221 protein-coding genes and 1 riboswitch (1 of these 222 cut by a window edge) are annotated in these 230,686 nt (G+C 46.7%); of the genes, 126 read left to right on the forward strand and 95 right to left on the reverse strand.

The window, feature by feature from the left end:
• A partial coding sequence (locus tag HNR50_RS14540; RefSeq protein ID WP_184747510.1) for a Na+/H+ antiporter subunit E occupies positions 1-396 on the reverse strand: 396 nt, incomplete at its 3' end.
• Positions 397-733: 337 nt separating this feature from the next.
• On the opposite strand from HNR50_RS14540, the gene HNR50_RS14545 reads away from it, so the two are divergent.
• Complete coding sequence (locus tag HNR50_RS14545) at positions 734-1,186, forward strand: CBS domain-containing protein (RefSeq protein WP_184747511.1); 453 nt, start codon at positions 734-736, stop codon at positions 1,184-1,186.
• A gap of 93 nt (positions 1,187-1,279) precedes the next feature.
• On the opposite strand, the gene HNR50_RS14550 is transcribed toward HNR50_RS14545, so the two are convergent.
• The 10 genes from HNR50_RS14550 to HNR50_RS14595 form a co-directional block, all read right to left on the reverse strand.
• Positions 1,280-2,203, reverse strand: coding sequence for an ABC transporter substrate-binding protein (locus HNR50_RS14550; RefSeq protein WP_184747512.1), 924 nt, complete (start codon positions 2,201-2,203; stop codon positions 1,280-1,282).
• Positions 2,200-2,937 carry an ABC transporter ATP-binding protein gene (locus HNR50_RS14555; RefSeq protein WP_184747513.1) on the reverse strand — a complete coding sequence of 246 codons (738 nt, stop codon included), beginning with the start codon at positions 2,935-2,937 and terminating at the stop codon, positions 2,200-2,202. Before HNR50_RS14555 ends, HNR50_RS14550 begins: the two co-directional genes overlap by 4 nt.
• Positions 2,934-3,743, reverse strand: coding sequence for an ABC transporter permease (locus HNR50_RS14560; protein WP_184747514.1), 810 nt, complete (start codon positions 3,741-3,743; stop codon positions 2,934-2,936). The genes HNR50_RS14555 and HNR50_RS14560 overlap by 4 nt, the downstream gene beginning before the upstream one ends.
• Before the next feature lie 104 nt (positions 3,744-3,847).
• A complete protein-coding gene (locus HNR50_RS14565; protein WP_184747515.1) occupies positions 3,848-4,504 on the reverse strand; it encodes a substrate-binding periplasmic protein in 657 nt (218 codons plus the stop codon).
• A 151-nt stretch (positions 4,505-4,655) separates the two neighbouring features.
• Positions 4,656-5,120 (reverse strand): hypothetical protein, encoded by a 465-nt coding sequence (locus HNR50_RS14570; protein WP_184747516.1) that lies wholly within the window; start codon positions 5,118-5,120, stop codon positions 4,656-4,658.
• A 120-nt stretch (positions 5,121-5,240) separates the two neighbouring features.
• Positions 5,241-6,434, reverse strand: coding sequence for a tetratricopeptide repeat protein (locus HNR50_RS14575; RefSeq protein ID WP_184747517.1), 1,194 nt, complete (start codon positions 6,432-6,434; stop codon positions 5,241-5,243).
• 45 nt (positions 6,435-6,479) lie between these two features.
• Positions 6,480-7,229 (reverse strand): HAD-IIA family hydrolase, encoded by a 750-nt coding sequence (locus HNR50_RS14580; protein WP_184747518.1) that lies wholly within the window; start codon positions 7,227-7,229, stop codon positions 6,480-6,482.
• Entirely contained in the window at positions 7,226-7,741 is a 516-nt protein-coding gene (locus HNR50_RS14585) for a GNAT family N-acetyltransferase (protein WP_184747519.1), read from the reverse strand. The genes HNR50_RS14580 and HNR50_RS14585 overlap by 4 nt, the downstream gene beginning before the upstream one ends.
• Positions 7,742-7,753: 12 nt before the next feature.
• Positions 7,754-8,284 (reverse strand): GNAT family N-acetyltransferase, encoded by a 531-nt coding sequence (locus HNR50_RS14590; protein WP_184747520.1) that lies wholly within the window; start codon positions 8,282-8,284, stop codon positions 7,754-7,756.
• The gene (locus tag HNR50_RS14595) at positions 8,281-8,880 is read right to left on the reverse strand and encodes a peptidoglycan DD-metalloendopeptidase family protein (RefSeq protein WP_184747521.1); all 600 of its coding nucleotides are present in this window, start codon (positions 8,878-8,880) and stop codon (positions 8,281-8,283) included. Before HNR50_RS14595 ends, HNR50_RS14590 begins: the two co-directional genes overlap by 4 nt.
• Before the next feature lie 283 nt (positions 8,881-9,163).
• Here HNR50_RS14595 and HNR50_RS14600 point away from each other — a divergent pair, with 283 nt between their 5' ends.
• Positions 9,164-9,382, forward strand: a complete 219-nt coding sequence (locus tag HNR50_RS14600; RefSeq protein WP_184747522.1) for a hypothetical protein — start codon at positions 9,164-9,166, stop codon at positions 9,380-9,382.
• 80 nt (positions 9,383-9,462) lie between these two features.
• On the opposite strand, the gene HNR50_RS14605 is transcribed toward HNR50_RS14600, so the two are convergent.
• Positions 9,463-10,158 carry a M15 family metallopeptidase gene (locus tag HNR50_RS14605; protein ID WP_184747523.1) on the reverse strand — a complete coding sequence of 232 codons (696 nt, stop codon included), beginning with the start codon at positions 10,156-10,158 and terminating at the stop codon, positions 9,463-9,465.
• A 143-nt stretch (positions 10,159-10,301) separates the two neighbouring features.
• Between HNR50_RS14605 and HNR50_RS14610 the strand changes: the two genes are divergently transcribed.
• A complete protein-coding gene (locus tag HNR50_RS14610; protein WP_184747524.1) occupies positions 10,302-11,540 on the forward strand; it encodes an adenylate/guanylate cyclase domain-containing protein in 1,239 nt (412 codons plus the stop codon).
• A gap of 39 nt (positions 11,541-11,579) precedes the next feature.
• Here the strand turns inward: HNR50_RS14610 and HNR50_RS14615 are convergent, their stop codons facing one another.
• Together HNR50_RS14615 and HNR50_RS14620 are read right to left on the reverse strand one after the other, a co-directional pair.
• Positions 11,580-12,011: a GNAT family N-acetyltransferase gene (locus tag HNR50_RS14615; RefSeq protein ID WP_343060212.1), complete on the reverse strand. Its 432-nt coding sequence runs from the start codon at positions 12,009-12,011 to the stop codon at positions 11,580-11,582.
• A 120-nt stretch (positions 12,012-12,131) separates the two neighbouring features.
• Positions 12,132-12,320 carry a hypothetical protein gene (locus HNR50_RS14620; protein ID WP_184747526.1) on the reverse strand — a complete coding sequence of 63 codons (189 nt, stop codon included), beginning with the start codon at positions 12,318-12,320 and terminating at the stop codon, positions 12,132-12,134.
• A gap of 195 nt (positions 12,321-12,515) precedes the next feature.
• Here HNR50_RS14620 and HNR50_RS14625 point away from each other — a divergent pair, with 195 nt between their 5' ends.
• A complete protein-coding gene (locus HNR50_RS14625; RefSeq protein ID WP_184747527.1) occupies positions 12,516-13,427 on the forward strand; it encodes an NAD(P)-dependent alcohol dehydrogenase in 912 nt (303 codons plus the stop codon).
• Positions 13,428-13,453: 26 nt separating this feature from the next.
• Here the strand turns inward: HNR50_RS14625 and HNR50_RS14630 are convergent, their stop codons facing one another.
• The 3 genes from HNR50_RS14630 to HNR50_RS14640 all read right to left on the reverse strand — a co-directional run bounded on the left by HNR50_RS14630 (position 13,454) and on the right by HNR50_RS14640 (position 14,915).
• Positions 13,454-13,912 carry a pyridoxamine 5'-phosphate oxidase family protein gene (locus tag HNR50_RS14630; RefSeq protein WP_184747528.1) on the reverse strand — a complete coding sequence of 153 codons (459 nt, stop codon included), beginning with the start codon at positions 13,910-13,912 and terminating at the stop codon, positions 13,454-13,456.
• A 96-nt stretch (positions 13,913-14,008) separates the two neighbouring features.
• Positions 14,009-14,287 (reverse strand): RNA recognition motif domain-containing protein, encoded by a 279-nt coding sequence (locus HNR50_RS14635; RefSeq protein ID WP_184747529.1) that lies wholly within the window; start codon positions 14,285-14,287, stop codon positions 14,009-14,011.
• A gap of 391 nt (positions 14,288-14,678) precedes the next feature.
• Positions 14,679-14,915: a hypothetical protein gene (locus HNR50_RS14640; protein ID WP_184747530.1), complete on the reverse strand. Its 237-nt coding sequence runs from the start codon at positions 14,913-14,915 to the stop codon at positions 14,679-14,681.
• Positions 14,916-15,146: 231 nt separating this feature from the next.
• Here HNR50_RS14640 and HNR50_RS14645 point away from each other — a divergent pair, with 231 nt between their 5' ends.
• Entirely contained in the window at positions 15,147-15,491 is a 345-nt protein-coding gene (locus tag HNR50_RS14645; RefSeq protein ID WP_184747531.1) for an arsenate reductase family protein, read from the forward strand.
• A complete protein-coding gene (locus HNR50_RS14650) occupies positions 15,492-16,334 on the forward strand; it encodes an MBL fold metallo-hydrolase (RefSeq protein WP_184747532.1) in 843 nt (280 codons plus the stop codon).
• Here the strand turns inward: HNR50_RS14650 and HNR50_RS14655 are convergent.
• The 4 genes from HNR50_RS14655 to HNR50_RS14670 all read right to left on the reverse strand — a co-directional run bounded on the left by HNR50_RS14655 (position 16,259) and on the right by HNR50_RS14670 (position 18,455).
• Positions 16,259-16,651: a hypothetical protein gene (locus HNR50_RS14655; protein WP_184747533.1), complete on the reverse strand. Its 393-nt coding sequence runs from the start codon at positions 16,649-16,651 to the stop codon at positions 16,259-16,261. The two genes, HNR50_RS14650 and HNR50_RS14655, sit on opposite strands and share 76 nt — an antisense overlap.
• Before the next feature lie 68 nt (positions 16,652-16,719).
• Entirely contained in the window at positions 16,720-17,088 is a 369-nt protein-coding gene (locus HNR50_RS14660) for a response regulator (protein WP_184747534.1), read from the reverse strand.
• Positions 17,088-17,456: a response regulator gene (locus HNR50_RS14665; RefSeq protein ID WP_184747535.1), complete on the reverse strand. Its 369-nt coding sequence runs from the start codon at positions 17,454-17,456 to the stop codon at positions 17,088-17,090. Before HNR50_RS14665 ends, HNR50_RS14660 begins: the two co-directional genes overlap by 1 nt.
• Before the next feature lie 51 nt (positions 17,457-17,507).
• Positions 17,508-18,455: a DHH family phosphoesterase gene (locus HNR50_RS14670; protein ID WP_221439894.1), complete on the reverse strand. Its 948-nt coding sequence runs from the start codon at positions 18,453-18,455 to the stop codon at positions 17,508-17,510.
• A gap of 93 nt (positions 18,456-18,548) precedes the next feature.
• Between HNR50_RS14670 and ylqF the strand changes: the two genes are divergently transcribed.
• Positions 18,549-19,427 carry a ribosome biogenesis GTPase YlqF gene (gene ylqF, locus HNR50_RS14675; protein ID WP_184747537.1) on the forward strand — a complete coding sequence of 293 codons (879 nt, stop codon included), beginning with the start codon at positions 18,549-18,551 and terminating at the stop codon, positions 19,425-19,427.
• On the opposite strand, the gene HNR50_RS14680 is transcribed toward ylqF, so the two are convergent.
• From HNR50_RS14680 to HNR50_RS14695, 4 genes are all read right to left on the reverse strand, one after another.
• Positions 19,408-20,451: a hypothetical protein gene (locus HNR50_RS14680; protein WP_184747538.1), complete on the reverse strand. Its 1,044-nt coding sequence runs from the start codon at positions 20,449-20,451 to the stop codon at positions 19,408-19,410. The genes ylqF and HNR50_RS14680 overlap by 20 nt on opposite strands.
• Positions 20,452-20,513: 62 nt before the next feature.
• Entirely contained in the window at positions 20,514-21,011 is a 498-nt protein-coding gene (gene ilvN / locus HNR50_RS14685) for an acetolactate synthase small subunit (protein ID WP_184747539.1), read from the reverse strand.
• Entirely contained in the window at positions 21,011-22,726 is a 1,716-nt protein-coding gene (ilvB, locus tag HNR50_RS14690; RefSeq protein WP_184747540.1) for a biosynthetic-type acetolactate synthase large subunit, read from the reverse strand. Before ilvB ends, ilvN begins: the two co-directional genes overlap by 1 nt.
• A gap of 272 nt (positions 22,727-22,998) precedes the next feature.
• On the reverse strand, positions 22,999-24,105 hold the full coding sequence (locus tag HNR50_RS14695; protein ID WP_184747541.1) for a glycoside hydrolase family 3 protein: 1,107 nt from the start codon (positions 24,103-24,105) through the stop codon (positions 22,999-23,001).
• Positions 24,106-24,352: 247 nt separating this feature from the next.
• Here HNR50_RS14695 and HNR50_RS14700 point away from each other — a divergent pair, with 247 nt between their 5' ends.
• Positions 24,353-25,396, forward strand: a complete 1,044-nt coding sequence (locus HNR50_RS14700) for a 3-deoxy-7-phosphoheptulonate synthase (RefSeq protein ID WP_184747542.1) — start codon at positions 24,353-24,355, stop codon at positions 25,394-25,396.
• 90 nt (positions 25,397-25,486) lie between these two features.
• Complete coding sequence (locus HNR50_RS22760) at positions 25,487-26,947, forward strand: peptidoglycan DD-metalloendopeptidase family protein (RefSeq protein ID WP_184747543.1); 1,461 nt, start codon at positions 25,487-25,489, stop codon at positions 26,945-26,947.
• Here the strand turns inward: HNR50_RS22760 and HNR50_RS14710 are convergent.
• Genes HNR50_RS14710 through HNR50_RS14720 form a run of 3 tightly spaced genes read right to left on the reverse strand, consistent with a single transcriptional unit; the run spans position 26,937 to position 29,214 of the window.
• Positions 26,937-27,428 carry a YkgJ family cysteine cluster protein gene (locus HNR50_RS14710; protein ID WP_221439895.1) on the reverse strand — a complete coding sequence of 164 codons (492 nt, stop codon included), beginning with the start codon at positions 27,426-27,428 and terminating at the stop codon, positions 26,937-26,939. The genes HNR50_RS22760 and HNR50_RS14710 overlap by 11 nt on opposite strands.
• On the reverse strand, positions 27,425-27,757 hold the full coding sequence (hisI, locus tag HNR50_RS14715) for a phosphoribosyl-AMP cyclohydrolase (RefSeq protein WP_184747544.1): 333 nt from the start codon (positions 27,755-27,757) through the stop codon (positions 27,425-27,427). Before hisI ends, HNR50_RS14710 begins: the two co-directional genes overlap by 4 nt.
• Positions 27,754-29,214, reverse strand: coding sequence for a UTP--glucose-1-phosphate uridylyltransferase (locus HNR50_RS14720; protein WP_184747545.1), 1,461 nt, complete (start codon positions 29,212-29,214; stop codon positions 27,754-27,756). Before HNR50_RS14720 ends, hisI begins: the two co-directional genes overlap by 4 nt.
• A 197-nt stretch (positions 29,215-29,411) precedes the next feature.
• On the opposite strand from HNR50_RS14720, the gene HNR50_RS14725 reads away from it, so the two are divergent.
• From HNR50_RS14725 to HNR50_RS14750, 6 genes are all read left to right on the forward strand, one after another.
• Positions 29,412-30,533 (forward strand): ROK family transcriptional regulator, encoded by a 1,122-nt coding sequence (locus tag HNR50_RS14725; protein ID WP_184747546.1) that lies wholly within the window; start codon positions 29,412-29,414, stop codon positions 30,531-30,533.
• A 19-nt stretch (positions 30,534-30,552) separates the two neighbouring features.
• Positions 30,553-31,755, forward strand: a complete 1,203-nt coding sequence (locus HNR50_RS14730; protein WP_184747547.1) for a diphosphate--fructose-6-phosphate 1-phosphotransferase — start codon at positions 30,553-30,555, stop codon at positions 31,753-31,755.
• Between the two features lie 10 nt (positions 31,756-31,765).
• The gene (locus HNR50_RS14735) at positions 31,766-32,542 is read left to right on the forward strand and encodes a PIG-L deacetylase family protein (RefSeq protein WP_184747548.1); all 777 of its coding nucleotides are present in this window, start codon (positions 31,766-31,768) and stop codon (positions 32,540-32,542) included.
• A complete protein-coding gene (locus tag HNR50_RS14740) occupies positions 32,529-33,545 on the forward strand; it encodes an SIS domain-containing protein (RefSeq protein WP_184747549.1) in 1,017 nt (338 codons plus the stop codon). Before HNR50_RS14735 ends, HNR50_RS14740 begins: the two co-directional genes overlap by 14 nt.
• A 179-nt stretch (positions 33,546-33,724) precedes the next feature.
• Positions 33,725-33,982: a flavodoxin family protein gene (locus HNR50_RS14745; protein ID WP_184747550.1), complete on the forward strand. Its 258-nt coding sequence runs from the start codon at positions 33,725-33,727 to the stop codon at positions 33,980-33,982.
• 54 nt (positions 33,983-34,036) lie between these two features.
• Complete coding sequence (locus HNR50_RS14750) at positions 34,037-34,924, forward strand: MBL fold metallo-hydrolase (protein ID WP_184747551.1); 888 nt, start codon at positions 34,037-34,039, stop codon at positions 34,922-34,924.
• 7 nt (positions 34,925-34,931) lie between these two features.
• On the opposite strand, the gene HNR50_RS14755 is transcribed toward HNR50_RS14750, so the two are convergent.
• On the reverse strand, positions 34,932-35,396 hold the full coding sequence (locus tag HNR50_RS14755) for a hypothetical protein (protein ID WP_184747552.1): 465 nt from the start codon (positions 35,394-35,396) through the stop codon (positions 34,932-34,934).
• Between the two features lie 134 nt (positions 35,397-35,530).
• Here HNR50_RS14755 and rpsF point away from each other — a divergent pair, with 134 nt between their 5' ends.
• The 10 genes from rpsF to HNR50_RS14805 all read left to right on the forward strand — a co-directional run bounded on the left by rpsF (position 35,531) and on the right by HNR50_RS14805 (position 46,008).
• Positions 35,531-35,812 (forward strand): 30S ribosomal protein S6, encoded by a 282-nt coding sequence (rpsF, locus tag HNR50_RS14760; protein WP_184747553.1) that lies wholly within the window; start codon positions 35,531-35,533, stop codon positions 35,810-35,812.
• A 22-nt stretch (positions 35,813-35,834) separates the two neighbouring features.
• On the forward strand, positions 35,835-36,311 hold the full coding sequence (gene ssb / locus HNR50_RS14765) for a single-stranded DNA-binding protein (protein ID WP_184747554.1): 477 nt from the start codon (positions 35,835-35,837) through the stop codon (positions 36,309-36,311).
• A 30-nt stretch (positions 36,312-36,341) separates the two neighbouring features.
• The gene (rpsR, locus tag HNR50_RS14770) at positions 36,342-36,629 is read left to right on the forward strand and encodes a 30S ribosomal protein S18 (RefSeq protein WP_184747555.1); all 288 of its coding nucleotides are present in this window, start codon (positions 36,342-36,344) and stop codon (positions 36,627-36,629) included.
• A gap of 6 nt (positions 36,630-36,635) precedes the next feature.
• Positions 36,636-37,613, forward strand: a complete 978-nt coding sequence (locus HNR50_RS14775) for a DUF2232 domain-containing protein (RefSeq protein WP_184747556.1) — start codon at positions 36,636-36,638, stop codon at positions 37,611-37,613.
• On the forward strand, positions 37,610-38,194 hold the full coding sequence (gene rplI, locus HNR50_RS14780; RefSeq protein WP_184747557.1) for a 50S ribosomal protein L9: 585 nt from the start codon (positions 37,610-37,612) through the stop codon (positions 38,192-38,194). The genes HNR50_RS14775 and rplI overlap by 4 nt, the downstream gene beginning before the upstream one ends.
• A gap of 19 nt (positions 38,195-38,213) precedes the next feature.
• Complete coding sequence (gene dnaB / locus HNR50_RS14785) at positions 38,214-39,563, forward strand: replicative DNA helicase (RefSeq protein ID WP_184747558.1); 1,350 nt, start codon at positions 38,214-38,216, stop codon at positions 39,561-39,563.
• A gap of 25 nt (positions 39,564-39,588) precedes the next feature.
• Positions 39,589-39,882, forward strand: coding sequence for a late competence development ComFB family protein (locus tag HNR50_RS14790; RefSeq protein WP_184747559.1), 294 nt, complete (start codon positions 39,589-39,591; stop codon positions 39,880-39,882).
• A 151-nt stretch (positions 39,883-40,033) separates the two neighbouring features.
• Positions 40,034-41,404 (forward strand): TolC family protein, encoded by a 1,371-nt coding sequence (locus tag HNR50_RS14795; protein WP_184747560.1) that lies wholly within the window; start codon positions 40,034-40,036, stop codon positions 41,402-41,404.
• Positions 41,397-44,663 carry an efflux RND transporter permease subunit gene (locus tag HNR50_RS14800; protein ID WP_184747561.1) on the forward strand — a complete coding sequence of 1,089 codons (3,267 nt, stop codon included), beginning with the start codon at positions 41,397-41,399 and terminating at the stop codon, positions 44,661-44,663. The genes HNR50_RS14795 and HNR50_RS14800 overlap by 8 nt, the downstream gene beginning before the upstream one ends.
• Positions 44,656-46,008, forward strand: coding sequence for an efflux RND transporter periplasmic adaptor subunit (locus HNR50_RS14805; RefSeq protein WP_184747562.1), 1,353 nt, complete (start codon positions 44,656-44,658; stop codon positions 46,006-46,008). Before HNR50_RS14800 ends, HNR50_RS14805 begins: the two co-directional genes overlap by 8 nt.
• A gap of 39 nt (positions 46,009-46,047) precedes the next feature.
• Here the strand turns inward: HNR50_RS14805 and HNR50_RS14810 are convergent, their stop codons facing one another.
• From HNR50_RS14810 to HNR50_RS14850, 9 genes are all read right to left on the reverse strand, one after another.
• Positions 46,048-48,063: a WD40 repeat domain-containing protein gene (locus HNR50_RS14810; RefSeq protein WP_184747563.1), complete on the reverse strand. Its 2,016-nt coding sequence runs from the start codon at positions 48,061-48,063 to the stop codon at positions 46,048-46,050.
• Complete coding sequence (gene rseP / locus HNR50_RS14815) at positions 48,064-49,419, reverse strand: RIP metalloprotease RseP (protein ID WP_184747564.1); 1,356 nt, start codon at positions 49,417-49,419, stop codon at positions 48,064-48,066. It abuts the gene before it with no gap.
• 1 nt (position 49,420) lies between these two features.
• Positions 49,421-50,548 (reverse strand): 1-deoxy-D-xylulose-5-phosphate reductoisomerase, encoded by a 1,128-nt coding sequence (gene dxr / locus HNR50_RS14820; RefSeq protein ID WP_184747565.1) that lies wholly within the window; start codon positions 50,546-50,548, stop codon positions 49,421-49,423.
• A gap of 25 nt (positions 50,549-50,573) precedes the next feature.
• Positions 50,574-51,422 carry a phosphatidate cytidylyltransferase gene (locus HNR50_RS14825; protein WP_184747566.1) on the reverse strand — a complete coding sequence of 283 codons (849 nt, stop codon included), beginning with the start codon at positions 51,420-51,422 and terminating at the stop codon, positions 50,574-50,576.
• Complete coding sequence (uppS, locus tag HNR50_RS14830; RefSeq protein WP_184747567.1) at positions 51,419-52,141, reverse strand: polyprenyl diphosphate synthase; 723 nt, start codon at positions 52,139-52,141, stop codon at positions 51,419-51,421. The genes HNR50_RS14825 and uppS overlap by 4 nt, the downstream gene beginning before the upstream one ends.
• The gene (frr, locus tag HNR50_RS14835) at positions 52,141-52,683 is read right to left on the reverse strand and encodes a ribosome recycling factor (RefSeq protein ID WP_184747568.1); all 543 of its coding nucleotides are present in this window, start codon (positions 52,681-52,683) and stop codon (positions 52,141-52,143) included. Before frr ends, uppS begins: the two co-directional genes overlap by 1 nt.
• A 100-nt stretch (positions 52,684-52,783) precedes the next feature.
• Positions 52,784-53,626 (reverse strand): translation elongation factor Ts, encoded by an 843-nt coding sequence (tsf, locus tag HNR50_RS14840; RefSeq protein WP_184747569.1) that lies wholly within the window; start codon positions 53,624-53,626, stop codon positions 52,784-52,786.
• 3 nt (positions 53,627-53,629) lie between these two features.
• On the reverse strand, positions 53,630-54,445 hold the full coding sequence (rpsB, locus tag HNR50_RS14845; RefSeq protein WP_184747570.1) for a 30S ribosomal protein S2: 816 nt from the start codon (positions 54,443-54,445) through the stop codon (positions 53,630-53,632).
• A 75-nt stretch (positions 54,446-54,520) separates the two neighbouring features.
• Positions 54,521-55,102 carry a Maf family protein gene (locus HNR50_RS14850; RefSeq protein WP_184747571.1) on the reverse strand — a complete coding sequence of 194 codons (582 nt, stop codon included), beginning with the start codon at positions 55,100-55,102 and terminating at the stop codon, positions 54,521-54,523.
• A 136-nt stretch (positions 55,103-55,238) separates the two neighbouring features.
• Between HNR50_RS14850 and HNR50_RS14855 the strand changes: the two genes are divergently transcribed.
• A complete protein-coding gene (locus HNR50_RS14855) occupies positions 55,239-55,604 on the forward strand; it encodes a hypothetical protein (protein ID WP_184747572.1) in 366 nt (121 codons plus the stop codon).
• Positions 55,605-55,705: 101 nt separating this feature from the next.
• Here HNR50_RS14855 and HNR50_RS14860 read toward each other — a convergent pair whose 3' ends face one another.
• From HNR50_RS14860 to HNR50_RS14870, 3 genes are all read right to left on the reverse strand, one after another.
• Positions 55,706-57,148 carry a Do family serine endopeptidase gene (locus HNR50_RS14860; protein WP_184747573.1) on the reverse strand — a complete coding sequence of 481 codons (1,443 nt, stop codon included), beginning with the start codon at positions 57,146-57,148 and terminating at the stop codon, positions 55,706-55,708.
• A 235-nt stretch (positions 57,149-57,383) separates the two neighbouring features.
• On the reverse strand, positions 57,384-57,743 hold the full coding sequence (locus HNR50_RS14865) for an Hsp20/alpha crystallin family protein (RefSeq protein ID WP_184747574.1): 360 nt from the start codon (positions 57,741-57,743) through the stop codon (positions 57,384-57,386).
• Positions 57,744-57,752: 9 nt separating this feature from the next.
• Positions 57,753-58,211: an Hsp20/alpha crystallin family protein gene (locus tag HNR50_RS14870; protein ID WP_184747575.1), complete on the reverse strand. Its 459-nt coding sequence runs from the start codon at positions 58,209-58,211 to the stop codon at positions 57,753-57,755.
• Between the two features lie 269 nt (positions 58,212-58,480).
• On the opposite strand from HNR50_RS14870, the gene HNR50_RS14875 reads away from it, so the two are divergent.
• The 4 genes from HNR50_RS14875 to HNR50_RS14890 all read left to right on the forward strand — a co-directional run bounded on the left by HNR50_RS14875 (position 58,481) and on the right by HNR50_RS14890 (position 61,187).
• Positions 58,481-59,089 carry a hypothetical protein gene (locus HNR50_RS14875; RefSeq protein ID WP_184747576.1) on the forward strand — a complete coding sequence of 203 codons (609 nt, stop codon included), beginning with the start codon at positions 58,481-58,483 and terminating at the stop codon, positions 59,087-59,089.
• Positions 59,079-59,528, forward strand: a complete 450-nt coding sequence (locus HNR50_RS14880) for a YiiD C-terminal domain-containing protein (RefSeq protein ID WP_184747577.1) — start codon at positions 59,079-59,081, stop codon at positions 59,526-59,528. Before HNR50_RS14875 ends, HNR50_RS14880 begins: the two co-directional genes overlap by 11 nt.
• 62 nt (positions 59,529-59,590) lie before the next feature.
• Positions 59,591-60,328 (forward strand): DUF432 domain-containing protein, encoded by a 738-nt coding sequence (locus HNR50_RS14885; RefSeq protein WP_184747578.1) that lies wholly within the window; start codon positions 59,591-59,593, stop codon positions 60,326-60,328.
• Between the two features lie 10 nt (positions 60,329-60,338).
• Positions 60,339-61,187, forward strand: a complete 849-nt coding sequence (locus tag HNR50_RS14890) for a mechanosensitive ion channel domain-containing protein (protein WP_184747579.1) — start codon at positions 60,339-60,341, stop codon at positions 61,185-61,187.
• On the opposite strand, the gene corA is transcribed toward HNR50_RS14890, so the two are convergent.
• Positions 61,143-62,204, reverse strand: coding sequence for a magnesium/cobalt transporter CorA (gene corA / locus HNR50_RS14895; RefSeq protein ID WP_184747580.1), 1,062 nt, complete (start codon positions 62,202-62,204; stop codon positions 61,143-61,145). The genes HNR50_RS14890 and corA overlap by 45 nt on opposite strands.
• Before the next feature lie 254 nt (positions 62,205-62,458).
• Here corA and HNR50_RS14900 point away from each other — a divergent pair, with 254 nt between their 5' ends.
• Complete coding sequence (locus tag HNR50_RS14900) at positions 62,459-63,217, forward strand: hypothetical protein (RefSeq protein ID WP_184747581.1); 759 nt, start codon at positions 62,459-62,461, stop codon at positions 63,215-63,217.
• A 4-nt stretch (positions 63,218-63,221) separates the two neighbouring features.
• On the opposite strand, the gene dinB is transcribed toward HNR50_RS14900, so the two are convergent.
• Together dinB and HNR50_RS14910 are read right to left on the reverse strand one after the other, a co-directional pair.
• Entirely contained in the window at positions 63,222-64,319 is a 1,098-nt protein-coding gene (gene dinB, locus HNR50_RS14905) for a DNA polymerase IV (protein WP_184747582.1), read from the reverse strand.
• 105 nt (positions 64,320-64,424) lie between these two features.
• Entirely contained in the window at positions 64,425-66,542 is a 2,118-nt protein-coding gene (locus tag HNR50_RS14910) for an immune inhibitor A domain-containing protein (protein ID WP_184747583.1), read from the reverse strand.
• A 304-nt stretch (positions 66,543-66,846) separates the two neighbouring features.
• Here HNR50_RS14910 and nfo point away from each other — a divergent pair, with 304 nt between their 5' ends.
• Together nfo and hrpA are read left to right on the forward strand one after the other, a co-directional pair.
• Positions 66,847-67,692 (forward strand): deoxyribonuclease IV, encoded by an 846-nt coding sequence (nfo, locus tag HNR50_RS14915; RefSeq protein ID WP_184747584.1) that lies wholly within the window; start codon positions 66,847-66,849, stop codon positions 67,690-67,692.
• Positions 67,693-67,840: 148 nt separating this feature from the next.
• Positions 67,841-71,791: an ATP-dependent RNA helicase HrpA gene (hrpA, locus tag HNR50_RS14920; RefSeq protein WP_184747585.1), complete on the forward strand. Its 3,951-nt coding sequence runs from the start codon at positions 67,841-67,843 to the stop codon at positions 71,789-71,791.
• On the opposite strand, the gene HNR50_RS14925 is transcribed toward hrpA, so the two are convergent.
• Genes HNR50_RS14925 through HNR50_RS14935 form a run of 3 tightly spaced genes read right to left on the reverse strand, consistent with a single transcriptional unit; the run spans position 71,733 to position 74,981 of the window.
• Entirely contained in the window at positions 71,733-72,566 is an 834-nt protein-coding gene (locus tag HNR50_RS14925; RefSeq protein WP_184747586.1) for a hypothetical protein, read from the reverse strand. The two genes, hrpA and HNR50_RS14925, sit on opposite strands and share 59 nt — an antisense overlap.
• Positions 72,567-73,262 carry a potassium channel family protein gene (locus HNR50_RS14930; protein WP_184747587.1) on the reverse strand — a complete coding sequence of 232 codons (696 nt, stop codon included), beginning with the start codon at positions 73,260-73,262 and terminating at the stop codon, positions 72,567-72,569.
• Between the two features lie 18 nt (positions 73,263-73,280).
• Positions 73,281-74,981: a TrkH family potassium uptake protein gene (locus HNR50_RS14935; RefSeq protein ID WP_184747588.1), complete on the reverse strand. Its 1,701-nt coding sequence runs from the start codon at positions 74,979-74,981 to the stop codon at positions 73,281-73,283.
• Positions 74,982-75,089: 108 nt separating this feature from the next.
• Here HNR50_RS14935 and HNR50_RS14940 point away from each other — a divergent pair, with 108 nt between their 5' ends.
• The 4 genes from HNR50_RS14940 to HNR50_RS14955 all read left to right on the forward strand — a co-directional run bounded on the left by HNR50_RS14940 (position 75,090) and on the right by HNR50_RS14955 (position 79,282).
• Positions 75,090-75,260 carry a hypothetical protein gene (locus HNR50_RS14940; RefSeq protein ID WP_184747589.1) on the forward strand — a complete coding sequence of 57 codons (171 nt, stop codon included), beginning with the start codon at positions 75,090-75,092 and terminating at the stop codon, positions 75,258-75,260.
• Positions 75,261-75,330: 70 nt separating this feature from the next.
• The gene (locus HNR50_RS14945) at positions 75,331-77,787 is read left to right on the forward strand and encodes a T9SS type B sorting domain-containing protein (RefSeq protein ID WP_184747590.1); all 2,457 of its coding nucleotides are present in this window, start codon (positions 75,331-75,333) and stop codon (positions 77,785-77,787) included.
• A 12-nt stretch (positions 77,788-77,799) separates the two neighbouring features.
• Positions 77,800-78,945 (forward strand): OmpA family protein, encoded by a 1,146-nt coding sequence (locus HNR50_RS14950; RefSeq protein WP_184747591.1) that lies wholly within the window; start codon positions 77,800-77,802, stop codon positions 78,943-78,945.
• Positions 78,946-79,048: 103 nt separating this feature from the next.
• Positions 79,049-79,282 carry a transporter associated domain-containing protein gene (locus HNR50_RS14955; RefSeq protein ID WP_184747592.1) on the forward strand — a complete coding sequence of 78 codons (234 nt, stop codon included), beginning with the start codon at positions 79,049-79,051 and terminating at the stop codon, positions 79,280-79,282.
• Here the strand turns inward: HNR50_RS14955 and HNR50_RS14960 are convergent.
• On the reverse strand, positions 79,279-80,592 hold the full coding sequence (locus tag HNR50_RS14960; protein ID WP_184747593.1) for an ATP-dependent 6-phosphofructokinase: 1,314 nt from the start codon (positions 80,590-80,592) through the stop codon (positions 79,279-79,281). The two genes, HNR50_RS14955 and HNR50_RS14960, sit on opposite strands and share 4 nt — an antisense overlap.
• Before the next feature lie 139 nt (positions 80,593-80,731).
• Here HNR50_RS14960 and HNR50_RS14965 point away from each other — a divergent pair, with 139 nt between their 5' ends.
• Together HNR50_RS14965 and HNR50_RS14970 are read left to right on the forward strand one after the other, a co-directional pair.
• On the forward strand, positions 80,732-81,607 hold the full coding sequence (locus HNR50_RS14965) for an alpha/beta hydrolase (protein ID WP_184747594.1): 876 nt from the start codon (positions 80,732-80,734) through the stop codon (positions 81,605-81,607).
• Positions 81,604-82,578 carry a calcium/sodium antiporter gene (locus HNR50_RS14970; protein ID WP_221439896.1) on the forward strand — a complete coding sequence of 325 codons (975 nt, stop codon included), beginning with the start codon at positions 81,604-81,606 and terminating at the stop codon, positions 82,576-82,578. Before HNR50_RS14965 ends, HNR50_RS14970 begins: the two co-directional genes overlap by 4 nt.
• Before the next feature lie 10 nt (positions 82,579-82,588).
• On the opposite strand, the gene HNR50_RS14975 is transcribed toward HNR50_RS14970, so the two are convergent.
• The 3 genes from HNR50_RS14975 to HNR50_RS14985 all read right to left on the reverse strand — a co-directional run bounded on the left by HNR50_RS14975 (position 82,589) and on the right by HNR50_RS14985 (position 85,855).
• Positions 82,589-83,026, reverse strand: a complete 438-nt coding sequence (locus tag HNR50_RS14975) for a mechanosensitive ion channel family protein (RefSeq protein WP_184747595.1) — start codon at positions 83,024-83,026, stop codon at positions 82,589-82,591.
• A gap of 523 nt (positions 83,027-83,549) precedes the next feature.
• Positions 83,550-84,593: an ArsR family transcriptional regulator gene (locus tag HNR50_RS22765; RefSeq protein ID WP_184747596.1), complete on the reverse strand. Its 1,044-nt coding sequence runs from the start codon at positions 84,591-84,593 to the stop codon at positions 83,550-83,552.
• A complete protein-coding gene (locus HNR50_RS14985) occupies positions 84,590-85,855 on the reverse strand; it encodes an MFS transporter (RefSeq protein ID WP_184747597.1) in 1,266 nt (421 codons plus the stop codon). The genes HNR50_RS22765 and HNR50_RS14985 overlap by 4 nt, the downstream gene beginning before the upstream one ends.
• A gap of 234 nt (positions 85,856-86,089) precedes the next feature.
• On the opposite strand from HNR50_RS14985, the gene HNR50_RS14990 reads away from it, so the two are divergent.
• The gene (locus HNR50_RS14990; RefSeq protein WP_184747598.1) at positions 86,090-86,932 is read left to right on the forward strand and encodes a CvfB family protein; all 843 of its coding nucleotides are present in this window, start codon (positions 86,090-86,092) and stop codon (positions 86,930-86,932) included.
• Between the two features lie 92 nt (positions 86,933-87,024).
• Here HNR50_RS14990 and HNR50_RS14995 read toward each other — a convergent pair whose 3' ends face one another.
• Complete coding sequence (locus tag HNR50_RS14995; protein WP_184747599.1) at positions 87,025-89,292, reverse strand: aconitate hydratase; 2,268 nt, start codon at positions 89,290-89,292, stop codon at positions 87,025-87,027.
• A gap of 105 nt (positions 89,293-89,397) precedes the next feature.
• Between HNR50_RS14995 and sppA the strand changes: the two genes are divergently transcribed.
• The 10 genes from sppA (at position 89,398) to HNR50_RS15045 (ending at position 102,877) form a co-directional block, all read left to right on the forward strand.
• A complete protein-coding gene (gene sppA / locus HNR50_RS15000) occupies positions 89,398-91,242 on the forward strand; it encodes a signal peptide peptidase SppA (RefSeq protein WP_184747600.1) in 1,845 nt (614 codons plus the stop codon).
• Complete coding sequence (locus HNR50_RS15005; protein WP_184747601.1) at positions 91,242-92,273, forward strand: DUF3187 family protein; 1,032 nt, start codon at positions 91,242-91,244, stop codon at positions 92,271-92,273. The genes sppA and HNR50_RS15005 overlap by 1 nt, the downstream gene beginning before the upstream one ends.
• Positions 92,274-92,364: 91 nt before the next feature.
• Entirely contained in the window at positions 92,365-93,345 is a 981-nt protein-coding gene (locus HNR50_RS15010) for a TAXI family TRAP transporter solute-binding subunit (RefSeq protein WP_184747602.1), read from the forward strand.
• Positions 93,346-93,442: 97 nt separating this feature from the next.
• Positions 93,443-95,212: a M3 family oligoendopeptidase gene (locus HNR50_RS15015; protein WP_184747603.1), complete on the forward strand. Its 1,770-nt coding sequence runs from the start codon at positions 93,443-93,445 to the stop codon at positions 95,210-95,212.
• Between the two features lie 289 nt (positions 95,213-95,501).
• On the forward strand, positions 95,502-97,361 hold the full coding sequence (locus tag HNR50_RS15020; RefSeq protein ID WP_184747604.1) for an ABC transporter substrate-binding protein: 1,860 nt from the start codon (positions 95,502-95,504) through the stop codon (positions 97,359-97,361).
• A 112-nt stretch (positions 97,362-97,473) separates the two neighbouring features.
• Complete coding sequence (locus HNR50_RS15025) at positions 97,474-98,598, forward strand: ABC transporter permease (RefSeq protein ID WP_184747605.1); 1,125 nt, start codon at positions 97,474-97,476, stop codon at positions 98,596-98,598.
• On the forward strand, positions 98,599-100,008 hold the full coding sequence (locus HNR50_RS15030) for an ABC transporter permease (RefSeq protein WP_184747606.1): 1,410 nt from the start codon (positions 98,599-98,601) through the stop codon (positions 100,006-100,008).
• 67 nt (positions 100,009-100,075) lie between these two features.
• Positions 100,076-101,152: an ABC transporter ATP-binding protein gene (locus HNR50_RS15035; RefSeq protein ID WP_184747607.1), complete on the forward strand. Its 1,077-nt coding sequence runs from the start codon at positions 100,076-100,078 to the stop codon at positions 101,150-101,152.
• The gene (locus tag HNR50_RS15040) at positions 101,153-102,295 is read left to right on the forward strand and encodes an ABC transporter ATP-binding protein (protein ID WP_184747608.1); all 1,143 of its coding nucleotides are present in this window, start codon (positions 101,153-101,155) and stop codon (positions 102,293-102,295) included.
• 15 nt (positions 102,296-102,310) lie between these two features.
• Positions 102,311-102,877 carry a hypothetical protein gene (locus HNR50_RS15045; protein ID WP_184747609.1) on the forward strand — a complete coding sequence of 189 codons (567 nt, stop codon included), beginning with the start codon at positions 102,311-102,313 and terminating at the stop codon, positions 102,875-102,877.
• 59 nt (positions 102,878-102,936) lie between these two features.
• On the opposite strand, the gene HNR50_RS15050 is transcribed toward HNR50_RS15045, so the two are convergent.
• From HNR50_RS15050 to HNR50_RS15075, 6 genes are all read right to left on the reverse strand, one after another.
• Complete coding sequence (locus HNR50_RS15050; protein ID WP_221439897.1) at positions 102,937-103,980, reverse strand: ABC transporter substrate-binding protein; 1,044 nt, start codon at positions 103,978-103,980, stop codon at positions 102,937-102,939.
• Entirely contained in the window at positions 103,955-104,761 is an 807-nt protein-coding gene (locus tag HNR50_RS15055; RefSeq protein ID WP_184747610.1) for an ABC transporter permease, read from the reverse strand. The genes HNR50_RS15050 and HNR50_RS15055 overlap by 26 nt, the downstream gene beginning before the upstream one ends.
• Positions 104,758-105,570: an ABC transporter permease subunit gene (locus HNR50_RS15060; RefSeq protein WP_184747611.1), complete on the reverse strand. Its 813-nt coding sequence runs from the start codon at positions 105,568-105,570 to the stop codon at positions 104,758-104,760. Before HNR50_RS15060 ends, HNR50_RS15055 begins: the two co-directional genes overlap by 4 nt.
• Entirely contained in the window at positions 105,554-106,612 is a 1,059-nt protein-coding gene (locus HNR50_RS15065; RefSeq protein WP_184747612.1) for an ABC transporter ATP-binding protein, read from the reverse strand. Before HNR50_RS15065 ends, HNR50_RS15060 begins: the two co-directional genes overlap by 17 nt.
• 27 nt (positions 106,613-106,639) lie before the next feature.
• The gene (locus HNR50_RS15070; RefSeq protein WP_184747613.1) at positions 106,640-106,846 is read right to left on the reverse strand and encodes a hypothetical protein; all 207 of its coding nucleotides are present in this window, start codon (positions 106,844-106,846) and stop codon (positions 106,640-106,642) included.
• A gap of 132 nt (positions 106,847-106,978) precedes the next feature.
• Positions 106,979-107,152, reverse strand: coding sequence for a hypothetical protein (locus tag HNR50_RS15075; protein ID WP_184747614.1), 174 nt, complete (start codon positions 107,150-107,152; stop codon positions 106,979-106,981).
• 19 nt (positions 107,153-107,171) lie between these two features.
• Here HNR50_RS15075 and hisA point away from each other — a divergent pair, with 19 nt between their 5' ends.
• Both hisA and HNR50_RS15085 read left to right on the forward strand, forming a co-directional pair.
• The gene (hisA, locus tag HNR50_RS15080; RefSeq protein ID WP_184747615.1) at positions 107,172-107,942 is read left to right on the forward strand and encodes a phosphoribosylformimino-5-aminoimidazole carboxamide ribotide isomerase; all 771 of its coding nucleotides are present in this window, start codon (positions 107,172-107,174) and stop codon (positions 107,940-107,942) included.
• Between the two features lie 4 nt (positions 107,943-107,946).
• The gene (locus tag HNR50_RS15085) at positions 107,947-108,555 is read left to right on the forward strand and encodes a hypothetical protein (protein WP_184747616.1); all 609 of its coding nucleotides are present in this window, start codon (positions 107,947-107,949) and stop codon (positions 108,553-108,555) included.
• Here the strand turns inward: HNR50_RS15085 and HNR50_RS15090 are convergent.
• Positions 108,552-109,433 carry a metallophosphoesterase family protein gene (locus HNR50_RS15090; protein ID WP_184747617.1) on the reverse strand — a complete coding sequence of 294 codons (882 nt, stop codon included), beginning with the start codon at positions 109,431-109,433 and terminating at the stop codon, positions 108,552-108,554. The two genes, HNR50_RS15085 and HNR50_RS15090, sit on opposite strands and share 4 nt — an antisense overlap.
• Entirely contained in the window at positions 109,423-110,100 is a 678-nt protein-coding gene (locus tag HNR50_RS15095; protein ID WP_184747618.1) for a hypothetical protein, read from the reverse strand. The genes HNR50_RS15090 and HNR50_RS15095 overlap by 11 nt, the downstream gene beginning before the upstream one ends.
• A 642-nt stretch (positions 110,101-110,742) precedes the next feature.
• On the opposite strand from HNR50_RS15095, the gene HNR50_RS15100 reads away from it, so the two are divergent.
• From HNR50_RS15100 to HNR50_RS15120, 5 genes are all read left to right on the forward strand, one after another.
• Positions 110,743-111,873 carry a branched-chain amino acid ABC transporter substrate-binding protein gene (locus HNR50_RS15100; RefSeq protein ID WP_184747619.1) on the forward strand — a complete coding sequence of 377 codons (1,131 nt, stop codon included), beginning with the start codon at positions 110,743-110,745 and terminating at the stop codon, positions 111,871-111,873.
• A gap of 90 nt (positions 111,874-111,963) precedes the next feature.
• Complete coding sequence (locus HNR50_RS15105) at positions 111,964-112,872, forward strand: branched-chain amino acid ABC transporter permease (protein WP_184747620.1); 909 nt, start codon at positions 111,964-111,966, stop codon at positions 112,870-112,872.
• Between the two features lie 15 nt (positions 112,873-112,887).
• Positions 112,888-114,096: an ABC transporter permease subunit gene (locus HNR50_RS15110; RefSeq protein ID WP_184747621.1), complete on the forward strand. Its 1,209-nt coding sequence runs from the start codon at positions 112,888-112,890 to the stop codon at positions 114,094-114,096.
• Positions 114,096-114,887, forward strand: a complete 792-nt coding sequence (locus HNR50_RS15115) for an ABC transporter ATP-binding protein (RefSeq protein WP_184747622.1) — start codon at positions 114,096-114,098, stop codon at positions 114,885-114,887. Before HNR50_RS15110 ends, HNR50_RS15115 begins: the two co-directional genes overlap by 1 nt.
• Complete coding sequence (locus HNR50_RS15120) at positions 114,880-115,587, forward strand: ABC transporter ATP-binding protein (protein WP_184747623.1); 708 nt, start codon at positions 114,880-114,882, stop codon at positions 115,585-115,587. Before HNR50_RS15115 ends, HNR50_RS15120 begins: the two co-directional genes overlap by 8 nt.
• Before the next feature lie 209 nt (positions 115,588-115,796).
• Here HNR50_RS15120 and HNR50_RS15125 read toward each other — a convergent pair whose 3' ends face one another.
• The gene (locus HNR50_RS15125) at positions 115,797-117,593 is read right to left on the reverse strand and encodes an adenylate/guanylate cyclase domain-containing protein (RefSeq protein WP_184747624.1); all 1,797 of its coding nucleotides are present in this window, start codon (positions 117,591-117,593) and stop codon (positions 115,797-115,799) included.
• Between the two features lie 125 nt (positions 117,594-117,718).
• Here HNR50_RS15125 and HNR50_RS15130 point away from each other — a divergent pair, with 125 nt between their 5' ends.
• Genes HNR50_RS15130 through HNR50_RS15140 form a run of 3 tightly spaced genes read left to right on the forward strand, consistent with a single transcriptional unit; the run spans position 117,719 to position 120,396 of the window.
• Positions 117,719-118,708: an ABC transporter substrate-binding protein gene (locus HNR50_RS15130; RefSeq protein ID WP_184747625.1), complete on the forward strand. Its 990-nt coding sequence runs from the start codon at positions 117,719-117,721 to the stop codon at positions 118,706-118,708.
• Positions 118,705-119,601 carry an ABC transporter permease gene (locus tag HNR50_RS15135; protein WP_221439898.1) on the forward strand — a complete coding sequence of 299 codons (897 nt, stop codon included), beginning with the start codon at positions 118,705-118,707 and terminating at the stop codon, positions 119,599-119,601. Before HNR50_RS15130 ends, HNR50_RS15135 begins: the two co-directional genes overlap by 4 nt.
• Positions 119,602-120,396 carry an ABC transporter ATP-binding protein gene (locus HNR50_RS15140; RefSeq protein WP_184747626.1) on the forward strand — a complete coding sequence of 265 codons (795 nt, stop codon included), beginning with the start codon at positions 119,602-119,604 and terminating at the stop codon, positions 120,394-120,396.
• On the opposite strand, the gene HNR50_RS15145 is transcribed toward HNR50_RS15140, so the two are convergent.
• Positions 120,393-120,971, reverse strand: a complete 579-nt coding sequence (locus tag HNR50_RS15145) for a histidine phosphatase family protein (RefSeq protein WP_184747627.1) — start codon at positions 120,969-120,971, stop codon at positions 120,393-120,395. The genes HNR50_RS15140 and HNR50_RS15145 overlap by 4 nt on opposite strands.
• 24 nt (positions 120,972-120,995) lie before the next feature.
• Between HNR50_RS15145 and HNR50_RS15150 the strand changes: the two genes are divergently transcribed.
• Both HNR50_RS15150 and HNR50_RS15155 read left to right on the forward strand, forming a co-directional pair.
• Positions 120,996-122,330: a sn-glycerol-1-phosphate dehydrogenase gene (locus tag HNR50_RS15150; protein ID WP_184747628.1), complete on the forward strand. Its 1,335-nt coding sequence runs from the start codon at positions 120,996-120,998 to the stop codon at positions 122,328-122,330.
• A 125-nt stretch (positions 122,331-122,455) separates the two neighbouring features.
• Positions 122,456-123,922, forward strand: coding sequence for a glutamine synthetase family protein (locus HNR50_RS15155; RefSeq protein ID WP_184747629.1), 1,467 nt, complete (start codon positions 122,456-122,458; stop codon positions 123,920-123,922).
• Positions 123,923-123,968: 46 nt separating this feature from the next.
• On the opposite strand, the gene HNR50_RS15160 is transcribed toward HNR50_RS15155, so the two are convergent.
• The gene (locus HNR50_RS15160; RefSeq protein WP_184747630.1) at positions 123,969-124,370 is read right to left on the reverse strand and encodes an OsmC family protein; all 402 of its coding nucleotides are present in this window, start codon (positions 124,368-124,370) and stop codon (positions 123,969-123,971) included.
• Positions 124,371-124,465: 95 nt separating this feature from the next.
• Between HNR50_RS15160 and hpt the strand changes: the two genes are divergently transcribed.
• Complete coding sequence (gene hpt / locus HNR50_RS15165) at positions 124,466-124,993, forward strand: hypoxanthine phosphoribosyltransferase (RefSeq protein ID WP_184747631.1); 528 nt, start codon at positions 124,466-124,468, stop codon at positions 124,991-124,993.
• 45 nt (positions 124,994-125,038) lie between these two features.
• Here the strand turns inward: hpt and HNR50_RS15170 are convergent, their stop codons facing one another.
• From HNR50_RS15170 to nudC, 3 genes are all read right to left on the reverse strand, one after another.
• Positions 125,039-127,459 (reverse strand): glycoside hydrolase family 94 protein, encoded by a 2,421-nt coding sequence (locus tag HNR50_RS15170; protein ID WP_184747632.1) that lies wholly within the window; start codon positions 127,457-127,459, stop codon positions 125,039-125,041.
• 78 nt (positions 127,460-127,537) lie between these two features.
• On the reverse strand, positions 127,538-129,781 hold the full coding sequence (locus HNR50_RS15175; protein WP_184747633.1) for a methyl-accepting chemotaxis protein: 2,244 nt from the start codon (positions 129,779-129,781) through the stop codon (positions 127,538-127,540).
• 72 nt (positions 129,782-129,853) lie between these two features.
• Positions 129,854-130,801 (reverse strand): NAD(+) diphosphatase, encoded by a 948-nt coding sequence (nudC, locus tag HNR50_RS15180; RefSeq protein WP_184747634.1) that lies wholly within the window; start codon positions 130,799-130,801, stop codon positions 129,854-129,856.
• Between the two features lie 83 nt (positions 130,802-130,884).
• Between nudC and HNR50_RS15185 the strand changes: the two genes are divergently transcribed.
• The 3 genes from HNR50_RS15185 to HNR50_RS15195 all read left to right on the forward strand — a co-directional run bounded on the left by HNR50_RS15185 (position 130,885) and on the right by HNR50_RS15195 (position 132,803).
• On the forward strand, positions 130,885-131,163 hold the full coding sequence (locus HNR50_RS15185) for a peptidylprolyl isomerase (RefSeq protein WP_184747635.1): 279 nt from the start codon (positions 130,885-130,887) through the stop codon (positions 131,161-131,163).
• 153 nt (positions 131,164-131,316) lie between these two features.
• Positions 131,317-131,859 carry a CIA30 family protein gene (locus HNR50_RS15190; RefSeq protein ID WP_184747636.1) on the forward strand — a complete coding sequence of 181 codons (543 nt, stop codon included), beginning with the start codon at positions 131,317-131,319 and terminating at the stop codon, positions 131,857-131,859.
• A complete protein-coding gene (locus HNR50_RS15195; RefSeq protein WP_184747637.1) occupies positions 131,856-132,803 on the forward strand; it encodes a YbgA family protein in 948 nt (315 codons plus the stop codon). The genes HNR50_RS15190 and HNR50_RS15195 overlap by 4 nt, the downstream gene beginning before the upstream one ends.
• Here HNR50_RS15195 and HNR50_RS15200 read toward each other — a convergent pair.
• The 3 genes from HNR50_RS15200 to HNR50_RS15210 all read right to left on the reverse strand — a co-directional run bounded on the left by HNR50_RS15200 (position 132,794) and on the right by HNR50_RS15210 (position 136,268).
• On the reverse strand, positions 132,794-134,455 hold the full coding sequence (locus HNR50_RS15200; protein WP_184747638.1) for a M20/M25/M40 family metallo-hydrolase: 1,662 nt from the start codon (positions 134,453-134,455) through the stop codon (positions 132,794-132,796). The genes HNR50_RS15195 and HNR50_RS15200 overlap by 10 nt on opposite strands.
• Positions 134,456-134,533: 78 nt before the next feature.
• A complete protein-coding gene (gene rpsU / locus HNR50_RS15205; protein ID WP_184747639.1) occupies positions 134,534-134,743 on the reverse strand; it encodes a 30S ribosomal protein S21 in 210 nt (69 codons plus the stop codon).
• A 55-nt stretch (positions 134,744-134,798) separates the two neighbouring features.
• Positions 134,799-136,268, reverse strand: coding sequence for a glycoside hydrolase family protein (locus HNR50_RS15210; protein WP_184747640.1), 1,470 nt, complete (start codon positions 136,266-136,268; stop codon positions 134,799-134,801).
• A gap of 153 nt (positions 136,269-136,421) precedes the next feature.
• Between HNR50_RS15210 and HNR50_RS15215 the strand changes: the two genes are divergently transcribed.
• Positions 136,422-138,590 (forward strand): HAD-IIB family hydrolase, encoded by a 2,169-nt coding sequence (locus HNR50_RS15215; RefSeq protein WP_221439899.1) that lies wholly within the window; start codon positions 136,422-136,424, stop codon positions 138,588-138,590.
• A complete protein-coding gene (locus HNR50_RS15220) occupies positions 138,583-139,932 on the forward strand; it encodes a pyridoxal-phosphate dependent enzyme (protein WP_184747642.1) in 1,350 nt (449 codons plus the stop codon). Before HNR50_RS15215 ends, HNR50_RS15220 begins: the two co-directional genes overlap by 8 nt.
• 2 nt (positions 139,933-139,934) lie before the next feature.
• On the opposite strand, the gene HNR50_RS15225 is transcribed toward HNR50_RS15220, so the two are convergent.
• Positions 139,935-140,465, reverse strand: a complete 531-nt coding sequence (locus tag HNR50_RS15225) for a MarR family winged helix-turn-helix transcriptional regulator (protein WP_184747643.1) — start codon at positions 140,463-140,465, stop codon at positions 139,935-139,937.
• 528 nt (positions 140,466-140,993) lie between these two features.
• On the opposite strand from HNR50_RS15225, the gene HNR50_RS15230 reads away from it, so the two are divergent.
• The 4 genes from HNR50_RS15230 to HNR50_RS15245 are packed head-to-tail and all read left to right on the forward strand — an operon-like array spanning position 140,994 to position 145,399.
• The gene (locus HNR50_RS15230) at positions 140,994-141,941 is read left to right on the forward strand and encodes an ABC transporter substrate-binding protein (RefSeq protein ID WP_184747644.1); all 948 of its coding nucleotides are present in this window, start codon (positions 140,994-140,996) and stop codon (positions 141,939-141,941) included.
• A gap of 9 nt (positions 141,942-141,950) precedes the next feature.
• Complete coding sequence (locus HNR50_RS15235) at positions 141,951-143,186, forward strand: quaternary amine ABC transporter ATP-binding protein (protein ID WP_184747645.1); 1,236 nt, start codon at positions 141,951-141,953, stop codon at positions 143,184-143,186.
• Positions 143,179-144,027: an ABC transporter permease gene (locus HNR50_RS15240; RefSeq protein WP_184747646.1), complete on the forward strand. Its 849-nt coding sequence runs from the start codon at positions 143,179-143,181 to the stop codon at positions 144,025-144,027. Before HNR50_RS15235 ends, HNR50_RS15240 begins: the two co-directional genes overlap by 8 nt.
• A complete protein-coding gene (locus tag HNR50_RS15245; RefSeq protein WP_184747647.1) occupies positions 144,017-145,399 on the forward strand; it encodes a flavocytochrome c in 1,383 nt (460 codons plus the stop codon). Before HNR50_RS15240 ends, HNR50_RS15245 begins: the two co-directional genes overlap by 11 nt.
• Here HNR50_RS15245 and HNR50_RS15250 read toward each other — a convergent pair.
• A complete protein-coding gene (locus HNR50_RS15250; protein ID WP_184747648.1) occupies positions 145,386-146,318 on the reverse strand; it encodes a 4Fe-4S binding protein in 933 nt (310 codons plus the stop codon). The genes HNR50_RS15245 and HNR50_RS15250 overlap by 14 nt on opposite strands.
• Before the next feature lie 163 nt (positions 146,319-146,481).
• Here HNR50_RS15250 and HNR50_RS15255 point away from each other — a divergent pair, with 163 nt between their 5' ends.
• On the forward strand, positions 146,482-147,174 hold the full coding sequence (locus HNR50_RS15255; protein WP_184747649.1) for a PTS sugar transporter subunit IIA: 693 nt from the start codon (positions 146,482-146,484) through the stop codon (positions 147,172-147,174).
• Between the two features lie 33 nt (positions 147,175-147,207).
• Entirely contained in the window at positions 147,208-147,795 is a 588-nt protein-coding gene (locus tag HNR50_RS15260) for a 4Fe-4S binding protein (RefSeq protein WP_184747788.1), read from the forward strand.
• An 11-nt stretch (positions 147,796-147,806) separates the two neighbouring features.
• Here HNR50_RS15260 and HNR50_RS15265 read toward each other — a convergent pair whose 3' ends face one another.
• The 5 genes from HNR50_RS15265 to HNR50_RS15285 are packed head-to-tail and all read right to left on the reverse strand — an operon-like array spanning position 147,807 to position 151,944.
• Positions 147,807-149,075 (reverse strand): MFS transporter, encoded by a 1,269-nt coding sequence (locus HNR50_RS15265; protein WP_184747650.1) that lies wholly within the window; start codon positions 149,073-149,075, stop codon positions 147,807-147,809.
• Between the two features lie 22 nt (positions 149,076-149,097).
• Positions 149,098-149,712, reverse strand: coding sequence for an endonuclease III (nth, locus tag HNR50_RS15270; RefSeq protein WP_184747651.1), 615 nt, complete (start codon positions 149,710-149,712; stop codon positions 149,098-149,100).
• A complete protein-coding gene (locus HNR50_RS15275; protein ID WP_184747652.1) occupies positions 149,712-150,311 on the reverse strand; it encodes a TetR/AcrR family transcriptional regulator in 600 nt (199 codons plus the stop codon). Before HNR50_RS15275 ends, nth begins: the two co-directional genes overlap by 1 nt.
• Before the next feature lie 11 nt (positions 150,312-150,322).
• Positions 150,323-151,150, reverse strand: a complete 828-nt coding sequence (locus tag HNR50_RS15280) for a metal ABC transporter permease (protein WP_184747653.1) — start codon at positions 151,148-151,150, stop codon at positions 150,323-150,325.
• Positions 151,147-151,944 (reverse strand): metal ABC transporter ATP-binding protein, encoded by a 798-nt coding sequence (locus tag HNR50_RS15285; RefSeq protein ID WP_184747654.1) that lies wholly within the window; start codon positions 151,942-151,944, stop codon positions 151,147-151,149. Before HNR50_RS15285 ends, HNR50_RS15280 begins: the two co-directional genes overlap by 4 nt.
• A 179-nt stretch (positions 151,945-152,123) precedes the next feature.
• Between HNR50_RS15285 and HNR50_RS15290 the strand changes: the two genes are divergently transcribed.
• From HNR50_RS15290 to HNR50_RS15325, 8 genes are all read left to right on the forward strand, one after another.
• Positions 152,124-153,845, forward strand: coding sequence for an EAL domain-containing protein (locus HNR50_RS15290; protein WP_184747655.1), 1,722 nt, complete (start codon positions 152,124-152,126; stop codon positions 153,843-153,845).
• Positions 153,846-154,057: 212 nt separating this feature from the next.
• Positions 154,058-154,813, forward strand: a complete 756-nt coding sequence (locus tag HNR50_RS15295) for a hypothetical protein (RefSeq protein WP_184747656.1) — start codon at positions 154,058-154,060, stop codon at positions 154,811-154,813.
• 10 nt (positions 154,814-154,823) lie between these two features.
• Positions 154,824-156,104, forward strand: coding sequence for an aminotransferase class III-fold pyridoxal phosphate-dependent enzyme (locus HNR50_RS15300; protein WP_184747657.1), 1,281 nt, complete (start codon positions 154,824-154,826; stop codon positions 156,102-156,104).
• Positions 156,105-156,115: 11 nt separating this feature from the next.
• Positions 156,116-156,973 carry a transketolase gene (locus tag HNR50_RS15305; RefSeq protein WP_184747658.1) on the forward strand — a complete coding sequence of 286 codons (858 nt, stop codon included), beginning with the start codon at positions 156,116-156,118 and terminating at the stop codon, positions 156,971-156,973.
• On the forward strand, positions 156,973-157,980 hold the full coding sequence (locus HNR50_RS15310) for a transketolase family protein (RefSeq protein ID WP_221439900.1): 1,008 nt from the start codon (positions 156,973-156,975) through the stop codon (positions 157,978-157,980). Before HNR50_RS15305 ends, HNR50_RS15310 begins: the two co-directional genes overlap by 1 nt.
• Entirely contained in the window at positions 157,977-158,771 is a 795-nt protein-coding gene (locus HNR50_RS15315; protein ID WP_184747659.1) for a hypothetical protein, read from the forward strand. The genes HNR50_RS15310 and HNR50_RS15315 overlap by 4 nt, the downstream gene beginning before the upstream one ends.
• Positions 158,768-159,289: a VOC family protein gene (locus HNR50_RS15320; protein ID WP_184747660.1), complete on the forward strand. Its 522-nt coding sequence runs from the start codon at positions 158,768-158,770 to the stop codon at positions 159,287-159,289. The genes HNR50_RS15315 and HNR50_RS15320 overlap by 4 nt, the downstream gene beginning before the upstream one ends.
• 71 nt (positions 159,290-159,360) lie before the next feature.
• Positions 159,361-160,023 (forward strand): TetR/AcrR family transcriptional regulator, encoded by a 663-nt coding sequence (locus HNR50_RS15325; protein WP_184747661.1) that lies wholly within the window; start codon positions 159,361-159,363, stop codon positions 160,021-160,023.
• On the opposite strand, the gene HNR50_RS15330 is transcribed toward HNR50_RS15325, so the two are convergent.
• A complete protein-coding gene (locus tag HNR50_RS15330) occupies positions 160,024-161,160 on the reverse strand; it encodes a GGDEF domain-containing protein (RefSeq protein WP_184747662.1) in 1,137 nt (378 codons plus the stop codon).
• A 166-nt stretch (positions 161,161-161,326) separates the two neighbouring features.
• Here HNR50_RS15330 and HNR50_RS15335 point away from each other — a divergent pair, with 166 nt between their 5' ends.
• Genes HNR50_RS15335 through HNR50_RS15375 form a run of 9 tightly spaced genes read left to right on the forward strand, consistent with a single transcriptional unit; the run spans position 161,327 to position 166,353 of the window.
• Positions 161,327-161,668 carry a P-II family nitrogen regulator gene (locus HNR50_RS15335; RefSeq protein ID WP_246434040.1) on the forward strand — a complete coding sequence of 114 codons (342 nt, stop codon included), beginning with the start codon at positions 161,327-161,329 and terminating at the stop codon, positions 161,666-161,668.
• Positions 161,669-161,696: 28 nt separating this feature from the next.
• Positions 161,697-162,155, forward strand: a complete 459-nt coding sequence (locus HNR50_RS15340; RefSeq protein ID WP_184747664.1) for a PTS sugar transporter subunit IIA — start codon at positions 161,697-161,699, stop codon at positions 162,153-162,155.
• A 1-nt stretch (position 162,156) separates the two neighbouring features.
• Entirely contained in the window at positions 162,157-162,669 is a 513-nt protein-coding gene (locus HNR50_RS15345; RefSeq protein ID WP_184747665.1) for a Na+/H+ antiporter subunit E, read from the forward strand.
• Entirely contained in the window at positions 162,666-162,944 is a 279-nt protein-coding gene (locus tag HNR50_RS15350; RefSeq protein WP_184747666.1) for an MrpF/PhaF family protein, read from the forward strand. Before HNR50_RS15345 ends, HNR50_RS15350 begins: the two co-directional genes overlap by 4 nt.
• Positions 162,941-163,312 (forward strand): cation:proton antiporter, encoded by a 372-nt coding sequence (locus HNR50_RS15355; RefSeq protein ID WP_184747667.1) that lies wholly within the window; start codon positions 162,941-162,943, stop codon positions 163,310-163,312. The genes HNR50_RS15350 and HNR50_RS15355 overlap by 4 nt, the downstream gene beginning before the upstream one ends.
• The gene (locus HNR50_RS15360; protein ID WP_184747668.1) at positions 163,309-163,545 is read left to right on the forward strand and encodes a Na(+)/H(+) antiporter subunit B; all 237 of its coding nucleotides are present in this window, start codon (positions 163,309-163,311) and stop codon (positions 163,543-163,545) included. Before HNR50_RS15355 ends, HNR50_RS15360 begins: the two co-directional genes overlap by 4 nt.
• A complete protein-coding gene (locus tag HNR50_RS15365; RefSeq protein WP_184747669.1) occupies positions 163,542-164,261 on the forward strand; it encodes an MnhB domain-containing protein in 720 nt (239 codons plus the stop codon). Before HNR50_RS15360 ends, HNR50_RS15365 begins: the two co-directional genes overlap by 4 nt.
• Positions 164,258-164,605, forward strand: coding sequence for a sodium:proton antiporter (locus HNR50_RS15370; protein ID WP_281389118.1), 348 nt, complete (start codon positions 164,258-164,260; stop codon positions 164,603-164,605). The genes HNR50_RS15365 and HNR50_RS15370 overlap by 4 nt, the downstream gene beginning before the upstream one ends.
• On the forward strand, positions 164,602-166,353 hold the full coding sequence (locus tag HNR50_RS15375) for a complex I subunit 5 family protein (protein ID WP_184747670.1): 1,752 nt from the start codon (positions 164,602-164,604) through the stop codon (positions 166,351-166,353). The genes HNR50_RS15370 and HNR50_RS15375 overlap by 4 nt, the downstream gene beginning before the upstream one ends.
• Positions 166,354-166,384: 31 nt before the next feature.
• Here HNR50_RS15375 and zupT read toward each other — a convergent pair whose 3' ends face one another.
• The gene (gene zupT / locus HNR50_RS15380) at positions 166,385-167,191 is read right to left on the reverse strand and encodes a zinc transporter ZupT (RefSeq protein WP_184747671.1); all 807 of its coding nucleotides are present in this window, start codon (positions 167,189-167,191) and stop codon (positions 166,385-166,387) included.
• Between the two features lie 177 nt (positions 167,192-167,368).
• The gene (locus HNR50_RS15385; RefSeq protein ID WP_184747672.1) at positions 167,369-169,453 is read right to left on the reverse strand and encodes a molybdopterin-containing oxidoreductase family protein; all 2,085 of its coding nucleotides are present in this window, start codon (positions 169,451-169,453) and stop codon (positions 167,369-167,371) included.
• A 213-nt stretch (positions 169,454-169,666) separates the two neighbouring features.
• Between HNR50_RS15385 and HNR50_RS15390 the strand changes: the two genes are divergently transcribed.
• Together HNR50_RS15390 and pyk are read left to right on the forward strand one after the other, a co-directional pair.
• A complete protein-coding gene (locus HNR50_RS15390) occupies positions 169,667-171,268 on the forward strand; it encodes a two-component system sensor histidine kinase NtrB (RefSeq protein ID WP_184747673.1) in 1,602 nt (533 codons plus the stop codon).
• Positions 171,269-171,405: 137 nt separating this feature from the next.
• Positions 171,406-172,821 (forward strand): pyruvate kinase, encoded by a 1,416-nt coding sequence (gene pyk / locus HNR50_RS15395; RefSeq protein ID WP_184747674.1) that lies wholly within the window; start codon positions 171,406-171,408, stop codon positions 172,819-172,821.
• Between the two features lie 58 nt (positions 172,822-172,879).
• On the opposite strand, the gene HNR50_RS15400 is transcribed toward pyk, so the two are convergent.
• Positions 172,880-174,562, reverse strand: coding sequence for a hypothetical protein (locus HNR50_RS15400; RefSeq protein WP_184747675.1), 1,683 nt, complete (start codon positions 174,560-174,562; stop codon positions 172,880-172,882).
• A gap of 45 nt (positions 174,563-174,607) precedes the next feature.
• Between HNR50_RS15400 and HNR50_RS15405 the strand changes: the two genes are divergently transcribed.
• Positions 174,608-176,047 carry a M20/M25/M40 family metallo-hydrolase gene (locus HNR50_RS15405; protein WP_184747676.1) on the forward strand — a complete coding sequence of 480 codons (1,440 nt, stop codon included), beginning with the start codon at positions 174,608-174,610 and terminating at the stop codon, positions 176,045-176,047.
• Positions 176,048-176,062: 15 nt separating this feature from the next.
• Complete coding sequence (locus tag HNR50_RS15410) at positions 176,063-177,520, forward strand: YfcC family protein (RefSeq protein ID WP_184747677.1); 1,458 nt, start codon at positions 176,063-176,065, stop codon at positions 177,518-177,520.
• Position 177,521: 1 nt separating this feature from the next.
• Here the strand turns inward: HNR50_RS15410 and HNR50_RS15415 are convergent, their stop codons facing one another.
• The 3 genes from HNR50_RS15415 to HNR50_RS15425 are packed head-to-tail and all read right to left on the reverse strand — an operon-like array spanning position 177,522 to position 180,693.
• Positions 177,522-178,385: a hypothetical protein gene (locus HNR50_RS15415; RefSeq protein WP_184747678.1), complete on the reverse strand. Its 864-nt coding sequence runs from the start codon at positions 178,383-178,385 to the stop codon at positions 177,522-177,524.
• 11 nt (positions 178,386-178,396) lie between these two features.
• Positions 178,397-180,199 (reverse strand): DegV family protein, encoded by a 1,803-nt coding sequence (locus HNR50_RS15420; protein WP_184747679.1) that lies wholly within the window; start codon positions 180,197-180,199, stop codon positions 178,397-178,399.
• A complete protein-coding gene (locus tag HNR50_RS15425) occupies positions 180,196-180,693 on the reverse strand; it encodes a lipocalin family protein (protein WP_184747680.1) in 498 nt (165 codons plus the stop codon). Before HNR50_RS15425 ends, HNR50_RS15420 begins: the two co-directional genes overlap by 4 nt.
• A gap of 257 nt (positions 180,694-180,950) precedes the next feature.
• Here HNR50_RS15425 and HNR50_RS15430 point away from each other — a divergent pair, with 257 nt between their 5' ends.
• Genes HNR50_RS15430 through plsY form a run of 3 tightly spaced genes read left to right on the forward strand, consistent with a single transcriptional unit; the run spans position 180,951 to position 182,574 of the window.
• Positions 180,951-181,139 carry a hypothetical protein gene (locus HNR50_RS15430; RefSeq protein WP_184747681.1) on the forward strand — a complete coding sequence of 63 codons (189 nt, stop codon included), beginning with the start codon at positions 180,951-180,953 and terminating at the stop codon, positions 181,137-181,139.
• Positions 181,136-181,945 carry a DUF1295 domain-containing protein gene (locus HNR50_RS15435; protein WP_184747682.1) on the forward strand — a complete coding sequence of 270 codons (810 nt, stop codon included), beginning with the start codon at positions 181,136-181,138 and terminating at the stop codon, positions 181,943-181,945. The genes HNR50_RS15430 and HNR50_RS15435 overlap by 4 nt, the downstream gene beginning before the upstream one ends.
• On the forward strand, positions 181,942-182,574 hold the full coding sequence (gene plsY, locus HNR50_RS15440; protein ID WP_184747683.1) for a glycerol-3-phosphate 1-O-acyltransferase PlsY: 633 nt from the start codon (positions 181,942-181,944) through the stop codon (positions 182,572-182,574). Before HNR50_RS15435 ends, plsY begins: the two co-directional genes overlap by 4 nt.
• A gap of 64 nt (positions 182,575-182,638) precedes the next feature.
• Here plsY and accB read toward each other — a convergent pair whose 3' ends face one another.
• From accB to HNR50_RS22640, 4 genes are all read right to left on the reverse strand, one after another.
• Entirely contained in the window at positions 182,639-184,624 is a 1,986-nt protein-coding gene (gene accB / locus HNR50_RS15445; protein WP_184747684.1) for an acetyl-CoA carboxylase biotin carboxyl carrier protein, read from the reverse strand.
• A gap of 21 nt (positions 184,625-184,645) precedes the next feature.
• Positions 184,646-185,563, reverse strand: coding sequence for an acetyl-CoA carboxylase carboxyltransferase subunit alpha (locus tag HNR50_RS15450; RefSeq protein WP_184747685.1), 918 nt, complete (start codon positions 185,561-185,563; stop codon positions 184,646-184,648).
• A 12-nt stretch (positions 185,564-185,575) separates the two neighbouring features.
• Positions 185,576-186,403 carry an acetyl-CoA carboxylase, carboxyltransferase subunit beta gene (accD, locus tag HNR50_RS15455; RefSeq protein ID WP_184747686.1) on the reverse strand — a complete coding sequence of 276 codons (828 nt, stop codon included), beginning with the start codon at positions 186,401-186,403 and terminating at the stop codon, positions 185,576-185,578.
• 251 nt (positions 186,404-186,654) lie between these two features.
• The gene (locus tag HNR50_RS22640) at positions 186,655-186,777 is read right to left on the reverse strand and encodes a hypothetical protein (RefSeq protein ID WP_281389119.1); all 123 of its coding nucleotides are present in this window, start codon (positions 186,775-186,777) and stop codon (positions 186,655-186,657) included.
• A gap of 38 nt (positions 186,778-186,815) precedes the next feature.
• Between HNR50_RS22640 and HNR50_RS15460 the strand changes: the two genes are divergently transcribed.
• The 6 genes from HNR50_RS15460 (at position 186,816) to pflB (ending at position 194,961) form a co-directional block, all read left to right on the forward strand.
• Positions 186,816-187,322 carry a shikimate kinase gene (locus HNR50_RS15460; RefSeq protein WP_184747687.1) on the forward strand — a complete coding sequence of 169 codons (507 nt, stop codon included), beginning with the start codon at positions 186,816-186,818 and terminating at the stop codon, positions 187,320-187,322.
• A gap of 27 nt (positions 187,323-187,349) precedes the next feature.
• A complete protein-coding gene (locus tag HNR50_RS15465) occupies positions 187,350-187,916 on the forward strand; it encodes a TetR/AcrR family transcriptional regulator (RefSeq protein WP_184747688.1) in 567 nt (188 codons plus the stop codon).
• Positions 187,917-187,966: 50 nt separating this feature from the next.
• Positions 187,967-189,286: an alpha-amylase family glycosyl hydrolase gene (locus HNR50_RS15470; protein ID WP_184747689.1), complete on the forward strand. Its 1,320-nt coding sequence runs from the start codon at positions 187,967-187,969 to the stop codon at positions 189,284-189,286.
• A 79-nt stretch (positions 189,287-189,365) separates the two neighbouring features.
• Positions 189,366-190,574: a cation diffusion facilitator family transporter gene (locus HNR50_RS15475; protein WP_184747690.1), complete on the forward strand. Its 1,209-nt coding sequence runs from the start codon at positions 189,366-189,368 to the stop codon at positions 190,572-190,574.
• A gap of 71 nt (positions 190,575-190,645) precedes the next feature.
• Positions 190,646-192,517, forward strand: a complete 1,872-nt coding sequence (locus HNR50_RS15480) for a glycoside hydrolase family 13 protein (RefSeq protein ID WP_184747691.1) — start codon at positions 190,646-190,648, stop codon at positions 192,515-192,517.
• A gap of 61 nt (positions 192,518-192,578) precedes the next feature.
• A riboswitch (ZMP/ZTP riboswitch) is annotated at positions 192,579-192,679 on the forward strand.
• 53 nt (positions 192,680-192,732) lie between these two features.
• Positions 192,733-194,961, forward strand: coding sequence for a formate C-acetyltransferase (gene pflB / locus HNR50_RS15485; protein ID WP_184747692.1), 2,229 nt, complete (start codon positions 192,733-192,735; stop codon positions 194,959-194,961).
• Positions 194,962-195,063: 102 nt separating this feature from the next.
• Here the strand turns inward: pflB and HNR50_RS15490 are convergent, their stop codons facing one another.
• The gene (locus tag HNR50_RS15490) at positions 195,064-195,729 is read right to left on the reverse strand and encodes an HAD family hydrolase (RefSeq protein WP_184747693.1); all 666 of its coding nucleotides are present in this window, start codon (positions 195,727-195,729) and stop codon (positions 195,064-195,066) included.
• A 125-nt stretch (positions 195,730-195,854) separates the two neighbouring features.
• On the opposite strand from HNR50_RS15490, the gene HNR50_RS15495 reads away from it, so the two are divergent.
• Positions 195,855-197,831: a methyl-accepting chemotaxis protein gene (locus HNR50_RS15495; protein ID WP_184747694.1), complete on the forward strand. Its 1,977-nt coding sequence runs from the start codon at positions 195,855-195,857 to the stop codon at positions 197,829-197,831.
• Positions 197,803-200,142, forward strand: a complete 2,340-nt coding sequence (locus tag HNR50_RS15500; protein WP_184747695.1) for a DNA polymerase II — start codon at positions 197,803-197,805, stop codon at positions 200,140-200,142. The genes HNR50_RS15495 and HNR50_RS15500 overlap by 29 nt, the downstream gene beginning before the upstream one ends.
• On the opposite strand, the gene HNR50_RS15505 is transcribed toward HNR50_RS15500, so the two are convergent.
• Positions 200,129-200,842 (reverse strand): PHP domain-containing protein, encoded by a 714-nt coding sequence (locus HNR50_RS15505; RefSeq protein ID WP_184747696.1) that lies wholly within the window; start codon positions 200,840-200,842, stop codon positions 200,129-200,131. The two genes, HNR50_RS15500 and HNR50_RS15505, sit on opposite strands and share 14 nt — an antisense overlap.
• 67 nt (positions 200,843-200,909) lie before the next feature.
• Between HNR50_RS15505 and HNR50_RS15510 the strand changes: the two genes are divergently transcribed.
• Complete coding sequence (locus HNR50_RS15510) at positions 200,910-202,127, forward strand: aminopeptidase (protein ID WP_184747697.1); 1,218 nt, start codon at positions 200,910-200,912, stop codon at positions 202,125-202,127.
• A 5-nt stretch (positions 202,128-202,132) separates the two neighbouring features.
• Here the strand turns inward: HNR50_RS15510 and HNR50_RS15515 are convergent, their stop codons facing one another.
• Together HNR50_RS15515 and HNR50_RS15520 are read right to left on the reverse strand one after the other, a co-directional pair.
• Entirely contained in the window at positions 202,133-202,813 is a 681-nt protein-coding gene (locus HNR50_RS15515; RefSeq protein ID WP_184747698.1) for a 4'-phosphopantetheinyl transferase family protein, read from the reverse strand.
• A 3-nt stretch (positions 202,814-202,816) separates the two neighbouring features.
• Entirely contained in the window at positions 202,817-203,233 is a 417-nt protein-coding gene (locus HNR50_RS15520; RefSeq protein ID WP_184747699.1) for a C-GCAxxG-C-C family protein, read from the reverse strand.
• Between the two features lie 63 nt (positions 203,234-203,296).
• On the opposite strand from HNR50_RS15520, the gene HNR50_RS15525 reads away from it, so the two are divergent.
• The 6 genes from HNR50_RS15525 to mglC all read left to right on the forward strand — a co-directional run bounded on the left by HNR50_RS15525 (position 203,297) and on the right by mglC (position 211,478).
• Positions 203,297-204,892, forward strand: coding sequence for a response regulator transcription factor (locus HNR50_RS15525; protein ID WP_184747700.1), 1,596 nt, complete (start codon positions 203,297-203,299; stop codon positions 204,890-204,892).
• Positions 204,873-206,612, forward strand: coding sequence for a histidine kinase (locus HNR50_RS15530; RefSeq protein ID WP_184747701.1), 1,740 nt, complete (start codon positions 204,873-204,875; stop codon positions 206,610-206,612). Before HNR50_RS15525 ends, HNR50_RS15530 begins: the two co-directional genes overlap by 20 nt.
• Positions 206,612-207,610, forward strand: a complete 999-nt coding sequence (locus tag HNR50_RS15535) for a galactose ABC transporter substrate-binding protein (RefSeq protein ID WP_184747702.1) — start codon at positions 206,612-206,614, stop codon at positions 207,608-207,610. The genes HNR50_RS15530 and HNR50_RS15535 overlap by 1 nt, the downstream gene beginning before the upstream one ends.
• A gap of 191 nt (positions 207,611-207,801) precedes the next feature.
• Positions 207,802-208,812: a substrate-binding domain-containing protein gene (locus tag HNR50_RS15540; protein ID WP_184747703.1), complete on the forward strand. Its 1,011-nt coding sequence runs from the start codon at positions 207,802-207,804 to the stop codon at positions 208,810-208,812.
• Between the two features lie 114 nt (positions 208,813-208,926).
• The gene (locus HNR50_RS15545) at positions 208,927-210,450 is read left to right on the forward strand and encodes a sugar ABC transporter ATP-binding protein (RefSeq protein WP_246434042.1); all 1,524 of its coding nucleotides are present in this window, start codon (positions 208,927-208,929) and stop codon (positions 210,448-210,450) included.
• Positions 210,447-211,478: a galactose/methyl galactoside ABC transporter permease MglC gene (mglC, locus tag HNR50_RS15550; RefSeq protein WP_184747705.1), complete on the forward strand. Its 1,032-nt coding sequence runs from the start codon at positions 210,447-210,449 to the stop codon at positions 211,476-211,478. The genes HNR50_RS15545 and mglC overlap by 4 nt, the downstream gene beginning before the upstream one ends.
• A gap of 124 nt (positions 211,479-211,602) precedes the next feature.
• Here the strand turns inward: mglC and nadA are convergent, their stop codons facing one another.
• On the reverse strand, positions 211,603-212,532 hold the full coding sequence (nadA, locus tag HNR50_RS15555; RefSeq protein ID WP_184747706.1) for a quinolinate synthase NadA: 930 nt from the start codon (positions 212,530-212,532) through the stop codon (positions 211,603-211,605).
• A 302-nt stretch (positions 212,533-212,834) separates the two neighbouring features.
• Here nadA and HNR50_RS15560 point away from each other — a divergent pair, with 302 nt between their 5' ends.
• The 5 genes from HNR50_RS15560 (at position 212,835) to HNR50_RS15580 (ending at position 218,060) form a co-directional block, all read left to right on the forward strand.
• Positions 212,835-213,269 (forward strand): RrF2 family transcriptional regulator, encoded by a 435-nt coding sequence (locus HNR50_RS15560; RefSeq protein WP_184747707.1) that lies wholly within the window; start codon positions 212,835-212,837, stop codon positions 213,267-213,269.
• 43 nt (positions 213,270-213,312) lie between these two features.
• Positions 213,313-214,227 carry a cysteine synthase A gene (gene cysK, locus HNR50_RS15565; RefSeq protein ID WP_184747708.1) on the forward strand — a complete coding sequence of 305 codons (915 nt, stop codon included), beginning with the start codon at positions 213,313-213,315 and terminating at the stop codon, positions 214,225-214,227.
• A 20-nt stretch (positions 214,228-214,247) separates the two neighbouring features.
• Positions 214,248-215,519: an O-acetylhomoserine aminocarboxypropyltransferase/cysteine synthase family protein gene (locus HNR50_RS15570; RefSeq protein WP_184747709.1), complete on the forward strand. Its 1,272-nt coding sequence runs from the start codon at positions 214,248-214,250 to the stop codon at positions 215,517-215,519.
• A gap of 61 nt (positions 215,520-215,580) precedes the next feature.
• Positions 215,581-215,910 (forward strand): STAS domain-containing protein, encoded by a 330-nt coding sequence (locus tag HNR50_RS15575; protein WP_184747710.1) that lies wholly within the window; start codon positions 215,581-215,583, stop codon positions 215,908-215,910.
• A 53-nt stretch (positions 215,911-215,963) separates the two neighbouring features.
• On the forward strand, positions 215,964-218,060 hold the full coding sequence (locus tag HNR50_RS15580) for an ATP-binding SpoIIE family protein phosphatase (protein WP_184747711.1): 2,097 nt from the start codon (positions 215,964-215,966) through the stop codon (positions 218,058-218,060).
• On the opposite strand, the gene HNR50_RS15585 is transcribed toward HNR50_RS15580, so the two are convergent.
• Positions 218,049-219,107 (reverse strand): endonuclease/exonuclease/phosphatase family protein, encoded by a 1,059-nt coding sequence (locus tag HNR50_RS15585; RefSeq protein ID WP_184747712.1) that lies wholly within the window; start codon positions 219,105-219,107, stop codon positions 218,049-218,051. The genes HNR50_RS15580 and HNR50_RS15585 overlap by 12 nt on opposite strands.
• Positions 219,108-219,194: 87 nt before the next feature.
• Between HNR50_RS15585 and deoD the strand changes: the two genes are divergently transcribed.
• On the forward strand, positions 219,195-219,902 hold the full coding sequence (deoD, locus tag HNR50_RS15590) for a purine-nucleoside phosphorylase (RefSeq protein WP_184747713.1): 708 nt from the start codon (positions 219,195-219,197) through the stop codon (positions 219,900-219,902).
• Positions 219,903-219,958: 56 nt separating this feature from the next.
• Here the strand turns inward: deoD and rpiB are convergent, their stop codons facing one another.
• Complete coding sequence (gene rpiB, locus HNR50_RS15595; protein WP_184747714.1) at positions 219,959-220,402, reverse strand: ribose 5-phosphate isomerase B; 444 nt, start codon at positions 220,400-220,402, stop codon at positions 219,959-219,961.
• A 220-nt stretch (positions 220,403-220,622) separates the two neighbouring features.
• Here rpiB and HNR50_RS15600 point away from each other — a divergent pair, with 220 nt between their 5' ends.
• From HNR50_RS15600 to HNR50_RS15610, 3 genes are read left to right on the forward strand one after another with little or no spacing between them, the layout of a single operon-like run.
• Positions 220,623-221,321 (forward strand): Bax inhibitor-1/YccA family protein, encoded by a 699-nt coding sequence (locus HNR50_RS15600; protein ID WP_184747715.1) that lies wholly within the window; start codon positions 220,623-220,625, stop codon positions 221,319-221,321.
• A gap of 11 nt (positions 221,322-221,332) precedes the next feature.
• Positions 221,333-222,625, forward strand: coding sequence for a M18 family aminopeptidase (locus tag HNR50_RS15605; protein ID WP_221439902.1), 1,293 nt, complete (start codon positions 221,333-221,335; stop codon positions 222,623-222,625).
• 2 nt (positions 222,626-222,627) lie between these two features.
• A complete protein-coding gene (locus HNR50_RS15610) occupies positions 222,628-223,836 on the forward strand; it encodes a D-alanyl-D-alanine carboxypeptidase family protein (protein WP_184747717.1) in 1,209 nt (402 codons plus the stop codon).
• On the opposite strand, the gene HNR50_RS15615 is transcribed toward HNR50_RS15610, so the two are convergent.
• Entirely contained in the window at positions 223,823-225,703 is a 1,881-nt protein-coding gene (locus HNR50_RS15615; protein ID WP_184747718.1) for an ABC-F family ATP-binding cassette domain-containing protein, read from the reverse strand. The genes HNR50_RS15610 and HNR50_RS15615 overlap by 14 nt on opposite strands.
• Positions 225,704-225,794: 91 nt before the next feature.
• Between HNR50_RS15615 and HNR50_RS15620 the strand changes: the two genes are divergently transcribed.
• The 4 genes in view from HNR50_RS15620 to HNR50_RS15635 are tightly spaced (at most 20 nt apart) and all read left to right on the forward strand, a layout consistent with a single transcriptional unit that may run on beyond the window.
• Positions 225,795-227,054: a methyl-accepting chemotaxis protein gene (locus HNR50_RS15620; protein WP_184747719.1), complete on the forward strand. Its 1,260-nt coding sequence runs from the start codon at positions 225,795-225,797 to the stop codon at positions 227,052-227,054.
• A 20-nt stretch (positions 227,055-227,074) separates the two neighbouring features.
• Positions 227,075-229,576 (forward strand): chemotaxis protein CheA, encoded by a 2,502-nt coding sequence (locus HNR50_RS15625; protein WP_184747720.1) that lies wholly within the window; start codon positions 227,075-227,077, stop codon positions 229,574-229,576.
• Between the two features lie 9 nt (positions 229,577-229,585).
• Positions 229,586-230,098: a chemotaxis protein CheW gene (locus tag HNR50_RS15630; RefSeq protein ID WP_184747721.1), complete on the forward strand. Its 513-nt coding sequence runs from the start codon at positions 229,586-229,588 to the stop codon at positions 230,096-230,098.
• Positions 230,095-230,686: the 5' portion of a CheR family methyltransferase gene (locus HNR50_RS15635; RefSeq protein ID WP_184747722.1), read on the forward strand. 251 nt of this gene lie beyond the right edge of the window; only the first 592 of its 843 coding nucleotides appear in the window; its start codon is at positions 230,095-230,097; the stop codon falls past the right edge of the window. The genes HNR50_RS15630 and HNR50_RS15635 overlap by 4 nt, the downstream gene beginning before the upstream one ends.

The following is a 230,686-nucleotide window of genomic DNA, read 5'->3' on the forward strand; positions in this document are numbered from 1 at the left end:
GATGAAAAGGGAATCGTCCTTAACGTCCACGGTGAGCGTCCCGGGAGTCAGAGTGATGGAATTGGCCAGAGCCAATCGTCCGATCTCCGATTTCAAACCCGTTTTTATCTCCACGATACCGGGGTTCACCGGCAGGGAGGGGGAGAGAACCCGCGAAGCCACATCGAGGTTGGCTTTAAGTAATTCCCCTGTAAAAACGAAAACATAAGCGACCATAGCCGCTATGGCTTTGGGGCTCAGTTTCACATCTTTGAAAACGGGATGGTGTGCCGAAAAGAAAAGCACGATGACAACTGTTACGACCAATCCGGAGAGGAGAACGGACGGATAAATATTTCCGTTCAGCATCAGCCAGGAAAGATAGACTAAAATGGCTGAAATAATGATGTTTTTCATCATTCCTCCTAAAGTTATATATACATATATATTTATATAAAAATATCTATATGCGTAGAAAAGCATATTACCTAAAATATTGCAGGTCAAGGAAATAATGTATTTTTGAGAATAAATATTACTCTTTAGAATGGTTACAAAAATGGTGATTATTGTAAACAAAACCCTTATAGGTTCCAAATAAAAGTAACTAATTATATAAGGTGTATGAAGTTGTTTTGTTTTGCGAAAATTTGAACAAAATAATCGTGTAAATACACGAATAATAGTTAAAACAATTGATCAAATGAGATAATGAACTAGAATTAAAAATGTACATTCTGTAAAGGGGAGAAATATGACAATATCTGAAATTCTAAAACAGAAGAAAAGCGCTATTTATACGGTCACTGATAAGGCGACTGTCAGAGAAGCTGTGATCATTATGAATGAGAAAAAGATAGGTTCTCTCATAGTTGAAAATGAGAAAAAAGAAGTCGCCGGAATTATCACGGAAAGGGATATTTTATCCAAAGTCTGTCCCCGCGATGACAGCTGGCAGAAGTCTGTCATTGAGGTTATGACTCCCCGTGAAGAACTGATCATCGGTATGACCGATGACACCGTCTCCTATGTCATGAATATTATGACTGATAAGAGGATCCGCCATCTCCCCGTATTCGAAAAAGATAAACTGGTAGGTGTGGTTTCAATCGGTGATGTTGTCAAAAATGTAATGGAACTCTCCGAGACGGAAGCGAAATTGCTCAGGGAGCATATCATGAATCCCTATGGGATCAATATTCCCTGAGTTGTACGGGTTGATCTAATCGCCTATAACATTCCCTCGACGCTCTATTCTCTGAAGATGATGAAAGAAGACCCCTCCTCATACGGATTCCCGTTATTCCATAAGTGACATATCCAGAACCTTATCCCAATCGGGAAGCTGATTAATGGTACCCGTTTTCAGTAGGATCCGGCCCAATTCGTCCAGAGTTTCCCTAAAATCAGAAGCCGGCCGGACAACGTGATTGTGCAGGGATAAGCTGTTTTCGACCATAGCCGGAGAAAAACCGCTCAGAGATGAGTGTACGGTAATAACGTCACTTCTGTTTGTTGCAAGATAGTCCTGGGCATTTTCCAGGGATTTTATCAAATCTTCCAGTTGTGCCTTTCTTTCAGCGATAGTTTTTTCCGATGCAACCAGAACAATGGGGTAGGTCATCCCGGGCATATCCAGATAATCGAAATGTCTTCCGATCTCTTTATCCTCGGCAATGGAAGGTGTCGGTTCCGATGCGACGAGCGCATCTATTTCACCTGAGGCCAGTGCTGTCAACTGAACTGAAGGGGACATCTCCATAAGTGAATTTTCCAGGTCTATACCTTTGTCCTCGGCTTTTATGATCAAACCGCCATAGGTGGAAGTACCTTTTTTGATGCCTATCCGAAGACCTTGGAGATCATTCCATGTGTCAATCTGAATTTCTTTTCCGGTTACAATTCTATGTCTTTTCTCTCCGGAACCATGACTGGCGATAATTCTGAAATTATCGTATTTGGAAAGCAGTATGATGGCAGCTGAATCTCCCATTGCGGCGACATCGGCGCTTCCGGAGATAAGAGCTTCAACGGTCTGGGGTCCGGAAGAGAAAATCTTCCCTTCCACATTTTTAGCAAAAAGTTCCTTTTCAGCGGCGATGACAGAGAGCGTATCGACAATCCGGTCCTGATAAGCGTAAACAAGATTACTATCACTGGAGGAACAGCTCCAGAGTAAAGTAGATAAGATTAATAATGAGAGTATAAGTTCTTTCTTTTTCATAGTTTGCAATCCTTGCAGCACAAATCCATGCTGTTTTTCATTTCTTTTCTTAAAGAAAGCATGTCGGGTGAGTAAAAGTTCCACCTTTTCCCCCTGTCCAGCTCCCATTCCCGTTGAATTCTGCCGGGCCGTTTTGTCATAAGAACAACTTTCGTGGAAAGGTAGATGGCTTCCTCTATGCTGTGGGTCACGAAAATGATGGTTTTTTTCTCCCGTTCCCAGATTTCCTTCAATTCATAGTCCAGCTGTATTCTCGTCTGCTCATCGAGGGAGGAAAAAGGTTCGTCCATCAGAATCACATCCGGAGAGAGCGCGAGCGTTCTGGCAATGGAAACTTTCTGTTTCATGCCGCCGGATAATTCATGGGGATAAGCTTTGTGAAAACCTTTCAAGCCCACAATGTCGAGATAGTAGTCAACGGCTTTTCTGCTGTTTCTCAATGCCAGTTTCATATTTTCCTCAACAGTCATCCAGGGGAAGAGGCTGTTCTCCTGAAAAACGACACCCCGGTCCGGCCCCGGTTTTCTTATAGGTTTCCCATTGAGTCTGATCGTTCCTTCTGTCGGCTGTATAAATCCGGCGATCATGTTGATCAGAGTCGATTTACCGCATCCGCTCGGACCTATTAAAGAGATGAAATCTCCTTCCGCAACATGGAGATTTATGTGAGACAGAGCTCTGACCTGTCCTTCTTTTGACCGGTATTCCCTTGAGATATTTTCAATGCTGATCATAAAATCCTCTCAAAGCCCATCTTATGGCGCAAATTGTCTTCGATAATCTGAAAGAGGACTTTTTCAATAAAAAGGCCAATGGCTGCGATTATTATGATAACGGAAAAAGCCGACACGAAATCGAGACTCCACCGCGACTGTATGATGACAAATCCCAGACCCTGAGCCGATCCGACTACCATCTCTGCGGCGATCAGGACCCTCCAGCCTGAAGCAAGGGCAATCCTCAATCCATTGATAATGGAAAGACTTGATGCTGGAATCAGAATCCGGAAAAATGTCCGGGGACCTTTAAGTCCCATCATGCGTGAGGCTCTCATGTAAACGGGCGGAGTTTCCCTGATTCCTCCGGCCGTATTGACGATGACCGGTGGAAGGGAAGTTATAAATATCATGAAAAACGTGGCACCTTCCCCCAGGCCGAAAAGGAGGAGGGCGACGGGAACCCAGGCCAGGCCGGGAATGATCTGCAGAAACGTCACCACGGGGATGAACAGATCGAAAAGAAACTGGTAGTATCCCATGGCTATGCCCAAAACTACGCCAATAAGGGAAGCGAGGGCGAATCCTTTGAACCATCTTAAAAGGCTGACAGCCGTATGATCCACAATCCCCGCACCATAAATCTGTTCTCCCTTTAGAAGATCTATCAGGCCTGAAAGGGTGGATAGCGGTGTGGGGAAGTAGACACCTCTTCCGTGGTTGGCTAACGTCGCTGCTATATGCCACAGGAGAAAGATAATTCCTATTCCGGTGATATAGCGGATTGCTTTTATAGCAGTATCTTTAATTTGGCGGTCTATCATGGAATATATGATATATATTAAAAAACCTATATACAAGTCTCAATAGATAATTTTTTCTTAAAAGTGAAGATTCTGCTAATGCTTATTATGCGTGATGAAATGATTTATGGAATAACCATCACCTCTTCTCCGCCATTTTCTATCATGATCCTGCGGTATGTCCCGTCTTTTTTCATGTTATCCAGGGTCGCCTGCCATTTTGATACAATCTGATCAGAGGTAGTCCTGGAAAAGGCAATATAGAGGTACACTTTTCTAATGGATAATGCCTTGGCGAACTCATCGGGGCGGAATCCCGCTTTTCCGGAGGCTGCAACAATACCGCGATTGGAACTGAACCAGACATCGGCTCTGCCTGCATGAATCATGCGAATAGCACTTATATCATTGTTAACGTCATTGATATTTGTAAAACCGTTTTCGATCAGAAATCGTTCTTTAGCATCATCCTGAATTACAACAATTTCCTTCAGCTTTTTGGCATCTTCCAAAGAATCAATATTGACCTCTGAATTTATCGATTTATACATAGCCCACTCAATTAATATCAGCGGTCCGACCCATTTGAATTCCTTTTCCCGTTCGGCTGTTCTGGTGGTTGAAAACAGTGCGATATTGGGTTCTTCTTGCAGCCTTTTATAGGCTCTCGCCCAGGGATAGACCTCGATCGAATCCGGTTGGCCATGACGCCTGAGAATTTCTCTGACAATTTCTGTCGAGTAGCCGACAAGATTTCCCTCTTCATCTACTCTATTAGCCATTCCGGAGTCTTCTGTGAGAATGGTAAGATCCTGAGAAAAAGCGCTAAAACACAAATTAAGAAAAAGAAAAACAACTAAAAAACGTTTATCCATAATATATATTTTCCGGGATATGGATTAGGGAGTCAAATTTCCCTTTGATTTATTATGTTTATTTTCTCTGGTGATTCAGCAATAACATGGTCAATCTCAGAATGTTGTTGACTCTCAATGTCCAGTTGTATTTTTCAGCTGTACCGGTATAAGGATATTTGATTATAAGCTCTTCGACTCTACTGTACAGAGAGTGCAGGAGCGCAAGGGAATCTTTACCCGCCCATCCCGCCAGGCTCGTACCTTTTAAAGATTCGGCTTTTTTTATTTTTCCTTTTGCAACTGATGAAAATCTGAAACCCTCAGATAAGAGCTGTTTGTATTGACCGGTTGTAATTTCATGAATGACTTTATCCAGGTCAGTTTCTTTTTTCGACACCATTTGCAGATATCTGAAATTGTTCTGCATTTCTATGATAAGAAGTTTGCCTTTGCCATCCAGTTTATTCTTCCAGGCTATAAATTCCTGTATGGCTGTTCCTGTTTTAAAAAGAGGATCCAGTATGGATGGCAGTGTCATCATAGATAGCTCCAGTTGATTTGATTTTCATATATAAACATTAACGGCTTAATTACATAGGTGCTGCTTTTCCTGCAGAAAATACTGGAATGAGTCTCTGTGAATGCCGGGGATCTATTCATTTTATTTAATCTGGTCAATGAGATTTCCAATTGCCTGAAAAACCTGATGATCATCCTCATATACTTCACGAAACATTTCTTCCGCCTGTTTTAATTGAGCAAGAGCCTCCTGATGATCTCCCATGGCGTCTGAGACCAGAGCTTTATGATAATACAAATTCCCCCGCGCTTCCGGTTCTTCGGTCAAGGCTAAAAGTTCATCGATTAAAATCCTGGCCTCGTTCAGAGCTTTGTAACCATTGTAATAATTGACAATACTACCCATGACCGAAGGATTTGTCGGGTAGAGTTCGAAAAAGTATCTGGAGTTTTCTTTCGCTTCGGCGAAGTTCTTTTTATATAGGTACAAATCTATAAGCTTATCATAGAATCTGTATTGGTCCGGTTCCAGCGCCTTACCTTTTTCCATATAACTGATGCTCTTATCGAAGTCCTGGAGGTTTATGGCAATAATTCCGGCTAAATAGCAGGAATCGGATTTATAGTATGTATCTGAATAAGAGTTAAGGGCTTTTTCAGCATAGGGCAGAGCTTTCGCCATTTCTCCCGTATTTAAATAAGCGACAGCCAGATTGTGGTTATATCCGGGATTATCTTTTTCATAGTCCAGGGCCTTTCTCAGGTTCTCTATGGCTTTCTCATAGGATTCTATCTGAAGCTGTATCTGCCCTAAATTGCTGAAAAGAATTTTGTCGGAAAAATTATTGAGATTTGCCAGTTCGTAGTTTTCTATGATTTTTGATTGCAGCTTGTCATTGCCGAGAAGCCATTGCCCATTGTATTTTTCCAGGACTTCATAATAAAACTGGCCCAACCAGAAATAGAGTTCTCCATTGGAACTATCTGATTCCAGAGCGCTTAACAGAGCTTCATCGGGTTTGTACATGACGTACTGGTAACGGCCTTCCCTGCCTCTGTAATCGTATACGCTTTCCCCCTCGGGAATGTCTTTCAAGGCAAACATCTGGTGCATCGTGCTGTGTACAAAATAGTTTAAGAGGATTTTCACTTTCTGAACGACAAGATCAGAATGGGATATACCGCTCTCATTCGTCGTCAGGTATTGAAAAGCTGTTTCATATTTCTGCAGACTGATCAATCGCTCGCTTTCCGCAATATGGGGGTTTGATAAATCAACAGCGAAAGAAATCTGTCCGAGAATAAGAAAAACTAATATAAAGAGATGTTTTTTCATCTTATATCCTTTATTTTTTCGACAATGATCTCATGGAATCCTGTTTCAGTCCAGATATTGAAATACTTCCATCAGGGAATCTATAACCCCGATACCGGGGACATGGCTTTCATCTCCCGGTTGATATTTTCCCGATCTTGCCAGGAAGGCATGGCAACCGGAATTTTCTGCACCCTGAATATCTGTTTTCCAGTCATCTCCTATGACGATAACATCTTCCGGGGGAGCGTCGAGAATCTCCAGCGCTTCGGTATAATAGGATAAGGACGGTTTGCCGAATACTTCTATTTTTGTATTTCCGGCTGTTTCAAAAAGACTTACGAAAGCTCCCGTATCCAGCTGCTTTCTCTCTCCCGACAGATAGTAAGGGGATGCGGAAGCTGTAATAAGGGGAACTCCCTTCTGTTGAAAGAGAAATATATTTTGCAGATCCGAATAGGACAGGTTCTCTTTTTCGAAATCCAGCAGTAGAACAATTTCCGGATATTCCTCATTGTGAGGAATGCAGACCTGTTCCATTTCCTGCCCGCTTCCAACGATATAGGCAGTCCCGAATCCTTTTCGCCTCAGGTAGGAATTTATGGCGATTATGGGATTGATGATTGAGGGCATCGGAACGGCCAGACCGGCATCGGAAAGACGTTTTTTTATGAGAAGTGGAGATTTGACGGAATTGGTCATGATCAGAAAATCAATTTCCAGTTTTTCCGCCTTCTCAAAGAATTCCCGGGCATCATTAATCGGTGCGGGCCCTTCGAGAATAGTTCCATCCAGGTCAATGAGAAGCTTTTTCATTTTTTTTCTCCATCTCCGGTAATTTTCTTACAATAGCGGATCACTTTCGCATTGAATTTTTCCATTATCTTTTCGCTCCCGTCAGTTTCATATCCGTGTTTTTTATAAAATTGTCTTGTGGAAGCGTTGTCTTCTAGAACCCAGAGTACATTTTCACGACAGCCTTTTTCCAGAGCGACTTTTTCGCAATGACGCAACAATTGGGATCCGACCCCCTCCCTTTTCATCAATGGTTCAACATAGAGCCCCCAGAGCTCATAGGCGTCGAGCTTATCTTCATTTCTGCACATGCCGCTTTTCATAAAGCCTTTGATAATATTGTCCTCTTCACAGACATAGAGATCGTCTTTCTCATGTTCATTGCTGTCATTGAAGCTGCTGAATCTTCCGTTCACTGATATTTCCGAAAATAAATAGCTGTCGGGTATAATTCCCCTATAGGCGCTGCGCCACCCGAATATGTGGATTTCGGCAATACGCGATGCATCATCTTTACAGGCTGTTCTTATCATTGACGTTCTCCTTCAAGAGTTTTTTAACATTCCGTATGCATAGGCATCGTGCCAGAGAGGATTGCCATTTGGATCAGTGCGGAAAAATCCCTTTTTCTTGAAATGCCCTTCTCGAATCATTCCGATTTTTTCCAGAACTTTCCAGGACGATGTGTTTTCGGGATTGCAGTAGGCTGTTATTTTATGGGCATCCAACGCTTCAAAAGCATAGCGGACCAAAGCCGCAGAGGCTTCCGTACAATATCCATGGTTCTGATAATCAGGGTTAAATATAAAACCCAGTTCCCAGGTTAAAAAACGCTCCGGTTCAATCCGGTGAAAATAGAGATGGCCGATCATTTTACCAGATTCTCTGAGCTTAACCGCGAGAAAATCATCTCCGTTGCATCGTTTCTTAATTAAGGCTCTGGACTCGCTTACGCTGATAGGGCCTCCCGGTTCGAATTTATAGATCTCCGGCAAGGATAAGTATTCATGCAAATCCTTCCAGTCTGATGGAATGTGGTTTCTAATTTCAAGATTCGGTGTTATCAGCTTTTTCATTTTCTCTCCTGCAGGATGTTCAGTCTATCGGGATTTAATATTTCAAAAGGATTAATGTACTCCATTGTATACCGCGGCTGATAATCGTTATCAATGTCAGGATAAAGCAAAGTGTTAATCTCCAGTTCGCCGTACGGCGCATCGGATTTTATGAAAGAGAGCTCGATTATGTAATCTTCTCCGTTCCCCCGATTCCCCGTTAAGCCTATGACCTGGCCCCGGGATATAAGTTCTCCAGGATCTCGCGATACTGTTTTCAGATTGTAGATAGCCATAGCCGTGCTGTCTGTGAACTGAATAACTATCATATTGACTTGCTGTTCTCCGAAAAAGACTGGAGGGAAAGTATTTTCCGATTCTACGGCAATCACGATACCGTCCAGAGGCGAATATATTTTTTCTATTTCCAGAAACTCAAGAACGACGCCTTTCGACAGGTACCATTCGCCTTTTTCATTCTGTTGGGGTCCAAAACCGCACAAGGTCAGTATTTCTGCATCAGCATCATAGACAGGAGCCCTGTCTATTGCCCAGAGGCTTATTGTTGTCAAAAAGAAGAGTACTATTCTGAGTAATGACGAATTCTGAAATTTCACTTCTACTCCCGGACCGAATTATTTGAATAGTTCAATTGTAAATCTTTTTAGTAGAAGATCCAGCTGTTTTTTTAATATCTCACTCGTAAATCAGATAATCGGAACGGCCGGGATATTTTGCCATGGCAGTTCTGTGTTTATTGAATCCCAGGCCGTTACATTTTTATGGCTTTTGTTGTCGGCTCTTCGAATATTCCGGGAATTTCAGCAAAATATGGCACTATATAGTTTGTTGAATTATACTTACTTAAAGATAAGTAACATTATTTCTAAGGAGAGAAAAATGGAATGCGAATGTTTGAGTCAATGTCCTTTCTTTAATGACAAGATGGCTGAAAAGCCTGCCTTGGCTAATATAATGAAAAAAAGGTATTGTCTTGATGATTTCAACAGCTGTGCACGTCACAAGATATTTCTGGCAAAAGGGAAAAGTGCAGTTCCGCCAAATCTTTATCCCAATCAGATAGAAGAAGCTGAAAAAATCCTGGCAGAATTAAAATGAGACGGCAAAAGCTCTGAAAAGATCCTCTACGATTGTAAATCCTCTTAAATCTGACGTTTCATCGTCCGGGTCGTATATATTTACTTCCATTCCATTGCTTCGCAGGTATTCTTCTTTATCCAGTTTCCGTCGACGACATCATATTTCGCCGCATCTTCATTCTTCAATAATGCCCAGTACCGGTCTCCGATCGACCAGTGCCACCATTCCGGTTCGTAATTGACAAATCCCATCCGCGATAGAGCTCTGCTCAGAATACGCCTGTTTTCCCTTGCTTCATCAGAAATGTTATCCGAGTGGAAATAAGTCGCGTTATCCGTCTCACCGGGAGTCGCATTAAACTCAGTTCCCATATCCGATTCAATTCCCTTATCGTTTATGAGCGTGATATCTATAGCGGCTCCCGTCGGATGAGGGGCGTATTCCGGCGGAGCGACGTATTTGCATGTTTCCAGATAGATTTCCTCTTCCGGTAAATCACCATAGTGCTTTCTGTTGTATTCCAGAACAGAATTGAATGAATCCTTCTGCTGCTGTAAAGGTCTGTAGGCTTCTTTTATATAGAAATTGATTCCTTCAGGCAGTAAGAGAGCTGCTTCAAGAAGCTTTATGGCTATAGTTTCTCTTGCGTAACTGAAATATTCACTTTTACTGGCAATCTGAGACATTGATAAATCGACTTTTATTCTCTTGTTTATCTCAGTCAGATTGCAGAAAGGTTCTTTACTGTTCCTTACGGGTATCTTTATCACTTCAATATCATTAATTAAAAACACTAAAATCTCCGGGCTATTAATAGTATAATATTAAACTGAATAATCCTGTATGTAAAGATGATAACCATTTTAATGATCATTAAGGATAAAATCATATCTATGGTTTATGATTTAAGTAAGTCAGAAATATCTATGGGGAAATTATGAGACCGAAGTTTATTAAATCCTTTCTCGATGAACTGTTATTGTATTCGGGGCAGTTCGCGCTTTTCTATATCATAATGCAATTGATTATTCAGAAAGGGCAGTTTCTTTTAAATGTAGGACATATGAGTCTGGTCGTCAGTCTGCTGATCCAGACCTTTCTTCTTTCCTTCAGAGCTGAACAGTCGAGGAAAGAAATCCCTTTTTTGTTTATAGTTCCCCTGCTTTACAGTCTTTTCGAATTATCAGAAGGTACAGCTTATCTTCTCAATACGGCTCATATAGGCTTCTGGTTCTTTGCCTTGATTTTTTCCATTCTCAGGTTTATCAAGTTTTCGGGAAGCGGGAGAACCAATAGATCCGTTGAGTTCAGTTATATTTTTCTCAATGTATTTATTTTTCTTTTTCTTTACTTTTATTTCGATACTTGGAAAGAAATCCAGAATTCTGATCAATTGACGATTGTCAACATCTGGAGTCATCTCACTTCCTTCCTTATCGATCCCACCCATTGGTACATCATATTCGGAGGTGCGCTGCTCGCTTTGATCATCGGTATTGGCCGTTATGAGAATTTCCGGCTGAATGAAAAGATAATTCAGCTTTTCGGGAAGTATGTTGATGAGAACGTAAGAGATACGATTCTCGAGAAAGGGGAGTATACATCAACTAAAAAGTATCTCTGCGTGCTTTTCTCCGATATTAAGAATTTCACCGCATACAGCGAAAAGAACGATGCCGAGACGGTATCTAAAATGCTTAATATCTACTTTGAATACTGGGATCGGATCGTTTCGGCCCACAACGGAACTATAGATAAATATATCGGCGATGCCATTATGGTCATATTCGGCCTGGAAAAAAAACACAATGCCTGTGAAGACGCTATTTCCTGCGCTCTGGAAGTCTGTGAATCGGAAAATATCCTTAAAGGGCTTTTGGAGGAAAGCGGGCTTCCCGTTCCGGAAGGATTCGGAGTGGGGTGCCATTACGGTGAGTTGATAGTCGGAGATATCGGAAGCACAAACCGCAAAAACTTCACGGTCATCGGCGATACAGTCAATGTCGCCTCTCGCCTCGAATCTCTGAGCAGAAAGACAAAACACAAGATTATTATTTCCATGGAAACTTTTTCACAATTAAACGGAGAACTGCAGCGCCTTTTTGAGAAAATCGGATCCATACAGTTAAAAGGGAAGAGTTCGCAGACGACAGTCTGGGGGGAGAAGATAATCTAGCTTTTCAAGAGGCTGCTTAATGATCCGGTTTTTCGTAATTCATATATTTTCAGGATCGATAGACAAATTCCGGTAATTGAGATCCTCTCTCAATGTAAACCCGAGAGATTCCCAGAAACCGTTCCCTCTTAAATTATCTTTGTAGACAACAAGAGCTACCTTTCTGATTCCCTCCTTCCTGAGCGAAGTCAATGCCCGATCAACAAGCGCTTTTCCAATACCCTGCCGCCGGAAGTCTCTGTGAACGGCAGCATGATAGATATATCCCCGCCTGCCGTCGTGTCCTGTTAAAATAACGCCGACCAGCTTTTTTCCTTCTCTGCAGATGAAGTTCGTTTCCGGATTTCTCTTAAGAAAAAAATCTATTCCCTTTCTGGAATCGTCGAGAGATCTCAGGCCCATGCCTTGTGTTTCGGACCAGAGCTTGAAAGCATCATCGTAATCGGCAATTGTCATTAAAGATATGTTTATATTGAACTCCTTATCGTCCCATCAATGTAATCATGATATTATTAATTCCGATAGTCGATTTTTTGTTTATTAAATCCATTTTTTTCCAATAAAAAAGATGACTGCCCATTGGCTGGTGATTTACACATGCTCTGTCGGGATGGATTCGTATGATGCGAGTTTGCGTTTTTTATATTCTTTAAAGGTCTCATTGTATATGTCCACAGGCCGGCAGGTGTATTTGTAGAGGTTTTCATCATGTCTAAACCAGTCATAGAGGATTTTTATGTCATCGGGAGCTATCGGTTTCAGTTGTATCATTTTTTCCAACAAGTCATATTTTAAACAGTGTATATTGCTTCTTCTGCTATATCAAGAAAGAATGTGGATATAAAACAAGCAGGGCTCTGAATCCGGCTTTCAATATTCGCATATAGGCTGTCCGGAAGGGCGGCCGGAAATTTCAAATCTTAACTATCCGTTATATTGTGGAACAGTTGTATTAATAGAGTTATAGTATTTCTTATGAAAGCTATAATCAGTACAAAAGCAGGTTCTCCCGACGTTCTTGAACTAAGGGAAATACCTATACCAATACCGAAAGATAATGAAATTCTTGTAAAAGTCCATTGTGCCTCTGTCACTGCAGGAGATGCCGCGCTGCGCCGGTTCAACAGGGCCGTACTGTCTGTCGTCGGCCTTCTCGCGGGATTCAAACCCATGATAATTCCCGGAGTGGAATTTTCCGGAGTCATTGAGGCGACCGGGATGAGGGTTAAATCTTTTCAGCCGGGAGATGAAGTGCGGGGAACCACAACCGGACTGAGCAAAGGGGCCAATGCGGAATATGTCTGTGTTCCCGAAACTTCGAGACATGGTGTTCTTATCAGAAAATCCCCCCATGTCACTCACCGCGAAGCGGCCGCCGCTACGGTCGGCCCTATGACCGCCGTTCAGCTTCTGAAAAAAGCGGGACTGAAACCCGGTGAAATGACACTGGTCTATGGCGCATCTGGCTCGGTCGGAAGCGCTGCGCTTCATATCGCCGCGCATTACGGTGGAGCGGTCGACGGAGTCTGCAGCGGAACCAATATCGAGCTTGTTCAGTCTCTCGGCGCTGAAATCGTATATGATTACAAAACTGTCGATTTTATATCTTCGGGAAAGAAATACGATGTGATTTTTGATGCTGTGGGGAAACTGAAAAAAACCGATGCATTAAAAGCTCTTAAAGAAAAGGGCCGCTTCGTATCGGTAAAATCGATGACTAAAGAAGTAAAAGAAGAACTGGAGTTTATACAGGATCTGCAGGTTAAAGGAAAACTAAAACCGTTTATTGATAAAAGCTACCCGCTGGAAGAGGTGAAAGACGCGCATATTCTGGTGGATTCCGGGCGGAAGCGTGGGAATATCGTTATTAGCATCAGCGGAGAATAGCGGTTGCAGAATAATTAAGCTTCCTTTTATCCCGATATCTTACCGGTAATCTCGTCGGGGATGATTCTATACACTATTGTCCGGTCTACAGCGGAGGTTGGAAAATCCCAGGAACTTAAATCTGTATGCTGTTTCATAATGATTTGAAGCCCTTGTGTTTTTTCCTCTCTGCCGGAAATAATCTCAATGATTCCCTTGCAAATTACCGAACGGAATCCCGTTCCGAAACTGCAGGCTTTCTCCGATGTTTTTATCTCGATAGAATCGGAAACTTCCAGACAGACATTTTGATTCTTCCTGATAAGGTCGAGCTTTTTCCCTTCTGTCGCGGAATGGAGATAAATTGTTTTCCCGTGGAGACCGTAGTTCATGGGAACGATGTATGGCTTATCCCCATCGACAAGTGCGACATGACAGATTCTGTTGGATTGAAGAATCTCCGCTATTAAATTATCATCGGTGATTTCTTTTTCATTTCTTCTCATTATGTCATATATATAAACAGAGAAATGGTTGTTATGTATATGTCTACTTATAAAAAAAAGCCGGTTTTACCGGCTTTTTCTGGAATCTGATTCCTATTAATATCTGTCGTTGTATCTGGGTCTTTCAGTTCTTTCTCTTGCTGCGTTTACAACAAGTTTCCTGTCCATCCATACGGATTCATTAAGTTCTCTGATGGCTTCATCTGCAGCGGACTGCTCTTCCATCTCGATAAAACCGAAACCTTTTGATCTGTTTGTTTCTCTGTCTGTAATAATTTTAGCACTGAGAACATTTCCGAACTGAGCGAAAAGATTCCCGAGGTCATCTTCAATCACTTTGAAACTCATATTACCAACATATAATTTTGTAGCCATAACTACTCCTTGACCGGTCTATCCGGCGATTTATTTTGTTTAGAAACCGAAGTATGCCTTAGACCGTATATGATGATTAGTAATTGGAACAATTAGAAATGATTAAAATACAGGAAAAATAATACTTAACTTTAATAAACTGAATGTAATATACATAATAGTGGATATTAAATCAAGATGGATAATGCTGTTTGACTGAAAGTTCGCCATTCAGAATAAATTCCTCCGGAGTTTATACCTCCGGTCATCAGCAATTTCATTTCCCTTTCCGGAAAATCGCTGTTGATGAATTGACTGGATATTATCAAGCCTGATGGTGTTTCGAACCCTGTCCTATTGCATAATCGGCATAGGGAAGAGGCTGTAGAGGTAGAAGAGTTCTTATTTCAACTCAATAACGGCTTTGAAAAAAGACAATGATCTTCAGAGAGCCCATAAAAAGGCTGAAAATTGAAATTGGTATCAGTATCAGGCCGGCACTCCAGGCTCCATTTGTAATACCCAGGGTCATCCATATGGCAAATGAAAGAATAGAGATTATTATTGGAATCAAACCCAGTCGAAGATCCTTTCTTCTTTCGGCGTTCAACCGGTCTTTCCAATCATTGTTAAGCTCAAATTTATTCAATATGCCCCTCCTGATGCGGTGTTTATGGTTTCAATATTAAACAATTTGATTAAAAAGTATATAGGGATATTTCCTATATGCGGGGAGGGATCATATCTGTCTTTGTATAATCTGCAAAAATAACACCTCCCGGTGAAATTGGGCTCTCTTGAATATCATATTATCCTTTGGATCCCTATGTCCTGTTAGCTCCCCTTTATCAAAAGCCGGTATATCTGATATAAAAAGATCATGAATATCCAGATCATAGGCACGAAAAAGTGTTCCGATACAAAAAAAGCAATGAGATTTTTCAAAGAGCGCAACGTCAGCTACCACTTTCTCGATTTGGGAGAAAAGCCCCTCAGCAGAGGAGAGCTTATTAAAATAGCCCAGAAACTGGGTGGGGATAATCTTATCGATACCCAGTCCAAAGCCTATAAGGACAAAGGTCTCGCCTGGATGGATTATGATGCTGTCGAGGAGGTTATGGAAAACAATCTCCTTCTTAAAACACCTGTTGTCAGAAACGGCAACGAAGTAACAGCCGGGATAGATCAGAAAACATGGACACTCTGGATTAAAGAGGGTAAATGATTGTTCCGTTATGCTGTACTGGGAAGCGGATCAAGCGCCAATTCCTATATTTTCGAATACGGTAATTTCTCATTTATCCTGGACAACGGATTCTCCTCGAGAGAGATCCTGCGGAGAATGGAAAAGCTTTCTTTCAATCCCGATCATCTGGAATTCATTTTTCTCAGTCATATACATTCCGACCATCTGAAAGGCGTTGAATCCCTTTGCTTCGAACTCGATCTGCCGGTTGTCATTCACGAGAACCTGGATCTCGATAAGTATACGAAAGGGGAAATCAACAGGAAGCTTTCTGTTACACCCGGACGTGAATACACTTTCAGGTATCTCAGTTTCATCCCTTTTGAAACCCACCACGATGCGCCTTCTTCCCTAGGTTTCTATTTCCGACTGGGAGATATATCCTTTACAGTCATTACCGATACGGGCAAATACGATCCCTCAATGATTGCCTATGCCGAGAAATCTCATATCCTCTTTCTGGAATCCAATTATTCCGAAGAGATGCTTATGACTGGCAAATATCCCCCTTATCTCAAAGAGAGAATCCGTTCCGATAAAGGGCATTTATCAAATTTTCAGGCGGCTGATTTTCTCAAAGAGGTAACCGGTTCAGAACGTTGCATGATCGAGCAGATTTATTTATGTCACCTGTCTAAAAACAATAATTCAGTTGAAAAAGTTCTCAGTGAGATAGGTAAGAACTGCAGCAATAATATACCGCTGCGGGTTTGCGATAGAGGAGAGTCGGTTTCGGGCATTCCCCTTCAGGCCAGAAGGTCGACTCTGGTTCCAGGCGGGTCTTCCTCTCTGTCCTCATATTCGGAAATTTCCGCTTTCTGAGCGGCCACCTCTTCTTCTTTTAAACGGATATCATCAAGAATCGCCTGTTCTCTTTGGCGGTGGTACTCCTCGGATTTCCTCATTTCTTCTTCGGCGGTAATTTCAGAAACCAGGCGCTGTTCATCCGACAGCTCTTTTTCTTCCCTGGTTCTCAGATCTGCTTCCATCGCTCTTTGTATTTCTGCTGCGGATTGTTCCCTCTCTTCTGCTTCAATCTGTTCAACAGCTTTTTCATAACCTTCCGATGTATGGATAAAGTAGCTGTTGTACTCGTCATAACGGGGAGGAACAGACCGGATGCCGTAATCTTCGGACATAGTTCTATCCTCCATTCTCTTCTATTAATATACTAATAAAGGAGGATTTAATCAAAAAACGGCAGATGTCAGCTTTTCAGGAGTTTGTCTATTTTATCCGCCAGGTCTGCGGGGCTGAATGGTTTTTCTATATAGGCGGAGGCTCCCGCTTCGAGAGCGTTTATTTTGTCTTTGTCTTTTCCTTTTGCCGAAAGGATAATAATTTTACTGTTTTTGCTTAATTCGTCGGCTTTGATCTGCTGTGTCGCTTCCAGACCGTTTATGCGACCGGGCATCATGATATCCATGATAATGATTTCCGGCTGTTCTTCCCTTGCCATTCTGACGGCTGTCCGGCCGTTCTCAGCAAAGTGGATTTCCCTGTTTTCGCCCTCCAGAGTATCTTTCAGCAGTTCTCTGATTTCAAAGTGATCGTCAGCTATAAGGATTTTTTTCATTATTGTTCCAGAAGCTCCCCAATGCAGTCCACAAAGTCTTTATGGTAGAAGGGCTTTGACATGGTCCGGTCGACACCGAAGTTTTCCGCCAGAGTGAGATAATTGGTGGACCCTATCCGCCCGCCTCCTGAAATAGCCAGAATTTTAGCTTTTGGATTTTTCGCTTTAATCTGAACGATGGTCTCTATGCCTTCCTGATTGGGCATAATTATATCGGTAATGATAAGATCGAAGGTTTCTTCTTCGAGCTTTTTCAGGCCGACCATACCGTCTTCAGCCAGGACGACCGAATGTCCCTCGCCTTCCAGCATAATATTAATCAGTTCCCTGATGTGTTCATCATCATCAATTACAAGGATGTGCGACATATAATCTCCATATACTATATTCTTTAGAAAATAACAGTAAAAATCAAATTATCAGTTAACAAATGATGCAATTTTCCTGAAAAGTTTGTCTTCGTCAAAATCTTCTTTTCTGAAAATCACTCCTCCCGCCATTTGTCTATGCCCACCGCCCGTACCGATTTTCCGGACTGTTTTTTTCATTAGATCCGCAGCGTTGATATCCGATGTCCCGTTCCGGAAGGATATGTTGATCGAGTCGCCGTTTTCCGCGAACAGCGCTGTGAACCGCACTTCATCGATAGAAAGGAGAAAATCCCCCAGGATTCCAAGCAGATTCTGGTTACAGGGATCTTTGAGCTTACAGAAAGCCAGCCGTCCCTTCATGGTCATGTTGTTTATCACATAATTGAAGAATCTGAGATCTTCAAGGGTTATATTATTGAGGACCATTGTACTCATCCAGTCATAATCTGCTGTCTTGTATAATTCGCCATAAGCCGCCGCGTCCAGGTGGCTGACGCCTCTGGTAAGAGAATCGGTATCGCGGAAAAGACCTGTCAGAAGAACAGTCGCGGCTGTCTCGGGAACCGGTATTTCAAGTTTCATATAGTATGATGTGATGATAGAAGCGCAGGCACCCACTTCCGGCCTTATATCCACAAGTCCGACACCTTCCGGTTCCCTTACAGGATGGTGATCAATAACAGCTATCTCCTCGCCGGTCAGATCCGTAACGTTGGTGTTCCATTTACACCCGTCCACAATGATGATTTTATCTTCCGGCTTTAAATCATAGTCGGAGCATTTGCGGATATCTATGGACATCTCGTTGATCATATTGATCAGAGCCGCCCTCTGTATCATTCCATCATATATGAGACGCGTCTCGATTCCTTTCAAGCGGAGCAATTGCTGAAGTCCGTATGCGGAGGCAACCGCATCGGGGTCGGGAAAGTTGTGGGTCTGAATGTAGATGTTGTCGTTCAATCCTTTCAGTTTTTCAAGAAGCTTATCAATCAATTGCCGAACCTCTCTAAACAATATATCCGCGATCGGGGGAAAAAAGTAGAACTTATAATAAAAAAAAAGATATACTGCCCCGGGAGTTGCCAATTGAAACCTATACAGTGGTTTCCCGGTCATATGAGCAAGACCAGGAGACTGATAAAAGAAAATCTGAAAAAAGTCGATGTCGTTGTGGAAATTCTCGATGCCAGAGCTCCGGAATCGAGCCGGAATCCCATAATCGACGAATTAACAGGCGATAAGCCGAGATTGGTTGTTCTCAATAAATCCGATCTGGCCGATCCGATAGTAACTGGCCAGTGGATGGATTATTTCGCCAGTCCCGAACAACACAGACTTCCAGTCGAGGTTTCATCTAAAAGCGGACAGAATCTCGGCTCAATTGCCAAGGGGTGCCGGACTCTCTGCGAAGGGGCTAAATGGCTGAGCCGTCGACCTGTGCGGGCTATGATTGTCGGTATTCCCAACGTGGGGAAATCCACAGTTATCAATGCGCTGGCCGGTAGAAAAAAAGCGGCCGTGGGAAATAAGCCGGGCCTTACCAGAGATATGCAAAGGCTGGAGGTTTCTCCGAACCTTCAGATTTACGATACGCCTGGAATTCTCTGGCCGAAGTTTGAGGACCAGGCCATCGGATACAAACTGGCTTTGCTCGGTTCCATCAAAGATACAATCCTCGTTCTCGATGAAATTACGACCAAAGGTCTCGAATATATGGCGGTTCATTATCCCGACAGGATAAAGGACAGGTATTCTCTGGAAACACTGCCCGACGATACGATGGAATTGATCGAAGAAATCGGGAGAAGAAGGGGATGTCTTATGTCCGGAGGCGTTATTGATTATGAGAAGGCGATAAATCTCTTTCTGCTCGATCTGCGTCAGGGAAAACTCGGGCGCTTCTCTCTTGAAACGCCCGGTGAAGAAAGGAGTTTTTTCTCAGAAACTATTCGGGAAGAGCAATAAGCTTCCATTCGCCGTCGATCATCTCTACCATAAAGACCAGAATCTCATTCTGCAGAACTGCTTCTTTTCCCTCCCGAACAGCAGAGCCGTGAAAAAGCCACGTGTGTCTGTCGGGAGTCCAGCCGCGGTTGCCATCGAGCCATTGGGGAAACATATCGGCATATTCTTCATAACTGTAAATTTTAGCTTCATAGTTTTCCCTGTAATCGGAAAAACTGAATCCCTCATACTGACGGGCAGGAGGGGGCACTCTGTATTTTGAGCCGCCTTCGCCTGTGGCGAGAGAATAGACTTTATCGCTGATGCTGTCATAGAAAGCCGGAAGATCGCCCATCAGACTGTCATTAATAAAATTCAGGGCAAAACGGAGAGCCTGATCTTCATCGGGTTCCTTTCTTTCAAGCACGCGGTTTTTTTCACCCGCCTCCTGCCTTACGGCGCGGATTTCAGGTATGACCGCCGTTGAAGCCATCTGCACAAGAGACTGTATGGATTCTTCCGCTTCTATCTCTCTGATATCCCAGGCTTCCAGTTCGATCTTATATATGATGCCCGGTGTGGAAACGCCGGGAGGTGCAATCAGTCTTACGCTTGAAACGCCCTGGTCTCCCAAAAGGGGATGGCGTCCTTCAAAATCCGTCTGGAACCAGTTGCTGTAATTCTCTTTCCAGCCGGTCCGGCCTTCCGACCAGGGAAGAGTGAAAAGTGGGGCTTTTGAGCTGTCCGTTCTCAGTTTTATCTGAATGGTGCTCTGACCGGCAACTGTTTCATCGGAATAAGTCGTGCGGACGCGCCATTTTCTAATTACACCTTCATCGGGTATTTCCAGATTGTTTATTTCCTCTGTATTTATCTGTCCGAGATCTATCCAGCTTCTGTCGCTGTCGATGCTCAGGGGGACATCACTCTCTCCACCGTAGAGTAGGGTCGAGAAAACAAGCTTCTCTTCGCGTTCGTCTCCGCCGTAGAGAAAGAGGGGTAAATACAACAAACCGATAAGTAAAACAAGGTGAATTTTCTTCATAAATACTTCTCCAGTTTACTTATCGGCTGTTTAGGAAAGGGCATTAGAATTTTTCTATGAACTTATGCTGTTTCTTCATCTCCCCGGGCCATGAGAATTTTACCGGTTCTGACGATCTCCAGAACATTATAAGATTCGAACATCTTTCTCACCGCATCGATTTTGGATGATTTTCCCGTTACCTGGAAGGTCATGGTGGAATCGCTTATGTCCACATTCCGGCACTTGAAAGCATCGGCGATCTGCAGAATGGCTGTGCGGTTGTTGTCGTTGCATTCAACTTTGATAAGGGCCAGCTCTTTCTGAATGACATCGGTGTCCGAATAGTCTTTGGCGTGCACAACATCTATCAGCTTATTCAGCTGGTTGAGCATGAGCTGAAGGGTTTTGGTGTCTCCCGTCGCCACAATATTCATACGCGAATACAGCGGATCCTTAGATTCGGAAACGACCAGACTGTCGATGTTGAAACCCCTTCTGGCAAAAACCAGAGCTATTCTGATCAATGCTCCCGGTCTGTTACAGACAAGAAGACTTATGGTGTGTTGTGAATTTTTCATCAGGTGCTACCCTCCGGTTTATCCAGTTTGTATTTAGGCGGTTCCAGGAGCATATTATCAAGTGTGGCGCCGGCGGGAACCATGGGGAATACATCGTCCTGCTGAGCCACCTCCGCATCGATGATACAGGGGCCGTCGTTGTACTCCATCGCCGCCGTGAGAACTTTCTTCACATCGGCGCTTCGTTTCAGTCTGAATCCCTTGCATCCGTAAGCGGAGGCCAGTCTGACAAAATCGGGATTTCCGACCAGGTCCACTCCTGAAAGGCGGTTCTCGTAGAACATGCTCTGCCATTGGCGAACCATGCCCAGGTAGTTGTTGTTAATAAGGAGGATCTTGATCGGCAGCTTGAGGTTAAAAGCAGTCGCAAGTTCACAGAGTGTCATCTGGAAGCCCCCGTCTCCGACTACGGCAACAACAGTCCTGCTCCTGTCGGCAAGAGCCGCTCCGATCGCCGAGGGAAATCCGAATCCCATCGTTCCTGCGCCGCCGGAGGAGATCCAGTGATTCGGTTTTTCCGTAAGGCAGAACTGGGCCGCCCACATCTGGTGCTGACCAACATCGGTGGTGATTATGGCGTCAGGGCCGGCAAGCTGCGCCATTTCCTCGATTACATGCTGAGCTTTCAGCTTGCCTTCCTTCTTGTATTTAAGAGGGTAGTCCCGTTTCCACCGCGCAACCTGCTTGAGCCATTTTTCCGTATCGGCCGGTTTGAGCAGGCTGTACATTTTATCGAGAACTTTTCTGGCGTCTCCGATAATGGCGCAGTCGACCTGGATGCTTTTATTTATTTCGGCGGGATCGATGTCTATATGGATTTTCAGCGCGTCAGGACAGAATTTATCGGGGTTGCCCGCTATTCTGTCATCCCATCGCGCTCCGACTGAAATGATCAGGTCGGCGTTTATCAGAGCTTTATTGGCGTAGGCTGATCCGTGCATACCCGGCATACCCAGGTGAAGTTCGTGGGTTTCGGGAAAAATACCTTTTCCCAGGAGCGTGTTGACTACGGGAATCTGCATTTTTTTGACGATTTCCGCTATTTCTTTGGAGGCTCCGGAGATTATGGCTCCGTGACCGAGCAGAAAAACCGGTTTTGTGGAGCGGGAGATCATAGCCGCCGCCTGGGCGATGTCTTCGGGGTTCGGTTCCGGATCATTGTTATATCCGGGAATTGAGAAAGATGAATCGACATTTTCATCAATTATGGAACTGGAAACATCTTTCGGCAGGTCGATAATGACCGGACCGGGCCGTCCCGTACTGGCTATGTGAAAAGCTTCCTTGGTAATCCGAGGCAGATCCTGGGGATTCTTTACCAGATAGGAATGCTTGACCAGAGGAAAGGTTATTCCCGAAATATCTGCTTCCTGAAATGTGTCCAGACCCAGATTGCCCGTAGTCTGCTGTCCGCAGATGACGACAATGGGCACGGAGTCCATATGGGCCGTAAGAAGACCTGTTATTGTATTGGTAGCTCCGGGGCCTGAAGTGACCAGCACGACGCCCGGTTTGCCGGAAGCTCTTGCGTATCCGTCGGCCATGTGGGCGGCACCCTGCTCATGACGGGTCAGGACCAGTTCTATGGGAGACTGTACAAGAGCATCGAACATGGGAATGGCAGCTCCGCCTGGAAGCCCGAAGATATAATCTACACCCTGCTGGTGAATTATATCAATCATGACGTCGGCTGCTGTCCGTTCAGTATTACTCATGATTCCCTCCGAAAAATGTTTGATATTCTCCTACTATAGAGATGGCAAAAGGGAAAGTCAAACTAAATTGTCCGAAAATGATGCAAAAAAAAGAATAAAAAGTGAAACTTGCAAAAAAAATGGTTAAAAATGGGGGAGAGTGAGTGTGTGGTTTGAAGAAACATAAGAAAAATATATTCAAAAATGTTCTTCACAATAGAAATGTTTTGAAAAATCCCAAAAAAAAGGTTAATGCTCAATCCGCATTAACCCCTGTGACCTGTGGTTTGAAATCAGTTTATTATCGAGTCAATAATCCGCGCATGCTCCGTTGAACCGATTATATCCATTATCTGATCCGATCCGATTGATTTCTGATCGAGAATGCCTCTTTTCACTTTGACTCTGAGAATACGTCTGACCGATTCATTGATTCTCTCTTCCGTCAGCACTCCGTCTTCCAGGGCTTTGCGAATGCCCTGGACGGCATCGCTTAAACTTGCGGGCATAAGGATAATATCCGCACCGGCTTTAATGGCATTGACGGCCGCCTCGTCGGCGGACCAGTAGTTTTTTACAGCGCCCATATCCATGGCGTCAGTTATTATAATACCCTTAAAGCCCATCTCATTTCTTAGAATTCCCTGGAGAATCAGAGGAGACATGGTAGCCGGCAAATCATTTCCCGTAACAAGGGGCATTTTTATATGGGCCGTCATAACCGCATCGGCTCCCGCTTCGATACCCATCCGGAAGGGGACGAACTCCACTTTCTCCAGCCTCTGAAGATCGTGTAGTATGGTCACATCGCCCTTATGGGAATCGGAACTCGTGTCGCCATGACCCGGAAAATGTTTGAGAACGGATATGATATTTTCATCCGCCATGGTCCGGACGACTTCAGCAACCATTCTGCCGGCTTGTAAGGGGTCGCTTGAATAGGTTCTGTCCCCGATTACGGGGTTCCGGGCGTTGGTATTGACATCAGCCACGGGGGCCATATTCATATTGAAGCCGAATGCCTTGAGCTCCCGGGAGATGACCTGTGAAGACAACCTGGCATATTCCCGGTTGCCTGTCCGTCCGATAACCGCTGCCTGTGGAATTTTTGTCACCGACATGCGGTCAGTATTCCCGAGGCGGGCGACTTTGCCGCCTTCTTCGTCTACGGCAATGAAAAGGGGAATAGAGCTCAGTTCCTGAGTTCCTCTGATCAGATCTCTGGTTTGGACGGGATCGGCAAAGTTTATAGTAAAGAGGATAATACCGCCCGGTTTGTATTGTTCGATTATATTCTTCATATAATCGTCAGCAAATAACATCCTGTTTCCCGAATAGCTGTTTCTGACGGAAATCAGGAAAAGCTGTCCTATTTTTTCCTCAATCGTTAGAGATTCCATTATGGAATCGATACGCCTCTCGGTTTTTTCCTTTTCAGTAATAGGTTTTTCTCTTGGTTTTTGCTCTAAAACAGGCTTTGTTTCTATGGGAAGATTCGAATTTGTGTCAGTTTTAATGTCGGGGTTGGTTGCACAACCTGCAAATAAGATTAAAATAAGAAGAAATCGGGGTATTATGCCGTTTCTCAATGAGTTCAATTCAGAACGCTCCAATGTTTCGGTGGTATGCTTTGTGTAAGGAATCATAATGGATAAACTCAATAATGTTAATATATCGGAAGTTCAAAAACTCATCTCCCCCAGACAGCTGAAGGATCTGCATCCCGCATCGGAAGATATGGCGGAACACATTCACAGGAGTCGCAGGGAAATCTCCCGTATCCTTTCGGGTGAAGATGACCGCCTGCTGGCGATCGTCGGGCCCTGTTCCATCCACGATACCTCCGCCGCCATGGAATATGCGGAGAAGCTGAATGTGCTTAAAAAGAAATACGCTGATAAAATTTATATTATGATGCGGGTCTATTTCGAAAAACCGCGTACGACCATTGGTTGGAGAGGTCTTATCGTCGACCCCCATCTCGACGGTACCTACCAGATCGGTGAAGGTCTGAAGGAGGCGAGAAGTCTGCTTCTCAAGATAAACTCGATCGGACTGGCCGCAGCTTCGGAAATGCTCGATCCCATTGTCGCCCAGTATCTCGCCGATCTTATCTCCTGGGCGGCGATCGGAGCCCGCACGACCGAGTCTCAGACCCACCGCGAGATGACAAGCGGTCTATCCATGCCCGTCGGGTTCAAAAACGGTACCGACGGATCGATTCAGACAGCCGTTGACGGTATGAAATCGAGCCGTTATCCCCACAGCTTTATCGGAATTGACCAGTCGGGAGATACCTGCATATTCACGACAAAAGGAAACAGCGACAGCCACCTGATTCTCAGAGGGGGCAGACGAGGCCCCAATTACTATGAGGAATCGGTCGAGGAAGCGGAGCGCATCATGAAAGCCGCCGAGCTGAAACCGGCTATTGTCGTCGACTGCAGCCACTCCAATTCCGGAAAGAAACATATTCGTCAGGAACGCGTTCTGAGAGATATCGTCGAACAGAGATTGAGAGGTAAAAAATCGATTCGCGGTTTTATGCTGGAAAGCAATCTCTTTGAAGGCAACCAGAAAATCTCTGAAAATCTCTGCGATTTGAAATACGGCGTCTCCATTACCGATGAGTGTATCGGGTGGAAAGAAACAGAACAGCTTCTCGCTTCTGTCGTTGAAAAGTTGGATTAATCTTTCCCGAATCGCTGTTCAGGCTATGGAAAGTTTTCAGTCTCTTTATTATAACTTATGGTGATTCATAAATTTATAGGGAGTGAGACTGTGGCTGAAGACCATCTGGTTGATGAGGTCATCGATGAGATTTCGAAAATACTGGACGGAAAGGTATCCTCTTCCGGAAAATCAGAATCTTCTCTTATGCTGGACGGCCGGAGTTGTTCCTACCTCTATGCCCTGACCCGCGTTGATCTCAATACGATAATCCTGCACGAAAATATTATAGCCGGTGATAACAGCAGTCACACCTCATTTAACTGGGTTTTTTCCAAAAGCGGACAGTGGACTGTCTCAAACAGCGAAAAAAACGGTTACGCCCTCGATCGCGGTTCTGTGGAAAAGGAACTCGCCGATGCTCTTGGAAGACTGAAAAATCTTGAAAACAAGAAACGGAATGTTCTCGAAATTCCCCTTGGAAGAGTCGAAAAGATTCCCGAAGCGTCCCTGTTCGCCGCGAGAAAACTCAATAATACGGTTCTTCTCATCGCCGCTGCCGTGCTGGTCTGCGGATTTTTTACAGCGCTCATTTTCAACAGTTTCGGATACAGCCGCATATCCCGCATTGTCGACGGCCTCGATTATTCAATCGACACCTCCACAAGCCGTAACAGAGAAGCCCTTACGGAGCTCTCGGGAGTCATTCAGGATGTCCAGGGAGAATTAAGCGCGTTGCAGGCTTCTGTCGCCCAGGAGAAGGAAGCTTTTTATTTCAGTCGGCAGAATACGGCTTCCAATATCCGCCGGATGGCCGATGAACTGCCTAATAAATATTATTCCAGGAAACGGGCCTACGAGTTTATTGCCGTTCAGGTTGAATCCGCTTCCACTTACGGTGATCTTATCTATCAGGTATCCCGGCTTCCCCAGAATGAAGATCAGGCGGAAACGCTGCTGGCGACCGACGCCAATAATGTGAAAACCCTCGTATCCTTCAGGCTGGTGTTTGATAATCTCGTTTATCCCGTAAGACTGGACGGCAGTCAGAATGATGGTTCCAGCTTCATGATTTCAAGCGGATTCATGGAGAAGAGGATAACGCCCATCGGAACCGGCGGAGCCCGTCCCCATTATGCCGTCGATATTATCAATATCAACAATATCATCGATATTACGCCCGACAACGCCATCGTCCGGGCACCTGATAAACCGGGCAGCATCGTCAGCGTGGCTGACGGAATTATCAGAGATATCAGTTACGATTCCGTTTACGGCTGGAATGCCGAGGTCGAACATGTCATGACTGATGAGATTCTCGATCAGTATCCCCGCGCTGTAAAATGGTCCACTTTCTACGCCCATATGGATGAGCCTACGGGATGGAAAGAAGGTGATGAAATAGAGCAGAACGAGAAAATCGGCGATATCGGAGAAGCGGGACGATCGACGGGACCGCACCTTCATTTCGAAATCCGGATCTACAGCCGCTACGGCAGCGAAAGCGGTCCTCTCGGAACATACGATCAGATCAATCCCCTTATTGAAAAAGGCGATATGCTTAAGGAATAGTCTTTTTCAAATCTTCGATTACCAGATAGACGATGGGGCAGATGCTGTAGTTTTTCAGTGTCGGCCCGAGATATTTTGCGATTTTCTGACGGTCTGTATGCGGGTATTCCCTGCAGGCCGTCGGTCTGTCTTCATAAACAATGCAGTAATTATTGCCGGCTATAAAAGGGCAGGGCATTTCCCGGAAAATCATATCCCCCTCTTCATCGACCTGAAGGTACGTGTCGGTAAACTCTCCGGGTTTCATGGAAAGGGATTTGGATAACCTCTTAATATCTCGTTCTTTTATAAGCGGGCCGGTTCCCCGGCAGCAATTCGCGCAATCCAGACAGTCGATCTCACTGCTGTAGCGGATGTGTCTTTCCAGAAAGAGATTATCCAGTTCGGCGGTTTTGATTTTTTTCAGTTTCTTAAAGAATTTTGACGTTTCCTGAGTTTTGGCTGAAGCTCTGTCCAGCATCTGCTTATAGGAATCTCTCACGGCTTTAAGGGGACCGCCACATTGAAAAAACAGCTTCGCCGCCCTGTATGGCAAGCCACTCCGCCAATCTGGTTGACTTTGAGCAGAATCGCGTCGCAATCGCAGTCGAGACGGATCTCTTTTATCTCCTGAAGGTTACCTGATGTGGCGCCTTTCTTCCATAATTCTTTACGGCTCCTGGAATAGTATACCGCGTAACCGCTCTTCAGGGTTTCCTCCCAGGATTCTCTGTTCATATAGGCCTGCATGAGGATCTCTCCTGTTTCGAAATCCTGCGCTATGGCAGGCAGCAGGCCGTCTGCCGGTTTGGAAAAATCTGGTTCTATCATGACTGCAACTCCAGCTTTTCCGCTGGTATGGGGTACCAGCGGTTATCTATTAATTCAAGACCGTAGACTGTAGAGAGCTTTTTTTCAAGACCGCTGTTGAGTTTCAGCGACAGCTCCTTCAGTTCCTCGGGATATTTATCGGTTTTAATGCCGCTTGTCATCAGATTTTCCATTATCAGCTTAGCCGCCAGAAAGCGGTCGTATTTATCAACGGCGAAAATAAGGATATCATCGAGAAGGCCGATGACTTCCCAGGTCACCTGTTCCGCCTGGGAATACAGACCGGCATCTTTGTCCTGATCGCTGAAGCGCATGGGAAGCGATTCGATAATCCAGTCAATATTCTCCATAAGATAATCGAGGTTGAAAAGTCCCGTTGCACAGTTGAACAGAATGGAGTCTCCTTTTTTTTCAGCCTCTACAACAACGTCCTTATCAATAGCCACACCCAGATCGGCACAGTTCAGGTGGCCGTTTTGATCTTTGACGAGTATGCCGCCTTTTACATCAACCGGTGTTTTGAATGAGAAATCGAACCCCGCCTGCTTTCCCGATAGAGCCAGGACGGCCAGACTGACCGGATCGGGAGTGTAGCCAGAGTTGTCCACGTTTCCGATGGATATAAAGCGGATGCCTTTTGCCCGGAGCCTTGAAAATGTTTCTTTCAGCGTGACAAAGCACTGACCGTGACCGCCGGGAAGGGGGAGAAGATCTCCATTCTCTTTTTCAAAAAGGCTCTTCTTTTTGCCGGACCGGCTGTGGGTGAACGCAGCCAGAAGGGGTTGGACTCCTGTTTCGACGCGGCAGATATTGTTGTTTCTCAGTTCAATCAGGTCGAGCAGGAATGGGCTTTTCTCATATCCTTTATATGTTTCTGAAACAGAGTCGTTATTGAAATGGCTTGTCATCTGAAAAAGAGAGGGAACACCGGCCAGAAGAAGAGAGCGCATTTTCAGTTCAATAAAAGAAGGGCCTGCTGTTCCGTCTCTGTTGATGAATGCCGGGGTAATCCCTTTTGCCTTTCCCGTTGAGATTTCCGCTAAAGTGCGAAACTCAGCTTCGGTCAGTTCGAACAGGGCCCGGTTAAAGGCTCTGTTTTTTTTGGAATCGGCATAGGAAGTCGCCGAACCGCCATTAAGTATTCCGAAGGAATAACAAGACATGAGCCTGCGGCCGATCTGTTCCAGTTCGGCTTTGTTCAATTTGGTCGTGTCCCGATTTTCTCTGATAAAATCGCCGGGGGGTATGCCGTATTTCTCAAGGTTGGCAATCATTGTCGCGGTTTTGTCCTCGTAAGAAGGGGAACCGGTCATATCGATTATCGTTTTATTATCAACAGGAGGAAAAGACTGAGCCAGGACAGGTTTAACATGATCGAAATCTCCCCGGTTGTATCTCTCCAGAATATGCAGCGTCAGATCTTTATCAATAAGGGAATTATTCAGTTTTTCTGTCATAGATCACTCCTTGTTGTGCCCATATGATAACATTAATATTTGAAATTATTGTTTACTTTTTCTCTTGTCAAAAAAGGGGAGAGGGGTTATATTGTCATTGTTGATTTAATAAACAAACATGATGCCGGCTGATTATACCAGTTGAAATGTTAGCAAATCAGCATTGGAAGAGACCTGATTTCATTTGAGGAGCAAGAATGCCCGATAGCAAGCAGTTTCAGAGAATCGTCAACCGCTCTCATGTTTTACAGAAGCTTAGAATCAGCAATGGAATAAGCCGGATCGAGATTTCAAGACAGCTGGGACTGGACAGGTCCACTATAACAAACCTTGTCAATCCTCTTCTGGAGATGTCAATCGTCAAAGTCCTGTCGGAGGGAAACGCTCCTTCCAAGGGCGGTCGCCGGCCTGTTCTTCTGGGAATAAACGAAAATTACGGGTCAATACTGGGGATTGATCTTCAAATCAGCTCCTTTAGTGCGGTTCTGACCAATCTCAACGGAGAGATCCTCAAAGAATGGTCCGGTGATATGAAATTCGCGGGAATGGTTGAAACCATACTCGGTGTATACGAGCAATTGAAAAGTGAAATTGAGCAGGTTCCCGTTCCCCTGATCGGTATAGGTGTCGGAATTCCCGCTATCGTCGATACAGAGAAGGGCTTGATTCATAAGGCGACATCCCTTCATCTCGGCGGTTTTGATTTCAATAGGGAGGCTGAAGGAAAATTCCCGGTTCCCGTCATTATTGATAATGATGCGAACTGCTGCGCCTGGGGACAGCTTGAACGGAACAAAGAGAGAAAACTGGATAATTTTCTCAATATCATCTGGAAGCTCCACCGTCTCGAAGGAGAAGAAGCTCCCGAAGAGATTGAAATCGGTATGGGAATCGTTCTGGGGGGAGAAGTGTATTACGGATCCGGATCAGCTGCCGGTGAGCTGCCCGAGAATCTCTTGTCCCGCCATGCCGCCGATATCTACAGGCAGACCGGATCCGGATGGGAAATAGACAGCCGTGCCCTGACCGTATACCTGGACAGCCTTTTCGGCTTTCTTATCCCGATTTTTCATGTATTTGATCCCGGGGAAATCTTTTTCGGCGGCCACTTTACCAGGTTCCGGGAAGAAGTGGAGAAGCGGATGGCGGAAAGCCCATTCAAAGTGACCTTTCCCCGGACCAATGAGCTTGATACGGCTTACGGAGCCGCTTCCATGTTTGTGGAAAAACTCTTTCAGACCCCCATGCTGAAGGGAGAGAAAGAGGGGGCGGAAATAAAAGAATATGATCTGTTCAGCAAGTTGAAACAGAGTAGATAAGATAAACAGGAGATTGAGTATGATAAAAGGTAATGCTGTCGTCGGGCAGTCGGGAGGACCCACTTCCGTTATCAATTCTTCGCTGGCCGGGGTTATGTCGGCAGTGAAAAATACGGCGAACATAGAAACGCTTTACGGTATGCACTTCGGTATCGAAGGATTTATGAAGGAAGACTTATGGGATCTTTCCGCTCAGAGTGATTCCGTAATCGATGGTTTGAGGCAAACGCCTTCATCAGCTCTGGGCTCTTCCCGCCATAAAGTTCAGGAGAGTGATTTCCCCCGGATTCTCGAAGTCTTTAAAAAATTCAATATCCGCTATTTCTTTCTCATCGGCGGAAACGACACCATGGATACCATCCACAGGGTCGAAGAATATTGCAGCCGGGAAGGCTACGAGCTGTACGGAGTCGGAATACCCAAAACGGTTGATAACGACCTTTACGGAACAGATCACACACCCGGTTTTGCTTCGGCGGCCAGATATAACGCTCTCTCGGTCCAGCAGGCCGGCGCTCTGGCCAGGGATATGAAAAAAGTTGATCAGTTTGTCGTTTACCAGACTATCGGGCGCGATGCGGGATGGCTGGCAGCGGCCACTGTTCTGGCAAAAAAACAGGAAGATGATGCACCGCATTTGATTTACTGTCCTGAAAGAGTTTTCGATGCGGATAAATTTATCGAAGACGCCGGAAAGTGTATCGATAAGTACGGATGGGTTTCCGTTGTCGTGAGCGAAGGTTTGAAATACGCTGATGGAACGCCGGTAAGTGCATCACAGGATGCCGACAAATTCGGCAATACGGAATTCGGCGCCATGGGTGGAGCAAGCGTCGGATTGAATGTTCATAAGTTGCTTTCTAATAAACTCGGGTTGAGAGGGGAGTTCCAGATTACCGAATCCCTGATTATGAGTGCCATCGACAGAGCCATTCCTGAAGATCTGCAGAGAGCTTTCGACTGCGGTGTCAAGGCTGTCGAGCTTGCCGCAGCTGGAACATCGGCGGTTATGGTTACCATCGAAAGAGAGGAGAAGGAAGGAAAAGTTTCTTTTCAATATGGTACCGCTCCTCTGTCAAGTGTTGCCGTCAGGGCCAAGTCCATGCCTGAAGATTATATTAATGAAGAGGGGAACTTCGTTACGGACAAATTTCTCGATTACATCAAACCTCTGATTCCCGAACTGCCGGCCTTTACGCGGCTGGAAGATAAGTTTGCCTGAAGGAGTTGATATGAGCAGATTTAATAAAACTGTTCTGGTCGTGCAGGCCCATCCCGATGACACGGACGCCTGGTGTTCCGGAACTCTCAAGCTGCTGAAAGATAAGGGCTACCGCATAGCTATAGCCACTATGACGGCCGGCGGGTTGGGCGGACTCGATACCGGCGAAGAGGAAACGATGGCTTTGCGAAAAAACGAAGCCGCCCGATCAGCAGAAGTTCTCGGCGCCGAATATTACTGCCTGGATCAACGGGACGGTTATGTCTACGACAACCTGGAGGCCCGCATAAAAACACTGGAGCTGATCAGGAAGGTGAAACCGGGAATCGTCATGAGTCATGTTCCCAATGATTATCACTCTGATCACAGAGCCACAGCTGCCATAGTTGATGTGGCGACCATGCAGGCGACACTGCCTAATGCTCCCTGCAAGGAAGCCCCGCTGGATGTGACCCCCCTGTTCTATCACACGGCGCCTATGACCCTGAAAGGGGCTCTGGGCGAGCCGATGCCGGCTCCTCAGTTTTTCATTGATATCAGCACGGCTGTGGAGACTAAGGAAAAAATGCTGGCCTGCCATCAGTCGCAGATCAGCCTTATGAAGAAAATGTTCAATATGGATAATTTTTTTGAGGAAGCCCTCGACTACAACCGCCAGATCGGAAAGCTCTGTGGTTTTGAATATGCCGAATGCTTCTGGCAGCATCTGGGCGGAGGATTTGAAACCTATCCCCTGATCCAGAACGAATTAAAAGACTATTTAGAGGTTAGCGATGAATTTAAATGAAAAAAAATACAGTCAGTACGCCCTTTGCCGGGAAATGCTGGAAACCGCCGATGTGGTCAGAAACTTTGATCTTTCGAGAATTTCTCCTTTTGCTGAAAAAGTAAAAGGAGCCTCCCGTCTTTTCCTGACGGGAGAGGGGTCCAGCCGTATTTTCCCCGCCAAAAGAGCCATCTATGAAAACCTCCGGAGCGGGAACAATCTCTCTCTCCATACGGACGGATCAACTCAGGCTCTCGAGTACAATCTCAATGAGGTTCCCGTATTCGGGATGTCCAACTCCGGCAGAACAAAGGAGCTGGTCAGGCTTTTCAAGAAACTGAAATCAGAAGATCACAATGGTGGAATTTACGGAATTACAGCTTTTGACAAAACACCTGTTACGGAAATCACCGATCGTTCCTTCGTTCTCGACTGCGGAAGCGAAGATGCCGTCGCGGCGACTAAAAGCGTAGCCGAACAGGCGCTTTTCTATCATGCTCTTCTCGCTGAAATGAATGGAGAAAAATTGACAGGACTCAAAGAAGCCGGCGACGCCGTTGAGAAGGCTTTGACGCTGGAAATCGATCCTGCCATCATAGCAAAAATCGCATCGGCCGGAATGATCTATTTCGCAGGACGGAACAACGGGGTAGCCGAAGAGCTGACGCTTAAAACCAACGAAATCACACGGAAAAAATCCGATTACCTCGAAGGGACCTACGCGGCTCACGGAATCGAGGAAGTCATGAACAAAGAAGACATTCTGATCGTCGTCGACCCCTTTGAAGATGAAGAAGAGAAATTCCGCCAGTGCCTTGCCGACGGCGTAGGGATGAATATCATCGCCATCTCCTCCAGACAGACTTCATTTGATACGGTTATCATTCCCGACGGAGGCGCGTTCCGGAATTACGTGGAGCTTGCTGCGGGGTGGAGTCTTCTCGTCGAGACGGGGATTGCTCTCGGGGTGGATCTGGATAAACCGGTCAGGGCCCGCAAAGTCGGTAACGAGGTCGCAGGCTGATGATATGCCGATGAAAGGCATTTATATTTGAAATAAAGACAGCCGCTCCTGTTTTTTTCCTGTTTTATTAAAGAATCTCATCCTTATGTTTGTATTTCCGGCCGGGCGGGGCCGGATTTTTTTTTGCCCACCGATTTTCTTCCTTTTTCTTTTGTGACGGACGATATACTCTTTTGTGTATGAAAGAAGTTCTGATCGTATATTTTTCAGGGACAGGATGCACGCGGCTTGTTGCTGAGACATTTCATCGATTGCTCGGAAAGAGAGGGATTCAAAGTTCTCTGCGCGAGCTAAGACATGATTCCGGCGACACGTTTTCCGAATATGAACGGCTTGTTATCTGTTTTCCGGTCCATGCCTGTAATGCTCCGGAACCGGAACTGATGAAAAAAGACCGCAGGATGGCTCTGGGCCGGAGTCAGGAGCTATATTCTTGACAGGTCGGATATTGCGGACTGAAATTTTGTCACAGAGGCAGGAGGAGATTTGAGATGGCAGGAAGCGAACTGAGGCAACTGGGGCCGTCAACCTGGGTTTTAGAGGGGCCGACCAATATCGGGTTTATTACACAAAGTGACGGAATTTATCTGGTCGATAGCGGAAATGATAAAGAGTCGGGAAGAAAGATCAATCAGATTCTCAAAGAGAGAAACTGGACGCTTCAGGCAGTTATCAATACCCATTCCAACGCGGACCATATCGGCGGTAACGACTATCTTCAGAGAAACCTCGGCTGCCGTATTTTTTCTTCCCCTCTGGAAAGTGCTTTTACCGAACACCCGCGGTTGGAAGCTGCCTTCCTATGGGGCGGGATGGAGGTGAAGGATCTCCGGAATAAGTTCTTTCTCGCTAAACCCTCCCGTGTCACCGACATTGTCACCGATGGACTAGTCATAGGGGACAACATCGGCTCTTTCCCGATTCCGGGACACTACTTTGATATGATAGGTCTCGAATCTCCCGATAATTGCCTCTTCGTCGCCGATTCGCTTTTCGGAGAGGATATTCTGGAAAAATATAAAATCCCTTTTATTTTCGATGTGAAGGCATACAGGAATTCAATTGAGTTGATAGCAGGAAGACCGGGAGCGTACTTTATTCCATCCCATGGAAATATCGTCGATAACGCCCGGGGCCTGATAGACAGTAACCTCGCAGTTCTGGATAAGTTAGAAGCGGATCTGATGGCTATTCTAGGTGAAAAGAAGAGTTTTGATTACATCCTCAGCGATATCTGCCGGATTAACGGTATCAAATTGAATCACGGTCAGTTCGCACTCGTGGGCAGTACAATCCGGTCTTTCCTCTCATTTCTCTATAATGAAGGGAAAATCAGAACTCAATTCGAAGATAATATTCTCTACTGGCAGGGGATTTGATAGCCCTTCAGTCCTCCGAATCGGGATCGAGGTAGGGTGTCAGCAGAAAGCTCATTTCGTTTTCGGAGATCTGTTCAGCCGTATTGCTGACTTTTTCCTCGGTACTGAGCTGGTTTTGAAGCGTATTCAGATCTCTGGTATGGTTGGCTACCAGTCGCCGGAGTTTCGGGAAGGCCTGCTTCAGGTCGTTTGAGAAGGGGTTGCCGTTCCGGGTCAGGTTTTCCAGGTAGGATATAAAGTATTTTTTCACTTCCAGGACCGAAAGAAGGTGATCCCGCCGGCGGATCAGATGGGGATTCTCCTCGAGCGATCCGTATAGTTTGCTGATCGTGCTTTCAATGAAGTTGATATCTTCCAGTGTTTTTTCAGCGAATATGAAGGAATCAATATTGAGTTTCAGAGCATCGCTTAATATCCTGATATAGGTTTTCAGGTAAAAAATGTCGTTTTCATAGTGTATTTTCTGTTTCATAAGTCCTCTCTTCTTTCATCGGCCTGGAGTTCACGCACCTTGACATCATATGGCTCATATGGTATTTTTTTTCAGCCTCTTTATTCGCCCGGTAGGGGTGAATCACTATAGTCCGTAAGGAGGATTATTAATAAATGAGAACTTATGAATTTGTGAGTATCTTCAACACAAAGGAAGATAACTACGCAGTAGGCCTCAAGGCCGTAAAAGAACTGCTCCAGAAACACGGTGTTGAGATCTCTTCTGAAGAGGATATGAGCGACAGACAGCTCGCCTATCCCGTAAAGAAAGAAGAGAGAGGACACTACCACCTGTTTGTAATCAAAGCAGCGCCTGAAAGTCTCGTAAAGATCGATGAAGATCTCAAGCTGACTCCCAGTGTGCTCAAATATCTCTTCGTAAAACAAGAAAAATAATGCAGCAGACAGGAGGTGAGTGATGGCTGGTGATATTAATCGTGTAATACTTGTAGGGCGTCTCACCAGAGATGCCGAATTGAGTTATACAACTTCGGGTTTTGCTCTGACAAAGTTCAGCGTTGCCATAAACCGCAGAAGAAAGCAGGGAGATCAATGGGTTGATGAGGCCAACTTTTTTGACTGCGTGCTCTGGGGGAAAAGAGGCGAATCGCTGAATCAGTATCTGCAGCGCGGCCAGCAGGTTGCCGTTGAAGGAGAGCTCCGTCAGGAAAGATGGGAACAGGATGGCATGAAGAGGAGCAAAGTCTCCATCGAAGTGACAAACATCCAGCTTCTGGGCGGAAAATCTGAAGGTTCTTCCGGTTCCTACAATAACAATAACAATGGCGGAAGAAATTATCAGTCTCAACCATCTCAACCTAATCAGTCTCAGAATTCCCAGCCCTTTGACACATACAGCGGCGGCGGAAGTTTTGAGGACGACATCCCGTTTTAAGTCGGGAGATTTCTAACAAGGAGTTAATCAATGGCTGACGATATGAAAGATATGGGCCAGGATGGCAGAAAAGATGCCGGCCCGAGAGGCGGAAAAGGCAGAGGCAGAATGTTCTTCAGAAAGAAAGTATGTAAATTCTGCATCAAGAAAGTAGAAGTGGATTACAAAAATCCCGACAGTCTCAGAAGATTCATCACTGAAAGAGGAAAAATCCTCCCCAGAAGAATCACTGGTACCTGTGCAAAGCACCAGAGAATGCTGGCAAGAGAAATCAAAAGATCCAGAACTCTGGCACTTCTGCCTTTCGTTACAAAATAAAAAGCTATGGATAGAAGAGGATGGACAGAGGTATCGCTCGCGGCGGTGCTCTCTCTGATAATGAGTATGACAGGGCTTTTACTGCTCTTCTTTATGCTCCCTCTTCAGGTCATGGCAGTCAGGCGCGGCGAGAAAGGTTTTCTCATTTCCGCGTCGGGGGTCCTCTTCGGGAATCTGATTCTCAAACTGGCCCTCACCCCGGAAGCGGTAACCGCAGGGAGTCTGATAATAGCTGATTTTGCTGTTTTCCTTCTCCTGATCGGCGGTCTTTACGCAGTGAATTTCAAAATGGGATCCTTTTCAAAAGTGTGGGGATTTCTGATTGTCACTGCCACAGCCGGTCTGCTTTCACTTCCGGTTCTGCTCTATCTGGGTTCCGATCCCGCTTTTCTCGCGGTGATGACGGCACAGATCGAGAGCGCACTAGCAATGCTTCAGCAGGCATTCCAGGGAGATGCTGTTGTCGGATCAATTACCGCTGAAGGTATGTTCCGGATTTTCAAGGATTCTTTCCTGAGCAGTTATCTCGCTGTTTATTGCTTTTTTGTGGCGTTGACCTGGCGGCTCGGACTGCGCATCGGCTTGAAGTCGATAGGGCGCGAAAACGAGCAGCCGAAATTACAGGAGTTAAATGTACCGGATAGGCTTGTCTGGTTCCTTTTCATCCCCCTGACACTGGTTCTGCTGCGGATGCTGCTGAACGGAAAGGGTTTTGATATGGATCTGGGTATAGCCGGGTTTGCTGTCAGCAACAGCCTGTACATTGCGGGGGCTCTATACGGATTGCAGGGATTCGGTCTGCTGCAGTTCCTTATGGCCAGGAAACAAGTGAATCCGGGGGTCCGGAGGATGACGGGATGGTTATTACCCCTGTCTCTTCTGATTTTTCCCCTGAATCTGGCAGTCATTTTTCTGCTGCCTGGTCTGGGAGTTTCCGAACTCTGGATAAACTACAGACATAATGATAAGGAGTTGGTCCAATGAAAGTAATATTGAAACAGGATTTATCCAACCTCGGCGAAGAGGGTGACGTAAAAGTCGTTGCTGACGGATACGGAAGAAACTACCTCATTCCCAAAGGGATCGCCGTTCCCTACAATAAGGCTAACGTGGAAATCTTCAACCAGAAGAAAAACGCCATTGAAGCCAGAAAAGAAGCCAAGAGAAAAGATGCTCTGTCCTTTAAAGACAAACTGGCGGGCGAAGAACTGAAATTCGCTATGCCTGTTGGTGAAAAAGGTAAACTCTTCGGAGCCATTACCAGCGCCAACATCGTTGAAGAACTGGCTAAGCTCGGTATTTCAGTTGAAAAGAAAAAAATCGACGTTCCCGATCATTCCATCAAGGTTGTCGGAACATACACTGTTAAAATCAAACTTTACGGTGGTGAAGTCGCTGAACTGAAAGTTGTAGTCGAAGCATCGGAAGTTAAAGCTGAAAAGAAAGAAACACCTGCTGCAAAGCCTGCTGTAGAAACTGAAGCTGAAGCAGAAGCCGAAACAGAAGAAGAAGCCGAAACAGAAGAAGAAGCTGCTGACGAAACAGATGTTGAAGACGAAGAATAATTTCGTTCTTAAGGATTAGATGAATATCTCTTCTTTGAAAGACAAAGTACCGCCCCATAATGACGAAGCCGAAAGAGCCGCATTAGGGGCGGTTTTAATTAATTTTAAACCCGAAGTTCTCGACACGGTACAGCGCCATGTCCGGTCGGAGGACTTTTATAAGACAGCCCATCAAATTATTTTCGCCGCCATTTCAGAACTTTTCAACAAAGGCGAAGCTGTCGACATTCTGACTCTGACAAATGAATTGAGTCACCGCGGCGATCTTGAAAAAGCGGGAGGTCCCGGTTACGTCACCGGTCTGACTTCCGCTGTTCCCACCAGCGCCAATGTGGAGTATTACGCCAAAATTGTCAAAGAGATGAGTATCAGGCGTACGCTCATCGATATTTCCGGAAAAATTACCGTCAACGCCCATAGTGAAACCCGCGAATGCGGAGAGATTGTGGAAGAGGCGGAGAAGTATATTTTTGAAATCAATGACCGGCAGCAGAGTTCCGGGTCTTTTAAAGACGCCCGCGAAGTCATTCAGCAGACCATTACGGCCATTGAAAAGCGGTATCAGACCAAGGACAATTATACCGGTATTCCCGGGGGATTTTCCGCGCTGGACGATATGACTTCCGGATTCCAGAATCAGGAAATGATTATCATCGGAGCCCGTCCTTCGGTGGGTAAAACGGCTTTTGCTCTTTCGCTCGCTTCCAACATCTCCATAGCCCAGGGAATCCCCTGCGGATTTTTCACGCTGGAAATGTCGGCCATGTCTCTCATGCAGAGAATCATCGCCGCGGAAGCCAGAATCAATTCCCAGAGGCTCAGGTCCGGTTTGTTGAGACCGTCGGACTTCAATGCCCTGACCGACGCTGCAGGGCGAATTTATGAAGCGCCTCTATATATTGATGATACGCCGAATATCAGGCTGCTTGAACTCCGGTCTTCAGCCCGGAGAATGAAATCCAAACACGATGTGAAAGTGCTGATCGTCGACTATATCGGTTTGATTTCAACAGAAGACAAGAGCATTCCCCGTCATGAGCAGATGGCGGAGGTCAGCCGTTCTCTTAAATCTCTGGCCAGAGAGCTGGATATACCCATCATTGCCCTGTCACAGGTCGGGCGTCAGTCCGAAGGAAAAGAACCGGGACTGGCCGACCTGAGAGAATCGGGAGCCATCGAGCAGGATGCCGATATGGTTATGTTTCTTCACAGGGACAGAGGCATTTCCGACGAGGGCGAAGGACCTCCGGAAATGATAGAAACCCAGTTGATTGTGGCAAAGCAGAGAAATGGTCCGGTCGGTACGGTCAAACTGGCCTTCATTCCGCATTTTACGAAGTTCGAGACTTTGACATATCAGAACCCTTAAGTTATTCTCATATAAAGAGGTTATTATGGCAATCAGAGATAAATATGATCTGGAAGATCTTAAAAATGAAACAGAGGAGTTTGTTTTTCAGGAATTGGAAAAGCAGCTCGACGCTATCAGTGACGATGATATCTGTAAATGCCAGGACTGCGTTCTTGATATGATCTGTCTCTCCCTGAACCAGCTTCCGACCCATTACCGGGTTTCCTTAATGGGAACGCTTTATGCTAAGGTGGAGTCCCATGAACTGGAAGATCAGATCAGCAAAGTCGTTGCGGATGTCATTATGAAGGTCAGTCAGAACCCCGGACATGCATGATCTTTTGACTTCTGGTTCGGAAGCCGTTTAACAGTTATCTGAAATCACTAAACATTCAAAATAATCTATATATTTAAAAATATATTTATATTCTCGGTTAGCCTGTACTAATATTATATTTGGAAAAGGAAAATTTCCAAAGGATAGTATAATGAAAAGTAAGCTGATCGGATTATTTCTCTTCCTGTTATTTTTCAGCGGACAGATTTTCAGTACCGATTTCAAGTCCATGGTTCTGCTGATTGACAGTTCCTATGACGTTAGGTCTGCTGCACTGGATGTGGAGCAGAGCAGGGGTCAAATTGCCGCCCTCTCTCATCCCGGTGATGTGTTATTCTCTCTCGATCCTTCTGTTAAAGTTCTGACAGTTGATGATGATGACGTTCAGTTCGGCGAAGAGGTTTCTCTGACCGGCTCGGCATCCATTAAGATTCCTGTCGGACTATCAGCTCTTGAGAAAGAAAAACTCGCTTTTACCCAATTTGATTTAAAACGAAAAGAAGAGGCTCTGGAAGCGGCGAGAAAAGCGACGTTCATCTCCCTTTATTCCATGTACCAGGATATCTGGCTTTTACAGAAAGAAGAGGAAATCCTGAAAAGGGAACTGGAAGCGGAAGAGCTATCCTATAAAGCCGCTTCGGAACGTTACGCTCTTGGGAGCATAACGATAAAAGCTCTTCAGGATGCCGGAGACAGTTACGACGAAAAGAATGAAGAAATGCTTCAGAACAGTCTGGAGCAGCGCATTTCATGGTTTAAACTGAAAACCGTTATCGAACTGGAAGAAGAGCCGGTTTCCCTGAGCCGCATTGTTCTGGATATTGGTGAGCTGCCCAAGCCGCCGGATCTGTATGACTGGCTCAATACAAACCATCCTCTTTTAAAAGCGGAACGGGAAAAAATCAGTCAGCTCGAGCAGACTGTCGACAGGCTCGGAAAAGCAGATCTTGATCTCAGCGTCAGAGCGTTTTTCAATTCTGTCAATAATACGGTAACCGCCAGCGTTTCCTATGATTTTATGAACCCGCTCATAACACCCTCTGTCGGATTTCCCATTTACACTTTCGGTGATATTCCTTCATCATCGGGCGGCTCAGCCACATGGAATGTGGGTATGTCTGTCAGCCTTGGACTCGGAACGGGAAAAACCGATAAACTGACTATTGAAGATCTGGAGCTTGAGATTCAAAGAAGCCGGTATCGCCTCGACTATTTAAGTGAAAACGTTAATCTGGTGTTGCGCTCGGCTTATCAGCAACATGTTAAAAACATATCGTCCATGGATGAAGCCCTGCGGAATCTCGATCTATCGGAAAATAACCGGAAAATCGTATCGGCCAGAAAAGAGCTGAACCAGACCTCAGAGCTGGATCTGCTTATGTCGGAAAATGCAATGCAACGAAGTCTCTGGAAGATCGAGGCTGCCAGAATAGCCATGGAAAAATCCTGGCTGAATCTACTGGATAGCGCGTTAAAACTGGACATTGAGTCCCTGAATGTCAGGGAGGCCGAAAATGACTGAAAGGAAAAATTTTCTGGGGCAGATTTCCCGGCTCAGCATAGACCGGTACAGAATCGTCTATCTCTTTATGGCGGTTATGATCGTTCTCGGTTTATATTTCTATTTAATACTGCCCCGCGAGTCCAAACCGGAAGTGGTCTTTCCCAAAATAAAGGTCAATGTCAATTATGCCGGCGCATCTCCCGAGGATGTGGAATCTTTGATAACGAACAAGCTGGAGGCGGCTCTGTCCCAGGTGGAAGATGTCGAATTCCTCACATCCTCTTCCATGGCCGGTCGCTCGGAAATTCAACTCGATTTTTTTCCCGAAGCCGATATCGAAGAGAAGATTAACGAGGTGAACCAGGCTGTTCTATCAGTCAATGATCTTCCCGAAGAGGCGGATCCCCCTTCGGTCAAAGTCTCGACGACGGCGAACCGCGCCTTCATGGTCATCAGCCTCAGCGGAGATATGAGCCCGGCCGATTTGAAGGACGCTGCAGATTCCATTTCGGAAAAGCTGATTTCAGTTAAGGGGATAAACGACATAAAAGTGTCGGGTCTGCAGTCTTCGGAAATCAGTATCGTCGTCGATCCGGCCAGACTGGCCGAATTTAATCTTACTGTCGATACCCTTGTTCAGACCCTCAGGCTTCGTCACAAAGACACTCCGGCAGGCGATGCCGTACTGGACGGAACCCACTATTTTGTCAGGGTTCTCGCCTCCTATTCCCGTATTGATGAAATAAGCCGTACCCTCATACCTCTGTCCGGTGGCGGCACGGTATTTCTCAAAGATGTCGCACAGGTCAATCAGACCTATGTTCCCAGAACGGACTATTCCAGAAGAGCTGTAAAACTGGGTACGGAAGAGGCTTCGATGATGTCGGCTGTCACGCTTTCCCTGTACAGAGATGGCGGAACCGATATAATCGGACCGAGCGACTCGGTAAAAGCTTTTCTCAATGACCGCGAAGCCAATGGTCTCCCCGATGAGCTGGATGTCCTCATAATTCAGGATGACGCTCTATCGGTAAAGGAGGATCTTGCAGAAGTTCTGGGAAACGCCGGTTCCGGATTGATTATCGTGGTTCTGGTTTTATTTCTCTTCCTGGGATTGAAAGAGGCCATCATAACCTCTCTGATTATACCGTTTTCCCTGTTCCTTTCCTTTATCGCATTAAACCAGTCAGGTATGACATTTAATACCATGACCCTTCTGGCTATGATAATCGCCCTGGGTCTTCTGGTCGATAATGCCATAGTCGTTGTAGAGAGCATTGCCGAATTCCGTCTGAAGGGGCTGAGCCGGAAGCAGGCCGCCATAGCCGGAACTTCGGAGGTGGCCCCTTCCATTTTAGCGGCGACTCTGACAACTATGGCGGCATTTTTCCCTCTGGCTTATATGGAAGGCCGAATCGGACTCATAATCAGTGTCATTCCGCTCACCATCGTGTTTATCATCGGGGCATCCCTTATTGTGGCTCTGACTGTTACACCTATGCTCGGCTCCAGGCTGCTGTCGAAAAAAACAGGTAAAAAAGAGCCCCGACCCTTTTCTCTTGTACGGGAGGTTATTGAAGCGGTCATCGTCATTATCTTGTTTATGTTCAGCTTTTTTGTAGATGGAAGGCCGGGAGTCCTGTCTTTTGTCATGGCCTCGGTTATGACTCTTATTTTTGTCATCCGCATTTACTCCCGATCAAAAAAGCTGGATGTTTTCGCCAGAGCTGCTGAGACATACAGAAAAATCCTCATTCGGCTGTTAAGCCGGAAAAGAAACAGGGTTCTGCTGCCCCTGATTATGTTTCTCCTTCTGGGAGCGGTTCTCTCCACTATTCCTCTGGGACTCCTCCGAATTGAGCTCTTTCCCGTTATGGATGAATCCTCCCTCTACGTTACCCTATCTACGCCGCAGTACAGCACTCTCGATGATACTGATGCGGTAACCCGTCAGATAGAATCGAAACTGCTCAGCCTCGATGGTGTGGATGCCATATATTCCGAGGTCGGAGTGGATTCTATGAGAGAGGCTGAAATCGTTTTAAATCTGAAAGGACCCGGAGAGAGGACATGGACGACGAAAGAGATGATTCCCCAATTGCTGAAGGATATAGCTTCGATTCCGGGAGTCAAAGCGACAATCGGAACGTCAGCCGGTGGTAAAACGGCTAACAGCCCGGTGCAGATTAAACTTATCGGCCGGGATATGGACTCTCTCGATGAAGCATCCGTTAAGGTTTCCAATGCCCTTAAAGAGGTGGAAGGCATTGCCAACGCCTATTCGGATCTGGAACCTGGATTTCCCGAAGTGCAGATTCTCCTGAAACCTCTTGCAGCGGCTGATCTGGGAATCGATGCCACAACATTGGGCAATGCTGTTAAAACAGCCGTATCCGGTCAGGTTTCGGGAACCCTGATTACCTCGGAAACTGATCTGCCGATAAAATTTTCAACCAGAGAAGACAAAATCGATTCGATGGAAGATCTTGATAAAATTCTCCTGACTCTAAAAGACGGCACAAGGCTTCCTCTGACTCACATCGCTTCAATCGTAGAAACAAACGGGCTGGGAACGATCAGACACAGCGGAGGGGACCGGACTGTGACGGTTTTTGCTCAAATGCTCCCCGATGCCAATATCCGGGAAATTGTCGATCAGTTCGATGTAAAAATCTCTTCTGTTGATCTGGGAGCCGGAATCCATTATGAATGGGCAGGCGATGCGGCGGATCTCGATGCGTCGTTCAGCGAGATGACCGTTAATCTCGTTCTGGCTCTACTCGTCGTTTTTCTGATCCTTGCCGTGCAATTTAACTCTTTGAGTCAGCCCCTTGTTATTCTACTTTCCGTTCCCATGGCCGTTATCGGAGTCTTTGCCGGTCTCCTGGCAACGGGAAATAATTTCGGTCTCTATGCTTTTATGGGCGTGATCGCTCTGGTCGGCATTGCCGTCAATGACGCCATAGTCCTGGTTGATACGATCAACCGCAACAGAGGTGACGGGATGCCTCTGACCGAAGCCATCAACGATGCGGGAAAAAGCCGTTTCGGACCGGTTCTGGCTACAACGATTACAACTATCGGGGGAATACTTCCCCTGGCTTTCAGAGATGAAAATTATGCTCAGCTGAGTCTCTCTCTGATATTCGGTTTAATGACATCGACAGTGTTGACTCTTATCGTTCTCCCAATTTTCTACTATCACGCGGAAACGATTAAAACAAGCTTTAAGAAGAGATTTCCTGTATTTGTCGATGAGGAGGAAAATAATGAGTAAATATATCACGGCCTTTATTTCAGGTTTAGCTATAATGCTGATATTCAGCTGCTCCGCTCCGGTCGCTGAACAAAATAGCGGGAGTGTGCCGGCCGCACCGGAGGTCGTTGTCGATTTAACGGTTCCTCCTCCGGGATCCAACGCCACACAGGATAAATGGGATACCTTCGATGAGGCTAAAAGACAGGACTCCTGGAATAAATACATTGAAGGGCTTTCTGCTTCCGAATCGGAAACAGATGAACCGGCGGTTGAGGAGGAGGTTGTCAGAACACCGGGAAGCGGTGGAGGCGGCGGTGGCGGTGCCATGTCAGTTATTCCTGTTATAACGGGTGAATTAACCAAATCCACATTGGAAGTTTATTATTACGGGTTGGGAGAATTGAGCGCCGGGCGGGAAATCCGCGTTAAACCACAGGTTACCGGAACAGTTGCCTCTCTATATGTTTCCATTGGAGATATAGTTGAAACAGGCGATCTGCTCTTTTCTCTCGATAACAATGATCTTGTAAAAAATATAGAGCGGACCAGTGAAAAATGGGACAAGGACCTGGAACTGGCGGAAATTAAGCTCAATGATGCCCAGGATAATTTCGAAACGGCCAGCAGCCTTTTCTCGAAAGAGCTTATCTCCCAGGCGGAAGTGGATAATGCCCGGAAATCCTGGGAGGAGGCCAGACTGACCTATGAAAAGCTCCAGCTTTCCAAAACTTCCGAATTGGAAAATCTCCAGGAAAATCTGAGAACCACTCTGGCCATAAGTCCCGGAAGAGGGGTCGTATCCTCTCTTTCCTTCGGAGCCGGTGATCAGGTAAACAATACGGATTTTGTTGAAATAATCGATATTGAAACCATAATGGTGACTGTTCCGGTTCCGGAAAACATTATCACCAGGATAAAAACGGGACAGAAAGTCTATGCCAAGAAAGCCTCCTCTCCGGAATACGCTCTTGAAGGAGTCGTTTCTTCTTCGGCTCTGAAAGCGGACAGCAACCGGACATACGAAGTGACCGCGCTCTTTGAAAATTTAAATCAGAAATTACTTCCCGGGATGCTCATTGAAGCTCAGATCCAGCTGGTCAGGCTGAACAGTGATTTTGTCATTCCCAAAGAAAGTCTTATTTCAGAGGGCTCAGGATACTTCATTTATCGAGTGAAAGAAGATAATACTGCTGAAAAAGTTCCGGTTCAGACCGGTTCATCCCGGGGCGGGCTCATTCAGATTAAAGGAGCCGTTTCCGAAGGGGATCAGCTGGTGCTCCAGGGGCAGAGTTATCTACAGAGCGGCATGGCTGTTAATGTCGTGGAAACAAAAGAGTACCTTCCCGAGCGGACGGAGTTCTGAAGACAGAACAGGGCCAGTATTGAACTGACCCTGTTTTTTTCAGTTCACGGGTTTCAAGTCGATTCGGCGGCCCGATCTGTAGCTGATAATTTTATCTTCCACACTTTCCGAACCGAAATACATATCGCTTGACGCAGGGATGAGCGCCCATGAGTCATCTTTGAAAATATGAATGCTGTAGAGTTTCTGCCCTGACGAGGCGCGGAACATGGATATGGAGTTGTCTTCGTTCAGGCTGTAGAGAACAGAACCGTTGAGATAGATTTTTTTGACAGGTTTATTGTTATCGTATTTTGTTACATTTCTTCCCGTAATTTTATAGATGCCCGATGTTCCCAGTTTGGCATAAATGGTACGGCTGTCTGTCGGATCTATAAGAACCTGTGCTGTAATATCCTCTCCCGTGTAGATGAGAATCGTTTCCGATTCGTTGAGATTGTCGTAATTATGACGCCTTAAGACAGTTTTGGTTTTTCCGTCCTCTTCCAGAAGTCCGAGAGAGAAAAACTGATTACTTTTTTCAACGGCGATGGAATCGAAGATCAGGAATCGGTTATCCTCTACAGTCAATGTCTCTTTGGTGCTGATGTCGATTGTGATTGCCGGGCTCTTTCCCGCCGTCGAAGCCCTTCCGGCGAATAGGGTCCGGTGATCGACCATGGAAATATCCTGCAGACCGATAGCTGAATATGAGAAAAGCTGCTCCTGCTTCTCCCGACTGATAATTTTAATGGTTCCGTTTCTTTCGAGAGTGATGATATTCCCGTCAAGATAAGTGATATCCTGAATAGGAGATACAAAATCACTGTACTCGAAGAGAATCCGGTCTTCACTGTCCATGATGAGAAAGGACGGATTATTGTTGCCTTTATTCCAGAGAAGGGTGGAACCGTCTTCCAGGGCGAGAAACGCTGTCTGACCGCCCAGAGGATTGTCTTTTTTTTCGAAAACCGGCGAAGTATTGGTAACGAGGCTACCGCTGAAAAAAGGCGCTTCAATTGAAATCAAGCCGTCATCGGCTGCAAGGGTCAGCGTTTTCCCGCTAATAGATAAATCGGAAATTGTTTCGGTTATATCTTCGGAGAAGGGCAGAAGTTTGCCCGTTTCCCAGTCAGCTTTGTAAATAGCGCCGTTCTCATCTCCGGCCAGTGTCAGCGAATCCGTTTCCACCAGTGCCGTAATTTTGTAGGTGGAATTGAGAATTATAGGACTGGAGATCTCGGTAAATGAATCATTATCAGTGGACCATTTTTTAAGAATGAAGCTTCTGTTCGAGCGTTCAAGAGTCAGGGCGTGTCCGTTGTCTCTGTTCTGATAGAAGCTTCTCAATTCCTGAAAACTCTTTGAATCAACCGCCGTTCCTTTCAGTCTTTCGATCAGATAAATCTTATTGCCTTTTACGCCGGACATGAAGGCGTTGTTGGACTGGATGACATTGAGATCGGTCAAACCGTCAATGGTCGAAACGCCGAGCTTCTCTTCCGATGTTCTGAAATCGTAGAATTTGATTGCTCCCGAAGAACTGTATGTCATGAGGTTTCTTTCTGACGAGCCAAGGTAGCCGAAATCATAAATAGAGGGTAGGCGGTTCATATAATTAAGCTGGACGCCGTTACGGGCGTTCAGAAAGGTCAGAGAGGGGGTAGCCACGTTACCATAGAAAATATACCTTCCTGTGGCGGAATATTCGAGAAAAAGAGGCTGTTCCTCGATAATTCTGGTCAGAATGTTCTTTTCCGTAACCCAGTTCCATACGGACAGATAGTATTTTTCCGTGTCATGGGACAACACGGCCACATTGTTATCCTCCGGACTGATCAGGAGTTTATCGATCGTGTTGCTCGTAATCTGAAAATGGTTGCGAAGAGACTCGTCGGAAGCGTCCCATACTGAAATGGCTCCCCGCTGTTCGGCAGTGAAAATCAGATTCCTTTTTTCGTCGTAGCGTATGTCGACTATAGGGCTGAAGTGACCTCTGTTGATAACAAATTTCGTCGCTCCGGCAACATTGAAAACCAATAAGCTGAATATTAAAACAGTCAGAATTCTTTTCATTTATTTCCCCGCCAAAAATAAGATATCGCTGGTTGTCGTGAGAAGAACCAGAAGAAGAATAAGAAAGGTCCCGATCATCTGATATCTGTAAACAGAATTGGGTGATAAGGGAGACTTTCTGATAATTTCATATATAAACAAAACAATCTGTCCGCCGTCAAGAGCCGGTATGGGGAGCAGATTCATAAAAAAGAGAGCAATGGAGATAAAGCTGACGAACTGGAAGAAGGAGAGAAATCCCTGACCGAGACCCTGAGTGAAGCCGTTGGCTGCCACTTCTCCGGCGAAATAGGTCATCCTGATCGGTCCGGAAACCGCCTTGTTGAGATTCAGACCGCTGAAAAGGAGCTTCAGTCCCTTTGCGCTCAGAACCAGAGTGTCAACAGCTTCGCTGTATCCTCTTCCTATAGCCTGAAAAATATTGTAACGGGGAGTTCTGAATATTTGATATTTGTAGGTTATGCCCAAACGAAAATCATCGAGGCTGAAGTCGGTCTCTATTTCACAGGTATTGATTGAACCTCTTCTTTCATAAGAGATGTTCAGCTTCCCCGGTTCGGACGCCATTATCCGGGATATATCCAGTGAATTGTTTACAGGATTTCCGTTTATGCTCTTTATAATATCTCCCGCTTCAAGCCCGGCTTGAGCCGCCTTTGAACCTTCTTCTACTTCACCGATTACAGGATCAATCCACGGATAAATACCGGCAACCCCGGCTCCCGAGTCTTTATTCAGTTCCGGTGTCAGTATGAGTCTAATCTGTCGTCCTTCTCTGAGAACAAGGAGCTCCAGTTTGTTTCTGGCCGATGTCGCGAGCTTTTCAGCTATATTGTTGTAATTCTCTGTTTCAACCCCATTGATCGCGATTATTCTGTCTCCCGTTTCCAGCCCGGCTTTGTTTGCCGGCCAGACTTTCCCCGTATTGTCATAGGAGGATGCCAGAATGATTTTATTCTGGAAGGTTGACTCTTCATAGCCGATCAGGAAGATGACCGAGAGAACCAGTCCGGCAAAAATAAAATTGGCCAGCGGTCCGGCTAATGCCACGGCGATTCTTTTAAGAGGCGAGGCTGAGTAGAAAGCTCCTTCCTCTACCGGAATGGATTTCTCTTTCGCTTCAATCGCTTCGATCAGAGCATGTTCGCCCTTCATCTTGCAATAGCCCCCGAGAGGGAGCGGTGCGAGCCGGTATTCTGTTTTGCCTATCTTCTTCTTCAAAATGGCTTTTCCCCATCCCAGGGAAAAAGCTTCTACTTCGATTCCGCTCAAACGCGCAGCGGCAAAATGTCCCAGTTCGTGAACGAGGACAACGACCGATAGAGCCAGAAGTCCCAGTAATATAGTAAAAAACATCTTACATCCTCTTTTTAATAAGCTCTACCGCTTCTTGCCGGCACAGGGTATCAACGGCGAGAACTTCGTCAAAGCTCTGCGGTTCAGCTGTCCAATCGCCGCTCAACAGTTGTTCCGTTATTTCTGGTATCTCGGTAAATCCGATTTTTTCATCGACCAGAGCCTGTACGGCAACTTCGTTTACCGCATTGTAGACAATAGGATAAGCCCCTGCGCTTTCCGCCGCCCGGTAGGCCAGAGGCAGCATGGGAAAATTATCCATATCCGGCTCGAAAAAGGTCATTTCCCGGCCGGCCAGATCGAGAAAACTGCTCGGCACCGGTTTCAAATCCGGATAGTATAGGGCATTCTGAATAGGCAGACGCATATCGGGATGGCTGATATGGGCATACATGGCCAGATCGTTTGTCCTGATGAGAGAATGAACCATACTCTGGGGATGAACAAGAACTTTGATTTTATCGAGCGGGATGTTGAACAATCTCCAGCACTCAATGACTTCAAGCCCTTTATTGGCCATGGATGCCGAATCGATACTGATTTTATATCCCATATCCCATGTGGGGTGCTTCATGGCCTGCTCAGCCGTTACGTTTTTTAACTGTTCAGACGTGTATCCGCGAAAAGGTCCTCCCGATGCCGTAATGATATACTCGTATATATCATCGGGATTTTTCCCCTCCATAAGGTGAAAAATCGCGCTGTGTTCAGAATCGACAGGAAGAATCCTTCTGCCTTTTTTTTCCGCCAGGCTGTTTATCAGTCTGCCGGCCATAACCATGGTCTCCTTGTTGGCCAGAGCCAGATCCATTCCGCTTTCCAGTGCAGTCACAGAAGGGGCCAGTCCGACAGCTCCGGATATGCCGTTTACAACAATATCGGCATCTGTTTCTTTTATAAGATCCAGTAAGCCTTCGGGCCCATGGTATGTGATGCGGCTGTCTGAAGTCTCTTTTCCGGTCAGAGCCAGAGAGGAAACGGAGAACTCCGCTGCCTGAGCCAGCAGTTCTGTCTCTCTGCTGTTGGCGCTGAGTCCCGTTAGTTGAAAATCATCTCTGTTGCTGCGGATAATGTCCAATGCCGAAGTTCCGATGGAACCGGTACTTCCCAGGACTATAACCTTTTTCAAATAAAACTCCTGATTGGCTTTTATTCTATAAACCGGCAGTGGCCAGAAGAATTACATAATAAAAACCCGGAGCGGCAAAAATCAGTGAATCTATTGAATCGAGCATACCGCCCCGTCCGGGAATAATGCTTCCCGAATCCTTGACTCCCGAAGATCTCTTCATGGCCGATTCGACAAGATCTCCGATTATGGATGTCACTCCCGCGACGATGCCCAGTCCGATGAGAAGGGGGATCGATCCGGTTATGATATCGGGAAAAATAAACCGGCTTGAAACAGCTACGATTACGGAAGCCAGAACACCGCCGAGAAATCCGACCAGGCTCTTATTGGGGCTGACAGCGACGAATCCCCGTGATTTTTTTCCCCAGAGCATACCGAATAGCCAGGCGTTGGAGTCATTCAGATAAACAATACACATGAATATGAGAAGAATAACGGAGCTGTAGGGTAAAGAGGTAATGCGGGTTATGTAACTGAGGAAGACACCGGGATATATGAGAGTCATAATGGATGCGGACATGACGGGAAGATTTTTCTCGAAACTGTCCCCGGAAGGCTTAAGGCTGATGACGAAAATAAGAATCACAAGCAGGGTGATGAAAAACAGAAGGCTGCCGGGATTTATCATGCCTATGACCTGCATCCAGGTAATGATCGGGATCAGTGCACCGCTTACAGTGAGGAATGTCTTATTGACTTTTATATCCATGGCGTGAAACATTCCAGCCATTTCCCTGGATCCGAGTGCGCCCAGTATAATGACCAGAAGATTTATCGGGAGAAAATTCAAAACGTTTCCGAAAAGAATCAGGGCTGATAAACCCGGTATGGCTATGACAAACAACAGTATGCGTTTTGTCAGATTTTTCACTTTTTAACTCCTCCGAAACGTCGGTCTCTATTCTGATAGGCGATAATGGCATCGTACAGATCGTCAGGATACCAGTCCGGCCAGAGCTTTTCGGAGAAATAGTATTCCGCATAAGCACTCTGCCAGAGGAGGAAATTACTAAGGCGTTTTTCTCCGGCGGATCTTACGACCAGATCAAGCGGAGGAACGACCGGAGAATCGAGAAAACCGTAAAGGGTTTCTTCAGTCAACTCGCCCGTGTCGCCGGAACGCCGCCAGCGGTTAACGGCTCTCAGGATTTCATCCTTTCCCCCGTAATTGATAAGAAGATTCATTGTAAGGCCTTGAAAATCCTTTGTGTCATTGACGATGGATGTAATCTCTTTCTGTATATCCGCCGGTAATCCGCTGAGATCGCCGCTGTGGACGACTTTGATTTTATTATCTTTGTAGAATTGAAATTCGCTTTTCAGGTATGTTTTTATCAGCACCATCAGGAAAGATATTTCATCCTCCGCCCGCTTCCAGTTTTCCGTGGAAAAGACATAGAGAGAAATATACTTCAGTCCCAGATCCGCAGCGGCTTTGACTATTCTCTTAGCCGACTCGAGTCCTTCACGGTGCCCTTTAGAACGAATAAGGCCGCGGTTCTTCGCCCAGCGGCCGTTTCCATCCATAATGATGCCGACGTGAGCCGGCAGATTATTCGGATCAATTAATGCTGCTTTATCTTCAGACATTAAATCTCCATTATCTCCTTTTCCTTGGCGGAAAGGATATCATTTATCTTTTTTATATAGTCGTCGGTGAGCTTCTGGATCTCTTCAGTACCCTTTTTCTGCTCATCTTCGGGAAAATCACCTTTCTTGATAGCATCATTGGCATCTCTTCTCAGGTTCCTGATGGAAACCCTGGAAGTTTCTGCTATATTTTTGGCCTGCTTCACAAGATCTTTTCTTCTTTCCTCTGTCAGCGGCGGAATGGCGATTCGGATTACTTTTCCGTCGTTGCTCGGATTGAGTCCGAGATCGGAAGAAAGAATAGCTTTTTCGATATCACCGAGAGAGTTTTTGTCAAAAGGCTGAACAACGATCAGTCTGGCTTCGGGAATGGATATATTAGCTACCTGATTAAGAGGAGTGGGATTCCCGTAATATTGAACCATTACTCTGTCGAATAGAGATGCGGAGGCCCGTCCCGTTCTTATCGTGTTGAACTCATCTCCAAGAGCTTTAACGGTTTTTTCCATTTTGTCCTGAGTGTTTGTCTTTACTGTGTTCATAATGTCTCCCCTTTTCTGCTGTCAAAGGGGCTCTGCAGTATTATTCTGCAAAACCCCTCAATTGATGTCTGACAATCCGGAGCCGGAGCCCCGGAAAATCTTAAATCTCTTCACCAACCTGGAAGTAGATATAATCAGTCAGTTCCACAGAACCGCCAACGGCTTTACCAGCCTGGTCTGCAGCCTGTTTTACCGTAATTTTATCATCTTTTACAAACTTCTGGTCAACAAAACAAATCTGAGCGATGTGTTTGCTCATTTTACCTTTAACGATGCCGGCGGCAACGTTTTCGGGTTTTCCGAGAGCCAGAGTCTGAGCTGTGAAAATCTCTTCCTGATCCGCGATGTATTTGGCATCAACGGAATCTTTGTTGAGAAAAGTGGGGTTGAACGCGGCGGCGTGAAGCGCGGCATCGAAAGCGAAAGCCTTGACTTCCTCTTTGGCGGCTGTCGCGGCGCTGTCGCATTTTACTTTGATGAGAACTCCGATTTTTCCACCGGCGTGGATGTAATCCACTACAGCTTCGTCATCGGCAATATCCATAACAGAGAATCTCTTCACGGACATGTTCTCATTGAGAACGGCGATGGCTTCTTTTACCATAGCGTTCAGTTCGTCAGTTACTTCTGTAAGACCTTTCTCTATGACTGTTTCAACGAGTTTCGCTCCGGTCGCCTGGAATGTCTCGTTGGAAGCAACGAAGTCAGTTTCACATGTGAGTTCGAGAATAACCGCTTTGTTGTCGGTAATTCTGGTAAAAACGTTACCTTCCGTCGTAGCCCGGCCGCTTTTCTTGTCCGCTTTGGCAAGACCGGCTTTCTTGAGCACTTTTTCCGCTTCAGCGAAGTCTCCGTTCGCTTCAACAAGGGCGTTTTTACAGTCGAGCATACCGGCGCCGGTTTTGTCTCTCAGTTTTTTTACGTCTGCTGGTGATACGGCCATTAATTACTCCTTGTCCTCTGTGCTGTAAACGACATCTTCATCTTCCGCAGGAGCTTCAGCTTCTTCGGTCGCTGCGGATTCTTCGGTAGTCTCTTCTTCATCATCATCCTGAAGAGTTTCGATTACTTTGAGTCCTGTTTCGTTGTCAGCTTCGATTACCGCATTGGCGATTACCTGTGTGAAAAGGCTGATCGCTCTGATCGCGTCATCGTTACCGGGGATAGGGAAGTCAATTCCTTCGGGGTTACAGTTTGTATCTACAACCGCAACTATGGGAATGCCCATTCTCTGAGCTTCAGCTACAGCAATGGATTCCTTTTTGGTATCGATGATGAAGACGATTCCGGGGAGGTCTTTCATTTCCTTGATACCGCCGAGGTTCTTTTCCAGTTTTCCTCTTTCTTTCATGAGTCTGGAAACTTCTTTTTTGGTAAGCTGCTCAAAAGTTCCGTCTACTTCCATTTTCTCAATTTTCTTGAGTCTGAGGAGAGATTTCTTAATAGTGGAAAAGTTTGTGAGCATACCGCCGAGCCATCTGTTGTTGATGAAATGCATTCCGCATCTTTCGGCTTCTTTCGCAACGGCTACCTGTGCCTGCTTTTTTGTTCCCACGAAGAGAACAGACTGACCTTTGAGAACAGTCGCTCTTACAGCGTCATACGCGTCTTTGATGGAAACAATTGTTTTCTGGAGATCGATAATATGGATACCGTTTCTCTGTGCGAAGATAAATTTCTTCATTCTGGGGTCCCAGCGTTTTGTCTGGTGACCGAAGTGTACACCTGATTCAAGCAGGTTCTTCATTGTTACTACAGCCATGTAGCCTCCTGTGCATGCTTTGAGTCAAGCATGCGTCCTTCTCATTGAGTCTCAGCAGAACGGGTCTGCCGGAAATTAGTCGAACGTAAAGTCCAACTTTGTTAACATGCCATAAAAGCGGGTGATTGGCAACCCCATGACATTGCTGTAGGAGCCATTTATACCGCTGATAAGACACTCGCCTTTTCCCTGTATCCTGTAGGAGCCGGCAACCCCTTTCCATTCCTCCGTATCGAGATACCAGGCGATCTCTTTTGCCGATAACGGGCGGAAGGTTACATCCGTAATATCTACTTCTGTGAGTATGGTTCTGTCTTTTGCTCTGTATAATGAAATTCCCGTTAAAACCTGATGCGTCATCCCTGAGAGGCTTAAAAGCTCCCTTTCCGCTTCAAGTCTGTTTTCAGGTTTTCCTACGCGGCGGTCATGGTAGGATATGAAAGTATCGGCAGCAACGGCCCATTTCACCTGGATCGGCGGGTTTTTCAGAAAGGCATGCAGCTTTTCTTCCGCTATGGTTCTGGCCAGCACTTCCGGGCCGATGTCGCGGGTCATATCCTCTTCTGTTTCGACCGGGAAGACATCGAAGGGAATTCCCATCTGCGTAAGCAGCGTCTGTCTCCTGGGAGAAGATGACACAAGATGTATTTTTTCCATATACCGGATTATATCATCCAAAGTGACACCTGTTCTATTGGAAGAAATATAATCTCCTCATGAGTTTATTGATTTCTCATTCCCGGCAGATAATAATTAATTGACTTCAATTTGAATAAATAGACAGGAGTTAATTATGAAAAAAGTTCTTTTAACCGCATTTCTGCTAATCTCGTCCATCACTTTATTTTCCCAGTCCATCGATCTCGGTGATTTTCCCATTGGCAAATGGGCTGATGAAAAATGGGATGCGATCTGGGAATTCAATTCTGACAATATCAGGATTCTCGATGAACAGGGAAATGTGATATATGATTTCCAGGATAAAACGATAGTGGATTTTAAAATATCACCTTCGACGGCCGGTCTGGAGTTGAGTTTTTACTGTCAGGAGACGGGAAAGAAGTATAAATTCGTTAAAGGTCTGACCAGTCTGGATTTGAATTTGATTATCGATACCGATTCGGGCATCCATTACGAAACAAAAATGCCTAAAAAATAGAGAGGCATAATCAACCTCTTCATATAAGAGAGCGCAGAGGAGTTTTCCCTGCACTCGGAAGCTGCCGCATAACATAAACGTATGCAGCAGCTTTCTTTTTTCTATTTCACAATACCCAGAAGGATCTCTTTACCGTCGCGGAGTATCCGGAAGTTTATCTCGTCCCCATCGTCGTTCAGGGCTTTATAGAAATCCGTCAAATCGGCAATTCTGCTGCTGTTGACTCTGGTTATGACATCGCCCTGCCGTATTCCGGCCGCGGCTGAAGAAGAACCTTCGGCTACATAAGCGACGATAACGCCTCTTGTCCGGCCGGACAGTTCAAGCTGATCCTTGATTTCATCAGTAAGGGGGCTGACGTATACACCCGGCCAGAGTCCTCCGTCATCGGCGATTTCCTGCTCCGATTTCCGCGCATCAAGTCTGACCCTGATATTCTCTTTCTTTCCGAGTCTTATGATATCGAGGGAAATATCTCTTCCCGGAGGAAGTGTTCCGATCAGTCTCTGCAGCTGGTCGCTTGATTCGACTTTCCGGCCGTCAACTCCGATTATCAGGTCTCCCGGTAAGAGACCGCCTTTTTCCGCAGGTGAACCGGCAAATATATTTCCTGTGAAAGCTCCGGTCTCGCCGTCAAAATCCATTCCTTCCGCAGGGGGATTGCCTATTGTCACGCCAAGCCAGCCATATTCGACCCGGCCTTTGGTCACGAAGTCATCGACAACTCTTTTTACAGTGTTGACCGGTATGGCAAACCCCAATCCCACGCTGCCGCCGGATCTGGATGCAATCCATGTATTAATTCCGATAAGCTGTCCGTTCAGGTTGACCAGCGCGCCTCCCGAGTTCCCCGGGTTGATGGCGGCATCGGTTTGTATGTAATCGGTGAAGTCGGCTATTGTGCTTCCCTCCTGTGCCTTTCTGCCCAGAGCGCTGACGATACCCTGTGTTACAGTCGATTCGAAACCGAGAGGATTCCCGACGGCGAACACGATATCCCCGACCATCAGGCGATCGGAATCGGCCATATCCATCAAGGGCAGACTTTCGCGGCTTTCGAAGGTTATCAGAGCCAGGTCTGTCCGGCTGTCCGTACCGACCACTGTGGCATCGAAGGTCCGGCCGTCATACAATTTGACGCTGATTTCATCAGCTTCTCCCACGACATGGTTATTGGTTACGGCAAAATACTTTCTTCCGTCGCGCCTTACAAGGACACCGGAACCCAGTCCTTCTTTTTTGAATTCTCTTTCCTGGGGAGCCTGATTGTCGTTATTCTGATCGGGATTGGAGAAAGGCCAGGAATCTCCAAAAAAATTAAAGGGCGAAAAGGATTGCCCCGGTATGGTCTGTTTGACAATTTCCGTCACATTGATTTCGACAACGGCGGGGAGTGTTGTTCTGGCCACTTCCCTGAATTTGTTCTGCATGGCGTACATATAGGAATCGTCCGAGCTCCCCGAACCGGGATTCTCACTGTAGAGACCGGAAATTCCGACCAGCGATAATAACAGAACAAGAATGATTTTTGTTGGTTTATACATAAAATTACCTCCTGTGAAACAGTCCGGACATAACTTGACCGTGCTGCATTTCATCCTGAGCCCATAAGTTAAAGGGTTGTGTTTTTGACAATTGTCTTCGGCAGCCATTCTTTGCGCTGCCTTCATTCATAAAACAGCTGACCGGGCCGGTGATAACAAATTTTTTCATAAAAAATCGAAGTCATAATAAAAAGGGGCGGAAAACCGCCCCTCGATTCTAAAGAATCGCAACCGATCATTTAACCTGAACAGTTATTTTTCTCGGTTTTTCCGATTCTTTGACACCCAGTTTTAAAGTCACCAGACCGTTGCTGATAGTCGCTTCAATCTTCTCTCTGTCTATTGTGTCATCGATGGTGTACTCCTGGTAGTAATCTCCCTGACGAATCTCCCTTATTCTGTAGTGCCCGGCATCTTCATCCGCTTTCCTTTCTCCATGAATAATAAGAAGGTCCTTATCAACTTTGATATGCAGGTTCTCTTTGCTCACCCCTGGCATTTCCATCGTCAGGACTACGGCCTCTTCATCCTGGAATATATCAGTCGATGCGGGAAAACGCCTTTTTTTATTTTCTATTTCTTTTTTCCTGTCCATAACATCCTCCTACTTCACGCTCACAGAAATCTGTTTGGGTTTCGTTTCTTCTTTCCGGGAAAGAATAATGGTTAACAGGCCGTCTTTCAGTTCAGCGGAGATTTTTGAGGAATCAACAGTCGCCGGCAAAGAGATGGTTCTCTGAAAGCTTCCGCTCCAGATTTCCTTTTTGTAGTATTTCCCTTTTTTCTCTTCTTTGTTTTCCTCTTTTGAGCCTTTGATCGTCAGGACATTCGACGCGATAGAGACATCAATGTCTTTCTGTTCCAGTCCGGGCAGTTCACACTTGACCGTGTAATCGTTTTCTCCTTCAACAAAATCAATTGCAGGAGTCACACTGCGGTCGAACAATCCTGTTGAGCTGGGAACGCGATCATAATTGAAAAGATCATTGATCTCGTTCTGCAGGTTCTGAAGATCTGCCCAGGGATCGTAAAGTCTGGGGTTTTTCCATTTAACAATTGCCATAACAGCACCTCCATTTGAAATTGTTTTCATTAATAATATTGCAACTTCTGTGCCAATCCCGAAACAGGAAAAAACAGCCCTTAGAGAGGTGTAATTTACTTCACAGAAAGAAATTGTGATGAAAATTGACACATGGGAAAATTGGATGAAATCAGCCGATATGTCAATTTGAAACACCGTGGCCCTGAGTGTTTTTTTTACTGAGTCAATTTAACCCGGGTCATAGATTTTTTTTTTCACTTCCCTCATAATCAGTATCCGGTTAGGTTATGAAACAGATAAATATCGATGAATACTATTCTTTCGGATGCACCTGCTGCGGAGATTGCTGTTCCGGAAATATGAAAATACATATCAACCTCTTCGATCTATTCAAAATTGCGGTGAGATTGGGTTTTTCTTCGACAGGGACGCTTTTCAGCGCCAATCTGATCAAGCTTGTCCAGGGGCAGAACGGAGCCTGGATTCCCATTATAAATTTCAAAAAGAAACCTTTCCCATTCTGCCCGTGGCTGATAAATGAACAGGGAGATGACGATGTTCTCCGGGGCTTCTGTTCCCTCCATCCTCACGATAAACCTCTGGTATGCAAGATGGCCCCTGTCGGGAGAGTCGCTGATCTGACTGAGGGAACGGAGTCATATATTCTGACGGCCCCTACGGAGAATTGTCCCGGAATGGTGGTTTGTGAAGAGAACCGTCTGTCGGTTATGAAAAAAGAATTGAGACAGGAACTGGATTTCGAGCTTCGTTTTTTTGCCATTCTCGAAAAGATGGAAGGGATGCCGCAGGAATCCTATAAGAAGCTATATCTCCTTGATTGCGCCGTGCCTTTCGAAAAACAACTGAAAGATCTGGAGAGTGCTTATGAAATCTGATGAGCTGCAGAGATATATTGAAGAAAATATCCCCCTGGTTGCCAAAGCGGGATTTGTTATAGAGGAATCGACCTGCGAGAGGGTTTCGGTTCATGGACCTTTTCCCGAAAACCGCAATCATCACGGTTCTGTTTTCGGGGGGAGCATAAGCGTTATCTCGGTGCTGGCAGGCTGGCTCCTCGTAAGGGAAATAATGGAAAAAGAGAATCCTCAGGCACGGATCGTCATCAGCAGCCAGACTCTCGAATATCTGCGTCCCCTGCGAAAAGACTTTATCGCCGAAGCCGTCAAGCCGGATATTTCGGATTTCGGTCCTTTTCTCAAGCGATTGGATGCTGCGGGGAAGGCCAGGCTTGAAGTTCAGGTCCTGGTCCGTGAGGAGGAGGGCTCTGAGCCCTGCGCGCGGTTTCAGGGAACATTTCACGTCGCCGTTGACTGATAACCCTCCGTTGCGAAGTCGGGGAACATCTTATATAGTTAAGGTAGTTTGGAGATATACATATGAACTGGAAATGGGGCAGTCAGGAACTGCCTGAAGAAGGACTTTCAATCAATTCCAATGACCTGACTCTGCTGCGGATTAAACGAGTCAATGAGGAAATTCTCATAGCCCCCGGACCGGTTGACGATGATACGGTCTTTTCCCGGTTCATTGCCGGCAGAGAAGCTAAGATAGTCCTTTATCCCGCTCTCCCCGAGCTCCCTATCGTTATTAAACCCCAGATGCCGCTTTCAATACTCCCGGGACTTACTTTTCATTGCTTTGTCGAGGTCCCTCTTGTTTTTTCCATCTCGAACGTCAAGGGTAAGAAACAGGAGCTCCTCACTGAGGTCTCCGTTCACAATCTTTCCAGAAGCTGGTTCGGCGACCCCTGGAACGGAGAGGTTTCATACTGCCTCGAAAGCCCTCTTAATACGGATATTGAAAAATACGATCAGACCGAGACTTCGATTTATTGTCCAGTACATATCGTAAATAGATCCAGTCAGATACTGGCGCTGGACCGCATGCTTCTCCGTGTTCCCTATCTCTCGGTATATCAGGGCAGGAAGAGACTGTATTCAAACGGCACAAAGATTTCTTTCCGGGGACAGGATCAGATAAGCCAGGTGACATTTTATAAAGGACCGCCTGAACTGGAGGGTTCTTTGAAACAGATTACACCTCCCCGGCAGACTGACGAATCCGGTCTTTTGACAAAAAGCTTCTATTTTTTCAAAACAATCTACAACGGATAAGGAGTCCTTTGTGTTCAAAGATTTAGCTTTCGAGAAATTACTTCAGAATATCGATCCCGCGCAGATTCTCAAGGTACTGATAATTATCGTCTCCGGTTTCCTTCTGGTGCGGTTCATCCGATTTATAGTGAGAAAGATCTTTGAGAAGAACCTCAATCCCCAGTCCCGCATGCTCGTGGCCAAGTTTATAAACTGGACAGGTTTTATTATAGTAACCCTCATCGTACTTTCCGAACTGGGAATCGAGCTGACGGCCCTTCTGGGAGCGGCGGGTATCCTGGGTCTGGCTTTAGGTGTCGCATCCCAGAAGAGTTTAGGCAATATAATCAGCGGTCTGTTTCTGGTAGCCGAGAAGAGCTTTGAAATCGGAGATATCATCAGGGTCGGCGATAAAACCGGCGTGGTTCACTCCATAGAAACTCTTGCCATAATGCTGAAAACTTTTGACAATCTTCTGATCCGGATTCCCAATGAAACGCTCATAAGCGCGGAGATGACAAATATCACCCGGTTTCCCATCAGAAGGCAGGATTTCAATATTTCCATATCTTATAAAGATGATATTAAAACAGCTATGGATATACTCAAGAAGGCTTCAGAGGAAAACCCTTTATGTCTCGATGAGCCGAAACCGCTTATTCTGGTTAAGGATTTTGAGGATTCGGGCATATCTCTTTTACTCGGAGTCTGGTTTGAAAAGAGCAACTATCTCGATGTGAAAAACTCCATGGCAATGGACATTAAACGGAGATTTGATGAAGCGGGAATTACCATACCTTATCCCCATCTGACACTTTATTACGGAGATAAGGAATCAAAGCCACTTTCTTCTTCTGAAATAGATGACCATGATCAGTGAGAGAATCAGCATTATACCCAGAACGGCAAAATAACCGTATTCCCAGGCCAGTTCCGGCATGTTCCGGAAATTCATACCGTAGATCCCTGCTATGAATGTAAGAGGTATGAAAATCGTGGAAATGATAGTCAAAACTTTCATAACGCTGTTCATTTCGTAACTGATGGAAGATATAATCGATTCCTGGAAACCTGTCAGTACATCCTTAAGCTGATCTGTAATATCGATTATAAGCAGCAGGTGATCATAAATGTCCCGGAAATATTTCCTTGAATTATCGCTGATCTGTTCAAAATCTCCCTTCTGAAGGGAGAAGAGAATTTCTCTCAGAGGCCAGACCGATTTTCTCAGAAGTATCTGCTCTTTTTTGAGAACAAGTATCCGGTCGAATACTTGTTTGCTGCGGCTGCCAAGCGTTTTCTCTTCGAGAATTTCCTGCTCTTCTCTTATCTTATCCACCATAAGGAAGTAGTTGTCCACGATAGAGTCGATCATGACATAAAACAGATAGTCTGCCTGTTTGTTTCGAATCTTCCCCTTGTGATGTCTAATTCTGCTTCGGATATTTTCGAAGACATCACCCTTTCTCTCCTGAATGGAAATTAATGTATTACCCGTATAGATTAGGCTGATTTGTTCAAGCTGGAGGGAGTTCGTTTCATCATCCCATGTGATCATTTTCAGAATGGTATGGAGGTAACGGTCAAAATCATCAATTTTCGGTCTGTGACCTGTATTCTGAATATCTTCGAGAGAGAGTTTGCTCAAACCGAATTTTTCACCGAGCATGGCCAGAAACTCCGAATCCTCGGTTCCGGTGATATTGATCCAGCAGACCATGTTTTCCGGAGTTTTAAAACCTGAAAGATCCTCTCCGGCCAGTATTCGTTCCTCAAATTTCCCGTCATCGTAAAGAAAGACCTCTATTTCCGCTTTTGCGGTATGGTGCTCGGACTGTTCGAGCATTCCTGGAGGATTTCCGGCTTTTCGGGAGAAACGGGCTAGGGATTTGTGCATATCCTTATGATTCATAATTTACCTCGACACAATTATGGAGGCATGTCCGTTATATTTCAAGACTGTAGTTGGATAAGGTCTTCTAGTTAGTTTATTATTGAAAGAGAGAGGTTTGATGAATGGATACATATGAAATACTACAAGCAATATCAGACGGGCTAAACAAAACGCCAAAGGAAGCTATTTTAAGTTTTGCTTTAATTGTTCTTATGGTTTTTATCGGCCTATTCATTTCGAGATGCTATAAATTCTATTTGCTTAAGAAGCTACATCACTTATGGTCTGATGAATATAATAACGAAATCCGCCTTCTTAATCTGTCTATTAATGAGTTGGATCTTATAGACAGGATGTCTCTCCATCTAAAGGATCGCAAACGTAAAATACTGCTTCTGAAAAACAGAAACACCTTCGAGAAAGCTTTATCACTTGTATCCAACAATGAAAAGGATCCGACCCCTTATGCAAGGGAGCTTAAAGAAAAACTATTCGGAATAAAATTCGAGAAAAGTAAAGATGGAATTCCCACCCAGCTTATTACAGAAACGGGAGAGGTTTTCACAGGATACCTTATTGACCGCAAGGGACAGAAATTAAAAATTGGAAATATTAGCAAAAGTTCCGAAAAAAGGAACCCCGGAAAGAATCGGATTTACATTCAGAATTTTTATTCGCTGGAATCTCATCTGGTTCGAACAGTCTTACTTCTGGGAGATGAGGCAGTCATCGAGATTGATGAAAGAAAGAACAGTATTGCTGACAGAGGGTTTCTCAAGGACGTTTCAATCTATATACCCGGACACGAACATCCTGAAAAAACCAGAATGAAGCTCCTTCCGGGAAATAAAGCTCTTATAGAAAACCCGGGAAGAAAACTGAAGGCAGGAGATGCTTTCAAGCTCTCAGTCAAGCGGGATGCCCATGGGATCTCGTGGATAAATGCTGTTGTAACAAGTGTTTCTCTAAATGGAAAACTGGCAAGAATCCGATTCGGCTATCTGAAAAAGCAATGATGAATTAAAAGAATTTATCCAGGGTTTCTTCAAAAGGGAGATGCAGTTGCGGGTCGTATTCTCCGAAATCCTTTCCCGATAGAGCCGACAGCGATATGCCGAGCAGGCGAAGTGGTTTTTTCCCCGCATCCGTTTTGGATACCAGGGACCAGATCCGGTTCATAATCTCCTGTGAGCGGAAAAAAGGCTGATCTGAAGTGACAGAACGGGTAACACTTTGAAAATCGTGATATTTCACTTTTAAAGTCGCCGTCTGGGCTTTCGCTTTGTAACCGGTCATAGTCTGCTCGATATCATCGGCAATTTCCTTCAGTATCCGGTATATTTCCTCCAGATCCGTAATGTCTCTCTTCAATGTGGTTTCACGGCCTATGGATTTGCGAATATGGTCAGGCTCCACCTGTCTGTTGTCGATGCCCCGTGCGGCGTTGTAAAAGTAGGGACCGGACTTTCCGAAAAGTTCAATCAGTTCATAGAGTTCAAATTTCTGGAGATCGGCACCGGTCTCAATCCCTAGTTCCTTCATTCTTTTTTCCGTCACTTTTCCCACACCCCAGAATTTTCTGATGGGCAACCGGGAAATAAAATCCTGTGCTTCATCGGGTGTGACGACGGTAATTCCGTCCGGTTTTCTGAAATCGGAAGCCACTTTGGCTATGAATTTGTTATAGGATACGCCCGCAGAAGCTGTCAGGTCTGTCCGGTCCTTTATCTTCGCTCTTATTTCCTGAGCTATGAGGGTCGCCGAAGGATTATCCGCTTTATTTTGCGTAACATCGAGGTAGGCTTCATCGAGAGAAAGGGGTTCGACCAGATCTGTATATTCATAAAATATGTCCCTTACCTGACGGCTTACTTCCTTATAGTCTGAAAAATTATGATCACAGACAAAAATAGCATGGGGACACAGTTTGTAAGCCTGAGCGGAGGGCATGGCCGAATGTATACCGTACACTCTCGCTTCATAGGAACAGGTGGATACGACGCCCCGGCTGTCGGGTCTTCCTCCGACGACCACCGGTTTTCCTCTGTATTCCGGGTGGTTCCTCTGTTCCACCGAGGCAAAGAACGCATCCATATCTATGTGAATAATCTTTTTCATATTCTGTAGTTATACTATACAAATATTAAGTTGGTAGCGCAAGATTAAAATGGACGGAAAAAAGCCGGCCCCCTGCGGAGCCGGCATCCTTTTTTTTTAAATGTATTATCTTTTTCTGTTTTTTTTCTGCGCCTGGGCGAATTCTCTCTTTGTCACTACGTCATACTCGTAGGGGACCACGCCTTTGCTGCCCTTTTCACTGGCATACCAGACTATGGCAGAAAGCTCCCCTGCGGAAAACATCCCTTTAATCTCTTCCAGGTTTTTATCGGAAAGCGAGAAACTCTCTACTGAAAAGACTTCATATTCATTCCGGTTATGTCCTCTGCCGTAGGATTTCTTCTTGTTAATCAGCATAACGCCGTATTTTACCTTGTTTCCTATGGCTTCATCGTAGCTCATGAACTCATTCAGACTGTCTCCGCTGTTGTAATAATCAATTTCTGGAATTTCGATATTATCGATATACCAGCCCGGATCATTGTATCCCCAGTCGGTCATATACATGAAATTGATCAGAATGACCTGTCCTGCATAGGGAGTCAGATCAAAAGATTCTTCAGTCCAGCTGTCATAGTAACCGGTGAATCCCGGAAGATTGTCCCTGATGGCCGGATAACCTTCGTCGACCAGATCATCTCTCGTATGTTCATTGGCCAGGCTTTCCCAGGTCTGACCGTTGTCGGTAGAAACCTGAACCATACCGAAGTCCCATTGCTCCTCGATCTGAATGTAGTTGTCAAAGGATAAGGTCGCGGAGGCAACACCTGTCAGGTCAGCTGTGAGGACCATTCCGTTGGCGATTTCGTGTCCTTCGTTGCCCCAGAGCACATTCCCTTCGCCGGAAAGAGGATCCGTGACTATCTGCCAGGGAGTGGGGAAGACTTCAATGCCGTCATAGGCGATATCGTGGATTTTGTTTGTGGGAATAGTGAAGGTTTTGTAGTCTCCGCCCCAGGCGGGAACGCCGTCTTTATCATATTCCAGAGCCGATTCGAAATTGATTGCGAGGTCGATTGTCTCGAAATTGTAGATTCCCTCATCAACCGTATCCGTATCGATGGCTACAGCAACGGAAAATCTTCTGAATACCTCTTCAAAATCAATTCCCGCTCCGAAATCAGCCAGTGCCTTGTCGACTCCTTCGAATCCTGTAACGGGGCTGGTTGCCAGAGTCTGGGTGAAGTCCCGTCCGAACTGCTCGTAAAGGTAGAGCTGAAGGAGATAAGCCTGACCGTAATCGGCCAGCGTTTCCGGACCGGTTTCGGCATCGTAATGATCGTCCCAGTCTACGAGGGAGTTTTCGGGATGATCGAGGAAAAAGTTCACATGCCCTTCGGGGTGTCCGTAACCGCAGAGATATTCGGCGAAGTCTGACATGCCTTCGTTCAGCCATGTTTCCTCGGCCGGGTCATTATCGTCGTGGATCAAGTGCTGTAATTCGTGGGCTGTCGTGCCGAAAAATGTGCTTTCCAGCCGCTCTTCCCAGTTGTTCGTGTCCAGATTGATAATATTTCTATCAAAATAGGCTTCGTATGTGGAGGAATAGAATCCGGCAATGAAGAAGGGATAATCGGGATCGTAGAAGGATTCGTCGCGGATATTGTCGGCAAGAACGATCAACCTTTCCTGTCCGTCATCGGGCGTGTAATAACCTTCCGGTACGTAACCCCATGCTTCCAGCTGGGAAAGATCTCCGTAGTGGGAATCCGGTGTTCCGAAAAACTCCGTGTCTTTCAGATAAATATTCCCGTCTATTTCGTCCCTCAGCCTGTCGGCCTGTTCCTGCGTGACCACCTGGGCGTCCCTGTCATCATCGAAGGATAGATCGTCGGCTACCCAGATTTCACAGGTCTCGCCGATGGCTCTGAGAGTGAATGATTTAAAATAGTAACCATACATGTCATCATAGCCGAGAAAGTCTTTGGTTCCGCCGTCGAAGGTGAACGTTCCGTCTCCGCTTTCGCCGTCGCCTGTTTCTTCATCGAAATTGTTTTCTTCAGCCAGTTCTCTGATTCTCGCATCCAGTTGAGCTCTGTAGATTTCATCGCTTTCCAGATGCCGGAGAGTCGTACCCAGGTCCAGCACATCGCCGTAGCGCATGACTTCGCTTTCCTGTGCCGCGCTCCTCGACAGAGCGTCCTGTTCTCCCAATCCGTTCATGCTACAGGCAGCAGCAAAAACAAGGGAAAGAAGAATGATGGCTAACTTTTTGAAATTCATTGAGTCCTCCAAAGATTTATAAGATAAATCATTATAGGAATAGTTTTTTTAACATTTCCATATAAAACTTTTAAAAAATATACTATGGGTGAAAAGAGTTTTTCATCAATAGGAAAGTATTCTTATTAATATGGCCATATCAGACTTAAGTATTATTAAAAGATAATAATAAAGTATTAGTTTCGGGGATCTGTCAAGAGAGTCTAAGTCATTCGGTGAGAGTTCTGCCGGATATATATTTTCACGGGAATTGACAAAGTATAAAGATAATTCTCATAGTATGTAAAAACGAAGAGGTCAGGTCATGAAATATATCGGTGCCCATGTCAGCGCTGCCGGGGGAGTGGAAAACGCTCCACTCAATGCCATGAAAATCGGAGCGACTGGTTTCGCCCTTTTTACGAAAAACCAGAAACAGTGGGTCGCTAAAGACCTGAGCGAAGAGAATATCGGGAAATTCCGGGAGAATATGGAAAAGGGAGGTTTTTCTCCTGATGCGGTTCTCCCCCATGACAGTTACCTCATCAACCTCGGTCATCCGGAGGAGGAAAAGCGGGAAAAATCGCTCAATGCGTTCATAGATGAAATTAAGAGGGTTGAACAGCTCGGGCTCAAGTACCTGAATTTTCATCCCGGGAGCCATCTCAAGCAGATTTCGGAAGAAGAATGCCTCTCCCATATAGCGGCATCGCTTAACAGGGCGATTGTCGCTTCGCAAAACACTATTCTGGTCATAGAAACCACGGCGGGACAGGGCAGCAATCTGGGATGGCGATTTGAACAGATCGGATCCATAATCGATCAGGTGGAGAATAAAAGCCGCGTTGCCGTCTGCATCGACACCTGCCACATTTTCGCTGCCGGATATGATATCAGAACAAGAGAGGGATACGATCGGGTCATGGCTGATTTTGATTCAGCGATAGGTCTGGATTACCTGAAAGCCTTTCATCTGAACGATGCCAAATCGGGATTCGGCAGTCATGTGGACAGACATCACAGCCTCGGGCAGGGAAATATCGGCTGGGAGGCCTTCCGCTTCATTATGGAGGACCCCCGCAACGACGGCATACCGATGATTCTCGAAACAATCGAGCCTGAAATCTGGGCTGATGAAATCGGCAAGTTAAAAGAACTGGCCGGTTATTAATCCGGAAACTCAATGAGGAGAAGAGAAAATCTCTAAATCTGAGAGGCCTTCTTCAAGTCTCTGGAATGATCCATAATCGCCGGTAAATACAGTTGGAATCAATCACTCTCTTCAAAAGGGACTGAAATAATGGTATCCTTCATGAAAAATGGAAAACACGATTCAAGACAGCTTAAAACTCATAGAAAAAAACATCAATAAAGTTCGCCGATGCGACCGGTACAGACTGAACGGCTCGCTTATGCGGCTGAAAAAACAGAGAGATCCGCGGGAGCAGGACTGTTCCCGGCTTCTCCAGAGAATTAATGAATCCATTGAGACGAAGGAAAAACGGAAAAAAAATACACCGCGGCTCAACTATCCGGAAAATCTGCCTATTACAGCCCGGCGGAAAGAGATCGTACAGGCTATCCGGGACAATCAGGTCATCATTCTCTCCGGACAGACCGGAAGCGGTAAAACCACTCAGATACCCAAGTTCTGTATCGAAGCGGGACGGGGCATCGAAGGGAAAATAGGCTGTACCCAGCCCAGGCGTATCGCCGCCATGACGGTGGCTTCGAGAATCGCCGAGGAAATGGGCGAAGATATCGGCCGTTCGGTGGGATACAAAATCCGTTTTCAGGACCAGAGCAGTCCCGATGCGTTCCTCAAAGTCATGACAGACGGAATCCTTCTGGCCGAAACCCAGGGCGATCCCTGGCTCAATGAATACGATACGCTGATTATCGACGAAGCCCATGAAAGAAGTCTTAATATCGATTTTATACTGGGGATTATCCGCAATCTCCTTAAAAAAAGACGGGATCTGAAAGTCGTCATCACTTCGGCGACCATCGATACGGAAAAATTCTCCCGGGCTTTCGGGAATGCGCCTATCATAGAAGTTTCGGGACGGACCTTTCCCGTGGAAGTCCGGTACCGTGAAGAACTGTCTTCCGATGACGGCGATGTTCCCCGCACCTATGCGGAGCAGGCCTGCGACGCTCTGATGGAGATTGTCACGGAAAGTTCCAAAGGGGATATCCTCATTTTTATGCCTACCGAGCATGATATCCGGGAAACCTGCGATCTCGTGAGGAAAAAATACCAGGGCTTCGATGTTCTCCCGCTCTACGCCCGACTTGCCGCAGATGAACAGAAGTCCGTTTTTAAACCCTCTCAGGTGAGGAAAATAATCGTCAGCACAAATATTGCTGAAACTTCCATTACCATCCCCGGAATCCGCTATGTCATCGATTCAGGAGTGGCCAGAATTGCCCAGTACAGCCCCTCATCGGGGACTTTTTCTCTCCCGATCACTGAAATCTCTCGGTCCAGCGCAGATCAGAGAACCGGCCGGTGCGGCCGAATGGAAAACGGGATCTGTATCCGCCTCTACAGCGAAGAGGATTACACGGGACGGACACAATACACACTGCCGGAAATCCTGCGGACCAATCTGGCGGAGGTCATACTCCGCATGACTTCACTGGGAATAAAAGATGTGGCGGGATTCCCCTTTATCGATCCTCCGGCGAAAGCGGCGGTCAACGACGGATTCAAGACTCTTTTTGAACTCGGCGCCGTCAGGAAAGGCAATAAAAAGGTAAAGGGAACCGACTGGCAGCTGACGAAAACGGGGCGGCTGATGGCACGTCTTCCCATCGATCCCCGTCTGGCGAAAATGCTTATTCAGGCGGATCAGGAAGGGTGTCTTGAGGATGTACTGGTCATCGCTTCGGCTCTGACCATTCAGGATCCCCGGGAGAGGCCGGTGGGAAAAGAGGAACTGGCAGACAGTAAACAGGCGCAGTTCAAGGACCGCTTTTCCGATTATCTGACGCTGCTTAATATCTGGAAGGAATACCATCGCATAGAGAAAACCGAATCGACAAGCAAAGCCAGGCGTTTCTGTAAAGACAATTACATCTCCTACAAGAGAATGCGTGAATGGCGGGATATTCATAAACAGATAACCATGATTCTCCGCGAGAATGAATTCCATATTAAAAAAGTCGATTTCAACAGAGTCAAAATCGATAAAACGGAAGAATTCACACCGGAATACACAGCCGTCCACAAGGCTGTTCTCAGCGGGCTTCTCTCCCATCTGGCTCAGAAAAAGGAAAAGAACTTCTACAAGGCCACGAAAAACCGGGAAGTTATGATATTTCCCGGATCGGCGGTATTCAATCACGGAGGCCCCTGGATCGTGGCATCGGAAATGGTGCACACATCCCGGCTTTTCGCCCGCACTGTGGCGCTGATCGATGTCGAATGGATCGAGGAACTGGGTAAGCATCTGTGCACCAGCTCCTATATGGCGCCCCGATGGGAGATGAAAGCCGGCGATGTCCTGGCGACGGAGCAGGTGCGCCTCTATGGTTTTATTGTCATACCGGGGCGGACCGTTTCCTACAGCCAGGTCAACCCTGGCGAAGCGTCGGATATTTTTGTCCGCACAGCGCTGGTGGAAGGGGAGATGGACGGAGGGAAAAGCTTCGGTTTTCTCACTGAAAACAGAAAAAAGCTCGATGAAGCCCGGGAGATGGAGGACAAGCTCCGCAGGCGGAATATTATTATCGGTGATGAAGAGCTCTATCAGTTCTACCGTCCCAAACTGGAAGGGGTCTCTTCCATCGCCGCTCTGGAAATGAGAATCCGGAAAGAGGGAGATAAAGACCTGAAACTGAGCGACAGCGATGTCTATGTTTCCATGCCTTCTGAGGAGGAGCTTGCCCAGTTCCCCGATTCTGTTACGGTCGATGGAGAAACTTTCAAATTCGAATACAATTTCGATCCGGGGAGCCAGAAGGACGGCGTGACGATCAAAGTTCCGACGGGGGCGAACTCCGTAATTCCCGCTGACAAAGTGGACTGGCTGGTTCCGGGCATATATCGCGAGAAAGTGGAAGCTCTGATCAAGGGGCTGCCCAAGGAACACAGGAAAAAACTTGTACCGATTGGTAATACGGTTGATGAAATTGTACGGGATATGCCCCGTGAGGAGAAAAATCTTCCCAAAGCCATCAGCGAATTTCTCTACAGCAGTTCAGGGATCTACATTCCTCCCGGCGAGTTTGACGAGGAGACTCTCCCCGACCATTTGCGTATCCGTATCGCCATTACCGACCAGAAAGGGAAGGAGCTGAAAGCGGGGCGCAAAAAAAATCTCCTTGTGACTGAGCATTCCGAGAAGATCGGAGCCGGACCTATGGCCAAAGCCAGGAGGGAATGGGAGAAATCCGAAATCCGTTCGTGGGATTTCGGCGATCTGCCTGAATCGATTGAGATAAAAGGGAAGGGGCGTGTCTGGAAAGTCTATCCGGCGCTCAAATACCGCGACGGGATAATTTCTCTCAGGCTTTTCGAAAGTCAGAAAGAGGCGGAACGGGAGAACCGGAAGGGAATCACCGCCCTCTATATGAGGGAGTTCTCCAAAGAATTGAAGAATTTCAGAAAGGAACTGGTTCTTCCAGTTGAGCTGAAAGTTGTGACCAATTATTTCAGCGGACCCGATCAGTTTGAAAAGGACTTCTGGTTTTTCGTTATGTCCAACCTGTTCGGAGACAGACGGCCCCGTAACGGGAAGGAATTCGAAGAGGGGAGACGGGAGAGGGGAAGTAGAATCTTTCCATTTGCTGAGTCGATGTTAGAGCGGATCGAGAGTATACTGTCGGCTTATAAAAGGTGCCGGGGAATTGTGTCCTCTCTTGAGAGCAAAAACAGGTTTGCATCGGACATAATGAAAGCCTGTCTGGAGGATCTGGAGTCGATCTGCCCGGCGGATTTTCTGCACCGTTATTCGGAAGAGCGGCTTCAGGATCTTCCCCGATATCTCAAAGCCATCGAGATACGGGCTGAGCGCGGCGTACTGGATCCCTCGAAAGATGAGGAACGGGTGGCGAAAATGCAGTCCGTTCTGAATCAGAGGAAGAAAATGCTCGAGGAAATGCATGAAGGTGTTTCCGCAGAGAAAAAGGAAGCTGTCGAGGAGTTTGACTGGCTGCTCCGTGAATTCCGGGTTTCCGTGTTCGCGCAGCAGCTGAAGACAAAGGTCAAGGTTTCCCAGAAGCGTCTGATTGACCGGATTCATGAGATCCGGGAGATGCTTTAGCCTTAGCGCCGGGATGGCGGATTCTGCCCAGCAGGTTTCTGAGATTGATAGCCGTAGCCCGGCTTTTCGACTTGATGGGAGCCATGACTTTCTGACTGGAAAAACGGGAGGTTTCAAGCTCCCAGAGGCAGAAATGGATTTCTCCCGTACTGTCCAGAACAGGGGAGCAGGTTACGCCGGCAATATCGGGGCTGGACCAGGATTTTCTTTGTTTTACCATGAAGGTCAGCACTTCCGGCAGAGGAATGTCGGGTCTGATCTCCAGTACATTATTGAAAAGTGTGTCGGGATTGTTCTTTTTCAGCTTTTCGCTGAGGTTCCCGCTCACCGATAAAATATCTCCCTTAACATCGCTGATAATGATCGGTTCAGCGTAATTTGTTCCCAGCAGCTTTACCAGATTGTTTAGCGCCGATATCCTGTTTGAGCGGAGATGCACCAGATTGTTCTGCTCCCTCATCATCCTCTCCATTTCTTTACCGAGAGGACCCAGGTTTTCCAGTATTTTCCTTGCCTGGGGCTGGGAGAAGTCTCCGATGCGGGATAGCCTCCTGACATCGTTTATCAGGTTCCGATGATTAAAAAACAGAGACAGTCCCAGCCAAATCTGAAGCGAAAGGGCAATAATACCCCAGAATAAGATATTTTCTCTGTATAGTTTGATTTCCATAAGGCTTCCCTCTTTCAGTTCTATAGCGAGAATGGTCAGGGCAGCTGTCAGAATTATCATAAGAGAGAGTGTGGTAACAAGTCTTGTTGTCCGGATAATTTTCATTTATTCTTCTCCAGCTTTCCGGAAGTCTTCCAGATCGGATTCTGAACCGATCAGAATCAGAACGTCCCCATCCTGCAGTTCTTCATCGGCTTCGGGGAAGAGAAGTTTTTCTGTACGCACCGAATTCCCGTCTCTGTCCAGAGATGTGTAATATCGCCTCAGGGCTCCCAGCCGGAGATTAAATTTCTCTATGAGATTCAGAGAAGCCAGTTTTGTTTTGATAAACGCCGGAGGCAGGGGCATTTCCTGAAGATAAATATCTCTGGACAATTTGACCTTTTCCAGGAGGGTCGGAGCCATGAGATTCATGGCTATTCTGGCTCCTTCTTCCTCTTCAACGTTAACCACTTCGTTAGCGCCGACCTGCTTCAATACCTTATGGTGAGTTTTATTAACAGCCCGGGAAATGATATAGGGGACACCATGCTGCTTCAGGAGCGTCGTCGTAAGGATGCTGGCTTCGATATTATCCCCTATGGCAACTATGGCAGCATCGACCTGGTCAAAAGGGGCGCTGGCGATGGAATCTTCGTCAGCAGAGTCAAGCTGAATAGCCTGGGTTACGATATCCTTGACTTTGTTGATCTGCGCCGGCGTATTGTCTATGGCGATGACTTCAGCTCCTTTTTCCGTCAGGACTTCGCAGATCGTTCTGCCCAGAGTCCCGAGACCGATGACGGCTATTGTTTTGCTCATTTTAAACTCCTGTGATTATTATCCGATCAGCAGTGTCGCTTCCGGATAGGATATGGGCGATGCTTTAGATCTGCCCGATGTGGCCGAGAGAAGGGTCAGCGGGCCGATTCTGCCTATAAACATGAGAATAATGATAAATACCTTCCCGAAAGGGCTGAGCGAACCGGTTATTCCCGTCGAAAGACCGACAGTGGCGAAAGCGGAGACCGATTCGAACATAAGGTCGGACAACGGTGCGTCCTCTGTCAGTAAAAGAAGAAAAAGGACGATGAAAATGGAAAGAACTCCGAATGCGATAACAGTGAAAGCCTGGAGAATCTGGTCTTTTGAAACCTGGTGCCGATAGATCAGGGTTTCATCATGCCCTTTCCGGAATGAGTGAATATAGGCCTGAACGACACCCAGAGTGTTTACTTTTATACCGCCCGCCGTGCTTCCCGATGCGCCGCCGATGAACATGATTCCGATCATGACGATCAGCGTGCCTGTCTGCAGGCTGCCCATGGGGAGGGTATTGAATCCTGCTGTCCTGAGAGTGACGCTCTGAAAAAAAGCGCTGAGATACTGTTCTCCCAAATTCCGCTCAAGAAGCAGCGGTACATGTTCAAGCTTATAGATGATGAACATGCCGGCCAGAGTCAGGAAGAAGGAGAATTGAACAACGACTTTTGTATTGATGGAGAGCTTATACTGTTTTCTCCTGATCAGGGCTTTCAGGCCGGAAAAGAGATCAGTCAAAACGGTAAAGCTGATTCCCCCGGCTATTATCAGTCCGGCAATGGTGAAGTTCATGGCCGGGCTGGAACTGAATGATTCCAGACTGTCGCTGAAGAGGGCGAAACCGGCGTTGCAGAAGGCTGAAACGGCATGAAACAGGGAATAGAACATGGCTTCACCGGGTTTTTTCCCCAGATTTATAAATTGGGGGTAAAGGAGTAGTGCTCCGCCTCCTTCAATGGAAAATGTGAGGATGATTATCCGCTTTACGCTCTTTATTATTGACGCCATATCCGATTCGTTGAGCATATAGGTGAGGAGAGACCGGTCTTTAATGCTCACTTTCTTCCTGAAAGAGAAGACAAGGAAGAACGAGAGCAGCATGATTCCCAGCCCGCCGATCTGTATGAGAACCATGATGGTCAGATGCCCCCAGAAGGTGTAGAATCCGGCTGTATCCACAACTGCCAGACCGGTCACGCAGACTGCTGAGGTTACTGTGAACAGAGAGTTGATGAAATCGATTCGTCCTCCCGTTGTCATCATCGGCATCATAAGTGCAAATGTTCCCGCCAGAATAACAAGTATGAAGCTGAGAACGACGGTTTGAGCCGGTTTGGAAAAAATGGAATGGAGAAATCCTGAAAATTTCCTCATCCTTCCGTAGACTTTTAATATGAGAAGGATGTTTCTTATAATAATGAATGCGAAATAACCTTTGATTTCCGCATCGGCGAATCGTTGTGAAAGAACCTTGTTGCTCAGGAATAGCCCTAAATAGACCACCAGGAAAATTAATGATGGAATGTTTTTTCTAAGGTAATAGAGTTTGTTGCCGGCTCTGACGAAACTCTGGATAGACTCGGCCAACAGGGTCAGAACGAGAATATAGTCTATTACCGTGATAATCCATCGGTAATTTCCCAGGAGTTCGGCGCGATTTTCAAAGAAGAGTCCCGTTACTCCCAGAATCAAAAGCACGAAAAGCAGAAACTTTTTCATATTATGAATTATCTGCTTAAAAAGCTTAAATATTCAAGCATTTTGCCAGGTTTGATATTTACATTTTTCCCAATAAGTTTAGAATACAAGCCGAATAAAGGAGTGCCTATGCTTAAGTTTTTTTCAGGACTGATTGTAGGTTTCATTTCTATCGTTTTCTTTTTTCAGAACAACGAAGTCGGACGTGTCAAATTCTTTCTGAGTATCCTGATATTCCTAAGCTATCTTCTTCTTATCACCAGTATCAGTCATATGAAAAATCCCCATAAAACTAAATAGTATATTATATTCCGGGATATAATTCCGGATCATTTCACGTAAAGGCATTTGGCCCTGCGGGAGAAACGTTATGAAAGGAATCCGTTTTCTTTTTCTGTTTTCTGTTGTGAGTTGGTTTGTTGTGTCCTGTGCAACATATAAGGGGGATATTCCCCTCGAAGGTCCCTGGTGGGAAGTCCGGTATATCTCCCCGGCCAATGGAGACGGCATACAGGTTGTTGCCGAGTTCCCCTTATCCATGGAATATCGAGAAGGATTGGCCCTAGCCGGTTACAGGTTGAGTATCCTCGATGAGTCTGATCGTACAATATGGTCCGAGACTTATGGAAAAAGCATCCCTGAAGGCAAGAAAAGAATAACTGGAAGGAAAACTCCTCTTGATCTTCCCGAAACAGTCCGGTGGAACGGGACGGAAGACAGCGGATCATTTGCTTCTGACGGTTCTTATGTTTTAAAAGTCGATGGCTGGGATTACTCCGGAAATACCGGGTCTGTGATCGGTTTCAGGATCATTGTGGACAATACGCCCCCTTCAGCAGAAATCTCCATTCCCTACAGGAAGTTTTCGCCTAACGGAGATGGAAATAGAGACTTCCTCGATATCTATCAGTCAGGTTCAGGGGAAGATCTGTGGACCGGGACGTTATTCAATTCTCAGGGAGAAGAGATCCGTATTTACAACTGGACCGGTCTTCCATACGCTTTCCAGTGGGATGGCAGCGACAGTCAGGGAAATCTGATAGAAACAGGTGAATACAGCTATAAACTCACATCAACCGATAAAGCGGGAAACAGTTCCCTTTTTGAAGAAACAGGCCTGTATATGGAAAACCGCTTTTTTGTCATATCATGCGATAGCAATCTCTCTCATTTTTCTCCAAACGGAGACGGCATTAAAGACACAGTTTCCATTAAGCTGGGTGCTGATAATGCCACAGATATTGCTTCTGCACAGATGAACATTATCAATGAAAGAGGTGTTGTTGTCAGACACTTTAACCTCGATTCAGGATCCTATGAGGGCTTGATAATCTTCGACGGGAAAAACGATACGGGCAGACTGCTTCCGGAAGGTTATTATTACGCTGTTTATTCAGTCGAATATAATAATGGCAATACGCCTTCTGTCACCTCGGGCGCCCTGGAACTGGATATCACTCCGCCCAGGGCCGTGCTTTCCAATTCGGTAAGAATCTTCTCTCCCGACGGAGATGGAAAATCCGATTCCATATCAATAAACCAGACAACCTCCACCGAACCGGTCTGGAAGGGAGCCATCGTCAATCAATCGGGAAATTCTGTTAAAACTCACCAATGGAATGATAAAGCATTTTCTTTCTCCTGGGATGGTCTGGATGATTCCGGGAATCCGGCTCCTGACGGTTTGTATAACTACGTGTTGGAGTCGACCGATCCGGCAGGCACTTCTGCCCGCTTTCAGTCCAATCCCTTTACTATTGACAGGAGACCCACGCCGATTCAGCTTTCCAATGTGACCAGGGTTTTCAGTCCCAATGGAGATGGATTTTATGATTTTGCTCAGTGGGATATGTCTCAGGAAATCCGTGAGGGTGTAATCTCCTGGAGCAGCAGCATCCAGGATGAGTCGAGAGAGACAGTTTTCGATTACGGGGTACACCAGTCCGGAAATATACCGGAGTCCCTTACCTGGAATGGAATGAATAAAGAAGGAGAAATACAGGAAGGAAAGTTTTTCGTCGTCTATTCTGTCGAATACGAAAAGGGGAACCTGTCCCGTATACTCTCTGAATCTCCTGTTATTCTGGACTTGACACCTCCTTCGATTCAGTGCCGGCTCACGGGGCTTCCCTTTTCCCCTGACGGCGATGGAACCAATGACTCTCTGGTTATTGAGGTCGATGTAACCGACAATTATGCCGTAGATTACTGGACAGCCTATATTCTCGATCCCAATGACCAGGTTTTTATGGTTCTCCCCTCAACTTTATTCACATCGGGTAAGTACATCTGGGACGGGTATTCGGCAAACGGTGAGTTGATTCAGTCGGCTTCGGATTATACAGTGAAAATAGTGGCGGAAGACAGTGTGGGGAATGAAGTCGCGCACACGGAATCACTCCCAACGGACATTCTTGTTCTGAAAGAGGGAAACAGGTTGAAAATCAGTATATCCAGCATCTATTTCAAACCTTTTACCGCCGAATATCTGGATGTTGAACCCCAGCTTGCGGACAACAATATCAGGACTCTCGACAGGCTGGCTCAGGTCCTTCAGAAATACAGCTCTTATAAAATCCGCATAGAAGGTCATGCTGTCAGGGTTTACTGGGATAAGCTGGATCGCTGGCTTAAAGAGGAGAATGATGTTCTGCTTCCACTTTCGGCAAACCGGGCTGAAAGCATCAGAGATGCGCTTATCATGAGAGGAATCGATGGTAATCGCATTTCAACAGGAGGGCAGGGTGGTTATATGCCGGTCGTACCGCACAGTGATCCGATTAACCGATGGAAGAACCGTCGGGTTGAGTTTATTCTTATAAAGTAAAGAAGGAAAGAAATGAAAAAAATAACACTATTGACCTTTGCTGTACTGTTTGTTTTCGGCTGCAAAACGACACCGGAAACTGAGCCGGTGGATTATTCTGATGAAATCGTCCTGATCCAGGTAAAAGGACCGGGTGTGGCACCTACGGGTAACGGATTGCATGATGAGATTGAATTCCAGATTCTCGCCGGTACAAACCATACGCCGGAGAAGTGGCTTCTGGAAATCGTTGATGAACAGGAAAACGCTGTCAGAAAGGTTCCGGGAAAAGGTTCAGCACCCCAATTGTGGTCCTGGGACGGAAAAACAGATAATGGCAAAACAGCTCCCGATGGTCTTTATCGCGGGCGGCTTTCCATCTGGTTCTCCGGTATGTCAGAGCCCTTTATCCAGGAAACAGCCGGATTCGTTGTCGATACGACTGGACCTGAAGGCTCCATCGCTTTTGCCGAAGGGCTTTTTTCTCCCGATGAAGATGGTATTAATGACACTATTGAAATTACTGTCTCGGCGAAAGACGATTTATCGGGCGTTCAGTCCTGGACTCTGGATATATACGATTCGCACGATGCCATGATCAAGAGTTTCAATTCGGAAAGCAATAAAAGCGGGGCCATTGTCTGGGATGGAACTGACAATGGCCGGGTCGTTGTCGGGAGTGCCGCTGATTACAGAGCCGTACTAAGAGCACTTGACAATCTGGGTAATTCCAGTCTTGCGGAAGAGTCCTTTTCAACAGATATCCTCGTTTGGAAGGAAGGGGACACTTTCCGCATACGGGTCAATTCCATAACGTTCAAGCCCTATAGAGCGGATTTTCTCGATGTAGGTGATGAACAGAGACTCAGCAATCTGGAGACTCTCGATCTGCTGGCGGAAAAACTTAAAAAATTTCCGGATCACAGGATAACAGTGGAAGGTCACGCTGTGTCGGTATTCTGGAATAATCCTGTCAAAGCTGAAAAGGAAAACCGGGAGGTTCTTCTTCCTCTCAGCGAAGCCCGTGCGAGGATTGTACTTGAGGCCCTTCAGGAAAGGGGAGTAAACGCTGTTTCCATGGACTATGTCGGTATGGGAGCCATTCGACCGATCGTGCCTTTTTCCGATCTGCAAAATCGCTGGAAGAACAGAAGAGTCGTATTCATCCTGAAGAAATAGAGTATAGTACAGGAATGATTGAATACGTCCTTCCGGGGATATTGCTTTTGTTTTCTTTTTATTTCTCCGGTTCAGAGACAGCCCTGTTTTCTCTGAACCGGCTGTGTTTATTGCTTCCGGCAATACGGATCTTGAATATCTCTCCCATGTTCTCAATCTGAAGTTAAAAAAAGGGAACAACCAGACTTTGGGAGGCTATATCTGCGAGCGAATGGGAGTTATCCCGCTAATTAATGCGGAATATCGTGATTACAAGTTGAAATATACCGTATTTGATGCTGACAAACACTGCATTAAATCGGTCCGAATCCAGCTTCTTGAGGATCCTGTCCATTAATACATATCGTCCGGCTGCTGCGTCGATTCCAGCACGTCTCTCCATAAACTGCCGTCCGGATCTATGAGATTCCTTTTGGAGACAGCCATGGATATGGGTATGTGGACAAAGGCATTATTCCATTGTGAAATGAGCATGGCCGTTCTTCCCGACATGGCCGCATGAACCGCATGGGCTCCCAGTCTCGCGCAATAAATCGAGTCTATCGACGCCGCTACCGATGCCCTGATCATATATCCGGGATCAACATATTTCATAGTGAAATTCACTTTTCTGGACAGGAGATATTCCGTTATCTGCTCTTTCAGAAACAAGCCGATATCTTCAAGTTTTTTATTCCCCGATTCATCTTTCAAAGCCGATTCCGCCATAAGCTTCTGCCCGGCGCCCTCGGCGACAAGAATGACTGCATGATTCTTCTCTGCAAGCCTCTCTTCAAGTTTTCTGAGAAAACCGTTTTCCCCGTCCAGAGAAAAATCGACTTCCGGAACGAGAGTGAAGTTGACATTACTGATGGCCAGTGTCGTGTGTGCGGTGATAAAGCCCGATTCCCTGCCCATTATCTTTACCAGCCCGATTCCATTATGGACACTCTTCGCTTCCGTGTGTGCTGTTCTGACCGCATCTACAGCCTTTTCTACAGCAGTATCGAAGCCGAAGGATTTTGAAACGTAACTGATATCATTGTCTATGGTTTTCGGTATACCGATGATGGATATATCAAGTCCTCTTCTGGCTGCTTCTTCTGATATGGCCAGCGCTCCTCTCTGGGTTCCGTCTCCGCCGATAGTAAAGAGGATATTCAGCTTCTTTTTTTCCAGAGCATCGACGATCCGGGGTATATCGGCCCCGCCTCTGGATGTGCCGAGAATAGACCCACCCGTTTCCTGTATCTGATCGACAACATCGGGATTCAGCTCCTTTGCGGGATATCCGTATTCCGGCAGAAAACCTTTGTAACCATAGGTTATTCCTGATATTTTACGCACTCCGTAAAGATACCAGAGGCTCCTGACGACCGATCTGATAACGTCATTTAATCCGGGGCATAATCCCCCGCATGTAACGATCCCGGCATGAACCATTTCCGGATCGAAATATATGTGTTCTCTCGGTCCTGCCTTTTCCAAAAGGACTTTTTCAGGATGATTCAGTTCATCATTAACTGAAGAAAAGCTATTGTTGTATAATATTTTTAAATTATCATCGATGAAACGTACATCTTTCTGAGCATGAGCTCTGGAATACTTTATGGGCGATTGTCTTATGCATTTTCCCAATTTGGTAATGGTAAAGTCTTTTTCAGTCATTATGGAGACTCCTGGTATATAGATTTTATCAAAAAATACACTTGCTAATCTATCTAAAATGTCTAATATTGAACCGGCTGGATTAAAATTTGATCAGTGGAAAAATCTAATGTCTAGAATTATAATTGGCATACATGGTATGGGTAATAAACCCGATAGGAAATTGCTTCAAAAGTGGTGGAAGCAAGCCGTAAAAGAAGGATTGAAACCCTATGGGAGATGGCTTTTTTTCCGATTTAAGCTTGTGTACTGGGCTCCGGTTCTTCATCCCGAACCTCTTGATCCCCAGATTGTAGATAAAGATCATCCCCTGTATCTACGGGAGAGATATACCCCTGCTGAAAGCATCAGCTCTCCACCTGCCGCAACAGCTCTGAGAAAAAAGCTGAGGAATCGGTTCAACGAACAGCTTGATCATATATTTCTCGATGAAGAAGGGGCATTGCGCTTTAACGGATTGACCAATCTTATTCTGAAAAACTTTGTTAAAGATATAGATGCCTACTATGGCAGGAATATTGATGACAGAAGCCGGACGACTGAAAAAGATGCCATCTGCAATCTTCTAGCACAGACTTTGAAAAAGCATAGAAGAAAAAAAATCCTGCTGATAGCCCATTCCATGGGATCTATCATCGCATGGGATGTGCTTAAGGAATACGCTCCCGAAGTAAAAATCGACACACTTGTAACGATTGGGTCTCCTTTGGGAATACCTGTTATACGTGGCAGGATTCTGAAGGAGAGAAAGAATCCATCAGTGGATAAGAATAGAAAAGCAGAGACTCCGGAGAATATCTCCAGGGCCTGGTATAATCTGGCAGATTTCAATGACAGCGTGGCAATAAATTATGATCTGGCACCAGATTTTACTCCAAACAGCTCCGGAGTGTTTCCGGAAGACCTGCTTGTCGCGAATAAATATGAATATGATGGTAAGGAAAACCATCACAAATCATATGGATATCTCCGCTGTTCGGAAATGGCAGGGATCATCAGGAGGTTTCTCAATTGATAGGACTCAGTTTTGTATTGATACTTTTGGGATTTGTCGCTCTGATTTCCGGTGCCGAGTTTCTTGTCAGATCTTCCTCGAGTCTGGCCAGGAGATTCGGCGTTTCCGAATTGGTCATAGGTTTGACAATTGTTGCATTCGGAACTTCTGCACCGGAACTGACAGTCAATCTTTTTTCATCTCTAAGCGGAGCTAACAGCATAACCCTGGGTAATATTTTAGGTAGCAATATCTTCAATATCCTCCTGATTCTGGGGATCTCCAGCCTTATTTATCCGCTGGAAGTTAAAAAATCAACAACCTGGATTGAAATTCCTCTCTGTCTGTTATCGGGACTGGTTCTTCTTGTTCTGGCAAATGATGTTTTTCTTGATAAGGGAGCCGCTAACGACGTGTCACGCTCGGACGGGTTCATTCTACTGTTTTTTTTCATGATCTTTATGGCTTATACATTCCATGCCATGAGAGATGACAGCTTACAGATGCAGCAGATTGCCGATGCGGTTGAAATAAAAATGACGAGAACTGTCTCTGCGCTTCTCGCCGGTCTGTTTCTTCTTTTTGCCGGAGGAAAACTTATCGTAGATAATTCCGTTGCCATAGCCGAATACTTCGGTGTATCACAGAGGATCATCGGACTGACCATAATTTCTACAGGAACCTCTCTGCCGGAACTTGCCACCTCGACTGTCGCGGCTTTCAGAAAAAAAACGGACATAGCAATAGGAAATATAGTCGGATCCAACATATTCAATGTCTTTTTTATATTAGGTATTTCAGCAGGAATCTCGCCCCTGGCGATCTTCGGAGATTCTTTCAATCCTGATTTGGCGCTTAATCTTATTGCAAGTATACTTCTTTTTCTCTTTGTGTTCACCGGAGGCGGTAGGAAAATACAGAGATGGGAAGGCGGAGTTTTTTTAGTTCTATATGCGGGTTATCTGGTCAATCTGCTAACAAACCCGCAATAAAAGGAAAACATTATTTTTTATCCAAATCGATTTTAATGCTTTTGCCTTCCGACTGCTCCAGATATGTCGTTGTCGTCGGGAAGGCGAACTCGATACCTTCTTTGTTGAATTGCTCCAGGATTTCCAAATTCACATTCTCCGAAAATTCTGTAAAGGCCCAGTAGTCGGCCGGTGCGTACCAGTAAATGTCCAGAATATTCAGCGATTCCGCATTGAACTCATTTAAATAAACTCTCGGGGGAAAGTTCTCCATCATCCCTTCATGATCATTCAGGATATTTTTTATTATCTGCAGGGCCTGTTTCATTTTTTCCGGAGTAGTGGTGTAGGTCACTGTAATATTGGTCACCCGTTTCAGATAGGGTCTCCTTCCGATATTTTCTACAGGCTCCGATGGCCATCTGGTCGTTGGGAATGATAACCTGGTTCCCGGCCAGAGCCAGAGCAAGGCCTCCGATTCCCGGTCCGGCAAGTAGAGAGGTAAAGGGTTTTCCTGTAACTATCTGGATGACTCCGAACAGAGCAAAGAAAATTAAAACAATTCTCAAGATCATGCGGATCATTTCCACTTTAAAAAGTACCTGATTCCTTTAATTACCGAAAGGATCATTCCCAAACCGGTCAGAAGATAAATGACGCCGAAATATACCATATCCCACGGGAATACAGGACTTTCGGGAAGTTTTATCATAAACAGATAGGCTGCTACCAGTTCAATGTGGACAAAAGGTTTGAGCAAAAAGCCTGACAAAGCCAAAAAAACTAGATTTTTGCTTCTCCAGAATACCTAGGAGAATCTCTAAAATAAGATCGGCTATAATGAACAGTATCATGCCGATTGATAGAGCTTCCAGAGACCAGTCAGTAAACACACTTAGATATTGTTCCATACTAAAAAGCATGTACCGTTAAAAAATATGAATCAAGTTCATCCTGCTTTCTGAGCTCAATAGACTGAACTCATAATAAGTTCATTGTTCGGCTTTTTGCAGCGAACTTAAAAAATTGTTGAAATAACCCGTCAGGTCTTCGAGATTCAGTCTGTAATAGATCCTTTTGTTCCTGCCCAGGCTGATATCTATGATATTGAGACGGGTCAGTATTTTCATGTGATAACTGACAGTCGCTTTATTAAGCTCGAGCTCTTCCGCCAGTTCCGTGGAGTACCAGCTCTTGCGGCTTAGGAGCCGGATCATTTTCAGACGTGTCTCGTCGGAAACAGCTTTAAAAAAATCACCGATCTGTTTTTCCAGAAATTCGGGATCGAAAAGTTTTTCAAACTGGTATCCGTAATAGCAGAATATCCGGCATCCGCTCTGATGATAGGACTGTTGTCCTCCACTCAGATAACCTATTGTAAAAAGATATTCTTCCTGGCTGTCGCACTGGTCGTCAAAGGAGACTTTTATTATGGATTTTTTAAACAAAGAGCTGTCTCTGCTGTATATTCCGCTGTGCTCTTTGACCTTTTCTTTAAGAAAACTCTCAATTTTCTCTTCCGCTTGTTCGAAGTAGGTGAAGTAAAACTGATCGAGAAAAAGACGGATTCTGTTCATGGTCTGTTCAGGAAATTTTTTAAGTTCCCTGTAGCTATCGATAATGGTTTCATCCATATCCAGAACCGCCAGCTGGGCCTCAATCCTCTCGAAGCTTTGTTCTTCAGTCTCTTCGTTCCGGGTATCCTCCTCCTCTGTGGACAAAATGAACCCGAGGAGATCATCGGCGGACATTTTCTGAAGGATGTTGCGGAATTGTTTATAGTCGGAAGCTGTTCCCAGAACCCAGCTGGCAATAAGTGCGTAGGGAACCAGAACCGAGTCCCCGTAAAACAGCTTGAGGTCGCCTTTCATAGCGGGGCTGAGATCTTCATAGACGGAATCTATCAAATCCTCGACAAAAGCATCGGGTCTGGAAAAATCGGTGTATTTTTTAAACTCGTCATCATAAGATGCCAGATTATTCAGAAAAGAGTGAAACTCCATCAGCATATTATAGGTGAAATGATCGCCCGTCACGCCGGCTCCTCTACAGCTTCCATTAATTCTATGTGGGTATCCAGTTCTTTGAATACGGGAGACAAAGCCATAATTATGACAATAACGATATTGAGAGAACCGGAAACAGTCAATATGGCAAAGGGGGAGTAGTGTTCCGAAAGAAATCCGAAGAGCAGGTAGGCGATCGGCATGATTCCCAGGCAGACCGAACCGATAATGGAGCTGACTCTTCCCAGATATTCGGGATCAACTCTTGTCTGGAAAAAGACTCCGACGGGCACATTGACGAAGGTGATCGAAGCGACCATAACAAAACCGAAAAGTGTTATCAGGCCAAGGGCGAAGTAGGAATTACCGAAAAAACCGTGCATGGCCACTCCCGCAAGAGTGAAGCACAACCCTTCTACAGTCAGCGCTTTGATCAACAGATTTCTGGTCAACTTGCTGTTTCTCTTTCCGATAATGACGGCGCCGAAAAGAGCTCCCAGCGAAATAACTGACGAGGAAAGGCCGTATAGCTGCTCTTCGATTCCCATCTGCTCCACAATGGCCAGAGGTATGATGATTCCCAGTGATGAAAGAAAGAAATTCAGCATGAGTGCGCTCAATCCGATTCCGATCAGCAGATTATCCTTTCGCGTATAATCAAAACCGCTTCTCATATCTCTGAAGAAGGATTGTTTGACCGAAGCCTCTTTATTCGCTTTGTTGAAATTGAAATCGATAAAGTATTCCGAGACTGATGACAGGAGAAAAGAAATACCGTTAATCAGCAGAAAAGCACCAATGGGAAAGATCGCGTAGATAACGCCACCGATCATGGGAGAAGCCAGATTGATTATGCTCTCCAGCGATTGACGGATCGAGCCGAGCCGCGTCAGCGATTCTATGCGCACGATATCTCTTTGCGCTGCTCCGAAGCTATTGTCCAGGAGAACTGAGGAGATAGAAAGGAGCAGAGTCGTTCCGTATATAAGAGGGAGGGTCAGATCTCCCTTTAGAGTGTACATATAGAGAACTATCATCAGAATCCCGCTGAAGAGATCCGATCCGACAATAAGTATTTTCTTATTCATTCTATCGGCAAAATTTCCCGCAAAGGGGCCGAGAAGAACCCGTGGCAATATGCCGAGCATCAGCGTCAAACCGAAGGACTGCCCCGAACCGGTGAGCTTTAAGACATAGAGACCGATGGCGAATGTATAGATCAGACTTCCGAGTCTTGATACTGACATTCCGGCTACGGAAAGGGCTATATTCCTTTTTTCTTTTATTTCCATATTATCCTCTTATATAAGAATGATCTTACATTTATTTGTGTTTAATCCATATCTAACATAACTCAAATTAAGATTTGTGTCTAATTAAATTTCATTAATATTTATATTAGATATGCATTAAACATAAATTTCCTATTCCATTTCTTTTCCCGGGGACTTATGATCTAAGATATTGAACATCACAGCTATTTATGTGATTATCCATTTCTGACTAATGAAATACAGGAAGTTAAAATGCTTAAAATAGGCGATTACAATAAACTGAAACTAAAGAAAATCGCAAAGGACAGAGCCTGGCTCGAAGCTGAAGGACAGGATATCGGCCTTCCCAAACGGGAAATCCCCGATGGAGCCCGGGAGGGGGATGTCATCCGGGTTTTTGTCTTTAACGATACGAGAGACGCGCTGAGGGCAACCACCGCTGAACCATCTGCCGTAGTAGGGCAGTTCGCCTATATGGTCGTTAAAACTGTGGAGAAATTCGGGGCTTTTCTGGAATGGGGAATTAAAAAAGACCTTTTTCTTCCGGAAAGACTGATGGTTAAAGCCGTTAAACCGGGCGAGAAAATCCTGGTAAGAGTTGTGGACAATCATGAAATGAGCGGCGTCGTCGCCGACGCGGACTGGAAGAAATATCTGAAAGACGATCAGGTGGAAATGCTGAAGGAGGGACAGAAAGTCTCTCTCATTGCCATGGATACTTCAAATCTGGGCACGAGGGTTCTCGTTGACAACAGTTATGTGGGACTGGTTTACAAAGCAGAAGTCTACAGGGAGCCCTATGTCGGACAGAGAATGACCGGCTATGTCGTCAAGGTAAGAGAGGATGGTAAAATCGATATCTCCTTCAAGAGAAAGGGCTGGAACTCCGTTCTCGACACACAGGACGAGGTGTACAAAGCTTTGAAAAAAGCCGGAGGATTTCTCCCTCTCCACGATAAAAGCGAGCCGGATGAGATAAAAAACACTCTCAATATCAGCAAGAAGCTATTTAAAAAATCTGTTGGTAATCTTATGGCGAAAGGGTTGATAGAGCTGACAGATGAGGGGATTAAACTGAAAACCAAAAAGAAATAATCCCCCCGCCGGACAAGGGCATTGAAGGGATTTAAAAAAAGGCTGCCGCAGGGATTATTCTTTGCAGCAGCCTTTTTATTTATAGTGAACTATTAGCCGTTGGCGTCTCTCAGAGCATTGAGAGCTGAACCGGCTTTGTACCAGACTATCTGCTCATCATTGTATGTGTGGTTGAGCAGCATATCGTCCTTTGATCCGTCGCTGTGGATTACAACTGCTTTGAGTTGTTTGCCCGGCGCGAAGCTGTCAAGGCCTTCTAAAGTTATCCTGTCCTGCTCTTCGATGCAGTCATAATCATTGGAATCAGCAAAGGTCAGAGCCAGAATTCCCTGTTTTTTAAGATTCGTCTCGTGGATTCGCGCAAAACTTTTCGCAATAACGGCAGCGCCGCCCATAAAACGGGGACTCATGGCGGCATGCTCACGGCTCGAACCTTCTCCGTAATTGTCATCGCCGATTATAATCCAGGGGTGGCCGGCATCGCGATAGCCCGCAGCTGTATCGGAGAAAGCGATGTTCTTCTCTCCGGTCAGGAGGTTCGTCCCGGTACCGATTTCTCCTGTAAAGTAGTTCGTTGCACCGGTGAGCATATTTCCGGAGATATTTTCCAGGTGACCCCTGTATTTGAGCCACTTGCCGGCGGGGCTGATATGGTCGGTCGTGCATTTGCCTTTGGCTTTGCAGAGCACATACATATCTTTCAGTTCTTCCGGTTTGAAGGGCACAAAGGGCTTGAGAAGCTGGAGACGATCGGAGGTTTCTCTGACGATTACCTCCACGCCTTTACCTTCAGGCATCTGAAATCCCGACGTGTCAGTTATAAACCCTTTGGGAGGCAGAGACGGCGCCTGGGGTGCCGAAAAGCGGAACTCTCCCCCGTCGGGAGTTTTTATCGAATCTGTTGAAGGATTAAAGTCCAGGTTGCCGGTGAAGGCAATCATGGTAACCATTTCCGGACCGCCTATGAAAGAAAGGGTTGCTTTGTTCCCATCGTTTCTGGCGCGGAAGTTTCTGTTGAAACTGTTGACGATGGTATTCTTCTTACCCATTTCGATTCCCTGTCTGTCCCATTGTCCGATACAGGGGCCGCAGGCATTGGCCAGAACGGTTCCACCCGCTTTCTGCAGGATCTCCAGAATTCCGTCCCGTTCCGTCGTGTCTTTGACAACATTTGATCCGGGGGAAATGAAGAAGGGAACTTTCATTTTCAGACCTGCTTTGACAGCCTGCTCCGCCAGATTAGCCGCTTTGGCAAGATCTTCGTAGGACGAGTTGGTACAGGAGCCGATAAGCGCTGCCGATACTTCGAGGGGCCATTCGCCTTCTTCCGCCTTCTTGCGGATTTCGCTGATGGTTACGGCCGCGTCGGGGCTGTGGGGACCGGTCAGGTGCGGTTCCAGTTCGGAAAGATTGATTTCGATTATCTGGTCGTAGTAATCCTCCGGCTTGCTGTAGACTTCGCCGTCGGCCAGCAGGTTTTCTTTATTCGCCGCAGCGAGATCGGCCAGGTCGGCTCTTCCTGTGGCGCGGAGATAGATATCCATATTTTTATCGTAGGGGAATAGGGAACAGGTGGCTCCCAGTTCCGCGCCCATATTGGTTATGGTGGCTTTTCCCGTACAGCTGATGGTATCGCATCCTTCTCCGAAGTACTCCATAACCCTGTTGGTACCGCCTTTTACAGTCAGTTCCCCGATGAGGTTGATAATGACATCTTTGGGCGAACACCAGCTGTTAAGTTTTCCTGTCAGTTTAACGCCTGTGATTCCGGGATTTTTCACTTCCCAGGGCAGTCCCGCCATGACATCGCAGGCATCGGCCCCGCCGACTCCGCAGGCCGCCATGGACAATCCGCCGGCATTGGGCGTATGAGAGTCCGTACCGATCATCAGGCCACCGGGAAAGGCGTAATTTTCAAGAATAACCTGATGGATGATTCCGGCTCCGGGTTTCCAGAAACCGATACCGTAACGGCTGGAAACAGAGGAGAGGAAATCGTAAACTTCTTTGTTTTCATCAAGAGCTGTACTCATATCATGAGCCTCGCCCTCGCGTCCTCTTATCAGGTGATCGCAATGGGTCGTCGCCGGAACAGCTGACTCTTCACGACCCGTCAGCATAAACTGGAGCAGTGCCATCTGGGCGGTGGCATCCTGCATGGCAACACGATCCGGCTGAAGGAGAAGAAAGCTTTTTCCTCTGGTCAGATTCTGGTTTTCCGGGTCGATCAGATGTCCGTAAAAGACTTTCTCAGTCAGTGTCAGCGGCCGGTTCAGCCGTTTCCGGATCACTTTCAGATTTTCAGATTGAGTGGAGTAGGTTTTCTTCACCTGATCTGCCGTCGTTTTCATTTCCGCCATAAAAAAGCTCCTTTAATCGCTCGGGCTCAAAAGTATATACGCCCTTTTTTTTAATTTGTTTTAGATGTAGTATACTCCCATACTACTTTAACGGAGTACCGGAAAATGGAAAACAGAAAAAAGAACTTTTTCTATTATATAAATAAAATCTTCAGACCCTTTAATACCATAAGACTGGTTATAATAAATATCCTCTTCTGGGGCATTCTGGTTCTTCTTCTCATCGGCTTATTTTCCGGGGAAAAAATAGTCCTCCATGGAGATAGCAACGCAATGGTTCTCGATATAGAGGGAGCGGTCGTGGAGGAGCTATCCGGAACGGATCTCAATCAGGCTTTCCGGAGCATCAACGGATATGTGAAAAGCGAAACACTTTTATGGGATGTCCTCGAATCCATTGACCGGGCCCGGACCGATTCGCGAATCAGCCTGATCTACCTCGATCTCCGGTTCATGGAAAGCGCCGGAATGGCGGCGTTGACCGAAATCCGCCAGGCTCTCCTGCGGTTCCGGGAAGAGGGAAAAACAATCATAGCCTACTCGGACTATTACGATCAGGTTAATTATTATCTGGCATCGGCTGCCGATGAAATATACGCCGACCCTCTGGGAGATTTTTTCATACAGGGATTTTCCCTTTACAACTGGTATTACGGAGAAGGTCTCGAACGGCTCGGCGTCGATGTGAATTATTTCCATGCGGGCAAATACAAATCCTACGGAGAAGTCTATACCCGGTCGTCCATGTCCGATGAAGCCAGGGAAGCCAATAGGAAATGGAGCGGGGACCTCTGGAATCATTATGTGGAGACAGTCTCATCGGGCCGTTCCATAACCCCGGATAAATTCAATCGGTTTATCGATGATTATGTGCGCCTCCTCGATGAAGCCGGAGGAAATTCCGTCAGGGCGGCTGTCCGCGTCTCCCTGCTGGACGGTTTAATGGACCGTTCGGAAATCCAGGACCGGTTGATCGATCTCTGCGGATACTCTCTTGAATACGGATCCTACAATCAGATTTATTACAATGATTACCTCGTTCTCGAGCGCGATCTATTTGCGCCGGAAGGAGATAAAGTAGCCGTTATCAATGCCAGCGGCACCATATACCACGGTTATGAGGATCCGGGAAATATCGGGGGGGATTCCCTATCCGAACTCATAGAAGCCGTTCAGTTTGATAACTCCTATAAAGCTCTTGTGCTCCGGGTCGACAGCGGCGGCGGCAGTGCCTTTGCTTCGGAAATCATCAGGAGGAAGCTGCAGCGGCTCCGAGACTCAGGTGTTCCGGTTATCGTGTCCATGGGGTCTGTTGCGGCTTCCGGAGGATACTGGATCAGCACGGCCTCCGATGAGATCTGGGCCCAGCCGACGACCATAACGGGATCGATTGGCGTTTTTTCCCTTGTCGCGACCTATCAGGATCCCCTGAAGGAATATCTGGGCGTCAATGTCGACGGAGTGGGCACGACCTGGCTGGCCGGTGGCATGAGAAGCGACCGTGAACTCGATCCCCGTGTGGGAGACATCTTCCAGCAATCGGTCGATTTTATTTACAGGCAGTTTCTCGGATATGTCTCTCTCGTCAGAGGGATGACGGTAGATGAAGTCGATGCCGTTGCTCAGGGGCGGGTCTGGAGCGGCGTTCAGGCGAGAGATTTAGGGCTTGTCGATAAACTGGGAGGTCTGGATGAAGCTGTAAAGTCCGCCGCATTACTGGCCGGTCTGGATGAAGGATCTTATGCAACCGAGTTCGTCCGCCAGGAAATCCCCTTTGGAGATCAGATGCTCACTGCGCTTCTCGATAAGGCTGTAATCAGAAGTTTCGCAGCTGATCTGTCGGGCTTTTTCACAGTGGCGGAAAACCCCGTAATCAAAAAACTGCGCAATCTTGAGGAGCTGAATGATCCTTCAGGAATTTATGCGTTGACGGAGTTGAATTTTCAATAATGGATCTACAAAAAATACTTGTCGTTTTTACATTATTATATGCACCTGTCCTTCTCTTTTCATTTGAACCTAAGGGCCCGCTGCGGAGTAAGAACTATTATGTCCCCTTTATCCCGTTCTATTCTTTTCCCGGAGAAGGGGCGGCATCGGGAGAAAAAGGTTCATTAAATGTCACGCTCGCTCAGTATTACGTTCAGGATATCGTCTCCGAGTTTCATTCTGTTTCCACCGGCGGGTATCTGATGGAGAGATTTACCGATTACGAAGGATATGTACTGGAGCCGACGCTCTCTTTTAATCCTCTGGACAGTCTTGAAGCGGGGATAACTTCGCGATTACACTTTTATTACGGCGGTATTTTCGATAGCGTTTTTGAAGCTTTTCACGAACTTTTCGGGTTTCCCAACGGCGGGAGGGAGAGTTTTCCTCAAAACGATGTGTATATCAGCATACACACCACTTCGGGAATCGATCTTTTTCTCGATGATAATCTGACGGCCATTGGCGACACGGATCTCTTTGTGAAATGGTCCTTCCTGAATATAAGCGCAATGGATCTGGCTTTATGGGGCGCCCTGAAGCTACCCACAGGGGCGATGGAAAATATCAGCGGCTCCGGTTATGCCGATCTGGGACTGGCCCTTCTGGCAGATTTTCACTTTTTCAAACGATTCGCGTTTTTTCTGGAGACGGGGATTGTTCTGCCCGGCCAGCTCCTGGCCGGAAAATCGGAATATCCTCTTCCTGTGTTTCACCTCATGGCGGCATCGGAGTTTATGGTGACGGAAAACTTTTCGCTTCTTCTGCAGTTTAAACTCAATACGTCTCCGATCGCTGAAGGTGTAACGGTTCCGGAAAACATCACCTACACGGCTAAACTTATTCAGCCTATGACAAACATCCTTTTCGGAGCTATCTGGAAAGCCGGTCCGGTTAAAATCCAGTTCAATCTGGAAGAGGATGCCTTTACTAACAACGGGGCCGATCTTATCGCGAACCTTACTCTATCCACATCCTTCGACCTGTACTGAAGCGAACCTCTTTATGGCAAAAACGTCCTGAAGTGTACTATCCTTTAATGGAGACAGGAGAACCCATCATAGTTTTCCCGGGGAGCCGGATATGAGGATAAAAATTATACTGTTGATTGTTACAACGGTTTTGCTTCTGACAGGTTGCAAAGGCGAATCGGAGGAGAAATCTTCTCCCCGGACCTATGTCTCCATAGGAACGGGCGGAGTCACCGGCGTATATTACCCGACGGGCGGAGCCATAAGCACTATCGTAAATAAAAAATCCAACGAGTATAATCTCAACGTTTCGGCGGAATCGACAGGCGGATCGGTATTTAATATCAATGCCATAATGAATGGCGATATGGCATTCGGAATCGTTCAGTCGGACCGTCAGGCCCAGGCATACAGAGGCGAGGCCGAATGGAGCGAATCGGGGCCGCAGGAAAAATTGCGATCGGTTTTCTCCATTCATCCCGAATCGGTGACCATCCTGGCCGCCGTAGACGCCGGAATTGAAAGCATTAGCGATCTGAAGGGAAAAACCGTCAATATCGGGAATCCCGGATCCGGAAACAGGGGAAATGCCATTGATGCACTGGAGAATGGCGGTATTAACTGGGAAACCGATCTGATAGCGGAGGGAATGAAAGCTTCCGAAGCGGCAAAAATGCTGCAGGAAGGGAGAATCGACGCTTATTTTTATACGGTTGGACATCCGAGCAGTTCCTTCAAAGAAGCGACAGCGGGGCGCCGGGCCGTTAAATTTATTCCCGTTACCGATATTCAGAACCTACTCGATAAATACAGTTATTACGCCAAATCGGAAATCCCCATAGAATTCTATCCCAATGCGGCTAATGAGGAAAACATTCCGACTTATGGGGTTAAAGCTACGCTTTGCACTTCTTCCGATGTTCCTGACTATATCGTTTATGTTGTTACAAAAGAGATCTTTGATAATTTTGAAGAGTTCAAAACCCTTCATCCCGCTTATGGTTTGCTTACAAGAGAAAACATGCTCGACGGACTGACCGCGCCGATTCACGATGGCGCCATGAAGTACTACCGGGAAGCCGGGTTGAAATAGAATTTCACGGGGAAACCTGTTTTTACAGAATATATATACTGTGCTATAGTTCTCATCAAACCTATGTAAGAAAGATAATTCATAAAGGAGTTTTTTAATGGAAATGAGATGGAATCTCGACAATCTGTACACATCTTTTGACAGCGTCGAGTTTAAAAACGATCTTGCTATGATCGATAAACTTATCGAAGAGACAGCTTCCTGGGCGGAAGAGAAGCTCAACGATAAAGTCAATGCACTGGAAAAAATAACCTGGTGGCTCGAAAGGGAAGTCATTCTGGGGCATACCTATTCCAGATTGAGCTCATTCGCCGGTCTCAGGTTCAGTGTTGACGCCTCGGACAGCAGGGCCCGTAAATATGAGGAAATTCTGGAAGTGAAAATGTCCGGGCTCACTAAAGCTCAGACACTTTTTATCAAATGGCTGCCCGGAGTCGAAAATCTGTCCGGTCTGATAGAATCATCCGCCTACCTGCAGACCCACCGTTTCTACCTCACCGAACTGGTCGAAAAAAGCCGTTATATGCTTTCGGACGATGTGGAAGTCGCCATGGCGAAAATGAAAAATACCGGTTCCAATTCCTGGTCCCAGCTTTGGAATGTCCTCACTTCAAACCATCTGGTGGAAATCGAAATTGATGGTGAGAGGAAAAGTCTTCCCCTTCCGGTTGTCCGGAATATGGCTTATGACAAAGATGCCCGGACGAGGAAGAAAGCTTATGAAGCGGAATTGGACTCTTACAGTAAAATCACCGAATCCGCCGCAGCATCTCTCAATGGCGTAAAAGGCGAAGTCATAACCAGCTGTGAATTGAGAGGATATGAGTCCCCCCTGGAGATGACCTTAAAAGAATCGCGTATGGACAAAGCCACTCTGGACGCCATGCTCGGTGCGATGAAAAAGTCTCTTCCCTCATTCAGAAAGTATCTGAAAAAGAAAGGGGAGCTTCTGGGGCATAAAAACGGATTGCCTTTCTTCGACCTATTCGCGCCTATGGGCGAGTCGGACATGACTTTCACATATAGCGAAGCCAGAGAATTTATTGTAAAGAACTTCAGGAATTTCAGTGATGAGCTGGCGGACTTCGCAGACAGTGCGTTCGAGCGGAACTGGATCGACGCCGAACCGAGAGAAGGAAAAAGGGGAGGAGCTTTCTGCGCCAATCTCCACGTTATCGGAGAAAGCCGGGTTATGTCTAATTTTACCGGAAGCTTTTCCGACGTTACGACCCTGGCTCATGAACTGGGACATGCTAATCACGGCCATTGTCTCAGGAATGAGACATATATCAATTCCGATTATCCCATGCCGCTGGCCGAAACCGCATCGATTTTCTGTGAAACGATAGTTGTCAACGCCGCTTTGAAGGAAGCCGATGAGAAACAGGCTTTCACCATACTGGAAAGTTCCATTTCCGATGCCACTCAGGTTATTGTCGATATTTACAGCCGTTATCTTTTCGAAACAGAGCTCTTCGAGAAAAGAAAAGACAGTTCCCTTTCCGTAGAAGAGATGCAGCAGGCTATGATCAACGGGCAGAAAGGATCATACGGCGATGGTCTGGATCCCGATTGGCTGCATCCCTATATGTGGGTCTGCAAGCCCCACTATTACTACAGCGATGCCAACTTCTACAATTTCCCCTACGCCTTCGGGCTTCTTTTCGCCAAAGGTTTATACGCCGAATATCTCAAGAGGGGAGAACCCTTTATTGAAAGTTACAATGAGCTGCTCAGGGCAACAGGCAGCAATAATATCGCAGATGTGGCCGCCCGTATGGGAATCGATGTCAGGACTGAGGACTTCTGGAAATCTTCGCTGGATATTGTAGCTCAGAATATTGAGACTTTTCTGAAAATATCCTGACAGGTAGACCGATTTTTTGTGGAGCCGTCGATGTTCGACGGCTTTTTTATATTATAAGGCCTTATATAAAATTCAAAAAACCATCGACAGTTGAAGAAAAGCAGTGGTACTATTTATGTAAATCGTAATTATTAAAGTTGTTTTTTAAGGATTTCATTTAAAAAGCCATTTAAAACACAGATTTTATCAACTTGAAAAACAGCTTGATGTACGGTTTGGAACAACTTATAATCACTTGTTAAAGATATCATTTTCCAAGTGATATTTCAAAAAAAGAAAGGAGATTTGAATGATTCGAAGAAAAGCAATTGCACTGGTATCAACATTTATGCTTTGTGCTTCCTTCAGTGTTTTCGCTGGTGGCGGTCAGGAAGTAGTTGTCGAAGAAGATGCAAAACAGGAATCACAGTTTGAAGGTGTAACAGAAGTTAACTACGGGGATTACGAAGTCGGTAAAGCCGGCGGACAATTCATTATTTCCGTTGTAAGCGATCCCAAAACATTTTTCGACGGTGTTGCCTCTGAAACCTCTTCAACTGACATCACCTACAGACTCTACACACCTCTTGTAAGCAGAGCTCAGGACGATCTGGAATGGCAGCCCATGGCTTCCGAATCCTGGGAATTTTCTGCCGATCAGAAAACTATCACCCACCATATCCGCAAAGGTATGAAATGGTCTGACGGTAAACCTCTGACAGCGCAGGACTTCGTTTTCGCATACAACCATGTTATGCTGAGAGAAGACGTAGGCTCCAACTCAAGAGACGGAATGTTTGTAAACGACCTTCCCGTTAAAGTGAAGCTGATCGATGACTATACTTTTTCCATCACTGCGGATACGGTATACGCCGGTATGCTCTCCATCAGTAACTCCAACCCCTATCCCCGCCACATCCTCGGACCAGTTATCGGATGGACAGAAGCTGACGGATATGACTACGAGTATGATGTCGTAGACGGAGAAGTTGTTGAAAAGAAAGCTGAAGGTATCGATTACTCGGCTCTCACCTCTTTCTGGGGTGTTGATGCGAACGTGACAGAAATTGTTGGTAACGGACCTTTCGTTATCTCCGAGTATGTTCCTTCCCAGAAGATCGTTCTGAAAAAGAACCCTTACTACTATGAAAAAGACGCTAAAGGCAACCAGCTCCCCTACCTGGATGAACTGGTAATGCTTATCGTAGCGGATCAGGATACTCAGCTCGCCAAATTCCAGTCCGGAGAAACCGATTTCTACGCTCTCAGGGGTGAAGACTACGCTGTTCTCATCGACAAAAAAGAAGCTCTCGGTTTCGATATCTACAATGTCGGACCTGTAACTTCAACCCAGTTCATTACTTTCAACCAGAACTACAACGCTGTTGAAACTCCTGAAGAAGTTCTCTACTGGAACAACAATAAGCTGTTCAGACAGGCTATGGCTCACGTCGTGGACAGACAGACAATCATTAACAATATCGCTTACGGTTTCGGCTATCCCCAGTACTCTTTCGTACCCCGGTTCAGCCCCTACTACTGGGACGATGTTGACAACAAAGCTTTCAAATACAACCCCGAACAGGCCAAGAAAATTCTCGACGAGCTCGGATGGACTGATACGGACGGCGACGGCATCAGAGAAGATGACAAAGGTAGAAAAATCTCATTGAGAATGACTACCAACGCCGGAAACAGAGTAAGAGAAGCTATCGGCGAACTCTTCGCTCAGGAAGCCAGAAAAGTCGGTGTTGAAGTAAACTTCCAGCCTGAAGACTTCAACACTATGGTAGGAAAACTTCTCGGTGGAGATAACTGGGATATCATTCTTATCGGTCTCACTGGTTCTGTTGACCCCATCAGCGGCTCCAACGTTTACCCCTCAAACGGTAACCTCCACATGAATGAACCCAATCAGGAAAAACCGAGAAGAGACTGGGAAAGAGTTGTAGACGATGCATGGAAAGTTGCCAACAACACAACTGACGAAGCTCAGAGAAAACGCGGTTGGCAGACAATTCAGGAAGTATGGGCGGACGAGCTCCCCTGGATCTACACTTTCAACGCAGCTGCTATGCATGCCTATGACAAAGAACTCGGAAACATTCAGCCCAGACCTATCGATAATATGGGTTGGGCGGGAATCATCCAGTATCTCTACTGGAAATAATATTCCGCTTCCCGGAGCGTAATATTACCGGCCTTACTGGCTTAATTAAAAAATAATTCACTGTTCCCTTCCCCTTACGGGGAGGGGAGCGTTTTCTAAGGACAAAAAATCTATGAACAAGAACAAGGATTTTTACGTACGTTTATCCTTACTTGCCGACCTTATTCTGATAGCTGTATTGATCTTGACCGGCACAAACTGGTTTCTTTCAATTGTAGTCGTTGAAACGGCCATGTGGCTTGTCAGATGCTATTGGCTCAGCAGAGTTTTATTACTTTTTATCGGAAAACGTCTTCTCCATATGATCCCGATCGTACTGTCGGTCGTGGCTATCGGATTCTTTCTCATACAGTTGGCCCCAGGGGATATTTTTACCCAGATGACCCTGAACCCGAACCTTAAACCTGAAACTGTAGACCGCTATCGGGCTGCCTTCGGGCTTGATAAAGAGTGGTATGTTCAGTTTTTCAGATATATCTGGAACGCTCTTCATCTCGATTTCGGTTTTTCCATAAATTATAGAACCCCTGTATTTCAGATGGTCAGCCAGAGAGCGGGCAACACTCTGACGCTGGCTATTTCGACAATTATTCTTGCCTGGGGTTTGAGTATACCGGCAGGTATCTATTCCGCGACTCACCAGTACAAACTGGGAGATCAGGTTATTACTGTTCTCGCATTTATCGGACTGGCGCTTCCCAGTTTCTTTGCCGCCTTTCTTCTTATCTTTCTCGTTTCCAGTACGGGAAGCTGGCTGCCTATCGGCGGAATGTGGAGCGTTGATGTCGCTCAGATGAATGTTTTCCAGAAAGCGATAGACCTTCTCAGACACATGGCTATCCCCGTTTTCGTTCTGGCATCGAGAAATATGGCTTCCTTAACGAGAATCATGCGTGCCAATATGCTGGAGATAATGAGCCAGCAGTACATAACCACGGCGCGGGCAAAAGGTCTGGCGGAAAAGACTGTTGTTTACAAACACGCGCTCAGAAATGCCATAAACCCGATGATTACCATTTTCGGTTATCAGTTCGGTTATATCCTCGGAGGATCGGCTCTGGTTGAAGCTGTAACGGCATGGCCCGGTCTCGGATCTCTGATGCTCCAGGGAATCATGTCCCAGGACCTCTATCTGGTTGTGGGGAGCCTTGTCTATGGAGTCGCCCTGCTCGTAATAGGTAACCTGATTGCCGACATACTTCTGGGTATTGTCGACCCGAGAGTGAGGATTTCATAAATGAGTGATATAAAAACAGATAAAAACGAACAGCTTGAGCTTAAAGAGGGACTGGCCCACAAAGAAGAGGGGCTCTGGTCCGTTTATCTCAGGCGCTTTAAAAAACATAAACTGGGAAATCTGGGATTCATCATCCTGGCCGTGTTTTATACGTTGGCTCTTCTTGCCGACTTTGCTTCTCCTTACAGTATGGGCTGGACTGATAAGATGAAATCCTACCATCCTCCATCAAAAATTTACTGGACCTATAATGACGGGGAGAAAACCCGTTTTAAACCTTATGTTTACGAGCAGAAAATCGTCAACATCGCTTTTAAGAAATACGGTGTAATCGCTCCTTATTCCATGCGCGCTATATCCATTGAAACCATCCCCGGCAAAGCGGAGTTGCGTTCTATAGCCAACCAGAAAGATTATAATGAGCGGAAGAACACCATTGTTACCGAAGTGGCCAGCTTTTACGGCATTTCTTCAACCGGAGAAGTCGCCGGAAGACTGGAAGCGGCAATCGCCGAACTGGAAAAAAGCTCCGATCCCGACGCCAGCATGATTTTCAATATCGGAACCAAAGAAGTTAACGGAAAAGAGGAATCTCTCGACATTCACCTGGTTAAGGGTAACAAAAATTTTATCAGCTTTTTCAATCGAGGAATTCCCTATGAGTTTCTGGGGCTTTTCAAAACTGACATTCATTTTTTCGGTTCGGAAACAGGCGGATTCTTTCTCTTCGGAGGAGACGCACTGGGCCGTGACCTTCTTTCCAGATTGCTCCATGGTTCCAGAATCTCTCTGACAGTCGGTATCGTAGGATCCATCATTTCCTTTATCATCGGATTGATTATCGGTGGTATTTCCGGGTTCTTCGGAGGCTGGGTCGATTCTGTACTAATGAGATTTACGGAAGTCGTCATTTCCTTTCCTTCCATTTATCTGCTCTTCACATTGCGGTCTTCTCTGCCTTCAGGGCTCAACTCGATTCAGATTTATATGCTGATTATTATTATTCTGGCATTTGTGAGCTGGGCATCGCTGGCCCGTATTATCAGAGGAATGGTTCTCTCTCTCAGAAATGAGGATTATGTCCTCAGTGCCAAGACGATGGGACTTTCCGATATCAAGATTATTGTGAAGCACATTCTTCCCAATACGGTCTCCTTTGTCATTGTCCAGCTGACTCTCTCCATTCCCGGTTACATTCTCGGTGAATCGGCTCTGAGTCTTCTCGGTCTGGGTATTACAGAACCGCAGTCCAGTTGGGGTAATATGCTCTCCGTAGCCCGAAACTACAGAGTCGTTCAGGACTTTCCCTGGATACTTATCCCAGGTTTCACAATCTTCCTGTCCATCATGGCATGGAATTTCTTCGGCGACGGTGTCAGAGATGCGGTTGACCCGAAGAGTAAACACTAAAAGATAACAGGGGCGATGCGTTAGCGTCGATGACCCCTGTTCGTCGAGAAAAGAGGATGATGTAAAAATGGGAAATAACGAAAAAAACGAAAAGATAATTGAAGTCAAAGGGCTGAAAACACACTTCCACCTCCATGATCATACTGTTCGAGCGGTAGACGGAGTGGACTTTTATGTCAACGCCGGTGAGACTCTCGGAATCGTAGGTGAATCGGGATGCGGTAAATCCATCACATCCATGTCGATTATGCGGCTCATCCAGTCTCCTCCCGGAAAAATAGAAGGGGGGGAAATCCTCTTTCACGGGGAAGACCTTGTGACTGCTACCGAAGAGAGAATGAGGAAGATCAGGGGGAACAAAATCTCCATGATTTTCCAGGAACCCATGACGTCTCTCAATCCCGTCTACACTGTGGGGTACCAGATCTCCGAAGTTCTCATGCTCCACAGAAAGATGACTCAGGACGAAGCTCTCAAAGAAAGCGAAAGATTGCTCGACCTGGTCGGCATATCCGATCCCGAGGAAAGGGTCAACGAGTATCCCTTTCAGCTTTCCGGTGGTTTGAGGCAGCGTGTCATGATCGCGATGGCCATGGCCTGTCAGCCTGAGATACTGATTGCCGACGAGCCTACGACTGCTCTCGATGTAACGATTCAGGCACAGATCCTTCACCTTATGAAAGATCTGAAGGAAACTCAGAATACGGCGACTATTTTCATTACTCATGACCTGGCTGTTATCGCCAGCTTTACTGACAGGGTCATGGTCATGTACTCCGGTGTCTGCGTGGAACAGGCTCCGGTTAAAGAGCTGTTTAAAAATACAAAACACCCTTATACGGAAGGGCTTCTCAGTTCAGTTCCCGTTCTCGGAGAGGGGAAATATGAAGCTGACGGCAAACGGCGTTTTCTCAAAACTATCGAAGGAAGTCTGCCCGATCAGAGGAATTATCCCAAAGGGTGCCGTTTTGCACCGCGTTGTAAAAAAGCCATGGCCAAATGTCATGAAGCGGAACCGGCTTTAATCGATCTGACCGATGAGCACCAGGTTCGGTGTTTCCTTTACAGCGATGAAATTCAGGTGAAGGAAGAAGCCGGAAAAAACGGTAAATCTACAGCTAAGAAAGTAAAGGAGGGAAAATAAATGAGCGAAACCATACTCAGAGTAGAAAATCTCAGAAAAATTTTCCCCGTTAAGGCCAGCGCCTTTTCCAATAAGAAATTGATGCTGAAAGCGGTTGACGGAGTTTCCTTTGAACTTAAAAAAGGTGAAACTCTCGGTCTGGTAGGGGAGTCCGGGTGCGGAAAAACCACAGTCGGCCGAACGCTGCTCCGCCTTTATGAAGCGGATGGGGGAAGGGTTTATCTCGATCCCGAAGATATGGACACGGTGGGAATCGGTCTCCTTGATAAAAAATATCTCGCTCTCCAGGATGAACTGGTGGAACTTCTGAAAACCAGGCCGAAAGGATATAAATCCAGAGAGAGGGCACTCAATAGAGAAATCAAAGAGATTAAAGGCAAAGCCGATGCAAAGGCCAGGGATAAGGATTTCCTTGTCATGGACAGGGAGACACTCAAGAAAAGCCGTCAGAGAGTTCAGATGGTATTTCAGGATCCCTGGGCATCTCTCAATCCCAGGATGCTTGTAAAGGATATCATTTCCGAAGGCGTGAGAGAGTTCGGAATGATGAAAGGGGAAGAAGTGGACAGGCTCGTCTCTGATCTGCTCCAGAAAGTCGGGCTTCCCAAAGCGGCAGCTGACCGGTATCCCCATGAGTTTTCCGGCGGACAGAGACAGAGAATCTGTATCGCCCGCGCTCTGGCGGTCAATCCCGAAGTCATTGTTTGCGATGAGCCCGTTTCGGCGCTTGATGTTTCCATACAGGCACAGGTTCTCAATCTTCTGATTGAGTTGCAGGAAGAATTCGGTCTGACCTATATCTTTATAGCCCATGACCTAAGTGTCGTTCAGTACATTTCCGACAGAGTCGCCGTTATGTATCTCGGAAAAATGGTGGAAATGGCGGAAAGCGTTGAATTATATGAATCTCCCCGCCATCCCTATACCCGGTCCCTTCTCGATTCGGTTCCCGTAGCTGATCCTGAACTGGATAGCGAACTGGTTCCTCTGGAAGGCGATGTTCCCAGCCCCGTAAATCCTCCGAGCGGATGCTATTTCCACCCGCGATGCAAGTACAAAACTGAGATTTGCATGAGGGAAGCTCCGGAGTTGAAAGAACATGAACCCGGACGGCTTTATGCTTGTCATAATCCATTGAAGTAAGGATACAGGTATTACATGGCTAAACTGGATATTCGTATAAAGGAATCCGGAAAAGACAGCCTGAGAATAGAGTTGGGCGGCAGAAGCCGCCTTCTCTATTTAATAATCTTTCTTTTTTTATCAACAGCTGTCTTCCTGTCTATAGATTTTTCCTATGATTTTACATCAGCCCGGATAGGCGGGACTCTCTTCACATTCCTTCTCATTCTGATTTCTCTCGGAGTCACCATTACTGTCCGATCATTTACAATTGATAAATCCATTGGCGAACTGCAGAGAAATATAGGTTTGCCATTGGGAATATTTACAAAGACCCTGAAGAGCTTTCCCCTCGGCAGCAAACCGAAATTTCTCATTCGTTCGGACGGTCATATTTATAGCCGGGAAAGCATGGGAGGATCCCGTTTTTCCCAAACCGCCGGTACGGCTATGGCCCGTGGACGGAGCAAAGTGTCTCTTCGTCTGGAGATGGAGGAAAGCACGGTTACCCTATGCGAAGGCCCATCAAAAGAGGAAATCCAGCAGGCGGCCGCTTATCTGTCGGCTTATCTCGGGATTCCCCTGTCTGAGAGTAATAATTGACCTGAGTCTGCAAAGACAAAAAATCCCCCGGGAACGGGGGATTCGATACTCGTTATATTTCAGTTGGAAGCCTTGATCTCAGTCCAGGCGTGGTCTACCACTTCATTGAAATCCTTCAAATCCACATAAACTTCACACTTTTCAACTACGGCCTGAGGCGGATAAATCGCTTCGTCGTTTTTCACTTCATCGTCGAGCTGATCTCTGACTGACGGGATAGGCGTCGCATATCCGATATAATCGGCATTTCTTAAGGCTATGTCTTCCCTGCACATGAAGTTGATAAATTTTTCAGCCAGCTCTTTATTGGCCGTATTTTTGAGAATGACCCAGTTATCAAACCAGATATTCGAACCTTCATCAGGTACGCGATAGGCCATTTGGGGATTTTCTTCGATAATCCACCCGTAATCACCTGAATAGGCAAGGGCCAGATCGATTTCCCCGGAGGCCAGCATATCTTTCAAATTGTCTTCTCCGTAGGCCAGTACAAGTGGCTTCTGCTCGATGAGGAGGTTTTTGGCTTGTTCTATTTCCCCAGTATTCGTGCTGTTCAGAGAAAAACCCAGTTTTTTCAGAGCAACGGCGAAAGAGTCCCGGCTGCTGTTGTACATACCGATTTTCCCCGAGTATTTTTTATCCCAGAGAACATCCCAGCTGTCAACCGGATCGCTGATTTTATCGCTGTTGTAGAGAATGCCCAAAGTTCCCCACATATAGGGGATGGAATATTGATTACCTTTGTCGAAAGGAAGATTGAGAAAAGATTCGCCGATCAGTTTCATGTTGGGAATATTTGCTTTATCCAGAGGGCTGAGCAGATCCTCATTGATCATTCTTTCAATCATGTAATCGGAAGGGCAGGCCAGATCGTATTTTCCTCCGCCCTGTTTGATCTTTACATACATCTCTTCGTTGGAAGCAAAGAGCTCATAATTGACTTTGACTTCGAATTCCTTTTCGAAATCGCTGATAACCGACTCGTCGATGTAATCTCCCCAGTTATAGATATTCAATACCGGCTTATCGGAACCGCAGGAAAAAAGAGAGAATAACATGACTGTTATGACTGTGGATTTAATGCAGAAGAATGTTTTCTTCAATGGCCAAATCCTCCTTTCGTGATTTTCTGTTTTTATTAATTATAAGCAGCAGTACAATGACCGTTGCAAACATTAGCGAAGATAATGCATTTATCTTGGGATTTATACCTCTTCGAGCCATGGAGAACACAGCTATGGAGATATTGGAAACGCCCGAGCCGGTCGTAAAAAAACTAATCACAAAATCATCAATTGACATGGTAAAGGCAATGAGCCATCCGGAAATAATCGACTGTTTGAGCTGGGGCAGAATAATCTTGAACAGAGCTTCCACTGGCCTGGCGCCCAGATCCAATGCCGCTTCCATCTGATGGCGGGACAGGCGTCTCAATACGGGAAGTACGGTTATAATGACATAGGGAATGGAAAACATGATATGGGCCAGGAGAAGAGTCATAAAACCGAAAGTCATTTTCAGAAAGATATAGAGAGACATTAGTGATATGGCCGTAACGAGATCGGGATTCAGAAGAGGAAGATCGTTAATGGACAGCAGAAGTCCCGATGATCTTCTCTTCATGTGCCTTATGCCCCAGGCGGTGATGGTTCCTGCGATCGTGGAAAAGGTGGAGGCGATGAAAGCTATGAGAATCGTGTAACCCATGGCTCTGAGAATATTTCTGTCTCTGAAAAGTTCCATGTACCATCTCAGTGTGAAACCCGTCCATTTCGCTCCGGTACGGCCCTCGTTGAATGAATAGATGATCAGGACGAGAATAGGCATATAGAGAAAAACAAGCAGTAACAGAATCAGCCAGTGGGGAAGGTATTTTCTTTTCATGATTCCTCCCTTTTCTCTCTGTCAAAAAGGGATAGCAGAATCATGGTGCTTAAGATCACGAGCATGAGAATGACGGAGATGGAACTGCCGAAATTCCAGTTTCCGACTTTCAGAAACTGTCTTTCTATCAGGTTGCCGATCATCATATCCTGCCCCCCACCGAGAATTATGGGGATGATGAAAGTGCTGACAGAAGGCATGAAAACCAGTGAAATTCCTGAGATGATGCCTGGTAAAGAGAGGGGGAGAACGACTTTAAGAAAAACTGTCCGGTTATCGGCTCCGAGATCTCTCGCCGCTTCAATCAGTTTGTGATCCATTTTATCGAGAACCGATAGAATCGGCAGGATCATAAAGGGAATGAAATTGTAAACCATCCCCAGGAGTACCGCACCCTCGGTATAGAGAAACTGAATCTTTTCCAGACCGGACAATTCCAGCAGGCTGTTCAGTAAACCCGTATTTCCCAGAATCGGTCTCCAGGCATAGGTCTTCAGGAGAAAATTTATCCACATGGGCAGCATGAGCAGCAGCATAAGGGTATTTTTGCTTTTGCCATCCTCCCGGCTGATCAGCAGGGCAATCGGATAGCCCAGAATCAGACAGATAAGTGTCGCCTTCAGTGCCAGTTCAAGAGATTTCAGAAGAACTTTCAGGTAAAGGGGCGTAAAAAACATTCTGTACCCCTCCAGAGTGAAAGTGCCGTTCTTGCGGAAACTGAAAACCACTATGACGATCAGAGGCAGGACGATGATTACCGTAGCCCAGAGAGCATAAGGCCAGGCGTATCGGTTAAATCTGCTCTTCACGGTCTTTCCTCATGATGTGAATGGCATCGGGTTCTATATTCAATCCGATATTATCTCCGGGACTGGCCTGGACCGTATTGTGAAGAAGCCAGGTTGAGTGTTCCGTTTCAACAGTCATTTCCCAGTGAACCCCCCGGAAAATGGTACTGATCACTTTTCCTCTCAGAGCCCCGTTGTCATCGGGGGAACAGATTATGATATCCTCGGGCCTGATAACGGCGTTTATCTCTTCGTTTTCTTTGAAATCTTTATCGACACAGGTAAAATCCCTTCCGGCGAGAGAGACGAGATAATCCTTTTTCATAGTGCCGGGAATGATATTGCTCTCTCCGATAAAATCAGCGACAAAAGTATTTTCCGGTTCGTTATAGATATCTACCGGCGTACCGTACTGCTGAATTCTTCCGCCGTTCATCACGGCGATATGATCGGACATGGAAAGAGCTTCTTCCTGATCGTGGGTGACGTAAATAAAAGTTATGCCGACCTGTTTCTGGATCCGCTTGAGCTCGTTCTGCATTCCCTGTCGGAGCTTGAGGTCCAGCGCCCCGAGCGGTTCGTCGAGGAGTAAAAGCCCGGGTTCGTTGACCAGGGCCCGTGCTATGGCTATGCGCTGCTGCTGCCCTCCGCTCAGGGAAGCAATGGAACGCTTTTCAAAATCGGGAAGATTGACAAGTTCCAGCATCTCTCCGATTTTTCTTCTGATCTCTTTTTCCGGCTTCCTGGAACATCGCAGTCCGAAGGCTATATTTTCGCCTACATTGAGGTGGGGAAAGAGGGCATAGTTCTGAAAAACAGTATTGATATTTCTCTGGTAGGGGGGAATGGCGTTTATAATCCGGTTTTCGTAGAATATCTCTCCCCCGTCAGGTGTTTCAAAGCCGCCTACCATTCGTAAAGTAGTGGTTTTACCGCAACCGCTCGGGCCCAGCAGTGTCAGAAATTCATTTCTGTCGATCGACAGCGAAATATTATCGACCACACGCTGGCCGCCGTAGGACTTTGCCAGCCCCGAAATACGAAGGATTTCATTCTTTTTCAACTATCCCATCACCCCCTGAATATTTTATCAGTCTTCTATATATCCCTCGGAAGCGGCCAGATCGTACTCGTCTCCGTAGTCTTCCAGCTCTTCCATTCCCAGGCCGTACAATTTGTACTCTCCTGTCGGATCATCTTCTCTCAGATAGACCAGTTCCTCTTTGGCTACATCTCTATCATCGAAAACGGCGATAACATCGCTCTCCTCTTTAATAAACCACAATTTACGGGACATAGAATCTCCTTTCCGACTGAAATTCAGACAAAATCAGTCATACCGGCTTATGAGAAGGGTACTCGGGCTTTTTCTTTATCTGTTCGGGAAATAATATCCCCTTTTTGCTTTTTAAAAGCCTGAGATGCGTTCTCACTGGTGAACGGCATCGTGCTGCGCAACTCCTATACCAGTTCCGGTATAATAATAATGAAGATGACAGCAGACTTCCGTTAGCATGAAGGGTCCGTAGGTCTGCGGCTGAGTACCGAGTACATCGATAGATTCAGCTGTTTTATATTTAAGGTTTCTTGTGGAATCTGTCAATATTAAATATGATAAAGAGATGAAAATCAGGCCCTGTATAGATTTGCACAACGGTAAAGTCAAACAGATAGTCGGCGGAACCCTGACCGATAGAGATAACAGCGCCAGGGAGAATTTCGTTTCCTCCCGCGGTGCGTCCTATTATGCGCGTCAATACCGCGACGATAAAATGACCGGGGGACATATCGTAAAACTCGGTCCGGGAAATGATAATGAAGCGGAAAAAGCTCTGAAGATCTGGCCGGAAGGTATGCAGATCGGTGGGGGGATTACCGGAGATAACTGCCGGCTCTGGATCGACCGCGGAGCGTCCCATGTCATTGTCACGTCCTGGGTCTTCCGCGATGGCGCAATCGATTTTACCAGACTGGACGAACTTGTTAAGCTTATAGGGAAAAAGCGGCTTGTTCTGGACTTGAGCTGCCGGAAACAAAATGGTAAATATGTTGTCGTTACAGACCGCTGGCAGAGATATACCGACTTTATCGTAAACAGGAAAAACATCGCTCTTCTCGAATCCTATTGCGATGAGTTTCTGATCCATGCCGCCGATGTGGAAGGCTTGAGGGGAGGGATAGAAGCCGATCTAGTGTCAGATCTCGGCCGATGGTCTTCCATCCCTGTGACTTATGCCGGAGGAGCCCGCGACCTGAATGATGCGGAGAAAGTCAAAGAGCTGGGCAGAGGTCTGGTTGACCTGACAATCGGCAGCGCTCTGGATATTTTCGGAGGTTCCCTGGCCTATAGAGACGTTGTTCAGTGGAATCGGGAGAATAGAGGTGTATACTAGAGTTATGAAATATATTCCGGTACTTGCCGTTCTAATATCACTCTCTTCCTGCGTTCTGACAGGATCGGGGATCCGGGATATCTCGGGAAAACTGTTCGGAACTGTTCCCGCTAGTGTTAAAGTCGGGTTTTTTCCTCCCGGAAATGATTACGCCTTTACCTATGATAAAACCGAAGACGACAGCACAGGCGGCGCCGATAAAGATATGGTTTTCACAAACGCAACAGGTCATGAAAAAGACGGTTCGACCGGAGTTCATGTTTTTACACCTGTCGCCGGACTGATCGCCACTCCTTCGGGCGGAGAATTCTCCTTGACTCTTCCCGATGACCCGACGACGATAACATGTCTTATAGCCTGGGATGATGCAAACGACGATGATCAATTTGATTTAGGATCGGAAGATGCTTATCTACCGGTTATTGAATTAGAGGGGAAAAATCATGTGGTTCATCATTTTTCCTATATCGAAGTCGTTGAAAATATCACCTATGAAGCGGTTTACAGCACCATGGATCGCGATGATGTCTATTACGATCTTGATTTTTATGAACCCCGACAGGACGGTTTTGATGTCATCGGGGCCGATGGTTTTAATTTTTATTTCGATTAAGGTTCCATAATGACTTTTTCCCAGCTGAGCTTATCCCCATCGACGAAAACCCGGATAAAAGCATCTTCGCTGAAAGGTTTCTCTAGAGGGGGAGTCGTGACGTACTCCACTCCGTTTAATGTACGGTAGTTCCATACGTGCGTGTGTCCGGCAAACATGATATCAACTTTATATTTGGAAAAAAGATACATCAGTTTGTAAATCTCTTCAGGATCGGAAAACTGAACAACGGTCAGTATGGGATCGGCGAAAAACTGGCTGTGGGAGAATACGATCTGATGATCCCAGTGCCCCGATTCTTTTTTGAGTGTTTCCTCGAGCCATTCCATCTGCAAAGCGCCTATCGTACTGTTTGCCGAATCAAGTGCTATAATAAACATAGAACCGGAATCCGGGGTATCTCTATAACCTATTTCCAGAGAGAACGTGGTCTTTCCGAGTACTTCTCTATAGTACTTCCATCCTGAATGGTAAGTGTCATGATTACCGATAGTCTGGAACCATGGTTTACCTTTTCCGTCCATGATGGATTTATATGCTTCGAACTCTTCCAGAAAACCGTGTTCCGATGAATCTCCGCAATCCAGTATGAACTCATCTTCGTCAACCATGTATTCGTCCAGTACAACTCTCAACTGAGGCAGCTCAGGATCCTGTCCCTGAATATCTGAAAAAACAATAAATTGATATTTTTTATCTTCACTGTTCAGATCTTTGATCAGTGACGGATCGCTTTCGTAGTCCATAGTTTGGCTTTCGATAAATCTTTCATCAGGTGTGGAATAACTGTAAAAGAATCCTCCGAGCAGAGCGATCTGATCACATCCGGTTAATAGAAAAAAAGATATAATAAAAACTAATGTTATTCTAATGTGCATAACTATATTTTATTCCCAGGTTGCCGTAAAATCCAGATATAAAACTGGTAAAACCGACTTGGCCGGGATTCGTAACTCCCAGCCCGATCAACAGGTTAAAAGAATCAAAAAACATTATTTCACTATCCAGATTGTGACTCATATCCGTTATATTGCTGGAGTAGAAATGATCGAAGTTCTTAATCGTATAGGATAACTTGAATTTCTCTCTATCGAAAAATTTAATTTTGAGGTTGTAGAGCGTGCTGACTGTAAAGCTCTCATCCATTCCGCCGAGAAATCGCATGCCCAAACCGGCTTCTACGTCGACAAATCTTGTTATGAATTTGATCGTCGGGTAGATGGAGTTTTCGGTAATTTCATACTCGGTGAACTCTCTACCCAGGAATGTGATGCTGTATTCGAGGAAATGAGGAAAACCGTTTACACTGGCCCTGAGAAAGTACCGTTCCGGCAATGTATGAAAAGCTGTGGAAAATCCACCATAAATTGAGAAATGATCTGAATAACTGTAATGTCCTTCAAAAAACAGTTCGTTGGTGATTCCATTAATGTAATTATAATCAAATCTGTAAAATGAACTTAAAAAATCATTTGAACTATCAGACCAGGCATTTGCTGAACAATACAGGAAAACAAGGCTTATGATGATTCTTTTTATATGCATTGGCAACTCTATATTAGTGTTTTTATCAAAAAGGATTGATCTTATTATATTTAACATATTCTTAAATCATATTTAATATTCGGATGCAGAGATTTTAACAAATACTTAATTCCATTTTAATCATCCAGTTATGAAAGCGAAATGCGTATATATGTACTGCTAAAAATACGAAAAAGATTTAATAAGTCCTTCTAAAGACTTCTTTGCCTGATACAGGAGGGATATTTCTAATAATAAGAAGTCCAGTATTTTCCTTTATCCAATGTTTTATTGAATATAGTGAGAAGGATTTTTCCATTTTTACCTGTAATTTTCACTTATTGTGTTGTCTATGGTACTTTTTGCCTGAATATGGTCTAACCCCTCTGTAGTGCTGTTTAAGCTCTGCAAAAACAGCATGGAAAATATATATTTTTTTTTACATATAGTTTTTTTACGAAAATTATTAATTAAATGCGATTATTTTACATATCGCGATTTTATAGATAGAAACAATACAGAATTCTTAAAAAATCACTCGGATTTCAGCTCTACGAAAACGTCATCATATTGACAAAAACATTGACACAATAGTTTATCAATACTATAAGAAGTAAAGTATTTATTTAGTTTTCTATTTAAATGAATAATAAGGAGAGAAATATGAAAAGAACTTCCAAGCTTTTCGCAATTGCTGTTACACTTTTCGTTGCAGCTGCTTTCACCCTTTCTGCAAACGGACAGGGCGATGGTGAAACTATTAAAATCGGTGTAGCCGGACCTCATTCGGGAGACCTGGCATCATACGGAATCCCCACTGTCAAAGCTGCAGAGCTTGTTGCTGAAAAAGTAAACGCCGCCGGTGGAATTGATGGCAGAATGATTGAACTTGTCATTGAAGACGATGTCTGTAAGCCCGAAGTGGCTGCCAATACAGCTGCAAAACTTGTCGGTGATGGAGTCGTTGCCGTAATCGGTCACATCTGTTCCGGAGCTACTAAATCTGCTATGGGAACATACCTGGATTCCGAGCTTCTCGCTATCTCTCCCTCAGCGACTAATCCTCCTCTGACTCAGAGTGGAGATTACCCCAACTTCTTCAGAACAATTGCTCCCGACGATGCTCAGGCTGCGGTTGAAGTTGCCTTTGCTTATAAAATGGGATACAAGAAAATCGCTGTTCTTCACGACAAGGGAGACTACGGAAAAGGTTTCGCGGAATTCTGTAAAGCTATTCTTGAAGCAGATGGAAAAGCTGAAGTCGTTCTTTACGAAGGTATTACACCCGGCGCTGTAGACTACACAGCTGTTATCAACAAAATCGCTTCTTCCGGTGCTGAAGCCGTTATCTTCGGTGGATATCATCCCGAAGCATCCAAACTCATCACTCAGATGAAGAAAAAAGATATGGATATCGCTTTTCTTTCCGATGACGGTGTAAAAGACGATACATTCATTAAAGTTGCCGGTGAGTATGCTGAAGGCGTATATGCCACCGGACCTATCGATACATCCAGCAACCCCATGGCTATTGAAGCTGTTAAAGCACACCAGGATAAATACGGTGAAGATCCCGGTGCGTTCTTCATCAATGCCTATGCTGCCATGCTCGCTCTTGTAAACGCTATCGATGTTGCTGATTCAACAGAATACGCGGATCTTACAAACGCTCTCAGAAGCAACTATGTGGACACTCCTCTCGGAAGCATCAGCTTTGACGAGAAAGGTGACGCTATCGGTGTAGGTTTCGCTGTATACCAGGTTCAGAACGGCCAGTACGTAGAACTCAAGTAATCACATAAAACTTACATCAAGAATAGGATTGCCCCGGTTAAAGGGGCAATCCCTTTCAATTTACAGAGGTAAAAAGGTAATTAGAAAAATATGGAATTAGATTTTTTCTTTCAATTGCTGATGAGCGGGCTTACCCGCGGCAGTATCTACGCACTTATTGCACTCGGTTACACAATGGTTTACGGAATCGTCAAACTGATCAATTTCGCCCACGGCGAAATATATATGATCGGTGCTTTTACCGCACTCATTGTCAGCGGCGTTCTCTCCATGTATGGAATGAACCCTGTTTTCATTTTTCTGATCGCCATTACGGCGGCGATTATTTATTCGGCTGCTTACGGAGTCACTCTCGAAAAAATCGCTTATGCGCCTTTGAGAAAAGCTCCCAGACTTTCAGCTCTGATCAGTGCCATAGGTATGTCGATGTTCCTGCAGAATTATGTGCTGCTCGCCCAGACATCGGACTTTCTTCCCTTTCCGGAGCTTCTCCCGGAATTCGGATTTCTCGATTCAGTTAAATCCATAATCAGCACAAACCAGTTTCTCATTCTGGTAACGACAGCTGTCGTTATGGTGCTTCTGACGCTTTTTATTAAGTTTTCCAGAACCGGTAAAGCTATGAGAGCGACCTCCCAGGACAGGGATATGGCGCAGCTTGTCGGTATAAATATCAATAAGGTTATTTCCATTACGTTTGTAATTGGTTCGTCTCTGGCCGCTATCGGCGGCGTGCTTATCAGTTCCCATATCGGGCAGATTAACTTCTATATCGGCTTTATCGCCGGGATCAAAGCTTTCGTCGCTGCGGTTCTCGGCGGTATCGGAAGCATTCCCGGCGCTGTTCTCGGAAGCTTTGTTCTCGGAATCACCGAGAGCTTCGGTACGGGATATATTTCCAGTGACTACGAAGATGCTTTTGCCTTCGTTATCCTTATTGTTATTCTGATCTTTAAACCCTCCGGTCTTCTGGGGCGGAAAGTCTCGGAAAAAGTATAAGGAGGAAAGGCTAAAATGTTTAAATTAAACGAAATCAAAAAATCCTTTTTAACCTCGATATGGTTTATGTTTCTTACCTTTCCCATCATGGTTATCAAAGTCAATACGATTACCGATACCGTTGAGTGGAGATGGAAAAATCTTGCTTATGTCGGGATCGGTGCATTTATTCTCTCATTCGTCTGGAGATGGGCGCTTGATCGAAGGGCTAAAGGCGGAAAAGCCAAAAAAGATAAAACCGGTTTTAACGACACCATCCTGTCAAGAACCAGTCAGTTGAAGCTTCCCGCAATAATAGGGCTCGGCCTTCTCGTTGTTTTTCTGCCGTTTTTCTCCGGTATGTATACGACCAGCATTGTCACCACCGCTCTAATGTATGTCATACTCGGTTTGGGACTGAACGTAGTAGTCGGACTGGGAGGTCTGCTCCATCTGGGATATGCGGCCTTCTATGCCGTCGGTGCTTATACATACGCCCTGCTTCACTATCATTTCGGTATCAGTTTCTGGGTGGCTCTGCCTCTCGGCGCTCTATTCAGCGCTGTTCTCGGACTGCTCATCGGGTTCCCCGTTCTCAGACTACGGGGAGATTATCTGGCTATCGTGACACTGGCTTTTGGAGAAATTACAAGGCTTGTTCTCGAAAACTGGAACGATTTTTCCTTCGGCCCGAGCGGGATTGCCAATATAGCGAGACCGGGAATCGCCGGTGTTAAAATGAAGCTTCCCCAGGCTACTATCTTTATTTATTTCATAGCCATCGCCATGGTCATCCTTACCATCTTCATTGTTAACAGGTTGGAAAATTCCAGAGTGGGAAGGGCATGGGAAGCCATGCGCGAAGATGAAATCGCCTCGCAGTCCATGGGTATCGATATCACTAAAACCAAGCTGCTGGCTTTCTCCATCGGTGCTGTCTGGGCCGGATTCGTCGGCGTCCTTTTCGCGGCGAAAACTACCTTTATCAATCCTGCCAGCTTCACGGTCTGGGAGTCCATCACTGTTCTCTGTGTCGTCGTCATCGGCGGAATGGGGTCTATTCCCGGAGTTATCGTTGGAGCACTGGTCTTCACCCTTCTTCCTGAACTTCTCAGGTCGGTCTCTGAATACAGAATGCTCGTATTCGGTATCGCTCTTGTTATCATGATGATCTTCCGCCCGGGCGGATTGATTCAGAAAACAAGAAAATCCTACAAATTTAAAGAAGAGGGAGATGGTAAATAATGGCGCCTATACTAGAAGTAGATAATCTTTCCATGGTCTTCGGCGGCCTCCGGGCTGTCGACTCTTTGAGCATGAAAATAAACGAAGGTGAAATCGTCGCTCTGATCGGACCCAACGGAGCCGGGAAAACAACATTTTTCAACTGCGTAACCGGCGTTTACGTGCCGACCGAAGGTGATGTTTACGTCCAGGCTCCCGGAGCTTCTGAAAGAAAAAGCATCAAAGGTCTGAAGCCCCATAAGATAACCGAAGGCGGTCTGGCCAGAACTTTTCAGAACATCCGTCTTTTCAGCAATATGTCTGTACTGGAAAATGTCATGATCGGACATCATCACAGATTGAATTCAGAGGTTTTCGGAGCTGTGTTCCGCGATAAGAAAACCCGTGAGGAAGAAGAGAAGGTTGTTCATGATTCCTATGAAATCCTCAAAAAAATCGGCCTGGAAAAACATGTGAACGATCTGGCCAAGAATCTTCCTTATGGAGCTCAGAGACGACTCGAGATCGCAAGGGCCATGGGGACCGACCCCTTTCTGCTCCTTCTCGATGAGCCGGCAGCTGGAATGAACCCTCATGAAACGAAAGATCTGGTCGATCTGATTCTGAGGATCCGGGATGATGAAAAAATATCGGTTCTTCTGATCGAACACGATATGAGCCTTGTTATGAATCTTTCTGAAAGAATTTACGTCGTAGACTACGGGAAGCTGATTGCCACCGGATCTCCACAGGAGATCAAGACTAACAAAGAAGTTATCAAGGCTTATCTGGGAGAAGAAGTAGATGCTTAAAATTAAAAATATTGAAACTTTTTACGGCAATATCCAGGCTCTTAAAGATATTTCCATAGATGTGAAAGAAGGGGAGATCATTACGTTGATCGGAGCGAACGGAGCGGGAAAATCCACGACTCTCATGTCCCTTTCCGGCGTTGTACCCGTGCGTTCCGGTTCGATTGAATTCCTCGGTAAAGATATCACCAACAAGAATCCTGACGAAATTGTAGCCATGGGTGTTTCCCAGGTTCCTGAAGGAAGAAGAATCTTTCCTCTCCTCACAGTCCAGGAAAATCTCGATATGGGATCCTTCCTGAGAAAGGATAAAGCGGAAATCAAAAAAGATCTGGAATATATGTTCGAGTTATTCCCCAGACTGGCGGAAAGAAGAACTCAGCAGGGAGGAACATTGAGCGGTGGTGAGCAGCAGATGCTGGCCATTTCCCGGGCTCTGATGGCCCGTCCGAAACTGCTTCTTCTCGATGAGCCTTCTCTTGGACTGGCTCCGATTTTCGTACAGCAGATTTTCGATATCATCACCAGGGTTAACAAAGAAAACAACACGACTGTATTCCTTGTCGAGCAGAACGCCTATATGGCTCTGAAAATCGCACACCGCGGTTATGTTCTGGAAAATGGAAGAATTACCATGACCAATGAAGCTTCAGTTCTTCTCAATGATGAAGATGTAAAAAAAGCGTATCTTGGAATATAAGCAGCGGGCTTCCGCCCTTTGCTTTTTTGTCGCCGCGGAGTAAATCTTCGCGGTTTTTTTTATCCCGCAATGCTTCATCTATATACCAGATCCTGCCTTTATAAATCAACTTAATTAATAAATAAGAGCCGGTTCAGATGATTTCTTTGAGTTAAACCTGTTTCTTTCAGATCACAAAGACGCATGGGTTAAAGACATGCCTTTTTATGTCAGCTCAACATACTATATAGGGTCAAAGGCCGGGCTTTTCCACGGATTTCTGCATTGGCAATGGCTTTCATATTTATCTGTTTCTTCATTTGAGATGATATGTTCTCATAGGTTGTTCCGCTTATGATAAGCGATGAATTGTAACGCTTGGTCAGATTTTCAATCCTTGAAGCCACATTGACAGTATCCCCGATAACTGTGTATTCCAGTTTATTGCTGTTCCCGAGATTTCCGCCGATTACAGGTCCTGAATGGACTCCTATACCGATTTTTATGGGAAACAATCCCTGTTCCTGTCTCGCTTTGTTCAGTTCGTCAAGCTTCTCATTCATAGCCAGAGCTGCCTTTATTCCACTTTCCGCATGATCTTCCGATGATACGGGAACGCCGAAAACCGCGAGAATCCCGTCTCCCATGAATTTATCTATAATTCCATTATTGGCGATAATCACATCAATCATGCCGGAGAGATAGGAATTGAGAAAATCGACAACTTCTTTCGGAGACATTTTCTCCGATATGGAGGTGAAATTCCGAATATCTGCAAAAAGAATTGTCGCGTTGTATAAATCTCCGCCCAGATCGACATGGCCGTTGAGGATCTCATCTGAAATTTCTCTGGTCAGGTACTGTCCGAAAAGGGATTTGATTTTTTCTCTTTCTCTGAGACCGTCCACCATAAGATTAAAACCCTCTCCCAGTTTCCCGATTTCATCTTTGGTCCTGACGACGGCATAGCGGGAGGGCTTCCCTTTAGTCATATTTTTCATCTGGCTGACAATTTCATTAATGGGACGGGTTATGGATGCGTTGGTCCAGCGGAGGTAGAAAAAGATGTACAGCATGGACACGATAAATCCGTTTACAAAACCAAGTGCCATTCTGAGAAATCCCGAAACATCAATGTAGTAGAGTTTGAGGTTAGCTGCGTCGCTGTTGCTGCTTAGCCACAGACTGAAACTTTCACGAAGATTAAATATATCCATTACCTGAAGAAACTCACCGAGCAGCAGGTTTTTGCTGCCGTCGTCTACAGATTTTATGCCGATAGTACTGACGTTGAGAAAAATGTAGAAAATCAGGACGAGCAGCGGAAGGAATGTGGTCATAAGCGATGAGAGCAGCAGTTTTATCTGAACGTTTTCAAAAGTGAGACGTCCCGTTCTTTTTCTCAAGGACGCCGCAGGCAGGAAATGCTCTTTGTATATCATCTGCACTCTGTATTTCTGCCAGGAGTGGAGAAACAGGGCCGTAAGCACAGAAGAAACCATTGAAAGAATAAAAAGCTGACGGAACATTGAAGCCAGGACGTCATTTTCCACCAGTGACGGATTGAAGTATTTAATCTGATTCATCTGTGTCAGAACCAGACCGCTCAAATAGAGGAGGGAATTGATCATAGGCGTATGGTTGATCAGCGAGCGGCAGAACTTTTCCAGTCCGGGCTTGATTTTCCTGCGCCTTTTCTTTTTTTTCAGGTAGGATCGGAAAGGGAGATTAAAGGCAAAGAAGAGAACTAATATGCTCAGCTGCACCCAGACGAAAAAGGCCGTCGCTTCATCAACGGATTTGGTTTCCCTTTCAAAGGCATTCTCCAGATTATGTTCGATTTCACTATCCCGCATTTCCATTATTCCCTTAACGAACTCAACGGGAATTGTTCTGTTTTCAATCAGTTCCAGGAGGTTGCTGGTGAAAAGATTGAGCAGGACGGGCAGGATCAGCATCGTGTAGATGATCAGCGGTAAAAGGATCATTCTGAAAATATAGTAAGAAGGGACACGTCTCTTTTTCATTTTAACTCCGTAACGATACGTCTTTTTTCATTATCGAAAAAAATTATAAATAACGTTGCATATTTTTCCAAATACTGCAATAATGTTTCTACGAATAGTAACATTACATGATATTGAGGTTAATTATGAAGAAAATTACAATTTTTGCACTTGTTCTTTCTGTTCTGGCCATGCCTGTTCTGGCAGGAGGACAAAGCGATGAAGAAAAAACCGTTAAAATCGGAATTTCAAAAATAGTTGAACACCCGGCTCTCAACGCTATAGAGCAGGGGATCCAGGATGAATTGGCTGCGCTCGGTTATGCCGATGCGGAATATGATCTGCAGAACGCTGCCGGTGATATGAACACGGCTTCCCAGATCGCCGCCATGTTCAAAATGGAAAAAGTCGATGTCGCCGTCGGAATCGCCACTCCGACCGCTATTGCTCTGGCTACGGGAATTAAAGACCAGCCGGTTGTTTTTTCCGCAGTAACCGATCCCGTGGGGGCCGGGCTCGTGGATAACCTTGAGGAGGGAAAAAACAATGTGACCGGCATATCCGATATGACTCCCGTGCAGATGCAGATCGGAATTATCGCCGATCTGGGTAATGTGAAATCCATAGGGCACATCTATTCCTCCGGTGAGCCCAATGCTGTCAAACTGGCCGAGTACGCTGAAGAGGGATGCCGGGACCGCGGAATCGAATTCGTCGCCGCTACGGTCGCCAACTCCAGCGAAGTCATGCAGGCGGCGGCTTCTATTGCCAATAAGGTTGATGCTATCTATCTCAGCACGGATAATACGGTTTTTTCCGCTCTGGGCTCGGTTGTTGAAGTTGCGACAAAAGCCGGAATTCCCGTTTTTACGGCAGATACGACTTCAGCCGTTGATTCCGGTGTTCTGGGGGCATACGGTTTTGACTATTACAAGTTGGGTCGAGCAACAGGAAAACTGGTGGCGCGAATTCTGGAAGGGGAAGATCCCGCTTCCATCCCGACGCAGTTTATGACCGAAGCGTCCGATCTCGATCTCGTGCTCAATCTGGATGTGGCTGAAGCCCTTGGTCTTTCCATTCCCGATGCACTCGTCAAGGACGCTACAACTGTTGTAAAAGACGGAAAGGTTCAATGACAGAAATCTTCGGAATTATTCTCATTGAGGGTCTGATCTACGGGATCATGGCCCTCGGAGTTTTCATCAGCTTCAGGATTCTGGATTTCCCGGACCTGACAGTCGATGGTTCATTTCCCATGGGGGCGGCGGTCATGGCCGCCTGCCTTCTGGCTGATATCCCCTATGTCGCGGCTTTTGCCCTCACTTTTATAGCAGGATCTCTTGCCGGTATGACGACTGCCGTCTTTCATAACAAGCTTAAAATTCCCGGTCTGCTGGCAGGGATTCTCACCATGACCATACTCTATTCCATTAATCTGCGGATTCAGAATTTCTCTCCCAATATCAGTTTTCTCAAAGTGGAGACTCTTTTTGACTCTGTTCACGACATGATGAAGGGAGTCATGGGATCGACCTGGTCCGTATTGCTGCTTCTGGTTGCGGTTACCTTTGTCCTGAAAACTCTCCTTGATCTTTTTTTTCATACCGACATGGGGCTGACTCTGGGAGCCATGGGTGACAACGAGCAGATGGTCATTGCCCAGGGAGTGAATCCCCGGGTGATGAAAATGATCGGAATCGGAGTATCCAACGGTCTTGTGGCCATATCAGGCGCTTTCGCGGCTCAGTATCAGGGGCAGGCAGATGTCAATCTGGGGCGCGGAATCGTGGTTATGGGGCTCGCTTCTGTCATGATTGGCGAGTTCCTCATCAAATCCAACAGAATCTCGCTTCTCACGCTCAGGGTTCTTCTCGGATCTATCGCCTTCAGGGGAATCATGTTTCTGGCAAGAAACCTCACATTCCTCAATTTGAAGCCCAGCGATTTGCAGCTGATATACGGTTTATCAATCGTTCTGCTGTTGCTGGTTACGGGAAGAAAACAGAAAAAGAACAAGAGGTCCGTGTAGATGCTGGAACTGAAAAATATCGGCAAGGTTTTCAATGAGGGCACAGTCAATGAAAACCGGGCTATCACTAATATCAATTTAAAAGTGGAGAAAGGGGATTTCATCACCATAATCGGCAGCAACGGCGCCGGAAAATCCACGCTTTTCAACCTTATCTCAGGTAGCTACGGACCTTCGGAAGGGGCTGTATTTCTCCATGATGCCGATGTGACAAATCAGCCTGAGCACATACGGGCCAGACATATCGGGAGGATTTTCCAGAATACGATGCTGGGGACGGCTTCAAATATGACGCTGGAGGATAATATGATGATCTGCAGTCAGAAGGGATTCAAAGGACTGCGGATCAGCCTGAATAAAAAGCGAAGAGAGTTCTTCCGCGAGAAGCTGAAAGAGCTGGATATGGGCCTGGAAGACCGGCTTAAGGATAATGTCGGTCTCTTTTCCGGCGGACAGAGACAGGCTCTGACTCTGCTTATGATGGTGCTCTCCGAACCTGATCTGGTCCTGCTCGATGAACATACAGCGGCTCTGGACCCGAAGAACGCCGACCTCGTGCTGGGGTTGACTGTGAAGTTTATCAGGGATTTCAACCTGACTTCCATGATGATCACCCACAATATGGATCATGCCATCAGATACGGTACCCGGTTGCTCATGATGGACCGGGGGGAAATCATTCTCGATGTCAAAGGTGACGAAAAGAAAAATCTCACGATTCCGGAGCTGGTTGAACGCTTTCATTCCATACGGAAGAGGGATTTCACGAACGACGAAGCCCTTCTCTCCGATTAATCTGCCATTTCACGGATTTCCGCAGTTTCGAGATGGCGGAGAGATCGGTGTGTCTCAGGCGGCACATTCTGAAAGACTGTCTGCAGTATCTGCAGGCAGTCTCCATGGGAAACGAGGATAAGTGAACAATTCTTATGGCGCTGTTCAAGTTCGTTGATGAGAGATTCCGTTCTCCGCGCAACATGAACGGGGCTTTCAACCCCTTTGTCGTTGTTATGGCAATCTACGATATCTCGTTTCCATATATCTGAGTAAAAGCTGTTTGACTTTCCTTCGTATTCTCCGAAAAACCGTTCTCTCAATTTTTCGGTAAAGATGATTTTGTCAATCCCGAGAGCTTCCCCGAGAAGTGCTGCCGTTTCAGCAGTTCTGAGAAAATCTGAAGCATATATGAACAGAGGCGCGTCTCCCCGGAAATTTTCCGCCGCTGTCAGAACCTGCTTTTTCCCTTTTTCTGACAAGCCGTATTCCGATGTTCCCCTTACCGGCGAGCTGATAATTATTCCCTTTTCATTAGCTACGCTATGGCCGTGTCGCATAAGAAAATATCTGTTTTTCAGTGCTGTTTTCTTCATGGCTTATAAGCTACACTTTCAGCCATGAATAGTATAGAACAGTTCAGAAAATTCGCTGATTCGACTAAGTATCTTTATGTGGGAAGCGACATCTATAGCCGGATGATCTCAGACTTTCTCTCCTTTACGGAAGGGCGTCCCGTCTATATCATTGCCGATGAAAACACGATGGATGCGGCGGGAAATCGTTTCCTTCAGTTCTGCCGGGACGAGTCCGTTCCGGTTGCGGGACTGCACCGGTTTTCCGCAGAGCCGGAACTGACCTCAGATTATGAAAATGTTATCGTTCTCAAGGACAAACTGTCCGGGAATTATTGCGTTCCCGTTGCCGTAGGCAGCGGAACGATTAATGATCTGGTTAAAAGAACAGCCTATGAACTGAACCGCCCTTATGCCGTAGTGGCAACAGCCGGCTCTGTTGACGGTTATGCTTCTGATGGTGCGGCTCTTTTATATAATGGGTTGAAACAGACTCTTCCCTGTTCCGCTCCTTGTTTTATTTGTGCCGATACAGCTGTTCTCAGCAAAGCACCCCGGGAGATGACTTCAGCGGGATATGCCGATCTTCTGGCGAAAAACCCCGCAGGCGCTGACTGGCTTATTGCCGATACAGTCGGTCTGGATTTTCCCGAACCCGATGTCTGGTCCATGATTCAGGGAAACCTCCCGGAATGGACGGGAAGTCCGGAGAACCTGTTAAAAGGGGATAGTGACGCCTTTATCCGCCTATTTACCGGTTTGAATGCTACAGGATTTGCCATGCAATATATGAAGCGTTCGCGTCCCGCTTCCGGAGCAGAACATCTTATGTCGCATATCTGGGAAATGGATGGCCATACTTTTCGCGGTAAACATGTCTCTCATGGTTTTAAAGTGGCTATCGGATCACTGGCATCAATTGCATTGATGGAAACGGTTCTTTCCATGAAACCCGATGGACTTCAGATCGATTCTGCATTGGAGCAGTGGCCGTCCTTCGAAGAAAAACTCGCCGCAGTGGAAAAGCATTTTACCGGAACAGGCGCTATTGATGACCTTCTGAAAATTAATCGGGAAAAATATATAAGCCATGATGAGCTGAAAACGAGACTGTTCTCTCTAAAGGATAATTGGGGCGTGATGGCTGAAAAGGTGTTCGGTCATCTGATCCCCTACAGACGCTACCGCGATCTTCTCGAGAGAGCGGGATGTCCGGTTGTTCCTGAGGCTATAGGTCTTACCGTAGAAAAAGTGATGGAAACCTATTATCCGGCGCAGCTTATGCGAAACCGCTATACAATCCTCGATCTCGCTGTTGAGACAGCGTCTCTTGAAAAGGCTTGCAGTAGAATAGCTGAATCAAGGTTATATCTTAAATAATGCGATATGTATCAATAAATTTAATTCTGCATTCGAATTGAGTATTTTATTAAGATTATTTTGACAGTTCTCTCTTTCGGTTTTATGATGCCCATAGAAAGACCAATTTAAAAAAGGCGGGCATTATGATCAAGCACAAAATATCAAAATATCTTGGTAAACCAGCTTCCGGGTTTACAAAAGCGGACATTATCAAGTACATGTCTGAGAACAGCATAGAAATGCTGAATTTCCGTTATGTCGGCGGTGACGGAAAACTGAAAACTCTTAATTTTGTCGTAAATGATCTCGATTACCTTGAGGAAATTCTCACTACCGGTGAGCGGGTGGACGGTTCCAGTCTCTTCACTCATATTGATGCGGAATCGAGTGATTTATATGTTGTTCCCCGCTACAGAACAGCATTTGTCAATCCTTTTGCCACTGAACCGACTGTTGATATCCTTTGTTCTTTTTATACAGCGGAGGGTAAGCCTCTTCCCGGAGCACCTGAAGAGCTTGTCAGAAAGAGCCAGGCCGCATTGAGACAGGAAACAGGATTGACTCTGGAGGCTCTCGGGGAGTTGGAGTTCTATCTTTTCTCTGAAGTGGATGACATTTACAGCATCACCCCGCAGAAGGGATATCACGAATCCCATCCTTTTTCAAAATGGGAAGTGATCCGCCTGGAATGCATGAGTATCATCAGCAGCATCGGCGGGCGCATTAAATACGGCCATGCGGAAGTAGGAAATATTATTGAAGGCAACATGGAGATGGTTCAGCATGAGATAGAGTTTCTGCCGGTTCCCATCGAAGATGCCGCCGATCAGATCGTAATAGCCAAATGGGTCATCCGGGAAGTGGCATACCGTTACGGGCTTCATGTGAGCTTTGCACCGAAAATTGTCGTCGGTGCGGCAGGCAGCGGCATGCATATTCATATGCGCCTTGTAAAAGATGGAAAGAATGAGATGGTGGACGGGGCCGATCTCAGTGTAACCGCAAAAAAGATGATCGGCGGATTGCTGAAAAACGCCAGGTCCCTCAGCGCATTCGGCAATACTGTTCCCACATCATTTTTAAGACTGGTTCCCCATCAGGAGGCTCCCACAAGCATATGCTGGGGAGACAGAAACAGGGCGACTCTCGTCCGGGTTCCCCTCGGATGGAGGGGCGTGGATAATATGCTAAAAGATGCCAATCCCATCGAAGCCGATGATAAGAACAAATGGATTAATAAGCAGACAGTGGAGTTGAGAAGCCCCGACGGGTCGGCGCATATCTACAATCTGCTGGCGGGCGTGGCTTCCGCGGTACTCTATGGCTTGAAATGGGAGGGAAGCCTTGAATATGCTCAGAAGCTGTACCTTAAAGCGGGAAGCCGTGACAGAGAGTCGTTTCCGCAACTTCCCGAATCCTGTTTTGATTGCGCCGATGCTCTTCTGGAAGAGAGAGATGTATATGAAGAATACGGAGTGTTCACTCCCCATGTTATTGAAGGAATAGCCGAAGATCTGAAGTCATACGGCGATGAAAATCTCAGCGAGAGACTGTTTGGTGATGGAGAGCAGCTGAAAAAGCTGGTGGAAGACCACCTTCACTGCGGTTGATAAAGACTGGGTATAGCCGGGAGGAAGAAATCTCTTCCTCCTTTTTTTATGCGAATTCCACTTTTGAAGTGATATTCACAATATTTTTGAGGGTATTGTGCATGGAGCAGTATTTCGCGGCGAGATCCTGCGATTTGAGGAATTTTTTGACAGTCTTTTCATCGTCCTTCTCTGCGCCGAACACTTTGAATTCAATATCGATTGATTCTATAGAAGAGGGGATCTCATCCTTCTTTCTGCTGTCGACAGTGAGAGCCACTTTATCATAATCCAGTTTCTTCTTATTGATGACATCGAGGAAAGTCGAATACATACAGGAAGCAAGGGCTGTGTGAAGCATTTCGTAAGGCCTCCATTCATCTTTTCCTACTTTAAGGGTTTTTCCGTTGGAATTGACGCTGAGACCCTGAAACCCATCGCTGAATTCAATTGTAATTTTATTATCCATATATAGTAAACTCCTAATATTGATCTGTCTTGTTGACAATATAACCATAGAAGTTGAGAATGGTGAAGGGAAAAAGTCCGCATAAGGAGAATTAAATGAATTATCGTATTGAAGAATTGATTCCCGCCTCTGCTCTGGCTGAAAAAGTCCGGGAAATGGGAGCGAAAATCGAAAAAGACTACAGGGACGCCGATGAGATCATTCTTGTAGGACTGCTGAGGGGATCAACTGTTTTTCTTGCGGATCTGGCAAGGGAAATAGACCTCGATGCCAAGATAGATTTTATGGTGGTTTCGAGTTACGGCAATTCCATGAATTCTTCCCGGGAAGTTAAAGTTAAAAAAGACCTCGAAGAAGATATCAAAGACAAACATGTGATAATAGTCGAGGATATCATCGATACGGGGTACACCCTGGAAAAAGTCCGGGAATATCTTCTTCTCAGGGAACCGGCTTCCCTGAAAATCTGTACGCTGCTGGACAAGCCGGAGAGACGGGAAGTAAACGTCCCCGTTGATTACGTGGGGTTCTCCATTCCCGATGTTTTTGTCATCGGATATGGTATTGATTACGCCCAGAGGCACCGGAATCTCCCTTATGTGGGGAAAGTCATTATGGAGTAGCGGAAGAGGTTCAATCGGCCGCCGATCGGCCGATCTGTGAACCTCTTATTCTCCGATTACTGCTTCTACAGTTATTTCCCCGTCATTAATGTAATTTGCCGAGGGAATGACAACCCCCTTGATTTTCTCTCCGTTAACAGTCAGGCTCTTAACCCCTTTGCTCAGATGACGGGGGTTTTTAACAGTAATTCTGTATGTTTTTCCCCTGAACCGGCGCACGGTCTTAAATCCATCCCATTCCGCCGGGATACAGGGATTCACAGACAGACCGTTCAGTTCGGGCTTGATTCCGAGAATATATTTGGTTCCCGCCTGATACATCCATGAAGCCGTTCCCGAGAGCCAGCTGTTTCTTCCCAGTCCGAACTGGGGATGTTCATCTCCCAGAATGTTCTGGGCATAGCAGTAAGGTTCGACTTCGTATTCTTCGATTATCTCGTTTTTCGCCGCCGGGTTTATCTGGCTGTAATATTCAAATGCCCGGTTTCCGTTTCCATTGATGGTTTCGGCGATGATCACCCAGGGATTGGAATGGAGAAATATGCCACCGTTTTCTTTGGCTCCCGGCCTGTAGGTCGTCACTCCTCCGACTTCGGGATCGAACTTTTCGTATCCGGGAGTGCTCAGTTTGATTCCCTTCGATGTATTGAGGTGCCGGTAAACAGAATCCAGAGCTTTGTCTCTTTTCTCTCCCTCGGCGAATCCGCTTATGACAGGCCATGATTGACCATTTGTAAAAATCTTCCCTTTATCATTTTCTACCGACCCGAGAGGTTTTCCCTTATGATCATAGTACCTTCTGTACCATTCCCCATCCCAGCCTTCGCGGTTCACTATATCCTTCATCGAAGTGTACCAATCTTTGTATAAATCAGCGTCCCGGTCTCCGATCTCTTCACAGACCGGGATGATTTCTCTCAGGGCCACTCCGAACTGGCTGGCGATAAAGAGGCTTTCGGCGCCGATGGGCAGGTTGACCGTATCGTTCCAGTCGGCGAATCCCAGCAATGGCAATCCGTGCGAACCCCGGTTCTCCCAGGTGAAATTCAATCCTCTTTTCAGGTGTTCCAGAACTGTTCCCTTCTCCACAGGCAGTCCGGCTTTATCTTTGTCATAAAAAGGGAACTCTTTTTTCAGAAATGTCAGATCTCCCGTTTCCTTCAAATATTCGCAAACGGCGAGAATGATCCAGAGATGGTCGTCGCCGTAATAATCGGCTCTGTCTTCTTCCTCCCGGGAATCACCCCCGTTGGCTTCCATCGTCAGGGGGAAAAACTGATGCATGGCCGAACCGTTTCTTTTCTGAGTGGACAGCAGCTTTCCTATCAGTTCCGCAGCCTCATCGGGTATCTGTGAAAGAACACCCATAACATCCTGAGAACTGTCCCGGAATCCCAGACCTCTGGCTCCCAGGCCAAGCTGATAAAGAGAGAGATAACGGGACCAGTTTTTAGTCATATAGCATTGTCGCGGATTATGGATGTTTATCATGGAATTGAATGAAGGGGAGGGTGTTTCCGTCTGCATGACAGAGAGGAAGCCCTCCCAGTACCGGGAGAGTTCGCGAAAGGCAGCATCGACATTTTCTTCTTTCCGGTAGTATTCAATTTCATTCAGCTCTTTTGAAATATCGCCCGTCTGGCCGAGTTGGGTAATAAGCCTTTCTGATTCGCCCGGCTCAAGAGGACCCATATGATGGAGCAATGCCCCGATATTATCTCCCCTGAGTGCACAGGTGGAGCTCAGTTCTTTATTATGAAGAGACCGGGGATCCTGCCAGCTTCCGTAACCGCCGTTACCAAGGAAAAGGCTTCTGTCTGTTTCAAATGAGGAAACCGGCCGGTTGCTGGTAAGATAGTTGACAGCTCTATCTTTCATCATATAAGCGGCCTGTCCGAGAACAACTAATCCTTCTTTCCGGTCCAGGACCATACTCTCCATAGTCTGGGGAGCCCAATCGGCATTGGTAAACTGTTTCAGAGCATCGAAGTGGGTGTACTCGACAACGGGGATTATATCGATTTCCTGTTTCTCCGGGCTTTTGTTTGTTACTTTTATGCTCCGGATGATTCGTCTGCTTCCCCTGGGAGAGAAAATCAGTATTTCCACTTCAATGCCTTTATAAACTGTTGACCAGCGGTTATAGCCGAGGCCGACGGCACAGCGGAAATCTTCCGTTTCCTTTAAAACGGGAGTATAGAAGGGACTGAAAATGTCGTATTCTCCATTTTCCCTGTGCAGGCGAATATAAAGGGTCTCTCCATTCATCTGGGAGAGTGGAATCTGGGGAATATATTTCGTTATGCGGTTTAATGCCGGATCTCCCGCGCAGATGACCCCACCGCCCGTATGGTCAACAAAACCGCCGAACTCCAGAGTTCCGATATAATTGATCCATTTTGTCGGGGTTTTGGGAGTTGTAATAATATATTCTTTCTTTTCATCCAGGAAATATCCGCAATTCATTTATCTCTCCTTTGGCTTGGTTGAAGGAATCAACTAACCAAAGTTATCATGAAAAACGGATATCTGTCAAAGAGGAAATCAGTTCAGTTCTTCGATACTGGAATTGAGGATATCCACATTTCTCAGGTTTTCTTCAACAACTTCCTGAATGTGGGCCATAAAGCGGTAAAGCTCAGTCGACTGGTCCTTCTGACCGGAAAGGATTTCCGTAATATTGAGAAAGAGACTGCGGATGTCCTCCATGGTTCCGGCGACAGCTATATCGGCTTTACGGCTTTCTTCCGAAAGGTGCTGAATGATACGCGTATCGTTGAGAAGACCTTGTACTGATTGTGAAATGGCTGCCGATTCTTTTTTCTGTTTGTTCAGTCTGTCAGTCATCGACTTTATCTTTTCTGTGGAGACTTTGGTATTCTCAATGATATTTGTCAGCGAGCCTGACACTTTCTCAGAGAGCTCGCGGCTGTTCCCTATGGAGTCTTTCATATCTTCAATTTTCTGAAAACTGCTGTCCAACCGCTCTTTCGAAGCTGATGAAAGTGTTCGGATTTCTCCGGCTACCACGGAAAATCCCGCTCCTGCCGTTCCCGCCCGCGCCGCTTCGATAGCTGCGTTGATAGAGAGGAGAGAAGTCTTTTCCGTTATATCTTCAATGGCGGTGAGAACATCGCTGATGAAGGTGCTGTACTCCGAAACTTCGACAATCGATTTATTCGATTCTTTAATGATCCGGGTGCTGCTGCCGGCCATTTCGGAAAGCGCGTCGGCACTCTGCTTCGTATCTTCGGCGAACTGCAGTATTTCCGTTAAGTGGTCATTGAGGCTGTTGATCGTCGAAGACACTTTTTTGACGGCTTCCGACTGATTGTTTATGGATGCCGGAATTTTTTCCGCGGAGGTTTTCGCCCTCTCCTCCATTTCGACGATAACTTGTTTCAGCTCCGATACGCGATTGAAAACTTCAGCAGAAATCTGTTCATTCTGATCGGCGCTCTCTTCAATCTTTTCACTTGTGGAGGATACTTTTTCTTCTATCTGCCGGCTCGATTTAACGAGCGTACGCGATACCTCCCGTATCCTGTTTATCAATTCCTGCTGCTGACTGTTTTTCTTATCCAGTTCCATTGCCGTTTTTTTCGCCGCGAGCGATTCTCTGGTTTGACGGATTGCCAATGTAAAAAAGATAAATCCCACAAGACTCAAAAACCCGTAAGCCGTCAGATAAGCATAGGGCAGCCGGCTTTGGAGAATGTAGAGAATGTCGTGACCGGAAGCCCCGATCACCGCCATGAAGGCTAAAAGAAGGGGAATGGCGTTTTTGTTCTTCCTGAAAAAAATCGATATGACAAGAATGGTAACATTAAAGAGGATAGCGGGTAGAAAAACAAGCTGCATAACCGGACTGTAAACGATATCGATTGCCTCTTTCGATCCTCTGGTCATGAAAATGACCGTTAGACCCGTACCTATGATTAAAGGAAGAAATTTTCGTATCCTGTTTTCCTTAAGAATGCCTGTATATTCAGTCACGAAGTACATGGAAAGGAGAGCCAGCCAGGTAAAACCCGTTTTCGAGAACATTTTCAACACAACTTCCGGAGCGGAATCATGGCTGAGAGTAATTTCAAAATAGGACAAAGTGAAACTGAGGCACATCAGGGCGAAATAGATATAGTTCATGTCTCGCAGTCCGCCGAGAACTCCGTAGAGAATAAAAAAGAAAAAGAGAAACACCGCGAGGAATGACGCGCCCTGGATGAGATATATACCGGCCAGATTGCGGTTGAATGCGAGCCTTGATCCTTCTCTGAATGAAGTAATGGTAAAGGGGGACATGGCTGCTGATTCAAAGAGCGGATATGCCTGAATCATTATTGTATTCGTCTGTCCCTTCGGGAGAATCATATGGGAAGGCAGGAGGATGTTGAAAGAAGCATAGGCATGAGAATTGTAATTCCCTTCTGCATAGGTTCCGTTTCTGAATATGTCATTCCCGTTGAGATAGACGATATAGGGATAATCAATCGGGCCGAGCATAAGTGAAAGGCCATCTGATTCAACAGGGGATTTCAAACTGAATTGAGCGGCAAAAGTAAACATTTTTCTGCCCTTGCCGTCTCCGGTGTTTATGGTTTCCCCATGGTAGGGGGTAAAGGTATAATCGATTGAGCGGGGAAGTGTTTCCGGATTGAAGTTTTCCACTTTCAGAAAAACATCATTGAGAACGGCCGGTCCCTGTTGAGCATCGACGATAGTCTGCCCTGACAGGAGAAAAAACGGAGATAGGGAAATAATAAGAATTAATAGATTACGTCGGAACATCAGGTGCCTCATTCTCATGATAATTGCCTCTCAATCATAGAAAATTCCTTTTGCAAAAACAAGTATAAAAAATTATAGATAGCTGCTTAGCGATCCTTTATTTCCTTTGTTGAACCATTCAGTAATCAATTTGCGGGAAATGGAAAAGGATGACGGCAACTTGTGAGTCCCCTTTTGCAGACCTTCTATGATATCTTCTCTGCTGAACCATCGGGCATCCTCCAGCTCATTATGGTCAACAACTATGTCTCCCTCATCCGCCTCGGCGAAATACCCCAGCATCAGGGTGTAGGGGAAGGGCCAGGGCTGCGAAGAATGGTACTCAGTCGATCTGACATGAATCCCCGTCTCCTCGAATACTTCCCTTACGACAGCATCTTCCAGCGATTCGCCGTGATCCACATATCCGGCCACAATGGAATACATTCCCTCGGGCCAGCCGGCTTTCCGGGCCAGAAGGCATTTGTCATCTCTTGTCACGACAACGATGACGGCCGGATCCGTGCGGGGATAATGGGGCGTCGCGCACGTCCCCTTTGAACAGTATCGCGCCTGTCCCATTTCTGCTGTTTCCGTAGCGGACCCGCACTTTCCGCAGAATCTGTGGTTCCGATGCCAGGAGACCAGAGCATTGGCATAGGCGATCAGGGCTCCTGTCCAGTCTTTCACATCGATACGGCTTTTTCTCAGATGTGTGAAGGCCGCCCCTTCGGGGAGGTTTATTTTCTGACCGTGAAAATCCAGATCAAGTGCGAAATATACAAGATTATCCTTTTTACCCAGGAGGTAACAGAATTCCTTATTGATAGTCTTTAATCCCGTATCTTTGAAAGTCAGAAGAACCGGTGAAACGGCATTATCTTCCCTGAGAAGGTTTTCCTCCCCTTTGATAAGGAGAAACCTTGCTTCGGGAGATTCGGTTAGGCTTGTGAAATGATCATGGTTCTCCCGGACTCCGGGCATCCGGTCCAGACCGGAAGAGGTCAGATAATTGAAGGAGGACTTTGAAAGATTATCCATGGCAGACAGTATATACTGTCCTTTAAAGTTGTAATAGAATATTCGGGAAAAAACAGCAAACAGAACGAAAGGATTTAAGTTGTATGGAATGGAGAGCCAGCCACATTCTGGTGGCGGAAAAAGAGAAGGCGAAAAAAATTCTGGAGCAATTAGAGAACGGCGCCGATTTCGCTGAACTGGCTATGGAGCATTCGACCTGCTCCAGCGCCTTCAAAGGGGGCGATCTGGGGTGGTTCGGTCCGGGGAAAATGGTTTTGCAGTTTGAACTGGCCGCAAAAAGGCTGAAGGAGCCGGGAGACCTGAGCAAGGTTGTGCAGACCCAGTTCGGCTTTCATATTATCAAGCTGACGGGAAAGCGTTAGAGATGAGGCAGTTGCGGCCCGATTCTTTTGCCCTATAAAGCAACTGATCAACTCTACTTCTCTCTCATATGAACCACTAAAACATTGTAAGTTTTACCGGCGGGATTTACACTTATAAAAGTGAATAAAACTTTTTTTTGCCTAGCGGTGCTTATGTCATTCAATTCGATATTTGCCGACGATCTGTATTTTCTCATAGATGACTTTTCCGGAGACAAATTCCGATTGAACCGCTCCTGGGAAGGATTCACCGATCAGGTTATGGGTGGTGTATCAGAAATCTCCATTTCCCGGATATCAAGGCAAAATGAGCCCTTTGTCAGGATGTCCGGAGAAGTTTCTCTTGAAAACAACGGCGGATTTATCCAGATAAGGCATATGCTTTCCGAGCCTTTCAAACCCTTTGACGGATCTGATTATCAAGGGATTCGCCTGAAAGTGAGGGGTCGGGGCGATGGTTATTATATTTTCCTGAGAACCACAGCGACTGTTTTTCCATGGAAATTTTACAAGTCGGAAATAATGCTGGAAGAGACCTGGTCTACTGTCGATCTGCCCTGGAGTTCCTTTTCAGAGGGGGATTACGGGACACTGAGAGCTTTCAGACCCGATAAACTGAAAAGCCTGGCCATTGTGGCGTACGGAAAGGAATTCACCGCTCAGATTGATATTTCAGAAATAGGATTGTACAAATGAAAAAAATTAAAGTCGGCGTCAGCAGCTGCCTGCTCGGAAACAATGTCCGCTATAACGGACAGCATCAGCTGGATCATTTCATTCGCGATACTTTAGGCCAGTGGTGCGAATTCGTACCGGTCTGCCCGGAAGTCGAATGCGGTCTTCCCATACCCCGCGAATCCATGAGGCTGGTCGGCGATGTTAACAATCCCCGATTGATGACGGGAAAAACGGGAATAGATCATACAGAAAAGATGAAATCCTGGATCGAAGGGAAACTTCCCGAACTGGAGAGGGAGGAACTGGTCGCTTTCGTTTTCAAAACGAAAAGCCCGTCGAGCGGAATGCGGAAAATCAAAATTTACAATGAACAGGGCGAAAGAATCAGTTTTAACGGGATTGGAATGTTTGCGAGGGCTTTTATGGAGCGGTTTCCCGACATCCCGGTTGAAGATGAAGGGCGTCTTTGTGATCCCGGTTTGAGAGAGCAGTTCATCGAGACCATATTTGTTCTTCAGCGCTGGCGCGATGCTGTAAAAGCCGGAACGGCTAAGGCTGTTGTGGATTTTCATACAAAGCATAAATACACATTTATGGCCCACAGTCCTCAAAAGCTGAAAGAGCTGGGAAAGTTGACAGCCCGGGCTGGCACCGTCAAACCGGAAGAGCTTGTTGAGGAATACCGTACGGTTCTGCACAAACTGCTCAAAGAGAAGAAAGACAGGAAGAAGAACTATAATGTCATTCTTCATATTATGGGATATTTCAAAAATCACCTGACCGCCGGTGAAAAGGATGAACTTCTTAAAGAAGCCCAACTGTACTATGACGGAATCTCCCCGGTCATCGTTCCGCTTACTTTGTTAAAACACTATACGATGAAATATGAGGAGCCCTATCTGCTGGAACAGTATTACCTGAACCCTCATCCGGTGGAACTGGGACTTCTGAATCATGTCTGATTCTTTTCCGGAGGAAGAATCTCTCTGATCAGCCGGTCGAGTATGGATGGGATTCGTTCGTACACATCCTTGATATTGACTCTTTCCGTCGGTTTATGGAGATCTTTACCCCAGGGGCCGATATTGACGATCGGTGCATCGAGCTGCTCCATTTTTCTGAAAGGTACGCTATAGATCGTTTCCCAGCCGGGACTGTTTCTCTTAATGGATACAATATCCTCTTCATTTCCGACCCAGCCTGCGTAGGAAAGATCGGAAATTCCCATAAAATAGGCGTTGGACTGATATTCGATTTGAAATAACTCTTTTGAAATACGATCGACTCTTTCCGCCAGATTAAAGTCTTCTCCTCCTTTTATCATGCTGTTGGTTATGTGGGGATAATAGGGACCCGATAAACCTATCACGACAGCAGGACCTTCCAGATCGGCTTCATCAGCAGTGAATTCAAGAATTCTGATAGCGGCATCGGGCAGGGTTATTTTATTTTCGCCGAGAAGGATTTTCATCTCCTCTTCTTTTGCCGCCAGTTTCTCGAGAAAAAGATTTTCGCCTTTTAACAGTGCCTGTTTATAGAGTTTTTCGTAGTCGATAACCAGAGGTGTGAAAGAAATAGCATCGGGCTCATCGTGATTGAGAAGACAAAACTTTTTGTAGGATTCTTCAAAATGGGATAAGACGCTTTGGACAGCTTCTTCCGACAGATGTATCATGCTCTCCAAAATATCAACTGGAGTTTTTGTAAAGGTCAGCCAATTGAAATACCCTGTAGCGGCTTCGGGAATGGAAGCATCGTAATTCTTTTTTCTGTCCTTTAGATTAACCCATATGGGGGGCGGCGTCGCATCATTTCCGAACTGGTCGCAGAGATCGATGTTCAGTTCCGTCAGAGCCTGAATCCTGGCCAGAATCAGTGAGGGATTCAGTCCGTTAAAGGGATCTCCGATATGACTGCGAACACCTCTTACGTAAACGATGGGCATGATTTTCCCTACAGAACCTTCATACATGAGAGCTTTTTTGCTCGTCTGGTTGTAATAAGGTTCGGAATTAATAACCAGTTTGTAATCGAGATTATATGTTTTTTTTAAATCGACCAGCAAACCAGTGGCTTCAATCATGCCCCGGGAAAGATTTTCCTCATCGGGCACGCTTATTAACAGAAGAGTGTGTGAAAAAGTTTCGTCAGTTGATAGTTTGTCCATGAGGGCCATTTGAATAGCGGCTCCGGCTTTCATATCGGCAGCACCTCTGCCGAATAACCAGTCTCCCGATTCCAGATCTTTACTGACCGCCGGCGAAAGGGGGCGTTTTGCCAATGCTTCCCTTAGGGAATCGGGACGGAGGGCCAGATTCTCCAGTTTCCCGTAGTCACTGGTTCCCACAGCATCATGATGGTGCAGGAATACAATTGTTTTTTTTGATACCCCTTCTACGAGACTCCAGATTATTTCCCTGTTGTTATTATCGTTTTCGAGCTTTCTGGATCCCAGATGATGGGGATGTTCTTTAAAATATGGCCTTGATTTCAGCCAGTTGAGAATTATTTCTTCGATAAAGCCTTCAAAGGGAGTATTGGTATCACTCCTCGATGAGATTAATCGGAGAAAAAGGGGTTCTATGATTTTTTTCCAGTTTTCTGCAGGTCTCATAGAGGTAAGTATAAAATCAAATAGAGAGGTTTCAATAAAAAAACCTCCTGCATAAGGAGGTTTGATTGAATAGAAAAATTAATAGAGCTTTCTTCTCTCGAGTTTTCTCAGTTTTTTCTGTTCTTTTCTTTTACGGGCTTTGTTTTGCTCGTGTTTTTTGGTAGAGGGCTTTTCGAAGTACTGTCTTCTTTTGAATTCTCTAATAATTCCCTCTTTTTCAACCTTCCTCTTAAAGCGTTTGATTGCTTTTTCGAGGTTTTCATCATCATAAACTTCTATATTAGCCATGCTTATAAAATACATAGTATTGAAAATACTTGTCAACCGCCGAAGGGGAATATAATCAGAACAACTGATGATCTTCTTCCAGCGGACCGTCCAGAATTTCCACTTTAAGCCCTTCAAGATGAATTTCTGCGCTCTCCACATAGAAGCCAAGTGATTCCTGTTCTATGTAAGTTGTGTCGACATATCGGAGAATTATGCGCCCGTCGATGGACAGTTCCATATAGCCGCCGTAGGTTACCAGTTCCACATCATAGGCCTGTTCGGGATGGGGATCAAAGTGATTGTTCTGTATAATATCGTATCGGAAGGCGTTTTCTATTCCTCCGCCTTCTCTTGTTCCCCAGATTCTAGCCTGAGCCAATCCGGCGATGAGATCCAGGCTGACATAGTGGCCGTTCGCCTCTCTGTCCGAGCGGAATACCAGTCCGGTTTTTCCCGGACCGTTGAAGGATATCCGGCATTTCAATCTGAAGTCCGATGCTCTGCCTTTGATCATAAAGATTTCATAACCGCTCTTCGATGTCATGGAGAGACTGCTGCTGTCATGATTTATCGAAGCCGTGGGATTTTTGAGAAGCCTCTGTACGGGAAATAAGTCTTTGTTTTCTTTACGGCTCTGAACTTTTTCATCAAAAAGCCAGTAGCTTTTCAGGGACAGCTGTCCGTTGCTGTTTACAATCAGTTCCGTGGGAGGCGGAAGGATCTTTACAGGATCGGACAGGCTGTTGAAGAAGTTCCATACGAGGAATTTCCCTTTATATGGCAGAACTCTGGCCGCGTAGTTTCCTCTGGGGAGAAGAACGTTGGAGGCAAAAGCTTCGAAATCGCTGTCCAGCGAGTCGGAATACCAGTAGTGGACTTTTACGTCTTCTTTGATATTCCCGAATAGATAATACCTGTTTGCAATTTTATGGAGTCCCGGTACCTCCACATCGTCATACATCCTGGGGAAGAAAAGAGGCGGTTTCCATTCAAATTCATCGGGAGTTCTTTCTTCTGCCAACCCGATGCAGCCTCTTCTGGCAATCGGTCCGAAAGGGACCCTCGCGTTAACCAGAAGATACCTCCTGTCTCCTTCACGGAAGAAAAAAGGATCGCGGCAACTGACCCAATTGCGACCTTCATTGATATTCTCTTCATAAAAGGGGCTGCTGATAGAGAGCGGGTAATTGGCTGAGGAAACTTTTTCCCAATGATAGAGATCATTGGATCTGGCCAGGCCTATTCTCTGTATTTTTCCGTCTTCTTTCCGGGAAAGTCCTGTATAGAACATTCTGAAAGCGGCAGGACCGTCGGGATCGGCGCTGACGTGCATTGTCCAGAGCATATCATCATCCCAGTCTCCGGGTTCTCCGATAAACAGGGGATTTTTGACTCTTTTCCACAAAAAACCATCATGACTCACTGCATGGGCGATATAGTCATGATTCGGGAGAACAAGGTGGAAGAGATGGAAAAGTCCCTGGTGTTCTATAATATCAATATCGCCCAGTTCTGAGCGTTCAAAACCTTTACCTGTATACATCTTTTTTATCCAGTAATATAGAGTTCTAAATATAATTAAAGGCTTTTTAGTAAAAAAAATCAACTCATAAGCAGTTTTGTTCTATATAAGTCCAATTCTATGACAGTTTGACATGATTTGTAATAATTAGTACACTAAGTAATTATGTATATAATGATGATTAATATTCACGGACTGGTCAGGTCCTCAAGCCTGGAGTTCGGACGGGATGCCGATACGGGAGGCCAGACCCGGTATGTAGTGGATCTGGCTGTAAATCTGTCGGAAAGCGAATCGGTCAGTTCCATTGATCTGGTTACAAGGCAGATCAAAGACAAGGTGGTCAGTCCGGTATATGGTGAGAAGATCGAAACGATCAATGAAAAATCCCGTATAGTCAGGCTCCCCTGCGGGGGAAATAAATACCTGCACAAAGAGAAGCTGTGGGGGAACCTGGAAGAGTTTACCGACAATCTCATAGCTTTTATCCGGTCTCAGGACAGGATTCCCGATGTAGTTCATGGACATTATGCCGACGGAGGTTATGTCGCTCTGCAGATCGCCGAGACCTTCGGCATACCTTTCGTTTTTACCGCTCATTCGCTCGGAAGAAATAAACTGGCCTTCCTCACATCAAACGGCTGGAGTGAAAAAAAGGCTGATTCCGCGTTTAATATCCGCACCCGAATCGATGTGGAGGAGGAGATCCTCGAGAGGGCCGATATGGTCATTGCCAGTACGAACTACGAGAAGGAAGATCTTTACGGCCAGTACAGCAACCGCTCTAAACCTTATTATAAAATCATCCCGCCGGGCATTATGCTCGATACTTTTTTTCCTTACTATTATTACGAAGTCCCTGGAAATAATATCACCGAAGAGGCCAAGCAGGCGCATATCAGGCTTCAGAATGAACTGAGACGTTTTCATTTTGAAACGGAAAAACCGTTAATCGTCACTCTTTGCCGTCCCGATGCCAGGAAAAACATCGATGTCCTTATTGATGTCTACGGGAAGGATAAGGAGCTGCAGGCTATGGCCAATCTGGCTATTTTCGCCGGAATCAGAGATGATATTGCCGAAATGGAAGAAGGGGAGCAGCAGGTCCTCACAGATATTCTTCTGGCCATGGATAAGTACGATCTTTACGGGAAAATGGCTATCCCGAAATATCATGATGCCACTAGCGATGTTCCGGAGCTCTACCGCATAACGGCGCTCAAGGGCGGCGTTTTCGTCAGCGCCTCATATCTGGAGACTTTCGGCTTGACTTTCATCGAAGCTTCGGCATCTGGTCTTCCCTTTGTCGCCACCAATAAGGGCGGACCGGTCGATATCGAAAAAAACTGCCGCAGCGGTGTTCTCGTGGATATTGCCAACCCGGAATCCATTTCCGAAGCGATTAAGAAAATTATTACCGATCATGCACTGTGGAGTGAATTGTCGCAGAACGGAACCAACCGGACAAGAGAGGTTTACACCTGGGGGCAGCATTGCCGGACTTATCTCTCGGCGCTGGAAACTCTGCCTTTCGGAGGTAACCGGGAAGCGGACCGACCGGGAAAAGACGGGAAAATCGTCGGGAACAGAATCAACCGGATGAAAAACCTGCTCATTGTCGATATAGACGATACGCTTCTGGGCGATGATGAAGCCACCGGAAGGGTCAGGCAATTTATCGAGGCCAACCGGGACACCCTGGGTTTCGGTGTCGCTACGGGCCGGGACATCGATTCGACAAAAGATGTACTCAGCGCTTACGGGTTTGATGATGTTGATATTCTGATTACCTCCGTGGGGACGGAAATCTATTATGGACCGCAGCTCCGGCAGGATAGAGGGTGGCAGTCACACATCCGGAGCAAGTGGAAGCTGGATCAGGTTCGCAGAGCACTGGCCGAACTGCCTTTTCTGTCTCTGCAGGAGACGCCGGAAGCTCAGAGAGATTATAAAGTGAGTTATATTCTGGACAGCAGCGCTGATCCCCGGGAGCGCATACCTCTGATCCATAATGCTCTGACAATAAGCAAGCTCTCTTATACGCTAGTGTATTCTCACGGGTTTTATATCGATATTCTTCCGGCCAGGGCATCAAAGGGAAAAGCTGTTTCCTATCTTTCGGGGAAATGGCAGATCAGCCGGTCTCATATTGTTGCGGCAGGCAATTCCGGTAATGATCGTGACATGCTGACGGGAAGTGTCAGAGGGGTAGTTGTCTCCAACTACGAAAAGGAACTGGAAGCATTGAAGAAGAACAAATCGGTTTACTTTTCCAAAGCGCCTTATGGAGACGGTGTTTTGGAAGGAATGAAATACTGGCTTGGCAGGGAGGATTATGAATAAATCAGGTTATACTCCGTTGATGAGAGCAAAAGGGTTGGAGAAAATTCTCGACGTGGGTGAAATTTATCTGAAGCTTGAAGGCGATAACCCTTATGGACATAAATATGACAGAATCGGGGAGCTGCTCGTTCGCGACGCGATATCCGGCGGTTTCGAAAAACTGATTGTCGACGGTCCGAGAGCCTTTATTCACAGCGTCCTGGCTTGCGCTGAACAGGCTGACATCTCTGTCAAGGTTCCGCTCTTCAAAGGGCAGATGTGGAAAAGCAAATCAATGGAAAAAGATATTCTTCTCGATTTCCGGAAAGTCAAACAGGACGAGCAGGAGTCTTTTGTTTCAGGATATTGTGAAGAAGGCGGATACTACAATTGCGTGAACGGCTATTACAACCGTCACCTTTCCATTACCGCCCTTGAAGCAATCGGAGAGGAAATTTGTGAAAAGCTCGATAGCATCACATCGGTTTTTGTCCAGTTGAGCTACGGGTATACGGTTTCCGGTCTATACGGGTCTTTTTTCAGGTTGTGGGCCAAAGGGAGAATTGAACATTATCCCCGGATCTTCTCCTGTACGATACCCAAAGGAAACACCATCTATGAAGATTATAAAAGGATCAATTCCATACCTGATATCGAAGAGTATGGAATCAGGCATAACCGGTACACCCGCGATCTTTTTATTGACAATACCCAGCTTCTGGAAAAGACACTGGAAGCTGTGAAGGATACAGATGGCGAGATCATTACAGTGGATGAGACGCTTTTAAAAGAAGCGGCGGCTCTTCTCAAGACCAGCGAACATATTTCCCTGACCGCAGAGGAAGCTTACAGTTTCGCCGGGTTTTATAAAACAGCCAGGGCCGGAAAGCTGAAGAGAGGGGTTCATGTCATTGTTCTGAATAACGGGAAAACCGATATTGTTGTCAATCGGCTTCAGAAGGATGCGGAAATGAGCCGTGAGACAATACTTTCCTATGTGAGAACCTTTCTTATGGAGTACTCCGATTCGATAGAGGAAACGAGTGACGCGATTGATAACGCCCTTTCCTCCGGAGCCGTGTTCACCGCGGAGATTGACGGCCGGATGGAAGGTATCGCCATTGTGGTCAGGATGGGATTCGAGGATTTTATACCCCGTTACCATCTGGCCTATATCGGGACGAGGGCCGGCAGGAAAGGCCGGGGGATTGCGGGAAAGCTCATTGAGGAAATCATCCAGTTTTCCGGAGGAAGCTTATCGCTCCATGTGGATCTTGATAATTCAAGGGCCAAGAAACTCTATGAAAAATTCGGATTTGTCCATATGTACAACAGGATGATTTACAAGGGAGATCTGCTTTGAGATCAATAATTGATCTCATCTTCAAGATATCGTTTGACATCTGAAGGCGAAGCGGAAAGAGGTCCACTGGCAAGAATGGGCTGGGACTCGATATTAGAGGCATCCATCATCGTTGCCAGACGCTGGAGCGAAGACAATAACATATTCTTCTCCCAGTCTTTAAGCTTATCAAACTGCCCGGTAAAGTCTTCCTGCAGCAATGAGGGGTTCAGATCAAGAATGCCTTTCGCCTTGTCGGTGAGGACGATACTGACTTTCCTTTTGTCTTTGTCGCTTCGCTGCCTGATGGTAAAGCCCTGCTGACCGAGTCTGTCGAGAATGCTCGTAACTGTGGCCTGGGAAAGACTGACGTTTTTTGCTATTTCGGAGATAGGTTTGCTCGGAGATTTATTGATTTCTTTCAGAACGATAAGCTGCGGACCGGTAAGACCGTATCTTTTGGTGAGTTTTTTTGAATGGAGATCAATCGCCCGGATTATTTGCCGTAAGGTTGATACAACCGAATCTGATAAATCTTGTGAAGTCTGGTCCATATGTCAGCCCTTTTACTATACTTTTTGGCAATTTTAATGAGTTTTAGACATTTTGTAAAGACAATAATACATTGAACACAAAATAACAAAAATGCTTATAAGCAACATATATTGCCTTATGGGTTGATAAAAGTGATAATAATTGTTAGTGTGCAAATAAAAAAAGGAGAATGATTTGAAGATTTATCATGAATTTACCTGCCCTAAGTGCGGGGTTAAACTCAGAATGAATATGAATCCCTCATGGCAAGAGGGAAGCGTCCGCTGCCCCTCTTGCAAAGAAAGGGTTTCTGTAAAACTCAATGAGAAGACAAAAAGAGAAAAAGAAGACTGATAATTACATCAGATATAGTTACTGTTGTAATTAAATATTGTGCAGCGATCAGCTTATAGTGCTTTTAAATATAGTTATGGATTGATGTAGTTCGCTTAAAATATATATAATACGAAATATATATAGGCTTAACTCTAAGGTTTTACGGTCTATTTAGTTAGTATTCAAATTAAATCAAGAAAAGAGGTATAAATATGAAGAAGAAGTTACTTTTACTGATCATGACAGCTTTTATGTCTGTAATGGCCCTGTCCGCATCGGGACAGGGTGAGTCCGGCGATGTGAAAACAATCGTTTTCGGAGATGTTTCCTGGGATAGTGTTCAGGTACACAACAGAATCGCGGCTTTTATAATCGAAAACGGAATGGATGGATACAAGGCTGATTTTATGCCCGGTGATACGCTTCCCATTATCAATGGAGTTGTTCAGGGAGATATTGATGTCGATATGGAGTCCTGGCACTCCAACTTTCGCGATGTTTATGACAAGGGAATTGCCTCGGGTAACCTGATCGACCTGGGCAAGAACATGCCCGATGCTCCTCAGGGCTGGTGGATTCCCCGTTATCTGGTCGAAGGACCCGATGCCGTTGCTCCCGACCTGAAGAGCGTATCCGATCTTCCCAAATATGCCGACCTTTTCACCGATCCGGAAGACAGGGACAAAGGTATTGTATACGGCGGCGTCGCCGGTTGGTCGCAGATGACTATTTCCGAAGAGATTTTTAATGAATTCGGTCTGGAAGACACTTTCAACCTCGGTATAGCCGGATCCGGTTCCGCTCTCGCGGGAACTATGGTCGGTGCTTACGAGAAGGGAGAAGCCTGGGTCGGTTATTACTGGGCTCCTACAGCCGTACTGGGAAAACTTGATATGGTCCGTCTAAAAGGAAGCGAGTACGAACCCGCCGATGTGAATATTCTTGTAAACAAATCCATGCTTGAAAAAGCTCCCGATGTTGTCGAGTTTCTTAAAAAATATTCTACTACTGTAGATGATAACAATGAATTCCTCGCTCAGATGGACCAGAATGAATGGTCTACCGCCGAAGCTGCTCAGTGGTTCCTGAAGAACAAAGAAGACGTCTGGACCGAATGGGTCAGCCCTGAAGTCGCAGAAAAGGTTAAAGCCGCGCTTTAAGGAGTCTTAATGTCTGATATTGAAAAAGATAATCAGGCTGAATCTTCGCAGGTCCTTATAAAGGACCTGTGGAAGGTTTTCGGCCGCGATGCCAAACGGATCGTAAACGGACCTCTTAAAGATAAAAGCAAAGAGGAAATACAGAAGAAGACCGGCTGTGTCGTCGGTATGAGAAACATCAATCTCGATATAAAAAAAGGTGAATTTTACATACTTATGGGTTTGTCCGGTTCAGGAAAATCCACTCTTATCAGAAATCTTATCCGTCTGGTCAATCCCACATCAGGCTCTATAACAATCAATGATGAAGTTGTAACGAAAATGAACAGCGAAGAGCTTCTGCAGTTCAGGAGGAAAACCTTTGGAATGGTTTTTCAGCATTACGGACTTCTTCCTCACATGACGGTACTGGACAATGCGGCATACGGCCTGAAAGTGAAAGGCATGCCCAAAGGCGAAAGATACGCAAAAGCCATGCGATCTCTGGAGACGGTCGGCTTGAAGGGCTGGGAGGATTATTATCCCGGTTCCCTCAGCGGCGGAATGCAGCAGAGAGTCGGACTGGCCAGAGCCCTGGCTAACGATCCGGAAATCCTTCTTATGGATGAGCCGTTCAGCGGACTCGACCCCCTGATCCGCCGTCAGATGCAGGACGAACTGGTCGAACTGCAGGATAAGCTTCAGAAAACAATTATTTTCGTAACCCACGACCTTCATGAGGCCCTTAAGCTCGGAGACCGTATCGCCATTATGCGCAACGGTGAAGTCGTCCAGGTCGGCAGTCCTGAAGAAATTGTCACACAGCCTGCTGACGACTACGTGGAAGAGTTTGTCAAAGATGCCTCTCCTGCCAAAGTTCTGACAGCCGGCAGCATAATGGAAGACGCCAAAGTGCTGCTCTATAATTGGGAAGGTCCTAAAACCGCATTAACTCTGTTGCGGTCCCATAAGAGGCGGGCGGCATTTGTCGTGGACAAATCGCACAAACTGCTTGGTGTTATCAAAGAAAGTGCGCTGGAGAAACTTCTCGAGTCACCGGAAAAGCCGAATATGATACCTCAGGAGTCGATGAAAACCGTTTCGACTGTAATGGAAGACACCATTCTTGAAGATCTGTTTCCCATCGTGACGGAAAATCCTTATCCCATACCGGTTTTAAAAGAAAACGGAAAACTGGCCGGTGTCGTTACAACCGACTCCATTTTCGAGTCCATATCACCGGTGGAAGGAGATAATCATGTTTAATTTTCCTGATATAATAGAAATCCCCTTGGCTTCCTGGATCGATTCCGGTATGTCGTGGCTGTTGCAGAACCTCGCCGGCTTTTTCGATGCCATCGGCTTTATTATTCTGCAGGTCGTTGTGGCCTTTGAAGCTGTTTTTCAGTTTATCCCCTGGTTCATCATGATACCTCTGGTAGGGTTGGCCGGGTGGAAGCTTGTCAATAGCTGGAAGATGGGAATTACCTTTATGGCCATGCTCCTGCTGATCGGTACATTCGGATACTGGGAAATGGCAATGCTCACTCTCAGTCTGGTCATCGCTTCAGTCTTCTTTTCCCTGATCATCGGCATCCCTATCGGGATCAATATGGCCAGAAACGATAGGACGGAAGGCATGCTTAAACCGCTGCTTGACGGAATGCAGACCATGCCTAGCTTCGTTTATCTTATACCGGCTCTGATGCTGTTCGGCATGGGAAAAGCTCCCGCAATGGTAGCGACTATCATTTATGCGGTGCCTCCTGTCATCAGGTTGACCAATGTCGGAATCAGAACTGTAGATAAAGAAGCCGTGGAAGCGTCAAAAGCTTTCGGCGCGACACCCCGCCAGGTCCTGTTTGATGTTCAGCTTCCTCTGGCCAAACCTTCCATTATGGTCGGTATTAACCAGACCACTATGATGGCCCTTGCCATGGTTGTTATCGGTTCGATGATCGGCGCCAAAGGCCTGGGGATGGAAGTTCTAATAGCCATTAGCAGAATTGAAGTCGGCCGGGGTTTTGAAGCCGGTATATCCATTGTCTTTCTGGCTATTATAATCGACCGCATAACCTTTTCCTTTTCAGAAAAAAATGAAAAATAAATACGATGTCATCGTCATTGGCAGCGGAATCGCCGGTCTTTCGGCTGCGATAGAATCCAGACTTGCCGGTGCCGATGTTATTGTTCTTGAAAAAATGGCTGGTGCCGGAGGGAATTCCCTGATTTCCGATGGCGGCCTGGCCGCAGCCGGGACAGAAGAGCAGAAAGCGGCGGGCATCGTCGATTCTCCGGCCCTGATGTATTATGATATGATGAAGGCCGGCGAACGGATAAATAATCCGGACCTGGTCAAAATTCTGACAGAGGAATCGGCCGAAGCCTACCTCTGGACCCGTGATTTTTTAAAAGTCCCTTACCTGGACCGTATCGATATTTTCGGCGGCCATTCCGTGCCGCGATGCTACACGGCTGAAAATATTACGGGAAAAACATTTATCTCGGCCCTTTTAAAAAAAGCTGAAGAGCTTTCCATCCCGGTCGCCTATAAACATTATGTACAGGATATTGTCAGGGAAGATGATAAGAGCCTCTCTTTGAAAGTCATTCCCGGTTTCAGCTTTAAAACCGGAAAGGGCGAGCCACCTGAAATCTTAAAAGCCCGTAAGGGCATTATTCTGGCGGCCGGCGGTTTCGGCAGCGATGTCCCTTTCCGGTCAGCTCAGGATCCCCGTCTGAATGAATCGGTTCAGTCTACGGGGCAGCCCTTTGTAGACAGTTCAGTATTGAAAATGGCTCTTAATCTCGGCGCCGCGCCGGTTCAGCTCTCCCGTATTCAGCTGGGCCCCTGGGCGTCCCCCGATGAAACAGGTTATGGCGACGGTCCCTCATTTGCCGAATATATATTGTTCCAGTACGGGATACTGATCGATCCCGACAAAGGGGTTCGCTTCGTCAATGAAATGGCCGACAGGAAGACCCTGTCCGATGAAATGATGTTTATGGGTCGTTATTCCATAGGGATTTGCGATGACCATGCGGTTAAAACCGCCGGCTGGAATATCGATAAGGCTCTTAAAAAGAAAGTCGTATTGAAATTCAGTACAATGGAGGAGCTGTGTCTCCACTACGGAATGGATTTTATTCCCGTAAAAAGAACCGTCGAACAGTTCAACCGGTTTATCCTTGCGGGCAAAGATAAAAACTTCGATAAACCAATACTCGATGGAGCAAAGCCCATATCGAGACCGCCTTATTACGGTATCCGGCTCTATCCCAAAGTTCATTACACTATGGGCGGTTTGCGCATCGATGAAAATGCACGGGTTCTGGACCTGAACGGGAAACCGGTCAACGGCCTCTATGCCGCCGGAGAAATAACCGGCGGAGTCCATGGGGCAAGCCGTCTCGGGAGCTGCTCTTTAACGGATTGCGTCGTCTTCGGACGCCGTGCCGGCCGGTTCAGCGCTTCATAAAAGCTTTTCGTATTTTATCGTAATTTCCCGTAAAGAACGGACATACGGCGATGCAGACCGAGCAGCCCATCGTCTGTGAGAAAGGGACGGCGCATTTGGTGTGGTCAATGTGTTTGGGTCCGCCATTTTCCGCCGCCGGCTTCTCCGGATATATCGCCTTTCCGGGGCATTTCTTTATACATCTTCCGCAGCTGCTGCAGAACCCCTCTATCCACTTGTAAGGGTTTTCCCCTTCAAAAAAGGGCAGATTTCCAATCGATGTGAAAACTGCCGCCAATCGCTGACTTCCTCCCGCCTCGGGAGAGATAAGCAGTCCGTTTGTTCCGATCCATCCCATGCCGGCTTTCCGGGCCAGAAGAGGGTAGTTCACATCGCCTCCCAGAGCGGCTCCCGCTTGAGCTCCGAATCCTCTTTCTCTGAGAAAACGGGCTATTTTATTGGAGGCATCACCCAGTCTGTCGTATATTCGCCAGACTTCTTTTCCCGCTTTGATGTCGGGAGCATGCTTCATTTCATTCCTGTCCATCTCCATAGAAAGAACAATGGCATTATCGAAGAGTATCGTTTTGTTCCTGAAGATCATATTGCCTGGAACTTTTGCATATCCTATATTGAGACATCCCAGTGAACGGGCCAGATCTTCCATTTCTTCAATCAGTTCTTCATGGCAGATATTTCCGGGATCAGGGGGATTGTCAGAGATATCCCGGTAACCCTTCTGTCTATTGTAAATCGAATGGATGAGCCAGGGCGCAACTTTTGACGATTTCCTTATATGGCTTTTAATGCTGCCGTATTTGAATACAAGTTCCGGGACTATCAAACCGGTTCTCGAATCGTCTGCGCTTTTTATGAGAGACGTCTCTTCCGGAACATAGTCGTCCGTGCTTCTGGACATAAGGGAAACTATCGGATTCATGGAATCTCCTAAAAATGACACGTGTCATTTTATATGTTATTACAATAATTCGACTGGTGTGTTTTTGTCAATGAATTCTGATGGTCATATCTCTTCTTGACAATTTGATCGTTAATACCTATAAAAGAATATAGAGGAATATGAAGGCAAATGGAGGCTGCTTGTGGATGAGGTTCTGACATTGTCGGAAGTGGCATCGTATCTGAAACTGTCAGAGAAAACACTCCTGAAAATGGTAAAAAACGGAGAAATTCCCTGTGCCAAAATTGCCAATCAGTGGCGGTTTTCCCGGCCGATGGTGGATGACTGGCTGAGGGGAAAAATGGAAGTCGTTCCCAAGAACGATCTATCGAGATTAATCGAGAGGGAATTCGATTACATGCCTCTGTCCCGGCTGATTGATGAAGATTCCATTGTCCTCGAGCTCAAATCTGTTGATCGGGCCGGAGTTATTGATGAACTGGCCGAGGTGGCATATAACAATAAACTGATTCTTGATAAAGATACGCTTACGAAAAAGCTGAATGAACGGGAAGACCTGATTTCCACAGCGATAGGTAACGGCATTGCCATACCCCATTTGAGAAAGCCTTCCGCCGCAATTATTTCAGAACCGAAAATCGTTATCGGTGTATCTCCCCGGGGTGTGGATTTTAAATCTCCCGACGGCAAACCGACGAAACTCTTTTTTCTCATTCTCTCCGATAGCGAAGTCGTACATTTGAGAATTCTGTCCCGCCTGGCCGCCATACTCAGAATTAATAATCATCTGGAACAAATGAATAATTTCAGAAGCAAAGAGGATTTTCTTAAGTTCTTTATTAATGACGATCGTGAGAACTTTCCCAAACCTTGACTATATATGGAATATTGAATATATTCCGGACATATGGTAAAAATCAACAGAAAATCTTATCCTTTTCTAATCATTACATTTCTCTATTTTCTTCTTGGATTTGTAAATATCCTTTTCGCTTATCTGGCTGTCGCCTGTATGATAATTCCATTTGTCATGGTATCCAGGACTGGAAAAAAGCCCTGGTGCAGCACCTACTGTCCGAGAGCGGATTTTCTTTCGCTTTTCCGCATTTTTAAAAGCAGCAGAAAAGCTCCTGCCTGGCTCAATTCGGACAATACGAGAAAACTGGTCTTTCAGTTTTTCTGTATCAATCTGTTCTTCATTGTCATGTCCACCTTTATGGTGAGCCGGGGACAGATGGAACCCATCGAATATGTGCGATTTCTCATCGCTTTTACCATCCCGGTAGATTTGCCCCAGATCTGGGCCGGTCCGGCTCTGCCTCCCTGGGCTGTTCATCTGGCATACCGCTTCTATTCAATCATGTTCACATCAACCGTATTAGGTGTCGTGCTTGCCTCTCTCTACAAACCGAGAACCTGGTGCGCTGTTTGTCCCGTCAATACCTTAAGTACGGCTATGATTCGTCAGATCACTGTTTCCGAGGGGAATGAGTAATTCGAAAGATTTTACTGAATTCCCATCATATCCTCTTTCGCTTTCGGAATGTCTATGGGGCAGACCATTCTTCCGATAAGCGGATAGGCTGTCAGGCAGATGAATCCCAGAGCCAGGAAAATAAACTGGAAGGGAAGAACATTGAGTAAGATACCGATAAGGAGAGGAGCCAGCGCGCTGGTCAGGTTTATGGCTCCGTATATACCGGAATAGAGGGCTCTTTTTTCTTTATTGCTTATTTGCACCAGAACAGCCTCTCCGCTCATTTTATGAGCTGAAGACAGGGCGCCCAGAAGGGGAAAGAGCAGAAAAACAAGCCATTTTCCCGCTCCGGCCGCCAGTGCGATGACCATTATCAGGGGAATGGCGAAACCGCCGATGCTTTCGATTTTCAGTATTCCTTTGAAACCCAGGGGCCCGACAATCCTGGGCCATATGAGATTGGAGACGAGCATGCCCCCCATCTGCAGCAGAACGATTGTCCCCACGAATGATGAGGGGATACCGTACCACCTGATAAGAGAGGGGAGGTAAAAGGGAATAAGCACGATAGCCGAAGTCAGGATATTGGCGGTCAGACAGTAATTCCGGAAAGTGTGGTCCTCTTTGAGTATGCTTTTCATGGAATGAATGATTTCATTAAGGCCCGGCCGTTCGGAGCTGCTCTCCTCCTGTTCCCTTATCATCCAGAATCCGATTGATGCCAGTGCCAGCATAAGCGAGGCAAGAGAAAACAGAAAGGCATAACGGACCGATCCGCTGAATCCCTTTATGATATAGCGAGTCAGAATTCCGGACAGAAGCACGCCTATGCTCCAGAAAACCTGTTTCCTCAGAAAGAATCTATGTCTCAGGGAGTCGGGAATGGTTGTTCCGATCAGAGACACATAGCTGATTCCGGCGAAAGCTCCGGAGAGCGAAAAGAGAATGAGGCCTCCGTAAATAAAGGTCAGCACCAGAGCGGGAGTGAGGCTGTCTGCTCCGAGAAGAAGCATGCCGATTCCGAAGAGGGCAAACATCCTCATATAAATACCGCCGAGAAGATAGGCTCTCTTTTTCTTTCTCGATTGAATAAAGGGAGCAAAAAGCAGTTGCGAAACCAGCGGCAGTCCGACCATTATGGCCGTAATGATGCCTATATGGATTTCCGAGCCTCCCACCTGAAGGACAAGTGCGGGAAGGACGGAGTTTATTTCGGTAAATGTGACTGTAAGGGCGAGAAAAATTCCGTGAACAAGGAAGCCTCTGTAACTTGATCTCTGATCTGCTGTTATTTCCATATACAGATTATAGGCTATAAAATCAGAGTTGTGAACAGATCGGGCAGTTCATGGGATCGTGTCCCCGGGCCGGACAGTACTCCCTGCCGAAATAAATGATCTGAAGATGCAGGCGGTTCCAGCTTTCTTCGGGGAATATTTTTTTCGCATCTTTCTCCGTCTGAATGACATTTTTACCGCTGGTGAGTCCCCATCGGGTCATAAGTCTGTGTATGTGGGTATCGACGGGAAAAGCATTCTGACCGAAGGCCTGGCTAACGACGACAGAGGCTGTTTTATGTCCTACTCCCGGCAGCTTTTCAAGCTCGTCCATATTGTCGGGCACCTTCCCTCCGTATTCCCGGACAATTATCTTCGACAGATTGCTTATGGCTTTTGATTTGTTATTTGATAAACCGCAGGGTCTGATAATCTCTTTTATCGTCTCAACGGGAACTTGCGCCATTTCCTCCGGCGTTCCGGCGAGGTCGAATAGCCCGGGCGTCACGGTGTTGACCCTCGCATCGGTACATTGGGCTGATAGTACAACAGCGACCAGCAGCGTGTAAGCGTCGCTGTGCTCCAGCGGTATGGGGACTTCGGGGTAGAGTTTGTTGAGAACATCCATGATCAGCGCGGCTTTTTCTTTTTTTCTCATCAGCCATTGATCCCTTTTTTGAGTATTTGGAGTTTATGATGGAGTATGAGCAGAGCTTCATCGGCCGTTCTGTTGGAAGATATGACCTGAATGACCGCCCTTCTGAGGGACTGGGTTAACAACTCAATCATAGCAGACATTTTGCACTCTTCGATCGAAGCCAGTCCGGATTCTTTTATCATGTTCTGAAATCTGTCATCGTTCCGGAGCTTCTCAGTTATATCTCTCTCGAAGATGTTGATGGCTGAAGGGCTGGCTGCTATCTGCCGGAGAAGCTGTGCCTTGACCGGGATGGCATCGCTGCGCTCTTTGATTTCCCTGATTTCCTTTTCCGCCAGAGAATAGATGAACTGGTAAATGCTTTCCCCGCCTGCCAGATCCTCTTCCAGATTCGCCCTAAGAGAGCAGAGGAGATAGAGAAAAAGATCCTCTTTTCCCCAGAAGTACTGATAGAAGCTGCCTCTGGCTATCCCGGCTTTTTCCACTATGTTTTTTATGGATACATCTTCCAGGGGAACCCGGCAGAATTCGCTTATAGCGGCATCGAAAACCCTTTGTCTCTTTTGGGCCGATAATTTCCGGAACGTCTCTTTAGGCAAAGCATTCTCCTCTAGCGAATCAGTCTCTGCTTTATCTTGGAATAGGAGAAGGCGGCGAGGAAGAAAGCTGTCAGCACCAGAACAATGGTGGCTCCGGAAGGAGCGTCGAAATAGTAGGATGTGTAAAATCCGGTGATGATGGAGATCAGGGCGAATACTGTGGACAGGACAATGATTTTCCACAATTCCTTGGTCAGCAATGACGCGGTAGCCGCCGGCGTAACCAGCAGTGCCAGAACCATAACGACTCCCACTGTCTGGGTGGCGATTACCGTTGTCGAGGCGACGAGTATGAGAAATCCGTAATGAATGACCAGAGGCGAGAGGCCTATGGCAAGGGCGTGAGTCGTGTCGAAACTTGTCACGAGCAGTTCTTTAAAGAAGATGATGACAAGTAAAATAACCAGCAGCGCCACGAAAGCTATCAGTATTATATCGAAAGAAGACACACCGAGAATGTTCCCGAAAAGTATGTGCGATAGATCCTGAAATGTCCCGACCCTGTTCATCAGAAGGATTCCCAGTGCGAAAGCCCCGGCAAAAATGACGCCGATGGAAGTGTCTTCCTTGAAGCGCTTGTGCCCTGTCAGGGTTCCGATGGCAAGAACTGATATGATGGCGGCGACAAGCGCCCCGATAAGCATATGAATACCCAGCATGAGAGCTATGACGATCCCCGGAAGTATGGCGTGGGCCAGTGCGTCGCCGATGAAAGCCATTCCTCTCCATACAATGAAGCCGCTGAGAACGCCGCATGCTGCCGCAACGAGCAGGCCGGCTCCCAGCCCTTTGAGAAAAAAAACATACTGAAGAGGTTCGATTATCCATTGAGCCATCATTCGTTTTCCATACCTTTGTGAAATTCAAAGCCGTAAGCCCTGGCTATGTTCTGGGGAGTCAGGACCTCTTTGACAGGTCCGTCTCCGATAATGGTTTTATCTAGAAAGAGAACTCTGCTGAAGTGAACCGTGAGAATTCCCAGATCGTGAGTGCTGACTAAAACACTCTTTCCCATTTTGCAGATCCTTTCTATGGTGTGGAACATCAGCTCCTGGGTGGCTATATCCACATGATTGAGAGGTTCGTCGAGTAGCAGGAGATCCGCATCGTGAGCCAGGGTTCTGGCGAGCATGACTCTCTGCTGCTGTCCGCCTGAGAGTTCTCCGACCTGCTTGTCGGCAATGTGGCTGATCTCCATTGTTTCCATAGCCGAATCCACAGCTTCACGGTCTTTTTTCCCGGGATTTCTGAACCAGCCCAGATGGACATAGCGGCCCATGGTGACGACCTGTCTTACCGATACGGGGAAAGACCAGTCCACCGAGCTTTTCTGCGGAACCATAGCGACTCTGTGCCGGCAGGTGTTGGCGGTATGGCCGTATATGGTTATATTTCCGGACTGAATTTTCTCCAGTCCCAGAATGAGCTTCATCATTGTGGATTTTCCCGCGCCGTTCGGACCGACCAGAGCGACTTTCTCACCGGGAGTTATCCGCAGATTTACATCGTGAAGGACCGGTCCGGTGTTTCCGCCATAGGTGAACCCGAGATTCTTTACTTCCAGAGCGGCGCTTTCGGCCATGGGAGGGTGGTCGCAGTTTTTTCCATAACAAAGCAGTGGTACGTTCAGCATCAGTTCCCCGTCAGCCTCATGATCGGCTGATCCATAGTATTTTTGATCTCATCCATTTTATTGTCGGCTTTTTCGCCTTTTTTGTCGAGAGAACCGATCTTCAGGGGCCGGATCTCCTTTTATACAGCAGACAATGTAAGTAGGAAGACCTGATAAGTCAACTGCAGCAGGAAAAATTTGTGTCCTCCCTATATTACCTTTACAATGAAAGGATGGGCGAGCGGGACCGGACTTATGAATACATAGTCAACACTTCATCGGATTTCATTACATTAATCAATAAAAACTATGAGTACGAGGTGGTAAATGATTCCTATTGCCGGGTCCTGGGAAAAAAAAGAGAGGAAATTCTCGGTCATTCCGTTTCCCGCATCTGGGGTGAGTCCCGGTTCGAATCCAAAATCAAAGGACATCTCGATAAGTGCTTTGCCGGACGTGACATCCATTATATAGAGGAGTTCGACTTCGGTGCTGAGCACAAGTATATGCATGTCTCCTATTATCCCTACCGGATGGAGGGACAGATCACCCATGCCCTGGTTTTTTCCCATGACATATCCAGAATGGGGCAGATGGAATCCCGGCTCCACAATTTGGAATTCCGCGATCCCGTAACCGGGCTATTCAACAGGAATTCTCTTGATATCATACTCGAAATGGAGTTGGAAAAAGCGAAGCGAAGCCGCGGGGATTCCGATAAGCTCAGAGCTCTCCTTTTCATTTCCATTACCAATCTTCAGGAGATCAATCTGGCTCACGGATATGACAGAGGGAACATGTTACTGGAAAATACAGGAATCCGCATTAAGGAATTTCTGCGCCAGAGCGATTATGTTTTCCGATATGACGGGCAGGAGCTGGTTGTCCTTCTCTCGAATCTGGCGGGGGAGTCCGATTCGGCCAAAGTGGCGCGAAAACTGACCGAAAGGATTTCCATACCCTATAGGAGCGACCGTTTCGATATCACTCTGCGCTGCCACATGGGGCTATCGTTATATCCGCGGGACAGCTGTGAAGGATGCGATCTGATCGCATCGGCCACTAAAGCCCTGAGCGAGTCTATCGCCACCGGGGTTCCCTTCTGCATCTATGATGGTGAGCTTCACAATCGGGCTCTGGAAAAGCTGAAGCTGGAAAGCGATCTCTACCGGGCGTTCGAACAGGATCAATTCGAGCTCTATTATCAGCCGATTGTCAGCCCCGAAGGCGTTATCAAAGGCTGCGAAACCCTGATCCGCTGGAATCATCCGGAAAGGGGACTCGTTCCCCCCGATCTTTTTATCCCTCAGGCCGAAGCGAACGGCTTAATAACCTCGATCGGAAAGTGGATCATCTTCCGGACGGTGGAGAAAATCCGCAGCTGGAGTGTTCCCTATGGCATTTATATTTCCATAAATCTCTCGGTCCGCGAGTTTGAAGATGAAAATTTATACGATCTTCTCCTTCAGGCCATGGGTAAAGGGGGAGAGCTCCCCAGGAAGTATCTCAAACTGGAAATAACCGAATCGGGAGGGATGGAAAAACCGGAAGAGACTATTGCCCGCATGAAGAAGCTCAGCGATGCGGGTTTTTCGATTTTTATTGATGATTTCGGAACAGGGCAGTCCAGTCTGGCCTATTTAAAGAATCTTCCGGCTACGACTCTGAAAATAGATAAGTCCTACATCGATCCGATTGTAGAGGATGAGGACAGCCGGTCCTATCTGAAGCTGATCCTCAATCTTGCGGAAAACCGCGGGAAGGAAACCGTTGTGGAAGGGGTGGAGACAGCTGAACAGCTCTCAATCCTGAAAGAGGCCGGCTGCCGGTCCATTCAGGGATACTATTTTTCAAAGCCCCTCCCTGCGGATCAATTTGAATCTCTTCTTGCAAACAGTACGATTCTTCCGGAAAAAAGATGATTGCTTTTTTTATTGACAGAAAAGGGAATGAGATTAAAAATAAATTAAGAGCGAGTAATCACTCGGGTTTTAATTTCACTGAAGGTTTTTTTACCGATATATCGCGTCCCGGCCCGATCCTTCTTTGTTATTATATTTAGAGCGAGTGTTCGCTCAGTGTCTATGTCTGTATATTTGTTCATTCCCATAAGGTTTATATAAGGAGGATTTAAATGAGTAGAGAGACAGTTATGTCCTACATTAATGTTTTCGCCGTATTGAAAAATATGGAGGAACTCGTACGGGTCGATGCTGCGTCGAAAGAGCTTATCAAAGACAAAGACATGTCCATTCAATTCACTGTAAACAAAGGACCGAAAGCTGTTCTGACCTTCCGTAACGGCGAAGCTCAGCTTACAAGAGGCGGAGGGAAGGCTGGAATCAAGCTCTATTTTTTCTCTCCCGATCACTTTAACAAAATGATGGACGGCAAGGCCAACCCCGTTCCCTACAAGGGGTTGACGAAAATTTCCTTTCTCACGGGAACCTTTATGAAACTGGCGGAAAGGCTCGAATATTATCTTCGTCCCGATGAAGACAAACTCCGGGACAGTGCATATTTCAAAGCCAATACCGAGATGACAGCTTACGCGGCTTTCTTTGCCCTATCGGAAATAGGAAACCGCGATGAGAAGGCTTTGCACAGCACCGCCGCCATACCGGATGGAAAGATTCTGGTTAAGGTGGAAAACGGGCCGGCTGTCACAGTCATCAAGGAAAACGGCATTCTCCGAACGGAAAAGGGAGAACCCGAATCGCCTCGGTGTATTCTCTCCTTCAGTTCTCTGGAATCGGCTCATCTCGTTCTCAATGGAAAACTCGATACCTACACAGCTCTGGCAACGGGGCAGATGGCCATGCGCGGATTTATTCCAATGATAGAAAATATGAACCCCATTCTCGATCAGGTCGCGGAATATCTGCAATAGGAAGGAAAAGATGATTGAAACTAAAGAAGAAGCGAAACTCAATACCTATGAAAATTCACAGGAGTTATTCAAAAGGGCGGTAAAAGTCATCCCCACGGGGATTCCCGGACATCTCGGACCGGTCCAGTCTCAGTTCATTCCCACTTCGGACTTCCCGTTTTATGCCGAAAGGGCCGAAGGATCCTATTTCTGGGATCTGGATGGTAACAAATTCATCGATTACATGTGCGCCTACGGTCCCAATGTTCTGGGGTATAACAATCCCGTTGTGGACAAAGCGGCTTTCGATCAGTTCAAGAAGGGAAACTGCATGGCTCTTCCCGGCAAGGTTCAGGTCGAATTTGCCGAGCTGCTGGTCGACACGATTGAAGGGGCCGATTGGGCCATGTTTATGAAGAACGGAGGAGATGCTACAAGCTTCGCCCTTATGATAGCCCGTGCGGCGACAGGCAGGAAGAAGCTGGTCCGCATAAAAGGGGGATATCACGGCGTGGCACCCTGGACCCAGGTCGACGGCCATGCGGGAGTTGTCAGTGAGGATATTTCCAACAATCTCTTTATGGAGTGGAACGATGCGGAAGCCTTTGAAAGACTTATCAGCGACTATCCCGGACAGATCGCCGGTCTTATCGCCACTCCCTACGATCATAGAATCTTCACGGATAATGCACTTCCCAAACCGGGATACTGGCAGAAAATACGGCAGCTCTGTACGGATAACGGCATTGTTCTGATCATTGATGATGTCCGCTGCGGATTCCGTCTCGATATGGGCGGATCGGCAAAATACTTCGGTTTCGAACCGGATCTGGCCTGCTACTGCAAGGCTCTGGCCAACGGTTACAATATTTCTTCGGTTGTCGGAAAGGATTCGCTCCGCGATGCGGCATCAAAAGTATTTTACACGGGAAGCTACTGGTCTTCCGCCGTTCCCATGGCGGCGGGGATAGCCTGCATCAATGAGCTGAAGAGGATCGACGGTCCCCGTCTGATGATAGAGAAAGGGGAGAAGCTCACTGCGGGACTGAAAAAGACCGCCGAAGCAAACGGCATTGATCTGGTTATCTCCGGTGTCCCTTCCATGTTTTATATGCGCATTGCCAATGACAATTCGCTGATGATGCACCAGGAGTTCTGTGCCGAGTGCGCCAAACGGGGCGTTTTCTTCGTCTCCCATCACAATCATTTTATCAACTGTTCTCTCTCTGATGAGGACATTGCGAAAACTCTGGAAGTGGCGGAGGAAGCTTTCCGGATAGTAAAGAAAAATAATCCGGACAAGTGCAATTAAGGGAGGAACCAATGGGCTTGAGCGAAAAAGAATTTCTGGAACTGGATGAAAAAGCGAAAGAGATGAGGCATCTGATCCTCGATACGGTACAGTGGGCGGGCGGCGCCCATGTGGGGGGATCGCTCAGCGCGGCTGATATCCTCACGCTTCTCTACTATAAATATCTGAATATCGACCCCGGGAAACCGGATTGGGAGGACCGTGACCGCTTTGTCCTCAGCAAGGGACATATCGGTGTGGGGCTGGCGCCCTTCCTGGCGGATAAGGGATATATCGACCGGGAGCTCCTTAAAACATACAACCATACGGGGTCCTCGCTGGGAATGCACCTCGATAAAAACAAGGTTCCGGGGCTGGATGCGTCAACGGGATCTCTGGGACACGGTCTTCCCATCAGCCTGGGGATGGCGCTGGCGGCGAAGCAGAGGGGGAAAAGCTATAAGACCTGGTGTCTTCTGGGAGACGGAGAGTGCAATGAAGGCTCTGTCTGGGAGGCGGCTATGGCGGCTTCCCATCATAAGGCGGACAATCTCATCGCCATGGTGGACCGGAACCGCTGTATGATGGACGGCTCCACCGAAGACGTTATGGCCCTCGAACCCTTTGCCGACAAGTGGCGGGCTTTCGGATTCAATGTGCTGGAGGTGGACGGACACGACCTGAAGGCGCTGGCCGAAGCCATGGAAACAGCCCTGGAGGCAGGAGATAAGCCGACGGTCATAATCTGCCAAACTGTCAAGGGATGCGGAGTCGAGTCCATTTCCGGCGATTACCGGTATCACTACGCCTCCTTCGATCCCGAAAAAACCAGACTTTTTAAAGAAGAGATAAGCTCTTATCACGCAAAAAGAAGAGAGGAGAAGAAATAATGGCCGGTTTAACCTATACCATACTGGACGCGACCAATATGTCCACTGCGGAAGTTTACGGAAAAGCTCTGGAACACCTGGCGGATAATTACGACAATGTCGTGGGACTTACGGCCGATCTGGCCAAATCTACTAAAATCGGAGTTCTGGCTGAAAAACATCCCGACCGTCTCTACAATATGGGAATCGCCGAACAGAATCTCTTCGGCGTTGCCGCGGGAATGGCTTCGGCGGGGCTAGTCCCCTATGTCTCCACTTTCGCCATTTTCACATCCATGAGGGCACTCGATCAGGTCCACACCGATATCTGCTACCAGAATCTCAATGTGAAGATGATTGCAACCCACGGAGGCCTGAGTTTCGGCCAGGCCGGTTCGACACACCACTGCACGGAGGATATCGGCATCATGCGGACCATGGCCAATCTGACAATTGTCGTCCCGGCCGACGGGATCTCCGCAGCGGAAGCCGTTACCGCCGCATACAGCAAGGAAGGTCCGGTCTATATCCGTCTCAACCGGGGTTATGACCAGCCCGTATACGACACATCGGAATGTGATTTTCAGATCGGGAAATCAATAGAACTGGCTGAAGGATCCGATCTGACCATTATCGCCTGCGGGGCCGCTGTGTACAGAGCCAGGGAAGCGGCGTCTATTTTAAGAAACAGTGACGGTATCCACGCCCGGGTCATCGATATGCACACAATCAAACCGATAGACAGAGATGCCATTCTGAAAGCGGTTCACGATACGCGGAGAATCATCACTGTGGAAGACCACAATATCATCGGGGGGCTGGGAAGCGCCGTTGCGGAAGTCATGGCGGAGAGCGGAAAAGCCTGCGCCTTTAAACGATTGGGCGTGCCCGATACCTTTTCCATCATCGGACTCCATGAAGATCTTATGGCCCATTACGGTTTCGATATGAACGGAATCGCCTCGGCGGCGCGGGAATTGATGAATAGGGATTTTGAAGAAGATGACGACTGGGATGACGAATTATGAGTGTGCTCGCCAATGATGAAATCTATGCCAACAGAATCTTCCTCAATTCTGTTCTGCCTCTGTTAAAAGTTATTGTGGAGGAAATGCCGGTTTTCGGAAAGCTCTGGGAAGGAGTCGATGCCGTCTGCCAGGTCTCGGCTCTGGGGCCGGAAGAGAAAGTGGGAACCCACTTTCTCATCGAAGAAGGGAAATGGACAGTAAAAAGGGGGATATATGAGGGAAATCCCCATGTCGAGCTGGAGTTCCCCTCTGTCAGCGCTTTGAATCTCTTCTTTCAGGGGAAAAGCAAAAAACTGCCGAAAATGAAGGGCTGGTACCGGCTCGGTCTCTTTCTGAAGTTTATGAGAACCCTGCTGAAAATGGCCGCTCTTCTGGGCATGGAGGAACCGCCGGAAAATGAAGAGGAAAAAGCACTGCTTGTAAAGATGTATTTCTACCTCCTCTCGGCGGGAATCAGCCAGCTCAATAAAGCGGGCCATCCTGAAATTTCTTCCTGGATAAAAATGAGCCCCGACCGCGTTTATGCCTGGGAGGTGGAAACCCATCCCGGCTGTTCCGCCTATATGAGGGTGAAGGCGGGAAAATCGAAAGCCTGCCGCGGGATTTATCAGCGTTCCAAACCTTTCTTTACCATGCGTTTTGCCAATCTTGACAGCGCTTTGGGGATTCTCATGTCCATTGACGATATGATCGAGGCAACCGTGAAAGGGAGAATCAAAATGGTGGGCAGTCCGGAATACGGCGCCCGCATCGGCGACTATATGCTTATTGTAGGAGATTACGCGAAATGAAAGTAAAATCACTCAGCCATGTGGGGCTGACCGTCTCGGATTTCGAGGCGGCGGTCCGCTGGTATCATGATAAATTCGGCTGCCGCCTTATCGACGATAACACTCTGCCGCCGGCCCAGGTCACGGCGCTTAAAGACTTGTACGGCCTTGAGAATTCTTCCATAAAACTGGGATTCCTCAGAGTCCCCGGAGGCGGTGTTGTGGAAATCTTCGAATTCGAAGAGAAGCTCGAGCCGGAGAGAACGAGATGGAATCGTCCCGGACCGACCCATATCACCTTCGATGTGAAAAATGTCCCCAAATGGTACAAAAAGCTGAAGGGGGAGGGAATCGATTTCTTTTCGGAACCGCAGAACACGAAAGGAGCGGACTGGGTCTTTCTCAAAGATCCCGACGGCAACCTTATAGAGTTGATTGATATGAAAATGAATAATACAATAATCAAAAGTTTCATCGGGGCTATCGCCGCTTCGCTTTTCGGCAGAAGCAAATACAAGGCATATTATGCCTCAACCTGATCCCCGGGAAACAGGCTCTCTCGGATCTTTCCCCTGGTCGGTGAAGAGAGAGTCAATGCGGGGTACTGAATATGGCAGCTGAAGAAAATAAATTCCACAAATCGACATTCGATAAAATTGATCCCGAAAGAAAGCAGCGGATAATTGATGTAGCCGTCAGCCATTTTGCGAAATTCGGCTTTAAAGCAACCAATATCAATAATATTGCCAGCGATGCGGGAATCAGCATCGGGTCCATGTACTCATATTTCGAGTCCAAAGACGACCTTTTCCTGACTATCGGAGATTACGGATACAGTTTACTGGCCAGAGCCCTTTCCGAAGTAAACCGCAAACAGGATGACCACCTTAAAATCTTTGAAGAACTTCTCCGGGCTTCGCGGCGCTATGCGCTGGAATACCCGGAGATGAATCAGGTCTATCTAGAAATGACGACCCAGGGGATGAGCTCCCTTTCCGAGAAGCTTTCCTACCAGCTCGAGGATATTACGGCGAAGCTCTATCATTCCATACTGAAAAAGGCTCAGGATGAGGGACGCATAGATCCGGCCATCGATATCAACGTGGTCTCTTTCTGTCTCGACAATCTTATCATGATGTTCCAGTACTCCTACACTTCGGATTATTACCGCAACAGAATGCGGATCTTTCTGGGGGATGATGAACCGGATGAGGAGGATCTCATAGAGAAGGTTATGCTTTTTATCAAAAGAGCTCTGACTAAAAGCGAGTAGTTAAATTATATCGCTGCTATGAGTCTGATTCGCTTTATAGAGAAGACCGGACTGGTAAAGATTCACCTGGTTCCGACCGTTTTTCTTTGACTTGTACAGGGCTTCGTCAGCCCTTTCAATAAGTGTTTTTTCCGAGAGTTTCTCCACCCAGTCATAAGTGCTTATACCAATGCTGACAGTCACCTTCAGGGTTTTCTCTTCCCACATAACCGCCATCTTCTCCACGGCGCGTCTTAATCTCTCTCCGACCACGACCGCTTCCTCGCGGCCTGTTTCCGGCAGAAGAACGGTAAATTCCTCTCCTCCGAAACGGGACAGAATGTCCTCCTCCCGGACCGTGTGCTTCAGAGTCTCCGCCAGTTGTATAATCACTTCGTCTCCGGCAAGATGCCCGTAGTCATCATTGAAGTTTTTGAAATGATCAATATCCATCACAATCAGCGAACTCGAATGTCTGGTCCGGCGGCATCTCGCCAGCTCTTCGTTGACACGGCTGACGAAAAAGTTATGGTTGTAAAGCCCTGTTTTGGAATCTTTAACGGAATGTTCGTAATGTATGTTGTTCTGTATGCCGACTGACGTGAATTTCATTAGCTTGTCGATATAGGCGATTTCCGCTTTGCTGTACTCTTCAGAGAGTACTTTCGGCCCGAAAAGGATTATGCCGTATAAACCGGACAACCCTTTAATGGGGACGATAATTTCCGGATGAAACTGCTCGAAGGGTTTGATCAGAGAGGGATCGCCTAATTCGTATTCAAAGAGATTGAAGCTGGTCGTCCCGGTATAATTGCGGAAAAACGCTTCGTATGGCTCGAGGGAATCAAGGTCCATATTGATCTTGGTGAAATTCATATTGTGATAGGCGTAAGTTTTGATCCTGCTCACCGTTATGCCCTCATTGAGGATAAAAACCAGATCGGAAGGGATAAACTTTTCCGAAAGGCATTTTATGATATAGGCAACCAGTTCGTCGACCGATTCCTTCAGAAAAATCTCATAGGCTTCGTTAATCAGCTGATCACTGTCTTTATTGCCAACTTTCAGTTTTTCTATATAATCGAGAATCCCTATCTCTTTCAGCAAAGCGTAGCTGCTGATGAGTTTGGGGTTCTGAGCAATCTCTTCCCATTCCATCACTATAATGTACTTGTAATTACGGGCTTTAGCAAGAACTCATTGCCGGGATGCAATTAATCGGCTGCGGTTCAAACCTTTCCGGTTTTTAGAAATAAAATTGCTTGTCACCAGATTGGTTCCGGATTAAGTTTGAGAAAAGGAAATAAGGTAATAATCATTGAAATTGCTGGTTTTTATTCTGAATAATGAAGAATTTCTCGAAGAAGTGATGTCCGCCTACATCGAGTCGGGTGTTACGGGAGCGACTATACTCGATTCCGAAGGTATGGGTCGCTTTTTGACTTACGAAGTCCCTCTCTTTGCCGGCTTCAAGGAATTCATGAAGGGCAATAAACCATATAACAAGACGATTATATCTGTCATCCGCGATAATGAGACTCTTGAAAGCGTGAAAGCCCTTGTGGACGAAATCGTCGGCGGTCTGGATAAGCCCGGCACGGGGGTCATGTTCACCATCCCGATCGATTGGGCCTACGGTCTGGTCCCGGAGGATGAGGAAATTTAATATCAATTTAAAAGGAAGTGTTGAAATAATGGGCGTAATATCGGCGAAACTGAAAGCGGAATGTATTCTGGTAGATCCTCCCGAAACGGAGAAGGAGGAGCTTTTCAGACATCTGGTGGACACTCTCGCTTCCGTTTACGGAATAGAAGAACCGGATCTGCTTTACCAGAGCATTCTGAAAAGAGAAGAGATGGTATCAACCTGCATCGGCTACGGATGCGCCGTTCCCCATTGCCAGTCCGAGTCACTGGAGAAAACACTCTTCGCCGCGGCCAGACTCGATCCCCCCCGGGATTTCGACACGCCCGACGGCCAGCCTGTCTCCCTTGTCTTTCTGATGGCCGGCCCTGCGAAAAATACCGGAAGCCACATCAGATTGTTATCGAAACTCGCCCGGTTTCTCCATGACCCCCAGTTCCGGGAGGATCTGGAGAAGGCCGTCGACGCCGGGGATTTTCACAGGATCATCAGTCTCAAGGATCAGTGATATGAGTATTGAAACCAGATGGAAGCTTATCCGTTTTTTTATTACAGCTCTCTCCATGTTCGGTCTCTGGCTTATTTTTACAGCCAGTTTTGAGCTTTTTTCTCTGGTTACGGGCCTGGGCGGTTCTTTTTTCGTGGCCGCGCTCACATACGAAATCTTTATACCCAGGCACCAGGCGGGGATCAATTTTTTCGTACCCCGTCCTTTCCATCTGATTCTCTATCTCTTCCTCATGATCTTTTTTATTTACAAGTCGAGTATCGCTGTTCTCGTCGCCGTTGTTACCGGCCAAGTCAATCCCCGCATCGTGCATTTCAGAACACCTCTGAAATCGGACATGGCCAGAATGGTTCTGGCCAATTCCATAACCATGACTCCCGGGACCATCACTCTGGATCTCAATGACGATCACCTTACGGTTCACTGGTTCTTCTCCACCACAAGCCATTCGAAAGTGGCCGGAAACGAAGTGAAAGGAGAGATTGAAAGACATCTTAAGAAGGTCTGGCTATGAGAGAGTTCCTTCTTACGGGGATGCAGTGGTTCATAATAGCCTGCATACTGGTCTGCATTATCAGAATCCTTACTTCCCGAACCACTTCGGGCAAGCTTGTGGGCCTGAATGTCCTTTCGGGAGTCGTTCTGGCTTTTCTGGTCCTCCGCGGTGTCAGCGAAGGGCGGGCCCTCTATCTCGATGTGGCTCTTGTTTACGATATTTTCGGTTTTCTCGGTTTTCTGGGAATCGCCCGGTTTCTGAAAGATAAAATCCAGGGAGAGTCGCAGGAATGAGCATACGCGAGATACTGGCGGCAATAGCTTTTCTGGCTGCTGTTATTTTCGGAGTAGCCGGTCTGGCGGGGCTCTTCCGCTTCCCCGATCCCTATTCGAGGCTTCAGGCGGGTTCACTTCTGGGGACCACGTCGGTTCTGTCCATCTTCATAGGAACGCTGCTTCTGTCTCCCAATGGTGCCGTAGCGGCGAGGGTAGTGGTAATCATGCTCTTTTTTCTTATTTCCTCTCCGACGGGATCCCATATCGTTGCCCGGTTCACCTGGAACATCGGGACACATCCCTGGAGGCCCAAATCCGAAGAGAAGAAGAACCAGGGAAAGACCGGCAAAGGGAAAGATGAGGCCGCTCCGGAGGAGAACCCATGACTGTCATTCTTCTGCTCTTCATTCTGGGGTTGGGAATATACACCCTTTTTACAAAGGATCTGCTCCACAGCGTCATCGCGCTATCGGCTATCAGTCTACTGTCTGCCATGCTCTTCTACATACTCCATGCTCCCGATGTGGCCATTACCGAGGCGGCTGTGGGTGCCGGAGTCTCCACTATCATTTTTGTCTGGATCATACGCCATACAGACAGGAAGGAGAGCGATAGTTGAAAAAATCTGCAGTCGGTTCGGTTTTCGCTCTTTTGCTGATCAGCGCCGTAGTCCTCCCTGTTTTTCTCAGCAGTTACCAGTGGCCTGGTACGGCCCGCGATCATCTCGAGCTCAAAGGCGTTGAGGAATCGGGAGCCACCAATCTCGTCAGTGCCATATACCTCGGGTACCGCGCTTACGACACGCTCGGTGAAACCATCGTTCTTCTGGTCGCCGTGACAGGAACAATCGGAATTCTGAAAAAAGCCGGTGCCGTTATCGAGGACAGACACAGTTTCGCCCTGCCGGGAGAAATGAGACGGGCAAATTATATGAGGACTCATCTGCTGGAAGCCGTGACGAGCAAACTGGGGCCTATCGTGCTGCTTTTCGGGTTTTATGTCATGCTCTACGGTCATCTCTCACCGGGCGGCGGGTTCCAGGGAGGAGTCGTCGTCGCTTCCGGTATTGTCTTCCTTGCCCTCGGAAGCAGCGGAAACGCCAGTTCGGCTTTGATCCGTCAGGATATCCTGGGCCGTATTGAAGCGGTGGCTTTCCTCATGCTTCTGATTCTTTCCATCAGCGGTATCTTTACGGGAGAGGGTTTTCTCGACAATCCTTTAAAGCACTATTCATCATTGCCGGCGGCTTTCATTATCGTACTCAATATCATCATAGGGCTTAAAGTGGGAGCGGGCATAGGTGTTATGTGCATAATTATGCTGGGGAAGGAATGATGGTGATGATAGAACGGCTTTTGCTTTTTCTGCTTTTCCTTCTGGGCTTCTGGGGGATACTGGCCAAACAGAATATTATAAAAAAAATCATATCTCTGAACCTGATTAACAGTGCCGTGGTCATTCTTTTTGTTCTGGAAGGGAGCCGTATCGGTAACAAAGCGCCCATACTGGAAGAGGGGATTGCCGGCATTGTCGACCCCATCCCCCAGGCTCTTATGCTGACCGCCATCGTTATCGGCGTCTGCGTCACCGCTCTATCCCTGGCCCTGGCTTACCGTCTGTACAAGGCGGCGGGGACATTTAATATTGAAGATATCCGCAAAGAGGTGAGCCGCAAATGAGTCCTGAAGGTCTGGCTTTCGCCCCTGTTCTGCTACCTCTCCTGGGAGCGGCCATCGTTTTTCTCGCCAAGGCATTTTTCAGAGGGAGAGGTGCGGTCATCGTCGAATACACCGGCGTTTTCACCGGACTCTATCTTCCCTGGCTGGCTTTGATCTTTCTGTTCCCCGTTGTTATCAATGGATCAGCCGTAACAGGAGTTATCGGCCACTGGAACAGCGGTGTGGGTATCTCCTACCGCTTCGACGGGCTGGCATGGATGGTCAATGTTCTGGGTTACACTTTAGGCGGGGCAGCCTGGCTCCATTCTCTCTCATCCGGACCCAAAGGTCCCTCTTTCAGCGCTATTTTTCTCATCCAGACAGCGGCGCTCGGCGCAACCATTATGACGGCGGATCTCTTTAATCTCTTTGTCAGTCTGGAAGTTCTCGGCATCTCTTCCTACATTCTCGTTTCCAGCTCGGAAAAGCCGGGAGCCGCACTGGCATCTTTTTCCTATCTCATGGTCAGCTCCACCGCTATGGTATTCTTTCTTCTCGGCCTCTTCGGTCTCTACCGCATCACCGGCTCTCTCTCCTATGAAGGGATTGCCGCAGGATTAGGACATCTGGATGGGAATGCCCTTGCGACGGCTGTCATTTCTCTTTCTCTGCTCGTCGGGGCCATAGCCATAAGAGTGGCGGTTATGCCTTTGTACGGCTGGCTGCCCGACGCCCATGCGCTGGCCCCCCATGCCGTCTCGGCCGTCCTTTCCGGTGTCCTGATTAAAACGCCGCTTTTTGCACTGAGCCGGATTCTCATTCTTTTTCCCATCGGAAAGGAAGCGGGGCAGCTGATGAGTTATGCAGGAGCCGCCACCGCTCTGCTGGCCGTGATCATAGCTCTCTCTCAGAAGGATGTCAAAAGGCTTCTCGCCTATCACTCCATCAGCCAGATCGGTTATATCGTCTGTACCTGGGGAGCTGCCGTGGCTGTGGGAATCGGGACAAAAGCGGGTACTCTGCTCATGGCAGCGGCTTTCCTCCACGCTCTGTTTCACGCCGTTTTCAAAGGGCTGCTGTTTCTGAGCATCGGTTCCTCTGTCGATGCGGCGGGAGAGCGGGATGTCTATAAACTTCGGGGAGCGGTATCCATCCTGAAAAGATCGGGAGATAAAGCGGCAATAGCTTTTTTCGGTTTTCTTGTCGGAGCTCTTTCCATTTCCGCTATTCCGCCTTTTAACGGGTTCACCAGTAAAACGGCTATGACCTACCTTCTCAAATATTACGGACAGTATGGATCCGTACTCTACTGGATTCTGACAATTGCCGGTGCGGGGACGGCGGCTTCATTTATCAAACTCTCACGGATTTACTGGCCCGATAAAGAAAAGATTTCCACCGTTTTTCCGGAAAGAACCGATTCCGGGCCGGTCCTTCCGGGAGTTATTGCCATTATCTTCCTGTCGGTGCTTTGTATACTCGGCGGGATATTCACACCTCTTATTTTCAAAACTGTTACGGCTCTCCTGTCCGGAAAATCCTTAACTATGGGTGATGGTTATTCTTTCTTTTCGACAGGCAATTTGCTGAAATCCCTCTATACGGCGGGAGCCGGGGCGCTGGTTTTTCTTCTGGCAACGGGAAATGCTGGATCGGCTCTTTTGAAAAAAGTCCGCGAAAGACCGCGCAGTTTCCAGGGGCTTTTCGTGTCCTATGCTCTGGCCGCAGCGGCGATGGCGGGCTGGCTTTTATACCACGCTGCCCCTTAAGTCGAATGTAGATGAATCTGAACGCTATTTTTCAGGCAAAAAGCAGCAGGCTGACAGCCATGATCATCATGCCGGCTATCAAACCACCGATTGCCAGATGATGCTCTCCATATTCCTCCGCTGTGGGCAGGAGTTCATCGAGAGAAATGTATACCATGATTCCGGCCACTGCGGCGAAAATGACACCGAACGTTGTATCGTTGAAGACAGATCGGAGAACGAAATACCCGATCAATGCTCCGATCGGTTCAGCCAGTCCCGAAAGAAATGAGAGAACAAAGGCCTTTTTCCGGCTTTTCGTCGCATAAAAAATCGGTGCGGAAACAGCCAGGCCTTCCGGAATATTATGAATGGCAACGGCTATGGCGATACTGATACCCAGAGTGGGGTTGGTCAATCCGCTCATAAAGGTGGCCAGGCCTTCGGGAAAGTTGTGAATCCCTATGGCAAGAGCTGAAAAAACCCCCATTCTCATAAGCTTCATTTTATCTCTATCGGAAGAATCCTCGATTTTCCGGGCAACATTCAACTCGTGGGGGTTTTCATAGGAGGGTATGATTTTATCGATCAGGGCAATGATGAATATCCCGATAAAAAAAGCAACAGTTGTCCAGATATAACCTGTCTTTTCTCCCAGAGCCGCGCTCAGTGAATCCCGGGCTTTCACAAATATTTCTATCATGGAAACATAAATCATAACTCCCGCGGAAAAACCAAGAGAAATGGTCAATATTTTGGGGTTGAACTTTTTAGACAACAGACCGATCAGACTTCCGATCCCTGTTGATAAACCGGCGAATATTGTTAAAGAGAGAGCGAAGAGTATGGAGCTGTCCATTCAGTATTCCTTATTGAATGTTTTATCAGATTATCTAAATTATATATGAATAAAACCATTTATTGGTACACAAACCATATATGATAGAAAGATGGATGAAACCGCACTGAATCTCATAGACCGTTTATGCGATCTCACCGTATCGAAAAAACATAGAAAAAGGTAAATCAAAAAAAATTAAAAAACTTTTTTCACATCGACAATAATGGAATGGGTTCTTGTTCCCATTGAAGGAGTTGTCGAGACAGTCGAAGTCAGGTAATTGGCATTGGCGCCGTCATTTGCCGTTAAAGCCCATACTCCCTGATTCAGTGACAGTGATCCGCGGCATATTCCGTCGGTAACGCGAACAACGGTCCTGATCCTGCCGTCGGGACTGGCCACTTCAACCGTATCGCCATCTTCAATGCCTCTTTCCCGGGCATCGAGGCTGTTAATCCACATTTTATCGTCGCAGAGCTTTTTCAGAGAGGGGATATTATCGAACTGGGAATGAATCCGGTACTTCTCATGAGGAGTTATCATTCTCAGGGGATATCTGTCATTGGTTTCAATGAGAATATGCTCGGGAAGAAGGGTTCCCCCGGCATTTTCCAGAGCATGGGAAGCTATCTCAATCCTGCCCGACTCTGTGTTGAGGGGATGTTTTTCCGGGTTGCTGAAGAAATCTGCCAGAGCTGTTCTTTCTCTGTCTTTGCCTATGTAAATACCTTCGGTCTTGAATTTTTCTCTGTCATCTATTTCCGAATGATCCAGAAACTCTTCCAGCCATTGCTCTTCGCTCTTTCCTTCGCTGAATTCACTTTCAAAACCCATCCGGCGGGCCAGTTCACAGAAAATTTCATAATCATTTTTTGACTGACCGACCGGTTCAGCCGCCTTCGCGGAATAAAAGAGATAATTGTTCTGCGTTCCCACAATATCATCTCTTTCCATAAAGGTTGTTACGGGAAGAACGACGTCGCAGTACCGCGCCGTATCGGTCAGAAAATAATCATGGGTTACGGAAAAATCCGCTTTTCTGAAAGCCTTTATCGTTTTATCCGTACCGGAAGACTGTCCTATAAAATTCCCGCCTACGTTGTATAAGAGACTGATATCTGAAGGATATCCGCCGGCTTTTCCTTCCAGAACCGCATCGGCCCAGCTGTTGACAGGAACACCGGTTTTCAGGGGATTGGCGGGAACTTTCATTCGGCCGCATAGCGGTTTAGGCTGTCTGTTCCATTTGGCGGCTCCGATTGAACCACCCCGCAATCCCGCATTGCCTGTGGCCAGCTGCAGCACAGCGCCCAGTCTGTCGGCGTTCTCCCCTCCGATCGCCCTTTGAAGGGAAAAACCCGGCAGCAGAGCGGTCGGTTGTATCGAGCTGTAACCGAGGGCGAAATCGATAATTTCCTCTTTCCCGATACCGCAGATCTTCTCCGCCCAGGAAGGGCTTTTGGCAATTCCGTCGCTTTCTCCGGTAATGTAGGATTCAAAGAGATCAAAACCCGAACTGAACTTTTGAAGAGAGGTCCGGTCGATAAGATCCCTTTCAATCAGAACCCAGAGGATTGCCAGCATGAACGCCGAGTCAGTCCCGGGCAGAATCGGAATCCAGCGGGCTTTGAAATTTTTTACTGTCCTGGTCATCCGGGGATCTATGACGATGATTTCCGTACCCTTGCGGGAACACTCGCTTAAAACCGCTTCGACTTCGCTATCGAACCGGGTATCCGAAGGATTGAACCCCCAGAGAATTATTCTTTGAGACAGCAGCAGAGTTGCCGCGTCAATTCCCACGTTGTTAGTCCCGAAAACCGGCGTTTTGACGTATTCCGACGCCTGGCTGGAGTAATCCCCCAGAGTGTCGGTGAACCCTCCGTAAAGGGAGAGAAACCGGCTCGTGAGGTAAGCCGTATTGTGCAGGGCTCCCCGGCAGGAACCGGAACCGCCCAGTTTGAGGATCTCATCCTGTCGACCCCGATCCCTGAGACTGATCATCTTTTCCGAAATGAGGCTGAGGGCCTCTTCCCAGGAAGCCTTCCTGAATTGTCCCGTACCCCTTTCCCCGTCGCGGATAAGGGGAGTCGTGAGCCTGTCTTTATGATAAAGGGTCTCGGCGCTTCTGTATCCTTTCAGACAGCCGCGCATATAATGTGGCTTGTAAGGGGAGTCGGTGATTTTAACCACTTTTCCATCTTTTATATGTGCTGCCAGAGCGCAGCCGGCTCCGCAGTCTTTATTGCATGATAGGGGTACGATGCTTTCCTGTTCCATAGCGGCATTGTACATAAAAGTACTTTAAAAGGAAATCGAAAAAATATTGGATAGCCAAGTCGGGATATTCTATAATTAAAATATCTGAAATTTGCGGAGTTGAACTTGAGCAACAAAAGAACAGCCTTCTATCTGTTCGTTTTAATTTCAATATGTTTTGTCCTCTTTATCCTGTACTTCAATCATTATAAAATGCGCTGGCAGGAGAGGGAGATGGAACGTCACGCCATCGTCATAGAAGAGGATTTCTGGGCTCTCGACGCTCAGGGCCCTCTTAAATATCTCACTCTCGTTTCCCAGCGGGAGAGTTTCGGAAGCATCTCCATTTACGGTTTGAACGGCGAGGAGTTCCTCAATATAGAAGAGCCCGAGTTTACCGGCTTCGATAGATTTCTGGATAATGTCGGACTGATACCGGAAACCATTATGCAGTTCGACATCGTTCATGACGGTGAAGTTATCGGATATCTGACGGCGGCATACCGCAATAAAAACATTTACATCTATTTTTACGCCTTTATCGTTTTCATACTCATCTACTTCGTGATTATTCTCTTTCTCAAGACGGTGGGGGACAAACATCAGCTGGAACACCGGGTCCGGGAAAGAACCATCGAGTTGGAAGAAGAGATTGAAGAGAGAATCAAAATAGAGCTGGAGCTGAAAGAAGCGCGGAATTACATTTCCAATATTATAGATTCCATGCCTTCCATACTGATCAGCGTCGATTCGGAGGGGCGGATCACTCAGTGCAACAAAACCGCCGAGGAAATGACCGGCATCGACAGAAAGGAATCTCTCGGCATGTTCATCGATTCCCTTATCCCCCAGATGAAGCTCCGCATGAAATACATCCGGGAAAACATAGAAAGCGGCGAAATAAAGCAGGAGCAGAAAGTCCTTATAAAAGAAAACGGCAATATCAGATATGCGGATATTACAATTTATCCTCTGACCGAAGAAGGGGCGAAGGGAGCCGTTATCCGGCTGGATGATGTGACCAATAAAGTCCGCCTCGAAGAGATGATGATCCAGAGCGAAAAAATGTTATCGGTCGGCGGGCTTGCCGCGGGAATGGCCCATGAGATCAACAACCCCCTTGGCGGTATGATGCAGACAGCCCATGTCATGGAGAACAGGCTCGGTAAAAGCCTGGATATGCCGGGCAATGTGAAAGCGGCGGAAGAAGCCGGCACGACTATGGAAGCTATCAAAGCCTTTATGGATTCCCGCGGGATTCCGAGAATGATCAATTCCATAAATGAATCGGGACGGCGTGTGGCCGAGATTATCGAGAACATGCTTTCCTTTTCCAGAAAAAGCGATGGCCAGTCGACGACCAGAAATGTCAATGAACTGATCGAAAAAACACTCGAACTGGCTTATTCCGATTATGACCTGAAAAAACAATATGATTTCAAGCTAGTCAATATCGAGCGCGATTTCGCCGAAGAGCTGCCCATGATTCCCTGCCAGCAGGGGAAAATCCAGCAGGTTCTTCTCAATATACTGAGAAACGGGGCTCAGGCCATGCAGAAGGCCAATACGGATAATCCGACCTTCCGGATAAAAACATATGCCGATGATCGTAAGAAAATGGTCTGCATGGAAATTGAGGACAATGGCCCGGGAATGGATGAGAATACGAGAAAACGTGTCTTCGAACCCTTTTTTACCACTAAGGAAGTGGGAGTCGGGACGGGATTGGGATTAAGCGTTTCCTATTTTATCATTACTGAAAACCATAGCGGGGAAATGGAAGTGGAATCCCATCCCGGAGAAGGGGCGCGTTTTATCATCAGGTTGCCATATTAAAAAAAAGAACTGACTTAATTAACATGTTTTTTCTTTCTTGTAAAGAAAAAACGAGTCTAAAACTCCCATTTATTGACATGAGAGAGCCATATCTTTATCATTTTAGTCATTAGTAACAAGCGGAGTAAAATAAACAAATGAAGAGAAAACACACCAAGATTGTTGCCACAATCTCGGACTTAAAATGCGATGTCGAATTTCTCAGGGAATTGCATGAAAGCGGAATGGATGTTGTCCGTCTCAATACGGCTCATCAGACTCATGAAGACACACTGAAGGTTATAGAAAATGTAAGAAGGGTCTCATCGAAGATAGCTCTTCTTCTCGACACGAAAGGACCGGAAGTCAGAACCTGTGAAATGGAATCGGTTCTTACGGTCAAGGAAGGTGATGAGCTGGTCATCAGCGACAAAGTCCTGAAGGGAAAAACCTGCTTCAAAGTCAATTACTCCGGATTTGTCAAAGATGTGAATGTGGGTAATACCATCCTCATCGATGACGGCGAAACGGGAATGAAAGTCGTAAATAAAAAAGACGGCGCCCTGTTCTGCGAAGTTCTCAACGACGGTGAAATCAAAAACAATAAAAGCGTCAATGTCCCCGATGTCTCCATTCAGCTTCCCTCTCTGACCCAGAAGGATAAAGACTATATTCAGTTCGCTGCTGAAAACGACCTCGACTTCATAGCCCATTCCTTTGTGAGGAACAAACAGGATGTTCTGGATGTACAGGCTATTCTTGACAAGCATAACAGCAAAGCCAAAATCATTGCCAAGATCGAAAACCGAGAAGGCGTTGACAATATCGAAGAGATTCTCGATCACGCTTACGGTGTCATGATTGCCAGAGGTGACCTCGGAATAGAGATTCCCGCAGAAGAAGTACCGGTAGCTCAGAAAAAAATTATCGACATTTGCATCAAGCGGGCCCAGCCGGTAATTACAGCAACCCAGATGCTCCACACCATGATCAAAAATCCCCGTCCCACCAGAGCTGAAGTCAGCGATGTGGCCAATGCCGTTTTCGACGGAACCGACGCCCTTATGCTTTCCGGGGAGACAGCCTACGGGGACTATCCCGTTGAAGCCGTTCAGACTATGGCCTCAATCGCCCGCAATGTGGAATCTCAAAAGTCCCAGGCTTTATCCTGCAAAGGATACAGAGATGCGACTGTCAGAAGTTTTCTGGCGAGAAATGCCGTCAAAGCGGCGACCCAGCTTCCCGTTACGGCCATTGTTGCCGATACCCATTCGGGATATTCAGCCAGAATCCTGGCTTCCCATCGATCGCATGTTCCCATATATGTTATGTGTCATAAAAAAGATGTCATGCGCCGCATGTCTCTTATTTACGGACTTGACGCGCATTATATAGAAGCCGCCGAAACGATTAATGACCTGACAACGAGAAACCTGAATCATCTTGTTAAGGAAACGGACTTGAATATCAGCGATCTGGTTGTTCTTATGGCCGGGAATCCCCAGTCCACCGAAGCAGCCGATTTCATAGAAATCAATACTGTGGCGAACTGTGTGAAGAACACCCTTACCTGATTGATGTTATGTTGTGAATAAGCGGAAGCCTTTCCCCTACCGGGAAGGGCTTTTTTTATCAGCTCTCTCTGTTCCCGGAGTTTCTCCGGATTTTTTCATTTTCCTTTTCAATGAATTCGGCTGATTCCCTGTTGAATCTTTCGATATTGTCACAAATCCGGTTTATATCGATCTGGTTTGTTTTAATTCTCTTTTGTGTGAACCGGACATCTTCCATCAGTTCGTTGAAACGGGTCCGGCTGAGAAATGGTTTTACCTGAACGATGTTCTTCGGCTGATAGACGAAAAGATCGCTGAGCACTGTGTGATTGAGCTGACCGAGAAAAATCTGAATGGTCTTGCTGTCCATCCGCATAAGGGCGTTATAACTGCCCATATTGCTCATCAGTTTTTTCAGTCTCAGCATTTTGCTTTCCTGGAGCCTGGCTCCGGTCTCTCTCTCCAGAATCATGAGTGTATTTGATCCCAGTAGAATCTTGTTGTCCATGATCTGATTGTAAAGCTCTTCCAGTAGTTTCCTGTTTCGTTCCAGGAGCTCTTCGAGGGAGTCAGAGCAGCCACTCCCCGCTATAAACCCGTCGCGTAGTCTTACAGGCAGATGGCTGAGAAGATTCTGTCGGCTTCTGAAAGGTATGGATGTCATCCCGATCCGGTCGCCTTTGCGGATTTTGTGATAGAAAAGCTCTCTCAGTTCATTGCCGCTTAAAGAACGGGCCAGAAAGAAATTCTGACAGATCAGATTGATGTCCCGTTTTCCCGCCAGAGTCAGGAGATCATCCAGAAGAAAACGTCCCTCTGTGAGGTGGAAGCTGGAAAAATTTCTGCTGAAGAGTTCGCGGTTCGTCTGAAGAATCTTACCCTTGACGGTTGAGCATTCCTGTTCCGGCAGAAGATTGATCAGCTTGCGGGGGAATCGGAAGGCATAGGTGAGGGAACCGCCGGGAGAATATATGTTTCCCTCCAGTTCATAACCGTCGGCCATGGCGTCGATATCCCCTGAAAATGGTCCCGCCGAACGGATTTTCACTTCTTTATTCATAAGCCGTCCGAGGCTGTTTTTCTGCGCTTTCATAAGCTGAGCCGATAAGGTGGCGATTGAGGGATTCTGGCCTTTAAAACTATAGAAGCACTCCGTATCCCTATTGTCGATGGTGAACGTGCACCTGTAGAGGCTGCAGCCTTCAGCTGAAACGGGGACCGGATCGAAGCATATTTGTGAATAATCAGCACAGATAGGGGAGTTCCCGATAGTCAGTTCCGGAATAAGGTAACTCCCGAAGGCAAACTCTCTGCTTCTTTTTACTATCAGGCATTTGCTGTCTTTTTCCTGTCCCGATTCCTGATCGGATTTAACTATATAATAGCTGTTTTTCCCTCCGGCGATCACCTCCTTTTCCCCAATGTTCCAGAAAAGAGGCTCTTTGTCTTCGACGGTGAGGATTCCGGGCAGGACCTCGAGGGCCAGAGCTTCATTGAGAAGATGACTGATCTGTTCTTTCTGAAAACCGTCATCTTTGAGCACTATGGAAAAATCGAAAATATCGCTGCTTCCGCACAGATGGAAATAGAGCCAGGGGACCGAATCGTCCAGCCTTTTCCTCATCTCTGCCGTATCGATTATCTCTGTTTCTTCATTGAGGTTCAGCAGCTTATTGAGGATGCCGGTTATTCGTTTTTCCGGCGGAACAGGAGCTTCTTCGGAACTCTGATTATTTTTTTTTCTTTTAAAGAGCTTCAGCATTTTTTTTTCTGTTTTTACAGCAGGGTATAGAGTAGTATGATTCTCATGATATACTCTATTTTTGCCGTTCTCCTTGCCATTACAGTTGTTTTAGTACTCAATACTTTGAGGTTCCGCGGGAAATTCACCGGGATAATTGAATCCCTTCCTTTTGAACTATCGGATCATATCGTCGATAAACTGAAGCGGGCCGTTGCCATAAAGTCTGTTAGCCACAGTGATTACTCCCTCAATGATCTGGAAGAATTCAAAAAAATCATCCCTTTTATCGAAAATAACTATCCCGGAGTCATTTCCGGAATGGAACTTGAGGTTATGGGTGATTATTCCTGTATTCTCAAGTGGCCCGGCAAAGATGAATCGGTAAAACCTGTTCTCTTTCTCGCCCATTACGATGTTGTTCCCGTCGTTCCCGGGAAGTGGTCCGCCGATCCTTTCGGAGGAGAAGAGAAAGACGGGTTTATCTGGGGGCGGGGGACCCTGGATACAAAAAATACCTTTACCGCTCTTCTTGAATCAGCCGAACAACTCCTTTCCAGCGGATATACTCCCGACCGTACGGTGTATTTTGCCTTCGGCGGAGATGAAGAGACTCAGGGAACCGAAGGGGCCGGTAGAATAAGCGCTTATTTTCAAAAAACGGGTATGGAATTCGACTGGCTTCTCGATGAGGGGGGAGTCGTAGCCGAGAACGCCCTGGCCATGGTTAAAGAGCCTCTGGCCCTGGTCGGCATTTCAGAGAAGGGATATGTCAATATCCGGATCGCCGCGGAAGGGAAGGGAGGGCACTCCTCCATGCCCCCTGCTCACAGTGCGGCGGGGCTTATTGCCCGGGCCGTGGCCACTATGGAAAACCGCCCTTTTCCGGCAAAGCTGACACCTACAGTGGAAGCCTTTCTGAAAGGGATTGTCCCTTTTGTGAGTTTTCCTGTCGCCATTGTTCTGGCCAATCAGCGTATCTTTTCTCCGGTCATTAAAAAACTGCTTCTCGCCGGTGACCAGACGGCAGCTTTGATCCGCACGACCCAGGCCGTGACGATAATCCGTTCGGGAAAAAAAGAGAATGTTCTTCCCTCGTCGGGTGAAGCGATAATCAATCTGAGGATTCTTCCCGGGGAAACAGTGGACAGTACGGTAAAAAGGGTCTCGCAGATTTTGAAGCATCAACCGGTAACAGTGGAAAACTACAGCATGAACGATTCCAATGATCCCGTGGAGGAATCGGAACTGTATAACGAACCGTACAGGCTGATTGAATCTGTCATAGGTGGAGTTTTTAAAGGGGCTGTTACGGCTCCCTATATGATGACCGGCGCTACGGACTCCAAACACTACAGAAATGTCTGCAGGAACATATACCGTTTTTCCCCCATGAGCCTGAAAAGCGAAGAGATCGCCCTTATCCACAGTGCCGATGAGAGGATATCCCGGGAAAACTATAGGAAAGCCATACAGTTCTACATGACGTTATTGAATGAAATTTAAGGAATGGAAAAATAGATGGGAAACAGCGAAAGTTCAGTAAAAATAGGAAAAAAAGCCTTCCTCGGCTCAGTCATAATCATTTTCGTGCTTATGATCATATCGGGGATTATGGGACGGATTCTGCCGGCGGGCAGTTTTGACAGAGTTGTAGACGGTGCCAGAGAGGTGGTTGTCAGCGGCTCTTTTCATTATACCGAAGCACCGGATTATCCGATATGGCGGTGGCTGACCGCTCCGGTTGAGGTTTTATGGGGGGCTGACAGCCTCACAATTATCACTCTTTCGCTGCTTATTATTTTTATAAGCGGTTCCGTTACGGTTCTGGAGACCGCCGGAGTTATCACCTATATTCTCGATGAGCTCGTTGAAAAATTCAGAAGCCGCAAATACCTCCTTATGGCCATGATTATTTTTCTCTTTATGTTTCTTGCTTCATTTCTGGGTATATACGAAGGTCTGGTTCCGCTCATTCTTTTTATCGTACCGCTGGCCCATTCCCTGGGATGGGATTCCCTGACGGGACTGGGGATGAGCCTGATGCCTCTGGCTTTCGGATTCTCTTCCGCCGTTACTAACCCCTTCACAATCGGCGTCGCCCAGAAAATAGCCGAGCTTCCTCTTTTCTCCGGGGCCTGGTACCGAATTATCTTCTTCGTTGTCGTTTACTTTTTCGTTTATCTATTCGTCAGTACCTATGCGAAGAAGATCGAGAGAAAACCGGAACTCTCTATTGTCTACAAAGAGGATCTGGAGGTAAAAAGAACCGAAGGAGAATTGCACAAAACAAAACTTTCCGATTCGGAAAAGAAGAAAATGAGCCGGGCGGTTATCTGGTTTACCCTGTCCATGACCGCCGCCATAATCATGGTGCTCCTCTCATCGATGGTTTCAGCTCTTTCCGATCTGGCTTTTCCTCTAATGGGATTGTTTTTCCTAATCGGAGGAATCGGTAGTGCTTTTCTCGTGGGAATAAAGGGGCGGAACATCCTGCGGTTCTTCGGCAGGGGAACTCTCGGAATCCTGCCGGGAATTCTCCTCGTTCTCATGGCTTACAGCGTCAAGCACATCATAGATCAGGCTCAGATTACCGATACCATTCTCTATCTGGCATCGGGTGCCATAAGCAAGGCATCGCCCGACGCGGCGGCCTTCCTCGTATACGCCCTCACCCTGGGGATGAACTTCTTTATCGGTTCGGCTTCGGCGAAAGCCTTTCTTATGATGCCTATCCTGACGCCTCTGGCCGATCTGGTGGGGATAACCCGCCAGACGGCCGTTCTGGCTTTCGACTTCGGAGACGGATTCAGCAATATGGTCTATCCGTCCAACGCCCTGCTTCTCATCGCGCTGGGATTTACGGTCGTCTCCTATCCCAAATGGATCCGCTGGACATTTCCCCTTCAGCTGGTCATGCTCGGCCTGACCTGCGCCTTTCTCTGGGGAGCCGTCCAGTTCGGATTCGGGCCTTTTTAGCTTACCGGATTCTCAGTCCGATGGAGAAATTCAAAGTGGCCAGATTGTTTGTTGAATAATTTTCTATGGTCTGGGTCCAGAAGCGGTCTTCATACTGGCTGACTCCATCGGAAGTTCCTCCGAGGAAGCGGACATTGACATAAGTATCTATACCGTTTTTCAGAGGGAATAAAACCCTGAGGGACGTATCGAGGAGACTGCCTTCGAACTGGAAATCCGCACCGTTGAAGAAGGCGGAGCTGGCGTAGATTCCCGTGGCTTCAAAGCCCAGGCCGATGCCCGAGGGGAAGCGGTACTCGGCGGCGAGGTAGAGAGCCGGTACCAGTCCCAGGTTCTGGCTCGTCGTGGACTGCGTCCCGTTTTTTTCAGAGAAAATGATCGAGGCATTTCTCAACTGGAGCGCCACGCCGGCTACGACATCGAGATCTTTCCGCTTGAAGAAATCGAAACCGTAGGTGAAGCGCCAGAAGGAGAAGCCGTACTGGATATCCATAGGCGTTCCCGAGGCAAAAGTAACCTGATCGACAGTCACATCATCGCGGAAGGTCACTTCCGTATTAACGATCAGAGGCTGATAAAGGGCATTGAAGATATGGCGGTCCGCTATGACCATTCCCGCTTCTACGCGGCTGAAGGGAAAGAGGATCTCCTGGCCTCCCATGGTGACGAAATCGAAATCGGTTCCCGCGTCGCCGTTCTGATAGTGGTGGTAGAGCACTTTCGTGACTCCGCCCTCAACTTTGGCGTTGAACTTGAAAAGGCTGTCAGGCTTGTTGATAAGGCTCTCTTCATCCCATGATAGACTGAATAGGTTGTTTACCAGAATGGTGAACAATAAAGTTGTGATAATAGCGATTTTTCTCATTTTATAACTCCTTACTTTTCTATGACACCGATTGCCAGGGCTCCCCGTCCCGAGTGCATGCCCACTATAGGGGAAATGGAAGTAATGTAATCGGGTGCCGTACCCGTAGCGTCATTCAAAGACCTGGCGAACTCATCGGCTTTCTTTTCCGCCGCTGCATGAACTATGGCGTATGATTGAATGCCCTTTGTCTCTGATGTCTTTTTCATAATGGAAATAATCTTTTTTACAAGACCGGCGCGGGAAAAAGCCTTATCGAAAGCCTTTCCCTTTCCTGTCGCATCGAGTGATACAATCGGCTTAAGGTGGAGAAGGGAGGCTACAAACCCTTTCAGCGGGCTGACTCTGCCACCCTTCACCATATATTTAAAAGTGCTGACACTTACGTAAATCCGTATTTTCTTCTTGAGATCTTCAGCGGCTGTCACCAGCTCTTCGAGCGTTTTGCCTTTGTTTGCCTGTCGGGCTATTTCGCGGACAAGCAGTCCCTGGGCCACTGAATTGAGACAGGTGTCTATGACAGCTATGCGTTTTTTTGTTTTGTTATAGGGCAGAGCCGATTGAGTCATCTGATTCCATGTGCCGCTGAGCGATCTGGCTACGGGCAGAACAATAACCGAATCGTAATAATCGGTCAGATACTGAAAGATGGATTCGATCCTGCCCGGTTCCGGAACGGAGCTGCCCGGAAAAGAGGACCGTATCTGCTGTTCCCTGTAGAACTGTTCCGGCGTAATGGTAACGCGGTCGAGATATTCAGCATCATCCCAGCTGAGTTTCAGGTTTATCACATGGATCTGCTCCTCATCGAGGATCTCCTGGGGAATATCGGCAATGGAATCAGTCAGGACGGCTACAGAGCTCTTCCGTGCATTGACGACCTGCTGCTGTCTGACCATATCGTCGGCCTTTTCCTCTTCAATTGCGCCGTATCTCCGCAAAATATCCGCAGCCTCATAAGGAACGCTCGTATGAATGTGGATCCTTGTCTTCTCCTTACCCTCGTTGATTATCAGAGAATCGCCCAGGGGGCTCAATTCTTTTCTCAGGTTTTCTGCATCATCTAGCCTGTTGCCGATGAGAAACTCTGTACAGTATCTGAAGGGCGGTACGTCGCTGTTTTTGTGGCGGCTCATGTTTTCATTAATTGAAACCGGCTCTTTTCCCGCAAGAAGCTGACGTCTGAAGGATAAGGGGACCGGACCCTGGAAACGAAGGGTTTCAACACCTTTCAGAAAGGAGACGAATCCCAGAGCCCCGGCGTCTATGACATTATTCTCTTTCAGTACCTGGAGCTGATCCCTGGTTTTTTCCAGAACCTGGGCAGCTTTGTCAAAAGCTCTCCGGAAGATTTCTCCGGGAGGATGATTTTGCACGCTGTGCTGATAGAGCGACTCGGACCAGGCCTTCAGAACTGTGAGTATTGTCCCTTCAACAGGTTTATCCATTGCCCTGTATGCCATGTCTACTGATTCTTTAGCGGCCAGAGCGAAATCATCCATGGAAAGACTGTCTTTCCCTTCGGTATGAATGGCTAGTCCGTTGAGGTACTGTGAAAATATCATACCCGAATTGCCCCGAGCGCTATCGAGAGAAAGGCTCGCGATGCGGGAGAGAACGGCAGTGGCCGAGCGTGACGACTCCAGACGATTGGCTATCATTTTTACGGTTCTCACCATATTGTTACCCGTATCCCCGTCGGCAACGGGGAAAACGTTGATCCGGTTCAAATGCTGCCTTTCTTTGTTAATACTCATAACTCCGGCGAGAAATCCATGGTAAATCTGATAGCCGTTCATAACATCATCGCTCATTCTGCAGACTCCTTTTGTTCCATTTCTATGATGTCCTTTCTGTCGAAACCTCTTTCTGTCATCCTGTTTATGATGCCTTCGAGAACTCCGGTTTCCATTACGGGGGAGCGGGCCATTATCCAAAGGTATTTATAATTATTTGTACCGATAACGGTATAGGAGTAATCTTCAGCGAGCTCCAAAACGTAATAAGGCAGCTTCAGAGGCCAAAGAGGCTGCACACGCCATTCAGCATTGGTCTCAAAATCATAGACCCAGCCTTTCTGATACATGACTTTCTCTTTAGGATTTTCCGAGCCTTTCGTAAAAGTATATCGAACCCGTATATTTCCTTCACTGTCTATAGAATAATTTTCTATGCCGTGGGAAGCACCTTTTTCGAATGCCGTTGGAATCAGGGCTATGACATACCAGTCTCCTGAGAAACGTTCAAGGTCTACATAGTCTACAGTTTTATGGAAAGGTTCCGTATTTCCCGAAGCTGATAAATTCATAATCCCTCCTGTAAAAAATATAATTAACAATAAAGAATTAAACAACGTCCGCTTCACTTTTTAACATCCTGAATTCAAAGATTACAATATTAAATATATCAAAAAGAAATATAAAGGCAAGAATAAATTTGAATAAACTGCAAATAGTTACTATTATTATATATATAGGAGTTTAATTTGTATGAAAAATAGCAAAGTGATATTATTTGTTCTTCTGGGTATCCCCCTATCCGCTGAACAACAGTCGAGTTGAAACTATGAAACTGAAATATGGGCAATCGGCTTTTCTCAGTCTTTGTATTGAACCTGTGGAAAATGTCGTCGACAATATGAGTGGTCCGCTCAGCGAAATTCACGGTCAAACCATATTGCCAGAACCTGGTTATGGCGATCCGTCAAAATTGGTTTTTGCAGAAATTATTTATACTTACGGAGAAAAATTATGATTCAATTTATCAACAGCCAGCCTCTTCCGGCTTCTCTTTTATTCAGCTTAGGCATTAATTTTGCTTTTTTCCTTGTGGCTTTGATTTTTAAAACCGACAAAGTGACTGATTTGTCCTACAGCCTAACTTTTGCTGTATTGGCTCCTCTTCTTTTGTTTGCTGCAGGTCCGGATTTCACATTGATTCAATTACTGGTTGCTGCTGCCGTTCTCTTATGGGCTCTCAGGTTGGGCGGCTATCTTTTTATGCGGATAATCATTACGAAAACCGATGAGCGCTTTGATGACAAAAGGAACAACCCTGCCAATCTGATCCGCTTCTGGGTTCTGCAGATGATAGCGGTGTGGGTCATCATGCTGCCAGTCACCTTTTTTCTGACAGTTCGGGAAGTACCTTTCAATCTGTATCTCCACTCTATTGGCTTTGTCCTTTTTGCAATCGGATTTATTATCGAGAGCATCAGCGATCATCAGAAATTCCGCTTTAAGAACAATGAAAAAAATAAAGGGTTGTGGATTGAAAATGGTTTGTGGAAATACTCCCGACACCCTAATTATTTCGGTGAAATGCTGGTCTGGTGGGGGCTTTTTATTGCAGCTATCCCGGCTTTGGGCGGTTTGAAGATTCTGACTGTTATGGGTCCTGTTTTTATTACTCTTCTTCTTCTCTTCGTCAGCGGAATTCCCCTTCTGGAGAAAAGCGCCGAAAAGAAATACGGAGGAAATCCCCTCTACCGGTCATACCGGGACAGGACAAGTTTATTAATTCCTTTTCCTCCCAAGTCTGCCAGGGAAGATAAGTCATGACGCTTCTACTCATTGCGGGAGCCTATCTCATCGGCTCTGTTCCCGCTGCCCTTCTGGCCGGATTCATCATCACAGGAAAGGATATTCGAAAGGAGGGGAGCGGTAACGCCGGAGCCACTAATGTTTTCCGTATTCTCGGTGCGAAAGCCGCGCTCCCAGTCGCACTGTTCGATTTTTCCAAGGCCTTTTTTCCTGTTTTTTATAGTCAATGGCTTTCCGGGTTTTTCGGCATCCAGTGGGACAATCAATTACTGTTGAAACTCCTGATTCTGAGTGCCGTGATTCTCGGCCATGTCTTTCCCATCTGGTCGGGATTCAAAGGGGGGAAGGCTGTTGCATCCGGTGCAGGAGGCGTTTCTGCTCTCTTTCCACCGGCGTTGCCGGCCTGTCTTATTTTATTTCTCATAATAGCTTTCCTGACCGGATATGTTTCGGTCGCCTCTTTGACCGCAGCCTGGTTTCTGCCAATCTTCTACCGTATTTTTACTTGGCTTGCGGGGTATCACTACTCTCCTGAACTGCAAGTCTTCTTCATCGCAACCGCTATTGTTATAACGGTCCTCCACAGAAAAAATATCGTCAGACTAATGAGAGGAGAAGAGAACAGATTCAGAAGGAAAAGAGACTGACCTTACAATAAAAAAAAGGATTGTCCAGCTTTGAGGACAATCCTTTTTTCAATATTCCTATGGACTATTTCAGGCCGATAAGCACATCACCTTTGGACACTTTATCTCCATCTTTATAGAAAATGGCACCGACGATACCGTCTTTTGTGGCTTTGATTTCGTTGAAAAGCTTCATGGCTTCAACTATACAAACCGTATCTCCGGCTTTTACCGAATCGCCCACTTTGACAAAAGGAGGCTGTCCAGGTTCCGAAGCGGCGTAAAACGTTCCCACAAGCGGCGCCGTAACTGTATTGTCATATGCTGATGCATCTCCGGCTGAAGCAGCAGGAGCCTGAGGTGCCGTTTCCTGAGGCGCAGGTGACGATTGAGCCGGTTCTACTGGCGAAGGAGCCGCTGCAGGCTGAGGCTGTGCCGAAGGTCGGGGGGCCGCTCCGTTGGCTCTGATATCAATTGAGAAATCACCCTTGCGGATGGAAAGCTCATCCAGATTCAGTCCTGCCGTCTGAGCGATAACATGAGCTATCCCCGTATAGTCGTTGGTGTGGACCATCTGGTCCGTATCTGCCTTACCGTTCCCCTGTTTCATAGCCAGGTCGGTAATCTTCACTTCTTCCGTCGATTTATCCGCTTCCATTTCAAGGTCCGCCGGTATGGGATCCCTTTCTTCTTCAGGCAGGTTTCTCCATTTGAAATATTCGATAGCCACTTCGGGGAACATGGCGTAGGAAAGAACATCTTCATCTTCTTTGATCAGTCCCGCCTCGAGATCATTGGCGATTGTGGGGAGCATCGGCTTGATATCGTCCGCCGGCCTGTGGTCGATCGGTTTTTCATCGCCGAGAATCTTTTTGATAAACTCGGGATCGATCGGCGCTGGTGAACGGCCGTACTTGCCTCTGACGTATTCTTTCACTTCATTGGGAACCATGGAATAGCGTTCGCCCGAAAGGACGTTCATAACAGCCTGGGTTCCGACGATCTGACTGGTAGGAGTTACCAGAGGGGGGTATCCCAGATCTTTACGGACAGCTGTGACTTCTTTGAGAGCATCGTCCAGTTTATCCAGGGCACCCTGCATATCGAGCTGGGAGCGGAAATTGGAAATCATACCGCCGGGAATCTGGTGAACCAGAATGCCGGGATCGATAATGGAATCCATAGCTGTGCTTTTATGGGCTCTCTTGTGTTTGAGTTTGCTGAAGAAAGCGGCAATATCCGCCAGAGCGTCAAAATCGAGGTTGGTGGCGTAATTCGTTTCATTGAATATGGAGGCCAGAGTCTCGACCGGCGGCTGAGAGGTAAATCCGGCCATGCTGGAGATGGAACAGTCTATGGCTCCCGCTCCGGCTCTCACTCCCTCCACATAGGTTGGGGTCGCCATACCGCTGGTGGCATGAGCGTGAAGCTGAATGGGAACATCCACTTCCTTAATAAGGGCTGATACCAGTTTTTCCGCCATTATGGGGCTCAGGATTCCCGCCATATCTTTAATACAGAGTGAGTCCACGCCCAACTGAACCTGCTCCTTCGCATATTCAACATATTTCTCAACAGTGTGAACAGGTGACGTGGTGTAGGCAAGTGTACCCTGGGCATGACCGCCGTGTTTTTTTACGGCTTTAATCGCGGCCTCGAGGTTTCTCGTGTCATTAAGCGCATCGAAAATCCGGAAAATATCAATCCCGTTTTTACAGGCCAGGGCTACGAATTTATCTATGACATCATCGGAATAGTTCCTGTATCCGACGGCATTCTGTCCGCGGAGGAGCATCTGCAGAGGCGTTTTTGTCGCGCGTTTCTTAACTTCCCTCAGTCTCTCCCAGGGGTTCTCTCTGAGAAAGCGCATACATACGTCGAAAGTGGCTCCGCCCCACATTTCAAGGGAGTAGTATCCGGCCTTGTCAATCGTATCGATGATTTCCATTATGTCGGAAGTCCTCATTCTGGTCGCCCAGAGGGACTGATGAGCGTCTCTCAATGTCGTATCGGTAATTCTCAAAGGCAGCTTGTGCAGAGCGTCTTCTTTTTTCTGACTTCTATCGGCCATATTAATAACTCCTGTTTCTTTCTACTCGTTGTAGATACCCATTTTGGAAAATTTTTCAAAACGGCGTTTTGTCAATTTGGCTTTGGGAACTTTCTTAAGGCCCTTCAGCTCTTCCAGTATTGCTTTTTTAACGGCGGCGAAAGTGGCATCGTAATCTGTATGGGCCCCTTCCGTCGGCTCTTCTATTATTCTGTCAATAACATCCAGTTCTTTCAGGGACGGTGCTGTCGGCTTGAGCGCGGCGGCGGCAATCGGTGCCTTCGTGCCGTCTCTCCAGAGAATTCCCGCGCATCCTTCCGGCGAAATAACCGAATAAACCGCATTGGAGAGCATCAGAATTCTGTCTCCCACTCCGATTCCCAGAGCACCGCCGGAACCGCCTTCTCCCACGACCACGCAGATTATGGGGACTTTGATCCGGGCCATTTCAACCAGGTTTCTGGCTATGGCCTCGGCCTGCCCCCTTTCTTCCGCTTCCAGACCGGGGAAAGCTCCCTGTGTATCTATGAATGTGATTATGGGGACATTGAACCGCTCGGCGAGCTGCATCATCCTCAGGGCTTTTCTGTAACCGTCGGGTAAGGCGCATCCGAAGTTCCTTTCGATGTTTTCCTCGATCGTCTTACCTTTGTTATGACCGACAACCATAACCGGTTCTCCGCCGATCCGGGCGAAACCGGAAGCGATGGCCTTGTCATCGGAAAAACGTCTGTCTCCGTGGAATTCGGTAAAATCGGTAAAAATCGCCCCCAGATAATCCTGAAGAACAGGTCTCAGAGGGTTCCTTGCCAGCTTGACTGTTTCCCAGGGAGTCCGGTCCTGGGGCTGTAAGCTTAGTTCCGCCAGCTCTTTTTTAACTTTGGCTATCTCTTTTTTAAACAGCTCCGGGGAGTTGGACATCAAAGCCAGTTTCTTTTCCAGTTCTATTTTGCTTACCATCTTCCCTTGCTCCTATCTGTTGTAAAATGAAAGAATCTGACTGAGAGTATTCTTCATTTCCTTCCGGTGTACGATTTTATCGATAAAACCGTGCTCCACCAGGTATTCCGCTGTCTGGAAATCGTCGGGAAGTTTCTGTTTGATTGTTTCTTCGATAACCCTCCGGCCCGCAAAAGCGATAAGAGCTCCCGGTTCCGCCAGGTTCAGGTCTCCCACCATGGCATAGGAAGCGGAAACGCCTCCCGTGGTCGGGTCGGTCAGAACGGAAATAAAAGGAATGTCCCTGTCATTGAGCCGGGCTACGCCGGCGCAGGTCTTCGCCATCTGCATCAGGCTGAGGATTCCCTCGTGCATTCTCGCTCCGCCGGAGGCTGAGAAAATAATGAGGGGAACAGATTTTTCATAAGCGTAATTGGCTGCTCTGAGAATCTTTTCGCCTGTACCGGAAGAAAGGCTTCCTCCGAGAAAACGGAAATCCATGACGGCAATGGAAACGGGAATCCCGTTAATTTTGCCAATGCCGGTTACGACCGACTCGTTGAGACCGGTTTTCTCCCTTGTGGCCGCAGCCTTATCTTTATAACTTCCTTTGGCATCGTTGAAGTGAAGAGGGTCGGAAGGCTTAATATTGCTGTTGAGCTCGGTAAAGGTTCCCTCGTCGAGAGTGATCCCTATTCTTTCCCAGGCTGTCAACTTTCCATGGTGTCCGCATGCGGGGCACACTTTATGATCCTGAAGCCAGCTTTCCTTGAAAATGTGTTTTTTACATTTGGGGCAGCTTAACCAGATATCTTCATTGAAATTCTTATCCTTAGCTTTCGGAGTGCTAAACCAAGCCATCTATACCACCTGTTTTAATTCTATCTACCTACTTGTAGGTAGGCAAATACTTTTTGTGAAATCCTTTCCCGATTAACTCTTGTTGTAAAAGATATCACATATACGCGACTTTAGTGCCGCTGAATTGTATCTGACAAATTGTAAGAAAATGTCAATAATAAGTCAAGATTAAAATATCGAATGAACATGACTTATAAGGTTCGAAATTTTCCCTGGAAATGCCCTATAAAATAGCGAGCTGTTTCGCTTCATTAAGCATGGGTCAAATCCAGTTTTCTCTCCTGATCTGAAAAAATCCGGAATCGCCCTACGACCAGTATACCCCTGATTTCATGATAGAGTTGTATTTCGCGGAGAAATAATAGAACGACCATCTTGCCACTTTCCTGCAAAAGAGTTTACCTTTGATTCTATGAAAAAGAACATCACCCTGATCGGCATGCCCGGTGCCGGCAAGAGCACGACGGGAATTATACTGGCTAAAAACCTTTCCATGGGGTTTCTCGATACGGACATCCTGATACAGATTAACAGAGGGGAATCGCTTCAATCCATAATGGACCGGGACGGCTATATGGCTCTACGGCAAATCGAAGAAGAAGAGATCCTCAAAATCAATATAGAAGGTCATGTTATCGCCACCGGCGGAAGTGCCGTCTACAGCGAAGCAGCTATGAAACACCTCGGTACCATTTCCCGGATCATATTTCTCCAGGCGGGGCTCGCCGAACTGAAAGCGCGGATCAGAAATTTTGAAACCCGGGGAATCGCCAAAGCCGGGAACCAGTCCTTTGCCGAACTCTTTTCGGAAAGGGAAGTTCTGTACCGCCGTTATGCAGATATTGTTGTTGACACAGCGTTCGTCTCCCAGGATGAAACGGCCCTGCTTCTGGAAAAAAAACTGAAAGAGCTTGACTGAAAGTATACCGAACGGTATATTGTGACTATGGACAATAGGGAGAGAATCCCCGATGAAGCTGCCAGCCTCTTCGCTGAAAAAGGCTATCATGCTGTGGGCATACAGGAAATCGTGAACCGGTCGGAAATCACCAAACCGACTCTATATCATTACTTCGGAAGTAAGGAAGGGCTATATCTGTCCTGTCTGGAGAGAGATTTCGTTCCCCTGATGAAGGAGCTCTCTGCTCTGGCTGCGGGTGATGAAGACATTTTTGTGAAAATGCAGAAAATTCTCCATTTTATGCTGAGAAAAGGGGATATTCGGCGGAATTTTATCCAGTTATACCTGACTTTGTGTTCTGCGCCTCCTCAATCGGAAGAAATCAGGATCGGAGGAATGTTTCTCCGGCAGTTAGAGCGGATCCTGGAAGATATGTTTATCGAGGCCTCTTTCAAACACGGCAATATGAGGGGGAGGCATAGAGATTACAGCGCCACTTTCATGGGGTTGATCAATACATCTCTTTCCCGCTTGCTGAGGAATGAGTTTGAGATAAGCGGTGAGAATGTTTACCGGACTATCCATCAGTTCGCCCATGGGATTTACTCATAATTTTTTTTACACCCAATATACCGAACGGTATAGAAAAGGAGACAATAACAATGAATTACAATTTTTATCACATCTACCCCCTGGGACTGACCGGGGCTCCTGAAAGGAATGACCTCCATAGTGAACCGGTTTCCCGCATAAGGGAACTCGAATCCTGGATCGATCATATAAAAGAAGGGGGATTTAATGCGGTGTATTTCGGCCCGCTTTTCGAATCGGAGAGCCATGGCTACGATACAGTGGATTATTACCGCATAGACCGTCGTCTCGGGACAAACGAAGATTTTGCCTATCTCTGCGGGAAATTGAAAGAAAATGGTCTGGCCGTTTTTGTCGATGGAGTTTTCAACCATGTAGCCCGTTCATTCCGGGCATTCAGGGATCTGGAAGAGAAGAGAGGTGATTCTTCCTTCAGAGACTGGTTCAAAGATGTCTCGATCGATCCCTTTCATGTACGCTGCTGGGAAGGGCATGAAAGCCTTGTGGAATTGAATCTTACAAACAGCAGCGTCAGGGAGCATATTTTCGGAGCTGTTGAAATGTGGTTCCGTCAGTTCGGAATAGACGGCCTCAGACTGGATGTCGCCTATTGCCTTCATATGGACTTCCTGCAGGATCTGAGAAATTTCACCCGCGGACTCGATCGGGATTTTCAGCTTCTCGGAGAAGTCATCCACGGTGATTACCGTCAGTGGCTGGATAGAGACCTGCTCGATTCGGTCACCAATTACGAGTGTTATAAGGGGATATATTCCAGTCTCAATGATAATAATTTCTATGAGATCGCCTATAGTTTGAATCGGCTTTTCGGAGAGGACGGGATCTATAGAAACTACAGCCTCTACAACTTCATCGATAACCACGATGTAAACCGCATTGCTTCTGTACTGAAACATCCGGGGCATTTTTATAATGCCTTGATTGCTCTGTACACCATACCCGGTAATCCATCGGTGTATTACGGAAGCGAATGGGGGCTGGAGGGAATCAAGGAAGGGCACAGCGACAGAAATCTCAGGCCGGCGCTCCGCTGTCAAGATCATCCGTCTGAGGAAAGGGAGATTGCGGCATGGGAAGCTGTGCGCAAGCTGGCATCGATCCGCAATGCCTCTCCTTCGCTCCGGAAGGGGAGCTATCGCGAGCTCTACAAAGATTCTAACCAGATGGCTTTTGCCCGGGAAGAGGGAGATGAATTGACAGTCTGCGCTCTCAATTCCTCTCAAAATGAAGTTCGTATCAGTATTCCGGTTCCCCGCGACGGGGCATACAGAGATCTTCTGAACGATGAAACACTATGGGCGGAAAAGGGAGTATTGCATCTGCGGATCTGGCCGAACTGGGGAGCTGTCCTGAGGTTTTCCAACAGCTGATATTCGAAGGCAATCGGCCCTTTATGAGTTTTATCCTCTGATTTTGACTGGATACAGGACAGAGACATATAATTGAACCATGAATAAAGAAACAATCTATATACGCAGAATAGCCCTGGCGGCTTTCTTCCTGAATCTTGTACTGGCTTCTGTAAAGGCGTGGTTGGCATATACTTCAGGGAGTTCGGCGATCAGAGCCAGCGTTATCGATTCCACAGCCGATTGCGTGGCTTCCCTGGCAGTTTTTCTCGGAATCCTTATTTCCACGCGGAAGACAAGCCGATTCCCTCTCGGACTCTATAAGATTGAGAATCTTATTTCCGTTATTGTCTCGATCTTTATCTTCATTGCCGGATATGAGATCGTCCGCTCTCTCTTTCTGGGGATGTCTCCCGGCGAGGCCCATGTAGGATTGATCGAAGTTATTATCATGTCTCTGTCGACGTTAATCGTCTTTTTGTTCGGAAGATACACTTTGAGCAGAGGACGGAAAAACGGTTCGCCGACTCTTATCGCCGAAGGAAAACACCGGCTGGTCGATACGGCTTCCTCGCTTATTGTCGTCATTTCAACTTTGCTCTCCTATATGGGGTTAACAGCTGTTTTCGGAATTTCCATCGATAAGGTGGCTGCCGCGGCCGTTCTGGTCTTTATAATCAGAGCGGGATGGGAACTGCTTACCGATGGAATGAAAGTTCTGCTCGACGCATCTATCGAGCCGGAACTGCTGGAGCAGGCTTCTGAGATCATTGTCAAACACGGCTCCGTCATTTCTCTTAAATCTCTGATGGGCAGAAATGCCGGCCGTTTCCGTTTTTTGCAGGCAGCGGTCACATTGAGAGAGAGAGATCTTCCCGCCGCCCATAAAGTGGCTGATGAGCTGGAAGCGGAAATTCATAAAGCCATTCCCCGTGTCGAGCGAATCATAATTCATTACGAACCGGAGGAAAAGGAGCATTACTGCCATGCCGCGCCGGTCCTCCGTGAGTCCGATCGGGAATCGGGAATGTTCGGGGACATTGAGCAATTCTCCTTTCTCTTTCTGAAAAAAGGACAGGATCCGCGCATAACAGATTTTGTCTCTGATGATGCTGATCGACGGGATAATCTGGGACATAGCGAAGTAAAGCAGAAAGGGATAGTCACAGCCGAATGGCTAGCGGAACAGAAGGTGGATTGTCTCTGGCTCGAAGGGGAAAATCTGAGCAAGGGAGCGGAACACGCTCTGAAAAATAAAGGAATAGAGATCAAGTTTTTCATGAACCTCCGGGAAGATATGACAGATTAGTTTATCATCGGTTGACAGAATAGGTTATAATCTGTAAGTAGTACGTAATGTACAACAGGTAAGGAGTTTTTATGGCTGACTGGAAAGAATCGATTCATTCGGAAGTCAATAATGTTTATATGTCCAATCCCGCGGCCCGTCCGGGTGAGGAAACCACAATAAGTTTCAGAGTTTTTAAAGAGGCCCCTGTGCGGTCTGCCGAGCTGAGAGTCGTAATATGCGGTCATTCGGAAAGGATCTCTATGGCCGTGACGGAAGAGGACAGCCTTTTCAAATGGTGGACGGCGAAGCTGTATATAAGCCAGGAGGAGATGATCCATTGGCATTTTCTTCTTCATACAGATGAAGGGGAGCTTTTTTATACGAGAAAAGCCCTTGAAACCGTCAATCCCACGGAAGACAATGATTTTACTCTTCTGCCTGCTTTTCAAAGTCCCGACTGGATCAAAAGCGCTGTTTTCTATCAGATCTTCCCCGACAGGTTCCGAAATGGCGATCCCTCCTGCGGCAGAACGACGGGTGAGTATGAATTTGACGGAGGCAGCCCCCGTGTTATGGACTGGACCGATGAGCCCCTCGAATTTGCCGAAGGGCGGTGCATGGATTTTTTCAATGGCGATCTGGCCGGCATCAGGGAAAAAATCCCCTACCTGAAAGACCTCGGAGTGACCGCTGTTTTTCTCAACCCCATCTTCCGTGCCCATACGGCACACCGCTACGATTGCACCGATTATTTTCATGTCGATGAGGCTCTGGGCGGCGATGAAGCTCTGGCTGAACTGTCCCGGGCTCTTCATGAAGAGGGGATGAAACTCATCGTCGATGTTTCCATCAATCACACGGGGTCGAATCATGTCTGGTTTACGAAAGCTCAGGCGGACCCCGGCTCCCGGGAAGCCAGATACTATTTTCCCGACGGCAAGGGGGGCTTCGAGTGCTGGTGGGATGTCCCGACGCTCCCCCAGCTGAATTACAACTCTCCCGAGCTCAGGGAAACCATAATCGACGGAGATGACAGTCTGGTGAAGCACTGGCTGAAAGATCCCTGGAAAATCGACGGTTGGCGCTTCGACGTGGCGAACCAGGTGGGCCGGCGGAAAGAGAGTCAGCTCGGTTTCGGAATCTGGCGGGATGTCCGCAAAGCCGTTAAGAGCGTTAATCCCAAAGCTTATATCGTCGGCGAGCATTGGGAGGATACGATTGCCTATCACCTGGGAGATCAGTGGGACGGGGCTATGAACTATTTCGCCTGCGGAAGTCCGCTCAGGCGGTGGGCTGGGGAAGCAGTCCGTTTTGAAGCGGAAGGCCCCGATTATCCGCCCCGCCGCAGCCGCGAATACACAGGATTTGAACTGGAACAGATGATTCGGCAGCACTACGATAGAATACCGAGTCAGGTTACGGGCCTTCAGCTCAATGTATTCGATACCCATGATATCCACCGCTTTCACAATCACGAAGATCTTTTTGATTGGGATATTTACAGGGGTATGATTTTTCTGCAGTTCCTGCTCCCCGGTACTCCCAATATCTGGTACGGCGACGAAGTGGGGCTCAAAGGACACGCTCTTTCCGTGGAAGGCTGCCGTTACCCTATGGAGTGGCGCGAAGAGAACTGGGACAGCCGTTTCGTCAAGCTCTACGGTACCATGGCACGACTGAAACGGGATGAACCGGCTCTTCATACAGGCGGATACAAGGTTTTATACCGTGATAACACATCATTCGTGTTCGCCCGCTTTGACAGGGAGAAAGGGTTTCTCGCCATTCTCAACAAGAGCGGGAAAAGGAAAACTCTGAACATACCTGTCTCGGTACTGGGTAACAGCTCCCGGTGGGAAGATCTGTTCACCTCTGAGAGATTTCAGGTCGAAAAGGGTATCCTGACGCTGAATCTCACCGCCCGGGAGAATAGTATGCTATGGGCTGACTTTATCCTTTAGAAAAAGGTCTTTAAAAAAATTGAGGCTCTACTGGACGAAAGTTTTTCTTTTAAATATAGTTTATCCATCCTGAAACTGACGGATTAGGGGGATTACCTCCGGGAATCAGGATCGAAGAGCCTCTTCGAATTTTAATGAATGTCGACCGTCTGGGCAGAGAATAACCACTCTGTCCGGGCGTTTTTTTTGCTCCGGACCTGGAACCGGAGGATTATATGAAAGCACCGTGGCGCGGTTTTACCGCGGGATCCTGGATGGACAAAATTGATGTCCGGGATTTTATTCAATCAAACTACAATGAGTATGATGGCGATAGCTCTTTTCTCGAAGGACCGACCGAGCGGACCGGCACAATCAACGCCCGTTTCAATGATTGGTTGGAAAAAGAGAGCAGGAAAGGCGGAGTCCTGGCGATTGACAGGGAAAAAGTATCCTCCCTTCTCAGTTACGGCGTGGGTTACCTGGACCGGGAGAGGGAAATCATAGTGGGATTGCAGACCGACGAACCTCTAAAAAGAGGAATCAATCCCTTCGGCGGTATCCGCATGGCGAGGGATGCCTGCTCCGCCTACGGGGAAACTCTCTCCGATGAAATCGAGAACCATTTCCGGTTCCGGACAACTCACAATGACGGTGTGTTTCGTGTTTACAGCGATGAAATCAAAGCACTGCGCCGCAGCGGATTGATTACGGGGCTTCCCGATGCATACGGTCGGGGACGTATAATCGGGGATTACCGCCGGGTCGCTCTATATGGTGTCGACAGGTTAATAGAGGAGAAGGCTCTTGATAAAAGAGAGCTTTCCGGGCATTCCATGAATGAAGAGAATATCAGGCTTCTGGAGGAATTGTACCGTCAGATCGACTTCCTGGGAAAACTCAAGCAAATGGCTCTGATTTACGGTTACGATATCGCGGAACCGGCGGGGAACGGCAGGGAAGCTGTTCAGTGGACCTATTTCGCCTATCTCGCGGCCATAAAGGAGCAGAACGGGGCGGCTATGTCTCTCGGCAGGGTTTCCACATTTTTCGATATCTATTTCCAGAGAGACCTTGCGGAAGGCACTATTGACGAAAAGGGTATTCAGGAGATATTTGATGATTTTGTTCTCAAACTCCGTTGCGCCCGTCAATTGAGAACCCCGGAGTACAACGAACTTTTTGCCGGCGACCCTATGTGGATTACCGAAGTGATAGGGGGCATGACTGAAGACGGCCGGTCCATGGTGACCCGTTCATCCTATCGCATGCTTCAGACTCTTTACAATCTGGGGCCCTCCGCCGAGCCTAACCTCACAATTCTCTGGTCCCGATCTCTCCCGGAATCATTCAAGAGATTCTGCGCCGGGGTTTCTATCGATACCGATTCCATACAGTACGAAAACGATGATCTCATGAGGCCTCTCTATGGGGATGACTACGCTATCGCCTGTTGTGTTTCCGCCATGAGTATCGGGAAGGATATGCAGTTTTTCGGTGCCCGGTGCAATTTAGCCAAAACGCTTCTGCTTGCCATAAACGGGGGAAGGGATGAGCTAACGGGAGAGTTTACCGGACCGGAATGCACCCCTCTGAATCAGGGGATTCTCGATTATGAGACCGTTCGGGAACAGTTCAGCCGATATATGCGATGGCTTTGTGAAAAATACGTCAATACCATGAATATCATACACTATATGCATGATAAATATGCTTATGAAAAAATACAGATGGCCTTGCACGATACTGTCGTCAAACGCTTTATGGCTTTCGGTATCGCCGGGCTGTCCGTTGCGGCAGACTCTCTTTCAGCAATTAAGCACGCCGTAGTCAGGCCCGTTGCTGATGAGCGGGGGATAGTCGTCGATTATGATATTCAGGGTGATTTTCCCCGCTACGGGAATGATGATGACCGGGTCGATTCCATAGCCGCCGCTCTGACCGAAGAGTTTCTTTCCTGTCTCAGAGAAACTGACACTTACAGAAATGCCGAGCACACGCTTTCGATACTCACAATTACCTCCAACGTCGTCTACGGTAAGAAGACAGGGTCAACACCGGACGGCAGAAGGAAAGGAGAGGCTTTTGCCCCCGGGGCGAATCCCATGCATAACCGCGAGACAAAGGGAGCTCTGGCATCGCTCAATTCCGTTTCCAAAATTCCATACCAGTGCTGCCGCGACGGAGTGTCCTGCACCTTTTCCATTACTCCCGAAACACTCGGGCGCGACCGGTCCGGTTCGGAAGAGAACCTCATTGCCATACTTGACGGCTATTTCGCGCGGCAGGGGCATCACATAAATGTGAATGTATTCAACAGAGAGACTCTCGCCGATGCTATGGAGCATCCTGAGAAATACCCCAATCTGACAATCAGAGTTTCAGGTTATGCCGTGAATTTTCACAGGCTCAGCCGGGAACAGCAGGAAGAGGTGATCTCGAGAACCTTTTTTCAGAAGGTCTGATGAAAGGGGGGGATTAACCCGGTCGAAACTACCGGTGCTCCCGACTTTTCTGAGATTACTGCCCCCGGAGGGATCGGAGCCTCCCGGGGCGGAAAGAACGGATCAGCTGAATACAAGGTCTCTCAGTTCTTCTATGGAATTGAGATAGTAGGTACTGTCTTTGCTGATCGCTTCGCGGATAACCGGCAGATTGTGACTCCATCCGACACCGGCGGAATCCACTCCCGCTTTCAGGGCCATTGTAATGCCCGGCTTCAGATCATCGACTACGAGAATCTCATCGCGGGAAAGATTGAACTCTCGCATGATATCTTCGACGGGCCAGGGGTAGGGTTTCTGTTTTTCCGGCTCGCCGGTCCAGCCGATGATTCTGTCGGGCAGAAAGCCGGGAATCTCTTCCTGATTTTCGTAATGGGAACGGATTATATCCGGTTCCGAGTGGGACACCACGGCGATTATTCCGCCTTTTTCCCGGAAATCGCGCAAAAGACCGAGCATGCCTTCGAAAAACGGAGGAGTGAGAACGGTGGTAAATTCCCGCCATATGTCATAACAGATTTTTTTTTCATCTTCCGAAAGCTTGAGAACCGAATCTATATAGACGGAGAAACCGGGATCGAAGTTGACTCTGAACCATTCTTCCAGCGTTGAAGTTTCGCTTTCCCTGCCGATTCTCTTCATCTGTTCCTGATGGGCCAGGTAATGAATTGAGGGTGTGCTGTCTACTGTCGTATCATCGTGATCTATAATTAGGCATCTGTATTTCATATAATAAGTCTAACATTTTAGAGCCGAAGAATTAAGGATTTTATAAAATTATATTAGTCAAATAAAATCATTTACGGTAAAATAACCCAAACGAAAAAACGAAAAATTGAGATACAGGTATATAAATGAAAATAAAAACCAAACTTCTCCTTCTCATATCATCGCTTGTTACTGCGATTCTTTTTTCCATAGCCGTATTTGTCGTCATGCAGATGAATATCAATACGCTGGAAAAGGAAAGAGCATATCTCGATGCTCTGGATCAGGCATTAAACCGGGAACTGCAGTCGGTTTCCACATTCTTTTTTCCCGATGTCCTTTATAAAACGCAGCTTGAATCCTATGAGAAGTCATACAGCAACAAACAGGATGCGCTGTCGAATCTCAAGAATATCAAAGCTTTGAGAAAACTGAGCACGGTAATCGAGGATTCCCTGACTTCCATAGAAAGACTGGACGATCTTCAGGGTTCTACGATGGAGCATTTCAAAAGCTCTTCGGAGAAACTGATTGAGAATGCCGATAAAATCATTACCTATAAAAGCGATTTTAAATTCGAAGATGTCGATTCCCAGATAGCCCGAGAAAGCGAGTTCCATCCGGCTTTCGCCTTTTACAGGCAGCAGGTGGAAAACAATATTTCCAATATGGTCAATGTTCTCGAATCATCCCTCGATATCCTCAATAATCAGTCGGAGATCATCAATGAGGGAATAGATGCTCAGGTTCGAACGAGTTATCTCTTTATGGGCGTTCTGATTGCCATCACTGTCTTTCTGGCCCTGATTATCGCATTCCGGGTTTCCAATTCCATCGCCGGATCGATCAGAAGCATCGAAGGGAATATTTCCGTAATGGCACAGGGGAATCTGACTCAGGATTTCGATTCCCGTTCAAAAGACGAAATTGCCGTTCTCAGCAGAATGATGAACGATTTTCAGTCGGGACTGCGGCAGACGATCCAGACCATGAAGGATCTTTCCAACCGCAGTACGGAGGTAAAAGGAGAACTGATTGCCACTACGACGGAAACTTCAGCTTCGGCTGAACAGATTTCCGGGAATTTGAAGTCTATCGACAAACAGATGAAGGATCTCGATTCCAATATAAACCACTCATCTGAGGAAGTTCAGACCATAAGTGGATTGGTAAAGGATCTGAACTCCCATATTTTTGAACAGATGTCCATGGTCGAGGAATCGACAGCATCCGTTACGGAAATGATTGCTTCCATTCAAAGCGTCGCCCAGCTTACGGAGCGGAATCAGGCTGCCATGAATGAACTAGTTCAGACTTCTGAACAGGGCGGGCAGACGATAATGGATACGACCCGAATCGTTCAGAACATTAATGATTCGGTTAACGAAATCTATGGAATGGTGGATATTATCCAGAAGATAGCTTCCCAGACGAACCTCCTGGCGATGAATGCCGCCATCGAGGCTGCCCATGCCGGTGATAACGGAAAAGGTTTTGCCGTCGTTGCCGACGAAATCAGAAAACTGGCAGAAGCCTCTTCAGTCAATTCCAAGGAAATCACCAAAAACCTCAAAGATATTATCGGTAAAATTGAAAATGCTTCTCTGGCCGGGCAGAAATCCAATCATTCTTTTGAAAAAGTCCGGGAGAGCATCAGCAATTTCAAAGAAGCTCTGATAACAATCGCTTCAAGTACAAAAGAACTGGATATGGGGGGGAAACAGATTCTCGAGGCCATGACGTCTCTCAGTTCGATCTCTTCCGAAATTCAGGATAAATCGAAAAATATGACCGAAAATTCAGCATCGGTTCAAACGAGCATGATTAATGTTTCCAATATTTCAAACAGCGTCGTTAATGCCGTGTCCGAAATCAATCAGGGCTTTAACGAAGTCACCCATGCCGTTTACGGTCTCCGCGATGTTTCAGACCGGGTAGATGCCGTCAGCAGCGACCTCGATGCCGAAGTGAACCGCTTCATTACAGATAAAGAGCAGACCGCTTCAATTTCTCCGGTTGATGATAGAAGCCTCCCGGAGGATGGTTCTGAAGATTCCCGGACTGTAACGGATTCTGAAACTGAAGATGACGGGGATGTTTCGGAACTCCAGGAACTGGATTGATAGAACTGATATGATCAGAGAGCAGGGCTTTCTCCTCACGGTGGAAAGCCTCGATATAAAGGGACAGTGCGAACTGCATTTCTACGGAACAGGTTCCCGCGGTCCCTTTAAAATCATTTATAATAACCACAAACCGCTTTTTTTCATTAACAGGGATGCCGCACCGCTTTTATCTGAAAGAGTGGAGCGGAAAGAAGTCAAACTGGTGGACTTTCATGAAATGCCGGTAGACGCTCTGTATTTCCCGTCGCTCGATTCTTTTTTCAACAGCAGGAAAATGCTGAAAGATCAGCATATAAAACTATTTGAATCCGATGTCCGGGCCGAAGACCGTTTTCTTATGGAAAGGCATATAAAGGGGAGCCTGGAAATCGAAGGGGAAGCGGAAAATGAAGGGCCGTTGCGTGTTTTCCGGAATCCGCGAATCCGGCCGGTCGATTACCGGCCCCGATTGACATGGCTCTCTTTTGACATTGAGACGGGACAGGACGGCACTCTGTATTCCGTCTCTTTTCACCTGACAGGCAATGATCAGGATCTCCGGAAGGTCATTATGAGAGGGATCGATCCCGGTTCTTCTCCTCTCTGGATGGAGTACTGCCCCGGGGAAAAGGAATTGCTGGAAAGATTTGTATCCCTGGTTCGGGAATACGATCCCGATCTGCTGATCGGCTGGCATGTTATCGGCTTCGATCTTAAATTTTTAAACGAAAGGGCTCTCAAGCTCGGGGTGCGTCTCAACCTGGGAAGGGGTTTCAGGGAGTTAAGGCTGATCGAAAAGAGAAACGGTCTCTTCGCGGCCGATCTGGAGGGACGTATTGTCGTCGACGGTCCCCAGACTCTGCGCACGGCATTTTATAAATTTGAAAATTTTAAACTGGAGACTGTTGCACAGGAGCTGATCGGCCGGGGCAAGGACATTACGCCGGAAAAAGACAAGGTTGCGGAAATTGAAAGGCGGTTCCGGGAAGATAAAGAAGCGCTCGGTTTCTACAATCTGGAAGATTCGGTCCTTGTTACAGAGATCTTTCGAGAGACGGCTATTATTGATCAGCTTGTTACCAGGAGCCTGATTACGGGATTGCCGGTTGATAAGGTCCATATGTCCGTAGCGGCTTTCGATTACTTCATGCTTCCCCTTATTCACAGAAAAGGGTACGTGGCTCCCGACACGGCCGATATGGAACCGGGGGCTCATGCGGCGGGTGGTCATGTCTTTTCAAGTGATGCGGGACTGTATCCCCATGTTGTCGTTCTCGACTTCAAAAGTCTGTATCCCACGATTATACGAACCTTTTTCATCGATCCCCTTTCGCGACTGAAAAATGAAACCGATCCCTGTACAACGCCGGTTGGAATCTCTTTTTCCCGGACTCACCATATACTTCCCGACTTTTTAACCGAACTGATGGGCCGGCGGGCCGCTGCGAAGAAAGAGGGCGACCAGTATCTGGCGCAGGCTGTAAAAATCCTTATGAACAGCTTTTACGGGGTGATGGGAACAACGGGCTGCCGTTTCTACCATGCCGATCTGCCGACGGCAATTACGGGAACGGGCCAGTGGATTCTCAAAAGCTGTGCTTCCCGGTTACGGGAAAAGGGATATCAAGTCATCTACGGCGATACCGATTCCGTCTTCGTCTGTCTCAAAGAAGAGGAATATGCCAATCCGGGCGCTGCGGGAGAACGTCTTGAAAAAGAGGTTAACAACTACTTCTCCAAAAAACTCAAAGAGGATTTCCATATTGAATCCAGGCTGGAAATCGAATTTGAAAAGCACTACACCAAATTTTTTCTTCCGCCCATGCGCAATTCTCAGGAAGGCGCGCGGAAGCGCTACTCCGGTTTACTCGACAACGGAGAGATGGAGTTTAAGGGGCTGGAAACAGTCCGTTCCGACTGGACGGCCATGGCGCGGGATTTCCAGCAGGAGCTCTTTTCCCGTTTTTTTCATGAAAAGGAATTAAAACAGTGGGTTCGCGATTATGTTCAGAAACTCCGTGACGGAGAGTTTGACAGCAAGCTGATCTATAAAAAGCGATTGAGCCGCCAGGCCGGCGATTACACGAAAAGCCGGCCTCCTCATGTGAAAGCGGCTCTTCTGCTCGACCCGGAAGGAACCAGAAAGCTGCGGGAAATCTCCTATATCATAACCGCGGAAGGTCCGGTTCCCGTGGAAATGTACGAAGGCGGAGCGGATTACTCTCACTATGTGGAAAAGCAGATCAAACCCATCGCCGATGCGGTGCTGTTCGCAATCGGTGAGGATTTCGATTCCCTTATAGAGGGAAGACAGCTCAATCTATTCTGATATGCCGCAGGAATGCCTCTGCTGATTTATTGAGAATCATTTCCTCCGGATATCCCGTTTCCTCGAGGAGCCGTTCGGCTTCGGCAAACAATCCAACATCACCGGAAAAGTGAGCGTCGCTTCCCATAATAAGAGGAACATTATTTTCCATGCAGACTTCTGCCAGTTTCCGGAGAATGGCATCGCTTCCGGGACGGAAGCTCGTGGATTTCAGAGAGCTGTTGTTTATCTCCAGCAGAGTTCCCGTTTCCCTGGAAGCCGCGACGACATCTGCGATATTGAAGGGGTACCGGGCATCTCCCGGGTGTCCAATGGCATGGATATGGGGATTTCTCATGGCCCCGATCATGGCATCGGTGTTCTCTCTTTCCGTTCCGAAAGGGATGCAGGGAGGATGCAGGCTGGCTATGACGAATTCCAGAACGGGAAGGCATCCTTCATCGAGATCGATAGAGCCTCTGTAATCAATGATGTTGGCTTCCGCGCCTTTCAGAATTCTCACTCCCTCAATATGTGATGGAAGAATCCTCAGGTTGTGGAAATGAAACATATGGGCTCCGCCGGGCATGGAGGGAGCGTGATCGGTAATAGCCAGCACTTCAAGCCCTCTGAGAGACGCTGCCCGGGCATTCTCTTCGATTGAACTGTAGGCATGTCCGCTCGCAATGGAATGGCAATGTATATCAACTAGGTTTTTCACCTGCTCAATATAACAGAAGGTGATTTCCCCTTGCAAGGACGCACACTCCGTTTTAATATGGCTAACCATGGATAAACTCAAAGAATATGCGGAAATCATTCTCCGCTCGGGAATCAATCTGAAAGAAGGGCAGTGTGTCAGAATACGCTGCGGAGTTGAAGATTATCATTTTGCCCGCCTGCTGGGGCAGGAAGCTTACCGGATGGGATCCGGATATGTACATATCGATATACTCGATAATTATCTCGATTTGAGCCGTTTCTCTTATCAGAAGGAGGAGCAGCTCGACTACATTCCCCATTTCCTCATAGATGAGGGACGGGTCATGCTCGATGAGGACTGGGCGAATATCCGAATCGATAATGTCGGGGAGGGCAATGTTCTCAAAGACGCCGATCCCGGCAATGTGGCCAGAAACAGAAGAGCTCTCGGACGGGAACTCAAGTTTTTCAATAGATCTCTCATGGCCGATGAACATTCATGGTGTGTCGTGGCTCTTCCGGGGAAAAGCTGGGCGGAAAAAGTGCTCGGTAAAGGCGCGACGGTAGAGGAATTGTGGGATGTTCTCAAACCCATTCTCCGTCTCGACAGAGATGATCCGACGGAAGCCTGGGAAGAGCATAACAACACTCTTCATGCCCGATGCGACAGATACAACGGATTGAAATTCGACAGAATCAGATTTCGCAGCGAAGGGACGGATCTCACCGTCGGGCTTTCGGAGCGCAGCCTGTGGTGCGGCGGCCCCATGCCCCTTGCTGACGGCCGGTTGTACAATGCCAATATTCCTTCGGAGGAAATCTTTACCACTCCCGACTGGCGCCGGACCGAAGGTTATGTAAAGGTGACAAAACCCGTTTCCGTCAGGGAAAAGATGGTAACGGGCGCAGAGTTCCGTTTTGAGAAGGGAAAAGTCGTTTCTTTCCGTGCCGAAGAAGGGGAAGACGCTCTTAAGGAGTATTTTGATACCGATGAGGGAGCTTCTTTTCTGGGAGAGATTGCCCTTGTTCAAAATGACTCGCCCATTTCCAACAGCGGATTGATCTTCCACTCCATTCTCTACGATGAGAACGCGTCGTGCCATATGGCTCTCGGCGCGGGGTATCCCTCCTGCCTGAAGGATTTCAAGGAACTGGATTCTGCGGAAAAACTGAAGGATGCCGGTTGTAATGATTCTATGGTTCATACGGATTTCATGATCGGCGGGCCCGATACGGAATTGACTGCCTATACGGTCGATGGTAAGGAAATCCCTCTTATGAAAGATGGAAATTTCCTTTTGTGATATTTTCAGTCCCTGGTTATATGGATAATCCGGGGATTTGGGACCTTAATTGCGGCCGCTGCGGAATACCCATCCCAGCGGCTGCAGGGCTGAACAGACCAGCTCCCGATTTGCTGTCCGGCAGAACAGTCAATTTCTTTCAGCGGGACGGTGATCCCCGTTCCCACCCCTTTGAGATACGCTTCTTTCGCGGACCAGTATTTGTAAAATAATTCTGTTTTCCCTTCTTCGCTCAGGCCATCCATTGTTTTTATCTCACCGGCCGAACAGCAGGATTCAATCAAACCGTCGAGGTCACGGTTCTTTTTGATCTGCTCTATATCGACACCGATCTCCCCCTTGCTGTTAAATCCGTACAGGATGCGGTCTCCCGAATGGGAGAGGTTGAAAAAAGGGGCTTCCCTTTGGTTCATATAGGGCTTTCCGTTATCTCTGAGCAGTATTTCGATGGATCCGGGACGTGTTCCCGTGTATAGGGAGAGAATCTCTCTGAGCAGAACATAGACAACTCTCGATCTGATGCGGTCCGTTTTTTTATAGAACCTGTCCGCTTTATCCCTTTCCCGCCTGGACAGAATGGCTATGTTTTCCTCTCCATGGGATTCGAGCGGAGAGACGGGAAAAGACCATAAATGTATCTCATTTTCCCCTATGGGCGGAATTTCGTATTGAAAGGGAAGCTTCAAGGTTTATTTCCGGTTCAGTTCTCTGTTAATGATATCATCGAGAATTCGCGCCGCAGCGATTATCACTCTCCGGCATCCCTCCTGCTCAGTTCTGTACTCATCGAGAAGGGTCTGGCATAGGGACGAACCCATCTCCTCTTCGTAACGGGAAACCAGTTCCGATATGAGCTCTTTATGATAATCCCCTTCATGAGCGCGGTCTTTGACAAAAAGTTTTGCCAGAACCATGGCCGAAGCCGTTACGGCTCCGCAGCTTCTTCTGCTGTATATGCCTCCGGATAAGCCGGCGGCCATCTTCAGGCTCTCCTTGTCCAGACCCAGATTATACACTTCATTCGATCCGTAAAGGATGCGTTCGGAACAGCTGTAATCTTCTCTGTCCTTGTCTCCGAAACCGTTTTCGATTAATTCACTAACCATGGGGGGATTATATCAGCAATGCGAATCCTTGACAAATCTGAACTTATGGGACAGCCTCTGTATATGTATAAAATGATACTCGTCGACGATGAAGATGAGGTGAGGGGCAGGATCTCCTCCAAAATCTCTGAGGAGAGCGGTTTCACCATTGTCGGTACGGCGGGCAACGGTTACGATGCCCTGGAACTTATAGAAAAACACAACCCCCATGTGGTTCTTTCCGATATTAAAATGCCCTTTATCGACGGCATTGAACTGGCTACTATTATAAAAAGGGATTTTCCTACTATCCGCATAGCTTTTATAACTGGTTATGATGAGTTTGATTACGCGAGAGAAGCCATAGAGCTGAAAGTCTCGGGATACCTGACAAAACCTCTCACCCAGAATGATATAAGCCACTTTCTGAAGAAACTCAAAGTGGATCTCGACAGGGAATTTCAGGAGAAATACAATCTCGAAATTCTAAAGCAGCGCTATGAGGAGAGTATTCCCCTTGTCATCGACAACTATTTCAGTTCCTGTCTGGTTTCCTCCCATACAGGCCGGAGCGAAGAAATCGAAAACCTGAGGCAGTACGGCATTTCCCTCGATGACAAACCCTATCTCCTCTCGTATATAAAAATTGAAAAAAGAGAAGGCTCCCGGGATATTGTTGAATATGAGAAACTGAAACTTTCGGTGAGGTCTGTCATTAAATCAATTCTGGAAAGGCATGAATACGAACATTACAGTTTTATGTTTGCCGAAGGGATCATTTTTCTCGTAAAGGAGAAAGGAAAGTTTTTCCTTCGCGATGTGGACAGCGTGTTCTTCGAGATGGTCAAGATGTCCGAGAAGTTTCTCGATGTGCAGATCAACATCGGCATAAGCGTGTTGCATCGCGAATTCTCTCAGCTCTACACCGCCTGGGAGGAAGCTGACAAAGCCATCGGTTACAGCCATTTCCTTCATTCCGGGCGGATTGTCTATATCAATCAGCTGGAAAAGAGAAAGCTGAAAGTCCTGACTCTGGGAGAAGGGGATATTAAGGAAATTGAGCACAGCGTCAAATTCGGAAGCGAATCGGAACTGCGCAACGTCGTCGAGTCTCTGAAACTGAATGCTCTGAGAGACAGTCGGACCATAGCCAATTTCCGCCCCTACATCATCAATATGATGAATCTTATTGTCAATTTCGCCGAATCGATAGAAGCTGATCTGGATGAGGTGATCGGCCAGGATATTCTTGAACAGATGCTGGGCTTTTCCTCCCTGGAACAGCTGTTCGATTGGTTCCTGGTCACCCTTCTGAAACTGAGAGAGAAAAATCTCAGTACAAAAATGAGTAATTCCCAGAAACTTCTCGATAAAGCGGTTCAGTTTATCCACGGCAATTATGATGATCCGAAAATTTCCATGGAAACGGTCTGCGACGAGCTTGGAATCAGTATTTCCTATATGAGCCTGCTTTTCAAAAAGCACAAGGAGACGACTTTTGTCAAATATCTGACCGGAGTGAGAATTGACCGGGCGAAAGAGCTTCTCAAGCTGACCGGAGACCGGATTGTGGAAATTGCTTCGAAGTGCGGCTTCAGTGATGTATACTACTTCAGTCACTGTTTTAAAAAATATATGGGAGTATCTCCGAAAAAATACCGTGAAGAGACCGCTGACTAATCTTTCCATTGAACAGAGCATTCTTCTCGCGACGCTGTCGATCGTAATGATCGTTCTGTTTATTTCCAGCACAGTGTATTATTCGGTTTTCTCGAGAAAGACCGATTCTCTCGTGCAAAGCCAGTCGCGGGAGATAAACAAGCAGATCGTCCTCAATTACGAGAGTTACATCAACAGCGTTATTGAAACAGCCAATTATATTCAGTTTGCCTCATTGAACCGCGATGTCGCTCTTTCCGCGGAAGAACTGCAGGATGTTTTTTTCTACAATTCGGAAATCAAAAAGGATGTTGTCTCCATTTATCTCTTTGATATGGATGGCAGGAAACTTCTCGGAAACAAGCTGAACCTTATCCGCCTTTTCGATATTACAAAGGAAGACTGGTTCCGCAATGCCCTTTCGGAACCTTCCATTTTCCATTTTTCGGCGCCTCACAAAGAGAGTGTGTCCACGGCGGAAATCGATCAGGTCATTTCCGTGACCCGTTCCGTCGAGTATACCTGGCAGGGAAAGAAGAGAAACGGGGTCATCCTGATCGAACTCAACTTCCGCGTGCTGACTGATCTGGCAGAAAAGACCAATCTGGGAGAAGGCGGTCACATCATGATTCTCAACGATGCCGATTCCCTGATTTATTATTCCGGAAACTGGGATGATGAAGGGTTCGCCCGGAGCCTGTCACTGGCGGAGGAAAATTATCTGGGCGGTTTCAGAACAAGAATCAATAATAGAGAGATGTTTCTCAATATCAATACGCTGGCCCATACCCGCTGGAGAATTGTAACCGTCAGCAACATCAACGAAACCGCCCAGGCCAGACAACAGCTTCTTATGATAATTTTTCTGATTTTTCTCGTCAGTTTCGTCGTCACCATTATCGTTTCTCTTGTCATTTCAAGACGGATATCCAGTCCTCTTAATCAGTTGAAAAAAGCGATGCTGAAAATTGAGAGAGGGGATTTTACCACAAGAGTTCTGGTCAACAGCGGACAGAAAGAGGTCATCCGTCTTTCCCGGTCATTCAACAGTATGCTCGAAGAGATACACACGCTGATGGACAGGGTTGTCAACGAACAGAGAGAAAAAAGAAAAACAGAACTGAAAGCTCTTCAGAACCAGATAAATCCGCATTTTCTCTATAATACACTGGATTCCATTGTCTGGCTGGCGGAGAATCACCGCTCTGATGATGTGGTTACAACGGTTATCGCTCTGGCCCGTTTTTTCCGGATCAGCATATCCAAAGGACAGCAGTTCATAACGGTGAAAGATGAAATTTCCCATATTAAAAACTATCTCACCATTCAGAAAATCCGCTATATAGATAAATTCGAGTACTTTTTCGAAATCGATCCTGATATTTATGAGCAGAAAGTCATGAAGCTCATCCTCCAGCCCATTGTGGAAAATGCCATCTATCACGGAGTGGGTGACGATGATCTGGAGAAAATAACAATCCGCGCCGGCCGAGAGGATAATCTGCTTGTCTTTGAAGTCGAAAATACCGGTTACGGAATAACGGAAGAGAGAATCGCCGAAATCTATGAGATTTTGAAAGGAAACCATTCTATTACCAGTGTGGGGATGCGGAATGTCTATCTCCGGCTTAAACTTTTCTATGGAGAAGAGGCGGATATTCTAATCAGCAGCGTTCTCGATGAAAAAACCAATATAAAACTGATCATACCCATAAAAAATGAAGGGGAGAAAAACTCCTGATGAAACGTTTCCTGCTATTATTATTCGCGATCTTGTCTCTTTCATGCAGCAGCCCCAGAGAGGAAGGTGCGCTTTTTCTCTACAATACAGAGGATCCTTATGTGGCTGTGTTCGGCCGTCAGATTCAGATGGAATCGGGACCTCTTCTTGATATACGGACCTATAATGCCCAGAATTCCCAGATCATCCAGAATGAATCCATTGAGTCGGAGATCGTCAGAGCCGGTGTCATGATTATCAATCCCGTGGATCGTCTGGGGGCTTATACCATTATCCGGAGGCTTCGCAGCGAAGATATTCCGGTCATCTTTTTTAACAGAGAGCCTCTGGCTGAGGATCTGGCCTTATGGGACAAAGCTTTTTATGTGGGAGCCCGCGCGGAGCAGTCGGGCCGAATTCAGGCGGAGCTGGTCATGGACCTTTTCGGGGCGGATCCCCGGGAACTCAACAGACATGACCTTAACGGAAACAATATAATAGAAGCGGTTATTCTCAAAGGCGAGCAGGGGCATCAGGATGCTGAAATCCGGACCCGGGAAGTCGTCGACGCCTTTGCGGAAAAAGGATTTGCCCTGCATATACTGATCACCGAAGTGGCCAACTGGAAGAGACAGGAAGCATATGACAAAATGAAGCCCATACTCGATCAGTACAATGGTTCCGTGGAACTGATCATTTCCAATAACGACGCCATGGCTCTGGGGGCTGTCAGCTTAATGAGGCAGTCGGGCTTTTTTCGCGATGACAACGGAGACGGGGTAATCGGAAAGGATGATCTTTCCTGGCGTCCGGTAGTGGGAATTGACGGACTGGAGGAAGCCCAGGACATGATTGAGCAGGGGTATATGTACGGTACAGTGCTCAATGACTCCCATACACAGGCAAAGGCTATTGTGGATCTGGCTGAAGTTCTTCTGGAAGGGGGAGATCTGGACGACCTGAGCTATCCCCTTGAAAAGGGCAAGTATATCTGGATCGACTATAAGGTCTTCCAGTAAAAAGGGAGCCGGATGATTGACCCATGAGAAAATTCCCGTCTACAGCGACTTGAAAAAACCGGGAAAAAATACAGAAAATTCAAAAAAAACACTTCTTTTTGGAAAATCGAACAAATTTTGAAGAAGATATTACATTTTCAGCTCCTGTATCGGTGGTACGATAAATCATAACTTATTAAAGGAGCTATTTGATGAAAAAAGTAGTATTACTTGCACTCGTTGCTGTTCTCGCTGTTTCTGTTTCTTTTGCAAACGGTCAGCAGGACGATGGAAAAGTGGTTATCGGAGCTAACATCTACAACTTCGCTGACAACTTTATGAACGCTGCTATGAAGCCCGTTCTCGAAAGCTATGCAGTTGAAAAAGGTGCTGAAATCCAGGTTGTTGATTCTGAGAACCAGCAGGCCAAACTGAATGACCAGGTAGACGTATTCATCACTAAAGGTGTTGACGTTCTGGCTATCAACCTTGTGGACCCCGCTGCCGCCAGCACAATAATCGGAAAAGCAAAAGCAGCCGGAATCCCTCTGGTACTTTTCAACAAGGAAGCAACAGAAGCAGGTGCTATGGCTTCTTACGACAAAGTCTGGTACGTAGGTACTGACTCCGCCGAGTCCGGAATGATTCAGGGACAGATGATGGTCGCTGACTGGAAATCCAACCCCGACTGGGACAAAAACGGAGACGGAAAAGTTCAGTATGTTATGCTGAAAGGTGAACCCGGACATCCTGATGCTGAAGCCAGAACAAAATATTCTGTAGAAGCATTCAAAGATGCGGGAATCGGTGTTGAGCAGCTCGCTCTCGAAGCTGACCCCAACTGGTCCACTCAGCACGGAAACGACAAGATGGCTGCATGGCTGACTTCCAGCTTCGCCGACAAAATCGAACTCGTTATCTGTAACAATGATGCTATGGGATTCGGTGCTATCAACGCTATGAAAGCCGCCGGCGTTAGACTCCCCATCTACTCTGTTGACGCTCTTGACCAGGCTCTGACTCACATCGCTGATGGCGAGCTCGACGGAACAGTTCTCAACGACGGTGCAAACCAGGCTAAAGCTACAATCGACCTGGCTATCAACGCCGCAATGGGTAAAGACGTAACGGCCGGAACAGGATGGACTCTCCAGACTGACGGATCCAAAGCTGTCAGAGTTCCCTACGTTGCTGTAACTCCCGAAAACTACCAGGACTTCTAGTAAGATCTGAATAAGCAGTATTAACTGTATGAATCAGGAACCGGCCTTCACAAAGCCGGTTCCTGAATTAACGTCCACAGGACAGTGGACAGAATTATGAGAGAGGTGTTTCATTTGCACGAAGAATATTTATTGAGTATAAAAGATGTTTGCAAATCTTTCTCCGGTGTCAAAGTCCTCAAGAATGTGTGTCTGAACATCAAGGCCGGGACAGTTCATTCCCTGATGGGTGAAAACGGAGCCGGAAAGTCGACTCTGATGAAATGCCTTTTCGGTATATATAAGCAGGATTCCGGTGAATTTTTCCTCGAAGGCGAGGCTTTCAACTTTACCGATCCCAAGCATGCGCTGGAACATGGCGTATCAATGGTTCACCAGGAATTGAACCAGGTAACCAAGAGAACAATTTCCGACAATATCTGGCTCGGCCGGTATCCGACAAAAGGGCCCTTCGTTGATGAGAAAAAAATGTACAACGATACGATGGCGCTTTTTCAAAGACTGAATATACATCTCGATCCCAGAACCAGACTGGACAAGCTTTCCGTTTCCCAGAGGCAGATGGTGGAAATAGCCAAAGCTGTTTCCTACGATGCCAAAGTTATTGTTCTCGACGAACCAACTTCATCTCTAACTGCTCATGAAGTCGAGATGCTCTTTGATATTATGAAAGTTCTGAAAAATGAAGGCGTCGGTATCGTCTACATTTCTCATAAGATGGAAGAGATTTTTGAAGTATCCGATGAAGTTACCGTACTGCGGGACGGCTTTTATATAGGTACGGAAGATATTAAAAATCTGACGATGGAAAAAATCGTCAATATGATGGTCGGAAGAGAACTGGAAGACCGTTTTCCTCCGAAAGAGAACAAGCCCGGTGACGTTCATATGACAGTCAAAAATCTGTCTACCCGATACGCTCCGGAAATTCAGGATGTCAATTTCGAACTGAGAAGGGGAGAGATTCTCGGTGTGGCCGGACTGGTCGGTGCCGGCCGGACGGAAATGGTGGAAGCCCTTTTCGGCGCCAGAACTCTCCGGACCGGTGAAATCTTTATAGACGGGAAGAAAATCGACAACTCGTCTCCCCATAAAGCCATCAACAACAGGTTTGCGCTTCTGACGGAAGAGAGACGTGAAACGGGTATATACCCTGTGGCCGATATTACTTTTAATTCGACTATATCGAACATCAAGTCCTACAAGAATAAAGCCGGTTTTCTTATTGACAGGAAAATGAAAGATGATACGGATGAGCAGATCCGCGCCATGAGGATTAAAACTCCCAACAGAAGGGAAAAGATCCGTGCCCTGAGCGGCGGTAACCAGCAGAAGGTTATTATAGGCCGCTGGCTTCTGACTGATCCCGATATCCTTCTTCTCGATGAACCGACAAGAGGTATCGATGTAGGTGCGAAATACGAGATTTATCAACTTATTATCAATCTCGCTAAACGGGGGAAATCCATCATCGTCGTTTCTTCGGAAATGCCCGAACTGCTCGGTATTACCAATAGAATCATGGTTATGAGTAACGGACGGGTTTCGGGAATCGTAAATACCGATGAAACAACGCAGACAGAAATATTCAACCTGTCAGCTAAATATCTTAATAATACCAGAGAGGCAGAGGTATGAGTTCAGAAAATATAGTTAAGAGGTTTTTTTCCAAAAGCACTGAAGAGTGGAAAGAGCTTCTTATAAACAACGCGATATACATTGTCGTCGCGGCAATTATTCTTTTTATAGTCATCAGGGAGCCTTCTTTCGTATCGGTTCCGGTTTTCAGAAATATCCTGACCCAGTCTTCCGTCCGGTTGATTCTGGCCTATGGTGTTGCGGGCATAATCATTCTTCAGGGAACAGACCTTTCTTTGGGACGGCTTGTCGGATTCGCCGCTGTCGTATCCGGTTCTCTTCTTCAGAGAGCCGATTATGCCAACCGGTTTTATCCCGATATGCAGGCGCTTCCCCTCTTTGTTCCCCTTATTATCGCCATGCTGGTTACAATTGTCCTCAGCGCGGTTAACGGGTGGGTCGTAGCTCAGTTCAAGATCCATCCCTTCCTGGCGACGATGGGTATGATGATTACGGCTTACGGAATCCTCTCTATCTATTTTGCCTCCGGTGCACCCGGTCCCCAGCCGATCGGCGGATTCGATAACCGCTATACTGATTTTGTCATCGGAACCACTCTGGGAATTCCGAACCTCGTTATCTACGCGGCTATTACGAGTGTGATAATCTGGTTCCTCTGGAATAAAACCACCTTCGGTAAGAATATGTATGCCGTCGGAGGCAACCCGGAAGCCGCTAAAGTCTCCGGTGTAAATGTCATGATTACTACGGTCCTGGTTTATGTTCTGGCCGGTGCCCTTTATGGAATCGGAGGATTTCTGGAAGCGGCGAGAATCGGTAGTGCCAACAATGGAACGGGGTTCGGTTACGAACTCGATGCGATCGCCGCCTGCGTTGTCGGGGGTATCTCCTTCAGCGGAGGAATCGGAAAAGTTTCCGGAGCTATAGTCGGTGTTCTTATGTTCACCATCATCAGTTACGGAATGACATTTATGGGTCTCGATATGTACTATCAGTACATCATCAAAGGAATCATTATTGTAGCAGCCGTATCTTTGGATACGAAAAAATATTTGAAGAAATCATAAGCAGAAAAAGGAGGCCATTTGGGATCGGCCTCCTGGTCTTTGCGGACTGAAATCGTTTTTAAACTACTCCTTTTTTTTGATGCCGAAGCCGCCTTGTGTTACAGGGCGGCTTCATTATGCCCAATTAAAGAGAGAGGTCTTTTTCAAGCATCCTGACAATCGGCTTTCTGGCTTTTTCAATCGTCTCCCTGTCGAGAACTATCTCAGTTTCATTCTTTTCAAGAGCGTTTATAATATGATCGAGCTCAATCATTTTCATATTCATGCAAACAGCCTGTTCGGAAATGGGTATGAACAGTTTATGGGGATTTTCTTTCTGCAGACGGTGGATTATGCCGAGTTCCGTAGCGACGATAATCTGTTTCTCTTCGGTTTCTTTTGCAAAACGGAGCATACCTCCGGTACTTAGAGCATGATCGGACAGTTCAATAACTTCAGGACGGCATTCCGGGTGTACTATGGTGACGGCTTCGGGGTATTCCTTTTTCTTTTTAAGAATATCTTCCGGTGTCAGCCGCATATGGGTGGGACAGAAGCCTTTCCACAGGACGATATCCCGTCCCGTCTGCTTCGCCACATAGGCTCCGAGGTTTTTGTCCGGCAGAAAAAGTACCTGTTTATCCTCGGGCACAAGTGACACGATATCCGCCGCATTGGCTGAAGTACAGCAGACATCAACTTCCGTCTTCAGTTCAGCTGTGCTGTTTACATAGCAGACAGTCACCGCTCCGGGGTAATCTTTTTTGAATTTTCTGAGGGCGCTTGCCGTAGCCATATCGGCCATGGGGCACCCGCTTTCTTTCACGGGGTGCAGAACAGTTTTCTCCGGGCTGAGAATTTTGGCCGTTTCCGCCATGAACTGAACTCCGCAGAAAACGATAACATCTTCATCGATATCTCTGGCTTTTATGCTCAGCTCCAGGGAATCCCCCACAAAGTCGGCCACATCCTGAACCTCTCCCAGAACATAATTATGTGCCAGAATAATGGCGTTTCGTTCTTTTTTCAGTTTTTTTATTTTATCAATTTTTTCCTGATTATATGGTACTGACATGATTTGTTTCCTCAATTTTTACGCTTTAACAGATACATCTTTCCAGATTTCGACAGGTTATTTTTCTATTTACGATTAAATGTTCCTGACAATCCCGTCATGTTAAGCGGTATTTCGTGCATTTTAGCGTTAACAGAGAGGGGGTGTAAAGACTCCGAAACCACCTACGGAGGGGGGCGGGAGAGCTTTTTTATTATTTTTGACGAAATCCGGTAAAAAAACTTGACTAACCCTTATACTTTTGTAAACTATATTTAAAGTCTACAAAAAAGGTAGACATATAGTACATTAAGGATGGAAAAATGAAATTATCAACCAGAAGCAGATACGCGGCCAGAGCCATAATCGAAATTGCCAAGCAGACAGGAGATAAACCTATTACACGAAAGAGTATCTGCGAGAGCCAGGAAATTTCCTCTTCCTACCTGGAAAACATTTTAATTGTACTGAAAAACCAGGGAATTATCAAAACCATCAGAGGCCCCAGGGGGGGATATGTTCTGGCAAAGGATCCGGAAGAAATTTCAATGTATGAAATAGTGAAAGCCTTTGAAGGTTCCATATCGGCCGTCCACTGTGTCGATGATCCCAAAAACTGCCCCCGGTATAAAGATTGTCCTACAAAAATCGTCTGGGAAGCTCTGATGAAATCCCAGAAAGACGTGCTCGATAGCTTTAATATAAAAGATCTCATGATGCGGAGCGAAAACCAAATAAGCCCGGAATACCTGATCTGAAAACAAAAAAGTAAAATTGAATAAATATGTAAGAGGTATGTAAATGAGAATATATGATGATATTACTCAGTTGGTGGGTCATACCCCGCTGGTCAGAATTAATTCTCTTTCCGATGAAAAGGGAAATGAAATTATAGGGAAAATGGAATCTTTTAATCCATTGTCCAGTATCAAAGACAGAATCGCACTGGCTATGATTGAGCAGGCGGAAAAAGACGGAGTCCTGAAAAAAGGAGGATTGATTGTCGAGCCTACAAGTGGAAACACGGGAATCGGACTGGCCTATGTAGCGGCTGCGAGGGGATATAAGATCATATTGGTAATGCCTGATACCATGAGCATGGAGAGGCGAAATATACTTTCCGCTCTCGGAGCGGAACTCGTTCTGACCCCTGGTGCTACCGGAATGAAGGGAGCTATTGAAAAAGCGGGCGAAATCCTTAAAGACAATCCCGGCAGCTTCATGCCCCAGCAATTCGAAAATCCGGCAAACCCCCGGGTTCACAGAGAAACCACCGCAAGGGAAATTCTGGAAGACACCGATGGCAAAGTCGATTATTTTGTGGCGGGAATAGGAACAGGCGGAACCATAACGGGAAATGGAGAAACCCTTAAAAAAGAAATTCCCGGTATAAAAATCATTGCAGTGGAGCCTTTCGGCTCTTCAGTTCTCTCGGGACTGTCTCCCGGTCCTCATAAAATACAGGGAATCGGCGCCGGATTTATTCCCAAAGTTCTCAACAGGGAGATCATCGACGAGATTGTAAGAATCTCATCCGACGAAGCTGCGGAAACAACGAGAAACGTGGCGAAGCGCGATGGGATATTTCTGGGAATTTCTGCCGGAGCGGCATTGGCCGCGGCAAAAAAGATCGCTGAAAAGGTCGAGGGCAAACGGATTGTCGTAATTCTTCCCGACAGCGGAGACCGTTACCTTTCCACATGGATATATAGCTGATAGCAGCTGAAGGAGACAACATGAGCTACCGATTTAATACAAAGGCCATACATTCGGGAAATTATACCGATGAGACCGGAGCCCGGGCCGTACCGATTCATAGAACAAGCGCCTATCTCTTCCGCGATGCGGAGCACGCCGCAAATCTTTTCGCTCTTAAGGAACTGGGTAATATTTATACCCGTCTCCAGAATCCCACGCAGGATGTTCTGGAGAAGAGAGTCGCCGATCTTGAAGGCGGCGCGGCTGCGCTGGCCCTCGCATCAGGGACATCGGCGATTTTCTATACGGTCATAAATACCTGCGCGATGGGAGATGAAGTCGTTGCGGCTGTTAATCTCTACGGCGGAACTTTCACTATGTTCAAGGATATCCTTCCCGGATTGGGTATAAAGGTCAGGTTCGTAAATCCCGTCAAACCTGAAGAGTTCGAAGAGGCCATTAACGAAAAAACCCGATTGCTCTATACGGAAGTGATTGGAAATCCGTCGCTTGATGTGGCTTCCATCAAAGATATTGCCGCCATTGCCGATAGACACAAAATTCCTCTAGCCGTGGATTCCACTTTTACCACGCCATACCATATCCGCCCTCTGGAGCATGGAGCGCATATCGTTATCCATTCTCTGACTAAATGGATGGGCGGACATGGGACAGGGATTGGTGGAATCGTAGTGGACGGGGGAAAATTCGACTGGTCTGACAGCCGTTTTAAACTCTATCATGATCCGGAGCCTTCCTATCACGACTTGAGATTCGGTCATGATCTGGGAGAATTGCAGCCGCTGGCTTTCATTCTCCGCATGAGGCTGATTCCGCTGCGTAATCTGGGAGCCTGCATCAGTCCCGATAACGCCTGGATATTTCTCCAGGGCCTGGAGACGCTGGCTCTGAGAATGGAGAGACACAGTTCCAATGCTCTCGCCATTGCGCGATACCTGAAAAAGCATCCCAAGGTCGCCTGGGTCCGTTATCCGGGTCTGGAAGACGACCCTGCATACAAAACAGCTTCGAAGGAACTGGAAAACGGCTTCGGGGGCATGGTTGTCTTCGGTGTGAAAGAAGGACGGGAAGGAGGGGAGAAATTCATTAACAGCCTGAAACTCTTCTCCCATCTTGCCAATGTGGGTGATGCGAAAAGCCTCGCCATACATCCTGCGAGCACGACCCATTCCCAGCTTTCCGAAGAAGATCTGGAGAAGGGTAGCATAGGGGCCGATCTGATCAGATTATCCGTCGGGATCGAGCATATTGACGATCTTATGGAAGATCTGGATCAGGCTTTGGGCTGAATAATAAAAAAGGGCTGATTTTTCAGCCCTTTCTGTTTTTTTTTGTTATATAATCTTAAATATGAAAGTTGCAGAAAAAAACGGAATCAGAATTATCACATTGGAAACAGATCATCTCGATGCGCTAAATTCCGATGAAATCAAAAAGAACATGATTTCAAACAGTGAAGGTGCGGAGAAAGTCATACTCAACCTCGGGAAAATCACTTTTGTCGATAGTTCCGGCCTGGGAGCTATCCTGACAGTCTTTCGACATATCGGGAGTCTGAAAGGCAGCATGGTTATTGCCGAACCCAGAGAATCGGTCAAGGTTCTATTCAAACTCGTCCGATTGTCCCATATGATCAAAGTCTTTGATACGGAGAGCGAAGCTTTAGCACATTTTCAATGAGAAAAGGCCGTAGAGATTTTAACATAGCTCTTAAATCTCATGTGGGGAGGCAGATGTTTACATCGGTCCCTCTGTTTATCATTTTTCTCTGTTTTATTTTTCTTCTTCAGACAGTTTTCTTTTATTTCTATGAACTGAATGAAAAGGGGTTCTATCCTCTTTTGGTATCTTTAGCGGGATTGATTGGTTTCTTTCCGGTTTCTTTTTTTCTTAAGAGAAAATCTCATTTCAACCATTACGCCCTTGTCAGCTTTCTCCTGCTTTTCTTTTTTTATTTTATCCAACTTTTTCTGATGGTTTTCTTTCAAATCCGTTATTTATGGAGCCTTCTTCTTCTGGTCCAGATCCTTTCGAGTTACTATATGCTGAGTAACCGTTATTTTTACTTTTTTACCTTTTTCAACGGATTTGTATACTCATGGTATTTTTTAATCTATTTTACGAAGGGGTCCTCTCTCGATTCGCTCCTGGCCATGGTTTTTGCCCTGTTTCTTTCGCTATTGATTCATTGCGACAGGCGTAATGCGCTGACAACATTGGCCGATTCCTATGAAAAACAGAAAGAGATTAACAATCGTTTCAGACAGCTGGAAGAAAACATCAGCCAGGTCTTCCTGCTCACATCCACTGATATGCAGCAGATATTCTACGTCAGTTCCGCTTTTGAAGACCTGGTTAAGATTTCCCGCGAGGAGTTTATCAAAAATCCTTCCATCTGGCGGGAGTTTATCTTTCAGGGAGACAAACTCCGAGTTGATCTGGAAATAGAGACGGTTATACAAGAGCGTAATGCCCGGGAGTTCGATTGCCGGATCGATAGTCATGAGGGGCTGATCTGGCTTCGCTTTCAGATTTACCCGGTTAAGTCGGAGCTTTCTGTCGGTATCGACCGCTTCGCCATTATTGTAGATGACATTACCGAAAGCAAAATGGCTGAACTGAAACTGGCTGAGGCCCGTTCTCTCGATGGTGAAATGGCAGCCCGCATTCAGAGAAATCTTCTTTTTTCCGATTTTGATATTCCCATCGAAGGCGTTGACGGCGCGGCCGAATCCATTCCTTCTCTGGATGTCGGGGGAGACTTCTATGATATTTACAATTTCTCTCCCCATATGGTGGACCTCATTATTGCCGATGTTATGGGAAAGGGAAGGATTGCCGCTATGCTGGGCGCGGCATCTAAAAGCGCATTTATGAAAGCCAGGCTTGATCTTTCTGTTAAATATCAGGAAGTGCCTCCCATAGACAGGATTGTCTCGGAGACATCCCGCTCCATATCCGGCGAACTTATGCAGATGGGAAAATTCATCACTCTTCAATATGCCAGACTGGATATGGAAAAGGAAATTTTTGAGTTTGTCGATAAAGGACACACAAGCATCCTGCACTATTCGGCGAGGCTGAAATGTTTCTGGTCCCTGAAAGGATGGAACATGCCCATAGGGTTCAATCCTGAAGAGAAGGAGATCCTGAGCGTTGTACCTGTTGAACAAGGGGATCTCTTCTTTTTATATTCCGATGGAATCATAGAAGCCGAAAATGCCGAAGGGGAACAGTTCGGCGAAAGACGTCTTATATATTTGTTGAAAAACAGCATTCATCTCACTTCAAGCCAGATCATCAATAAAATAAAAAACATCATTTTCCATTACTCCTGTGCCGACAGTTATTCCGATGATATTACCTGTATAGCTTTGAAAACAGTGCAGGTGAAACAACACGTATCTCTCAAAAACATTATCCTCGAAGGCCGACGCGAGTCGCTGAAAACTCTTAGATCTTTTACGGCGGATTTTCTCAGAAGTGAATTTCCCGGTATTGAAAAAGATACGCATGACGCTGTAATAATCGCTCTCAACGAAGCTGTTGCCAATGTCATCGAGCATAATTATGAGAAAGATCCGGAGCTCGAGGGCCGGGAAATATATCTGACAGCGGAACGGAAGGGGAATTCCTCATTTTTCCGTTTGTTCTGGGATGGCCGGGAGTTCGACTGGTCCGTTCTCAAAGCTCCCGATCTGAGTGAGTTGAAAAGCGGTGGATACGGAGTTTCGCTAATGAAGGAAATTATGGATTCCATAAGCTACTCCGCCAATATTGACGGAGTTCAGCAGCTCATAATGGTCAAAGATATTCTGTCAGCGAAATGAAACTTCCAGACGGAGGGGGTTGTGATCTGTGTGTTTAAAATTCAGATCGATTGTATTTATGCTTTTCAGCTCCAGGTTGGGAGACAGGAGAAAGCCGTCGATGACCGTCGTAAAGGTTTCGCCCGCTTTGTAGGGAGCGGCCAGAGAGCGGTTGGTCGGAGTTGAGCGGTCGGCGCCCCAGGTCCATCCTTCCATCTGCCAGTCCGGGGGGAGGGGCTGATAGAAATCCGGAGCTTTTTCCTCTGATTTAAAGGTCGCTCCGTCCGTACCGGGCATATAACTGTTCCAGTCTCCCCCGATAATGACATATTTTCCATCGCCATACTCTTTTTCCGCCAGATCTTTGAGAAATTTCAACTGATCTTTTTTGAGGAATCCGCCTTTGTCATAAGCGGACAAGTGGGCATTGATAAAGACGACTTCTTTGCCGCCTGATACTGTTGCGGTTGAAACAAGGAGGCAGCGGTCGAGAAAGAAGACGCTTTTCGGCCACTTGTAGTTTCCCGGAAGAGAATATCTCAGGGACTGCGAAAAAGGAAATCGAGAAAAAAGAGCCAGCCCTGATAATACGGAACCGTATTGCGTTCCCACGATTGTCGGGGAGGGAATATATTTAACTTTATAATTGGGGGCGAAAGTCCGGTTATATCCAGCGAGAAGTTCCGCCGTGATTTCATACTGATCATTTTTGTAGGAACGGGTGCTCTTTCTATCCATTTCCTGAAAAAAGTAGACATCTGCAGTATTTTTTCTGATAAAGGTCTCGATTCCCTGCCAGTTGGTCAGATATTCAGCTTCCGGGGCTCTTACCCCGGTGCCCCCATCCATAAAAAAATCCATATTTTCACCGAGACCCCCATAACCGAGGTTCCAGTTTATGATCGTAAGACTTTCACTTGTTCGGGGCGATTGACCCTGGTTTGTCATTTCCGCGGAAGTTATTAAATCTGGTCTGTAATCCGTTATGGTCAGCCAGAGAACCAGGCCTCCGAGAATTATCACCAGAGAAACAATTGTGTAAACGATTATTAATAGTATTTTTTTCATTGTTTAATTATTCTTCTCTCCACCTGAAGATGTCAACTTAAATCGAAATGGACTAAAATAGGGCTATTGGTAATAAAGGAGACGATTATGAGTGTGCATATCGGGGCGGAAAAAGGATCAATTGCGGAAACGGTGCTTATGCCCGGCGATCCGCTGAGAGCCCGTTTCATAGCGGAAAAATTTCTCGAAAACACTGAATGCTACAACGAAGTGCGGGGAATGTATGGTTATACAGGTCTCTATAAAGGAAAAGCGGTTTCCGTTCAGGGATCGGGCATGGGGCAGGCTTCCCTGTCAATCTATACGAATGAGCTCATTTGTGATTACGGTGTTAAAAATCTGATTCGCGTCGGATCTTGCGGATCCTATCATGAACATGTGAAAGTCAGGGACCTGGTTATCGCCATGAGCGCTTCAACAGATTCGGCTATGAACAGAGAGAGATTTAACGGGAATTTTTATGCGCCCACTGCAGATTATCACCTGTTTAAAACAATGACAGCTCAGGCGGATGAAATGGGGATGACATATCATGCGGGCAATATCCTGGCGACCGATACTTTCTACCACGATGATCCTGAGCACTGGAAAAAATGGGCTGATTTCGGTGTTCTGGCAGTGGAAATGGAATCGGCGGCCCTTTACACCCTGGCGGCGAAGCACGGGGCAAGGGCTCTTACCATATGTACTGTGAGCGACAATCTGGCGACAGGAGAGTTCACTTCGTCGGAGGAAAGAGAGACTTCTTTTACAGAGATGATGAAACTGGCTCTGGAGACTGCCTTTAAACTTTAAATAAAAGCTATTGGAGTTAGACCCGCCTTCCAATATGGAAGCGGGTCAGCATCGGCTTATTTTTCCAGATCCATGATTTTGTCGACTCGCCTGTCGTGGCGACCGCCTTCAAAATCAGTTTCCATGAATTTATCAATCATATCGGTAACCGAATCCTTATAAGCAATTCTACCGCCGAATGCGATCACATTGGCGTTATTATGAAGTTTGCTCATTTCCGCAGCGAACAGATCCTGAGGGAGCGCGCAGCGGATGCCGTCTATTTTATTGGCTGAAATGGAAATCCCTATACCGGTTCCACAGAGCAGAATCCCGAATTTATAATCTCCCGCCAGCAGTTCCCTGCAAAGCTCTTCCGCTTTATCGGGATAGTCAACGGCTTCTTCTTCTCCGACTCCGAGGTCTTTCACCTCAAAACCTTTTCCTGTTAGATGAGCTACAATTGCATTTTTCAATTCCACGGCGCCGTGGTCGTTTCCAATTATTATCGTTTCAGACATATTATTCCTTTCCTGTTCAATATATAAAAAATACAATCTTTTTCGAATATAATTAATACTGCGAAAAGGAAGTTTTTTCTTTTTTACCGGTTGATCCAGTCATTATCTCTTTCGAAGAACAGCTCGATAATTCACTCAGATAAAATCTGTAACTTTTCGGATGCCATTTCCTTTATTAAGTAGTATATTTTGAACGAAAACAATACAGGAGCTGTGTCTTATGAACGAAAATTATGCTTATGCCGAACAGAGTGCTGTTCGCGAAAGAACCATATTAAAGAATGTCTATGTGTGGATGTCCGCGGGACTGTTTCTGACGGCAGTGGTCGCCAGGATGTTTGTCCAGACGAGATTGTTTGTTCCCCTGATTTCAAACCAGTTTCTCTTCTTCGGCTTGATAATTGCCGAACTGTTTCTGGTCATCCGTCTCTCTTCCAGAATCATGACTATGTCCGTCGCCCAGGCTGCCGGTACATTCGCCGCTTATTCGATTCTGAATGGGGTTACTCTGTCCACGATATTCGTGGCATACCGGATCGGAACCATCTACACGGCCTTCTTTGTAACGGCAGGAACTTTCGGCGTTATGAGCCTCTGGGCTTTAACGACAAAAAGAGATCTTTCCGGACTGGGGCATTTTCTCATGATGGGACTGATCGGAATCATTATTGCTTCGCTGGTTAATTTTTTCATCGGCAGCACATCTCTCTATTACATGATTTCCTATGCCGGCGTGGCCATATTTACTCTCCTTACAGCCTACGATACCCAGAAGATCAAAGTTATGAGCAGACAGATGAGTTACTCCGTCGATGAAGCAACCTATACGAGAATTTCCATTATGTGTGCTCTCCGGCTTTATCTGGATTTCATAAATATGTTCCTCTTCATCCTGAGAATCATGGGTAGACGAAATTAATGGGGAAAGAGATGAAAAAACTGGCCGATGATCTGGCCTCTTTTATAGAAACCGCGCCATCTGCTTTTCATGCGGTCAGAACCGTTGAGGAAAGACTCAAAGCGGGGGGATTCACGGCGCTTGATGAAAAGGACAGCTGGTCTCTGGAAAAAGGCGGCCGTTATTACCTTATGAGAAACGGCAGCTCTCTGGCCGCTTTTATTCTAGGCGATAAACCTGTCGCCGAATCCGGTTTTCATATCGCCGGCGCTCATACGGACAGCCCTTCATTCAGAATCAAGAAAGAAGGAGCTTCCGTTCAGGGCGGAATCCTCAGGATGTCTGTGGAGACCTACGGCGGCCCCATACTCTCTACCTGGCTCGACAGAAACCTATCAGTTGCGGGACGGATTGTCACGAAAACCGGGACCGTTCTTGTCGATCTGAAAGATCCCGTGGCTCTTATTATGAATCAGGCTATTCACATGAACCGCGAGATGAACAAAGGGATTGAATACAACAAACAGAACCACCTTCAGGCGGCTTTCGCCATTGTGGACAAGGATGAGACGCGCACGCCCTCCGATCTGTTCAAAGATCTCATAGCTGAAAAAACCGGTATCGAGGCTCAATCCATTCTGGATATGGAGCTGTTTCTCTACGATGTTCAGAAACCGCTTTTTGCCGGAATGAACAACGAGTTTATCAGTTCGTCCCGTATCGATAACCTGGCTATGTGTCACAGCATTGTTGAAGCGATCGGCGCAAGCGACAGGCAGGACCACAGCTCGCTGGCTGTCTTCTTCGACAATGAAGAAATCGGCAGCCGGACCTTGCAGGGCGCTGATTCTTCTTTTCTGAGAGACCTGCTGGACAGAATAACTGCAGTGACCGGAGGGGGACGAGATGATTCCTACAGGGCCAGAGCGGCTTCCTTCTCCATAAGCGCCGACGGCGCCCACGCTCATCATCCCAATTATCCGGAATCCCATGATCCGGCATACGCTCCGAATGTGGGCGGCGGACCGGTTATAAAAATAAGTTCGACCTACCGTTATTCAACAACGGCCGAAACGGCAGCGGTTTTCAGAAAGCTATGCCGGGAAGAAGACGTTCCCTGCCAGGAACTGATCAACCGATCGGATATTCCTTCGGGGTCAACAATCGGAACCATGACATCGGCTCTTACGGGAATCGCTTCCGTTGACGTCGGTTCTCCCATGTTCGCCATGCACAGCATCAGAGAGACGGCCGGTGTGGCTGATCATTTTTACATGACCCGGGTATTGAAGAGATTCTACAACTGTGATTTAAATAGTCTCTGACTATGAACATGTACAGAAAAATTTTAATCTTCCCTTTATTTATATTATTTCTGCTCCCTCTCCGCGCACTGGAAACCGTGCCGGAGCTGGTGGCTGAATCGGCCGTTCTATATGATTTTGCGACGGGACGGGTTCTCTTCGAGAAAAACGGAGAAATTTCCATACCTCCTGCTTCCATGACGAAACTGGTCACTCTTTACCTGGGATGGCAGTACCTTGAGAACGGCGGCTCTCCCGACGAACCTGTAGAGATTACCGCGACGGGTTCTTCTTTCTCCCGGCCTGTCGGTTCCTCCCTCATGCTTCTGGAAGAGGGACAGAAAGTCTCCTTCCTCGAAGTTATGACAGGTCTGGCCGTCGCTTCAGGCAATGATGCGGCCTATGCCCTGGCGGAACATATCAGCGGCTCGCCGGAAGCTTTTGTCGATCAGATGAACAGTCTTGTGGAATCACTGGGTTATAAAACCATGCATTTTGTCGATCCCGACGGATGGAGCGCGGAAAACCGCGTGACGGCTCTTGAATACGCGGAATTCTCATCAGATTATATCAGAGCCTTTCCCTCTGCGCTTCAGACTGTTCACAGCCTTAGGACGCTCGTCTATCCCAAAGCGGAAAATCTGCCGGAAACCGGAGGAAGGATTATCACTCCCCGTGAAAAAAACAATACCAATATTCTTCTCGACCGCGTCGAAGGCGTAGACGGGCTGAAAACCGGTTATATAGATGAATCGGGATTTAATTTCACTGCTACGGCTAAAAGGGGGATCACCCGTTTTATCGCTGTTGTTATGGGAATCAGAAATGTTCCCTATTTTGACGGTATTGAAATCAGGGCCGATGAGGCTGAGGCCTTGCTGGAGTACGGTTTTCGGAATTTTAAAACCATTGACCCGGAAACCCCTTTGCTGGAACCGGTTTTCCTCTGGGAGGGAAAATCTGATGAGGTCCCTCTGATACTTGAAGGCGATCCTCTATTTACTCTTTCGGTGGATGAGATGACAAGCTTCTCCCGCGAGATCGATGTACCCGCTGAATTGACGGCCCCCGTCAGGGCAGGCGATATTGTCGGAAAGGTCCGATACCGGACCGGTGATAGAGTTCTGGCCGAGTTTCCCGTTCTGGCTCAGATCGATGTGGAAAAAGCCAATATATTTAAGGTGCTCTGGCACAGAACCCTGAAATTATATAGAAGAATTACGAATCCATAAGTTCGGCCAGTTCTTCCCAACGCTCCATTTTCGTTTCCAGTTCCCTTTCCAGTTCACTGTACCGGCGGTGAGCTCCGGCCATTTTATCCGGATCCGGAGCGGCTGAAGCGAAAAAGTCCTCCAGTTCGCTTTTCTCTTCTTCCATTGATTCAATTTCTTTTTCGATCTGTTTGAATTCTTCTATTTCCTTATATCCGGCTTTTTTCTTTTTCTCTGTCCGGACTCGCGTGCTCGGCTTTTCCTGCTGAACCTTTTTCTTTTCCTCCCGCTTCTCTTCATCCAGAAACTGCCGGTATTCACTGTAATTGCCGGCAAAACCTCTTATATGCCCCGTTCCGTCAAAAATGAAGAGAAAATCGGTCACCCTGTCGAGAAAATAACGGTCGTGGGATACGACCATGAGACACCCGGAGTATTCCATAAGGAAATCTTCAATCAGAGAGAGGGTTTGAATATCGAAATCATTGGTTGGCTCATCGAGTATGAGGAAATTGGGATTCTGAAGAATGATGCTTATAAGGTAGAGCCGCCGCTTCTCTCCCCCCGACAGATCGGAAAGGGCCGTAAAATGAAGGCTTTTGGGAAAGAGGAAGCGCTCAAGCAGCTGAGCAGGCGTGTAGGACGATCCCTCATCGGTCTTGATCAGATCCGCCTGGTCTTTCAGGTATTCGAGAACTTTCATCTCATCGGGCATTCTCGCCGTCAGCTGGTCGAAGTAACCGAAATGAGTGTTAACCCCTTTGTTCACCGAACCGCTGTCGCCGGGGAGCCTCTCGGTCAGGAGATTGAGGAAGGTTGATTTTCCGCTGCCGTTGGGGCCGACGATACCGATTCTCTCTCCTTTGCGGAACTTATAGCTGAAGGAGGGGATAACTTCCCTGCCGTCAAAGGATTTGGAGATATTTATCAGATCGACGACCCGTTTACCCAACCGCCTTTGGGAAACGGAGAATTCAGCGGACTCGATTTCCTCGCTCGTCTGCCGGTCCATCATATCGTACACCCGGTTTTTTCTTCCTCTGTCCTTGCCGGTTCTGGCCCGGGGTCCTCTTTTCAGCCATTCCATCTCCCGGCGGAGTATGGTGTTGATCCGTTCCTGCTCGCGCCTTTCCACAGCTTCGCGCTGGGCTTTGCTCTGCAGGTAGCGGGTGTAATTTCCTTCGTAGCGGTAAAGGGTTTCGTTATCAATTTCCAGAATCCCCGTACAGAGCTCGTCAAGGAAGTAACGGTCATGGGTTACCAGAACAACTGCCATGGAGCTCTTTTTCAGGTAATCCTGGAGCCAGATAATTGTATCGATATCCAGATGATTCGTCGGTTCGTCGAGAAACAGAAGATCGCCTCCCGCAACGAGAGCGTGGACTATAGCTACTTTCTTCAGCATGCCTCCCGACAGCGTTCCCATTTTCAGATGACGGTTTTCAATGCCCAGTTCTGTCAGAAGTGAATTGATCCGGCTTTCGAGCTCCCAGCAACCCAATCTGTCCATTTCTGCCAGAAGTTTGTCATAATGGTCGTGGATTTCCCGGCTTTCCTCTTTCGCCAGTCTGTCCGCTGCCTTCTCATAGTCCCGAACCGTTTTCATAAGAGGCGAATCGCGGTTCAGGATGTGCTCCAGTATCGTATCTTCCCTGTTAAAATCATCATGCTGATGAAGGTAGGCTATGCGGCATTCCCTGTTGCGGGAAATCGTTCCGCCGTCGATTTCCTCCTCTCCGGCCAGAATCCGGAGCAGCGTCGACTTTCCGCATCCGTTTATACCGATCAGAGCCAGCTTTTCCCCTTCATCTATACCAAAGGAAATATTGTTAAAAAGCGTCCTGCCGCTTCGTATTCTGCTTACAGAATCAACTGATATCAAGTTCATGGAAGAAGTCTACATAAAAAAATTGAATTAAGATACAAGTTGGTCAATAATTAATCTAAATTGCTCAGTCATCACTCGAGGAGAAATGCCCATGATCATAAGCGTGAGCGCCGCAGTCACTCTGATTCTCTCCATTCTTGCAGTCTTTTTTGATTTGATTCTGCTGAAAATAGCCATTTCTGTTTTTCTTTTCCTTATTGTTGTTCTTTCCTTTATATCCAGGGCAAAGGGCGTTAATAATGCTCCGGTTCGGGAAAAAGAAAACAAGGGCGACAGCGACGAGCTTAAGCGCCTTGCAGCAAGACTCAAAGAAACGGAAGAAGCTTACAGGTCTCTTCAGCGGGAGAGCAGAGAAGACAAAGAGAAGCTCGAAACCCTGATCGAAGGGGCTTCTTATCTGAACACGGCCCTTCCCATGATGAAGCAGCTTGCCGGTCTGGTTGTCGATAAGACGGAAGAATCGGCTATGAATTTGACGGAAAATATCTTTGAGATCTCCAATAGAAGCTCTCAGGTGGGTAACCACATCAGCAATTTTCTCAATGATCTGTTTTCGGGAGATAAAAGCCTGAAGAGCAATATCGATATTCTCAGCGGTGAAATGAACAGAATCAACAAACTCATTGAGGATTTTACGGCCATCAGCAAACGCTACACGCTGGATATGAAACAGATTGACGAAAATGTAAAAACCATAAAAGGCTTTCTCGACGGCATACGGGATGTTTCTGACAGGACGGGATTGCTCGCTATCAATTCGTCCATCGAAGCGGCCCGGGTGGGAAATGCCGGAAAGGGGTTTTCGGTTCTAGCCGGGGAGATTCAGGGACTGGCCAGCTCATCAAAAGAGATATCCCTTCAGATAGAAGATGTCATAGCGGGAATTTCCGACCGGGTGGATGAATCTTTCCAGGCGCTTGAATCGGAAATAAACATGACACTGGAACAGCTCAACCGGACGCGAAGTGATCTGCAGGAGATTTCATCCAGTCTCGATGATAAAATCGCCGATGTGGAGAATCATGTCAAGGATTCCGATTCCCTTTCCAGAACCGTTACAGAACAGCTGGGCAACGTGACAGTCAATATGCAGTATCAGGATATAACCAGGCAGATACTCGAGCACATCATGAGCACCCTTAATTTTTACCGGACCAGAATGGAGGAAAATGAGCCTCTGCTCGTAGCGGCCTCGGAAAAAAAGGAAAAAAGGGATGAGATACTGGAAAAAATAAGCTCCTATTTTACTATTGAAGATGAGTGGAAGCTTTTCGGTCTCCAAGTGCATGTAGGAAAGTCTTCCGACAGCGATCAGGAAGAGGAATTCAAAGGCAATGTTGAAATGTTCTGACAGGAGATGGCACAGGTAACATGACAGCTAATGATTTTTTTACCAGTTTTTCCGGTTTTCTCGATACCTTTACTCCGGGCGACCTGGTAGGCACTATGGAATTCAAGGAATTCGTCGATGAGGGGAAAGAGCACTATCCTCCTGAAGGCAGGAGTCTTTTCCTCGATCTTTCAGCTCTTCTCCACTGTTACATTCTCGAAGGGGAAAACGATGAATTGAACAGCCAGTTCGAGTCTCTTAAAGCTAAAATCGGCCAGTTGAAAAGTCCTTCTCCCGTTCAGGTAAACCAGGAGAAAACGGCTGATGACCCGATGTGTCCCGCTCCGGTGAAAATAGATGACAGAGAGGTGCTCGATTCTTTTCTGCAGGAATCCCATGATCATCTGGACACTATTGAAGAGCGGATTCTCGCCCTCGAGACCAATCCCGATACCGATCTGATCGATGATATATTCCGCTCAATGCACACGATTAAAGGCGTGGCGTCTTTTATCGGTCTCAATAATATTAAAAATATCAGTCATACCCTCGAATCTCTGCTGGATCGGCTCCGCGATAATGAGCTTGCCGTCGATTCCGATCTGATCAGTGTTCTGCTCGATGGTACGGATGTTCTTTCGAATCTCATAGCCTGCATCGAAAGGGATGCGGAAGAAAAAAGGAATGAAGGCAGAGAACTTGTGCTTTGCGAACCCTCCGTCGATATTTCCCTTCTGGTAGAAAAAATATCTCTGATCGGCAATGAAGATAAAAGCGGGACTCCTATGGAATCCGTTGAAACCGAGGTTCCGACCGACAGCTTCGACGACCTGATTACCGGTGAGATGATCCAGAAATTCATTGAGGAGACCTCCGATCTGCTGGACAATGCGGAACATGAAATCCTTGAACTGGAAAACGGATCGCCCGATGTGGAACACGTTGATCGGGCTTTCAGAAAGCTCCATACGATAAAAGGAAACGCCGGGTTTTTCGGTTTTGAGGCAATCGAAGAAACGGCGATGGAAACGGAATCTCTCCTCGATGAAATCCGGAAAGGGAAGAAAGATGGGGATCACAGAAATGTCTCTATCATATTGAAACAGCTTGATATTATCAGAGCCCGGCTTTCTTCCCTTATTGATCAGCCTGAACCGTCCGAGGGGGAAAACAACAGGAAAGAGCCTTACAAACCGATCGGCGATGTGCTGATTGATCTCGGTGTTTCCCGGGAGGACATCGAACATGCTGCCAATCTTCAGAACAAAAAGCTCGGAGAGATCCTCATTGAGGAAGGTGTGGTTTCGGAACGGACTCTCGATCAGGCGCTTCAGTCCCAAAACAGATCTATTGGCGGAATGCCCTCCATTTCGGTTAAGCGGAAAGATATCCGAATTGATATGGATAAACTGGACCGCCTCTTCGATATGGTCGGCGAGCTCATTACCGCCGAGGCCATGGTTGTCGATTCGGAAGACCTGAAGGGGATGGAGCTGCGGGATTTTCAGAAATCCGCTCTTCATCTCTCCAAGATCACCAGGGAAATCCAGAGCATAACAATGTCCATGAGAATGATACCTCTCGAAGGGCTCTTCAATAAAATGAAACGACTTGTCCGCGATCTTTCCAGAAAAATGGATAAACCGGTACAGCTCAATATCAGCGGCGCCGACACGGAGATGGACCGCAATGTCATCGAAGAGATATCAGACCCCCTCGTCCATATCATCCGCAACGCCATTGATCACGGCCTGGAAAACAGAAGCGAAAGGAGCGGAAAAGGAAAACCGTCTGTGGGCAGCGTCAATCTCGATGCCCGCTACGAAGGAAATGAGATCTGGATAACCGTCAGCGATGACGGAGCGGGTCTCAATCGCGAAAGAATTGTAGAAAATGCCATGGAGAAAGGGCTCCTCAGTGAAGAGGGGGATGATCTTCCCGATGAGGATATCTGGAAGCTTATATTCGAACCGGGCTTCTCAACGACGGAAACGGTATCGGAGATTTCCGGACGGGGTGTCGGCATGGATGTGGTTAAGCGGAATATCGAAAAGCTCCGGGGCAGAATAGACATACAAACCGAATGGGGAAAGGGAACCGATATGGTGCTCAGAATACCCCTGACGCTGGCCATAATCGACGCCATCAGCTGCATGATCGGCTCCATGACTCTGGCATTCCAGTCTTCCGATGTTATCGAATTTCTCAAATACTCCGACGATCTTTTCACACACACGGGGCAGGGGAACAGGGTCATTAATCTCAGATCTGAAATAATCCCTGTAATTGAATTGTGGGAGTTCTATAATATAAGAAGAGAGCAGCGCAGTCATGAAAATGATGTCCTCGTCGTGATAACGGCCGGAGGTGTCAAATCGGCGCTCATCGTCGACTCCATTCTGGGAAGCAAGCAGATGGTTGTGAAAGCCCTGCCCGAACTTCTGGAGGAAACCAGAGCCATTTCTGGCTGCAGCGTACTTGGGAACGGAGATGTCTGCCTTATTGTAGATGCGGCGGCATTAATAAGGGAAACACTGGAATAGGAAGGGAATATGGAAGCAGTAAAACAGAGCGAAGATGACATTTTTCTGGTAGATGATGACGACGATCTTCAGAATCAGAACAAATATCTGCTTTTCAATCTGGGCAATGAAGTATTCGGACTGAAAATCAGCAGTATTATTCAGATTGTGGAAATGCAGAAGGTGACGGAAGTCCCCGATATGCCGCCCTATATCAAAGGGGTTATCAATCAGAGGGGCAAGGTTATACCGCTTATGGATCTGAGACTCCGTTTCGGAATGCCCGAAAGAGAGTATGATGACAGAAACTGCATAATCATCGTCAGCATTCACGACACTTTTATAGGTTTTATTGTCGATACGGTCGCGGAAGTACACGATATCGAAGATAAGGATATCGATCCCTCTCCAGGCTTTAAAAAAAGCAATCTGAAAGAAAAGTATATCAGCGGATTGGGGAAAATCGGCGATGATGTGAAAATCCTTCTCGATGTAGAGAAGATTATCACTCCCGATGATCTTGAGCAGGCTGGCGCTTCATGATAATGCTAGATATCAACGACAGGGAATTCAAGAAAATCTCCGAGCTCGTCTACAGCCGTTTCGGTATAAACCTCACAGAGAAAAAAAAGGCTCTGGTCAGGGGAAGGTTGAACAAGCTTATCGTTAACCTTGGGTTTACATCTTTTTCTCAGTATTTCGATTATGTCCAGGAGGACAAGTCGGGACAGAGGCTTCTCGATATGGTCGATAAAATCTCGACCAACCACTCGTATTTCTTCCGGGAAAGCGACCATTTCTCTTATCTGACCGATTCGGTGCTTCCCGCTATCTGTCATAACAATGACCGGAGGCCCGACAACAAGTTGAGGATCTGGTGTGCCGGGTGCGCAAACGGACAGGAGGCTTATACGCTGGCCATGGTGGTTAATGAATTTTTCACCAGAAACAACAGTTCTCTGCAGCCGGCAATTCTGGCGACGGATATCTCCATCTCGGCCCTCGAGACGGCAGTCGCAGGTCATTACACCGAAGAAGGTCTGTCAGGCATTCCCGCCGAACTGAAGCGCCGCTATTTCGACATGGAAAAAGACGGTTCGGCTACGGCTAAAAAGGAATTGAAAGATTTGA

This window comes from Spirochaeta isovalerica (genome assembly GCF_014207565.1).
In the GTDB taxonomy this organism is placed as follows: Bacteria; Spirochaetota; Spirochaetia; order DSM-2461; family DSM-2461; genus Spirochaeta_F; species Spirochaeta_F isovalerica.

What these genes read in the sequence shown, in the direction of transcription:
- HNR50_RS14545 (WP_184747511.1), top strand. Translation starts at nt 734, where the DNA reads ATGACAATATCTGAAATTCTAAAACAGAAGAAAAGCGCTATTTATACG.
- HNR50_RS14550 (WP_184747512.1), bottom strand. Translation starts at nt 2,203, where the DNA reads ATGAAAAAGAAAGAACTTATACTCTCATTATTAATCTTATCTACTTTA.
- HNR50_RS14555 (WP_184747513.1), bottom strand. Translation starts at nt 2,937, where the DNA reads ATGATCAGCATTGAAAATATCTCAAGGGAATACCGGTCAAAAGAAGGA.
- HNR50_RS14560 (WP_184747514.1), bottom strand. Translation starts at nt 3,743, where the DNA reads ATGATAGACCGCCAAATTAAAGATACTGCTATAAAAGCAATCCGCTAT.
- HNR50_RS14565 (WP_184747515.1), bottom strand. Translation starts at nt 4,504, where the DNA reads ATGGCTAATAGAGTAGATGAAGAGGGAAATCTTGTCGGCTACTCGACA.
- HNR50_RS14570 (WP_184747516.1), bottom strand. Translation starts at nt 5,120, where the DNA reads ATGATGACACTGCCATCCATACTGGATCCTCTTTTTAAAACAGGAACA.
- HNR50_RS14575 (WP_184747517.1), bottom strand. Translation starts at nt 6,434, where the DNA reads ATGAAAAAACATCTCTTTATATTAGTTTTTCTTATTCTCGGACAGATT.
- HNR50_RS14580 (WP_184747518.1), bottom strand. Translation starts at nt 7,229, where the DNA reads ATGAAAAAGCTTCTCATTGACCTGGATGGAACTATTCTCGAAGGGCCC.
- HNR50_RS14585 (WP_184747519.1), bottom strand. Translation starts at nt 7,741, where the DNA reads ATGATAAGAACAGCCTGTAAAGATGATGCATCGCGTATTGCCGAAATC.
- HNR50_RS14590 (WP_184747520.1), bottom strand. Translation starts at nt 8,284, where the DNA reads ATGAAAAAGCTGATAACACCGAATCTTGAAATTAGAAACCACATTCCA.
- HNR50_RS14600 (WP_184747522.1), top strand. Translation starts at nt 9,164, where the DNA reads ATGGAATGCGAATGTTTGAGTCAATGTCCTTTCTTTAATGACAAGATG.
- HNR50_RS14610 (WP_184747524.1), top strand. Translation starts at nt 10,302, where the DNA reads ATGAGACCGAAGTTTATTAAATCCTTTCTCGATGAACTGTTATTGTAT.
- HNR50_RS14625 (WP_184747527.1), top strand. Translation starts at nt 12,516, where the DNA reads ATGAAAGCTATAATCAGTACAAAAGCAGGTTCTCCCGACGTTCTTGAA.
- HNR50_RS14630 (WP_184747528.1), bottom strand. Translation starts at nt 13,912, where the DNA reads ATGAGAAGAAATGAAAAAGAAATCACCGATGATAATTTAATAGCGGAG.
- HNR50_RS14635 (WP_184747529.1), bottom strand. Translation starts at nt 14,287, where the DNA reads ATGGCTACAAAATTATATGTTGGTAATATGAGTTTCAAAGTGATTGAA.
- HNR50_RS14645 (WP_184747531.1), top strand. Translation starts at nt 15,147, where the DNA reads ATGAATATCCAGATCATAGGCACGAAAAAGTGTTCCGATACAAAAAAA.
- HNR50_RS14655 (WP_184747533.1), bottom strand. Translation starts at nt 16,651, where the DNA reads ATGTCCGAAGATTACGGCATCCGGTCTGTTCCTCCCCGTTATGACGAG.
- HNR50_RS14660 (WP_184747534.1), bottom strand. Translation starts at nt 17,088, where the DNA reads ATGAAAAAAATCCTTATAGCTGACGATCACTTTGAAATCAGAGAACTG.
- HNR50_RS14665 (WP_184747535.1), bottom strand. Translation starts at nt 17,456, where the DNA reads ATGTCGCACATCCTTGTAATTGATGATGATGAACACATCAGGGAACTG.
- HNR50_RS14680 (WP_184747538.1), bottom strand. Translation starts at nt 20,451, where the DNA reads ATGAAGAAAATTCACCTTGTTTTACTTATCGGTTTGTTGTATTTACCC.
- ilvN (WP_184747539.1), bottom strand. Translation starts at nt 21,011, where the DNA reads ATGAAAAATTCACAACACACCATAAGTCTTCTTGTCTGTAACAGACCG.
- ilvB (WP_184747540.1), bottom strand. Translation starts at nt 22,726, where the DNA reads ATGAGTAATACTGAACGGACAGCAGCCGACGTCATGATTGATATAATT.
- HNR50_RS14695 (WP_184747541.1), bottom strand. Translation starts at nt 24,105, where the DNA reads ATGGAATCTCTAACGATTGAGGAAAAAATAGGACAGCTTTTCCTGATT.
- HNR50_RS14700 (WP_184747542.1), top strand. Translation starts at nt 24,353, where the DNA reads ATGGATAAACTCAATAATGTTAATATATCGGAAGTTCAAAAACTCATC.
- hisI (WP_184747544.1), bottom strand. Translation starts at nt 27,757, where the DNA reads ATGATAGAACCAGATTTTTCCAAACCGGCAGACGGCCTGCTGCCTGCC.
- HNR50_RS14720 (WP_184747545.1), bottom strand. Translation starts at nt 29,214, where the DNA reads ATGACAGAAAAACTGAATAATTCCCTTATTGATAAAGATCTGACGCTG.
- HNR50_RS14725 (WP_184747546.1), top strand. Translation starts at nt 29,412, where the DNA reads ATGCCCGATAGCAAGCAGTTTCAGAGAATCGTCAACCGCTCTCATGTT.
- HNR50_RS14730 (WP_184747547.1), top strand. Translation starts at nt 30,553, where the DNA reads ATGATAAAAGGTAATGCTGTCGTCGGGCAGTCGGGAGGACCCACTTCC.
- HNR50_RS14735 (WP_184747548.1), top strand. Translation starts at nt 31,766, where the DNA reads ATGAGCAGATTTAATAAAACTGTTCTGGTCGTGCAGGCCCATCCCGAT.
- HNR50_RS14740 (WP_184747549.1), top strand. Translation starts at nt 32,529, where the DNA reads ATGAATTTAAATGAAAAAAAATACAGTCAGTACGCCCTTTGCCGGGAA.
- HNR50_RS14745 (WP_184747550.1), top strand. Translation starts at nt 33,725, where the DNA reads ATGAAAGAAGTTCTGATCGTATATTTTTCAGGGACAGGATGCACGCGG.
- HNR50_RS14750 (WP_184747551.1), top strand. Translation starts at nt 34,037, where the DNA reads ATGGCAGGAAGCGAACTGAGGCAACTGGGGCCGTCAACCTGGGTTTTA.
- HNR50_RS14755 (WP_184747552.1), bottom strand. Translation starts at nt 35,396, where the DNA reads ATGAAACAGAAAATACACTATGAAAACGACATTTTTTACCTGAAAACC.
- rpsF (WP_184747553.1), top strand. Translation starts at nt 35,531, where the DNA reads ATGAGAACTTATGAATTTGTGAGTATCTTCAACACAAAGGAAGATAAC.
- ssb (WP_184747554.1), top strand. Translation starts at nt 35,835, where the DNA reads ATGGCTGGTGATATTAATCGTGTAATACTTGTAGGGCGTCTCACCAGA.
- rpsR (WP_184747555.1), top strand. Translation starts at nt 36,342, where the DNA reads ATGGCTGACGATATGAAAGATATGGGCCAGGATGGCAGAAAAGATGCC.
- HNR50_RS14775 (WP_184747556.1), top strand. Translation starts at nt 36,636, where the DNA reads ATGGATAGAAGAGGATGGACAGAGGTATCGCTCGCGGCGGTGCTCTCT.
- rplI (WP_184747557.1), top strand. Translation starts at nt 37,610, where the DNA reads ATGAAAGTAATATTGAAACAGGATTTATCCAACCTCGGCGAAGAGGGT.
- dnaB (WP_184747558.1), top strand. Translation starts at nt 38,214, where the DNA reads ATGAATATCTCTTCTTTGAAAGACAAAGTACCGCCCCATAATGACGAA.
- HNR50_RS14790 (WP_184747559.1), top strand. Translation starts at nt 39,589, where the DNA reads ATGGCAATCAGAGATAAATATGATCTGGAAGATCTTAAAAATGAAACA.
- HNR50_RS14795 (WP_184747560.1), top strand. Translation starts at nt 40,034, where the DNA reads ATGAAAAGTAAGCTGATCGGATTATTTCTCTTCCTGTTATTTTTCAGC.
- HNR50_RS14800 (WP_184747561.1), top strand. Translation starts at nt 41,397, where the DNA reads ATGACTGAAAGGAAAAATTTTCTGGGGCAGATTTCCCGGCTCAGCATA.
- HNR50_RS14805 (WP_184747562.1), top strand. Translation starts at nt 44,656, where the DNA reads ATGAGTAAATATATCACGGCCTTTATTTCAGGTTTAGCTATAATGCTG.
- HNR50_RS14810 (WP_184747563.1), bottom strand. Translation starts at nt 48,063, where the DNA reads ATGAAAAGAATTCTGACTGTTTTAATATTCAGCTTATTGGTTTTCAAT.
- rseP (WP_184747564.1), bottom strand. Translation starts at nt 49,419, where the DNA reads ATGTTTTTTACTATATTACTGGGACTTCTGGCTCTATCGGTCGTTGTC.
- uppS (WP_184747567.1), bottom strand. Translation starts at nt 52,141, where the DNA reads ATGTCTGAAGATAAAGCAGCATTAATTGATCCGAATAATCTGCCGGCT.
- frr (WP_184747568.1), bottom strand. Translation starts at nt 52,683, where the DNA reads ATGAACACAGTAAAGACAAACACTCAGGACAAAATGGAAAAAACCGTT.
- tsf (WP_184747569.1), bottom strand. Translation starts at nt 53,626, where the DNA reads ATGGCCGTATCACCAGCAGACGTAAAAAAACTGAGAGACAAAACCGGC.
- rpsB (WP_184747570.1), bottom strand. Translation starts at nt 54,445, where the DNA reads ATGGCTGTAGTAACAATGAAGAACCTGCTTGAATCAGGTGTACACTTC.
- HNR50_RS14850 (WP_184747571.1), bottom strand. Translation starts at nt 55,102, where the DNA reads ATGGAAAAAATACATCTTGTGTCATCTTCTCCCAGGAGACAGACGCTG.
- HNR50_RS14855 (WP_184747572.1), top strand. Translation starts at nt 55,239, where the DNA reads ATGAAAAAAGTTCTTTTAACCGCATTTCTGCTAATCTCGTCCATCACT.
- HNR50_RS14860 (WP_184747573.1), bottom strand. Translation starts at nt 57,148, where the DNA reads ATGTATAAACCAACAAAAATCATTCTTGTTCTGTTATTATCGCTGGTC.
- HNR50_RS14865 (WP_184747574.1), bottom strand. Translation starts at nt 57,743, where the DNA reads ATGGACAGGAAAAAAGAAATAGAAAATAAAAAAAGGCGTTTTCCCGCA.
- HNR50_RS14870 (WP_184747575.1), bottom strand. Translation starts at nt 58,211, where the DNA reads ATGGCAATTGTTAAATGGAAAAACCCCAGACTTTACGATCCCTGGGCA.
- HNR50_RS14875 (WP_184747576.1), top strand. Translation starts at nt 58,481, where the DNA reads ATGAAACAGATAAATATCGATGAATACTATTCTTTCGGATGCACCTGC.
- HNR50_RS14880 (WP_184747577.1), top strand. Translation starts at nt 59,079, where the DNA reads ATGAAATCTGATGAGCTGCAGAGATATATTGAAGAAAATATCCCCCTG.
- HNR50_RS14885 (WP_184747578.1), top strand. Translation starts at nt 59,591, where the DNA reads ATGAACTGGAAATGGGGCAGTCAGGAACTGCCTGAAGAAGGACTTTCA.
- corA (WP_184747580.1), bottom strand. Translation starts at nt 62,204, where the DNA reads ATGCACAAATCCCTAGCCCGTTTCTCCCGAAAAGCCGGAAATCCTCCA.
- dinB (WP_184747582.1), bottom strand. Translation starts at nt 64,319, where the DNA reads ATGAAAAAGATTATTCACATAGATATGGATGCGTTCTTTGCCTCGGTG.
- HNR50_RS14910 (WP_184747583.1), bottom strand. Translation starts at nt 66,542, where the DNA reads ATGAATTTCAAAAAGTTAGCCATCATTCTTCTTTCCCTTGTTTTTGCT.
- nfo (WP_184747584.1), top strand. Translation starts at nt 66,847, where the DNA reads ATGAAATATATCGGTGCCCATGTCAGCGCTGCCGGGGGAGTGGAAAAC.
- hrpA (WP_184747585.1), top strand. Translation starts at nt 67,841, where the DNA reads ATGGAAAACACGATTCAAGACAGCTTAAAACTCATAGAAAAAAACATC.
- HNR50_RS14925 (WP_184747586.1), bottom strand. Translation starts at nt 72,566, where the DNA reads ATGAAAATTATCCGGACAACAAGACTTGTTACCACACTCTCTCTTATG.
- HNR50_RS14930 (WP_184747587.1), bottom strand. Translation starts at nt 73,262, where the DNA reads ATGAGCAAAACAATAGCCGTCATCGGTCTCGGGACTCTGGGCAGAACG.
- HNR50_RS14935 (WP_184747588.1), bottom strand. Translation starts at nt 74,981, where the DNA reads ATGAAAAAGTTTCTGCTTTTCGTGCTTTTGATTCTGGGAGTAACGGGA.
- HNR50_RS14940 (WP_184747589.1), top strand. Translation starts at nt 75,090, where the DNA reads ATGCTTAAGTTTTTTTCAGGACTGATTGTAGGTTTCATTTCTATCGTT.
- HNR50_RS14945 (WP_184747590.1), top strand. Translation starts at nt 75,331, where the DNA reads ATGAAAGGAATCCGTTTTCTTTTTCTGTTTTCTGTTGTGAGTTGGTTT.
- HNR50_RS14950 (WP_184747591.1), top strand. Translation starts at nt 77,800, where the DNA reads ATGAAAAAAATAACACTATTGACCTTTGCTGTACTGTTTGTTTTCGGC.
- HNR50_RS14960 (WP_184747593.1), bottom strand. Translation starts at nt 80,592, where the DNA reads ATGACTGAAAAAGACTTTACCATTACCAAATTGGGAAAATGCATAAGA.
- HNR50_RS14965 (WP_184747594.1), top strand. Translation starts at nt 80,732, where the DNA reads ATGGGTAATAAACCCGATAGGAAATTGCTTCAAAAGTGGTGGAAGCAA.
- HNR50_RS14985 (WP_184747597.1), bottom strand. Translation starts at nt 85,855, where the DNA reads ATGGAAATAAAAGAAAAAAGGAATATAGCCCTTTCCGTAGCCGGAATG.
- HNR50_RS14990 (WP_184747598.1), top strand. Translation starts at nt 86,090, where the DNA reads ATGCTTAAAATAGGCGATTACAATAAACTGAAACTAAAGAAAATCGCA.
- HNR50_RS14995 (WP_184747599.1), bottom strand. Translation starts at nt 89,292, where the DNA reads ATGGCGGAAATGAAAACGACGGCAGATCAGGTGAAGAAAACCTACTCC.
- sppA (WP_184747600.1), top strand. Translation starts at nt 89,398, where the DNA reads ATGGAAAACAGAAAAAAGAACTTTTTCTATTATATAAATAAAATCTTC.
- HNR50_RS15005 (WP_184747601.1), top strand. Translation starts at nt 91,242, where the DNA reads ATGGATCTACAAAAAATACTTGTCGTTTTTACATTATTATATGCACCT.
- HNR50_RS15010 (WP_184747602.1), top strand. Translation starts at nt 92,365, where the DNA reads ATGAGGATAAAAATTATACTGTTGATTGTTACAACGGTTTTGCTTCTG.
- HNR50_RS15015 (WP_184747603.1), top strand. Translation starts at nt 93,443, where the DNA reads ATGGAAATGAGATGGAATCTCGACAATCTGTACACATCTTTTGACAGC.
- HNR50_RS15020 (WP_184747604.1), top strand. Translation starts at nt 95,502, where the DNA reads ATGATTCGAAGAAAAGCAATTGCACTGGTATCAACATTTATGCTTTGT.
- HNR50_RS15025 (WP_184747605.1), top strand. Translation starts at nt 97,474, where the DNA reads ATGAACAAGAACAAGGATTTTTACGTACGTTTATCCTTACTTGCCGAC.
- HNR50_RS15030 (WP_184747606.1), top strand. Translation starts at nt 98,599, where the DNA reads ATGAGTGATATAAAAACAGATAAAAACGAACAGCTTGAGCTTAAAGAG.
- HNR50_RS15035 (WP_184747607.1), top strand. Translation starts at nt 100,076, where the DNA reads ATGGGAAATAACGAAAAAAACGAAAAGATAATTGAAGTCAAAGGGCTG.
- HNR50_RS15040 (WP_184747608.1), top strand. Translation starts at nt 101,153, where the DNA reads ATGAGCGAAACCATACTCAGAGTAGAAAATCTCAGAAAAATTTTCCCC.
- HNR50_RS15045 (WP_184747609.1), top strand. Translation starts at nt 102,311, where the DNA reads ATGGCTAAACTGGATATTCGTATAAAGGAATCCGGAAAAGACAGCCTG.
- HNR50_RS15055 (WP_184747610.1), bottom strand. Translation starts at nt 104,761, where the DNA reads ATGAAAAGAAAATACCTTCCCCACTGGCTGATTCTGTTACTGCTTGTT.
- HNR50_RS15070 (WP_184747613.1), bottom strand. Translation starts at nt 106,846, where the DNA reads ATGTCCCGTAAATTGTGGTTTATTAAAGAGGAGAGCGATGTTATCGCC.
- hisA (WP_184747615.1), top strand. Translation starts at nt 107,172, where the DNA reads ATGAAAATCAGGCCCTGTATAGATTTGCACAACGGTAAAGTCAAACAG.
- HNR50_RS15085 (WP_184747616.1), top strand. Translation starts at nt 107,947, where the DNA reads ATGAAATATATTCCGGTACTTGCCGTTCTAATATCACTCTCTTCCTGC.
- HNR50_RS15090 (WP_184747617.1), bottom strand. Translation starts at nt 109,433, where the DNA reads ATGCACATTAGAATAACATTAGTTTTTATTATATCTTTTTTTCTATTA.
- HNR50_RS15095 (WP_184747618.1), bottom strand. Translation starts at nt 110,100, where the DNA reads ATGCATATAAAAAGAATCATCATAAGCCTTGTTTTCCTGTATTGTTCA.
- HNR50_RS15100 (WP_184747619.1), top strand. Translation starts at nt 110,743, where the DNA reads ATGAAAAGAACTTCCAAGCTTTTCGCAATTGCTGTTACACTTTTCGTT.
- HNR50_RS15105 (WP_184747620.1), top strand. Translation starts at nt 111,964, where the DNA reads ATGGAATTAGATTTTTTCTTTCAATTGCTGATGAGCGGGCTTACCCGC.
- HNR50_RS15110 (WP_184747621.1), top strand. Translation starts at nt 112,888, where the DNA reads ATGTTTAAATTAAACGAAATCAAAAAATCCTTTTTAACCTCGATATGG.
- HNR50_RS15115 (WP_184747622.1), top strand. Translation starts at nt 114,096, where the DNA reads ATGGCGCCTATACTAGAAGTAGATAATCTTTCCATGGTCTTCGGCGGC.
- HNR50_RS15120 (WP_184747623.1), top strand. Translation starts at nt 114,880, where the DNA reads ATGCTTAAAATTAAAAATATTGAAACTTTTTACGGCAATATCCAGGCT.
- HNR50_RS15125 (WP_184747624.1), bottom strand. Translation starts at nt 117,593, where the DNA reads ATGAAAAAGAGACGTGTCCCTTCTTACTATATTTTCAGAATGATCCTT.
- HNR50_RS15130 (WP_184747625.1), top strand. Translation starts at nt 117,719, where the DNA reads ATGAAGAAAATTACAATTTTTGCACTTGTTCTTTCTGTTCTGGCCATG.
- HNR50_RS15135 (WP_221439898.1), top strand. Translation starts at nt 118,705, where the DNA reads ATGACAGAAATCTTCGGAATTATTCTCATTGAGGGTCTGATCTACGGG.
- HNR50_RS15140 (WP_184747626.1), top strand. Translation starts at nt 119,602, where the DNA reads ATGCTGGAACTGAAAAATATCGGCAAGGTTTTCAATGAGGGCACAGTC.
- HNR50_RS15145 (WP_184747627.1), bottom strand. Translation starts at nt 120,971, where the DNA reads ATGAAGAAAACAGCACTGAAAAACAGATATTTTCTTATGCGACACGGC.
- HNR50_RS15150 (WP_184747628.1), top strand. Translation starts at nt 120,996, where the DNA reads ATGAATAGTATAGAACAGTTCAGAAAATTCGCTGATTCGACTAAGTAT.
- HNR50_RS15155 (WP_184747629.1), top strand. Translation starts at nt 122,456, where the DNA reads ATGATCAAGCACAAAATATCAAAATATCTTGGTAAACCAGCTTCCGGG.
- HNR50_RS15160 (WP_184747630.1), bottom strand. Translation starts at nt 124,370, where the DNA reads ATGGATAATAAAATTACAATTGAATTCAGCGATGGGTTTCAGGGTCTC.
- hpt (WP_184747631.1), top strand. Translation starts at nt 124,466, where the DNA reads ATGAATTATCGTATTGAAGAATTGATTCCCGCCTCTGCTCTGGCTGAA.
- HNR50_RS15170 (WP_184747632.1), bottom strand. Translation starts at nt 127,459, where the DNA reads ATGAATTGCGGATATTTCCTGGATGAAAAGAAAGAATATATTATTACA.
- HNR50_RS15175 (WP_184747633.1), bottom strand. Translation starts at nt 129,781, where the DNA reads ATGTTCCGACGTAATCTATTAATTCTTATTATTTCCCTATCTCCGTTT.
- nudC (WP_184747634.1), bottom strand. Translation starts at nt 130,801, where the DNA reads ATGGATAATCTTTCAAAGTCCTCCTTCAATTATCTGACCTCTTCCGGT.
- HNR50_RS15185 (WP_184747635.1), top strand. Translation starts at nt 130,885, where the DNA reads ATGGAATGGAGAGCCAGCCACATTCTGGTGGCGGAAAAAGAGAAGGCG.
- HNR50_RS15190 (WP_184747636.1), top strand. Translation starts at nt 131,317, where the DNA reads ATGTCATTCAATTCGATATTTGCCGACGATCTGTATTTTCTCATAGAT.
- HNR50_RS15195 (WP_184747637.1), top strand. Translation starts at nt 131,856, where the DNA reads ATGAAAAAAATTAAAGTCGGCGTCAGCAGCTGCCTGCTCGGAAACAAT.
- HNR50_RS15200 (WP_184747638.1), bottom strand. Translation starts at nt 134,455, where the DNA reads ATGAGACCTGCAGAAAACTGGAAAAAAATCATAGAACCCCTTTTTCTC.
- rpsU (WP_184747639.1), bottom strand. Translation starts at nt 134,743, where the DNA reads ATGGCTAATATAGAAGTTTATGATGATGAAAACCTCGAAAAAGCAATC.
- HNR50_RS15210 (WP_184747640.1), bottom strand. Translation starts at nt 136,268, where the DNA reads ATGTATACAGGTAAAGGTTTTGAACGCTCAGAACTGGGCGATATTGAT.
- HNR50_RS15215 (WP_221439899.1), top strand. Translation starts at nt 136,422, where the DNA reads ATGATGATTAATATTCACGGACTGGTCAGGTCCTCAAGCCTGGAGTTC.
- HNR50_RS15220 (WP_184747642.1), top strand. Translation starts at nt 138,583, where the DNA reads ATGAATAAATCAGGTTATACTCCGTTGATGAGAGCAAAAGGGTTGGAG.
- HNR50_RS15225 (WP_184747643.1), bottom strand. Translation starts at nt 140,465, where the DNA reads ATGGACCAGACTTCACAAGATTTATCAGATTCGGTTGTATCAACCTTA.
- HNR50_RS15230 (WP_184747644.1), top strand. Translation starts at nt 140,994, where the DNA reads ATGAAGAAGAAGTTACTTTTACTGATCATGACAGCTTTTATGTCTGTA.
- HNR50_RS15235 (WP_184747645.1), top strand. Translation starts at nt 141,951, where the DNA reads ATGTCTGATATTGAAAAAGATAATCAGGCTGAATCTTCGCAGGTCCTT.
- HNR50_RS15240 (WP_184747646.1), top strand. Translation starts at nt 143,179, where the DNA reads ATGTTTAATTTTCCTGATATAATAGAAATCCCCTTGGCTTCCTGGATC.
- HNR50_RS15245 (WP_184747647.1), top strand. Translation starts at nt 144,017, where the DNA reads ATGAAAAATAAATACGATGTCATCGTCATTGGCAGCGGAATCGCCGGT.
- HNR50_RS15250 (WP_184747648.1), bottom strand. Translation starts at nt 146,318, where the DNA reads ATGAATCCGATAGTTTCCCTTATGTCCAGAAGCACGGACGACTATGTT.
- HNR50_RS15260 (WP_184747788.1), top strand. Translation starts at nt 147,208, where the DNA reads ATGGTAAAAATCAACAGAAAATCTTATCCTTTTCTAATCATTACATTT.
- HNR50_RS15265 (WP_184747650.1), bottom strand. Translation starts at nt 149,075, where the DNA reads ATGGAAATAACAGCAGATCAGAGATCAAGTTACAGAGGCTTCCTTGTT.
- nth (WP_184747651.1), bottom strand. Translation starts at nt 149,712, where the DNA reads ATGAGAAAAAAAGAAAAAGCCGCGCTGATCATGGATGTTCTCAACAAA.
- HNR50_RS15280 (WP_184747653.1), bottom strand. Translation starts at nt 151,150, where the DNA reads ATGATGGCTCAATGGATAATCGAACCTCTTCAGTATGTTTTTTTTCTC.
- HNR50_RS15285 (WP_184747654.1), bottom strand. Translation starts at nt 151,944, where the DNA reads ATGCTGAACGTACCACTGCTTTGTTATGGAAAAAACTGCGACCACCCT.
- HNR50_RS15295 (WP_184747656.1), top strand. Translation starts at nt 154,058, where the DNA reads ATGAGTAGAGAGACAGTTATGTCCTACATTAATGTTTTCGCCGTATTG.
- HNR50_RS15300 (WP_184747657.1), top strand. Translation starts at nt 154,824, where the DNA reads ATGATTGAAACTAAAGAAGAAGCGAAACTCAATACCTATGAAAATTCA.
- HNR50_RS15305 (WP_184747658.1), top strand. Translation starts at nt 156,116, where the DNA reads ATGGGCTTGAGCGAAAAAGAATTTCTGGAACTGGATGAAAAAGCGAAA.
- HNR50_RS15310 (WP_221439900.1), top strand. Translation starts at nt 156,973, where the DNA reads ATGGCCGGTTTAACCTATACCATACTGGACGCGACCAATATGTCCACT.
- HNR50_RS15315 (WP_184747659.1), top strand. Translation starts at nt 157,977, where the DNA reads ATGAGTGTGCTCGCCAATGATGAAATCTATGCCAACAGAATCTTCCTC.
- HNR50_RS15320 (WP_184747660.1), top strand. Translation starts at nt 158,768, where the DNA reads ATGAAAGTAAAATCACTCAGCCATGTGGGGCTGACCGTCTCGGATTTC.
- HNR50_RS15325 (WP_184747661.1), top strand. Translation starts at nt 159,361, where the DNA reads ATGGCAGCTGAAGAAAATAAATTCCACAAATCGACATTCGATAAAATT.
- HNR50_RS15330 (WP_184747662.1), bottom strand. Translation starts at nt 161,160, where the DNA reads ATGGAATGGGAAGAGATTGCTCAGAACCCCAAACTCATCAGCAGCTAC.
- HNR50_RS15340 (WP_184747664.1), top strand. Translation starts at nt 161,697, where the DNA reads ATGGGCGTAATATCGGCGAAACTGAAAGCGGAATGTATTCTGGTAGAT.
- HNR50_RS15345 (WP_184747665.1), top strand. Translation starts at nt 162,157, where the DNA reads ATGAGTATTGAAACCAGATGGAAGCTTATCCGTTTTTTTATTACAGCT.
- HNR50_RS15350 (WP_184747666.1), top strand. Translation starts at nt 162,666, where the DNA reads ATGAGAGAGTTCCTTCTTACGGGGATGCAGTGGTTCATAATAGCCTGC.
- HNR50_RS15355 (WP_184747667.1), top strand. Translation starts at nt 162,941, where the DNA reads ATGAGCATACGCGAGATACTGGCGGCAATAGCTTTTCTGGCTGCTGTT.
- HNR50_RS15360 (WP_184747668.1), top strand. Translation starts at nt 163,309, where the DNA reads ATGACTGTCATTCTTCTGCTCTTCATTCTGGGGTTGGGAATATACACC.
- HNR50_RS15370 (WP_281389118.1), top strand. Translation starts at nt 164,258, where the DNA reads ATGATGGTGATGATAGAACGGCTTTTGCTTTTTCTGCTTTTCCTTCTG.
- HNR50_RS15375 (WP_184747670.1), top strand. Translation starts at nt 164,602, where the DNA reads ATGAGTCCTGAAGGTCTGGCTTTCGCCCCTGTTCTGCTACCTCTCCTG.
- zupT (WP_184747671.1), bottom strand. Translation starts at nt 167,191, where the DNA reads ATGGACAGCTCCATACTCTTCGCTCTCTCTTTAACAATATTCGCCGGT.
- HNR50_RS15385 (WP_184747672.1), bottom strand. Translation starts at nt 169,453, where the DNA reads ATGGAACAGGAAAGCATCGTACCCCTATCATGCAATAAAGACTGCGGA.
- HNR50_RS15390 (WP_184747673.1), top strand. Translation starts at nt 169,667, where the DNA reads ATGGAACGTCACGCCATCGTCATAGAAGAGGATTTCTGGGCTCTCGAC.
- pyk (WP_184747674.1), top strand. Translation starts at nt 171,406, where the DNA reads ATGAAGAGAAAACACACCAAGATTGTTGCCACAATCTCGGACTTAAAA.
- HNR50_RS15400 (WP_184747675.1), bottom strand. Translation starts at nt 174,562, where the DNA reads ATGCTGAAGCTCTTTAAAAGAAAAAAAAATAATCAGAGTTCCGAAGAA.
- HNR50_RS15405 (WP_184747676.1), top strand. Translation starts at nt 174,608, where the DNA reads ATGATATACTCTATTTTTGCCGTTCTCCTTGCCATTACAGTTGTTTTA.
- HNR50_RS15410 (WP_184747677.1), top strand. Translation starts at nt 176,063, where the DNA reads ATGGGAAACAGCGAAAGTTCAGTAAAAATAGGAAAAAAAGCCTTCCTC.
- HNR50_RS15415 (WP_184747678.1), bottom strand. Translation starts at nt 178,385, where the DNA reads ATGAGAAAAATCGCTATTATCACAACTTTATTGTTCACCATTCTGGTA.
- HNR50_RS15420 (WP_184747679.1), bottom strand. Translation starts at nt 180,199, where the DNA reads ATGAGCGATGATGTTATGAACGGCTATCAGATTTACCATGGATTTCTC.
- HNR50_RS15425 (WP_184747680.1), bottom strand. Translation starts at nt 180,693, where the DNA reads ATGAATTTATCAGCTTCGGGAAATACGGAACCTTTCCATAAAACTGTA.
- HNR50_RS15430 (WP_184747681.1), top strand. Translation starts at nt 180,951, where the DNA reads ATGAAACTGAAATATGGGCAATCGGCTTTTCTCAGTCTTTGTATTGAA.
- HNR50_RS15435 (WP_184747682.1), top strand. Translation starts at nt 181,136, where the DNA reads ATGATTCAATTTATCAACAGCCAGCCTCTTCCGGCTTCTCTTTTATTC.
- plsY (WP_184747683.1), top strand. Translation starts at nt 181,942, where the DNA reads ATGACGCTTCTACTCATTGCGGGAGCCTATCTCATCGGCTCTGTTCCC.
- accB (WP_184747684.1), bottom strand. Translation starts at nt 184,624, where the DNA reads ATGGCCGATAGAAGTCAGAAAAAAGAAGACGCTCTGCACAAGCTGCCT.
- HNR50_RS15450 (WP_184747685.1), bottom strand. Translation starts at nt 185,563, where the DNA reads ATGGTAAGCAAAATAGAACTGGAAAAGAAACTGGCTTTGATGTCCAAC.
- accD (WP_184747686.1), bottom strand. Translation starts at nt 186,403, where the DNA reads ATGGCTTGGTTTAGCACTCCGAAAGCTAAGGATAAGAATTTCAATGAA.
- HNR50_RS22640 (WP_281389119.1), bottom strand. Translation starts at nt 186,777, where the DNA reads ATGGTCGTTCTATTATTTCTCCGCGAAATACAACTCTATCATGAAATC.
- HNR50_RS15460 (WP_184747687.1), top strand. Translation starts at nt 186,816, where the DNA reads ATGAAAAAGAACATCACCCTGATCGGCATGCCCGGTGCCGGCAAGAGC.
- HNR50_RS15465 (WP_184747688.1), top strand. Translation starts at nt 187,350, where the DNA reads ATGGACAATAGGGAGAGAATCCCCGATGAAGCTGCCAGCCTCTTCGCT.
- HNR50_RS15470 (WP_184747689.1), top strand. Translation starts at nt 187,967, where the DNA reads ATGAATTACAATTTTTATCACATCTACCCCCTGGGACTGACCGGGGCT.
- HNR50_RS15475 (WP_184747690.1), top strand. Translation starts at nt 189,366, where the DNA reads ATGAATAAAGAAACAATCTATATACGCAGAATAGCCCTGGCGGCTTTC.
- HNR50_RS15480 (WP_184747691.1), top strand. Translation starts at nt 190,646, where the DNA reads ATGGCTGACTGGAAAGAATCGATTCATTCGGAAGTCAATAATGTTTAT.
- pflB (WP_184747692.1), top strand. Translation starts at nt 192,733, where the DNA reads ATGAAAGCACCGTGGCGCGGTTTTACCGCGGGATCCTGGATGGACAAA.
- HNR50_RS15490 (WP_184747693.1), bottom strand. Translation starts at nt 195,729, where the DNA reads ATGAAATACAGATGCCTAATTATAGATCACGATGATACGACAGTAGAC.
- HNR50_RS15495 (WP_184747694.1), top strand. Translation starts at nt 195,855, where the DNA reads ATGAAAATAAAAACCAAACTTCTCCTTCTCATATCATCGCTTGTTACT.
- HNR50_RS15500 (WP_184747695.1), top strand. Translation starts at nt 197,803, where the DNA reads ATGTTTCGGAACTCCAGGAACTGGATTGATAGAACTGATATGATCAGA.
- HNR50_RS15510 (WP_184747697.1), top strand. Translation starts at nt 200,910, where the DNA reads ATGGATAAACTCAAAGAATATGCGGAAATCATTCTCCGCTCGGGAATC.
- HNR50_RS15520 (WP_184747699.1), bottom strand. Translation starts at nt 203,233, where the DNA reads ATGGTTAGTGAATTAATCGAAAACGGTTTCGGAGACAAGGACAGAGAA.
- HNR50_RS15525 (WP_184747700.1), top strand. Translation starts at nt 203,297, where the DNA reads ATGTATAAAATGATACTCGTCGACGATGAAGATGAGGTGAGGGGCAGG.
- HNR50_RS15535 (WP_184747702.1), top strand. Translation starts at nt 206,612, where the DNA reads ATGAAACGTTTCCTGCTATTATTATTCGCGATCTTGTCTCTTTCATGC.
- HNR50_RS15540 (WP_184747703.1), top strand. Translation starts at nt 207,802, where the DNA reads ATGAAAAAAGTAGTATTACTTGCACTCGTTGCTGTTCTCGCTGTTTCT.
- mglC (WP_184747705.1), top strand. Translation starts at nt 210,447, where the DNA reads ATGAGTTCAGAAAATATAGTTAAGAGGTTTTTTTCCAAAAGCACTGAA.
- nadA (WP_184747706.1), bottom strand. Translation starts at nt 212,532, where the DNA reads ATGTCAGTACCATATAATCAGGAAAAAATTGATAAAATAAAAAAACTG.
- HNR50_RS15560 (WP_184747707.1), top strand. Translation starts at nt 212,835, where the DNA reads ATGAAATTATCAACCAGAAGCAGATACGCGGCCAGAGCCATAATCGAA.
- cysK (WP_184747708.1), top strand. Translation starts at nt 213,313, where the DNA reads ATGAGAATATATGATGATATTACTCAGTTGGTGGGTCATACCCCGCTG.
- HNR50_RS15570 (WP_184747709.1), top strand. Translation starts at nt 214,248, where the DNA reads ATGAGCTACCGATTTAATACAAAGGCCATACATTCGGGAAATTATACC.
- HNR50_RS15575 (WP_184747710.1), top strand. Translation starts at nt 215,581, where the DNA reads ATGAAAGTTGCAGAAAAAAACGGAATCAGAATTATCACATTGGAAACA.
- HNR50_RS15580 (WP_184747711.1), top strand. Translation starts at nt 215,964, where the DNA reads ATGTTTACATCGGTCCCTCTGTTTATCATTTTTCTCTGTTTTATTTTT.
- HNR50_RS15585 (WP_184747712.1), bottom strand. Translation starts at nt 219,107, where the DNA reads ATGAAAAAAATACTATTAATAATCGTTTACACAATTGTTTCTCTGGTG.
- deoD (WP_184747713.1), top strand. Translation starts at nt 219,195, where the DNA reads ATGAGTGTGCATATCGGGGCGGAAAAAGGATCAATTGCGGAAACGGTG.
- rpiB (WP_184747714.1), bottom strand. Translation starts at nt 220,402, where the DNA reads ATGTCTGAAACGATAATAATTGGAAACGACCACGGCGCCGTGGAATTG.
- HNR50_RS15600 (WP_184747715.1), top strand. Translation starts at nt 220,623, where the DNA reads ATGAACGAAAATTATGCTTATGCCGAACAGAGTGCTGTTCGCGAAAGA.
- HNR50_RS15605 (WP_221439902.1), top strand. Translation starts at nt 221,333, where the DNA reads ATGAAAAAACTGGCCGATGATCTGGCCTCTTTTATAGAAACCGCGCCA.
- HNR50_RS15610 (WP_184747717.1), top strand. Translation starts at nt 222,628, where the DNA reads ATGAACATGTACAGAAAAATTTTAATCTTCCCTTTATTTATATTATTT.
- HNR50_RS15615 (WP_184747718.1), bottom strand. Translation starts at nt 225,703, where the DNA reads ATGAACTTGATATCAGTTGATTCTGTAAGCAGAATACGAAGCGGCAGG.
- HNR50_RS15620 (WP_184747719.1), top strand. Translation starts at nt 225,795, where the DNA reads ATGATCATAAGCGTGAGCGCCGCAGTCACTCTGATTCTCTCCATTCTT.
- HNR50_RS15625 (WP_184747720.1), top strand. Translation starts at nt 227,075, where the DNA reads ATGACAGCTAATGATTTTTTTACCAGTTTTTCCGGTTTTCTCGATACC.
- HNR50_RS15630 (WP_184747721.1), top strand. Translation starts at nt 229,586, where the DNA reads ATGGAAGCAGTAAAACAGAGCGAAGATGACATTTTTCTGGTAGATGAT.